The sequence below is a fragment of the Paraburkholderia phenoliruptrix genome (assembly GCF_902859825.1).
Taxonomy (GTDB): domain Bacteria; phylum Pseudomonadota; class Gammaproteobacteria; order Burkholderiales; family Burkholderiaceae; genus Paraburkholderia; species Paraburkholderia phenoliruptrix.
The window spans coordinates 57,328-225,932 of sequence record NZ_CADIKB010000007.1 but is presented as its reverse complement, the minus strand read 5'-3'; the positions used below and the strand labels follow the sequence as shown (position 1 = coordinate 225,932).

153 protein-coding genes, 6 tRNA genes, 1 other RNA gene and 1 pseudogene (1 of these 161 running past the window's edge) are annotated in these 168,605 nt (G+C 64.2%); 68 read left to right on the top strand and 93 right to left on the bottom strand.

Translation table 11 applies throughout. From position 1 onward, the window contains the following. Positions 1-155 precede the first annotated feature (155 nt). Entirely contained in the window at positions 156-656 is a 501-nt protein-coding gene (locus HV711_RS11020) for an Lrp/AsnC ligand binding domain-containing protein (protein ID WP_013589220.1), read from the bottom strand. Positions 657-823: 167 nt separating this feature from the next. Between HV711_RS11020 and HV711_RS11015 the strand changes: the two genes are divergently transcribed. Further along, entirely contained in the window at positions 824-2,110 is a 1,287-nt protein-coding gene (locus HV711_RS11015) for a D-amino acid dehydrogenase (protein WP_035481239.1), read from the top strand. Positions 2,111-2,255: 145 nt separating this feature from the next. Here HV711_RS11015 and HV711_RS11010 read toward each other — a convergent pair whose 3' ends face one another. The 6 genes from HV711_RS11010 to HV711_RS10985 all read right to left on the bottom strand — a co-directional run bounded on the left by HV711_RS11010 (position 2,256) and on the right by HV711_RS10985 (position 8,596). Next, positions 2,256-4,046 (bottom strand): acyl-CoA dehydrogenase, encoded by a 1,791-nt coding sequence (locus HV711_RS11010; RefSeq protein WP_035481241.1) that lies wholly within the window; start codon positions 4,044-4,046, stop codon positions 2,256-2,258. A gap of 120 nt (positions 4,047-4,166) precedes the next feature. Further along, entirely contained in the window at positions 4,167-5,102 is a 936-nt protein-coding gene (locus tag HV711_RS11005) for an electron transfer flavoprotein subunit alpha/FixB family protein (protein WP_028360815.1), read from the bottom strand. Positions 5,103-5,118: 16 nt separating this feature from the next. After that, positions 5,119-5,868 carry an electron transfer flavoprotein subunit beta/FixA family protein gene (locus tag HV711_RS11000; RefSeq protein ID WP_028360816.1) on the bottom strand — a complete coding sequence of 250 codons (750 nt, stop codon included), beginning with the start codon at positions 5,866-5,868 and terminating at the stop codon, positions 5,119-5,121. A 237-nt stretch (positions 5,869-6,105) separates the two neighbouring features. Further along, a complete protein-coding gene (locus HV711_RS10995; RefSeq protein ID WP_035481244.1) occupies positions 6,106-6,903 on the bottom strand; it encodes a MetQ/NlpA family ABC transporter substrate-binding protein in 798 nt (265 codons plus the stop codon). A gap of 15 nt (positions 6,904-6,918) precedes the next feature. Further along, the gene (locus tag HV711_RS10990; protein WP_035481246.1) at positions 6,919-7,572 is read right to left on the bottom strand and encodes a methionine ABC transporter permease; all 654 of its coding nucleotides are present in this window, start codon (positions 7,570-7,572) and stop codon (positions 6,919-6,921) included. Next, complete coding sequence (locus HV711_RS10985) at positions 7,562-8,596, bottom strand: methionine ABC transporter ATP-binding protein (protein WP_028360819.1); 1,035 nt, start codon at positions 8,594-8,596, stop codon at positions 7,562-7,564. Before HV711_RS10985 ends, HV711_RS10990 begins: the two co-directional genes overlap by 11 nt. Before the next feature lie 248 nt (positions 8,597-8,844). On the opposite strand from HV711_RS10985, the gene HV711_RS10980 reads away from it, so the two are divergent. Beyond that, the gene (locus HV711_RS10980) at positions 8,845-9,777 is read left to right on the top strand and encodes an alpha/beta hydrolase (protein WP_035484804.1); all 933 of its coding nucleotides are present in this window, start codon (positions 8,845-8,847) and stop codon (positions 9,775-9,777) included. 29 nt (positions 9,778-9,806) lie between these two features. Here HV711_RS10980 and HV711_RS10975 read toward each other — a convergent pair whose 3' ends face one another. Further along, positions 9,807-10,607 (bottom strand): enoyl-CoA hydratase, encoded by an 801-nt coding sequence (locus HV711_RS10975; RefSeq protein ID WP_035484807.1) that lies wholly within the window; start codon positions 10,605-10,607, stop codon positions 9,807-9,809. Between the two features lie 94 nt (positions 10,608-10,701). Continuing rightward, positions 10,702-11,625, bottom strand: coding sequence for a histone deacetylase family protein (locus HV711_RS10970; RefSeq protein ID WP_013589230.1), 924 nt, complete (start codon positions 11,623-11,625; stop codon positions 10,702-10,704). Between the two features lie 288 nt (positions 11,626-11,913). Here HV711_RS10970 and mltB point away from each other — a divergent pair, with 288 nt between their 5' ends. Beyond that, on the top strand, positions 11,914-13,071 hold the full coding sequence (mltB, locus tag HV711_RS10965; protein WP_015003464.1) for a lytic murein transglycosylase B: 1,158 nt from the start codon (positions 11,914-11,916) through the stop codon (positions 13,069-13,071). A 135-nt stretch (positions 13,072-13,206) separates the two neighbouring features. On the opposite strand, the gene cysM is transcribed toward mltB, so the two are convergent. The 17 genes from cysM to gyrA all read right to left on the bottom strand — a co-directional run bounded on the left by cysM (position 13,207) and on the right by gyrA (position 32,864). Continuing rightward, positions 13,207-14,109: a cysteine synthase CysM gene (gene cysM / locus HV711_RS10960; protein ID WP_013589232.1), complete on the bottom strand. Its 903-nt coding sequence runs from the start codon at positions 14,107-14,109 to the stop codon at positions 13,207-13,209. 254 nt (positions 14,110-14,363) lie between these two features. After that, positions 14,364-14,729 carry a ComEA family DNA-binding protein gene (locus HV711_RS10955; RefSeq protein ID WP_013589233.1) on the bottom strand — a complete coding sequence of 122 codons (366 nt, stop codon included), beginning with the start codon at positions 14,727-14,729 and terminating at the stop codon, positions 14,364-14,366. Positions 14,730-14,805: 76 nt separating this feature from the next. After that, positions 14,806-15,798, bottom strand: a complete 993-nt coding sequence (gene rfaD, locus HV711_RS10950) for an ADP-glyceromanno-heptose 6-epimerase (protein ID WP_035484809.1) — start codon at positions 15,796-15,798, stop codon at positions 14,806-14,808. Positions 15,799-15,943: 145 nt separating this feature from the next. Further along, positions 15,944-16,951 (bottom strand): D-glycero-beta-D-manno-heptose-7-phosphate kinase, encoded by a 1,008-nt coding sequence (gene rfaE1, locus HV711_RS10945; RefSeq protein ID WP_051224729.1) that lies wholly within the window; start codon positions 16,949-16,951, stop codon positions 15,944-15,946. Beyond that, positions 16,917-18,320 carry a UDP-glucose dehydrogenase family protein gene (locus HV711_RS10940; RefSeq protein WP_013589236.1) on the bottom strand — a complete coding sequence of 468 codons (1,404 nt, stop codon included), beginning with the start codon at positions 18,318-18,320 and terminating at the stop codon, positions 16,917-16,919. The genes rfaE1 and HV711_RS10940 overlap by 35 nt, the downstream gene beginning before the upstream one ends. Before the next feature lie 81 nt (positions 18,321-18,401). After that, positions 18,402-19,577, bottom strand: a complete 1,176-nt coding sequence (lapB, locus tag HV711_RS10935) for a lipopolysaccharide assembly protein LapB (protein WP_013589237.1) — start codon at positions 19,575-19,577, stop codon at positions 18,402-18,404. Between the two features lie 70 nt (positions 19,578-19,647). Next, the gene (locus HV711_RS10930) at positions 19,648-19,941 is read right to left on the bottom strand and encodes a LapA family protein (RefSeq protein ID WP_013589238.1); all 294 of its coding nucleotides are present in this window, start codon (positions 19,939-19,941) and stop codon (positions 19,648-19,650) included. A 333-nt stretch (positions 19,942-20,274) separates the two neighbouring features. After that, a complete protein-coding gene (locus HV711_RS10925; protein ID WP_006050255.1) occupies positions 20,275-20,598 on the bottom strand; it encodes an integration host factor subunit beta in 324 nt (107 codons plus the stop codon). 106 nt (positions 20,599-20,704) lie between these two features. Next, entirely contained in the window at positions 20,705-22,438 is a 1,734-nt protein-coding gene (rpsA, locus tag HV711_RS10920; RefSeq protein ID WP_013589239.1) for a 30S ribosomal protein S1, read from the bottom strand. Positions 22,439-22,612: 174 nt separating this feature from the next. Continuing rightward, positions 22,613-23,299 (bottom strand): (d)CMP kinase, encoded by a 687-nt coding sequence (gene cmk / locus HV711_RS10915; protein WP_013589240.1) that lies wholly within the window; start codon positions 23,297-23,299, stop codon positions 22,613-22,615. Between the two features lie 35 nt (positions 23,300-23,334). Further along, positions 23,335-24,639 (bottom strand): 3-phosphoshikimate 1-carboxyvinyltransferase, encoded by a 1,305-nt coding sequence (gene aroA / locus HV711_RS10910; protein WP_035484813.1) that lies wholly within the window; start codon positions 24,637-24,639, stop codon positions 23,335-23,337. Positions 24,640-24,700: 61 nt separating this feature from the next. Next, positions 24,701-25,642 (bottom strand): prephenate dehydrogenase, encoded by a 942-nt coding sequence (locus HV711_RS10905; protein WP_035484814.1) that lies wholly within the window; start codon positions 25,640-25,642, stop codon positions 24,701-24,703. Between the two features lie 50 nt (positions 25,643-25,692). Then, a complete protein-coding gene (hisC, locus tag HV711_RS10900) occupies positions 25,693-26,805 on the bottom strand; it encodes a histidinol-phosphate transaminase (protein WP_035484815.1) in 1,113 nt (370 codons plus the stop codon). An 86-nt stretch (positions 26,806-26,891) separates the two neighbouring features. Beyond that, a complete protein-coding gene (pheA, locus tag HV711_RS10895) occupies positions 26,892-27,974 on the bottom strand; it encodes a prephenate dehydratase (RefSeq protein ID WP_013589244.1) in 1,083 nt (360 codons plus the stop codon). Positions 27,975-28,073: 99 nt separating this feature from the next. After that, positions 28,074-29,156, bottom strand: a complete 1,083-nt coding sequence (gene serC, locus HV711_RS10890; protein ID WP_013589245.1) for a 3-phosphoserine/phosphohydroxythreonine transaminase — start codon at positions 29,154-29,156, stop codon at positions 28,074-28,076. A 347-nt stretch (positions 29,157-29,503) separates the two neighbouring features. Then, positions 29,504-30,106 carry a DUF2059 domain-containing protein gene (locus HV711_RS10885; RefSeq protein ID WP_013589246.1) on the bottom strand — a complete coding sequence of 201 codons (603 nt, stop codon included), beginning with the start codon at positions 30,104-30,106 and terminating at the stop codon, positions 29,504-29,506. A gap of 121 nt (positions 30,107-30,227) precedes the next feature. Further along, positions 30,228-32,864, bottom strand: coding sequence for a DNA gyrase subunit A (gene gyrA / locus HV711_RS10880; RefSeq protein WP_082201588.1), 2,637 nt, complete (start codon positions 32,862-32,864; stop codon positions 30,228-30,230). Between the two features lie 476 nt (positions 32,865-33,340). On the opposite strand from gyrA, the gene ompA reads away from it, so the two are divergent. The 4 genes from ompA to ssrA all read left to right on the top strand — a co-directional run bounded on the left by ompA (position 33,341) and on the right by ssrA (position 36,168). Then, positions 33,341-33,988: an outer membrane protein OmpA gene (ompA, locus tag HV711_RS10875; RefSeq protein ID WP_013340148.1), complete on the top strand. Its 648-nt coding sequence runs from the start codon at positions 33,341-33,343 to the stop codon at positions 33,986-33,988. Between the two features lie 195 nt (positions 33,989-34,183). Further along, positions 34,184-34,882, top strand: a complete 699-nt coding sequence (gene ubiG / locus HV711_RS10870; RefSeq protein ID WP_013589248.1) for a bifunctional 2-polyprenyl-6-hydroxyphenol methylase/3-demethylubiquinol 3-O-methyltransferase UbiG — start codon at positions 34,184-34,186, stop codon at positions 34,880-34,882. Between the two features lie 28 nt (positions 34,883-34,910). Then, on the top strand, positions 34,911-35,624 hold the full coding sequence (locus tag HV711_RS10865) for an HAD family hydrolase (RefSeq protein ID WP_035484820.1): 714 nt from the start codon (positions 34,911-34,913) through the stop codon (positions 35,622-35,624). A gap of 174 nt (positions 35,625-35,798) precedes the next feature. Next, positions 35,799-36,168, top strand: a transfer-messenger RNA (tmRNA) gene (ssrA, locus tag HV711_RS10860). A 210-nt stretch (positions 36,169-36,378) separates the two neighbouring features. On the opposite strand, the gene HV711_RS10855 is transcribed toward ssrA, so the two are convergent. The 4 genes from HV711_RS10855 to HV711_RS10840 form a co-directional block, all read right to left on the bottom strand. Continuing rightward, positions 36,379-37,887, bottom strand: coding sequence for a TolC family outer membrane protein (locus HV711_RS10855; RefSeq protein WP_175145090.1), 1,509 nt, complete (start codon positions 37,885-37,887; stop codon positions 36,379-36,381). Further along, positions 37,880-39,982, bottom strand: a complete 2,103-nt coding sequence (locus HV711_RS10850) for a peptidase domain-containing ABC transporter (protein WP_035479488.1) — start codon at positions 39,980-39,982, stop codon at positions 37,880-37,882. The genes HV711_RS10855 and HV711_RS10850 overlap by 8 nt, the downstream gene beginning before the upstream one ends. 2 nt (positions 39,983-39,984) lie before the next feature. After that, complete coding sequence (locus HV711_RS10845; protein WP_035479473.1) at positions 39,985-41,178, bottom strand: HlyD family secretion protein; 1,194 nt, start codon at positions 41,176-41,178, stop codon at positions 39,985-39,987. 122 nt (positions 41,179-41,300) lie between these two features. Continuing rightward, positions 41,301-42,260, bottom strand: coding sequence for a lysophospholipid acyltransferase family protein (locus HV711_RS10840; RefSeq protein ID WP_035479471.1), 960 nt, complete (start codon positions 42,258-42,260; stop codon positions 41,301-41,303). 821 nt (positions 42,261-43,081) lie between these two features. Between HV711_RS10840 and HV711_RS10835 the strand changes: the two genes are divergently transcribed. Further along, the gene (locus HV711_RS10835) at positions 43,082-43,441 is read left to right on the top strand and encodes a COG4315 family predicted lipoprotein (RefSeq protein WP_028360831.1); all 360 of its coding nucleotides are present in this window, start codon (positions 43,082-43,084) and stop codon (positions 43,439-43,441) included. A gap of 134 nt (positions 43,442-43,575) precedes the next feature. Here the strand turns inward: HV711_RS10835 and HV711_RS10830 are convergent, their stop codons facing one another. Further along, the gene (locus tag HV711_RS10830; RefSeq protein ID WP_013589255.1) at positions 43,576-43,839 is read right to left on the bottom strand and encodes a hypothetical protein; all 264 of its coding nucleotides are present in this window, start codon (positions 43,837-43,839) and stop codon (positions 43,576-43,578) included. Between the two features lie 124 nt (positions 43,840-43,963). Beyond that, on the bottom strand, positions 43,964-45,043 hold the full coding sequence (locus tag HV711_RS10825) for a substrate-binding domain-containing protein (RefSeq protein ID WP_013589256.1): 1,080 nt from the start codon (positions 45,041-45,043) through the stop codon (positions 43,964-43,966). A 134-nt stretch (positions 45,044-45,177) separates the two neighbouring features. Here HV711_RS10825 and HV711_RS10820 point away from each other — a divergent pair, with 134 nt between their 5' ends. Genes HV711_RS10820 through HV711_RS10805 form a run of 4 tightly spaced genes read left to right on the top strand, consistent with a single transcriptional unit; the run spans position 45,178 to position 50,449 of the window. Further along, entirely contained in the window at positions 45,178-45,663 is a 486-nt protein-coding gene (locus HV711_RS10820) for an NAD(P)H-dependent oxidoreductase subunit E (RefSeq protein ID WP_013589257.1), read from the top strand. Continuing rightward, positions 45,660-47,225, top strand: coding sequence for a formate dehydrogenase beta subunit (locus HV711_RS10815; RefSeq protein ID WP_035479468.1), 1,566 nt, complete (start codon positions 45,660-45,662; stop codon positions 47,223-47,225). Before HV711_RS10820 ends, HV711_RS10815 begins: the two co-directional genes overlap by 4 nt. A gap of 15 nt (positions 47,226-47,240) precedes the next feature. Further along, on the top strand, positions 47,241-50,186 hold the full coding sequence (gene fdhF / locus HV711_RS10810) for a formate dehydrogenase subunit alpha (RefSeq protein ID WP_028360835.1): 2,946 nt from the start codon (positions 47,241-47,243) through the stop codon (positions 50,184-50,186). A gap of 8 nt (positions 50,187-50,194) precedes the next feature. After that, a complete protein-coding gene (locus HV711_RS10805; protein ID WP_013589260.1) occupies positions 50,195-50,449 on the top strand; it encodes a formate dehydrogenase subunit delta in 255 nt (84 codons plus the stop codon). 16 nt (positions 50,450-50,465) lie between these two features. Here the strand turns inward: HV711_RS10805 and HV711_RS10800 are convergent, their stop codons facing one another. The 3 genes from HV711_RS10800 to HV711_RS10790 all read right to left on the bottom strand — a co-directional run bounded on the left by HV711_RS10800 (position 50,466) and on the right by HV711_RS10790 (position 53,929). Next, the gene (locus tag HV711_RS10800) at positions 50,466-52,193 is read right to left on the bottom strand and encodes an FAD-dependent monooxygenase (RefSeq protein ID WP_035479466.1); all 1,728 of its coding nucleotides are present in this window, start codon (positions 52,191-52,193) and stop codon (positions 50,466-50,468) included. 126 nt (positions 52,194-52,319) lie between these two features. After that, positions 52,320-53,573 carry a cation diffusion facilitator family transporter gene (locus HV711_RS10795; protein WP_035479465.1) on the bottom strand — a complete coding sequence of 418 codons (1,254 nt, stop codon included), beginning with the start codon at positions 53,571-53,573 and terminating at the stop codon, positions 52,320-52,322. Next, entirely contained in the window at positions 53,570-53,929 is a 360-nt protein-coding gene (locus tag HV711_RS10790; protein WP_051156792.1) for an ArsR/SmtB family transcription factor, read from the bottom strand. The genes HV711_RS10795 and HV711_RS10790 overlap by 4 nt, the downstream gene beginning before the upstream one ends. A gap of 123 nt (positions 53,930-54,052) precedes the next feature. Here HV711_RS10790 and HV711_RS10785 point away from each other — a divergent pair, with 123 nt between their 5' ends. Then, on the top strand, positions 54,053-55,900 hold the full coding sequence (locus tag HV711_RS10785) for a tetratricopeptide repeat protein (RefSeq protein WP_035479464.1): 1,848 nt from the start codon (positions 54,053-54,055) through the stop codon (positions 55,898-55,900). A gap of 162 nt (positions 55,901-56,062) precedes the next feature. On the opposite strand, the gene HV711_RS10780 is transcribed toward HV711_RS10785, so the two are convergent. Continuing rightward, a complete protein-coding gene (locus tag HV711_RS10780) occupies positions 56,063-57,364 on the bottom strand; it encodes an MFS transporter (protein ID WP_013589265.1) in 1,302 nt (433 codons plus the stop codon). Between HV711_RS10780 and HV711_RS10775 the strand changes: the two genes are divergently transcribed. The 3 genes from HV711_RS10775 to HV711_RS10765 all read left to right on the top strand — a co-directional run bounded on the left by HV711_RS10775 (position 57,363) and on the right by HV711_RS10765 (position 59,810). Next, positions 57,363-57,662 carry a hypothetical protein gene (locus tag HV711_RS10775; protein ID WP_156946573.1) on the top strand — a complete coding sequence of 100 codons (300 nt, stop codon included), beginning with the start codon at positions 57,363-57,365 and terminating at the stop codon, positions 57,660-57,662. The genes HV711_RS10780 and HV711_RS10775 overlap by 2 nt on opposite strands. A gap of 10 nt (positions 57,663-57,672) precedes the next feature. Beyond that, the gene (locus HV711_RS10770) at positions 57,673-58,206 is read left to right on the top strand and encodes a GNAT family N-acetyltransferase (protein ID WP_028360841.1); all 534 of its coding nucleotides are present in this window, start codon (positions 57,673-57,675) and stop codon (positions 58,204-58,206) included. A gap of 299 nt (positions 58,207-58,505) precedes the next feature. Beyond that, a complete protein-coding gene (locus tag HV711_RS10765; RefSeq protein WP_035479462.1) occupies positions 58,506-59,810 on the top strand; it encodes a hypothetical protein in 1,305 nt (434 codons plus the stop codon). A 67-nt stretch (positions 59,811-59,877) separates the two neighbouring features. On the opposite strand, the gene HV711_RS10760 is transcribed toward HV711_RS10765, so the two are convergent. From HV711_RS10760 to HV711_RS10750, 3 genes are all read right to left on the bottom strand, one after another. Beyond that, complete coding sequence (locus HV711_RS10760) at positions 59,878-60,603, bottom strand: DUF2968 domain-containing protein (protein WP_035479461.1); 726 nt, start codon at positions 60,601-60,603, stop codon at positions 59,878-59,880. A gap of 342 nt (positions 60,604-60,945) precedes the next feature. Then, a complete protein-coding gene (locus HV711_RS10755) occupies positions 60,946-62,496 on the bottom strand; it encodes a gamma-glutamyl-gamma-aminobutyrate hydrolase family protein (RefSeq protein ID WP_035479459.1) in 1,551 nt (516 codons plus the stop codon). A 128-nt stretch (positions 62,497-62,624) separates the two neighbouring features. Further along, positions 62,625-64,382 (bottom strand): cation:proton antiporter, encoded by a 1,758-nt coding sequence (locus tag HV711_RS10750; protein WP_028360845.1) that lies wholly within the window; start codon positions 64,380-64,382, stop codon positions 62,625-62,627. A 169-nt stretch (positions 64,383-64,551) separates the two neighbouring features. Here HV711_RS10750 and HV711_RS10745 point away from each other — a divergent pair, with 169 nt between their 5' ends. From HV711_RS10745 to guaD, 10 genes are all read left to right on the top strand, one after another. Next, entirely contained in the window at positions 64,552-65,235 is a 684-nt protein-coding gene (locus HV711_RS10745; protein WP_035479458.1) for a DUF2848 domain-containing protein, read from the top strand. 22 nt (positions 65,236-65,257) lie between these two features. Next, positions 65,258-66,607, top strand: a complete 1,350-nt coding sequence (locus HV711_RS10740) for an MFS transporter (protein WP_013589272.1) — start codon at positions 65,258-65,260, stop codon at positions 66,605-66,607. 176 nt (positions 66,608-66,783) lie between these two features. After that, positions 66,784-67,464 (top strand): GntR family transcriptional regulator, encoded by a 681-nt coding sequence (locus tag HV711_RS10735; protein WP_035479456.1) that lies wholly within the window; start codon positions 66,784-66,786, stop codon positions 67,462-67,464. A 77-nt stretch (positions 67,465-67,541) separates the two neighbouring features. After that, a complete protein-coding gene (locus HV711_RS10730; protein ID WP_035479454.1) occupies positions 67,542-68,921 on the top strand; it encodes an amidase in 1,380 nt (459 codons plus the stop codon). A 124-nt stretch (positions 68,922-69,045) separates the two neighbouring features. After that, positions 69,046-69,555 carry a disulfide bond formation protein B gene (locus HV711_RS10725; protein ID WP_013589275.1) on the top strand — a complete coding sequence of 170 codons (510 nt, stop codon included), beginning with the start codon at positions 69,046-69,048 and terminating at the stop codon, positions 69,553-69,555. Positions 69,556-69,909: 354 nt separating this feature from the next. Beyond that, the gene (gene xdhA, locus HV711_RS10720; RefSeq protein WP_082201426.1) at positions 69,910-71,454 is read left to right on the top strand and encodes a xanthine dehydrogenase small subunit; all 1,545 of its coding nucleotides are present in this window, start codon (positions 69,910-69,912) and stop codon (positions 71,452-71,454) included. Beyond that, positions 71,454-73,919, top strand: coding sequence for a xanthine dehydrogenase molybdopterin binding subunit (gene xdhB, locus HV711_RS10715; RefSeq protein ID WP_035479450.1), 2,466 nt, complete (start codon positions 71,454-71,456; stop codon positions 73,917-73,919). The genes xdhA and xdhB overlap by 1 nt, the downstream gene beginning before the upstream one ends. A 117-nt stretch (positions 73,920-74,036) precedes the next feature. After that, the gene (gene xdhC / locus HV711_RS10710) at positions 74,037-75,053 is read left to right on the top strand and encodes a xanthine dehydrogenase accessory protein XdhC (RefSeq protein WP_013589278.1); all 1,017 of its coding nucleotides are present in this window, start codon (positions 74,037-74,039) and stop codon (positions 75,051-75,053) included. A gap of 61 nt (positions 75,054-75,114) precedes the next feature. Further along, entirely contained in the window at positions 75,115-76,197 is a 1,083-nt protein-coding gene (locus tag HV711_RS10705; RefSeq protein WP_035479449.1) for an adenosine deaminase, read from the top strand. A 94-nt stretch (positions 76,198-76,291) separates the two neighbouring features. Then, a complete protein-coding gene (gene guaD / locus HV711_RS10700) occupies positions 76,292-77,659 on the top strand; it encodes a guanine deaminase (protein WP_028360851.1) in 1,368 nt (455 codons plus the stop codon). 18 nt (positions 77,660-77,677) lie between these two features. Here the strand turns inward: guaD and HV711_RS10695 are convergent, their stop codons facing one another. Beyond that, positions 77,678-78,910 (bottom strand): NAD(P)/FAD-dependent oxidoreductase, encoded by a 1,233-nt coding sequence (locus tag HV711_RS10695; protein ID WP_035479485.1) that lies wholly within the window; start codon positions 78,908-78,910, stop codon positions 77,678-77,680. A 120-nt stretch (positions 78,911-79,030) separates the two neighbouring features. On the opposite strand from HV711_RS10695, the gene HV711_RS10690 reads away from it, so the two are divergent. Next, positions 79,031-79,759 carry a class I SAM-dependent methyltransferase gene (locus tag HV711_RS10690; RefSeq protein WP_035479447.1) on the top strand — a complete coding sequence of 243 codons (729 nt, stop codon included), beginning with the start codon at positions 79,031-79,033 and terminating at the stop codon, positions 79,757-79,759. A gap of 84 nt (positions 79,760-79,843) precedes the next feature. Here the strand turns inward: HV711_RS10690 and HV711_RS10685 are convergent, their stop codons facing one another. The 18 genes from HV711_RS10685 to HV711_RS10600 all read right to left on the bottom strand — a co-directional run bounded on the left by HV711_RS10685 (position 79,844) and on the right by HV711_RS10600 (position 97,029). Next, entirely contained in the window at positions 79,844-80,296 is a 453-nt protein-coding gene (locus tag HV711_RS10685; RefSeq protein WP_028360853.1) for an excinuclease ABC subunit A, read from the bottom strand. 69 nt (positions 80,297-80,365) lie between these two features. Further along, the gene (locus tag HV711_RS10680) at positions 80,366-80,788 is read right to left on the bottom strand and encodes a signal peptidase (protein WP_425195022.1); all 423 of its coding nucleotides are present in this window, start codon (positions 80,786-80,788) and stop codon (positions 80,366-80,368) included. A 50-nt stretch (positions 80,789-80,838) separates the two neighbouring features. Next, entirely contained in the window at positions 80,839-82,080 is a 1,242-nt protein-coding gene (locus HV711_RS10675) for a beta-ketoacyl-[acyl-carrier-protein] synthase family protein (protein WP_035479443.1), read from the bottom strand. Further along, positions 82,077-83,303 (bottom strand): beta-ketoacyl-ACP synthase, encoded by a 1,227-nt coding sequence (locus HV711_RS10670; protein ID WP_035479441.1) that lies wholly within the window; start codon positions 83,301-83,303, stop codon positions 82,077-82,079. The genes HV711_RS10675 and HV711_RS10670 overlap by 4 nt, the downstream gene beginning before the upstream one ends. Further along, complete coding sequence (locus HV711_RS10665; RefSeq protein ID WP_028360857.1) at positions 83,303-84,028, bottom strand: 3-ketoacyl-ACP reductase FabG2; 726 nt, start codon at positions 84,026-84,028, stop codon at positions 83,303-83,305. Before HV711_RS10665 ends, HV711_RS10670 begins: the two co-directional genes overlap by 1 nt. After that, complete coding sequence (locus tag HV711_RS10660) at positions 84,025-84,510, bottom strand: hotdog family protein (protein ID WP_035479438.1); 486 nt, start codon at positions 84,508-84,510, stop codon at positions 84,025-84,027. The genes HV711_RS10665 and HV711_RS10660 overlap by 4 nt, the downstream gene beginning before the upstream one ends. A gap of 5 nt (positions 84,511-84,515) precedes the next feature. Next, complete coding sequence (locus tag HV711_RS10655) at positions 84,516-85,700, bottom strand: beta-ketoacyl-[acyl-carrier-protein] synthase family protein (protein WP_028360859.1); 1,185 nt, start codon at positions 85,698-85,700, stop codon at positions 84,516-84,518. Then, positions 85,697-88,156 (bottom strand): MMPL family transporter, encoded by a 2,460-nt coding sequence (locus HV711_RS10650; RefSeq protein ID WP_035479436.1) that lies wholly within the window; start codon positions 88,154-88,156, stop codon positions 85,697-85,699. The genes HV711_RS10655 and HV711_RS10650 overlap by 4 nt, the downstream gene beginning before the upstream one ends. Beyond that, on the bottom strand, positions 88,156-88,824 hold the full coding sequence (locus HV711_RS10645; RefSeq protein ID WP_035479434.1) for a LolA family protein: 669 nt from the start codon (positions 88,822-88,824) through the stop codon (positions 88,156-88,158). Before HV711_RS10645 ends, HV711_RS10650 begins: the two co-directional genes overlap by 1 nt. Continuing rightward, positions 88,812-89,243, bottom strand: coding sequence for an acyl-CoA thioesterase (locus HV711_RS10640; protein ID WP_015003518.1), 432 nt, complete (start codon positions 89,241-89,243; stop codon positions 88,812-88,814). The genes HV711_RS10645 and HV711_RS10640 overlap by 13 nt, the downstream gene beginning before the upstream one ends. Beyond that, positions 89,240-90,853, bottom strand: a complete 1,614-nt coding sequence (locus HV711_RS10635; protein WP_028360862.1) for an HAL/PAL/TAL family ammonia-lyase — start codon at positions 90,851-90,853, stop codon at positions 89,240-89,242. The genes HV711_RS10640 and HV711_RS10635 overlap by 4 nt, the downstream gene beginning before the upstream one ends. Beyond that, positions 90,840-92,564: a glycosyltransferase family 2 protein gene (locus HV711_RS10630; RefSeq protein WP_035479432.1), complete on the bottom strand. Its 1,725-nt coding sequence runs from the start codon at positions 92,562-92,564 to the stop codon at positions 90,840-90,842. The genes HV711_RS10635 and HV711_RS10630 overlap by 14 nt, the downstream gene beginning before the upstream one ends. Further along, positions 92,564-94,258, bottom strand: coding sequence for an ApeI family dehydratase (locus HV711_RS10625; RefSeq protein WP_035479429.1), 1,695 nt, complete (start codon positions 94,256-94,258; stop codon positions 92,564-92,566). Before HV711_RS10625 ends, HV711_RS10630 begins: the two co-directional genes overlap by 1 nt. Continuing rightward, on the bottom strand, positions 94,255-94,920 hold the full coding sequence (locus HV711_RS10620; protein ID WP_035479427.1) for a COG4648 family protein: 666 nt from the start codon (positions 94,918-94,920) through the stop codon (positions 94,255-94,257). Before HV711_RS10620 ends, HV711_RS10625 begins: the two co-directional genes overlap by 4 nt. Continuing rightward, complete coding sequence (locus HV711_RS10615) at positions 94,920-95,171, bottom strand: acyl carrier protein (protein WP_027212374.1); 252 nt, start codon at positions 95,169-95,171, stop codon at positions 94,920-94,922. Before HV711_RS10615 ends, HV711_RS10620 begins: the two co-directional genes overlap by 1 nt. Before the next feature lie 2 nt (positions 95,172-95,173). After that, the gene (locus HV711_RS10610; RefSeq protein ID WP_013589298.1) at positions 95,174-95,473 is read right to left on the bottom strand and encodes a phosphopantetheine-binding protein; all 300 of its coding nucleotides are present in this window, start codon (positions 95,471-95,473) and stop codon (positions 95,174-95,176) included. Next, positions 95,448-96,242, bottom strand: coding sequence for a lysophospholipid acyltransferase family protein (locus HV711_RS10605; protein ID WP_035479424.1), 795 nt, complete (start codon positions 96,240-96,242; stop codon positions 95,448-95,450). Before HV711_RS10605 ends, HV711_RS10610 begins: the two co-directional genes overlap by 26 nt. After that, positions 96,226-97,029, bottom strand: coding sequence for a beta-ketoacyl synthase chain length factor (locus tag HV711_RS10600; RefSeq protein WP_035479483.1), 804 nt, complete (start codon positions 97,027-97,029; stop codon positions 96,226-96,228). The genes HV711_RS10605 and HV711_RS10600 overlap by 17 nt, the downstream gene beginning before the upstream one ends. A gap of 735 nt (positions 97,030-97,764) precedes the next feature. On the opposite strand from HV711_RS10600, the gene HV711_RS10595 reads away from it, so the two are divergent. Further along, entirely contained in the window at positions 97,765-98,337 is a 573-nt protein-coding gene (locus HV711_RS10595; protein WP_013589301.1) for a TMEM165/GDT1 family protein, read from the top strand. 46 nt (positions 98,338-98,383) lie between these two features. Here the strand turns inward: HV711_RS10595 and HV711_RS10590 are convergent, their stop codons facing one another. Beyond that, on the bottom strand, positions 98,384-99,088 hold the full coding sequence (locus HV711_RS10590) for a DUF4136 domain-containing protein (RefSeq protein WP_035479421.1): 705 nt from the start codon (positions 99,086-99,088) through the stop codon (positions 98,384-98,386). 253 nt (positions 99,089-99,341) lie between these two features. Between HV711_RS10590 and pepN the strand changes: the two genes are divergently transcribed. The 5 genes and pseudogenes from pepN (at position 99,342) to HV711_RS10565 (ending at position 104,377) form a co-directional block, all read left to right on the top strand. Next, positions 99,342-102,047 (top strand): aminopeptidase N, encoded by a 2,706-nt coding sequence (gene pepN / locus HV711_RS10585; protein ID WP_035479418.1) that lies wholly within the window; start codon positions 99,342-99,344, stop codon positions 102,045-102,047. 195 nt (positions 102,048-102,242) lie between these two features. Next, positions 102,243-102,523: pseudogene (locus HV711_RS10580) on the top strand (type II toxin-antitoxin system RelE/ParE family toxin). A 16-nt stretch (positions 102,524-102,539) separates the two neighbouring features. Then, positions 102,540-102,995, top strand: coding sequence for a HigA family addiction module antitoxin (locus HV711_RS10575; protein WP_035479417.1), 456 nt, complete (start codon positions 102,540-102,542; stop codon positions 102,993-102,995). A gap of 235 nt (positions 102,996-103,230) precedes the next feature. Further along, a complete protein-coding gene (locus HV711_RS10570; RefSeq protein WP_013589306.1) occupies positions 103,231-104,247 on the top strand; it encodes a class 1 fructose-bisphosphatase in 1,017 nt (338 codons plus the stop codon). 54 nt (positions 104,248-104,301) lie between these two features. Next, positions 104,302-104,377: transfer RNA gene (locus HV711_RS10565), tRNA-Thr, on the top strand. 134 nt (positions 104,378-104,511) lie between these two features. Here HV711_RS10565 and HV711_RS10560 read toward each other — a convergent pair. Then, positions 104,512-104,697 (bottom strand): hypothetical protein, encoded by a 186-nt coding sequence (locus HV711_RS10560; RefSeq protein WP_028360870.1) that lies wholly within the window; start codon positions 104,695-104,697, stop codon positions 104,512-104,514. Positions 104,698-105,371: 674 nt separating this feature from the next. On the opposite strand from HV711_RS10560, the gene HV711_RS10555 reads away from it, so the two are divergent. Both HV711_RS10555 and HV711_RS10550 read left to right on the top strand, forming a co-directional pair. Beyond that, positions 105,372-105,521, top strand: a complete 150-nt coding sequence (locus HV711_RS10555; RefSeq protein WP_006050185.1) for a hypothetical protein — start codon at positions 105,372-105,374, stop codon at positions 105,519-105,521. 276 nt (positions 105,522-105,797) lie between these two features. Beyond that, on the top strand, positions 105,798-106,394 hold the full coding sequence (locus tag HV711_RS10550) for a chorismate mutase (RefSeq protein ID WP_035479411.1): 597 nt from the start codon (positions 105,798-105,800) through the stop codon (positions 106,392-106,394). A 67-nt stretch (positions 106,395-106,461) separates the two neighbouring features. Here HV711_RS10550 and HV711_RS10545 read toward each other — a convergent pair whose 3' ends face one another. Then, complete coding sequence (locus HV711_RS10545) at positions 106,462-107,622, bottom strand: exonuclease domain-containing protein (protein WP_035479409.1); 1,161 nt, start codon at positions 107,620-107,622, stop codon at positions 106,462-106,464. Between the two features lie 186 nt (positions 107,623-107,808). After that, complete coding sequence (locus tag HV711_RS10540) at positions 107,809-108,012, bottom strand: cold-shock protein (RefSeq protein ID WP_013340210.1); 204 nt, start codon at positions 108,010-108,012, stop codon at positions 107,809-107,811. 429 nt (positions 108,013-108,441) lie between these two features. On the opposite strand from HV711_RS10540, the gene HV711_RS10535 reads away from it, so the two are divergent. Next, positions 108,442-108,717, top strand: coding sequence for a hypothetical protein (locus tag HV711_RS10535; protein WP_035479481.1), 276 nt, complete (start codon positions 108,442-108,444; stop codon positions 108,715-108,717). Between the two features lie 529 nt (positions 108,718-109,246). Beyond that, positions 109,247-110,392, top strand: a complete 1,146-nt coding sequence (locus HV711_RS10530; RefSeq protein ID WP_013589311.1) for a porin — start codon at positions 109,247-109,249, stop codon at positions 110,390-110,392. 111 nt (positions 110,393-110,503) lie between these two features. On the opposite strand, the gene greB is transcribed toward HV711_RS10530, so the two are convergent. Further along, positions 110,504-111,073, bottom strand: a complete 570-nt coding sequence (greB, locus tag HV711_RS10525; protein WP_015003533.1) for a transcription elongation factor GreB — start codon at positions 111,071-111,073, stop codon at positions 110,504-110,506. 120 nt (positions 111,074-111,193) lie between these two features. On the opposite strand from greB, the gene HV711_RS10520 reads away from it, so the two are divergent. Both HV711_RS10520 and HV711_RS10515 read left to right on the top strand, forming a co-directional pair. After that, a tRNA-Arg gene (locus tag HV711_RS10520) sits at positions 111,194-111,270 on the top strand. 80 nt (positions 111,271-111,350) lie between these two features. Further along, positions 111,351-111,427: transfer RNA gene (locus HV711_RS10515), tRNA-Arg, on the top strand. Positions 111,428-111,551: 124 nt separating this feature from the next. Here HV711_RS10515 and HV711_RS10510 read toward each other — a convergent pair. The 5 genes from HV711_RS10510 to HV711_RS10490 form a co-directional block, all read right to left on the bottom strand. Continuing rightward, on the bottom strand, positions 111,552-112,043 hold the full coding sequence (locus tag HV711_RS10510) for a phage protein NinX family protein (RefSeq protein WP_035479405.1): 492 nt from the start codon (positions 112,041-112,043) through the stop codon (positions 111,552-111,554). 94 nt (positions 112,044-112,137) lie between these two features. Next, positions 112,138-114,504, bottom strand: coding sequence for a RelA/SpoT family protein (locus tag HV711_RS10505; protein ID WP_175145088.1), 2,367 nt, complete (start codon positions 114,502-114,504; stop codon positions 112,138-112,140). 141 nt (positions 114,505-114,645) lie between these two features. Further along, positions 114,646-114,849, bottom strand: a complete 204-nt coding sequence (rpoZ, locus tag HV711_RS10500; RefSeq protein WP_006025620.1) for a DNA-directed RNA polymerase subunit omega — start codon at positions 114,847-114,849, stop codon at positions 114,646-114,648. Between the two features lie 60 nt (positions 114,850-114,909). Continuing rightward, a complete protein-coding gene (gene gmk / locus HV711_RS10495) occupies positions 114,910-115,593 on the bottom strand; it encodes a guanylate kinase (protein WP_013589315.1) in 684 nt (227 codons plus the stop codon). A 17-nt stretch (positions 115,594-115,610) separates the two neighbouring features. Further along, positions 115,611-116,534: a YicC/YloC family endoribonuclease gene (locus HV711_RS10490; protein ID WP_035479403.1), complete on the bottom strand. Its 924-nt coding sequence runs from the start codon at positions 116,532-116,534 to the stop codon at positions 115,611-115,613. A gap of 221 nt (positions 116,535-116,755) precedes the next feature. Here HV711_RS10490 and rph point away from each other — a divergent pair, with 221 nt between their 5' ends. The 4 genes from rph to HV711_RS10470 all read left to right on the top strand — a co-directional run bounded on the left by rph (position 116,756) and on the right by HV711_RS10470 (position 119,492). Beyond that, positions 116,756-117,496, top strand: a complete 741-nt coding sequence (gene rph, locus HV711_RS10485; protein ID WP_028360875.1) for a ribonuclease PH — start codon at positions 116,756-116,758, stop codon at positions 117,494-117,496. Then, positions 117,489-118,121 (top strand): RdgB/HAM1 family non-canonical purine NTP pyrophosphatase, encoded by a 633-nt coding sequence (gene rdgB / locus HV711_RS10480; protein WP_035479401.1) that lies wholly within the window; start codon positions 117,489-117,491, stop codon positions 118,119-118,121. Before rph ends, rdgB begins: the two co-directional genes overlap by 8 nt. Beyond that, complete coding sequence (gene hemW, locus HV711_RS10475; RefSeq protein WP_028360877.1) at positions 118,118-119,347, top strand: radical SAM family heme chaperone HemW; 1,230 nt, start codon at positions 118,118-118,120, stop codon at positions 119,345-119,347. The genes rdgB and hemW overlap by 4 nt, the downstream gene beginning before the upstream one ends. Positions 119,348-119,402: 55 nt before the next feature. After that, positions 119,403-119,492, top strand: a tRNA-Ser gene (locus tag HV711_RS10470). Positions 119,493-119,625: 133 nt separating this feature from the next. Here HV711_RS10470 and HV711_RS10465 read toward each other — a convergent pair. Together HV711_RS10465 and HV711_RS10460 are read right to left on the bottom strand one after the other, a co-directional pair. Beyond that, positions 119,626-119,856 (bottom strand): hypothetical protein, encoded by a 231-nt coding sequence (locus HV711_RS10465; protein ID WP_028360878.1) that lies wholly within the window; start codon positions 119,854-119,856, stop codon positions 119,626-119,628. 163 nt (positions 119,857-120,019) lie between these two features. Then, entirely contained in the window at positions 120,020-121,240 is a 1,221-nt protein-coding gene (locus tag HV711_RS10460; RefSeq protein ID WP_035479479.1) for a Bcr/CflA family multidrug efflux MFS transporter, read from the bottom strand. 259 nt (positions 121,241-121,499) lie between these two features. Between HV711_RS10460 and HV711_RS10455 the strand changes: the two genes are divergently transcribed. The 8 genes from HV711_RS10455 (at position 121,500) to HV711_RS10420 (ending at position 129,089) form a co-directional block, all read left to right on the top strand. Continuing rightward, entirely contained in the window at positions 121,500-122,066 is a 567-nt protein-coding gene (locus tag HV711_RS10455) for a hypothetical protein (RefSeq protein ID WP_035479399.1), read from the top strand. A gap of 121 nt (positions 122,067-122,187) precedes the next feature. Further along, positions 122,188-123,471, top strand: coding sequence for a glutamate-1-semialdehyde 2,1-aminomutase (gene hemL / locus HV711_RS10450; protein WP_035479397.1), 1,284 nt, complete (start codon positions 122,188-122,190; stop codon positions 123,469-123,471). A gap of 62 nt (positions 123,472-123,533) precedes the next feature. Further along, a complete protein-coding gene (ribD, locus tag HV711_RS10445) occupies positions 123,534-124,691 on the top strand; it encodes a bifunctional diaminohydroxyphosphoribosylaminopyrimidine deaminase/5-amino-6-(5-phosphoribosylamino)uracil reductase RibD (protein ID WP_035479394.1) in 1,158 nt (385 codons plus the stop codon). Positions 124,692-124,706: 15 nt separating this feature from the next. Further along, on the top strand, positions 124,707-125,321 hold the full coding sequence (locus HV711_RS10440) for a riboflavin synthase (protein WP_013589325.1): 615 nt from the start codon (positions 124,707-124,709) through the stop codon (positions 125,319-125,321). A gap of 233 nt (positions 125,322-125,554) precedes the next feature. Beyond that, a complete protein-coding gene (gene ribBA, locus HV711_RS10435; protein WP_015003544.1) occupies positions 125,555-126,685 on the top strand; it encodes a bifunctional 3,4-dihydroxy-2-butanone-4-phosphate synthase/GTP cyclohydrolase II in 1,131 nt (376 codons plus the stop codon). A gap of 54 nt (positions 126,686-126,739) precedes the next feature. Then, positions 126,740-127,246, top strand: coding sequence for a 6,7-dimethyl-8-ribityllumazine synthase (ribH, locus tag HV711_RS10430; protein ID WP_006050161.1), 507 nt, complete (start codon positions 126,740-126,742; stop codon positions 127,244-127,246). After that, positions 127,243-127,677, top strand: a complete 435-nt coding sequence (nusB, locus tag HV711_RS10425; protein ID WP_013589327.1) for a transcription antitermination factor NusB — start codon at positions 127,243-127,245, stop codon at positions 127,675-127,677. Before ribH ends, nusB begins: the two co-directional genes overlap by 4 nt. A 215-nt stretch (positions 127,678-127,892) precedes the next feature. After that, on the top strand, positions 127,893-129,089 hold the full coding sequence (locus tag HV711_RS10420) for a pyridoxal phosphate-dependent aminotransferase (RefSeq protein WP_035479390.1): 1,197 nt from the start codon (positions 127,893-127,895) through the stop codon (positions 129,087-129,089). A gap of 223 nt (positions 129,090-129,312) precedes the next feature. On the opposite strand, the gene HV711_RS10415 is transcribed toward HV711_RS10420, so the two are convergent. Further along, a complete protein-coding gene (locus tag HV711_RS10415) occupies positions 129,313-130,518 on the bottom strand; it encodes a lytic transglycosylase domain-containing protein (protein WP_035479387.1) in 1,206 nt (401 codons plus the stop codon). Between the two features lie 602 nt (positions 130,519-131,120). On the opposite strand from HV711_RS10415, the gene HV711_RS10410 reads away from it, so the two are divergent. Further along, positions 131,121-132,689, top strand: a complete 1,569-nt coding sequence (locus HV711_RS10410; RefSeq protein ID WP_028360887.1) for a UbiD family decarboxylase — start codon at positions 131,121-131,123, stop codon at positions 132,687-132,689. 46 nt (positions 132,690-132,735) lie between these two features. Next, positions 132,736-133,443 (top strand): LysE family translocator, encoded by a 708-nt coding sequence (locus tag HV711_RS10405; RefSeq protein WP_035479478.1) that lies wholly within the window; start codon positions 132,736-132,738, stop codon positions 133,441-133,443. 93 nt (positions 133,444-133,536) lie between these two features. Here HV711_RS10405 and HV711_RS10400 read toward each other — a convergent pair whose 3' ends face one another. Together HV711_RS10400 and HV711_RS10395 are read right to left on the bottom strand one after the other, a co-directional pair. After that, the gene (locus tag HV711_RS10400; protein ID WP_035479386.1) at positions 133,537-134,511 is read right to left on the bottom strand and encodes a threo-3-hydroxy-L-aspartate ammonia-lyase; all 975 of its coding nucleotides are present in this window, start codon (positions 134,509-134,511) and stop codon (positions 133,537-133,539) included. 170 nt (positions 134,512-134,681) lie between these two features. Beyond that, complete coding sequence (locus tag HV711_RS10395) at positions 134,682-134,984, bottom strand: hypothetical protein (protein ID WP_013589333.1); 303 nt, start codon at positions 134,982-134,984, stop codon at positions 134,682-134,684. Between the two features lie 781 nt (positions 134,985-135,765). On the opposite strand from HV711_RS10395, the gene HV711_RS10390 reads away from it, so the two are divergent. From HV711_RS10390 to trmB, 5 genes are all read left to right on the top strand, one after another. Beyond that, a complete protein-coding gene (locus HV711_RS10390) occupies positions 135,766-136,698 on the top strand; it encodes a Rossmann-like and DUF2520 domain-containing protein (RefSeq protein WP_013589335.1) in 933 nt (310 codons plus the stop codon). A 77-nt stretch (positions 136,699-136,775) separates the two neighbouring features. Continuing rightward, positions 136,776-137,096, top strand: a complete 321-nt coding sequence (locus HV711_RS10385; protein ID WP_035479291.1) for an EthD family reductase — start codon at positions 136,776-136,778, stop codon at positions 137,094-137,096. 214 nt (positions 137,097-137,310) lie between these two features. Then, positions 137,311-137,874 (top strand): YggT family protein, encoded by a 564-nt coding sequence (locus HV711_RS10380; RefSeq protein WP_013589336.1) that lies wholly within the window; start codon positions 137,311-137,313, stop codon positions 137,872-137,874. An 86-nt stretch (positions 137,875-137,960) separates the two neighbouring features. Beyond that, positions 137,961-138,034: transfer RNA gene (locus HV711_RS10375), tRNA-Gly, on the top strand. Positions 138,035-138,356: 322 nt separating this feature from the next. Continuing rightward, positions 138,357-139,133: a tRNA (guanosine(46)-N7)-methyltransferase TrmB gene (gene trmB, locus HV711_RS10370; protein WP_028360890.1), complete on the top strand. Its 777-nt coding sequence runs from the start codon at positions 138,357-138,359 to the stop codon at positions 139,131-139,133. 63 nt (positions 139,134-139,196) lie between these two features. Here the strand turns inward: trmB and HV711_RS10365 are convergent, their stop codons facing one another. From HV711_RS10365 to HV711_RS10355, 3 genes are all read right to left on the bottom strand, one after another. Next, entirely contained in the window at positions 139,197-140,039 is an 843-nt protein-coding gene (locus tag HV711_RS10365; protein ID WP_028360891.1) for an undecaprenyl-diphosphate phosphatase, read from the bottom strand. Positions 140,040-140,127: 88 nt separating this feature from the next. Further along, entirely contained in the window at positions 140,128-140,718 is a 591-nt protein-coding gene (locus tag HV711_RS10360; protein WP_013589339.1) for a DUF1439 domain-containing protein, read from the bottom strand. Positions 140,719-140,786: 68 nt separating this feature from the next. After that, positions 140,787-141,107: a YkgJ family cysteine cluster protein gene (locus tag HV711_RS10355; RefSeq protein WP_082201422.1), complete on the bottom strand. Its 321-nt coding sequence runs from the start codon at positions 141,105-141,107 to the stop codon at positions 140,787-140,789. Between the two features lie 195 nt (positions 141,108-141,302). On the opposite strand from HV711_RS10355, the gene hemN reads away from it, so the two are divergent. Beyond that, positions 141,303-142,688, top strand: coding sequence for an oxygen-independent coproporphyrinogen III oxidase (hemN, locus tag HV711_RS10350; RefSeq protein WP_035479293.1), 1,386 nt, complete (start codon positions 141,303-141,305; stop codon positions 142,686-142,688). Positions 142,689-142,793: 105 nt separating this feature from the next. After that, positions 142,794-142,878 (top strand) — tRNA-Leu (locus HV711_RS10345). Positions 142,879-143,103: 225 nt separating this feature from the next. On the opposite strand, the gene HV711_RS10340 is transcribed toward HV711_RS10345, so the two are convergent. Beyond that, positions 143,104-144,495, bottom strand: a complete 1,392-nt coding sequence (locus HV711_RS10340) for an amino acid permease (protein WP_013589371.1) — start codon at positions 144,493-144,495, stop codon at positions 143,104-143,106. A 214-nt stretch (positions 144,496-144,709) separates the two neighbouring features. Between HV711_RS10340 and HV711_RS10335 the strand changes: the two genes are divergently transcribed. Continuing rightward, positions 144,710-145,759, top strand: coding sequence for an alpha/beta fold hydrolase (locus tag HV711_RS10335; RefSeq protein WP_035479295.1), 1,050 nt, complete (start codon positions 144,710-144,712; stop codon positions 145,757-145,759). A 97-nt stretch (positions 145,760-145,856) separates the two neighbouring features. On the opposite strand, the gene HV711_RS10330 is transcribed toward HV711_RS10335, so the two are convergent. The 8 genes from HV711_RS10330 to HV711_RS10295 all read right to left on the bottom strand — a co-directional run bounded on the left by HV711_RS10330 (position 145,857) and on the right by HV711_RS10295 (position 155,405). Beyond that, positions 145,857-146,690, bottom strand: a complete 834-nt coding sequence (locus HV711_RS10330; protein WP_035479296.1) for a M55 family metallopeptidase — start codon at positions 146,688-146,690, stop codon at positions 145,857-145,859. Further along, positions 146,690-147,811, bottom strand: a complete 1,122-nt coding sequence (locus HV711_RS10325; RefSeq protein ID WP_035479298.1) for a DmpA family aminopeptidase — start codon at positions 147,809-147,811, stop codon at positions 146,690-146,692. The genes HV711_RS10330 and HV711_RS10325 overlap by 1 nt, the downstream gene beginning before the upstream one ends. Beyond that, the gene (gene gsiD / locus HV711_RS10320; RefSeq protein ID WP_028360896.1) at positions 147,808-148,713 is read right to left on the bottom strand and encodes a glutathione ABC transporter permease GsiD; all 906 of its coding nucleotides are present in this window, start codon (positions 148,711-148,713) and stop codon (positions 147,808-147,810) included. The genes HV711_RS10325 and gsiD overlap by 4 nt, the downstream gene beginning before the upstream one ends. A gap of 7 nt (positions 148,714-148,720) precedes the next feature. Further along, entirely contained in the window at positions 148,721-149,641 is a 921-nt protein-coding gene (gene gsiC / locus HV711_RS10315) for a glutathione ABC transporter permease GsiC (RefSeq protein WP_028360897.1), read from the bottom strand. Positions 149,642-149,751: 110 nt separating this feature from the next. Continuing rightward, on the bottom strand, positions 149,752-151,314 hold the full coding sequence (gsiB, locus tag HV711_RS10310) for a glutathione ABC transporter substrate-binding protein GsiB (protein ID WP_035479299.1): 1,563 nt from the start codon (positions 151,312-151,314) through the stop codon (positions 149,752-149,754). 65 nt (positions 151,315-151,379) lie between these two features. Then, complete coding sequence (locus HV711_RS10305) at positions 151,380-153,302, bottom strand: dipeptide ABC transporter ATP-binding protein (RefSeq protein WP_035479361.1); 1,923 nt, start codon at positions 153,300-153,302, stop codon at positions 151,380-151,382. Between the two features lie 58 nt (positions 153,303-153,360). Continuing rightward, the gene (locus HV711_RS10300; RefSeq protein ID WP_035479301.1) at positions 153,361-154,356 is read right to left on the bottom strand and encodes an isoaspartyl peptidase/L-asparaginase family protein; all 996 of its coding nucleotides are present in this window, start codon (positions 154,354-154,356) and stop codon (positions 153,361-153,363) included. Beyond that, the gene (locus HV711_RS10295; protein ID WP_035479303.1) at positions 154,353-155,405 is read right to left on the bottom strand and encodes a MurR/RpiR family transcriptional regulator; all 1,053 of its coding nucleotides are present in this window, start codon (positions 155,403-155,405) and stop codon (positions 154,353-154,355) included. Before HV711_RS10295 ends, HV711_RS10300 begins: the two co-directional genes overlap by 4 nt. Positions 155,406-155,472: 67 nt before the next feature. Between HV711_RS10295 and HV711_RS10290 the strand changes: the two genes are divergently transcribed. The 3 genes from HV711_RS10290 to HV711_RS10280 all read left to right on the top strand — a co-directional run bounded on the left by HV711_RS10290 (position 155,473) and on the right by HV711_RS10280 (position 156,684). Next, a complete protein-coding gene (locus tag HV711_RS10290; protein WP_175145085.1) occupies positions 155,473-155,634 on the top strand; it encodes a hypothetical protein in 162 nt (53 codons plus the stop codon). Then, complete coding sequence (locus HV711_RS10285) at positions 155,609-156,328, top strand: pseudouridine synthase (protein ID WP_035479305.1); 720 nt, start codon at positions 155,609-155,611, stop codon at positions 156,326-156,328. The genes HV711_RS10290 and HV711_RS10285 overlap by 26 nt, the downstream gene beginning before the upstream one ends. A 167-nt stretch (positions 156,329-156,495) precedes the next feature. After that, positions 156,496-156,684: a hypothetical protein gene (locus HV711_RS10280; RefSeq protein ID WP_013589382.1), complete on the top strand. Its 189-nt coding sequence runs from the start codon at positions 156,496-156,498 to the stop codon at positions 156,682-156,684. 56 nt (positions 156,685-156,740) lie between these two features. On the opposite strand, the gene HV711_RS10275 is transcribed toward HV711_RS10280, so the two are convergent. Further along, positions 156,741-157,781, bottom strand: coding sequence for a Rossmann-fold NAD(P)-binding domain-containing protein (locus tag HV711_RS10275; RefSeq protein ID WP_028360903.1), 1,041 nt, complete (start codon positions 157,779-157,781; stop codon positions 156,741-156,743). A 127-nt stretch (positions 157,782-157,908) separates the two neighbouring features. Between HV711_RS10275 and HV711_RS10270 the strand changes: the two genes are divergently transcribed. From HV711_RS10270 to HV711_RS10260, 3 genes are all read left to right on the top strand, one after another. Next, on the top strand, positions 157,909-158,940 hold the full coding sequence (locus HV711_RS10270; RefSeq protein ID WP_013589384.1) for a CDP-6-deoxy-delta-3,4-glucoseen reductase: 1,032 nt from the start codon (positions 157,909-157,911) through the stop codon (positions 158,938-158,940). Positions 158,941-159,202: 262 nt separating this feature from the next. Further along, positions 159,203-160,387, top strand: a complete 1,185-nt coding sequence (locus tag HV711_RS10265) for an acetylornithine transaminase (RefSeq protein WP_035479306.1) — start codon at positions 159,203-159,205, stop codon at positions 160,385-160,387. A 17-nt stretch (positions 160,388-160,404) separates the two neighbouring features. Then, positions 160,405-160,878 (top strand): GNAT family acetyltransferase, encoded by a 474-nt coding sequence (locus HV711_RS10260; protein WP_035479309.1) that lies wholly within the window; start codon positions 160,405-160,407, stop codon positions 160,876-160,878. 130 nt (positions 160,879-161,008) lie between these two features. Here the strand turns inward: HV711_RS10260 and HV711_RS10255 are convergent, their stop codons facing one another. From HV711_RS10255 to HV711_RS10225, 7 genes are all read right to left on the bottom strand, one after another. Continuing rightward, positions 161,009-161,713 carry an ABC transporter ATP-binding protein gene (locus tag HV711_RS10255; protein WP_028360906.1) on the bottom strand — a complete coding sequence of 235 codons (705 nt, stop codon included), beginning with the start codon at positions 161,711-161,713 and terminating at the stop codon, positions 161,009-161,011. Positions 161,714-161,730: 17 nt separating this feature from the next. Beyond that, entirely contained in the window at positions 161,731-162,507 is a 777-nt protein-coding gene (locus HV711_RS10250; protein WP_013589388.1) for an ABC transporter ATP-binding protein, read from the bottom strand. A gap of 23 nt (positions 162,508-162,530) precedes the next feature. Next, on the bottom strand, positions 162,531-163,700 hold the full coding sequence (locus HV711_RS10245; protein ID WP_013589389.1) for an ABC transporter permease subunit: 1,170 nt from the start codon (positions 163,698-163,700) through the stop codon (positions 162,531-162,533). A gap of 22 nt (positions 163,701-163,722) precedes the next feature. Then, positions 163,723-164,673, bottom strand: a complete 951-nt coding sequence (locus HV711_RS10240) for a branched-chain amino acid ABC transporter permease (RefSeq protein WP_013340266.1) — start codon at positions 164,671-164,673, stop codon at positions 163,723-163,725. Between the two features lie 229 nt (positions 164,674-164,902). After that, entirely contained in the window at positions 164,903-166,105 is a 1,203-nt protein-coding gene (locus tag HV711_RS10235; protein WP_015003571.1) for a branched-chain amino acid ABC transporter substrate-binding protein, read from the bottom strand. Positions 166,106-166,643: 538 nt separating this feature from the next. Further along, positions 166,644-167,603 carry a 4-hydroxy-3-methylbut-2-enyl diphosphate reductase gene (gene ispH, locus HV711_RS10230; RefSeq protein WP_035479312.1) on the bottom strand — a complete coding sequence of 320 codons (960 nt, stop codon included), beginning with the start codon at positions 167,601-167,603 and terminating at the stop codon, positions 166,644-166,646. A 2-nt stretch (positions 167,604-167,605) separates the two neighbouring features. Then, positions 167,606-168,061: an FKBP-type peptidyl-prolyl cis-trans isomerase gene (locus tag HV711_RS10225; protein ID WP_013589392.1), complete on the bottom strand. Its 456-nt coding sequence runs from the start codon at positions 168,059-168,061 to the stop codon at positions 167,606-167,608. A gap of 177 nt (positions 168,062-168,238) precedes the next feature. On the opposite strand from HV711_RS10225, the gene radC reads away from it, so the two are divergent. Then, positions 168,239-168,605: the beginning of a RadC family protein gene (gene radC / locus HV711_RS10220; RefSeq protein ID WP_028360909.1), read on the top strand. It continues 398 nt past the right edge of the window; 367 of the gene's 765 nt are visible here — the first part of the coding sequence; the start codon lies at positions 168,239-168,241; its stop codon lies beyond the right edge, outside the window.

Sequence of the window (168,605 nt, the reverse complement as noted above, 5' to 3'; positions counted from 1 at the left end):
GAGCAGGCCGTAGTGGCCGAACCCGTCACGTATCGCCAGATCGCGCAACGTCCGCCAAAGGTCAAAGCTTCACCATAATGTGAAATTGTGGAGCTAAATGGATAGCCCTTACAAATATACAGTGTTTACGCCTTTTGTCGAGCCCTTCCGAAGGCCTAACGCATCGCCTCGTCGCCCACCGGAATGGTCAGGGTTTCCTTGATCTCCTCCATCACCACATAGCTTTTCGACTGCACGGCGCCGGGAAGCTGCAACAGGATGTCGCCCAGCAACTTGCGGTAATCGGCCATTTCGCCGATGCGCGCCTTGATCAGATAGTCGAAGTCGCCCGACACCAGGTGGCATTCGAGCACCTCGGGAATCTTCTGCACCTCGCGGCGAAACTGGTCGAACATGTTGCCGCTCTTGTGATCCAGCGTGATTTCCACGAACACCAGCAGCGCCGCGCCCAGCTCAGCCGGGTTCACGCGGGCGTAATAGCCGGTGATCACGCCGTCGCGTTCCATGCGCTTGACGCGCTCGATACACGGCGTGACCGAGAGGCCGACCTGCTCGGCGAGGTCTTTCATGGCCATGCGGCCGTCCTGCTGAAGCAACCGGAGGATCTTGTGATCGAGCTTGTCGAGGGCCCGAACCGGCTGGCGTTGCGTGCGCATAGTGTTTTTGCTGAAATTCTCAAAAATACGATAACAAAACCTGCAAGCTCGCCAATAGTATAGCGGTTAACACTGGGCGCACCGCATTACACGTCGTTAATCGAATGATTCTGGCCAACCGACGCACGCACCGCCCTTCGAATCCTTGCGAATTTTCTGGAGCAGCTATGCGAGTCGTCGTTTTGGGCAGTGGCGTCGTCGGGGTGACGAGTGCGTATTATCTGGCGCGAGCGGGTCACGAAGTGACGGTTATCGATCGTGAAGCGGGCCCCGCGCTCGAAACCAGTTTCGCCAACGCCGGCCAGATCTCGCCGGGCTATGCGTCGCCGTGGGCCGCGCCCGGCGTGCCGCTGAAGGCCGTCAAGTGGATGTTCCAGAAACACGCGCCGCTCGCCATCCACCTCGACGGCACGCAGTTCCAGTTGCAGTGGATGTGGCAGATGCTGCAGAACTGCACGGCTTCGCGCTACGCAGTCAACAAAGGCCGGATGGTCCGCCTCGCGGAATATAGCCGCGATTGCCTGCAGGCGCTGCGCGCGGAAACCGGCATTCAGTACGAAGGCCGTACGGGCGGCACGCTGCAGGTCTTCCGCACGCAACAGCAGTTCGACGGCGCGGCGAAAGACATCGCCGTGCTGCGCGAAGCCAACGTGCCGTACGAACTGCTCTCGGCGGCTGAACTCGCGCAGGCCGAGCCGGCGCTCGCCGCGGTCTCGCACAAACTCACGGGCGGCCTGCGTCTGCCGGGCGACGAAACCGGCGACTGTCAGATCTTCACTACGCGCCTCGCCGCGCTCGCCGAGCAGATGGGCGTCAAATTCCGCTACAACACGCCGATCGACGCGCTCGCCATGGCCGGCGACCGGATTGCCGGCGTGCAATGCGGCGGAGAACTCGTGCGCGCTGATTCGTTCGTCGTCGCCCTCGGTTCTTACTCGACGAAATTCCTCTCCGGCCTTCTGAAAATTCCGGTGTATCCGCTGAAGGGCTATTCGATCACCGCGCCGATTGTCAATGAAGCCGCGGCGCCGGTCTCCACGGTGCTCGACGAAACCTACAAGATCGCGATCACGCGCTTCGACAACCGGATCCGCGTCGGCGGCATGGCTGAGATCGTCGGCTTCGACAAGTCGTTGCGGCAAGCCCGCCGTGAAACGCTCGAACTGTGCGTGAACGATCTGTTCCCGGGCGGCGGCGATACGTCAAAGGCCAGCTTCTGGACCGGCCTGCGCCCCATGACGCCGGACGGCACGCCTATCGTCGGCCGTACGCCGGTGCCCAATCTGTTCCTGAACACGGGTCACGGCACACTCGGCTGGACGATGTCCTGCGGTTCCGGCCAGTTGCTCGCCGACGTGATGTCAGGCAAACAGCCGGCGATCAAGGCAGACGACCTGTCGGTGCATCGCTATCTCGGCGAGACCGGCGGCACGCCTCGCCCGGCTTATGCGTGACGTTGCGCGCGCCGAGCGCCATGCTCGGCGGCGTATCTGACAGCAGTTTCTGATCGCATAAACCGGCTCGGAAAAAAGAAACGGCGCCTTCCTACAAGGCGCCGTTTCTATTCCGGCAGCAGTTTGCGTCAGATCAGAAGCCGCATCAGAATTGATCCGCCGACAAACCCAACACGCCGTCGCCGCCCTTCGCACTCACAATCGACGCCTCCAGCGCGCTCGCGAGCGGCAACACGTGCTCGGCATAGAACTGCGCGGTCGCGATCTTGGCGCCGTAGAACTGAGGATCTTCGTCGCGCTTCTGATTGGCGACGAGCAGCGCGCGCGCCATTTGCCAGCCGCCGAGCACAATGCCGGCGAGCTTCAGATACGGCACGCTGCCCGCGAACACGGCGTTCGGATCCCGCTTCGTGTTTGCCACGACGAAGTCGACCACCGCGCTCAACGAACGCTCGCCCTGCGCGAGATACGTCTTCATCGACTCGAAGGCCGCGCCCGGTTGCGAGCCCAGCGCCTCGACCGTTTGGGCCACCTCGGCAAGCAGCGCCTTCGCGACCTTGCCGCCGTCGCGCATGGTCTTGCGTCCAATCAGGTCGTTCGCCTGGATCGCGGTCGTGCCTTCGTAAATGGGCAGAATGCGGGCATCGCGGTAATACTGCGCGGCGCCTGTTTCTTCGATGAAGCCCATGCCGCCGTGAACCTGAACGCCGAGGCTTGTCACGTCGATTGACAACTCGGTGCTCCAGCCCTTCACGATCGGCACGAGGAATTCGTAAATCGCCTGATGTGCGGCGCGCTTCGCTTCGTCGGGATGGCGATGCGCAATGTCGCTGTGCGCGGCCGCCACATAGGCGAGTGCGCGCGACGCCTCGGTGAGCGCGCGCATGGTCGAGAGCATGCGGCGCACGTCGGGATGCTCGATGATCGCGACAGACTGTTTCGCGGAGCCGTCGACGGGACGGCTTTGCACACGTTCCTTCGCATAGGCGGCTGCCTTCTGATAGGCGCGTTCCGACACGCCGACGCCCTGCATGCCCACCGCAAAGCGCGCCGCGTTCATCATGATGAACATGTACTCGAGGCCGCGATTTTCTTCGCCGATCAGATGCCCGATCGCGCCGCCGTGATCGCCGAATTGCAGCACGGCGGTCGGACTCGCCTTGATGCCGAGCTTGTGCTCGATCGACACGCAGTGCACGTCGTTGCGCTCGCCGAGCGACCCGTCTTCATTCACGAGAAACTTCGGCACGATGAAAAGCGAGATGCCCTTGACGCCCTCGGGCGCGTTCGGCGTGCGGGCCAGCACGAGATGCGCGATGTTCTTCGCCATGTCATGCTCGCCCCACGTAATGAAAATCTTCGTGCCGAATATCCGGAACGAACCGTCGCCTTGCGGCTCGGCGCGCGTGCGCACGAGCGCGAGATCGGAGCCCGCCTGCGGCTCCGTGAGGTTCATCGTGCCGGTCCATTCGCCGGAAATCAGCTTGGGCACATAGGTCTGTTTTTGCGCGTCGCTGCCGGCGGTCAGCAGCGCTTCGATCGCGCCGTCCGTGAGCAAAGGACACAGCGCGAACGACAGATTCGACGCGTTCAGCATTTCCACGCAAGGCGTGGCGATCAGCTTGGGCAGGCCCTGGCCGTCGTAGTCGACCGGATGCTGCACGCCTTGCCAGCCGCCTTCGGCAAACTGGCGAAACGCGTCGCCGAAGCCGGGCGTCGCGGTGACCACGCCGTCCTTCCAGCTGCTCGGGTTGCGGTCGCCCTCGACGTTTAGCGGAGCCAGCACTTCCCCGCACAGTTTCGCCGACTCTTCCAGCACAGCCTGTGCCGTGTCGAGATTCGCGTCTTCGAAACCCGGCAGCGTCGCAATCTGTTCGAGGTTCGCCAGTTCCTTCATCACGAACAGCATGTCCTTGATGGGCGCCGTATAGCTCATTTTCTGTTCTCCTCCTGCATGATGGAAAAAGGGCGCGGGACTTGTTCGGTCCTGCGCCCTTCGCGTGTCGCCAAACGCCTCGTATGACTTGTCAGATGGCTTGATGTGGCGCCGGGACGCTTAGCCGAGTTCGTTCACGAGTTCCGGCACGAGCGTGAACAGGTCGCCGACGAGCCCATAGTCCGCGACGCTGAAAATCGGCGCTTCGGGGTCCTTGTTAATCGCGACGATGACCTTGCTGTCCTTCATGCCGGCCAGATGCTGGATCGCGCCCGAGATGCCCACGGCCACATACAGTTGCGGCGCGACGATCTTGCCCGTCTGACCGACCTGATAGTCATTCGGCACGAAACCCGCGTCGACCGCCGCGCGCGACGCGCCCAGCGCCGCGTTGAGCTTGTCGGCGAGGGGCTCCAGAACCTGCGTGTAGTTTTCGCCGTTACCGAGCCCGCGGCCACCCGAGACGATGATCTTCGCCGACGTCAATTCCGGACGGTCCAGCTTCGTGACTTCGCGGCTCACGAACTGCGAGATGCCTGCGTCGGCTGCCGCATCGATCTTCTCGACCGATGCGCTGCCGCCTTCGGCCGCGACCGCGTCGAAACCGGTGGTGCGGACCGTGATGACCTTGATCGGGTCCTGGGATTGCACCGTTGCAATCGCATTACCGGCGTAGATCGGGCGCTCGAACGTATCGGCCGAATCGACCGCCGTGATGTCGCTGATCTGCGCGACGTCGAGCTTCGCTGCGATACGCGGCGCGATGTTCTTGCCGTATGCGGTCGCGGCGGTGAGGATGTGCGAGTAATCCTTCGCGACGTTCAGCACCGCGGCTTCGACGTTTTCCGCGAGACCTTCGGCGAGTTGCGGCGCGTCGGCGAGCAGCACTTTGCTGACGCCCGCAATTTTCGCCGCTGCGTCGGCTGCTGCCTGCGCGTTGTGGCCGGCCACCAGCACGTGGATGTCACCGCCGATCTTCTGCGCGGCTGCAATGGTGTGCAGCGTCGCGGCCTTGATCGACGCATTGTCGTGTTCTGCAATTACCAGATTCGTCATTTGCCCTGTCTCCCTGTCACAGCACCTTGGCTTCGGTCTTGAGCTTCTCGACCAGCGTCTTCACATCCGGCACCTTCACACCGGCGGAGCGCTTGGGCGGCTCGGCGACCTTCAGCGTCTTCAGACGCGGCGTCACGTCGACGCCCAAGTCTTCGGGCTTGATCGTTTCCAGGGGCTTTTTCTTGGCTTTCATGATGTTCGGCAGCGTCACGTAGCGCGGCTCGTTCAGGCGCAGATCGGTCGTGACGACAGCGGGGAGTGTCAAAGACAGCGTTTCCGCGCCGCCGTCGACTTCGCGCGAAACGGTGGCCTTGCCGTCCGCGACCACGACCTTCGACGCAAATGTCGCCTGCGGCAGGCCAGCCAGCGCGGCCAGCATCTGGCCGGTCTGGTTGGAATCGTCGTCGATGGCCTGCTTGCCGAGAATCACCAGTTGCGGCTGTTCCTTGTCGACCAGCGCCTTCAGCAGCTTCGCGACCGCGAGCGGCTGCAGCTCTTCATTGGACTCGATCAGAATCGCGCGATCTGCGCCGATGGCGAGCGCCGTGCGCAGCGTTTCCTGCGACTGCGTCACGCCCGCCGACACGGCGATCACTTCCGTCGCGACGCCTGCTTCCTTCAGACGCACCGCTTCTTCCACCGCGATTTCGTCGAACGGATTCATCGACATCTTCACGTTCGCGATATCGACGCCCGTGCCGTCCGACTTCACCCGGACCTTCACGTTGTAGTCGACCACTCTCTTCACTGGCACCAGGATTTTCATGCACACGCTCCAAAGTTACGAATACGTCAACCCAGCGAACATTATAACGACTGCCCTCGGCGCAGCCGTCTCGCGGGCGCTCTAGCAGGAGGATATCGCTCCCCAGCGGCGTGACGGCAATATCGAACGGTCGTTCTATTTTAACCGCGAAAAAACCCGGGCGACAACCCCGGGTTCCGACTTACGACTCTAATTTTCATATCGCCGACTTGTCATGCAAGGTGTGAAGCCTTCCAATCACCACGCGGTGATCACTGCGCCGCCGAATTTGCTCTCCACAAACTGCTTCACTTCCGGCGAATGGTAGGCGGCGACCAGCTTCGCGACCCACGGCTTGTTTTTGTCGGCCTCGCGGATCGCGATGATGTTCACGTACGGGCCCTTCGGGTCTTCGATGGCGATTGCGTCCTGGTTCGGCTTCAGGCCCGCTTCCATCGCGAAGTTGGTGTTGATCGCCGCGGCGTCCACATCGTTCAGCGAGCGCGGAATCTGCGCGGCGTCCAGCTCGACGATCTTGACCTTCTTCGGATTCTCGACGATGTCGAGCGGCGTCGCCTTCAGCCCCGCGTCGCTACGCAGCTTCAGGAGCCCCTGCTTTTGCAGCAGCAACAGCGCGCGGCCGCCGTTGGTCGGATCGTTCGGCACGGCGATCTTCGCGCCCGGCTGCAGATCGGTCAGCTTTTTCAGCTTCTTCGAGTAGATGCCCATCGGGTACGTGACCGTATCGGCGACGCGGATCAGCTTGTAGCCGCGGTCCTTGACCTGCGCCTGCAAGTACGGATCGTGCTGGTAGCTGTTCGCGTCCAGATCGCCGCCCGCGAGCGCCGCGTTCGGCTGAACGTAGTCGGAGAATTCGACGATCTTGATGTGCAGACCGTTCTTCGCCGCGACCGTCTTGACCACTTCCATGATCTGCGCGTGCGGACCGCCGGTCACGCCGACCTTGATGGTGTCTTCCGCGTGCGCCGCGTTGGCGGCGATGAGCGAGGCGGCGCCCAATGCCGCGGCCAGCTTGAGAATGAAACGACGTTGCATGATGGACCTTTTGATTTATTTATGGCTCAGGCGACGCACGAGCCAATCCCCGAACGACTGCGCCAACTGCACGAAGACGATCAGAATCACCACGACCGTCAACATCACTTCCGGCAGGAAACGCTGATAGCCGTAGCGAATGCCCAGGTCGCCGAGACCGCCGCCGCCGATCGCGCCCGCCATCGCGGAATAGCCGACCAGCGAGACAAACGTGATGGTGAGCCCGGCGATGACGCCCGGCAGCGATTCCGGTAACAACACCTTGAAGACGATCTGACTGGTGGTCGCGCCCATCGCCTGCGCGGCCTCGATCAGGCCGCGGTCGACTTCGCGCAGCGCCGTTTCGACGAGACGTGCGATGAACGGCGCGGCGGCGATGGTCAGCGGCACCACGGCCGCCGCCGTCCCGATCGACGAACCGACCACGAGGCGCGTGAACGGAATCACCGCCACGAGCAGAATGATGAAAGGCGTCGAACGCACCGCATTGACGATCACACCCACCGCACGATTGACCGCGAGGTTCTGCAGCACGCCCTGGCGGTCCGTCAGGTACAGCAGCACGCCGAGCGGCAAACCGACCAGCGCGCCGACCAGTCCGGAAATGCCCACCATCACGAGCGTTTCCCAGAACGACTGGACGAACATATCGAACATTTCACTCAACATACGAGAGCTCCTCCACCACCACGCCCTGTTGCCGCAGATACGCGAGCGCCTCTGCCACCTTCGCCGGCTCGCCGCCCGCCAGCACCGCGAGCGAGCCGAACGCCTGTCCCTGAATCTCGTCGATCTGCCCGTGCAGGATGTTGAAGTCCAATTCGTAGCGGCGAATCGTCTCCGAGAGAATCGGCTGGTCGACGCCAGAACCCGTGAACGCGAGCCGCAGCAGATGACCGCTGCCGGTCTTCAGGCGCTCGGCGACCCGCGCCTTCATCGCGGGCGGCAGGTCCTGCGCGATCACGTCGCCGATCAGCGCGCGCGTGACTTCGTGATGCGGCTGCAGGAAGACATCGATCACCTTGCCCTGTTCGACGACGCGGCCCGCGTCGAGCACCGCGACGCGATCGCACACCTGCTTGATCACATCCATCTGATGGGTGATCAGCACGATGGTCAGATTCAGTTCGCGATTGATGCGCTTGAGCAGTTCGAGAATCGCGCGCGTGGTTTCCGGATCGAGCGCGGATGTCGCCTCGTCGGAGAGCAGCACTTTCGGCTTGCTGGCGAGCGCCCGCGCGATACCCACGCGCTGCTTCTGGCCGCCGCTGATCTGCGCCGGGTAGCGATCCTTCTGTGCGGAGAGGCCCACCAGTTCGAGAAGCGGCAGGACGTTCGCTTCGATTTCGTCACGCTTCATGCCGGCGAGCTCGAGCGGCAGCGCGACGTTGCCGAACACCGTGCGCGACGACAGCAGATTGAAGTGCTGGAAGATCATGCCGATTTCGCGGCGCGCCTCGCGCAACTGCGCGGCGGACAGCGTGGTCAGATCGCGGCCGTCGACGACGATGTTGCCTTCGGTCGGCCGCGTCAGCAGATTGATGGTGCGCACGAGCGTGCTCTTGCCCGCGCCGCTGCGGCCGATGATGCCGAACACCTCGCCCGCCGGGATCGACAAATTGACGTTGTGCAGTGCCTCGACCCAGCCCCGTGGTCCCGCGAAGCGCTGGGAAATATTGCGTATTTCGATCATGGAAAAACGAAACGGCGGGTTTGCCGACGAGCGTCGTGCGCTCGCCGGCGAGCGGCCGCCGTCACTTTTATTGGGATTTGAGCCCGGGATTCTACCGCAGGCCCGTCATTTCCTTTAATAATCAATTCCGATCCTTTCATAACTGAACGGAATTAGAGAACCCAGCCGAAAGCGCGAACGACGCGGCATCGCCGCGTCAATCTATGATCTCGCGAACCACAACAAGGACAACAAGGGACGCCTCTGCCATGGAGACTCCGCAAGACCTCTTCGCCTGCGCCGATGAAAGCGTCGCGCAGCCGCTGTGTTCGACCGTCACCACGACGGACGCACTAGCGCTGCCGCTGTACCGCTGGCCAACGAGGCAACCGACCCGTGCGCGCGTGGCGCTGATTCACGGGCTCGCCGAGCACGCCGGCCGCTACGCGGCGCTGGCCGCGCGGCTGAACGCGGCGGGGATCGAACTGCTGGCCATCGACTTGCGCGGCCACGGCCGGGCGCCCGGCAAGCGGGCCTGCGTCGACCGCTTCGACGATTACCTGCTGGACGCCCAGGCCCTGCTCGACGCGGCCGTGCAAAGCGCCGCGCCGGCATCCGCGCCGCTCTTTCTGATGGGCCATAGCATGGGTGGCGCAATCGCCGCGCTTTACGCGGTCGAGCATTCCGGCATCCGAGGCGAAGGGCCGGGCAGCGGTGCGAATCTGCGCGGTCTGATTCTGTCGAGTCCCGCGCTCGCGCCGGGGCGGGACGTGCCCGCCTGGATGCTCAGGCTCAGCCAGTTGATCAGCCGCCTGTGGCCCGGCTTTCCGGCAATGAAGATCGACGCCGCCCTGCTCTCTCGCGTTCAGTCCGTCGTCGACGCGAATCGCAATGACCCGCTCGTGCATCACGGGCCCATTCCGGCGCGCACCGGCGCGGAGCTGTTGCTGGCGATGGCGCGCATCGAACACGGACGTGCGGGGCTGCGCCTGCCGCTCCTCGTCTATCACGGCACCGCCGACAAGCTCACCGAGCCGCAAGGCAGCCGCATCTTCGGCGAGCAAGCCGGCTCGCCGGACAAGACGCTCACACTATATGAAGGCAGCTATCACGAGACGATGAACGACCTCGACCGTGATCGCGTAATCAGCGACCTGATCGCGTGGATTCTTCAACGAGTGGACGCCGCGCCGGCGCAATAGCGCATTCGCGCATTAGCGCTTGGGGTCGATCAGCGCTGCCAGCCGGGCGGGCGTTTGTCGATGAACGCCTGCACGCCTTCGAGCGCGGAGTCGTCCATCATGTTGCAGGCCATGGTCTGGACGGCGAGCTGATACGCGGCCTCGATGCCCATTTCGAGCTGCCGGTAAAAGAGGCCTTTGCCGGCGCTCACCGCTTCGACGGGCTTTGCGCAGATGGAGGTAGCGAGCCGCGCCACTTCGGCGTCGAGCGCGTCCATCGGCACGACGCGATTGACGAGACCTTGCTGCTTCGCCTCGGCGGCGTCGATAAAGTCTCCGGTCAGCAGCATTTCAAGCGCCGCCTTGCGCGACAGATTACGCGACAGCGGCACCGACGGCGTCGCGCAGAAAAGCCCGAGGTTCACGCCCGACACGGCAAAGCGCGCGGTGTCCGCGGCGACCGCCAGGTCGCACATCGCAACGAGCTGGCAACCGGCCGCCGTCGCAATGCCGTGCACGCGCGCGATCACCGGCTGCGGCAAGCGCTGGATCGTCATCATCAGTTTCGTGCAGCGGGCGAACAGTGCCTGGTAATACGCGAGCGAGGGCGCCGCGCGCATTTCCTTCAAATCGTGTCCCGCGCAGAACGCGCGACCCGCGCCGGCAATCACGACCACGCGCGCCGGCGAGCTCGCAACGTCGTTCAAGGCGGCTTGCAACGCGTCGAGCAAGCCCTCCGAGAGCGCGTTGAAAGCGTCGGGCCGGTTCATTGTCAGACGGACGACGCCGGGTATGCCGTACGCGTCGGTTTCCGTTGTCACCAGGGAGGCGTTCTCAGCATTCGCATTCATGGCTCGCTCCGTTTGCTGACTTGGTTCGCTGCGTCCGTTTGCTCGCTTGGTGTGCCCGATCAGTGCGTCGCGGCACCGGCTGCGCGGTTGCCCTTCAGATTCCGGCCAGCGCGCGCACGTGGGCGACGACGCTGCGGCCAAGCGCCGACAGGTTATAGCCGCCTTCCAGACAGCTCACGATGCGCCCGCCCGCATGGCGTTTCGCGATCTCGCGAATCTGGTCGGTAATCCACACGTAGTCGTCCTCGACCAGACCCATGTTGCCGAGATCGTCTTCGCGATGGGCGTCGAAGCCCGCGGAAATGAACAGCATCTCCGGCTTGAACTCATTGAGGCGCGGCAGCCACAGCAGGTCCACCGCCTCACGCACGGCCATGCCCTTCGAGCGGGCGGGCATCGGCACATTGCACATGTTGGGCGCCTGATTGTCGGCGCCGGTGAACGGATAGAACGGATGCTGGAAAAAGCTGCACATCAGCACCCGCGAGTCGCCGGAAAAAGCCGCCTCCGTACCGTTGCCGTGATGCACGTCGAAGTCGATGATGGCGACGCGCTGCAGGCCGTGCACTTCGAGCGCATGACGCGCGGCAATGGCCACATTGTTGAAGAAGCAGAAGCCCATGGCGCGAGCGGGCTCGGCATGGTGGCCCGGCGGGCGCACGCTGCAGAATGCGTTGTCGAAGCGGCCTTCGATGACCGCGTCGGTCGCCGCCACCGCCGCGCCCGCCGCACGCAGCGCGGCCTGCAAGGTATGCGGATTCATCGACGTGTCCGGGTCGATCTCCGCCAGACCTTCGACGGGCGAACGGCTGCGAATGTAATCGACGTGCGCCTGCGTATGCACGCGCAGCAGCGCGGCCTCGTCGGCGAGCGGCGGCGACTCGCGCTCGATCAACGCGTCGATGCGGCTCGCGATCAGTTGATCTTCAATGGCCTGCAGCCGTGCGGGGCATTCGGGATGCCATTGCCCCATATCGTGCAGCAGACAGTCAGCGTGGGAATAGAAGCCTGTTGCCATGATTCTCTTCTGCGGCGCAGCGCCTTCACAGCGCGCGCGGCGGGTCTCCTTCCATGGGCGCGCGCCTCTCGCGCGCCAACATTTACCAAGTTACCACACCATGTGCCTGTGACGCGCGCTGCACAGTTTTGCAAGAGGGCTCGGGTATACTGCCCCTTCCGTTTTCCTCCCGTCTTCGTCCCTTTCGCACCGCGCCTCCAGCTCACTATGACCGTCAAGCTTGCCCTGTCTGCACGAAACCGGCTCAGCACCCGAACCATCGCCGCCGCACTCTCCGTCGCATCGTGCATGTTCATGGCAACCGCGCCGGCCCTCGCGCAGAGCGTCGGCAAAAAACCGCCGGCGCTGCTCGCTCAGGCCCAGCCGCAAAGCCCGGTGCCGCAAGGGCAAACGTTTGAGGAAGAAATCATTCCGCAGCGCTACGCAAACAATGCGAATGTCGATGCGTTCATCAACGACATGGTGGCGCGCTACGATTTCGACGAGTCCGCGCTGCATGCGCTCTTTGCCGGCGTCAGCTATTCGGCGACCGCGGTGAAGCTCGTCACGCCCTCGCCGTCGCCCACGGTCAAGAACTGGCGCGCCTATCAGGCGCGCTTTCTCGATCAGATCCGCATCAACGCGGGCATCCGCTTCTGGCGCGCGAATCAGGCCACGCTGCAGCGCGCCTATGAGGAGTTCGGCGTGCCGCCCGAGGTCATTGTCGGCATTCTCGGCGTGGAGACGATTTACGGGCGTTTCATGGGCAATTTCCGCGTGCTCGACGCGCTGACCACGCTCAGTTTCGACTATCCGAATACGCCTAATCGCGCGGACCGCCAGGCGACCTTCCGCAAGAATCTTCAGGACTACCTCGTCTGGACGCGCGATTCGCAGATCGATCCGACCACCGTGCTGGGTTCGTATACGGGCGCGATCGGCATTCCGCAGTTCCTGCCGAGCAGCATCGTGCAATATGCGGTGAGCTACGACGGCAAGAAAGACATCGACCTGCGCACGAGCCAGGCGGACGCCATCGGCAGTGTCGCGAACTATCTGCGTCAGAACGGCTGGGAGAATGGGCGGCCGGTCGTATGGAAAATCGGCACGGACGCGGGCAGCCTCGGCGTCGCGCAAGCTGCCGCCGACGGCGCGCCCGAACCGCATTGGCCGCTCGACCAGTTGCTGCGCGCGGGGCTTGTGCTCAACGAGCCGGACGTGAATGTCGCTTCCGAAGCGGGAACGCCGGTGACGGTGGTCGATCTGCCCACGCCCGGGCGCGGCACCGAATACATGCTCGGCCTGAAGAACTTCTACGTGCTCACGCGCTATAACCGCAGCTTCTTTTATGCGCTGGCGGTTTACCAGCTGGGGCAACGCATCAAGTCGCAGATGGAAGCCAGCGACGCGGCCAACGCCACAAACAATGGGAACAACGCGGCGGCGCCGGGCGCGGCTTCGCAATAAGCGGGGACGCGGGGGCCGTCTGCTCTCTTCGTTGCGACGTAATGTGATGAACAAAAAAGCGCCCGCGGGCGCTTTTTTACTGGCTGTGACGTTCAAGCTCAGCGCTTCAGGCGCCAAGCTTGCCCGATTGCACACTCAGGCGGGAAACACGCCCGTCGACAAATAACGGTCGCCGCGATCGCAGACGATAAAAACAATGGTCGCGTTCTCGACCTGCCGCGCCACGCGCAACGCCACTTCGCACGCGCCGCCTGACGAGATGCCGGCGAAAATCCCTTCGACCGACGCCAGACGCCGGGCCATGGCCTCCGCCGCGGCCTGGCTCACGTTTTCGACGCGGTCCACGCGGCTGCGGTCGAAAATTTTCGGCAGATAGGCTTCCGGCCATTTGCGGATGCCGGGAATGCGCGAGCCTTCCTCCGGCTGCGCGCCGATGATCTCGATTGCCTCGTTCTGCTGCTTCAGATAAGTGGACACACCCATGATCGTGCCCGTCGTGCCCATGGACGACACGAAATGCGTAATGCGCCCTTCGGTATCGCGCCAGATTTCGGGGCCCGTGCCCTCCACATGCGCCGCCGGGTTGTCGGGGTTCGCGAACTGGTCGAGGATGATGCCCTTGCCGTCGCGCTGCATCTGCTCGGCGAGATCGCGGGCGTATTCCATGCCGCCCGTGACGGGCGTGAGAATGATTTGCGCGCCGTACGCGGCCATGCTCTGGCGGCGCTCGACCGACAGGTCTTCCGGCATGATCAGCACCATCTTGTAGCCGCGGATCGCGGCCGCCATGGCGAGCGCGATGCCGGTGTTGCCGCTCGTCGATTCGATCAGCGTGTCGCCCGGTTTGATACGGCCGCGCGCTTCCGCCTTTGCGATCATCGACAAAGCCGGGCGATCCTTCACCGAGCCGGCCGGATTGTTGCCCTCGAGCTTTGCCAGGACCACATTGTTGCGGCTGCGGATCTCGTCGTCGGTGAGCCGGACGAGTTGCACGAGCGGCGTATTGCCGATGGTGTCTTCAATCGTTTTGTAGGCCATATCGGTTCAGGTGCTGTCGATGCGCGGAGTCTTCAATCCGTCGATTTTAAACCACGGTGCCGCCGGCTGCCGCGCGGCCCTTCTGCTCGCATGGATGCAGTCCGCGCGCACGCAAAAAACCCGCGGCTGAGTACCGCGGGAAGCCAGTCATACAAATGACAGCTTAAGGAGCGTTGTTGCCGGCTCCGACCATGAAGGACAACGATGGCGAAACGCGCGCAGCGCAACGTGCGCCGCGCGCGGCTCGCGTCAGACTATTTCTTCACCGCCACTGAAGCGCCGCCCTTGGGCGTATTGGCCGCAACGGCCGCGCCTTTGGTCTGTGAAGACGCCGCAACCTGCGGGCCAGCAGCCGCGCCAGCCGGACCGACAGCGAGACCCTCCGCCTGCAGGCGCTCGACGGTATGCCCGCCCATGCCCTTGACGCGCTTGCTGAGATCGGCCGGGTCCTTGAACGGACCATGCGCTGCACGCTCTTCGAGAATGGCTTTCGCTTTGGCAGGACCGATGCCCTTGATGCCGCGCAGCGCGTCCTCGTTAGCCGTGTTGACGTCAACCGACGCATACGCGTGGCCGAAAGCGGCGAGCATGGCCGCGGTAACCAGAATTTTTCGAAACATATGGAATCTCCCTCATACAACCGGTCGGCGTCATCACCAACCGGGAGATTCCAGTTTAAACAGGTGTGCGTACTAATTACACCTGGCCGAATAGCCAACGTACGTAGCGGTCGACACCTTCCTGCACGCTCAGAAACGGCGCGTCGTAGCCGGCCGCGCGCAGCTTCGACAGATCCGCCTGCGTGAAGCACTGATATTTGCCGCGCAACGCGTCGGGGAACGGCATGTATTCGATCAGCCCGCGTTGCACCTGGTCGGCGAGCGAAAGCGGCGGCTCGTTATTCAGCGCGCGCAGCGTGTTGACGACCGTGCTCGCAATGTCGTTGAACGGCTGTGCGCGGCCGCTGCCGAGGTTGAAGATGCCCGACTTGTCCGGATGGTCGAAGAAGAACAGGTTCACCTTCACCACATCTTCGACGGAAACGAAATCGCGCGTCTGTTCGCCTGCGGCATAGCCGTTGTATTCGCCGAACAGCTTGACCTTGCCCTCGGCGCGGAACTGGTTGAAGTTGTGAAACGCGACCGACGCCATGCGCGCCTTATGTGTTTCGCGCGGACCGTACACGTTGAAATAGCGGAAACCGGCGATCTGGCTTTTCGCGCCCGGCAGCACGCGGCGAATCACCTGGTCGAACAGGAACTTCGAGTAGCCGTACACGTTGAGCGGCTGCTCGACTTCGCGTTCCTCGACGAAACGGCTCGAGCCGCCGTAAGTCGCCGCCGACGACGCGTACAGGAACTGGATGTTCTGCGCGAGGCAGACCTCGAGCACGTCGCGGCTGTAGCGGAAGTTGTTGTCCATCATGTAGCGGCCGTCGGTTTCCATCGTGTCCGAGCAGGCGCCTTCATGGAAAATCGCGCGGACGCGGCCGAAGTCGCCGCGCCTGAAGCGCTCGAGAAATTCGGTCTTGTCCAGATAGTCGTCGATTTCGCAGTCGACCAGATTCTTGAACTTGTCGGCGCGCGTCAGATTGTCGACGGCAATGATGCGTTGTTCGCCGCGCTCGTTAAGCGCTTTCGCGAGATTGCTGCCGATAAAGCCGGCCGCGCCGGTGACGATGAGGGTCATGATGGTCCCGCCGTAGTGTGGCTTGCATGAGACTGGAGCGAGCGCCAGCGCGCGTGCTCCGGTCGACAGGTTCAGTCGACGCGCCGCCGGTCCTCTCGCGCCGCGCTCAGCGGCGCGCGCTCACGAGAGGACCGGGCGGGCCGCATCAATGAAAGAGTTCGTCGTAGTCGACAGTGGCCGTGCCCAGTTTGCCGACCACGATGCCGGCCGCGCGATTGGCGAGCCCAACCGCTTCGACAAGCGTGAGACCCGCGCCCAGCATGGTGGCGAGCGTGGCGATCACGGTGTCGCCCGCGCCCGAAACATCATACACTTCGCGCGCGACGGCCGACGCGTGCAGGATGCCGTCGTCGGAAAAGAGCGTCATGCCCTCTTCCGAGCGCGTGAGCAGCAAGGCCTTAAACTGCAGATCCGCGCGCAGTTTGCTCACGCGCTCAGTCAGGTCTTCTTCCGATTTCCACTGGCCGATCACCTCGCGCAACTCGGCGCGATTCGGCGTGATCAACGTGGCGCCGCGGTAGCGCTCCCAATCGTCGCCTTTCGGGTCGACCAGCACCGGCTTGCCGGCCGCGTGCGCTCTCGCGATCATCTGCGTGACGTGGGTCAGGCCGCCTTTGGCGTAATCGGACATCAGGATCACGTCGTGCGACGGCAGCAATTCGTCAAAGCGCGCGAGGCCCGCGAGCAACACCTCGTGCGCCGGCGAGTTTTCGAAATCGACGCGCAGCAACTGTTGTTGACGCGACAGCACGCGCAGCTTGATGGTGGTGAGCAGCGCGGGGTCGCGTTCCAGATGCGGATTCACGCCGCTCTCGCCGAGCAATTGCACGATGCGCTCGCCGGGTTCGTCGTGTCCGACGACACACAGGAGACCCGCCTGCGCGCCCAGCGCCGCCGCGTTGCGCGCGACGTTCGCCGCGCCCCCGAGACGGTCTTCCTGGCGCTGCACGTGCACGACCGGCACCGGCGCTTCCGGCGAGATGCGGTTCACGTCGCCGAACCAATAGCGGTCGAGCATCACATCACCGACGACCAGCACGCGCGCGGCCGCGATCTGTGCGCGCGGCACCACCGTCAGTGCCGGCGACGGCGACGGCGCGACGGAGGCGGGCTTCGCCTCAGGCATCGGCCGCAAGTTCAGAGGGTTGGGCATAAGGGCGTCCAATCGAGTGATAGTCGATGCCGAGTTCGTTCATCGCATCCGGTTCGTACAGATTGCGGCCGTCGAAAATGACCGGCGATTTCAGCACGGATTTCAGATGCACGAAGTCCGGGCTCTTGAACTCCTTCCATTCCGTGACGATGACGAGTGCGTCGGCGCCCGTGAGCGTTTCGTCCTGCGTGCTCGTGAAGGTGAGGCGCGCGAGCTGCTCCGGCGCGTCGTGCAGATCCATGGCGAAGACACGGCGCGCTTCGGTCACGGCGACCGGATCGTACGCGCGCACCTGCGCGCCGCGCGCGAGCAGTTCGGCGATCACGCGGCGGCTCGGCGCTTCGCGCATGTCGTCGGTATTCGGCTTGAACGCGAGGCCCCAGACTGCAAAAGTGCGGCCTGCCAGATCGTTGCCCCACTTGTGCGTGATCTTCTGCACCAGCACGTCTTTCTGCTGGTAGTTCACTTCCTCGACGGCTTCGAGAATGCGCAGATTGTGGCCGCTTTCGCTCGCCGTACGGATAAGCGCCTGCACGTCCTTCGGGAAGCACGAGCCGCCATAGCCGCAGCCCGCATACAGGAAGTGATAGCCGATGCGCGGGTCCGAGCCGATGCCGCGGCGCACCGCCTCGATGTCGGCGCCCACCCGGTCCGCGAGATTCGACATTTCGTTCATGAACGAGATGCGCGTGGCCAGCATCGCATTGGCCGCGTATTTGGTGAACTCGGCCGAGCGCACGTCCATGTACAGCGTGCGCTCGTGGTTGCGGTTGAACGGCGCGTAGAGGCGCTTCATCAGTTCGCGCGCGCGCAGGCCGGCTTCGTCTTCGTCGCTGCCGAGCACGATGCGGTCGGGCCGCATGAAGTCGTCCACGGCCGCGCCTTCTTTCAGGAATTCGGGATTCGACACGACCGAGAAGCGGTGCTTGTCGCTGCCCGCGAGCCCGCGTTTCGCGAGCTCTTCCTCGACAACTGCGCGCACGCGCTGCGCCGTGCCGACCGGCACCGTCGACTTGTCGACGATCACCTTGAAGCCGTTCATCGTGCGGCCGATATTGCGCGCCGCCTCCAGCACGTATTGCAGATCCGCGGAGCCGTCTTCGTCGGGCGGCGTGCCCACCGCGATGAACTGCACATCGCCGTGAGCGACACTCGCCTCGATGTCCGTCGAAAACGTGATGCGCCCGGCCGCGCGCGTGCGCGCGATGATTTCCTGCAGGCCCGGCTCGTGAATGGGCACGCCGCCATTGTTGAGGATTTCGATCTTGCGCGGGTCGACGTCGAGACAGAAGACGTCGTTGCCGATTTCTGCGAGACACGCGCCTGTGACGAGACCCACATAGCCCGTGCCGATAATGGTGATTTTCATACGCTTTCCGGTTGAAGGTTCCGGTGATGATTTCCGGCAATAAAGCCGGTCACGAACACGCTGCCAAAGCCGTCCGCGACCTCAGTTCGACGCGGTGATCGGCTCGACCCGGCGCGGCGCGTAGGTTTCCCAACCGCTGCAGCCGGGGCACTGCCAGTAGAAAAGCCGCGCCCTGAAGCCGCAATTCTGGCACGTGTAGCGCGGCAGATTTTTGGTGCGCTGGCGGATCAGCGTGCGCATCAGTTCCAGCTCGCTGCGCCGCGGCTCTTCCGCGACGGCGTGCTGCGCTTCGAGCAGGCGCGTCATGCCGGCGAGGTTCGGCGACTTCTGCATCTGCGAACGCGCAAGCGCGTGCGCTGCGTCCGGCCCGCGCAGCGACGCCACGTGTTGATACGCGACGTCGAGCAGATCGTTGCTCGGATAGCGATCGACCCAGCTGGTGAGCAGATCGGCGCCGTCCTGCGCTCGGCCGAGCGCTTCGTAGGCCTTCATCAGCTTGTCGGCGACGAGCGGCAAATAGGCGGGATTCTGCTCCTCGACGCGCCGCCACTGGGCGATCGCCGCTTCCTGCGCGCCCGCAGCGGCGTCGACGTCGCCGAACAGAATGGTGGCACGCACGTTGGTCGCATTCGCCTTCAGCGCGAAGCCGAGCTGGCGGCGCGCCTCGTCGGGTTTTTTCTGCTGCAGCGCTTCCTGCGCGAGCTCGCAATGGAATTGCGCGATTTCCTTGTCGAGCGATTCCGCGCCCATAGTTTCCAGATGCCGCGCGGTGTCGATCGACTTGACCCAGTCCTTCTCGATTTCGTAGATGGTGAGCAACGCGCGCTGGGCGCCCAACGCGTAGTCGCCGGTTTCGAGCGAACGGAAAGTTTCTTCCGCGCGATCCAGCAAACCGGCCTTCAGGAAGTCCTGCCCCAGTTCGAACAGGGCGTGATCGCGCTCGCTGACCGGCAGATCCGCGCGGCTCAGCAGATTCTGATGTACGCGAATTGCGCGGTCCGTCTCGCCGCGGCGCCGGAACAGATTGCCGAGCGCGAAATGCAGCTCGACGGTTTCCGGGTCGAGCTTGACGACTTCGATAAAGGCGTCGATCGCCTGGTCCGGCTGCTCGTTGAGCAGGAAGTTCAGGCCGCGGAAATAGGAACGCGGCAGATTGGCGCTTTCTGACAGCAGCGTCTTGAGGTCGTAGCGCGCAGCCATCCAGCCGAACGCGAAAGCGACGGGGATGACGAGCAGCCACCAGAAGTCTAGATCCATGCGATGAATGCAAATGAGCCGGAAGGCAGGAACAGGATGCCGCGCGAAACGCGCGCGGCGAGCGAAACAATCAGATCAGCGGCGGCATGGGCGGCTGTTCGACGGCCACCGGCGCCTCGCGCGCCACCCGCAGCTCACGCTTTAAACGGCCATTTTCCATGCGCAGGCGGACGACAGCCGGCATCGACGAAACAAGGCCCGCGAGCAGTCCGACTACGAAAAACGCGAGGCCGATCAGGATAAGCGGCGCCGACCAGGCGTAGCCAGCGAGGAAATTCAGCGTAGCGGGTTGTGTATTGGAGAGTGCCAGTACGAGCAACAGCACGAACACCAGTACACGGATCAGCCAGACGATAAATTTCATGAATAGATCTCTTGACGGCAGTTGCGGGGTGACGCCGGCCTGATGACGCGTCGCGCCACGGTGTTTGCCCGCGCCGAAGTGACCCGTATTGTAATTGAAGCCCTCGCGGCTGGGCAGGAAGTGGCCGAACGCCGGCGTACAGAAAAGCGCAGGCGCACATGCGGTTGGAAATGCGGCCTGGTGCGCGAGTACCAGCGGAGACAAAGCAGGCAGAAAACGCGGGCGAAAAAAAAGCGCCCAAAGGCGCTTTTTCTGGTCTTTTGCCGACTGGCATTGGCCGCTGACGCTGCCAACGCCACGCTGCGAAACTGCACAGCGCGCACAGCGGAGCATTTACAGATCGTCATCCGGCTCTTCGGCCTTCAACGGCTCACCCGCGCGACGATCGACCCGCTCGCGCAACTCCTTGCCCGGCTTGAAGTGCGGCACATACTTCTCAGGTACCAGCACTTTTTCGCCCGACTTCGGGTTGCGCCCGACGCGGGAAGGACGGCGGTTCAGGCCGAAGCTGCCAAAACCTCGAATTTCGATGCGATGACCTTTGGCAAGCGCCTCCGACATCGCATCAAGCATCGTCTTGACCGCGAAATCCGCATCTTTCAATACAAGCTGCGGAAAACGCGTAGCCAGTTGGGCGACCAATTCCGATTTGGTCATACTGCAGCAGACCTCTCAAGAAAACGCCGAGCCGCCCCCGGTGACCCCGCGAGGGGTACCTGCCGCCAGTTCAAAGTCTGTGCGGCAGGTTGGGGGCATTCCTCAATTACTGGTTCTGGCCGTCGAGCTTGGCCTTCAGCAGCGCGCCGAGGTTCGTCGTGCCGGTGGCAGCTGCGCTGGAATCCGACGAAGCCAGGCCGCGGATCGCTTCCTGTTGCTCAGCCGAGTCCTTCGCCTTGATCGACAGGTTGATGCCACGCGACTTGCGATCGATGTTGATGATCATCGCGTTGACCTTGTCGCCTTCCTTCAGCACGTTGCGTGCGTCTTCCACGCGGTCTTGTGCGATTTCCGAAGCGCGCAGGTAGCCTTCGACTTCACCCGACAGCTGAACCACTGCGCCCTTTGCGTCCACCGACTTGACCGTGCCGTCGACGATCGAACCCTTGTCGTTCATTGCAACGTAGTTGCTGAACGGGTCGCCTTCGAGCTGCTTGATGCCGAGCGAAATGCGCTCTTTCTCGACGTCGATGCCGAGAACGATCGCTTCCACTTCGTCGCCCTTCTTGTACTTGCGAACCGCTTCTTCGCCCGTTTCCGACCACGACAGGTCCGACAGGTGAACCAGACCGTCGATGCCGCCCGGCAGACCGATGAAGACGCCGAAGTCGGTGATCGACTTGATTGCGCCTTGCAGCTTGTCGCCCTTCTTGAAGTTGCGGCTGAAGTCGTCCCACGGGTTCGGCTTGCACTGCTTCATGCCGAGGCTGATACGGCGGCGGTCTTCGTCGATTTCGAGAACCATGACTTCGACTTCGTCGCCCAGCTGGACAACCTTCGACGGTGCAACGTTCTTGTTCGTCCAGTCCATTTCCGACACGTGGACGAGGCCTTCGATGCCCGATTCCACTTCGACGAATGCGCCGTAGTCGGTGATGTTGGTGACCTTACCGAACAGGCGCGTGCCCGACGGGTAACGGCGCGAGATGCCTTCCCACGGATCGTCGCCCAGTTGCTTGATACCGAGCGAAACGCGGTTCTTTTCCTGGTCGAACTTGAGGATCTTCGCGGTGACTTCCTGGCCGACGGACAGCACTTCCGACGGGTGACGCACACGGCGCCATGCGATGTCGGTGATGTGCAGCAGGCCGTCGATACCGCCCAGGTCCACGAACGCGCCGTAGTCGGTGATGTTCTTGACCACGCCTTCGACGATCGCGCCTTCCTTCAGCGTTTCGAGCAGCTTTGCGCGCTCTTCGCCTTGCGTTGCCTCGATGACAGCGCGGCGCGACAGCACGACGTTATTACGCTTGCGGTCGAGCTTGATGACGCGGAATTCCAGCGTCTTGCCTTCGTACGGCGTCGTGTCCTTGACCGGACGCGTGTCGACGAGCGAACCCGGCAGGAACGCGCGGATGCCGTTGACCATGACGGTCATGCCGCCCTTGACCTTGCCCGTGATCGTGCCGGTCACGAGTTCGTTGTTGTCGAGTGCCTTTTCCAGCGACAGCCACGAAGCCAGACGCTTCGCCTTGTCGCGCGACAGGATGGTGTCGCCATAGCCGTTTTCCAGCGCGTCGATCGCGACGGAAACGAAGTCGCCCGCCTGCACTTCTACCTCGCCCGCGTCATTCAGGAACTCTTCGAGCGGGATGTAGGCTTCGGACTTGAGACCAGCGTTGACGACCACGAAGTTGTGGTCCACACGCACGACTTCGGCGGAGATCACTTCGCCGGCGCGCATGTCTTGCTTGGTCAGCGACTCTTCGAACAGAGCCGCAAAAGATTCGGTATTCGGGGTAGAGGTTTGCAGGTCGGACATAAAAATCAAAATTTGCATGGTTCTCGCGGCGCCCGGCTGGCCGAACGGTCAGCAACTACGGCAAAACTGCGAATGCCACGCGGGGTTAAGGGGTTAATACAACACTTCGCGACAACCGCGAAGCACCTACCAGCAACGGACAACTGCCGCGCCCGCCGCCGGTTCGAAATGGCGATGAAACAGCAACTTCGATCAGCTTTGCGGCACGAGCGCTTCGTACCATTGCACTACCTGCTCGACCGCCTGATCGACCGACAGGGCGGACGTATCGAGCAGCTTTGCATCCGCTGCGGGCTTAAGCGGCGCGGCTGCGCGCTGACTGTCACGCTCGTCGCGCTCACGCAAATCCCGGAGCAAGTCATCAATATTAGCAGAAAATCCTTTTTGTATCAATTGCTTATGCCGCCGCGCCGCGCGGGCCTCCACGCTGGCGGTCATAAAGACCTTCAGAACGGCGTCTTGGAAGATCACCGTGCCCATGTCGCGACCGTCGGCGACGAGCCCCGGCTCCTTGCGAAAAGCCCGCTGACGCGCCACCAGCGCGGCGCGCACCGGCGCGTGCACGGCAATTGCGGAAGCGCGGCTGCCGACTTCCTCCGCGCGAATTTCCGCGGAAACGTCGACGCCGTCGAGCTGGGCAAGACCTTCACGAAACGTGATATGCAGATCGTCGATCAGCTTTACAAGGGCGTCGACGTCCTCCGCCCCTACCTTGTAGCGCATGCTGGCAAGCGCAGCGAGCCGGTACAGCGCACCGCTGTCCAGCAGGTGAAAGCCGAGGCTGGCGGCGACCAGTGCGGCCACGGTGCCTTTGCCCGAGGCACTGGGGCCGTCGATCGTAATGACGGGCGTCTGGTGAAAGGGACGGATCGGTTTCATCGAAAAAGTCGCACGTCAGGCGATTCGTACGCGAATCAGGGGTGAGCAAGCGCTGCGAAGCGCTCGAAATAATCGGGAAAAGTCTTGCCGACGCACTTCGGGTCGTTGATCCGGACCGGGACGCCGCCGAGACTCACGAGCGAGAAACACATGGCCATGCGGTGATCGTCGTAAGTGTCGATGGACGCGTTCGGAATCAGCTTTTCCGGCGGCGTGACCATCAGGAAGTCTTCGCCTTCCTCGACTTTCGCGCCGACCTTGCGAAGCTCCGTCGCCATGGCCGCGATCCGGTCGGTCTCTTTGACGCGCCAGCTCGCGATGTTGCGCAACGTGGTCGTGCCGTCGGCGAACAGCGCGGCGACCGCGATGGTCATGGCGGCGTCCGGGATCAGGTTGAAGTCCATGTCGATCGGATCCAGCTTGCCGTGGTCGTTGCCGACGCCGCGCACTTCGATCCAGTCCTCGCCCATTTGCAGGTTCGCGCCCATCTTGATGAGCGCATCCGCGAAGCCGACGTCGCCCTGAATGCTCGACCGGCCCACGCCCTCCACTTTCACGGGCCCGCCGCCGAGCACGCCCGCCGCGAGGAAATACGACGCCGACGACGCGTCGCCTTCCACCATGATCGTGCCCGGCGACTGGTAGCGCTGCCCCGCCGGCACGACGAACTGGTGCCAGCCGTGGCGCTCGACGTTGATGCCGAAGCGCGCCATCAGCTTGATGGTGATCTCGATGTAGGGCTTCGAGATCAGTTCGCCGTCCACCTGAACCATGCTGACGCCGCTTGCCGTGCGCACGAGCGGCAGCGTCATCAGGAGCGACGTGAGGAACTGGCTCGAGACGTCGCCGCGCACGCGAATCGGCGCTTCGGCGGAGATCTGCGCCGGGCGGACGCGCAACGGCGGATAGCCCTCGTTTTCCTCGTAGTCGATTCTTGCGCCGATCTGCCGCAGCCCGTCGACGAGATCGCCGATTGGCCGCTCATGCATGCGCGGCACGCCGTGAATGCGGTAGTCGCCGCCGTTCACCGACAGCGCCGCGGTCAGCGGACGCACCGCCGTGCCCGCGTTGCCGAGAAAGAGGTCAGCCGTGCGCGCCGTGAATGCGCCGCGCGTGCCGGTCACGACACAGGTATCGCCGTCGCGCTTGACCCGCACGCCGAGCTTTTCGAGCGCGTCGAGCATGACGCGCGTGTCGTCGGAGTCGAGCAGGTTCGTGATCGTCGTTTCGCCTTCGGCGAGTGCGGCGAGCAGCAACACCCGGTTCGAAATGCTTTTCGAGCCAGGCAGACGAACCGTGCCGGACGCACGAGAAAAGGGTCCGAGATCGAGGAATTCCATGATTGAGTCCAGTTTCCGGTTAGTGCGGCGCGCTGATTGCAATGCGCTTATCTCAATGCGTTCATTTTGAGCCGTCGGCCGACGCCACGCCGCCCGCGCGCTGTTCCTGCCACTCGGTGCGTGCTACCCGCGAGCGGGCGAAGACGGCTTCGAGCGCGGCGCCGTCCGCCGCTTCGATCGCCGCCCGCAGCCGGGCGAGCACGGCCGTGTAGGCGTCGAGTTCGTCGAGCAGCGCGACGCGATTGGCGACACACACGTCGCGCCACATTTCCGGGCTCGACGCGGCAATCCGCGTGAAGTCGCGAAAGCCGCCCGCGGCAAAGGAAAATTTCAGCGCGGCGTCGGGCGAATTGAGAATCTGCTCGACAAGCGCAAACGACAACACGTGCGGCAAATGGCTGACGGACGCAAACACGCGGTCGTGCTGCGCAGGCGCCATGTCGCGCACGAGCGCGCCGGTCGCGCGCCACATGGCCGCGACGCGCTCCACGGCATGCGGCGCGTTTTCCGGCAACGGACACAGCACGACATTGCGGCCCACGTAGAGGTCCGGCAATGCGGCCTCGACGCCGCTCGCCTCGCGGCCTGCAATGGGATGCCCCGGCACGAACTGGCCGATGCGCGCGCCGAGCGCGGCGCGGGCCGCGGCCACAACGTCGGACTTGGTGCTGCCGGCGTCGGTCACGACTGTGTTGGGGTCGAGAAACGGCACAATGCGCTCGAGCAGCGGCTGCGTCTGCGCGACAGGCGCCGCGAGCAGCACGACGTCGGCGCCGGCAAGCGCTTCGCGCAACGACGCGTCGTCGTCGAGAGCCGCCGCACGGTCGATCACACCGAGTTCCAGCGCGCGTGCACTCGACGCCGCCGAGCGGCCTACGCCGATTACCGTGCGTGCGCCATCCGCCTCGCCGCGCTCGTGCAGCGCGCGCGCGAGCGATCCGCCGATCAGGCCGACACCGAAAATCACCAGCTTGTTAAAAAAGAACGCGGCCACGTCGGTCACAGAAAAGCGCGCCTTTCGGGAAACGAGGCGCGCGGGTCAAAATTCGCCGCCTACGCGGTGGCGAGCGTTTTTTCGAGCGCGGCGATGAACGCCTCGTTTTCTTCGGGCAGCCCGATCGTCACGCGCAGCCATTGCGGCAAACCGTAATTGCCGACCGGACGCACAATGACGCCCTGCTTCAGCAATTCGAGATTCACGCGGTTGCCGGCTGCGTCGTCGTCGCCGACGCGCACCAGCACGAAGTTACCGTCGGACGGCACATATTCGAGACCGAGCTTGTCGAATGCTTCTGTAAGACGGCGATAGCCTTGCGCGTTGAGCGCTGCCGACTTCTCCAGAAACGCCTTGTCGTTGAGCGCGGCGATGGCTGCGGCCTGCGCGAGCGTGTTGACGTTGAACGGCTGGCGCAGACGGTTCAGGAGATCGGTCAACTCCGGCTGCGCAATCGCGAAGCCGACGCGCAGTCCGGCCAGGCCGAACGCCTTTGAGAACGTGCGCGACACGAGCAGGTTCGGATAACGGCGCACCCATTCGATCGAGTCGTAGCGCTTTTCCGCCGGCAGATACTCCGTGTACGCCTCGTCCAGCACGACGGCGACGTGGCGCGGCACCTTGTCGAGAAACGCCTCGAGCTTCGGACCTTCGATGAACGTGCCCGTCGGGTTGTTCGGATTGGCGACGAAGATGAGCCGCGTGTCGTCGGTGATCGCGGCGAGCATCGCGTCGAGATCGTGGCCGAACTTCACCGCCGGCACGACGATCGCGCGCGCGCCCAGGCCTTGCGTGGCCAGCGCGTAAACCGCGAACGAATACTGCGCGTAAATGATGGACTGCCCTTTTTCGACAAACGCGTGCGCGGCGATTTCAAGAATGTCGTTACTGCCGTTGCCGAGCGTGATCCAGTCGGACGGCACGCCGTAGCGTTCGCCGAGCGCCGTCTTCAGCTCGAATGCATTCGCGTCGGGATAGCGGCCCAACTCGCTCGCGGCTTGCGCCATTGCCCGTTGCGCCGACTCAGGCATGCCGAGCGGATTCTCGTTCGACGCCAGTTTCACGATTTTCGCCTCGTCCAGCCCGAACTCGCGCGCGACTTCCGAAATCGGCTTGCCCGCGATGTAAGGCGCAATGGCGCGCACGTAAGAAGGACCGAAGGACGTTGTCATGAAATCTCCGAACGATTATTAGAAAAAGTCGCGGCGAGTGCACCGCCGCACTGGCTGGCCGGCGCTTGCTCGGGGGTTGCCAGTCATCAGCGGGCGCGCGGATACGAGCCCAGAATCTTCAGGAAGGCTGCTTTCTCGCCGAGTTCGGTCAAGGCGGCGGCCACGGCCGGATCGTCGCGATGGCCTTCGACGTCGATATAGAAGTAGTACTCCCACGTGCCGACGCGCGCCGGACGCGATTCGAAGCGGGTCATGGAAACGCTGTGGCGCGCAAGCGGCTCGAGCAGCTTGAACACCGCGCCCGGCTCGTTCGGAACCGACACGATCAGCGACGTCTGGTCGTGGCCGCTCGCGCCCGTGCGCTCCTTGCCGATCATCACGAAGCGGGTGCGGTTGTGCGGATCGTCCTGAATCAGCGCGTACGCAACCTGCAAACCGTAGTGCGTCGCGGCGCGATCGCCGGCGATGGCCGCGACGGTCGGATCTTCCGCCGCCATGCGCGCCGCTTCGGCATTGCTCGACACGGCCTGGCGCTCGAGATGCGGCGCGTTGCTCGCGAGCCAGCGCTGGCATTGCGCGAGCGCCTGCGCGTGCGCGCAGACGCGGGTGACGCCGGTCAGGCCGCCGTTCAGCGTCAACAGATTGTGATGGATCGGCAACGCAAGCTCGCCGCCGATGGTCAGTTGCGTTTGCAGCAGCAAATCCAGCGTGCGCGACACCGCGCCTTCGGTGGAATTCTCGACCGGCACCACACCGAATTCCGCCGCGCCGGCTTCGACCGAGCGGAACACTTCGTCGATGGACGGGCACGGCAGGCCTTCGATCGATTGACCGAAGTACTCATGCATGGCCTGTTCGCTATAGGTGCCGACCGGCCCCAGATACGCCGCCTTGATGGTCTTTTCCAGCGCGCGGCTCGCGGCCATGATCTCGCGCCAGATGGCGCTGATGTGCTCGCTCGCGAGCGGCCCTTCGCTCATGTCCTGCAGACGCGCGATGACCTGCTGCTCGCGTTCCGGGCGAAACACCGGCGCGTTGAAATGCTTCTTGACCTCGCCCACTTCGAGCGCCACCGCGGCGCGCTGATTGAGAAGCGCGATCAGCTGCGCGTCGAGCGCGTCGATGCGCTCGCGAAGAGGTTTGAGTCGATTGTTAAGTTCGTCGTCCATGCGTGAAAACGGTCCTGCCCGTAGTTGCTGCAAAGAATTGCCGCAAAAAACTGCTGCAAAAATGCGTGCTGGAAAGGATGCGCGCCGAATGCCCGGCACTCAGGCGCTGTGCTGTTCGAATTCCTTCATGTATTCGACAAGCGCTTTCACGCCTTCGAGCGGGACGGCGTTGTAAATCGACGCCCGCATGCCGCCGACGGACTTGTGGCCCTTGAGCTGCACCATTCCCCGCGCTTTCGCGCCGGCGAGGAAATCTTCGTTGCGCGACTCGTCGGCGAGGAAAAACGGTACGTTCATCCGCGAGCGCGAGCCACGCTCGACCTTGTTCAGATAGAAGCTGCTCGAGTCGATTGCGTCGTACAGCAGCTTCGCTTTTTCGAGATTGCGTGCTTCCATTGCGGCGAGGCCGCCCTGCTTTTTCAACCACTTGAACACGAGGCCGGCGATGTAGATCGCATAAGTGGGCGGCGTGTTGTACATGGAATTGTTTTCGGCAACCGTCTTCCATTCGAACGCCGACGGGCAGATAGGCAGCGCCCGGTCCAGCATGTCCTCGCGCACGATCACGACCGTCACGCCCGCCATGCCGATGTTCTTTTGCGCGCCGCCGAACAGCACGCCGTATTTGGCGATGTCCATGGGACGCGACAGGATGTGCGAAGACGCGTCCGCCACCAGCGGAATATTGCCGAGGTCGGGAATCTCGAAAGTCTCGACACCGTGGATCGTCTCGTTCGTGCACAGGTGCACGTAAGCGGGATCGTCCGACAATTGCCATTCGGAAAAGGCCGGCGCGCGAGTGAAACCGTCCGCTGTCTGGCCGCTCGCGGCGAGATGCACGGAGCCGTACTTCTGCGCTTCCTTGAACGACTTTTGCGACCAGGAACCGGTGATGACAAAGTCCGCGCGCGGTTTAGTGCCGAGCAGGTTCATCGGCACGATCGCGTTTTCGCCGAGACCGCCGCCCTGCAGGAACAGGATCCGGTGGCTCGCCGGCACGGCCAGCAGCTCGCGCAGATCGGTCAGGGCTTCCTCGTGGATCGACATGAATTCTTTCCCGCGATGGCTCATTTCCATCACGCTCATGCCGCTGCCTTGCCAGTCGAGCATTTCGGCGGCTGCCTGACGCAGCACTTCTTCGGGCATGGCCGCTGGGCCGGCGGAGAAATTAAAGACGCGCATCGTGAGATCCTGAAAGCGGCGCGAATACGAAAAGTCGCGCACGAGTCGCTGAATCGGTTGAGTCCGTTGAATCGGTAAAGCGGCCGCCGCGCAAAGACGCTGCGGGAAAACGGCCATGTTTCAGCCGACGCGAATAACCACCCGGGTGGCTGCGACTGTCGGCAATCGCAGCCGTGTTTTGAGCCGCCGGCGTCGACAATTGAGCGCCGAAAAAACAATGGCCGCTTGCGCACATGCGCAAACGGCCATTATCGCATTGTCCCCGCTAACCCGCCAAACTCGGCGGCCCTGAAATCGGACCACCGGTGGCGCGCCAGCGCGGTATCCGCGCGGCTTTCGCCTGAGGCTTACTTAGCCGGCTTGACCGAAGCGACTTCCTTGTCGGCCTGGTCACGCGTTGCCTTGATCGATTGCGGCATGTACTTCTGCATCAAGCCGTTGACGACGTCGCGGCCAACCTGGTCCTGAACCTGGATGAACTTGCGGCCGGTCGGGCTCTTGTAGAAAGCCGTCAGATCCTTGATTTCCGACGTGCTGTAGTACTTTGCGTACGCGTCGTACTGAGCCTGCATGGCGTCCTGGCGGAAGCCGTCCGTCGCGAAGACCTGACCCGCGCCGTCAACCAGCTTCGGCACTGCGTTCTTTTGCAGCGTCGGGACGGAAGCCTGCTTCTGCTTGTCCGTCATCGTCTTGTTTTCGCTCAGCGCGTCCGACAGGATAGCCGGGACGAGCTGCTTTGCCTGCATTTGCGCGCTGTTGCCGATTGCGCCCACGAGCTTCTGTGCGTCGATTGCGTCCAGCAGGTCCTTGATGGCAGCCTGCTTGGCCGGATCAACCGGTGCCGCGGCAGCAGCCGGCGCCGACGGAGCCTGGCTCTGAAGTGCTTGAGCCATGGCAAAGGTCGGCACGACGGCAGCCAGCAACGCCAGTTGTTTGAATCGTTTCTGCATCATTACTCCCTAATAGAAATTAACTTGAACCGCCAGCCGCGCGGAAAGCGTGTCGGCCCGACACGCCGTTCTGTCCCGCAGAGCTTTCAATCAGTACCGAGCGCGAAGCCAAAACCGCGGATCAGGCTGCGCCACCGTCTTCCCCGCCGTTACCGCCTTCGGCGGGACCCTCGGCGTCGCCTTCGACATCGCCTTCCGCTTCCGCCTCGGCAACCTGCTGCAGACCTGAAAGCTTGGTCCCTTCGTCAAGGCTGATGAGTGTAACACCTTGAGTTGCACGGCCCATTTCTCGAATTTCCGACACGCGCGTACGAATCAGGACGCCCGTGGTCGTGATCAGCATGATCTGCGCTTCCGGGTCGACCAGCGTGGCGGCGACGACCTTGCCGTTGCGCTCGGAAGTCTGGATCGCGATCATGCCCTTCGTGCCGCGGCCGTGACGCGTGTATTCGGTGATCGGCGTGCGCTTGCCGAAGCCGTTTTCCGTGGCGGTGAGCACCGACTGCTGCTCGTCGCCTGCTACCAGCAGCGCGATCACGTTCTGACCGTCTTCGAGCTGCATGCCGCGCACGCCGCGCGCCTCGCGGCCCATGGGCCGCACGTCGTTTTCGTCGAAGCGGACCGCCTTGCCCGAGTCGGAGAACAGCATCACGTCGTGCTGACCGTCTGTGATGGCGGCGCCGATCAGGTAATCGCCGTCATCCAGACCGACCGCAATAATACCCTTGCGCAACGGCCGGCTGAAGGCTTCGAGCGGCGTCTTCTTTACCGTTCCTAACGCAGTGGCCATGAACACGAACTTGTCGGCAGAAAATTCCTTGACCGGCAGCACAACCGTGATCTTTTCGCCTTCCTGCAGCGGGAACATGTTGACGATCGGACGGCCGCGCGAATTACGCGAACCTTGCGGCACTTCGTAGACTTTGACCCAGTACACGCGGCCGCGGTTGGAGAAGCACAGAATGTGGTCGTGCGTATTCGCGATAAAGAGTGTGTCGATCCAGTCGTCTTCCTTCATGGAAGTCGCCTGTTTGCCGCGACCACCACGCTTTTGCGCGCGATATTCCGACAACGGCTGCGATTTCACGTAACCCGCGTGCGACATGGTCACGACCATTTCCTGCGGCGTGATCAGGTCTTCGGTGTTCAGTTCGGTCGCATTCAACTCGATCTTCGAGCGGCGCGCGTCGCCGAATTCGGCCTTGATCGACGTCAGTTCGTCGACGATGATCGCCGTAATGCGTTCCGGCCGGGCCAGAATGTCCAGCAGGTCGGCGATCTGCGCCATGACGTCGCGGTACTCGCCGATGATCTTGTCCTGCTCGAGTCCGGTCAGGCGTTGCAAACGCATCTGCAGGATTTCTTGAGCCTGCGTGTCGGACAAGCGGTACAGGCCGTCAGCCTGCATGCCGAACGACGGATTCAATCCGTCAGGACGGTACGCATCGCGACCGCCCGCCGACGCATTTTCCGTCTCGGCGCGCGACAACATTTCGCGCACCAGCGACGAATCCCACGGACGCGCCATCAATTCCTGCTTGGCGATAGGCGGAGTCGGCGCAGCTTTAATGATGGCGATGAATTCGTCGATGTTCGCGAGCGCCACCGCGAGGCCTTCGAGCACGTGCCCGCGTTCCCGCGCCTTGCGCAGTTCGTAGACAGTGCGCCGCGTCAGCACTTCCCGGCGATGCGACAGGAAGCACGACAGCATCTCCTTCAGGTTCAGGAGCTTCGGCTGGCCGTCGACGAGCGCGACCATGTTCATGCCGAAGGTGTCCTGGAGCTGCGTCGCTTTATACAGATTGTTGAGAACGACTTCCGGCACCTCGCCGCGCTTCAGCTCGATCACGACGCGCATGCCGCTTTTGTCGGACTCGTCGCGAATGTCGGAAATGCCTTCCAGCTTTTTCTCGTTGACCAGCTCGGCAATACGCTCCAGCAGCGAGCGCTTGTTCACCTGATACGGCAATTCGTCGACGATGATCGCCATGCGCTGGCCGCGGTCGATCTCCTCGAAATGCGTGAGCGCGCGCATGACCACGCGGCCGCGGCCCGTGCGATAACCGTCGCGCACGCCCGCCACGCCGTAGATGATGCCGGCGGTCGGAAAATCAGGCGCAGGGATGATCTCGATCAGCTCGTCGATCGTGGCTTCGGGGTTTTTCAGCAGGTGCTGGCACGCGTCGACAACCTCGTTCAGGTTGTGCGGCGGGATGTTGGTCGCCATGCCGACCGCAATGCCGGACGAGCCATTGATCAGCAGATTAGGAATGCGCGCCGGCAGAATGGCCGGCTCGTTCTCGCTGCCGTCGTAGTTCGGCGTGAAGTCGACCGTTTCCTTGTCGATGTCGGCGAGCAGCTCGTGGCCGATCTTCGCCATGCGGATTTCGGTATAACGCATGGCCGCGGCGTTGTCTCCGTCGACCGACCCGAAATTGCCTTGGCCGTCCACCAGCATGTAGCGCAACGAAAAGTCCTGCGCCATCCGGACGATCGTGTCGTAGACAGCCTTGTCGCCGTGCGGATGGTACTTACCGATGACGTCGCCGACGATACGCGCCGACTTCTTGTACGCGCGGTTCCAGTCGTTGTTCAGCTCGTGCATCGCGTACAGCACGCGCCGGTGCACCGGCTTCAGGCCATCGCGGACATCGGGAAGCGCACGCCCTACGATCACGCTCATCGCGTAATCGAGATACGAACGGCGCATTTCCTCCTCGAGGGAGATTGGCAGAGTCTCTTTGGCGAATTGATCCATTATCCGTATCTTTTACGTGCGAAGGCAGCGAGAACCCGACACCTTCGCGTAAGCATTGCAGACGCAACGCATCACGCGATTCTAACATGCCGCCAATCCCGACCCTGCGGGCAGACGTATACCTATTAGCAGACCGCCTCGAAAAAGTTCCGCAAGGGGCGTTTTTTGTGTCGGTCAGGCTCGATTCGTGCGTAGGGCAATTCGCCGCTCAGCCATGACTGGCGGGACGCTCCGGGCGATTGCGGTGTTGCGCATGCACCACAATTGGAGGGGGATTTGATCGGGGGCGGATTTTTTTATCGTCGGAAGGGAACGATATGGCAAAATGCCAACGCACAAAGAGTCAGACACTGCTCGAAGTCTAGACACAGCGTTTTTTGTTCCGCACCAATGTTATACTTCGAGCAATGTATGACTTGTCTTCGTCAACAGGCTCGCAGTAAACCTGCGGTAATCTCAATTTCGAGAGGAGAAATATGAATAAACTTTCAAAGCTCGCGTTCATTGCAGCTACCGCGGTTATGGCTGCATCCGCCATGGCACAGTCGGTGCCGGCGTCGCGACAAGCTACCAATGACAACTGGGTAAATGGTACTGGCGAATACGTGTGGATGAACGGCACGAACGAGCTTTGCTGGCGCGATGCATTCTGGACGCCGGCAACGGCTAACGCCAAGTGCGACGGCGCACTGGTCGCCCAGGCTCCGACGCCGCCGGCTCCGGTCGCACCGGCACCGGCTATCACCAGCCAGAAGATCACGTATCAGGCTGACGCACTGTTCGACTTCGACAAGGCTATCCTGAAGCCGGCCGGCAAGGAAAAGCTGGACGACCTGGCATCGAAGATCCAAGGCCTGAACCTCGAAGTCGTCGTGGCAACGGGTTACACGGACCGCATCGGTTCGGACAAGTACAACGACCGTCTGTCGCTGCGTCGCGCTCAAGCTGTGAAGGCATACCTGGTCAGCAAGGGCATCGAATCCAACCGTATCTACACGGAAGGCAAGGGCAAGCGCAACCCGGTCACGACCGGCTGCAACCAGAAGAACCGCAAGCAACTCATCGCCTGCCTCGCACCGGATCGTCGCGTGGAAGTCGAAGTTGTCGGTACTTCGAAGCAGTAAGCTACCTCTGCGCAGTATCGAAAGCCCCGCTTCGGCGGGGCTTTTTTATTGCCTGGTGACCGGGAGCCGTTCAGCGCCAGGCGAGCCGCCCGCCGCCAGTGCCCCGGCGGCATTTTGCCGCCCCGGCCCCTCCCCTATATACTCCGGGTTTATCCTCGAGCGCCCGCTCACCGCTCTCATCGAGGCCGCTTCGCCATGACCAACGCCGATCCCCACGAACTGCAGAAATTCAGCGACCTCGCGCATCGTTGGTGGGACCCGAACGCCGAATTCAAACCGCTGCACGAACTCAACCCCGTGCGCCTGAACTGGATCGACGCCCACGCCCATCTCGCCGGCAAACGCGTGCTGGACATTGGCTGTGGCGGGGGGATTCTCTCGGAATCCATGGCGGGATTAGGCGCGGATGTGAAAGGCATCGACCTGTCGAGCGAGGCGCTCGGCGTCGCGGATCTTCACAGCCTTGAAAGTGGTGTAACCGTTAGTTACGAGGAAATCGCCGCCGAAGCGCTCGCTGCTCGTGAACCGGGCACCTACGACGTCGTGACCTGCATGGAAATGCTGGAGCACGTGCCGCAACCGTCGGCGATCGTCGAGGCATGCAAGACGCTCGTGAAACCGGGCGGCTGGGTGTTCTTCTCCACGCTCAACCGCAACGTGAAGTCTTATCTCTTTGCGGTGATCGGCGCCGAGTACATTGCGCGGATGCTGCCCAAGGGCACGCACGACTACGCACGTTTCATCCGCCCGTCGGAACTCGCGGGCTTCGTACGCGCGGCGGGCCTGCGCACGACGGACATCAAGGGTATTGTGTATAACCCGCTCTCCAAGCACTTCGCGCTTTCCGCGGACACGAGCGTGAATTACATGCTCGCGTGCCGTCGCGACGCATAATCCGCCTAACGCCGATAAGACCGAATCAATGAGCGACCCCACGCCCCTGCCCCAGCGCGAAGACAATGAAGATGGGCTTGGTCTTTGCCATGCCGTGCTGTTCGATCTGGACGGTACGCTTGCCGACACTGCGCCCGACCTGGCTGCGGCCGTCAACAAGATGCGTCACGATCGCGGGCTGGAAATGGTGCCGCTCGAAAAGCTGCGGCCGCTGGCGTCGGCGGGCGCGCGCGGACTGATCTGCGGCGGGTTCGGCATCAGGCCGGACCACCACGAGTTTGCGTCGATGCGCGAGGAATTTCTCGCCAACTACGAAGCCGATCTTTGCATCGAAACGACGCTCTTTCCGGGCATCCCTGAGCTGCTGGACGAACTCGACGCACGCGGCGTGCGCTGGGGCATCGTCACGAACAAGGTCGCACGGCTCACGGAGCCGCTGATCGCGCAACTCGGTCTTGAAGAGCGCGCGGGCTGCGTGGTCAGCGGCGACACGACGCCGCACTCCAAGCCCCATCCCGCGCCCTTGCTGTATGGGGCGCGCGCGCTCGACACCGCGGCCGAGCGCATCGTCTATGTCGGCGACGATTTGCGCGACGTCCAGGCAGGTTTTGCAGCCGGCATGAAGACGGTGGCGGCGGCCTACGGCTATTGCGGCGACGACATTCCGCCCACACAATGGCACGCGCAGCATGTCGTGCAGTCGCCCGCCGAGCTGCAGCGGCTGTTGCGCGATATCGGCTGAGTTTGTCGACACATGGCGCCCGACCGGCCGCCCGTCGTAGGTGGCTCGCCTGTGGCAGCAGCGCTGCCGGCACAGACGCAAGCTCGACCGAGACAGGGACGAGACAAGGGCGAGACAGGGCCGTCAAATTATTGTAAAATATACGTTGGCTCGAAGTTCCGAGCAACGAACCGCGGGGGCGACCTGGTTTCGACAGGGGTTGCGAAGCGGCTAGGGCATGTCGAGGACCCGTCACCTCGTTAATCAATGGGAAAAACGTAACTGCAAACGACGATACGTTCGCACTGGCAGCCTAAGGGCCGCCGTCCTCTGCCTAGTTCACTGACGGGCTAGTGTCGCAAGACCGGTAGCCATACCGACAGAGGTCATATACGTCAGTTAAGCCTTGACGGAGTCACGACGTCCGGGTCGAAAATCTAGTGAATCGCCGTAGTGCAGCGTGTTCGTCCGCGTCACTGCGGTTAAATTAAAAGACAGAACTAAACATGTAGAACTGGTCGTAGAGTGCTTCTGGACGCGGGTTCGATTCCCGCCGCCTCCACCAGACACCTTGCAGTAAAACGGCACTCCGCGGCACTGCGCGGCACTGCCGTGGGAAGCGCATTGACGAAGACCCCGACGGCGCCAGCCGGGCGGGGTTTTTTCGTGGTGACGCCGGATTCCCGTTGAGAACGCGTCGACTTGCAGATCGAGCGCGCCGTGCGGATACAGGGCGTGCCCAAGACACGCCTTACTTTGAGCGGCTTGCCGACGCTCACTGACGAATAGCCGTTAGTGCCCGCAACACGTCCGCGTCGAACTTTGGCCGTCGCGCGTCCGTTTCCGCCAACGCCGGTTGCGTATTCGTGACGGGCGCCGAATGACGCGCGTCTGCGGGCACCACCACCTGCTTCACTTCCGCGCTGGCCGGCTTTCGGCCCGCCTCGGCATCCGCCACTCTCCCACCGCCCACCGTCCCATTCAGCAACAGCTCATTGACGCGCGCGATCTCGTCGACGTCGAGACTTGCGGCGGCTGCCTTCAACTGAAGCAGCGCCATCACGGTTGCATAGCGCGCACGAATCAAATCGCGCCGATTCGCGAAATAAGCCTCCGAGGCCCGCAACACATCCGTACTTGCACGGCTGCCCACGCGATAGCCGACCTTGGTTGCATCCAACGCTGCCTGCGAACTCTGCACCACACGCGACAGCACGTCGACCCGCGCGACGCCGGCATGAAAGCGCGACCAGTATTCGCGGGCGGTCGCGCCCGCTGTACGGGTCGCCGCGACCAGCTCGTCTTGAGCCTTATCCTGCAGTGCCAGTTTTTCGTCGATTGTCGCGGTGTTCGCGCCGCCCTCGAAAATGGGGATGGTCACCGACAGCATCGCCGTCGTGGTCGTCGTGGGACGCATATAGCCCGACGCAGCGCCAGCCGGCGTGTGGCTCGCCGTCAGACTGACGACCGGCAGCCGCGCCGCGCGCGCCTTCTCCACCTCAAGCTCGGCAATACGCTGATCGACCTGCTTCTGTTGCACGGTGTAGTCGTGGGCCGCCGCCTGGGAGGCCCAGCTTTCGACATCCGGCGGACTGAGTCCCGGCAGGCCGGCGGCCTCCGAAACACGCGAGAGCGCCTCGAACGGCTCTCCGGTGAGGTGCTCGAGCACCAGCCGCTTTAATTGCACGTCGTCGTGCGCATCCTGTTGTTGCGATTGTGCCTGCGCGCGTGCCGCTTCGGCGTCCCGCACGTCGATGACCGTCGCCTCTCCCGCCCGCCGCTTGCGGGCCAGCTCGCTCAGGTGCAGATCGAGCGTGGCCGCGTAATCGTTCGCGCGCGTCACTTCGTCTTCGGCAGCAAGTTCGTCGAAGTATGCCTCTACTGCCCGCAAAATGACTGCTTGCCTCGCACGCGCGAAGTCCACCGCGCCGCGCGCCGCGACGAAGTCCGCCTGCCTGTACGTCGTCCATTTGCTCCAGTCGAACACAGGCTGGGTGAGCACGACGGTCCATCCGCTTTGCCAGTAGTGGGTGTTGGGGAGGCCTTCCGTCACCACACTGTTGTAGGCCCGCCCCCACCCACCCACCACCTGCGGCAGGAGCGCAGCGCGCGCTTTCGGCACGGCTTGCCCCGCCGCTCTCGAACCCGCCCGAAACGCCGCGAGATCGGCGTCATGATCGGTGCTCCGCTCGACGACGCCAAGCAGGTCCACTGCAGCGGCGGCTCCGCCATAGGCCACCGTGGCGAGCATGACGAATGCACCTGTCAACGCGCGCTTATTCATCCACCAGCACTCCCTCGCGAGCCTCGCAGAGCAGTTGGCCGTCGACCAGCCGATAACGCGTGCCGAACGCCGCTGCCAGCGCCATGTCATGCGTGATGACCACGACCGTGCGATCCAGACGCAGCAGCAAGTCGACGACACGCCGCGCCGACGCGGGATCGAGATTGGAAGTCGGCTCGTCGAGCAGCAGCAATTCGCGCTGCTGGTACAACGCGCGCGCAAGCAGCAGACGCTGGCGCTGACCCGCGGAAATATTGGCGATCGTGTCGCTGATCACCGTGCGCGTGCGCATCGGCAAACGCATGACATCGGCGAGCAGGCCGACGTCGTCCAACAACGCGTGAATCCGCGCTTCGTCGGCATTGCCGCTGAAAAGCGACACATTGTCCGCAATCGAGCCATGCAGGATCAGATCGCCTTGTCGCATGTGAACCGCATGCCGGCGGATTTCGTCGACACTGAGATTCGCAGCGGCGATCCCATTCAACGCGATCTCGCCCTCCTGCAGCGGCTCGGCCGCCGCCAGCAGTTTGAAGAGCGTCGACTTGCCGCTTCCCGACGCGCCGGTGATCACGATCTTGTCGCCCCTGCGAATCACGATGCTCGCGTCTTTCAGCACAGGCTGATCGGACACGCCGTAACGAAACGTGATGCCGCGCACGTCGATGCGCTCGAATCTGCGCACCTCGACGGCCTTATGCAGGTCGGCCGGCGGCGTATAGCGCTCCGCCTCGCAATCGACGATATCGCTCACGCGCGCGACCGGCACACTCAGCATGAAATAGTCGAACGCCGCGTTGACGGCCCGGGCAAAGCGCTCCGACAGCAACGACTTGTAAATCAAAAACGAATAGAACACACCGACGGAGATGGCACCGCCCAGCATCAGGCGCGCGGCGAACCAGCTCACCGCGATCATGTCCGCATAGTCGATCAGCTTCAGAATCGCGTCGCGTGCGCTTGCGAGCCGGCTGTTCTGCACGAGCGCCGCGATGTATGCGCGGTATTTCGTCATGAACATTGCGGTACGCCGCGTCTCGCCCTGCGACAGTTTAATGAGCGACGCCGCGCGAATCGTTTCAATGAGCGTGTCGTCACAGCGCGCCGATTCTTCGAGGACGAGCGCATGGGTGTCGCGCATGCGCGCAAAAAGCGCAAAAGCCACCGCCACGTAGATCATGAAGATCAACAACGCAATCAGCGTCAGTTGCGGGCTTTGCACCAGCATCAACGCCAGAGCGAGCATGCCGACGGCGATGTCGATGGCCGCCGAGATCGCCGTGCGCGTCGAGAAAACGCTGATTTCGTCCTGCGCCTTGACTCGCGCGAACAGATCGCCGACGTGGCGCTTCTCGAAATACGGGATCGGGTTGCGCAACAATTTTGCGACGATGCCCTCGGTCATGTTCATCTGCACGAAACCGTGCAGAAGCTCGACGAGATAAGTCTGCACGTATTGGCTCAACGCACCTGTCGCGAAGATGCCGCCGAACGTCAGCATGAGCACGTTCAGCAGATTGAGGTTGTCGGCGGCCACTACGTCGTCGAGCAGCAGGTTGCCGAGATACGGCATGGCGAGGATCGCGAACTGGCTGCCGAGCGCGACGAACATGACCTTCGCGATCTGGGCGGCGAGTTGCGGATTGAGCGAGCGCACCCGAGCGAGCGCCTGCGGCACGCGCGACCTGCTGCGCACGCGCGGCATGTCCGGCGTGGCCGCGCATTCGAGCAGATAGCCGGACACATTCGCGACGAAGGTGTCCATGGCGATGCGCCGCCGGCCGCTCGCCGGGTCGATAACCTGCACGTAGCCGCGAGCGCACTTCTCGAACACCACGAAATGCGCGCCGCCGAAGTGCAGGATCGAACTGCGTTTGATGGCCGGCAAGTCGCCGGCGTCAAAACGGTACGCCTGCACTGCGAGACCGAATTCGACCGCGACGTCGTACAGGTCCATGAGCGTCAAACCGTTCGCCGAGATGGGCCTGAACGCCTGCAACTCGCGCACCTCCACAGCGCGGCCGAAGTGCGACAGAACCATGGCCAGGCACGCGTAGCCGCATTCGGCGACTTCATTTTGATAGATGGCGCGCATGGTCATCCCCGCAGGATGCGGAAAAGCGGCGCGAGCACCCATTCGGCGATGGTGCGGCGCTCGATCACGATGCTCGCCGTCGCCGTCATGCCCGGCAGGATGTCAAAGCGCTGCCGCTCGAATCTGAACTGGTCGTCGCTCAGCGTGGCCCAGGCCATGTAATCGCCTTCTCCGCCGTGCGCGCCCGAAGGGCCGGTCGGCGAGATGGCCGAACGCACCGTGGTTCGCGAAATAGAATCGATGCGGGCCGCGTAGCTGCCGAACTTCGCGTACGGGAAAGCGTCGAGCTTGAGCCGCACCACCTGCCCTTCGCGCACGAAGCCGCGCCGGCGCGAAGGAATGCGCAACGCGGCGCGCAGCGGTTCCTTTCCTCCTGTTGAAATGACAAGCGCGACGTCGTCCGGCGCAAGCGTGCGGCCGCGGACGAGGCCGGAGAATGTGACGACGCCGGCTTTCGGCGCAGAAATGGTCGCGTCCTGGCGAATCTGCTCGAAGCGCATGCGAATGTCCTGCAGTTCGCGTGCGTAACGCGCGGAGAGTTCGGCAAGTTGCGCTTCGAGGCTCGCGTGCGTGGCGAGCGTCGCCGCCAGTTCGGCGTTGAGTTGCTGGCGCCGCGCCGCGCTTTGCGCGACCGACACCTTGGTCTCGTGGGTCAGCGCCCTCGCCTGCTCGATGCGGTCCGCGGTGACGTAATCCGACACCGAATCGAGCCGCGCGAGCGCGCGTTGCGCTTCGGCGGCGAGTTGCCGGTTCTGGCCCGATTGCTCGTCGAGCGCCGCAATTTCCGCGCGACGGCTTTCAGCGGCGAGCCGCGCAGCGTCGCGTTGCGCCGACAGATCGGCCTTGCGCTGCAGATATTGCGCTTCGCTCGTGCGGATCTGCTCGTCGCGCGCGTGTTCGTCGAAAGCCGGCCGCTGCCGGCCATCGCTTGCCAGAGACAGATCGCGTTCCAGCCGGAACAGCGGCGCGCCCTGCTCGACCCGTGCCGGGCTCGTGACGTAAATCTCGGAGACAAGCCCGCTCAGCCCCTGAACCTTGATTTCCGACGGCGACACGATCTCCGCGCGCACGTCCTGTTTCAACTCGACTTCATGAACAAACGCAAAAACGACCGCGCCGACGACGAGCGTGGACGCCACGTAGGCGAGCCAACGCCAGGAAACGTCCCTGAACTGCGGGAGATGAGTAGGTTGCATAAACTATTGCGGTCGGATGCGAGCCGGGTTGTTGTTGCGAGTGCTCGCGAAAAGCGCAGCGAAAATACGGCCCAAGCGCCCTTCGTGCCGGATGTGTGGAAGCCGCCGGACGTCGAAATGGTTCAGCGAGCGGGCGCGAACGAATACATCGACGGATGCCCGGCGACCAGCCAGTCCCCGTAGTTGTCGGCCACCGCGGCTTCGATATATCGCGCCACCTGTTGCGGTGCGCCGGTCATGGCAAGCGGCAACGGGTCGAACACTTCCGCACTGAAGCGGCCGCGCGCAAAACGCAGATAGAACGGCAACAAGATCGCGTCGAATTGGGCGCCAAGGCGAAACACGCCGTGATGAATGCGCGCGTCCCGCCCGAACATCGAGACACTCACCGTCTCCATCGGATACCGGTGCAGCGTAAAGGGCGGCACGTCGGCAAACAGCACTGCGACGCCGCTGCGCTTCAACGCCCGCGCGACGCGAAGGCCCAGGCCGTTGCGGTCGTCCTCGCCGTACGTATACAGCACGGTGACACCCGGGATAAGCGCCTGATCGTCGCCATATAGATTGCGCGGCACGCCGGACACGACGGCGATCGACTCCAGCTCGAGCAGCGCCCGCAATTCGTCGATCACGTAGATGTTCGCGTACTGCGATACATAGTGAAACGGCGATACGATGACAGGCCGCTCGGGCTCCGTGACGCGCAATTGAGCGATTTTGCGGGCGAGCGCACGTGCAATTGCCTGCAAGTCCGGCCATGCTTCTTTTCCGCGCGCCAGCCGGCCGAAATATATCCGCTGGTCGATCAGGCGCTCACGAACGCGGCCGGCAGCAACGCTGTTGGAGCGGGGCAACGTCAGGTTGAGGACGTTCCGGCCTATATCCAGCCGGCACATGCCTTCCCAACGGGTGCGCGCACGTGCAAGCGCAGCGATACTCCAAAAGGTGGAGGCAAGCGGTTCGATCGCTGCAAGCGGCAAGCGGGCCATCGCTGCGCGCTTAACCCATGACCTGGCGCGCGCTGAGCCGTCACGGAGCAGCACGAAGAAGCGTAAGGAGACGGCCGGCAGCTTCATGTTCATGTTGGCACGCCCGTCGGGACAGCGCCCCCGGCACTGTCCCGACGGCGAGCATCAACTGCGCGCCAGAGGAGCCGCGCTCTTCAGCGGTTGAGGCTGGGTCGTTTTGCTGGTCCTGCAGCTGCTCTTGCAGCAACCACCGGCAACCGTGGATTTGGCCAACTCATTGCGATTGATCTTTTGCATTTTTGTTTTACCTGGTGAATTGAATTAATAGGATCACTCACGAGCCCTTGAACAGCCGGTTAATCAACCAGCAAATCAATGGCCCAATCGAGCGCCGCAGATTTTAGCATCGGCATTTTTATCAAAAATCACCTTGACACAATTTTGCACTTTTCTTATCCAGCGAAATAAAACCGTATAACCAAGCACATTGGCGCATCGTGTATGCGCTAGAATGTAGCTCAGTCGGGCGCTCTCGCCTGCCTCCGCGCTCGCGGCGCGTCGAATGCAGCGGGGCGATAACCGACATCAAGACACATGCAAGCCGCTATAAATGACAGACATTTTAAAATGCACCGAACGTATTATGGAAATTTCCATACACCGAATCAGAAATTTCACATTAAACAAAACGCATTTATCGGATGCACTAGCCCAGAAAGCAGTAGATTTCCAACAGAAAAATGGTTGCTGCCAAAAGCAAGCGTATCCCCCAGCCCGCGCCCGTCCTCGGAAAGTCCGGCCAACGCAAAAAAGATGCAACGCTAAGGGAATAAACACCCCGGCTCATCCGTTGATGGGTGACGCGTGCACGCATGCCCCATCGCATGCCCACTCACGCGAAACACACGAAACACACGAAAAACAGGAGCCCCATCATGCGTAAGACCCTCCTCTGCGTCGCCCTCCTCGCGCTCCAACACAGCGCTTTTGCCGAGCCTCCTAAAGTGGTCGACGGTCGCCTCGTCACCGCCGACGGCATGACGCTTTACACCTTCGACAAAGACACGACGCCGGGCACGAGCGCCTGCACCGGCGGCTGCACGAGCTATTGGCCCGCTGCGCTGGCAAGCCCGTCGGACAAGCCGTCCGGCGACTGGACGCTGATTCCGTCGGCGGACGGTAAGCAGCAGTGGGCGTACAAAGGGCATCCGCTGTATCGCTACGCGGCGGACAAGCAGGCGGGCGACATGAAAGGAGACGGCTTCAAGGACGTCTGGCACACGGCGAAACCCTAGCCCGAACGGCGAGGCGGGCCGAGGCCAATGAAAAACGCCGGCAAAGCGCCGGCGTCCCGAGTCATGCAGCGATTCGTCCAACAATCTATGCAACGATTAATGCAACCCAACCGAGCTGCGGCCAGCCGCGCAACTTAGTCCTTCGGACACTGCAGGTTGCAGCCGTTCGGATCGCCCAGGTCGCCGCGCTTGCGCATCGCCGATTTCTTGCCGGACTGATACTTGTCCGACGGTGCCGACGCGGCAAACGGCATTTGCGGATGTTCAGCGAGCCGGAACTGGTCTTGCAGAATGCCGCCCGGCACGCCCGGCGAGTTCTGCGCGAAAGCGACGGAAGCGGTCGCGAGAAGCAAGCCGGCCGACGCGGCCGCGGCACATGCGTGTAGAAGAGCTTTCATATCGGTTCTAAGCGCGGCGATGCGCGCAGTTGGGCAAAAGGCGGAAAGCTTAGAGAGTATCCCAAACGAAAGCCAGCCGCAGCGGCCCGCGCACGCGGATGTGCGCCGCGATGTTTACCAGCGCTTACGCGCCCGCGCCGCTCAGCCCGGCGTCGAGATCCACGAGCTTGCCGCACTCGCTCGGATCATAGCCTTGCAACTGGTCGACGCTCGCGTGAAACGCGCTGCCACGCAGCAGTTCGATCACCGCCGACAGCGGCGCGCGCTCGAGCCGCGCCCGGTCGCAGGCGAAGTAATAGTCTTCGTCGACGGCGGGCAGGAAATCGAGCCCGAAATGATGCGCTGCGGGTTCCACGCCGAAGCCCACGTCCGCCATGCCGCTCGCGACAAACGCCGCAATCGCCGAATGCGTGAGTTCCGCCGACGCATAGCCGTTCACGCGATCAGGGTCGACGCCCAGCTTGCGCAACGCGAGGTCGAGCAGCATGCGCGTGCCGGAACCATGCTGACGATTCACGAAGCGGATGTCGTCGCGCGACAGATCCGACAGGCCGGCGATCCGCTTCGGATTGCCCTTGCCGAGAAAAAGGCCCTGCTTGCGCCGCGTCAGATGCACGAGCACGTGGCGCTGCGGATCGAGCCAGCGCCGGTACGTGTCGGCGCACGCCGCGCGAAATTCGCCGAGCGGCAAGTGAAAGCCGGCCAGATCGCATTCGCCGCGCGCGAGCGCGCTGACCGCATCTACGCCATCGCGATACTTGATGTCCACCGGCAGCTCGCGTGCAACGAGCGCCGTGACGAGCGCCGCCACCGCATAGCCATGCGACGCGTGAATGCGCACATGATCGACGGGCGGCGCGAGCCAGCGGTTCAGATCGCTCGCCACTTCGCTGGCGAGCGCCTGCATGTTGCCGTCGAGCCGCTCGCCGCACAGACGCTGCGCGCGCAGCACCGCCTGCCCGAGGTCGGACAGCACGGAACCGCGGCCGCGCTCCTTCGCAATCAGCGGACCGCCGAGACGCTCCTCGATCCCGCGCAACAAGCCCCACGCGTGACGGTAGGACAAACCCTTAAGCGCCGCCGCCTGCGCAATGCTGCCGGACTCGTTGACGAGCGCAAGCAGCGGCACGACGTCCGACAGGCTTGCCTCCCGGCCGTCCGGGCCCTTCAATATCAGTTGCGCGTGGCACTCGATTCTGATCATATATGTACAGGCATTTCCTATTGCGTCGGCCGTTTCGCCCGCCTATCGTTCGGCTATCCCATATCGAATAGACGAAGCATAAGTGCACGCATTATGAATAACAAGTGCATATATGACTTTGGAGGAGCCCCCACTTGGACGATCTCATCGCCATCGCGCCGGAAGAGCTCGTAGCGCGCCACGCGCAACCCGGCAGGTCGCTGGTCGCCGTGCTGCACGCGATTCAGGACGAACTTGGTTACGTGCCGCCCGCCGCCGTCGCGCCGCTCGCGCGCGTGATGAACCTGTCGCGCGCAGAAGTGCACGGCGTCATCACCTATTACCACCACTTCCGCACGCAACCGGCCGCGGCCGTCACGGTGCAGCTGTGCCGGGCGGAGGCTTGCCGCAGCATGGGCACCGAAGCGCTCGCGCAGCACATCGAGTCGCATACCGGCTGCCGCTTCGACGCGGCGCACGAGGCCGGCGCCGCGGTGGAACTGGAGTCGGTGTACTGCCTCGGTCAATGCGCGCTCTCGCCGGCGATGATGGTCAACGGCACGCTGCACGCCAGGGTCACGCCGCAAAAATTCGACGCGATTTTCGCGGCCGCCAGCAAATGCGTGGAGGTGACGGCATGACGCGTATTTACGTTCCCCGCGATTCATCGGCGCTCGCGCTCGGCGCGGACGCGCTCGCCGACGCAATCCAGGCCGAGGCTGCGCGCCGCGGCATCGCCATTGAGCTCGTGCGCAACGGCTCGCGCGGCTTGCTGTGGCTCGAACCGCTCGTCGAGGTGCAGACGCCCGAAGGCCGCATCGGCTATGCGAACGTCGAGGCGAGCGACGTCACTGAGCTGTTCGATGTGGGTTTTGTCGACGGCGGCGAGCACGCGCGCCGCGTCGGCGTGGTCGACGAGATTCCGTACCTGAAGAAGCAGCAGCGCCTGACGTTCGCGCGCATCGGCATCACCGACCCGCTTTCCATCGACGACTACGTCGCGCACGGCGGCCTCGAAGGTCTGCGCAACGCGTTGCAGACGGACGGCGACGCCGCCTGCGAAGCGCTGATCGAATCGGGCCTGCGCGGACGCGGCGGCGCCGCGTTCCCGGCCGGCATCAAATGGCGCACGGTGCGCGCCGCCAAGGCCGCGCAGAAATACATCGTCTGCAATGCCGACGAAGGCGATTCCGGCACGTTTTCCGATCGTCTCGTGATGGAAAGCGACCCGTACGTGCTGATCGAAGGGATGATCATTGCGGGCGTCGTGACCGGCGCGAGCGCTGGCTACATCTACGTACGCAGCGAATATCCGCACTCCATCGCGACGCTCGAAGCCGCTATCGCGAAGGCGCGCGCGGCCGGCTGGCTCGGCGACAGCGTGCTCGGCTCCGCTCATCGCTTCGAACTGTTCGTCGCGAAGGGCGCGGGCTCGTACGTGTGCGGCGAGGAAACGGCGCTGCTCGAGTCGCTGGAAGGCAAGCGCGGCATTGTCCGCGCGAAGCCGCCGGTGCCGGCGCTCGTCGGCCTGTACGGTCAGCCGACGGTAATCAATAACGTCATCACGCTCGCCACGGTGCCGATCATCTTCGCGCGCGGGGCGGCGTACTACAAGGACTTCGGCATGGGCCGCTCGCGCGGCACGCTGCCGTTCCAGCTCGCGGGCAATGTGAAGCAAGGCGGCCTCGTCGAGCTGGCGTTCGGCGTGACGCTGCGCGAACTGCTGTACGACTTCGGCGGCGGCACGGCGAGCGGCCGGCCGGCGCGCGCGGTGCAGGTGGGCGGTCCGCTCGGCACCTATCTGCCGGAAAGCCAGTGGGACATTCCGATGGACTACGAAGCGTACGCGGCGGTCGGCGCAGTGGTCGGCCACGGCGGACTCGTCGTGCACGACGACACGTCGAATCTCGCGGAGCTCGCGCAATACGCAATGCATTTCTGCGCGATCGAATCGTGCGGCAAGTGCACGCCCTGCCGCATCGGCTCGACGCGCGGCGTGGAAGTCATCGGCCGGATTCGCAACGGCGACACGTCCACGCGGCAAGTGCAGTTGCTGCGCGATCTGTGCGACACGATGGTGTCCGGGTCGCTCTGCGCGATGGGCGGCATGACGCCGTATCCGGTGCTCTCGGCGCTCGACCATTTCCCTGAAGACTTCGGCCTCGCCGTTGCTGGCGCCGATGCCCCGAAAGCTGCGGCCTGAACGAGGAGCCCAACCATGTCAGATATGCTCAACTCTCCCGCGGGCGGCTGCGGCTCCGGCAATTGCGCGTGCAAGTCGCAGGCGCAGGCGCGCGCCGGCAACGCCTATTTCGACGACACCGATTACGGCACGCCCGCGCGTCATGCGGATGTGGACGTCACGCTGGAAATCGACGGCCAGTCCGTCACCGTGCCGGCCGGCACGTCCGTGATGCGTGCCGCGATCGAAGCCGGCGTCAACGTGCCGAAGCTCTGTGCGACCGATTCGCTGGAACCATTCGGCTCTTGCCGCCTGTGTCTCGTCGAAATCGAAGGCAAGCGCGGCTATCCGGCTTCGTGCACGACGCCGGTCGAAGCCGGCATGAAGGTGCGCACCCAAACCGACCGTCTGCAATCGCTGCGCCGCAACGTGATGGAGCTCTACATCTCCGATCACCCGCTCGACTGCCTCACCTGCCCCGCGAACGGCGACTGCGAACTGCAGGACATGGCGGGCGTGACGGGCCTGCGCGAAGTGCGCTACGGCTTCGACGGCGCGAATCACCTGAAGGACCAGAAGGACGAGTCGAACCCCTACTTCACCTACGATCCGGCGAAGTGCATTGTCTGCAACCGCTGCGTGCGCGCGTGCGAGGAAACGCAAGGGACCTTCGCGCTGACCATTGCCGGACGCGGTTTCGAATCGCGCGTGGCCGCGAGTGAAGACCAGCCGTTCATGGAGTCGGAGTGCGTCTCGTGCGGCGCGTGCGTGGCCGCGTGCCCGACCGCGACGCTGCAGGAAAAGACGGTGATCATGCTGGGCCAGGCCGAGCACTCGGCCGTCACCACCTGTGCGTATTGCGGCGTCGGCTGCTCGTTCAAAGCGGAGATGAAGGGCAACCAGGTCGTGCGCATGGTGCCGTACAAGAACGGCCAGGCGAACGAAGGCCACGCGTGCGTGAAGGGCCGCTTCGCGTGGGGCTACGCGACGCACAAGGACCGCATCACGAAGCCGATGATCCGCGCGAAGATCACCGACCCGTGGCGCGAAGTGAGCTGGGAAGAAGCGATCAACTACGCGGCCTCCGAGTTCCGGCGCATCCAGGCGAAGCACGGGCGCGATTCGATCGGCGGCATTACGTCGTCGCGTTGCACGAATGAAGAGACCTATCTCGTGCAGAAGCTCGTGCGCGCCGCGTTCGGCAACAACAACGTCGACACCTGCGCGCGCGTCTGCCATTCGCCCACCGGCTACGGCCTGAAGACGACGCTCGGCGAATCGGCGGGCACCCAGACCTTTGCCTCGGTCGACAAGGCCGACGTCATCATGGTGATCGGCGCGAATCCGACCGACGGCCACCCGGTGTTCGGCTCGCGTCTGAAGCGCCGCGTGCGCGAAGGCGCGAAGCTGATCGTCGTGGATCCACGCCGCATCGACATTGTCGATACGCCGCACGTGAAGGCGTCGCATCACCTGCAACTGCGCCCGGGCACTAATGTGGCGATCGTCAATGCGCTTGCTCATGTGATCGTGACCGAAGGCCTGCTCAATGAGGCATTCATTGCCGAGCGCTGCGAAGGCCGCGCGTTCGAGCAATGGCGCGATTTCGTCGCGCTGCCGGAAAACGCGCCCGAAGCAACCGAAGCGATTACCGGCGTGCCGGCCAAGGAGGTGCGCGAAGCCGCGCGCCTTTATGCGACGGGCGGCAACGCGGCAATCTACTACGGCCTCGGCGTCACGGAACACGCGCAAGGCTCGACCATGGTGATGGGCATTGCGAATCTCGCGATGGCCACCGGCAACATCGGCCGCGAAGGTGTCGGCGTGAATCCGCTGCGCGGTCAGAACAATGTGCAGGGCTCGTGCGACATGGGCTCGTTCCCGCACGAGTTGCCGGGCTATCGCCATATCAGCGACACGATTGTGCGCTCGCAGTTCGAGGACGCGTGGAACGTCACGCTGCAACCCGAACCGGGTCTGCGCATTCCGAACATGTTCGACGCGGCGCTCGACGGCAGCTTCATGGGCCTTTACTGCCAGGGCGAGGACATCGTGCAGTCGGACCCGAACACGCACCACGTGGCCGCGGCTTTGTCGTCGATGGAATGCATCGTCGTGCAGGACATTTTCCTCAACGAAACCGCGAAGTACGCGCACGTGCTGCTGCCCGGCTCAACTTTCCTGGAAAAGGACGGCACCTTTACGAACGCCGAGCGCCGCATCTCGCGCGTGCGCAAGGTCATGCCGCCGGTGCCGGGTTACGCCGACTGGGAAGTCACGCTGATGCTTTCGCACGCGCTCGGCTACGAGATGAACTACACGCATCCGTCCGAGATCATGGACGAAATCGCGCGCCTCACGCCGACCTTCCACGGCGTGTCGTACCGGAAGATCGACGAACTCGGCAGCATCCAGTGGCCGTGCAACGAAGAAGCACCGGACGGCACGCCGACCATGCACGTTGAGACGTTCGTGCGCGGCAAGGGCAAGTTCGTCATCACGAAGTTCATTGCGTCGCCGGAAAAGGTCACCCGCAAGTTCCCGCTGCTGCTCACCACGGGGCGCATTCTGTCGCAGTACAACGTGGGCGCGCAGACCCGCCGCACGGAGAATTCGCGCTGGCACGACGAGGACCGGCTCGAGCTGCATCCGCACGACGCGGAGGAGCGCGGCATCAGGACGGGCGACTGGGTCGGCATCGAGTCGCGCGCGGGACAAACCGTGTTGCGCGCGAAGGTGACGGAGCGGATGCAGCCGGGTGTCGTCTATACGACGTTCCACTTCCCCGAATCGGGCGCGAACGTGATCACGACCGACAGCTCCGACTGGGCCACCAACTGTCCGGAATACAAGGTGACCGCCGTGCAGGTGATGCCGGTCGAGCAGCCGTCGGAGTGGCAGAAAGAGTATTCGCGCTTCAACGCAGAGCAGCTGGAGCTGCTCAAGCAGCGCGAGCTGGCCAATGCGACGTCAGGTAAGTGAGGCGAGCCATGGACACTCAGAATCTGATCGACATGGCAAACCGCATCGGCGACTTCTTCGCTTCGATGCCGGATCACGAAGAAGCCGTCAACGGTGTGGCCGATCACATCCGCCGTTTCTGGGAGCCGCGCATGCGGCGCGCGCTGCTCGCGTCGCTCGATGCGCCGCAAGCGGGCGGCATCGAGATGTCGGCAATCGTCAAAGAGGCGCTCGTGAAAAACCGCGAGCGCCTCACGCCGGCCACGGAGCCGTCCATCGCCTGATCGCGCGGGCGGCCGCTTACAAGGCCGCCTGCTCAGGTATCTGTCCGCCCACCGTGAACCATGTTTCGCAGTGCTGCAGCAGGCCGTTCAGGTCCGAGCCGGTGCGCCCGCGTGCGCTGATGTAGCCGTCCGGCCTCAGCAGATAGAACGACGGCCGCGTGCGTCCGTACGATTCGGCCAGCGACGGCCCGCCGTCGCCTGTGGTATCCGTCACGCGCCAGATGCGCACGGCGCCCGGCAGCAAACGCTCCATTTCCACGCTGAGACGCTCGAGTTCGGCGTCGGGCGGCGGCTCGTGCTTTGCATCGGGGTCGAGCGGCTTGCCGTCGACGGGCAGCGGCGGCACCAGCAGAAAGAGCGAAAAGAACGCGGGATCGTGCAGATCGTAAATACAGCCGATGCCCGGCGCGCGTCCGAGCGGACCGTCGACCACATGCACCACCGCATCCGGCGCGCGTTCGCCCGCGCGCGGTCCGCCGTCGAGCACACGTTCGAGCGTGAGCGGACTGCGCCGGTACTGGATCGACAACTCGCTGATGGTGAGCCGCGCGGCATCGCGCAGCGGGCCGAGCGCGGCGAGAACCGGCATCACGCGCTCGCGCAGCAGCTTGAGCGGCCCGTGGTCCGCCTCAGCCATCTGCGTGATGAAGCCGGTTTGCCGCAGCACATCGCGCTCTATCGGATGCCGCTCCAGATGATAGGTGTCGAGCAGCCGATCGGGCGCCGCGCCCTTCAGTACGCGCGCGAGCTTCCAGCCGAGATTGAACGCCTCCTGAATGCCGGTGTTCATGCCTTGCGCGCCGGCCGGACTGTGCACGTGCGCGGCGTCGCCGGCCAGAAACACGCGGCCGACGCGCAGGCGCTCCACCATCCGGCTGTTCACATGGAAGTAGGAGGACCACGCGAGGTCCGACACGTCGACGCGTTCATGCACGCGCCTCGCGAGCAGCGCCTTGCATTCCTCGAGCGACGGCGTGCGCATGCGGGAAAGCGGCGGCTCGCCGAGCACCACCGGCGACGGCGGCGCGGCGGGCTGCGGTGCGGGCTCGACGGCGTGATCCGCGATCAGCCGATGCCGCCCGTGCCCCATCGGGAAGAGCGCGACGAGGCCTTCGCCGGAAGCGAAGATGTGGAACTCGTCTTCGGGCCAATCGGTTTCGGCATGCACGTCGGCGAGCAGGAAGGTCTGCTCGAGCGTCTTGCCCTCGAAGTCGAGGCCGAGCCCGTGGCGAATCAGACTGTGCGCGCCGTCGGCGGCGATCATATAGGACGGACGCAGCGTTTCCGTGTGACCGTCGGCGCGCCGCAGCGTCGCCTGCACGCCGGCCGAGCCTTGCGAGAACATCGTGAGTTCGACGCCTCGCTCGATCGTCACGCCGAGCGTCGCGAGATGTTCGGTCAGAAGACGCTCGGTCACCGACTGATCGAGAAACAGCAGATACGGATAACGCGTGTGCAGCGGATCGAAGTCGAGCTGCGCGAGGCGCATGCCGTTTGAAAACAGATTGGCCACGCGCGCGCGATGGCCGAGTTCGAGAAAGCGCTCGGCCAGCCGATGCTGCTCCAGCAGTTCGAGCGTGCGCGCCTGAATGCCGATAGCGCGCGAGTAGCGGTTCGGCTGCATTGCACGGTCGACGAGGCGCACGGGAATGCGAGCGCGCGCGAGGGTCATGGCGGCGGCCAGGCCGGTCGGCCCCGCCCCGACGATCAGCACCGGCGCCTCATGGTTAGCGGCAGCGTCCATGCGAAAACTCCGCAGAGCACAGTGCGCTCTAGTGTACGCCCGCGCCCGTGCGCCGGACGGCGCACTGCATCAATTGCGAGGCGTATCGCGCATAGCGCGGGTCGCGCGGCTGCGCGCGTGCCCGGTTCAGTGCGCGGCAGACGGGCGATCCATCGCGCAACGATGATCGGTGGTGCCGAGGTCCACTTGCAGCGTCGCGTGCTGCATCGAAAAGCGTTCGCGCAAGACGACGACGATGCCGTCGAGCTGCTCGTCGCCGGGATGGCCCGCCGGCATCACCAGATGCGCGCTGAGCGCATTGCCCGTGGTCGACAGCGCCCAGATGTGCAGATCGTGCACGTCCTCGACGCCCGGCTGGTCGGCGAGATAGTCGCGAATGCGCTCGACGTCGACGCCCGACGGCACCGCATTGAGCGCGAGGCGCACCGAGTCGCGCAGCAGGCCCCACGTCCCGTAGACGACGACCGCGACCACGAGCAGGCTCATCAGCGGGTCGAGCCAGCTCCAGTTGGTGTAGAGAATCACGAGCCCGCTGATCGCCACCGCCGCGGACACGCCTGCATCGGCAGCCATATGGAGGAAGGCGCCGCGAATGTTCAGGTCTTCCTTCTGGCCGCGCATGAAGAGACAGGCGGACAGCCCGTTGACGACCATGCCCACGGCCGCGACGACGAACACCGCGAGCCCGCCGACGGGCGCCGGCTTCATGAGGCGGCCGATCGCCTCGGCGACGATCACGCCGCACGCAAACAGCAGCAGCGCCGCATTGGCCAGCGACGCGAGAATCGACGAGCTGCCGTAGCCGAACGTGTAGCGCGCGGAAGGACGGCGTGTGGCGAGCCAGGCGGCGCCCCAGGCGAGTAGCAGGCCGAGCACGTCGGAGAGATTGTGGCCGGCGTCGGCGAGCAGCGCGGTGGAATGCGCGAGCACGCCGTACACGGCCTGAATGACGACGATCGCGACGTTCAGCGCGACCGCCAGCGCGAAGGCGAAGCCATGGCCGGCGACGGGCGCGTGGTGGTGATGGTGGTGGCCGTGGCCACCGGCGTGGTTATGGCTGTGGTCGTGGTTGTGGCCCTCGTTGTAGCCGTGGCTGTGCCCGTGCCCGTGCCCGTGGTCGTGGTCGTGGTCGTGGGTATGCTCGCGGCCTTCATTGCGCTCGTGGCCCTGCCCGTGGTCATGGCTATGGCCGTGGCCGCAGTTGTGACCATGGTCGCGGCCTTGATCGTGGTTATGGTCGAGCGCGTGGCCGCCGCGACTGCCGTCCTGCCCGCCCTCACGCCCGCCCTCGCCTGCGGGACTGCGGCCCGGCCCCCCGCTTTCCAGCGCGCCCACCGACACCGGTGCGTGCTCGTCTTCTCGTTGTTCGATTTTCTTCATGGCAGATCCAATGCGTCGTCACGGGTAGGCTCGGCGACGTGCTCGAGCATGCCGGCCAGCATCGCACTGATATGGCGATCGGCGGCAATGTAAAACACCTGCTTGCCTTGCCGCTGCGCCCGTACGATTCGTGCCGCGCGCAGCAGCCGCAAATGATGGCTCACGAGCGACGGCGACAAACCGAGCTCGTCGGCAATCGCGCCCACCGCTCGGCGCTCGTCGACACAGGCGAGTACGATGCGCAGGCGCGTCGGGTCACCTAGCAACCGGAACAGATCGGCAAGCGGCACGAGGGTATCCGCGGAAGGCGGTTCAAAGCCCGCCGGCGACGTCGCCGAAGCGTCAGTAGGTAACATGGCGGCACACATATGAACAGGTGTTCATATGTTAAGCGAAACGGCCGACCAGGTCAAAACCGGGCGAGCCGCGGCGAGTGTGGGAAAATGCGGCCTCCGCCTTACCCGAATTCCATCCCCGTCATGCAACCTGTATTTGACCGCGCTTTCGCGGCGCATCGTGACGGCCGCCTCGACGACGCCGAACGCGGCTACCGCGCGACGCTCGACGGCAATCCCGCGCACGTCGACGCGCTGCATCTGCTGGGCGTATTGCGCCACCAGCAGGGCCAGCACGCCGAAGCCGCCGAGCTGGTGCGGCGCGCGGTCAATCTGCGCCCGCAGGACGCCGCGCTGCAGTTGAACCTCGGCAATGCGCTGAAGGCGCTCGGCCAGATCGACGAAGCCATCGCGCAGTTTCGCAACGCGCTGACACTGGCGCCGTCGTTCCCCATGGCGCATTACAACCTCGGCAATGCCTACGCGGCGGCGGGCCGTCACGAGGACGCCGCGGACGCGTTTCGCCGTTCGTTGCGCCTGCAACCGGACGACGCCTCGTCGCACAACAACCTCGGCAACGCGCTGCACGCGCTCGGGCGTCACGAGGAAGCCATTGCCTCGTTCCGGCGCACGCTGGAGTTGCGCCCCGGCCACGCCGGCGCGCTCAACAACATGGGCATGTCGCTCAATGCGCTCGGCCGCGCGGACGAAGCCATCCCCTGTTTCGAGGCTGCGCTGGCCGCGGAGCCGCGTTTCGTCGCCGCGCACTTCAACCTTGCCAATACGTTCGACGCGACGGGTCGTCACGCGCAAGCGGTCGCGTCGTTCGAAGCCGCGCTCGCCTTGCAGCCGAATCTGCCGCCCGCCATCTTCGGCATGGGCAACGCGCTGGCCGCGCTCGGGCGCCACACAGAGGCCATTCCTTACCTGGAACGCTCGGTCGGGCTCGATCCGCAATTCGCGCTCGCGTGGCTCTGCCTCGGCAGCGCGCATCAGGGGCTGGGCGCGCACGCCACCGCCCTGCGCGCATTCGATCAGGCGTTGCGCCTGCAGCCCGATCTCGCCTCCGCGCATATGAACCGCGCGCTGGCCTGGCTTGCATTGGGCGATTTCGCGCGCGGCCTGCCCGAATACGAATGGCGTCTGCAAACCGTCGCCGAACCGGCTATCGAGACACTGCCGCGCTGGCACGGCGAGCCGCTTGCCCAGCGCACGCTGCTGATCCACGCGGAACAGGGCTTCGGCGATACCTTGCAGTTCGTGCGCTTCGTCCCGTTCGCGGCGCAGCGTGCGGCGCGCGTGGTGCTCGAAGTGCAGCCGGCGCTCGTGCCGCTCCTCGAGCCCGTCGCCGAGGCGTGGCGCGTGACACTGATTTCGCGCGGCGCGCCGCGCCCCGCAGCCGACGTTCAATGCCCGCTGCTGAGCTTGCCGCTTGCGCTCGGCACGACGGCCGGGACGATTCCCGAGCGCACGCCCTACCTGAGCGCGCCGCCCGCCTATCGGCGCAAATGGCGCGGCTCGCTGGGCGGTCAGGCAAAGCGCAAGATCGGGCTCGCATGGTCGGGGCGCATCCAGCAGAACGAAACGCGCTCGATGCCGCTTGCGGCACTCGATCCGCTTTTCGCGCTGGAAGGCATCGACTGGATCGTGCTGCAGCCGGATCTGAGCGCGCAGGAACGCGCGGCGTTGGACGCGCATCCGCACGCGTGTCGAATTCATCGCTTCGACGGGCGGATCGGCGACTTTGCCGATACCGCCGCGATCATCGAGCGGCTGGATGCGGTGGTGTCGATCGATACGTCGATTGCCCATCTGGCGGGCGCGCTCGGCAAGCCGCTATGGCTGATGCTGCCGTTCGCGCCGGACTGGCGCTGGTGTTCCGACAACGCGCGCAGCGCCTGGTACGCGAGCGCGACGCTCGTGCGTCAACCCCGCCCCGGCGCGTGGCGCGAGGTGGTCGAGACGGTGGCCGCCAGCGTGAGGCGAGCTTAGCCGCCGGAAATCCGCCGCCGCGCTTGCGCCGCTCGAAAAAAACCCTGCAGCGCGATATGCGTGCAGGGCTTCAGTGATCGACTCAGTCGACCCCGCGCTGTCGGCAGCGCAGGGTTCTTTGCATGGGCGCGCCAGCGCCGCAAGCGGCAGCCGCGCGCTCCATCACGCGCTTTTGTATTGATCGCGCGATTCAGGCGTGCGGTACAGCACGAGCGTCGCGATCAATCCGCAGATGGCCGCGACGCCGAGGAACAGACCCGGCGCGGCCTTGTTGCCGGTGGAATGGATCAGCAGCGTGGAGATGGCCGGCGTGAAGCCGCCGATCGTCGTCGCAAGGCTGTAGGCCAGCGAGAAACCCGCGGTGCGCACGGCGACCGGCATCACTTCGGTGAGCGCGACCACCATCGCGCCGTTATAGCTGCCGTACAGGAACGACAGCCACAGCTCGACTATGAGGAGACGCGCGAACGACGGCTCGGCGACGAGCCACTGCAGCGCCGGATAAGCGCTGACAATGGTGAGCGCCGTGAAGGCCAGCAACACCGGACGGCGCCCGATGCGATCCGACAGCGCGCCTGCGAGCGGCAGCCAGATCAGGTTCGACAAACCGATACAGACGGTGACGACGAGCGTATCGATGGCCGAGAGCTTCAGCACTTCCTTGCCGAAGGTCGGCGTATAAGCGGTGATCATGTAGAACGACACGGTCGTCATGATGACCATGCCCATGCCGCCCAGCACCGTGACCCAGTTCGCGGCCATGCTCTTCATGATCTCGCCCATGCCCGGGCGATGCTTGCGCGCGGAGAATTCCTCGGTTTCCTTCAGCGAACGGCGAATCAGGAACAGGAAGGGCACGATCAGGCAGCCGATCAGGAACGGCACGCGCCAGCCCCAGGCGCTCATCTGGTCGGCGGGCAGCGCCTTGTTGAGCATCACGCCGAGCAGCGCCGCGAATACCACGGCGACCTGCTGGCTGCCCGACTGCCACGCGCAATAGAAGCCCTTGTTGCCCTTGGTCGCGATTTCTGACAGATACACCGACACGCCGCCCAGCTCGACGCCCGCCGAAAAGCCTTGCAGCAGCCGGCCGAGGAGCACCAGCACGGGCGCCACGAGGCCGATCGTCGCGTAGCCTGGAATGGATGCCACCGTGAGTGTGCCGAGCGCCATCAGGCCGAGCGTGAGGATCAGCCCCTTGCGCCGGCCGTAATGGTCGATGTACGCGCCGAGGACGATTGCGCCGAGCGGACGCATCAGGAAGCCCGCGCCGAACACGGAAAGCGACAGCATGAGCGAGGCGAAGTCGCTGCCGCTCGGAAAATAGGTCCTGGCAATCGCGGAGGCGTAGTAGCCGTAGACCATGAAGTCGTACATTTCAAGAAAGTTGCCGCTGACTACGCGGAACACTGTCTTGACCTTGGATTCTTCCGCGGAAGAAATAGCGTGGGACGCTGTTGACATGACATTCTCTGATAAGCCCACGCCGCCGAGGCCAGCGGCGATCTGGCAGTTGAAACGATCCGCCGGGGAAGAGGCAGATGCCACAGGCAAACGCTCAGGCGCGGTCGAGCCGCGCCGGGGGCGCCGGATGCTGCAGGCGAACGGCTTTGAGCGGTATCAGGATAAACACTGCTATCCGCCAAAAGCCACGCCACGCCATGTTACCGTTGATGGCACCGTTGTGTATTCCCTACATTCTCATTACGGCCGGCGCGACTCTTCTCGCCCGCTGGAATTGCGACTCGGCATTTTCCGTTGATGACGTCCTCATGCAGACCTCCCCCGTCCTCTCGCTGCGCCCCGCTACCGTCGCCGATGCCGCGCTGATCGCCTCGATTCACAGCACGAGCTGGCGCGCCACTTACCGCGGCCTGCTGCCCGACACTTTTCTGGACGGCGAGGTCACAGAGGAGCGCGCCGCCTATTGGGAGGCACGCATGAGCGCGCCGGGGGGCGAGCGCCGCATGGTGCTGATCGCCGTTCTGGGCGACGAGCCGATCGGCTTCGTCTGCGTGGAGCGCCAGCCGGAATCCGCGTGGGGCGTGCTGCTCGATAACCTTCATGCGTTGCCGGGCTATCAGGGCATCGGCGCCGGCAAGCTGTTGATGCGCGCCGCCGAGGACTGGGCTCGCGCGCAGGGCGAGACGCAACTGTATCTATACGTGCTCGAGGGCAACGTGCCGGCCATCGGCTTTTATGAACGGCAAGGCTGGCAGTTCGCCGGCGCAGAGCCGGACCGCATGGGCGGCGTGGATATCACGGCGTTGCGCTATGTTTATCGATTGGACAGGTCGAGCGTTTGATCCAGCCGTTTGGACGGCTCTCGACCGTGCGATCCCGGACACATCGTCATCTATTTTCGGAAACGTCCGAGTCTTGGGCTCTCGGTTCCGTCGCATCATCTTCTTTTCCCGACGATGGCTTTCCTGGTAAGGCGCTGATGCGTCCGCTCGCTCTCACGTGCGCGGTTTCGTGTTCTGCGCCTGCGCGCCGTTGCGCTCACGTCAATGCGCGAGGCGTTTCTTGCGTAGTGCCTTGGAGGCTGTCGTCGCTGACCCATGGATGCCAGGCGGCGTCCCTCCCCGAGGCGCTGAAGAGAGCGATGGCCACCACCCCATTAACCGTAGTCGAAGGCGCGACGGCGTTGCCGCGCTCGCGCCCGTTCAGTGATGTGCCGGCGCCCTTTGGCCGCGGGTGGACGTTGCGCGCGCCGGGCTACTGCCTGGATGGGCGGCTGCACGGGCTGTACGGTGCGATCCTCAAGCGATTCGACCTCGACGAGCAGCCCATTCGTTCATTCTGCCGATGGGTGGCGCCGGAGAATCCGCGCCCGCTCGCTGCGGCGGCATTCGGCGCGGCAGTCGCGAGCGGGGCGGGAATCGGGCGTTCGGCCAGCGCACCGGAGGCAAAGGCGTCGGAGTTTGCATACGACGGGGCTTCAGCAGGCGTGGCAAGTTCTGCCGCTGCGCATCCCCTCACGTTGACGGAGCCGTCACCTTGGCCCGAGGCGCCCGTTTCGCCTAAAGTTCTCGCGCCCGTGAAAGCGCATGCATCTGAAGCTGCGCGGCAAGCGTCCCGCGCGACGTTAGTGCCCTGGTGGATTCTCGCGGGCGGCGCCTGTGCGCTGGGCGGCGCGGCATTGCTTGCGTGGATGCCGCCACGTCATGACGGCATCGCCCATCCCGATAGCGCTAAGGACACGAAGTCCGTGGAGGCAGCCGTCGCCGTGCGCAACACCGTTGCTGCGCAAGCGCCGTTGCGCGGTAGCGTGGGAGGGTCGAAAAAGCGTGACGAAGCCGCGCATGCGAAGCCCACGAGTGCAGCTTCCGTGATGCAGCTTGCCAATGGTGCACCGACGCTCGATCTGGGCAGCGGCAGCGGCAGCGGCAGCGGCAGCGCCATGATGCTCAGTAAAGCCGCGCCGCGCAGAGAGACCGCACAACCGACTGTGCCGCAGGTAGCGGCAGTTGCGCCCGCGGTTGCGCCGCCAGTTGCGCGGGTCATGCATCCAGGCAAGGAAGTGGTAGCGAGGAACGACGATCGTCGTCGGGACTTGCAAAGACATGTTGCCAGAGCCGCTGCGCCAAGCCATCCGCGTTACACGGCCAGCGACGCGTCGGGCCCGGTCGCGCCGTCACCCGTATCGCCGCGCTTCGTCAAGCCGTCGGTGGCGGGCTCGTACTCTCCACTCGCGCCCTCGCCGTTAGGCACCGACGACTACGCGTCCGTGGACATCCGCGCACACGCGCTCGCGAGCGGCGGGGCGCAGCAATCGCAAGAAGCGCAGCGATCGCAGCAATGGCAGCCGCCGTCGTCCCCGAATGCATCGGCCGACAACGGCCAGCAGTGGATCAACCGGCTCTCGCAGCGCCGCGTCACCGAAGTCCCAGATCAGTTCATCAGATAGCCACGCGAATGGGCGTAAAAAAACCCGGCCACTATGAACGGCCGGGCTTGTTTCGCATCCCAGGCTTTTACCTCTGGCCTGGCAGACCCATTTCCGTCTGCCGCTGCAATTGCATGACCTGCCCTTGCACTTGCCGCAGTTGCGCCTGGGCCCGCTCCTTCTCCTCGCGCAATGCAGCCGCTTCGTTTTGCGTCTGGCGCTGGTAGTCGTTCACCTTCGCCTGCTGCGTGCGGGCAACGTCCAGGTCGGCCTGCAAGCGCTTCGCGCGGTCTTCGGACAACGCGATCACGTCCTGAATATAGGCCTTCTGCGCCTGCAACTGCGTGCGCTGGATTTCTATCTCGGACAGCTGTGCGGTTTGCTGGACGAAGCCCGCGTAAATGGCTTCCGCCCGGCCGGCATCTGCCGATTTGATCACCCGCCAGAAATGCTTGTCGTGGAATAACGCGACGTAGTACGTCATTTCGCGTGGATAGAAAAACAGGCTCGCGCCGTAACTCCCGTTGTAAGTGGTACGCAGTTCGCTCAGCCGCGCGTCCTGGATCATTTGCATCAATTCGGCGACATTGCCTTGCGCCTCCGCCGTCGTCGTGCCTGAGGAAGACGAGGCCGAGGCCGCCTCGCGCAGCGCGTCGGCAACGGGCTGCGGCGTCAGCGTGTTCAGGGCCGGCCGCGTGCCGACGATCGGCGCGGCCTCTTCGCCTTGCGCGGCGAGCGCGAGGCCGCCGTTGTGCAACAGCGTGAACGAAGCTGCGAGCAGCATGGCGCGCCGTATAAATAAGGGGTGCTTCATACCTGCATGCTCCATGCGGATCCATAAAACAGCCTTGGATTATCGCGCGGATTAGTGCTTAAGCGAAGCATTGAAGCGTCGCAAAAATAGACTTTAAATCGAGATAAAACTACGGTGTGCGAATTACACGACAGACGGGTTTATCTCGAAATAATGCATGGCCGGATAGGGTCAACGCACAATAGCCGCCGAGCGTCTTGCGGCATCTCATCGCGCATCTCATCGCGCATCTTCCGGTCAAGCGCCAAAAGAAAGCGCCGCTGGATCAGCAGCGCCCCGGCGAATCGAACTTTCGGAATGTGAGCCGCGTCACTTACGCCGACCCGGACGTTACGAGATGCGCTAAAAACGCGTTTCCCGCGCCACTCTCAGAAACGTGTCGAGCAGCGGCGTGCAATCGAGCAGCTCCGGCCCGCCCGCGCGATGAAACTCCGGATGCCATTGCACGCCCATGACGAACGGCGCGCGCCGGTAACGCACGGCTTCGATGATGCCGTCCGATGCCGACACCGCCTCGATATTCAGGTCGCGGCCCAGCGTCTTGACCGCCTGATGGTGGATCGAATTGACGATCGCATCGCGCCGCCCGGGAAACATGTTGGCGAGCGTCGAGCCATCCGGAAAATGAATCGCGTGGCGGTGCTGATCGTAGTCTTCGTTGACGTGCGCGCCGGCGGTCGGCACGTCGGTGGCGATGTCCTGATACAAGGTCCCGCCGAACGCCACGTTGATCAGCTGGCAGCCGCGGCACACGCCGAGCACGGGCTTGCCCGACTCGACGAATTCGTGCAGCAGCTCCAGCTCGTACATGTCGCGCACGCGATCGCCGGGCCATTCGGGACGCGTCGCGGTTTCCGCATACGACTGCGGCGAGACGTCGGCGCCGCCTTGCAGCAGCAGGCCGTCGAGATGCTTCGCGTAGTCGCGCAGACGGATATTGCTCGGATGCAGCATGCCCTGGTGGCCGACCGTCGGAATCATGAACACCAGCACGTCGCGCGACATCACCCAATGCGCGATGGACTCCTCGAGATATTGCAGCGTCTTGCCGCGCAGGCCTTTGGCGCCGGGCTCAGGATGAAAGATGCGCGCCGATACGCCGATGCGCAGCGTGCGCTGCGTAATCCGCTGACCCGCACGATCGAATAGCTGGCGCGCGCGCGCCGCGATGATGCGCCCGAACACCGACCACGCGGAATCCGTCTGCTTTAGATAGCGCGGCGGCGAAGGCGGCAACGCATTCGGCGGCGGCGGGTTGCTCGCGCTGAAATCCGGCGCGGCGCCGAAACCCGGCGGCGGCGAGCCCGCGGGACGCGGGGTGGAGGCGGCGGCGTCCTCGGCGGCGAGCACTTCGTCGGTGGAGGTAATGAGTTCGCCTTCAATCGGTTCACTCGTCAACGGAGCGGCGCTGCGAGCCGGTGCGGCGGGCTGCGCGGGCGGGATGGACGACGCCGCCTCGCGGCCGCGCGCGGAACGCGCATCGCGCTCGTGAACGTCCGCCTCCTGCTTCGCAAGCGAAGCGGCGGCCGAGCTGCGCGCTTGTTCCGCGTCGCGTTGCTGAGCCGTGCGGCTGTCGGCGGGCGTGACCGTGGACGCGCTCACGGGCGCGTCGGTCGACGACCTCGCTGCCGCTTCCGACGAACCGGTCGACGCGGGAACCGAGCCCGACGGAGCAGACGCCCCAGGCGAGCTCAGCGGATCTTTTACGGGCGACTGAATGGCGTCTTCATGGGAGAGCGGCAGCGAAGCCGCCGGTTCGACGGGCGCCTGACCGGGCGTTGTGGACGTTGCGGACGTCGGCGGCGCTGCCGGCGCTGCAGACGTTCCCGGCGATGCCGAAGGCGGCGTTGGATTGCCGGGGAGACCGGCGTTTTCAGGTTTGTTTTCGCTCATGACTGTCGGACAGGCGCCTTCCACGCGAACGAATGAATATGCCCTGATTATCCGCCAGCGTGCCGGGCCGGGCAAACGCGCACACAATTGCTCACATTGTCCGGCCGGGCCGCCCACTGCCCTCCTACTTACGGATCGGGCTGTTCGTCGAAAGTTTCGCGCAGCGCGATCTGCATGGCCGCGTGAATTTTCACGCACCAGCGCCAGACGAGCGCAAGCAGCAGCGCTGCGCAGATCAGCACGGCGGCCAGCAGGCCCGTCGGCGGCAGAATACCGCCCGACAGCGCCGCCACCAGCAGAAACACGCCGACCATGCAGACCACCGGCACGAGATCCGAGATCGCATAACGCAGCGCGCTCGTGAAGCGCCCCGCCGTCGCCGGCTGCACGCTCACCTCGGCGAGCAGCAGTGCGAGCGATTTGGTCTTGCGATAAACCGCGACGAGAAACGGCATGGACACGAGCAAGGCGGCGCTCCACAGCACCACGCGCTGCATCGGCTCAGCGCTGACCCAGTGCGTCAACAGACTGCTGACGTAGGGCGCGCCGTAAGACATCACCAGAAAGATGGCCGCGACGAGGGCGAGATTCACCGCAATCTGCAGGATGATTCGCCGTGTCATGCTGAAAAGCGTCGGCTCGCCGCTCGCCGTGCTCAAACTCCCCAACCACTGGCTGTACAGGCCGAACACGTTGACGAGCGTGCGCGGCATGGCGTCCGCGAGACGGCGCGTGAGCGGATCCGCGGCGCGAATCAGATAGGGCGTGAAGAGCGTCGTCAGCGCCGACACTGCCACCGCGATCGGATACAGAAACGCGCTCGTCACCTTCAGCGTCAAGCCGAGCGACGCGATGATGAACGAGAACTCGCCGATCTGCGAAACGGTCATGCCGACACGCATCGCCGTGCGGCCGTCCTTGCCCGCGAGGAAGCTGCCGAGCCCGCACGACACAATTTTGCCGACGATCACCGCAACCGTGATCACCGCGATCGGCCATGCGTAGTCCACGAGCACCGCCGGGTTCAGCATCAAGCCGATGGTCACGAAGAAGATGGCCGAAAACGCGTCGCGCAGCGGCGCGATCAGATGCTCGATACGATGCAGATGCCGCGACTCGGCCATGATCGCGCCGATCAGAAACGCGCCGAGCGCAATGCTGTAATCCAGCTTGACGACGAGCAGACAGAAGCCGAAGCAGAACCCGAGCACGGCGACGAGCAGCATTTCGTCGCTGCGAGCACGCGCCACATAGTGGAGCGCGCGGGGCACGACGAGAATGCCGACCACGAGCGACACCGTCATGAACAGCAACAGCTTGCCGAGCGTGACGACGGCCACGCCCGCGCTCAACTGACCCGTCTGCGCAATGCCGGACAGCAGCACGAGCATCGCGATGGCGAGAATGTCCTCGACGATCAGAATGCCGAACACGAGCTGCGCGAACGTCTCGCGCTTCAGGCCGAGCTCGGACAGCGCCTTGACGATGATCGTCGTCGACGAAATGGCGAGGATCGCGCCGAGGAACAGCGAGTCCATCGGGCTCCAGCCGAACGCGCTGCCGATCTCATAGCCGAGCCACAACATCAGCACGATCTCGGACAACGCTGCCACGATCGCCGTCGCGCCGACCTTGAAGAGCTTGCGCAGACTGAATTCCAGACCGAGCGAAAACATCAGGAACACGACGCCCAGTTCGCCGAGCGTTTTGATGGTCTGTTCGTCGTGAATCAGTTGAAACGGCGGCGTGTACGGTCCGATGATCACGCCCGCTGCGATATAGCCGAGCACGACCGGCTGCTTCAGACGATGGAACAGCACGGTGACGACGCCGGCGAGCGCCATCACGACCGCCAGATCCTGAATGAAGCCGATGCCTTCGTGCATGCGAGTTTCCTTACAAAAAGTAATGTCGAATAGAAGTGTAACAAACACGTCTCAGCGTACGCAGTGCCGCTTGCCGCCACGGGGCCGCGGTTGCCCGATATTTTTGACACGCTGGACGCCTGTGAAATATCACAATAATATTTGCCGCATATTTTCATGGAGTCCACGGATGCAGCTGTCTTTTCAGGTCCTCGAACGTTCGGGCGCAGCCCGGCCGGTTCCGATTGAAGTTCACCGTCTGACCATTGCCGGCTGGGCGGGCCGCGATCAGGCGGCGATCGAACATCACATTGCGGAGCTGGCGGAACTGGGCGTGAAGCGGCCGTCCACCACGCCCTGCTTTTATCGCCTCGGCTCGGAACTGCTGACGCAGGCCGAACAGATCGACGTGATCGGCATGAAATCGAGCGGCGAAGCGGAATGCGTGCTGGTGCAGTCGGACGCGGGTCTCCTCGTCACCGTGGGCTCGGATCACACGGATCGCGAAGTGGAAGCCTACGGCGTGACCGTCTCCAAGCAGGTGTGTCCGAAACCCGTCGCGCGCAACGCCTGGCGCTTCGAAGACGTCCGCGAACATTGGGATCAGTTGGAGCTGCGCGCCTTTGCCGTCGCGAACGGCGAGCGGCGGGTCTATCAACAGGGCAGTGTCGCGTCGCTGCTGTCCGCCGCCGACCTGCTCGCGCGCGCGCCGCTTCCGGCAGGCGCCGCCATGTTCTGCGGCACGCTCGCCGTGCAAGGCGGCATTGTCGGCATGGCGGACGGCGACGCGCTCGAACTCGAATTGCACGACCCGATCCTGAAGCGCACGCTGCGCCACGCCTATCGCGTGCGCGCCCTGTCTATTGTCGAATGAGCCATTGTCCAACGAGGCATTCATGAGCATTCCTCCGCCCTTAGCCGCCGACGCGTCCGCCGACGCCTCGCTGGAAGCCGCCGCTATCCGCAAGATCACGTGGCGCATCATGCCGTTTCTGTTTCTCGTCTACGTGCTGTCCTATCTGGACCGCGTCAACATCGGCTATGCAAAGCTGCAGTTCACGGGCGACCTCGGCCTCTCCAACGCGGCCTATGGCCTCGGCGCGGGCATATTCTTCTTCGGTTATTTCGTGTTCGAAGTGCCGAGCAATCTGCTGCTGAAGAAATTCGGCGCGCGCGCCACCATCGCCCGCATCACGATGCTGTGGGGGCTGCTGTCGTGTCTCATGATGTTCGTGCGTAGCGAGACCGCCTTCTACGTCCTGCGCTTTCTGCTCGGTGTCGCCGAAGCGGGCCTCGTGCCCGGCGTGGTGCTCTACCTGACCTTCTGGTTTCCGTCCGACCGCCGCGCGCGCATGGTCGCGGTGTTCATGGCGGCGATTCCAGTGGCAGGCATCGTCGGCGCGCCGCTGTCGGGCTTTCTCATGTCGGCGCTGCACGAAGCGCACGGCTTGCGCGGCTGGCAGTGGATGTTCCTGATCGAAGGCATTCCGTCGATCCTGGCCGGCTTCTGGGCGCTCGCCGTGTTGCGCAACACGCCCGCGGAGGCCGCCTGGCTCACCGCCGATGAAAAGCGCGTGATCCTTGCCCGCCTCACTCGTGAGAACGCCGCAGCGGCCGCGCAAGGCGCCGAGCATAGTCTCGCGGCGGCGCTGCGCTCGGGCCGATTCTGGCTGCTCACGCTGATCTACTTTTGTCTCGTCACCGGCAACGCGGGCTTCTCGTTCTGGCTGCCGCAGATCGTCAAGGACCTCGGCGTGACGAACCTGGTCAGCAACGGCTTCGTCACCGCGATCCCGTATCTGGCGGCGGGTATCGGCATGATCCTGATCGGCCGCTCTTCCGACGTCACCGGCGAGCGCCGCTGGCACTATGCCGTGTGCTGCTTTATCGGCGCGGCCGGTCTGCTCGGCAGCGCGTCAGTCACGAACTCGATCCCGCTTGCGGTGACCGGCTTGTCGATTGCGTATGTCGGCATTCTGGCGGGCTTCGGCATTTTCTGGTCGATGTCGACGAGCTTCCTGCAAGGCACGGCCGCCGTCGCGGGCATTGCGGTCATCAACTCCATCGCCAACCTGGCCGGTTACGTTAGTCCGTATGTGCTCGGCATCGTCAAGGACGCGACGCACAGCGTGACGTTCGGGCTCGTGCTGATTGCGGGCGCGCTGATCGTCGGCGGCCTCGTCACGCTGATGATGCCGCGCGTCAAAGTGCAGCATGCGGCGTCCGCCGTGCCGGGGCGCGCGTGAGGCGGCCGTCAGGCCGATCATGCAGCGACTGTGAAGCGCGATGAAAGCGCCGATGAAGCACCCGCTAAGTGCGCACAAAGGGCGCACTTAGCGACCGCAACGGCGCGCGCCCCCGCGCAAAACCTCGTTCCAGCTTGCTCTACAATGCGCGGACGACATCGCCCGCACCTTTTCACATGACGCTTTTGCAGACCGCCCGCCCCTCGAGGCCCACCCGAGCGACCGCCAATGCCAGTCTCGCCGAACAGGCTTATGCGTTCGTCAAGCGCGAGATCATCACCATGCGTTTGCGGCCGAGCGAAGTGCTCAACGAAGCGGAGTTGATGGCGCTGACCGGCATCGGCAGAACGCCCGTGCATCAGGCGCTGCACCGGCTCGTGCACGAGGGCATGCTGACCATCATGCCGCGCAAGGGCATCATGGTTCGCCCGGTTTCGCTCGACGACGTGCTCGCCATCATCGACGTGCGCCTCGTCAACGAAACCTACTGCGTGGAACTCGCCGCGCGCCACGCGCAGCAGCACGACTACGACGCGATGCAGGCGCTGCTCGAACGCTCGGCCGTGTGCGTCGCCGCGCACGACATAGAAGGCATGATGGATATCGACCGCGAATTCCATCTGGCCATTTCGGCCGCCTCGCGCAACGCGGTGCTCGCGGACATTCTGCGCGGACTGCACGAGCGCTCGCTGCGCTTCTGGTTCATTTCGCTTTCCGAACCGCATCATCTGGAAGACGTGCACGAGGAACACCTGGAGCTGTTTCGCCTGCTGCGCGAGCGCGACGCAGAAGGCGCGCGGCGCTCCGTGCAAAAACATATCGAGGCATTCCGCGCGACGCTCTTCAACCGCATCTGACCGAACGCATCGAACCAGCCCGCCCCGGTGACCCACGCGAGGCGGCTTCACACAGTCAATCCGGATCGACCGACATCATGGCCACTGAATTCACGCCTTTCCCGCCGCTTGCCCAGCTTGCCGCTGACCTCGCCGCGGGAAGCACCACGAGCCGCGCGCTCGTCGAAACCGCGCTCGAGCGGATCGCCGATCCAGCCGGCCAGGGCGCGGTCGCCTTCATGCACGTCGACGCCGAGGGCGCGCGCGCGGCCGCCGACGCGCACGACCGCCTGCGCGCGGCGGGCACGGTGCTGTCGCCGCTCGCGGGCATTCCCGTGTCGGTGAAGGACCTCTTCGACATCGAGGGCCAGCGCACGCGGGCCGGCTCGACCGTACTCGCCGACGCGCCCGCCGCCACGGAGGACGCGGTTGCCGTCGCGCGCCTGAAACGCGCGGGCGCCGTGATCGTCGGACGAACCAATATGAGCGAGTTCGCGTTTTCCGGACTGGGCTTGAATCCCCACTACGGCAACCCGCTGTCGCCGTACCGGCGCGACGTGAAGGGCGATGAGCGCATTTCGGGCGGCTCGTCGTCAGGCGCGGCCGCTTCCGTCGCCGACGGCATGGCCGCTGTCGCGCTCGGCACCGACACCGGCGGCTCGATCCGCATTCCGTCCGCGCTGTGCGGCCTGACCGGCTTCAAGCCGACCGCCGCGCGCATTCCGAAGCAGGGTGGCGTGCCGCTTTCGTCGACGCTCGACTCGTTCGGCCCGATCGGCGTCTCCGTCGCCTGCTGCGCGCTGGTGGATCGCATGCTGGCCGGTCTGGAGCCGCGCGTGCCGGCCGCGCGTCCGCTCGAAGGCGTGCGCCTCGGCGTGCTGACCCACTATGTCACCGACGGCGTCGAGCCGGCGGTCGCCGCCGCCATCGACACCGCGCTCAAGCATCTGGAAGCGGCCGGCGCGATTGTCAGCGAAGTGCGCTTTGCGCCGCTCGACCGTCTGCCGGAGATCAACCGCTTCGGCTTTGCGCCGATCGAGGCGTATGCATGGCATCGTCCGTTGCTGGACAAGCATCGCGATCAATACGATCCGCGCGTGCTGGTGCGCATTCTCAAGGGCCAGCCCGCGAGCGCCGCCGACTACCTCGACCTGCTCGCCGAGCGCGAGGCGATGCTCGCCGAAGCCGCGCGCACGCTGTGGCAGCGCTTTGACGCCGTGGTCGCGCCGACCGTGCCGGTGGTGCCGCCGCGCGTCGCCGAGCTGGTGGCCGACGACGACCTGTTCGGCCGCACCAATGCACTCGTGCTGCGCAATCCGGGCGCCTTCAATTTCCTCGACGCCTGCGCGCTGTCGCTGCCCTGCCATTTGCGCGGCGATGCGCCGGTCGGCCTGATGCTGGCGGGTGCGCCGCATGCCGACGACGCGCTGCTGTCCATCGGACGCGGCGCCGAAGCGGTACTGAACGCAATCCGCTGACGGACCTGCGGCATGGCGGCGCGCGTGCGCGCGTGCGCGCGTGGCGTCGTGGGGGCGGGGGGTTGCGCTAGAATCGCGGGCACCCGCCCTTTTCATGTCAATTTTGCCGACCGCCACACGATCCATGAACAACGACAACGCGATGCTGCGCCGCGAGCGCTCCCTGCTCACCCTGCTCGGCCTGATCTGCGTCGGCCTCGTAGCCGGCGCGCTCTATCTGCAGTACTTCAAGCACGAAGATCCGTGCCCGTTGTGCATCATCCAGCGCTATTTCTTCCTGCTGATCGCGATTTTCGCGTTCCTCGGCGCGCGCTTTAACAGTTGGCGCGGCGTGCGTCTGCTCGAAGTCATGGCGGCGCTCGCGGCGCTGGCCGGCATCGTCACGGCCGTGCGGCATGTCTATGTGCAGGCCAATCCGGGCTTCAGCTGCGGCTTCGACGCGCTGCAGCCGATTGTCGACAGCCTGCCGCCCGCCCATTGGCTGCCGGGCGTGTTCAAGGTGGCGGGGCTGTGCGAAACCGCCTATCCGCCGATTCTCGGCCTGACTTTGCCGATGTGGGCGCTCGCCGGCTTCGTGCTGGCGTTCGTGCCGCTCGTCGTGAGCCTCGTGCGCAATCGCGGGCGCGTGTCGTAAGCAGTTTTCTGCCGGGTGGGGGCGGTCTCGCAGCGCCTCCCGGCCTGCGGCGGCGCGGCCAAACGGCCACGGCCGCCCTTCCCAGCCTCCCCGCCCCGCCCTCCTTGCCCTTCCTCCCAGACGCAACTTCCCCGCCTCGCGTCGATCCCACCCAGATGTGCACCCCGAGTGCGCGCGCCATATCAGACTGATCTCATTGCTTGTTGCGCATAAGCTTCATTCGACATCGGAAATATTTTTGAGGCGCGGGAATGCTATCTTCGGATCTGGATGGCGATCTACGTGCGCGAGGCCGGCTTCGGCGCGACCCCATGCGTAACGCGCGCCCGGTCCGCACTGTCTTCTGGATTCGCCATGACAACGCAAACCATCCGCTTTTATCGCCAGGGGTCCGTCCACGAGGTCGCGGGCGTGCCCGCGTCGCGCACGCTGCTCCAGCATCTGCGCGAAGACCTGCATTGCACCGGCACCAAGGAAGGCTGCGCTGAAGGCGACTGCGGCGCCTGCACCGTCGTGGTCGGCGAACTCGACGCGCACGGCGCGCTGGCGCTGAAAGCGGTCAACGCGTGCATCCAGTTCCTGCCCACGCTCGACGGCAAGGCGCTTTTCACCGTCGAGGACCTGCGCGCGGCCAATGGCACGCTGCATCCCGTCCAGCAGGCCATGGTGGACTGCCACGGCTCGCAGTGCGGCTTCTGCACGCCCGGCTTCGTCATGTCGATGTGGGCGCTGTACGAAAACCAGCCGGTTGCCGCGGGCCTCCCCACGCGCGACGAAATCAACACCGCGCTCTCGGGCAATCTGTGCCGCTGCACGGGCTACCGGCCGATTGTCGACGCCGCGCAGAGAATGTTCGACTACGCGCAGTACCCGCGCGTGACGCTCGATCGCGAAGCCGTCCAGGCGGCGCTGCGCGACCTGCAACGCACGGAGACCTTCGAGTACCGCGCGCCCGACGCGCGCGGTGCCGCCTTCGGCACGCCGGCGTTTTACGCGCCGGTCACGCTCGACGCCTTCGCGCGCCTGCGCGCCGAGCATCCGGAGGCGCGGCTCGTCGCGGGCAGCACCGACATCGGCCTGTGGGTCACCAAACAATTCCGCGATCTCGGCGACATGCTGTATATCGGCAATGTGCGCGAATTGAAAACGATCGGGCGCGACGCGCAAACGCTCTCCATCGGCGCTGCCGTCTCGCTCGAAGACGCGTATGCCGCCCTCGCCGCCGACTATCCGGAACTCGCCGAACTGTGGACGCGCTTTGCGTCGCTGCCCATCCGCAACGCCGGCACGCTCGGCGGCAATATCGCGAACGGCTCGCCGATCGGCGATTCCATGCCCGCGCTGCTCGCGCTCGGTGCCGAAGTCGTGCTGCATCACGGCGCCAAAACGCGCACTTTGCCGCTCGACGCGTTCTACCTCGGCTATCAGAAAACCGCGCTCGCCGCGGGCGAATTCGTCGCCGCGCTGCGCGTGCCGCGGCCCGCCGGCAACCTGCGCTTTCGCACGTACAAGGTCTCGAAGCGCTACGATCAGGACATCTCGGCGGTGTGCGCGGCCTTCGCGCTGCATCTCGGCGAGGGCGGCACCATCCGCGAGGCGCGCGTCGCGTTCGGCGGCATGGCGGCCACGCCGAAGCGCGCCCAGGCAACCGAGGCGGCGCTGAACGGCGCCACCTGGAACGAAGCGACCGCGCGGCAGGCCATGAATGCGCTCGCCGCCGACTACCAGCCGCTCACCGACATGCGCGCGTCGAGCGCCTATCGGCTGAAGGTGGCGCGCAATCTGCTGTGGCGCTTTCACCTGGAAACGCGCGACGACGCGCCGCTCGCCCTCTTCGACGTGAACGTGTTCGCGTTCGAAGCCGGTGCGGCCGACGCCATCGCGAAGGAGCCGTCGTGATGAACCGCACCGATGCATTTGTCGAACGCGCCGCGAGCGCCGGCACCGAGCCGGCCGACCGGCAGGCCGCCGCGCGCGGGAGCGACGCCGCGATCGGCGTCGCGCTGCCGCATGAATCGGCCGAGCTGCATGTGAGCGGCGAAGCGACCTATACCGACGACATCGCCGAACTGCACGGCACGCTGCACGCTGCGCTCGGCCTGTCGCGCCATGCGCACGCGCGCATCGTGTCGATGGATCTGGACGCGGTCAGACGCGCGTCCGGCGTAATCGCCGTGCTCACCGCCGAGGACATCCCCGGCGAGAACAATTGCGGTCCGGTGCTGCACGACGACCCGATTCTCGCTGCTGACGAAGTGCTTTACCTTGGCCAGCCGGTGTTCGCCGTGATCGCGGAAAGCCACGAGCTCGCGCGCCGCGCGGCCGCGCTTGCGAAAAGCGACGACGTGCTCCGCTACGAACCGCTCGAAGCGATTCTCACGCCGGCAGAGGCCAAGGCGGCGAAACAGTTTGTGCTGCCACCCTTGCATCTCACGCGCGGCGATCCCGCGGCGAAAATCGCCGCCGCGCCGCATAAAATCCGCGGCACGTTCGAAGTCGGCGGTCAGGAGCAGTTTTATCTGGAAGGCCAGGTCGCGTATGCAGTGCCGAAAGAGATGGACGGCATGCTCGTCTACAGTTCGACGCAGCATCCAAGCGAAATGCAGCAGGTGGTCGCGCACATGCTCGGCTGGCCCGCGCACAACGTGGTGTGCGAATGCCGCCGGATGGGCGGCGGCTTCGGCGGCAAGGAATCGCAGTCGGCGCTGTTCGCGTGCGTGGCCGCGCTCGCGGCCAGGATGCTGCGCCGTCCGGTGAAGCTGCGCGCCGATCGCGACGACGACTTCATGATCACCGGCAAGCGGCACGACGCGATCTACGAGTACGAAGCCGGTTTCGATGACAGCGGCCGCATTCTCGGCGCGCGCGTGGAAATCGCGTTGCGCGCGGGCTATTCCGCGGACCTCTCTGGTGCTGTGGCGACACGCGCCGTGTGCCACTTCGACAACGCGTACTATCTGTCCGACGTCGACATCGTGGCGCTCTGCTGCAAGACCAACACGCAATCGAACACCGCGTTTCGCGGCTTTGGCGGGCCGCAGGGCGCGCTTGTGATGGAAGTGATGCTCGACAGCATCGCGCGTCAGTTGAACCGCGATCCGCTCGACGTGCGCGTGGCCAACTACTACGGCATCGGCGAACGCGATACCACGCCTTACGGCCAGCAGGTCGAAGACAACATCCTCGCGCCGTTGACCGACGATCTGCTCGACTGGAGCGACTATCGCGCGCGCCGCCAGGCGATTGCCGCGTTCAACGCGAAGAGCCCGGTGCTCAAGCGCGGCCTTGCATTCACGCCGGTGAAGTTCGGCATTTCGTTCAACGTGCCGTTCCTCAATCAGGCCGGCGCACTCGTGCACGTCTACAAGGACGGCTCGGTGCTCGTCAATCACGGCGGCACGGAGATGGGCCAGGGCCTCAACACCAAGGTCGCGCAGGTCGTCGCCAATGAATTCGGCCTACCGCTTGCGCGCGTGCGTGTGAGCGCGACGGACACGTCGAAGATCGCGAATACATCGGCGACCGCGGCGTCAACCGGCAGCGATCTGAACGGCAAAGCTGCCGAAGACGCCGCGCGCACCATCCGCGCGAGGCTCGCGGAACTGGCGGCGAGACAGCTCGGCGGCCATGCGGACGACGTGCGCTTCGCGAACGGCGAGGTGACGGTCAACGGCGGCGCGATGCCCTTCGAGCAACTGGTCGGCGCCGCGTATCTCGCGCGCGTGCAGCTGTGGTCGGACGGTTTTTACGCGACGCCGAAAGTGCATTGGGACGCCAAGACGCTGACGGGTCATCCGTTTTATTACTTCGCGTACGGCGCGGCCGTGTCGGAAGTGGTGATCGATACGCTGACCGGCGAATGGAAGCTGCTGCGCGCCGACGTGCTGCACGACGCAGGGCAGTCGATCAATCCGGCCATCGACCTCGGTCAGGTGGAAGGCGGCTTCATTCAGGGCATGGGCTGGCTCACCAGCGAAGAACTGTGGTGGAACCGCGAGGGCCGCCTGATGACGCACGCGCCGTCCACCTACAAGATTCCCGCGGTGAGCGACACGCCCGCCGCGTTCAATGTGCGGCTGTTCCAGAATCAGAACGCGGAGCCGACCGTGTTCCGCTCGAAGGCTGTCGGCGAGCCGCCGCTGTTGCTGCCGTTTTCGGTGTTTCTCGCGATTCGCGATGCGATTGCCGCGGCGGCGCCGGCGGCGCCGACCGCTCCGCCGTTGCGCGCGCCGGCCACGCCCGAAGCAATTCTCGACGCACTGGACGCGCTCAACTCACCGGGCACGTTCCACGCGGACCGCGCGAGCGCGCTTTCACCGGCGCAACCCGCCAGTCAGGGCACGGCGGAACCGGCGCCTGGTTGAAACCTCGCGAAGCCAATAACGAACGTCACATGATGAAGACCCGACGCCATCCCACTCAGCGCGTCACGCTCAACCGGCCGCACGCACACCGCGCGGCATTGTACGGAGAACTGCCGGATGCAAGCCTGGCTGCCTGACCTGCAACAACTGCTCGCGCATGGCGACGCCGCCGTGCTGGTGACGGTCGCGCGCGTCGAAGGTTCGGCGCCGCGCGAGGCCGGCACGAAGATGATCGTCACGCGCGATTCGGCGAGGCATACGATCGGCGGCGGCCATCTGGAATGGAAAGCGATTGAGACCGCGCGCCAGGTGTTGCGCGACGGCATGCGCTCGCCGCATATGCGCCGGTTGGAACGTTTCGCGCTCGGCCCGAGCCTCGGGCAATGCTGCGGCGGCGCAGTCATACTCGCATTCGAGCGGCTCGACGTGGGCGACCTCGGCTGGATTACGTCGCTGGCGAAGCGCGTGGCCGCGGGTCAATCGACGGTGCGTAGCGTATCATTCGGCCCCGCGCCGGATGCGGTGATGCTGTCCGACCCCGAGCCCGGCGTGGACGCCGCCGACTGCCTGCTGTGGGACGGCGCCGGTTTCGACGACAGCGGCGCGCTGCTCACCGAAACGATTGCGCCGGGCGACTTCCCGGTTGTACTGTTCGGCGCGGGCCACGTCGGCGCCGCGCTGGTTCGCGTGCTGGCCACGCTGCCTTGCACGGTGCGCTGGGTCGACGAACGCGATGCGCAGTTTCCGCCCGTCGAATCGCTGCATGCGCATAACGTGAAGATCGACGCGAACGACGCGCCCGACGAAGCCGTCGACGAGGCCGCGCCGAACACCTACTTCATCGTGATGACGCACAACCATACGCGCGACCTCGAACTCGCCGAGCGCATTCTGCGGCGCGGCGACTTCGCGTTCTTCGGCATGATCGGCTCGCACAGCAAGCGCAAGCAGTTCGAGCACCGGCTAGCCGCGCGCGGCATCGATCCCGTGCGGATTGCGCGGATGAAGTGCCCGCTCGGCGTGGACGGCATTGTCGACAAGTCGCCGGAAATCATTGCGATCTCCGCGGCGGCGCAACTGCTGCAAGCTGTCGAAGCAAACGCGAGCGTGCATCGCGCGGCGCAAGCGGTTTGATCCACGGTCGCCCGGCATTGCGCATACGGCATGCAAAAACACCTCCCTTTCCTGACCGACCATGACTAAAACAAACTCTGCACCACTTATCGACAAAGCCATGCGCGCGCCGAAGGCCGAGCTGCATATTCACATTGAAGGCTCGCTCGAGCCCGAACTGATTTTCGCGCTCGCCGCGCGCAATGGCGTGAAGCTCGCTTACGACTCGATCGAAGCCTTGCGCGCCGCGTATGCATTTACCGACCTGCAATCGTTCCTCGACATCTATTACGCCGGCGCGAGCGTGCTGTTGCACGAGCAGGACTTCTACGACATGACGATGGCCTACGTCGAGCGCTGCCTCGCCGACAACGTGATCCACAGCGAGATCTTTTTCGATCCGCAGACGCACACCGAGCGCGGCGTGCGGATTGCGACGGTGGTGGCCGGCATCGAGCGCGCGCTTGCGGAGGCGGAACAACGCGGCATGACGAGCAAGCTGATTCTGTGCTTTCTGCGGCATCTGTCCGAGGACGATGCGCTCGCCACTTTCGAAGAGGCGCGGCCGTTGTTCGAGCAGTACAAGCATCGCCTGATCGGCGTGGGGCTCGATTCGTCCGAGCGCGGCCATCCGCCTTCGAAGTTCGAGCGCGTGTTCGCGCAGGCGCGCGCAATGGGCCTGAAGCTCGTCGCGCATGCGGGCGAGGAAGGACCGCCGTCGTACATCTACGAAGCGCTCGACGTGCTGAAGGTAGACCGCGTGGATCACGGCGTGCGCAGCATCGAAGACCCGGCGCTCGTCACACGTCTTGCCGACACGCGCGTCGCATTGACCGTGTGTCCGCTGTCGAACCTGAAGCTTTGCGTATTCGACGACATGACGAAACATACGCTGAAGGATCTGCTGGATCGCGGCGTCGCGGTCACGGTGAATTCGGACGATCCCGCGTACTTCGGCGGCTATGTGAACGCGAACTACGCCGCCACCATCGACGCGTTGAAACTCGACGATGCCGAGGTCTACACGATCATCCGCAACGGTTTCGAAGCGTCGTTCGTGACGCCGGAGCAACGCGCCGGGCTGATCGCGCAGTTGGACGCCTATTGGGAACAAAGCGGGCACCCAAGCGGAACCCAAGCCACGAATCAAAGCGGCCCGCATTGACGGCGCCGTTGTATTGCAGCGCGGGCGGCACGAGACGCATGCCGAAGGAACGCCGCCCGCGCTGCGCAGTTTTTATTTCGGAGACGGTTTTCCCATGACTCATTCTGCACAAGCGTCGGCGCAATCCGCCTTTCGCGCGCAATTGCTGACCTTCAACGGCGATCCCTCGCGCTCGCCCGAGGCGGCGGTCTTCCACGAAGACGGCCTGCTGATCGTCGAGGACGGCCACGTCGTCGCGACGGGCGCCTATGCCGCGCTCGCGCCGCGGCTCGCGCCAGGCACGCCGGTGCAGGACATGCGCGGCAAGCTGATCGTGCCGGGCTTTATCGACACGCACATTCACTATCCGCAGACCGACATGATCGCGTCGCCCGCGCCGGGTCTGCTGCCATGGCTCGATACCTATACGTTTCCGACCGAGCGCCGCTTCACCGACGAAGCCTATGCGCGCGACACGGCGAGCTTCTTCCTCGAAGAGCTGCTGGCCTGCGGCACCACGACGGCGCTCGTGTATTGCACGGTGCACAAACAATCCGCCGATGCGCTTTTCGCCGAGAGCGAGGCGCGCAACCTGCGCATGGTCGCGGGCAAAGTGCTGATGGACCGCAACTGCCCCGAGTTCCTGCGCGACACCGCGCAATCGGGTTACGACGACAGCGCGGAGTTGATCGGCCGCTGGCACAACCGCGGCCGCCAACTGTATGCGCTCACGCCGCGTTTTGCGCCGACTTCGACGGAAGCGCAACTGGAAGCGTGCGGCGTGCTGGCGCGCAAGCATGCGGATGTGTTCGTCCAGAGCCACGTCGCGGAAAATCTCGATGAGGTGAAGTGGGTCAACAGTCTGTTCCCCGGCCACCGCAGCTATCTGGACATCTACGATCATTACGGGCTCCTGCGCCGCCGCGCGGTGTACGGCCACTGCATTCACTTCGACGCCGAAGACCGCCGGCGCATGGCGCAAACCGGCACGGTCGCGTCGCATTGCCCGACGTCGAATCTGTTTCTCGGCAGCGGCCTGTTCGATTTCGACAAGGCGGATGAAGCCGGCATGCCCGTTGCGCTCGCAACGGATGTGGGAGGCGGCACATCGTTTTCGATGCTGCAGACAATGAATGAAGCACATAAGGTCGCGCGCCTGACGGGGCATCATCTGACGGCCACGCGCATGTTTTATCTGGCGACGGCGGGCGCCGCCGCAGCACTCGACCTCGCGGACAAGGTCGGCACGTTAAGGCCGCAGTCGGAAGCCGACTTCGTCGTGCTCGATCCGCAAGCGACGCCGCTGCTCGCACGCCGCACGGCACGCACCGAATCGCTCGAAGAACTGCTGTTCGCGTTCGCGCTGCTCGGCGACGACCGCGCTGTGTTTGAAACGTATGCGGCCGGCAAGCGCGTGCATCGCCGCGACGAGGTGCGCGCGCATGCGCCGCGCGCTGCGCGGCTCGCGCACGTTGTCGCGTGAGAATGTGCGGCGGCGCCGTTAGCGCTGCATGCATACCTCGTGCAACGCATTGAGCCTGCGTACCGGATCGGCGACATACGGGTTCGATTCGTCCCATGCGTAGCCGGCGAGCACTGCGCTGATCATGCGGCGAATCGACGGCGTCTGGTCCGGATAGAAAATGATGTCTTGCAATTCGCCCGTATACCAGCGCTCGACAAATGCGCGGAACGTGTCGATGCCTTTGCGCAACGGCACGTCGTACTGTGCGGACCAGTCGACCTGCTCGCCGTCCAGTTGACGGTTCAAGGTCTGCACCGCGAGATGCGCCGAGCGCAGCGCGATCGTCACGCCCGATGAGAACACTGGGTCGAGGAACTCGCCGGCATTGCCGAGCAGCGCATAACCGGGCCCGTGCAAACGCTCGACGTTCGCCGAATAGCCGCCAATGTGACGCACCGGCATCATGAACGGCGCATCGCCGATCAGCCGGTTCAGCGTCGGCTCTTTCTGGATCAGCGCGCGCAGCGTCGCCTCGCGCTCGCTCTCCGGTACATCGAGAAAGCTCGACTCCGCAACGCAACCGACCGACGAACGACCGCCCGCCAGCGGAATCATCCAGAACCATACGTCGCGCCGCTCGGGATGCGTGGCCACGCAGATCTTGTTGCGGTCGCTCGCGGCGGGCGGCAGACCGTCGTAGACGTGCGAAAACAGCGCGGCTCGCGTGGGCATGCGCGTGGGCGCTTCCAGATTGAGAAGACGCGGCAGCACACGGCCAAAACCGCTTGCGTCGAATACGAAGCGCGCTTCGATCCGATAAGCATGGCCGCTCTCGTCGATCACGTCGACGCCTGGTTCGGCACCTTCGGTATGGACCGCCTGCACCGTGTGGCCGAAGCGCACGTCCGCGCCCTGTTGCGCCGCGCAACGAATCAGAATGTCGTCGAACACCGCGCGCTCGACCTGATACGTCGTGCCCCACCCCGCCGAATGCTTGTCGCGGAAATCGAACGACGACGACTGATCGCGATACACGAAGTGCGCGCCGTTCTTGTACTGGAACCCGGCTTCGACCACCGCTTGCAGCATGCCCGCTTCCTCGAGATAAGCCATGCTTTGCGGCAACAGACTCTCGCCGATCGAAAAGCGCGGAAAGTGCTGCCGCTCCAGCACGAGCACCGAGCGGCCCGCGCGGCGCAACAGCGCAGCGGCAACCGCGCCGGCCGGCCCCGCGCCGATGATAACGACGTCGACCGCCGTGTGCTTCATGACATGTGTACTCAAGTTTGCCTCAATCGTTTGCTTGCTCGATGCAGCATTACGCTGCATCCTTACGCCTTGTTACCTTGCATCTCTAACAGAACAGACCACTTCCCCGGGGAGCCCTGCGTGTCGCCGTCTCACACATCCACCGTGCCCTTCGTGCCGGAAACCGCATTCGGAATCTGGTTCCTGCGCACTCACACGTGGGAACACCATGTGCTGCGCGTCGCCATCAACGACCTCAGGCGTTTGATCGACACGCCGCTGCCTGCGCAGCCCGTCATCGTCGACGTGGGCTGCGGGCAGGGCATTTCGTTTCGCCTGCTCGCCGACGCGTTCAAGCCGCGCCGCATTGTCGGCATCGACTATCACGAGCCGTCGCTTGCGCTCGCCGCCCATGCCGCGCACGCGTGCCGCGACAGGATCGCCGACATCGAACTGCTGCACGGCGACTGCGCCGATCTGCCGCTGCCCGATGCCAGCGCCGACATCGTGTTCTGCCATCAGACCTTCCATCATCTCGTCGAGCAGGACCGCGCGCTCGCCGAGTTCCGCCGCGTGCTGAAGCCCGGCGGCGTGCTGTTGTTCGCCGAATCCACCGACGCGTACATCAAGTCGTGGGTGATCCGTCTTCTCTTTCGCCATCCGATGCATGTGCAAAAAAGCGCGGACGGCTATCTCGACATGATCCGTCGCGGCGGCTTCAGTTTCACCGAACGCAACGTTTCTTTGCCTTACCTGTGGTGGAGCCGCGCGAAAGACTTCGGCCTGCTCGAACGGTTCGGCCTTTCTCGTCCGCAACCGGGCAAGCGTCGCGAGACGCTCGTCAATGTCGCGGCAAGAAAGGCGGACTGAAGAAGACCGGCTGAGCCAGTCCCGCTGCCAGGTCGGCTCTCAGGCCGGCTCCCGGGCCGAGCAGGCCGGCCCCTTCAGGCGGACTTACTTGCGCAGCGTGACCACATCGCCCTTTAGCGCGACGCCGGCAATCACCGCGCCTGCGCCGCAGGTGAACTCGGTCGCGCTCTCGCGCACTTCGTTCTTGTAGTTGCTCTTGATGTTGATCACCGCGTTGCCGCCTTCCTTGCGCGCACGGTCCTGCAACTCGATCACCGCCGAGAGGAACACATGCTGGCAGGCCGCAGCATCGCTCTTGCCGAACGCATTGGTCTTCTTGTTCGTCGCGAATTCGCCGATCGTCTTCACGACGGCCGGATGATGCTGGCCCGCGAAATACAGTGCGATATCGTCGCCGACCTTGCCGGGCTCGCTGTGCAGCGCTTCTTCGATCGGATAGTTGCCGACCGTGTCGCGCGCGAAGGCCGGCGCGGCACTCAGCATGGTGAACGAAGCGGCAAATGCAATTGATGTGACGAACATCAGATGACGTTTCATTGATACTCCTGCGTGGTTGTTATGCGTTTTACGATCTGCGTATCCCGTGCTTCGCGACCGCGTTCAGGTTCAGTTCGCCTCCAGCGTGACCAGCCTGCCGCTCACCGCGATGGCGGCCGCGCTCGGACTCACGCCGCAGGTGAACTCGCGTGTCGAGTTGCTTTCGCTGCTGTGAAAGCGTGTCTTGACGTCGATCACCGCATTCGCGCTGCGTTCGCGAGCGGCCGCGCGCAGCTTGCCGAGCGCTTCGCCGAGCGCTTCGCGGCAGGCGTCGTCGGGACCGGCAACCTTGCGGGCAATCCGCACGGAGTACGAAACATCCCCCAATTCCTTCTTCACGGCAGGATGACTCTGCTCCCCGAAATACACCGGCACGCCGCCCCGCGATTCGCCGCCCGCCGCCGCGAGCGGCAGCGATTTCACCTGCGTCGCACAGCCGGCGAGGGTCGCGGCTGCTATCGTCAATGCGCCCAGAACTGAGGCTCTTTTCATCATCGTTGTTCTCATTCTTATCACCTTCGTTTCTAAAAATTGCGGCCCGTTCAGCCGCCTTGCCACGCTTCGAACATCAAACCCGCACAGCTTCCGCCGAAGCCGAACGAGACCGACATCGCGGTGCGAATGCGCGCCTCGCGCGTCTCGCGCACGAGAGGCATGCCGTCGATTTCCGGCTCCCCTCTTTCTATCCCCGTGGTCCCCGCGATAAAACCGTCGCGCATCATCAACAGTGTGTAGATCGCCTCGTGTGCGCTGCATGCGCCGAGCGGATGCCCCGTCATGCCCTTCGTCGATGAAAACGCCGGCACGTCATGCCCGGATCCGGCACCGAACACCTGCTTCAACGCGCACAATTCCTCCATGTCGCCAAGCGGCGTGGAAGGCGCGTGCGTGTTGATGTAATCCGGACGCTGGCCGTGCGCCCCGCTCAGTGCAACCCGCATTGCACGCGCGATGCCGGCCGCGCGCGGCGTGACCATGCCGGCATCGGTGCAATCGCCGAATCCCGTCAGCTCCGCGTAAATGCGCGCGCCGCGCGCCAACGCGTGATCCAGCGCTTCGAGCACGAGCACACCCCCGCCCGATGCGATCACAAAGCCGTCGCGCCCGCTGTCATAGGGACGCGATGCGCGTTGCGGCGCGTCGTTGAAGCGCCGCGACAAGGCGCCCATCGCGTCGAACATCAGCGTCATGTTGTCGTGCAGGCACTCGCTGCCGCCCGCGAGCACGATCTGCTGGCGCCCGCTCTGGATAAGCTGCATTGCCTGCCCGATCGCGAGTGCGGAGGTGGTGCACGCGGACGACGGCGAATAGCTGACGCCTTCGAGTCCGAACACCTGCGCGACGTTCGCCGACGCCGTGCTGCTCATTGCGTGCGGCACCGTGTAAGGCGGCACTTTCTCGACGCCGCGCGTATGCGCAATCGTCATGGCGGTGTCGTAGCTCGACATGGTGCCGACGCCCGAACCGATTACCGTGCCCGCCAGCGGCGAGCGCAGCATCGCGGCGTCAAGCCCTGCGTCGTCGATTGCCTTCTTCGCGGCGTGACACGCGAAGCGCGCGGTGTCGCCCATGAAGCGTTCGAGCTTGCGCTCGAACGGCGGCTCGTTCGCAACGGAGGCGACGCCCGCGACCTGCGAGCCGAAACCGCGTTCGCGCCATGCGTCGATCCGCTCGATATGCGAGCTGCCCGCGCGCAATGCCGCCGACACTTCGTCGAGCGTGTTGCCGAGGCACGACACAATGCCCATGCCGGTGACGACCACGCGTTGCAGCTGCACGCTCATCGAACGCGCCTGAAAATCAACGACGTATTGATGCCGCCGAACGCAAAGTTATTGCTCATTACGAGTTCCGCGTCGATTTCCCGCCCCATGCCGGCGATGTAGTCGAGCGGCGCGCAAGCCGGGTCCACGTTCTGCAGATTGAGCGTGGGCGCATACCAGTTACGCTTCATCATTTCGATGGTCCACCAGGCTTCGAGCGCGCCGCACGCGCCGAGCGTGTGGCCCACGTAGCTTTTCAGCGAACTGATCGGCATGCGCTCGCCAAAGGTCTGCGCCGTGGCGTGACTTTCGGCAACATCGCCGCGGTCCGTCGAGGTGCCGTGCGCGTTCACATACTCGATGGCCTCGGGCGGCAACTGTGCGTCTCGCAGCGCAAGCTGCATGGCGAGCGCCATGGTTTCCGCGGTCGGCTGCGTCATGTGTGCGCCGTCCGAATTGCAGCCAAAGCCGACAATCTCCGCGTGAATCCGCGCGCCGCGCGCGAGCGCGTGTTCGTATTCCTCGAGCACCAGCGTTGCAGCGCCTTCGCCGACCACGAGGCCGTCGCGCGCAGCGTCGAACGGACGCGGCGTCAATTGCGGGTCGTCGTTGCGCGTGCTCGTCGCATACAACGCGTCGAATACGGCGACGGCGGGCCCCGACAACTCTTCGGCGCCGCCGGCGAGCATCAGCGTCTGCTTGCCGGTCTGGATGGCTTCATACGCGTAACCGATCGCCTGGCTGCCCGACGCGCACGCGCACGAGGTCGGAATGATGCGGCCTTTCAGATCCCAGAAGAGGCTCACGTTGACGGCCGTGGTGTGCGGCATCATCTGCACATAGCTGTTCGACGTGACGTCGCTCATCGAGCCGGTTTCGAGCATCGTGCCAAATGCGCGAATCGGCTGCACGGAACCCGACGACGAACCGTAGGCGACGCCCATGCGGCCGTCCTTGATGCCGGCGTCGTCGGCAAGGCCCGCATCGGCGAGCGCCAGTTCGCTCGCGCGCACCGAATAGAGCGACACGGGCCCCATGGAACGGGTCTTCTTGCGCGGATAATGCGCGGGCGTAGCGAACTCGGGCAACGGACACGCGAGCCGCGTATGCAAGGATTCGAAGTAATCCCACTCGGGCATGCGCCGCACCGCATTCACGCCGCCTTTCAGGCGCGCTTCGATGGCAGTCCAGTTATCGCCGAGTGCCGTGACGCCGCCCATGCCGGTAATGACGACGCGCTTCATCAGATCATTCCGCCGTTCACGCCGATCACCTGGCGCGTGACATACGAGGCCGCGTCCGACATCAGGAAGCTGACCACCGACGCCACTTCAGCAGGCTGACCGACGCGGTTCATCGGCACTGTTTTGAGCGCCTGCTCGAGCGGCATTTCGTCAAGCATGCCGGTTTCAATCAGACCGGGTGCCACGCAATTGACGGTGATGTTGCGCGTGGCCAGTTCGACGGCGAGCGCCTTGGTCGCGCCGATCAGTCCCGCCTTCGCCGCGCTGTAGTTCACCTGGCCGCGGTTGCCCATCACCCCCGACACCGACGCAATGGTGACAATGCGCCCGCCCTTGCGCGCGCGCACCATCGGCATGGTGAGCGGATGCACGACGTTGTAGAACGAGTCGAGGCCGGTCTCGATCACCACGTCCCAGTCTTCGTCGGTGAGCGCGGGAAAGGCGGCGTCGCGCGTCACGCCTGCGCTGCACACGATGCCGTAGTAGGGACCGTTGGCCGCGACGTCCGCTTCGAGCACCTCGCGGCACACCGCGCGCTCGCGCACATCGAACTGCAGCACGCGCGCGGCGCCGCCCTGCGCGGCGATGCCCGTTGCGACTGCTTCGGCTTCGGCGCGTCCCGTGCGGCAATGCACGGAGACCGCGAAGCCGTCGGCGGCCAACTGGTACGCAATCGCGCGGCCGATGCCGCGGCTTGCGCCGGTAACGAGAACACGCCGGCTCATGAACTGAAACTCCCCTCGATGAATGACTGAAAATTGAACGGCTGGAACACCTTGATCACAGCCTCGGCGCACAGTATGTCGCCGTCGTGAATCGTGCATTCGTATGCACCGTGTCCTTCCTCGCTGCGCAGCAACTCCGTCACGTGAATCAGCAGTTGCGCGCCGCGTGCGAACGACGGCTGCAGCGCCTTGAAGCTGCGCGAGCCGAGCAGCACGCCGGGGCGCGCGCGGCCGCCGCCGCGCATCGCCACCAGGGCGACGTGCGCGGCGATAGCCTGCGCCATCAGTTCGATGCCGATCCATGCGGGCATTGCGCCTTGCGGGTCCGCGTACCACGCGTCGGCATGCACGGTGGCGCGAGCGCTCAGCGTCTCTTCGCCGAAAGCGCTGACGGCGTCGATCAGCAGCATGGTGCCGCGATGCGGGATGATCACTTCAATCGGCTGTTGCAACAGTTCTTCGGTGCTTCGCGTCGGGTTCATCGCGCTCATCCTGCAAGAATCAGACTGACGTTGCTGCCGCCGAACGCAAATGAATTGCTCATTGCGTATTGCGTACCCGCGCCGCGCGGCAAGAACCGTTCGCTTTCGACCAGATCGAGCACCGGCAATGCCGGGTCGGCCTCGCCGTCCCACACATGACGCGGCAGCGCGACATCATGGCGCGCGAGCGTGAGCCACGCGAAGCCGAGTTCGGTCGCGCCCGCCGCGCCGAGTTGATGTCCCGTCAGCGGCTTGGTGCCGCTTGTCGCCACGCCTGCGGGAAACACACGCGACATCAGCTTCGCTTCCATCTCATCGTTCTTGCGCGTTGCCGTGGCGTGCAGGTTCACATAGCCAATTGACGACGGCGCGATGCCCGCATCCTCAATGGCCTCGCGCAATGCGAGTTCGCCGCCCACGCCGTGCGGATCCGGCGACGAAATATGATGGGCATCGCTCGATTCACCGACGCCGGCAAGACGTACCGCCGCTTCGTCGCGGCTCATCAGGAACACGGCCGCGCCCTCGCCGACATTGATGCCGCAGCGATTGCGGCTCATCGGATTGCTGCGCGTGTCGCTCGTCGACTCGAGCGAAGCAAAGCCTTGCACCGTCAGTTCGCACAACGAATCGACACCGCCTACCACCACGGCGTCGCACACCTGCAACTGCAGTAAGCGCCGCGCCGAGGCAAATGCCTTCGCGCTCGACGTGCAGGCGGTCGAAATCGTATACGCCGGCCCCTTCACGCCGAGTGCGGCTGCCGCAAACGGCGCAGCCGTGCCGATCTCCATCTGCCGGTAATTGAAGTTCGACGGCAGCGCGCCCGCTTGCGCCTGATAGACGAACGCGGCTTCGGCCGCCTCGATGCCCGACGTGCTCGTGCCGAGCACCACACCGATCCGCCCGGCGCCGTAGCGCTCGCGCGCCGCGTCGACGGCGGGCGCGATCTGCGCGAGGGCGGCCAGCAGCAAGCGATTGTTGCGGCAGTCGTAGCGGGCGAGATCTGTGGGCGGCGCCATGTCGAGCGGCGTCACGACACTGCCTACGAAGGTGTCGCCGATTCCCGTGTGAACCGTCGCCATGCCGCGTGCGTCGCTCGCCCGGAGCGCCGGCACGATGCTCGTCAGGTCGCCGCCGAGCGCATTGATCATGCCGAGCGCGTGCAAATAAACTGATGGCGCTTTCAAGCGGCCCTCCTGGAATCTGATGGCATGCCGATCGGTGCAAGCAGCACCGATACGGCAATGCCGAGCGCAAGCGTCGCGCCGAAGCTCTTCAACGCGGGCATCGCGCTCATACCGAGCATGCCGAACGACAGCAGCGTGGTCGCCGCGGACAACAGCACGCCGGTCCACACCGCACCGAGATCCGCGTCGGGGCGCAAGCACCCTTCGCGCAGGAATACCGCGTAGTTTGCGCCGACACCGAGCACCAGCATCAGCGCCAGCCAGTTGAACAGATTGAGCGGCACGCGCGCATAGCCAAATGCGGCGAGCGTCACGCCGACCGCCAGCAGCACGGGCAAGGTCACCTCGACGCCGCCGCGCACGCGCCGCGGGAAAGACACCGCGTGCCGTGCATCGTGTGAGGCAGCGGGCTGCGCGGCGTAACGCACGATCAGGAGCATGAGAACGAGCGTGAGCGCGCCGCCGAGCCACCAGCCGCTATCCACGCGATAGGCGCCAAAGAGCTTCGACACGCTCGCCGCCTTGTCGACGAAGACCACGCCCGGAACGGCGCGCGCGACAGCCATCAAGGCGGGCTCGTTGCGCGGCGTCACGCCTTGCGGAATCACCACGGCCGCATAGGCTTTCCTCGCGGCATCGACCTGGCCGAGCCACAAGTGCCGGTAGGGTTGCGACCATGGCGCGGCGAGCCATCGCTCGACGGTCAGCGGCGCCTGAGGTTTGGTTTGCGCGGCGATCCACGCATCGGCAACGTCGTCCTTGAACCCTGCTTGCAGCAGTGTGGCGCGCAAGGCGGCCGGGTCGGCGAATACATGTTGCGCGAGCAACGTGCGGTCTTCGTTTTGCTGCCGTGCCGATGGCACGAATTGCGCGACCGATTGATAACCGCCCACTTTGTTCGGCGTACTGTTCAATGCGTCGAGCTTCACGCCGAGCGCCTCCGCGCGCTGCAACACCGTCTCCGGTGTCTCGCCGCGCACGACGAAAAACTGCGCACTGTTATCCACGCCGACCGCGCCGCGTACCTTGTCCTCCTGCGCAACCAGCGACGCGTCACGCTGAATGAGCAGGTGAATGTCGTCGTCGCTCGTGAGGCGCAGCCAGCCTGGAATCGCGGCGGCCAGCAACAGCGCCGCGACGAACCACGCACGCCTGCCGCCTATCGCGCGATGCCAGACGCCCAGCCACTGCGCCGCGCGCACGAACAGGCGCCGCGGGCTGCGCCTCGGCGGGGACGGCAGCAGCGCGGGCAACAGCCACATCACCGAGGCAAACGCGGTCACGATGCCCGCCATCGCGAAACAGGCAATCTGTTTGAGCGCCGGAAACGGCACCCATGTGAGGATCGCGTAGCCGAGCAGGCTCGTGGTCAGCGCAACGGCGAGCGCGGGACGCACTGCGCGCGCGCCGCGCCGCGCATCCCAGTCGCGCTCCGCGCCGAGATACACCACGAAATACTGGATTGAGTAATCGACCGCTTCGCCGATCAGACTCGCGCCGAACACGAGCGTCAGCAAATGCAGTTTGTCGAACACAAGCAGCGTGACCGCCAGTGCGCAGACAATGCCGAGCGCCGTCGAGACGAAACCAAGCAGAAGCAGACGCGGCGAGCGGAACACCCACATCATGAGCAACGCAATGCCGACGAGCGACGCGATGCCGATCACATGCACTTCGCGCTCCGACGCGCTGCGTGCCGATTCGGCGTAAAACACGGCGCCGGTGCGTGCCACCGACACGTCGGGAAACGCCTGCTTAAGCGCGCTCTCGCCTTGCGACACCGCGGTCAGCACCGCGTGCTGTGTCTTCGTTTCATAGGCTGAGCCGGGCAGCGTCGCGACGACGAGCACGCTGGTCGCGTCGCCTTGATGCGAGACGAGCAGGCCGTCTTCGAATTCGAGGTTGGAGGTCGCAAGCGGCAGATTGCCGAGCCAGTGTTCGAGCCAGCCGAACGGATCATCGGATAGCGATGTGGCGAGGCCGCCGCGCAATGGACTGTAAATGCGTTGAGCGAGTGTGTCCTGCAGCGAAGAAGCCGACGCACTGGAAATTGCATCGCGCTCGGCGGTCGTCAGCAGGCCGAAGCGATACGGCATGTACAGCGCCGCGATCCGCGACAGGTCGAACGGCGGCAGCTCCGCCGTCACCGAAGCAAACGCACCGCTCTTTTGCAGCGACGCGCCGATCTGTCTCGCCGCCGCTTTCGCGTGCGCGTCGTCGCGACTCGTGACGAGAAGCACGGTGCGGTCGCCGACCGCGCTCGCGAGCGCATCCACGGCTTTTTCGGCGACAGGGTCCGCTTCGGTTGCGGGCAACAGCGCGAGCAGGTTGGTCTGCAACGGCGACGGTCCCGCGAAACGCCAGCCGCAATACAGCGCCGCGACGAGCGCGAGCAGCAGCCACGCGGCGCGCACGCCCCACGTGTGTCTCGCGGACCTGTGTTGCAGCACGTCCATTACGGCGCCCCAAGCAGCGTGCGTTCGGCAGGCGCAGGTTCGCTGACCATCTCGCTTCTGCTGAACTCGAGTTGCGTGGTGTCGCCGTTGGCAAGCGCAATGCGCAAACTCTGCAAGTAATCGCCCCCGCTCATCTGCAGGCCCTTGATGGATTGCGCGATCTGCGGCTGATTCGGCGTGAGCTGGAGGCGCCAGTGCGCGGCGCTGCCGTCGGCCTGCACGTCGAATTGCGAATACAGCGCGGAAAGGTCGCCGCCGAGCATGGCGCGCATCATCTTCGAGACTTGCGCGACGCCGCGTGCGCCCTGCGCGCTGTGCGTGGTGACGCGCCGGCCGTTCGCGTCGACTTCGGCGACGCCCGCATCGGTCATCACATACGTGGCCTTGTACGGTGTCGCGATCTGCCAGATCACACCGCGCTCGCGCAGAAACAGCAGCGAGCCCGTGCTGACGAGCGGCTGCTTCATTGCGGCGAGCGTCTGGGTTTGCGTGAATTGCGCGCGCACGCCCTTGGCGGCGGCAAGGTGTGCCGCGATCTGCGAGACGAGCGCGGGATTGCCGTCAGCGGATGCCGCCACAGCCTGTGAGCCCGCCGCGCACAATGCGCTCGACAACGTGAGCGCAGCGAGCACCTTGATCAGCCGCCCGCGAGAAATCACTGCCCCCATACGCGCTCCAGTTTCTCGAAGACGACGGGCGGCGACACGAATTGCAACTCCTCAGTCGCGGCATCGACAGCCACCTGAATCGTGTAACCCTTCGTGAGCCGCGTGCCCGACGCGCAATCGACGATTTCATAGCCTATTTTCAGGCGATTTTCGTGTTCGAGCAGTTGCGTGCGCACGTCGATCTTCTGACCATACGTAGCGGGACGCACGTACTTCAAATGCGCTTCCACGATCGGCCACAGATAGCCCGACGCCTGCATTTCGCGGTAGTCGTAATCGAACGCGCGGAGAAGCGCGGCCCGGCCGATCTCGAAGTACTTGAGGTAATGGCCGTGCCAGCACACGTTCATCGCATCGACGTCGTGGAACGGCACCTCGACTATGGCACTGGCGCTGAGTACCTTGCGCGCGACGTTCATGCTGGCTGGCCTCCGCGATAATCCTGCAGCAGCTCGCATGCTGCAATGCGCGCGGTCAATGCACGCAGATCGTGTTCGAGCGCGCGGTCTTCGTCGACGAAAGGCGACTGGGCGCCGACGCTTTCCATAAACGTGTGCAACGGTGCGGGAACCGGCGTCGCGCTGTCGATCCTGACGCGCAAACGCGCTGCCTGCACGGCAGCAAGCGTGTGCGCCGCGGCCACCTGCTCGGTCAGTTCGAGCACACGCAGGCAGTCGCGCGCGGCAATCGTGCCCATGCTGACCTTGTCCTGGTTGTGCGCCTCGGTCGAACGCGAGAAAACACTCGCGGGCATGGTGTTTTTCAGCGCCTCGGCCGTCCACGCGGACGACGAAATCTGCACAGCCTTGAAGCCGTGATTGATAGCGGCGCGCGCGGGCGCCGCGCCGCTCAGGTTACGCGGCAGGCCATTGTTGAAATTGACGTCGACGAGAAGCGCCAACTGCCGGTCCATCAGATCCGCGAGATTGGCAACCGCGACCTTCAGCGAATCCATCGCGAACGCGATATGTCCGCCATAGAAGTTGCCGCCGTGCAGCACGCGCTCGTTGTCGGGGTCGATCAGCGGATTATCGTTCGCGCTGTTCAGTTCGTTTTCGACGTCGCGGCGCACCCAACTGAGCGCGTCGCGCGCCACGCCGATAATGTGCGGCGCGCAACGGATCGAGTAGCGATCCTGCAAGCGGTGGCCCGGCGTATCGTCGCGGCCCGTCAGATCGTCGCGAATCCATGCCGCAGCCTGCGCCTGACCGGCGTGCGGCTTCACTTCGAAGAGCGTCGCATCGAAATGCGCGGCACGGCCGTCGAGCGCAATCGTGCAGAGCGCCGTGAGGCGCGCGGCGAGCCGCGTCAGATGATCCGCCCGCGCGAAGGCGAGACAGGCGAGACCGGTCATTACCGCGGTGCCGTTCATCAACGCGAGGCCTTCTTTCGGCGCGAGCGTGAGCGGCGTGTAGCCGAGTTCGCGCCACACGTCGCGCGCATCGCGCAGGCGTCCTTCGAACATCACGTCGCGTTCGCCCGCGAGCGCGGCGGCGACATACGAAAGCGGCGTGAGGTCGCCGCTCGCGCCGACCGAGCCCTCAGACGGAATGCGCGGCAGCACACGCCGATTGACGAGGTCCGCGAGACGTTGGAGCAGCACGGGACGCACGCCGGAAAAGCCATACGCGAGCGAGTTCAGACGCGCGGCGATGACGGCGAGCGTCTGTGCGTCGTCGAGATAATGGCCCATGCCGCAGCCGTGATAACGCGTGAGCTGTAAGGGCAAAGCCTCGACGAGTTCCATCGGCACGTCCACCACGCAGGCATCGCCGTAACCGGTATTGACGCCGTACACGGTGGCGCCCGCCGCAAGATGGCGGCGCAGAAAATCCGCGCCGCGTTGAATGCGTGCGCGCCACGCGGGGTCTGCGTTCAATGCGACCGGCACGCGATGCTGCGCGATCGCCACTACTTCCTCGATACTCAGCTTGCGCGCACCGATGACGACGGGCACCGCGTCGGTATCGGGCGTGTCAGCCGCATTCATGCCGGCACCCGGCGCGTCGATCAGATCATGTTCGGCCATTCGCGCCTCGCTTGGGGCTGGCCCAGAAATCGAAGAAATTGAACCATTGGTAAGGTGCCTTGCGGCAATAATGTTCGAGACGCAGCGCATAACGCTGCGCCCACGCCGCGAGGTGCTGCGTGCGTTCGCGGCGCGGCAACTCGATGCGCTCCGCAAACGGCTCGAAGTAGAGACGATAACCGTCGCGCTCTTTCAGGCAGAAGAACAGATACACAGGACAGCCAAGCGCATGCGCCAACACATAGGGGCCTTGCGCGAACGGGGCATCGGCGCCGAGAAAACGCGCCTCGGTCGTGCGGCCGGCCTCGTGCGCGGGCACGCGGTCGCCCACGATCACGAGCAACTCGCCGGCGTCGACGCGCTCCTGCATCAACATCGCGGTTTCGGGCCCGAAGTCGGCGACTTCGAGCAGACGCCGTGCGAACTCGCTGTTCGCGGACGCCAGCACGCTATTGAAGCGCCGCGCGTGCTCGGTGTAGACCACGGCCGTCACTTTCGCATAAGCGCCCTGCGCGGCGAGCGCCCGCGTCATCTCGAGATTGCCGAGATGCGCGCCGATCACGAGCGCGCCCTTGCCGCTCGCGATCAATGCTTCGAACGCCGAAGGATCTTCAAAGGTGACGTCGGCGTCGTTTACGCGGCCGGACCACGCCGCGAGCTTGTCAAAGCCCGATTGCGCGAACGCCAGCATATGACGATACGCGGAAAACCAGCCGGGGCGAGGCGTATCGCCATGCGGCGCGGCTTCGCGCAAACGCGTGAAGTAATGAGCCGAGGCCTCGCGCGCGGCGCGCCCCGTCAGCAGAAAATACGCGACCACAGGATGCAGCCACAGCGCGGTGAAACGCCGTCCGAGCAGCTTGCAACTGAGGGCAAGCAAAGACATGCCGAGGTGACTGCCACGCTCCGCGATACGCCACCAGTCCTGCGGGTTCACGTCGCCTTGCACCTCGGCGGGCGCGCTACGGCGCGGCATGAACTTGTGCGCGACGAGCATCGGCAGACGCAGCAGCATGCCGCACACGAGCCGTGTGTGACTGCGGCTGATGCGAACGTTGTCCCACAGCACATCAAAATGCGACACGCCGTCGCTTGCATACGTGACGCGGGTCGGAATCGCGCGAAACGCCGCGCGCCGCCAATACAGACGCACGAGGATCTCAATGTCGAAGTCCATGCGCGTGGGTAACTGCACGCTGTCTATCAGTTCACACGCAAGGGTAAGCGGATACAGCCGGAAACCGCACATCGAATCGCGGATGGTTAGCGAAAGCGTCTCGATCCACACCCACACGTGGGTCAGATAACGGCCGTAGAGGCGCGCTTTCGGCACGCTCTCGTCATACACGGGCCGACCTAGAATCACGGCGCCCGGCGCGGCATGCGCGGCTTCGATAAAACGGGGCACGTCGCTGGCGTCGTGCTGTCCGTCGGCGTCGATCTGTAACGCGTGCGTGTAGTTCGCGTCGCGCGCCGCGCGCAGACCGGCCATCACCGCCGCACCTTTGCCGCCGTTGACCGGCAGACGCAGCAACGTGAGTTGCGCTGCGTACTGTTGCGCCAGTTCGGCGAGCACGTGTTGAGTCGCCTCGTCGCTGCCGTCATCGACGACGAAAATCGGCAGGCCGTGCACCGCGAGATGAGCGACGGTCGCGCCAATCGCATCCTTGTGGTTGTAGATCGGAATGACGATGCAGGGAGCGAAACTCATCAGGTGTCCTCCCGATACACAATCATGCCCGACGCACATTCGCGATCGTTCAACTGGTACGCGAACTGCACGCGCCGACGCGCGGCATCGTGTGCGAGCGTCAGCTTCAACACCGCACCAGGCGAAACCGGCGCCATGAACTTCAAACGATCGATCGAGTTCACGCCGCGCACACCCAGCAGTTGTTCGGCGGCAAGACGCATCGCCCAGTCGACCTGCACCACGCCCGGCAGAATCGGCAGGCCGGGGAAGTGGCCGGAGAAATGAACGAGCGTGGGCGGCACGCGCAATTCGTAGTGAAGCGTGTCGCCGCTGCGCGCCTCGGCAAGCAGCTCGAAGCCTTCAGGGCGGGGCTCGAACGCGGCTGCGACCGCCGCGACCGGCAGCTTGCCGCGAGCGTCGAACGGCAACGCAAGGCGAAAGCGCCAATGGCGCGGCAACACCACAGCGTCGAAGTAATCGGCGAGATGCCGCCGCAGACTTTGCGCGAGGCTCACGCGCCCTTCGTCGCGCAGCGCTTCATTGCCGGCTTCTGTCAACGCGACGACCGCGCCGACGCGCTTGCGCGCGCCGCCAGCGAGCGGCGCAATGGCCGCCTGCATCACGTACGGATGCAGCGCGAGGCGTGCCTCCAGTTCCGGCAGCGACACACGCTTGCCGTCCAGCTTGAGCACGCGGTCCAGGCGACCCTGCAAGCGGAAGCGGCCTTGCGCGTCGAGCCCGATCTTGTCGTCCGTGCGATGCCAGCCGTTGTGGTTGAGATGCGGCGAGCGCACGTTGAGCGCGCCGTCCTCGTCGCGACGCACTTCGATGCCGGTCACCGGTTGCCAGGCATCGGTCTGATCCTGGCGACGCCATGCGATGCCGCCCGTCTCCGTGCTGCCGTAGATTTCGAGCGGCGCGGCGCCGTAAGCCGCTGCGTATTGCTGCGCGGCTTCGAGCGCGAGCGGACCGCCCGACGAAAAGAACGCGCGCGGTGCAGGCGTCAATGTGGCGAAGCCCGGCAAGGCGGGCCAGCGCGACAGTTGCGCTGGCGTCGATACGATCACCGCAGCCCCGCCTTGCGCGATCTGCGTTTGCAAATGCAGCGGTTCGATGCTGACGTCGCGGTCGAACGCACGACCGGCGGCAAGCGGCCACATCACGCGAAACAGCAGGCCGTAGATATGGTGATGCGGCACGCTCGCGAGCATCGTCGCGTCGCCCACCAGAACGCCCCACTGCTTCTCGAGCGTGTGCACTTCGGCATTGAACTGCGCAAGCGTCTTGCGGATCGGCTTGGGACGGCCGCTGCTGCCCGACGTGTAGAGCGTGAGGGGCGCTTGCGGGTCGATGCGCGTGTTGTGCGTGGATGCGAAGGCGTCCGCTTGCGTGTGTGGCGGCAGCGTGGCGTCCGTCAATATGAAGTCGTACGCTTCGGCGAGATCGGCGAGATAGCCGGGCGTCGCGTTCGCGGGAATCACCGGTTCCTTGCCGCAGGCGAAGAGCGCGAACAAGGCGCAGGCGAAATCGAACGGATCGTCGATACACAACGCATAGCGCTGCGCCGCCTGCGATTGCACCAGCGACACCAGCGCCGCCACCCGCGCGCGAAAGGCTGCGCGATCGAGCACGGCGGCACCATCTCGGCAAACCGGAACGTTGCGGCCGGCTGCGTCGAGCGGCACCGCTAACAGATCGTGCAACGCGATCATGAGGCCGCCTCCGAACGCGCGGCGCGCGGCAGCACGACGAGATAACGCCACACGACTTCCGCGACGAGCAGCACACCGATCAGCAGATAGGCAATCGCGCCGTTATAGAGCGACCAGCTCGCGCGGCTCCAGTAGAGCGCGGTATGCGCGGAAAAAACGCCGTTCAGCACAAAGAACCCACACCACACCTGAGTCACGCGCCGCGTATGGCGCACCGCGCCGGGCGGCAGATCGCGCTTGCCGAGGCGCGCGAATTTTTCGATCATCGACGGACCGCGCACGAGCGTCGCGCCGAAGGCGATCAGCAAACCGAGGTTGACGAGCGACGGATACAGCCGCAGCAGCAACTCGCTGTTGGTCAGCACAATCGCCGCCGACGCGCAACTCAGCAGACCGACCACCGTCCAGTCAATCGCGGAGAGGCGGCGCAGCGAGGTCGCGACCGGACCGCTGCCGGCGCAGCGCTGCAACCAGAGAATGGCAAACAGCATGCAGCCGACATAACGCGGCGTGTCCCAACGCCATGCACACAGGATCAATGCCGGATAGGCGAGTTTCACCAGCACTTGCACGACTGCCTTGAGTCCATGGCGCCCATCAGTGGACGAAGCGCCGTCGGCACGATCTTCCGCTGCCGGCGCTCGCGAGCGCGTGGCTGGCATCAGCCTTGAGCCGCGAGCAGCGATTCGACCGCGCCGATCACGTCGCCGACCGTGCGCACGGACTTGAACTCTTCGGGCTTGATGCGGCGCCCCGTCATTTCCTGCAGCTTGATCGCGAGGTCGACTGCGTCGATGCTGTCCAGATCGAGGTCTTCGAACAGATGCGCTTCAGGCGTCACGCTTTCGGGTTCGATTGCGAAGTTCTCTTTGAAGATGGCGCGGATGCGTTCAAGAATCTCTGCCTCGGACACGGTCATTCCCCTTTGCTGTTGGTTTCGTTCGCGGTATGCGCCGCTTCGCGCTGACTCGCCACCAGCGCGGCCAGCGTGCTGATCGAGCGGAAGTGTTCGCGCGTGCGTTCGTCGTTTGCCGCAATGGTCAATTGATATTGTTTGCGCAGCACGATGCCGATTTCGAGTGCGTCGATCGAATCGAGACCGATGCCGTCGGTATCAAACAACGGTGCGTCGTCGTCGATATCGGCGGGGCTCAGGTCTTCCAGATCGAGCGCTTCGATCAGGAGTTGCTTAATTTCCAGTTTTAAAGAATCCATAATCGAACAGGTGCTGAGTGATATGTGCTTCGACGGCGCTCGTCACGCTGCGCGCGGCGAGTGCCGGTGTAATGTCGTCTGCTGCAAGCCGGTCTACCGGAAGCGGCGCGAGCACGTTCACGCGCATGCGGAACGCTCGCGCGGGCACGTGGTACCAGCGCATTTCTTTCGTGAACGCGGGCGGATCGCAATCCATCAGCACCGGCACGATCGGCGCGTCCGCCTTGAGCGCCATATGCGCGAACCCGCGCGAGAAAGCATGCAGCCGGTTGCGCGCCGGGCTGCGCGTGCCTTCCGGAAAAATGATCATGGTATAGCCTGCCGCGAGCTGCCTTGCACCGGCTTCCACGAGTTCCGCGGGATCGGCGTTGCTCACATATTCCGCCGATCGCACGATGCCCCAGAAACACGGGTTGCTCCAGTGCGCGTTTTTCACGACGCAGCACGCGTGCGGCGTGAGCGAAAGCAGCACCATCACGTCGAGGTAGGTGGGGTGATTGGCCACCACGATAGACGGCTTGCGCGCGCGCAATGCGTCCGCCCCGCAGACTTCCAGCTCCATCACGCCGACCCGCTGCAACACGGCGACGAGCGCGCGGAAAAACCAATGGATCACGCCCGTCACGGCAAACTGTCGCGAGGCCCGATGCGGCCACAGCCACGCGAGCGGGAACACCAGCACCGAAAACAGCACGCCGCAGATGCCGAACACCAGGAAAGCCATGCCGGTGGCCAAGAATCGCCAGGCGTAATCAAGCCGCTCGGTCATGCCATCCCCAATGCCATAGCGTACCGTCGCCTTGCCACGCGGCGGGTCTACCGGTTTCCAGACAATGCACCAGCGCCTGGCTCTGCGTGGCGAAGCGGGTCGCGGTCTCAGCATCGGCGGCGCCGACTGATTGGCTCCTCTCGCTCATTGCGCTCATTGCGCTCGCGGTACCGCTGGTGCTCACGGCGGTCCTCGCGCGTTGCTCCGCTGGCTCCGACTGCTGCCCGGCCGGCGATGCCAGGCGCGCGCACACCAGATGGCCCTGCCCGGCTTCGCTGCTGAGCAGCAGCGCAATCGCCCCGCCCTGCACTTCGTCTTCGATGGTTCCGTATGCCGGGTCGGCCGGTTCGTCGGCATACACGAGCAGCACCGGCGACGCCGGCTGCGCCGCGTGTTGCGCATAGGCTTCGAGAAGCGCATAGCCGAGCGTTTCCGGACCCGCCGAAATCGCGCTCGCGGCCGAGCGGTCGCCGCGGGCGATGCCGAACACACCGGTCATCGCATTGAGGACGGACAGGCTGAAGGCGGTGGGTGACACAGGCTCGCCGGCGCTGATGGTACGAAGGATGTCCGTGGTGCGGCGCAGTTCGCCGTGCCGCGAGGCGAACACCACACGCGCCTCATTGCCGCCGACACAATCGTGCGCGACCTTCAGCGCGACGCGGGAGAGCGTGCTGAGACGCCGCCGCACGATCGGCTCGATAAAGCCGATGTCGGGTGCGGCAGATGCGGCAGCAGGCCAGCTAGACCAGCGAGCGACCGGAATGGTCCAGTGCGGATCGGGCATATCGGTGTTCGCGCGTTGATGCAAGGAGAGGCTGAAGCGCCTGACGGAATACGCAGCCGTCACAGCGTATGCGCGCCGCGCGGACCGGCAAATCTCCAGCCGGAGGACAATCCAGACTTCTTTTGTAGGGTTCAGCGAATTAACGGCACTTTGGCCCGATTATTTAGACCGTTTGACGATTGGCCTTGTGGTTTGGCTCGGGCTCAGCTAGTCGCCGGAATCATACTGAATATTCTGGATTAAATCAGCCACTAAAGACGTATCCGTCTGTATCCGTCTCGTCGTTGCGACGGTGGTTTAAATCGTATTGCGAATTTGCAGAGATCTCGGGCCGCACCTTGGGAATATCCCTGGAGACGCGGTTTTGCCGGCATTCAGGGTCGCAACGAGGAGGCACATGTAAAGAAAATGGCCGAAATACTTTCAATTAACTTTCTAAGACGGCTGTTGCAGTTCCATACATTCGCATTCCCGACAGCGGCACGCCCGGCCCGGCTACCGCGCCGCTGCGCCTGCTATAATCCGTAGCCGCCCTGCGGCACGTTCGCCCGGCAATCGCGCCAGGCTCGCTGAACGTGCGCTCGCGGGGGCGCCTGTCAACAGACTTGGCCGTCACGGCCATGGCAGCCGCAGCCTCTGGCCTGGCGAGACCGATGACCCACACCCCGCCGTAATTGGGCCCGGCGTGTCGTGGGTCGTCGCTCGCACATTTCTTGGCCCGGGGACTCAAAACACGTGATTCACGCTTTTCTCATTTCGACCGGAGCGGTCGCGCTCGCCGAGATCGGCGACAAGACGCAATTGCTGTCGCTGGTTCTGGCCGCCCGCTATCGCAAGCCGGTGCCGATCATCCTCGGCGTGCTGGCCGCGACGCTTGTCAATCACGCGGGCGCGGGCGCGCTCGGCGCATGGCTCGGGTCGCTGCTCACGCCGACCCTCATGCGCTGGGCGCTGGCTGTTTCGTTTATCGGCATGGGGTTGTGGATTCTCGTGCCCGACAAGCTCGACGACGACGAAGCCAACGCGAACCGCACGCACCTTGGCGTGTTCGGCGCCACTGTCGTGGCCTTCTTTCTCGCCGAAATGGGCGACAAGACGCAGATTGCGACGGTGGCGCTCGCCGCCCGCTTTCACGACTTCTTCGGCGTGGTGGCCGGCACGACGCTCGGCATGATGATCGCCAACGTGCCGGCCATCCTGCTCGGCGACCGCTTCGCGCACCGTCTGCCGACGAAGCTCGTGCACGGCATCGCCGCCATTCTCTTCGTGGTGCTGGGGACGATGGCGCTGTTCGGCGGCGGCCTCTGAACATAACGCGCGCTCCGGGCACGCATGGTCGCCCCCTTGCGCTCGCTCATTGCACGGCTTTGGCGCTCGGCGCGGCCGCAGGCGCTGAAGCAGCAGCAGCGGCGCCAGCGGCGGTTTCGTTGGAAGTGCCGCCGTTTCGGTCGAGCGGAATTTTCACCGTACGAACGACGCCGTTGCCAAGCGGGAAGTCGGCGAGCGCACTGCGCGCGAGATACGGCATGGCCCGCACCAGCGACGACTCCGCGCCCGAGTTGCGCGCGCTCACGTTGTAGACCTCCTTGCCGGTCGCCCGCTCGGTGATCCGCACGCCGAGCAGATGGGTGAAGATCGGGTAGCTCTGGTTGACATATCCGGCAGGAAACGGCCCCCATGGGCCCCACGGATCGAACGGCCGGCCCCAGCCCCAATAAGGCGCGGGCCACGGGTTGTAGTACACCGGCTCGGCGACCGTCACCAGGTCCGAACGAATGCCGTAGGAAAGCCCGACGAGATAGCGCGCTTCATTCCGGTCGACCTGGCGGAACGCGTGCGTGGCGAGCTCGTTGGCGACGATGCGCTCATAAGTACTCAGTTCCAGATTGCTCCGCTGTTCCGGTTCACGCGTGAACGCATAAGTGCGGGTGGCGTCGCTGCCGCTCCAGTCGGAAAAAGCGGTGACCTGCGTGGTCACATAAGTCGTACAACCGGACAGCAGCGCGGTCAGCGCCGCAAGCAGCAGCATGGCGCGGCGCGTCCAGGAATTCGTTTTCATGGTCTACCTCGTGAAGCGTTTGTGTTGGCGCGTATTTCTATTGTACGTAGACCAAAGGCCCTGCCCGCCGTTCCGGTCCGCCCAGATTCCGGACGGCGAGTGCGCGCCCGGGCGCCCGAAAGCGCATCGGCCAGACGGCCATTCGGAAAAGCGCCCTCCGCACAATCGCCCGAGGCTTTGTACAATGGCTCGACAAGCCCGGCTCGCGTACTCATGCGCGCCGGCCGCTCGAGTCCCATCACTACAGAACGCCATGGCCGATACCGCAACGCCCAATGTGATCCGCCGCGCCGATTATGCGCCGCCCGCTTTTCTGATCGATACCGTCGCACTCGAGTTCGATCTGCTGCCCGAACGCACCGTTGTCCGGAACACGATGCGGGTGCGCCGCAACCCGGACGCCACTCGCGCGCCGCATCTGGAGTTGATGGGCGAGCAACTGGAGTTCGTCAGCGCCACGCTCGACGGCCAGCCGTTCGCCAACGCGCGGCCGCATGAGCATGGTCTCGTGCTCGACAACGTGCCCGACAGTTTCGAACTGTCGCTCGCGAGCATCTGCAATCCGGCGGCGAATACCACGCTGTCGGGCCTGTATGTGTCGAGCGGAAACTTCTTCACGCAGTGTGAGGCCGAGGGCTTTCGCCGCATCACCTACTTCCTCGACCGGCCGGACGTCATGTCCACCTACACGGTCACGCTGCGCGCCAGCAAGGCCGACTATCCGGTGCTGCTCTCGAACGGCAATCTGCTCGAGGAAGGCGATCTGCCCGACGGCCGTCATTTCGCGCGCTGGGAAGATCCGTTCAGGAAGCCGAGCTATCTGTTCGCGCTGGTCGCCGGCAAACTCGTCGCACTCGAAGAGCGCGTCAAGACCGGCTCGGGCAAGGAAAAGCTGCTGCAGGTCTGGGTCGAGCCGCACGATCTCGACAAGACCCGTCACGCAATGGATTCGCTCATCAACTCGATCCGCTGGGACGAAACGCGTTTCGGGCTCGAGCTGGATCTGGACCGCTTCATGATCGTCGCCGTGAGCGACTTCAACATGGGCGCGATGGAGAACAAGGGGCTCAACATCTTCAACACGAAGTACGTGCTGGCGAACCCGGAAACGGCTACAGACACGGACTTTGCGAACATCGAGGCCGTGGTCGGCCACGAGTATTTCCATAACTGGACGGGCAACCGCGTGACCTGCCGCGACTGGTTCCAGCTGAGCCTCAAGGAAGGCCTCACGGTGTTCCGCGACCAGGAGTTCTCGGCCGACATGGCGGGCGGCCAGACCAACGGCAGCGACGAAGCGGCGCGCGCGACGAAGCGCATCGAAGACGTGCGCGTGCTGCGCCAGATGCAGTTCGCCGAAGACGCCGGCCCGATGGCCCACCCGGTGCGCCCGGAGAGCTACGTCGAAATCAACAACTTCTACACGATGACCGTCTACGAAAAAGGCGCCGAAGTCGTGCGAATGTATCAGACGCTGTTCGGCCGCGAAGGTTTCCGCAAGGGCATGGACCTGTACTTCAAGCGTCATGACGGCCAGGCGGTCACCTGCGACGACTTTCGCCATGCGCTCGCCGACGCGAACGGCCGCGATCTCGCGCAGTTCGAGCGCTGGTACAGCCAGGCGGGCACGCCGCGTGTCTCGGTTCGCGCCGCTTACGACGCCGCGACGCAGCGCTACCGTCTGACGCTCGCGCAGGGTTACGGCGAGGCCGCGCCGGCTGCTCGCGAAACGCAGAAGGGACCGCTGCTGATTCCGTTTGCGATCGGCCTGATCGGCAAGGACGGCAAGGATCTGCCGCTGCAACTGGAAGGCGAGGCGCAAGCGTCCGCAGCGACTACACGCGTGCTCGAACTGACGCAGGCGGAACAGACCTTCACGTTTGTCAACGTGGGGCAGGAGCCGCTGCCGTCGCTGTTGCGCAATTTCTCCGCGCCGGTGATCGTGGAATACGATTACTCCGCCGAACAGTTGGCCTTCCTCCTCGCGCACGACAGCGATCCGTTCAACAGGTGGGAAGCCGGTCAGCGGCTCGCCACGCGCGAATTGCTGACGCTCGCGGCAAGCGCCGCAACGGGTGCTCAACTGGAGCTCGACGACTCGGTGGTCGCAGCGTTCGCTCGCGTGCTCACGGATGAATCGCTGTCGCCGGCGTTCCGTGAACTGGCGCTGATGCTGCCGTCCGAAGCGTACCTGGCCGAGCAGATGGCTGAATCGAATCCGGCGGCCGTGCATGCGGCGCGGCAGTTCGTGCGCAAGCGTCTCGCCAACGCGCTCAAGGCCGAATGGCTAAAGATCTACGACCAGCACCGCACGCCCGGCCCGTATGAGGCCACGCCGGCGGCGGCCGGCCATCGCGCGCTGAAGAACCTCGCGCTGTCTTATCTCACCGAACTCGATGACCCGACGGAAGCGGTGCGGCTCGCGTCCGCGCAATATGATGCGGCGAACAACATGACCGACCGCGCCGCGGCCCTGTCGGCGCTGCTCAACGCAGCCGCGGCCGATGGCGGCAGCGCTGAGGCGCAGCATGCGCTCGACGACTTTTACCAGCGCTTCGAGAAGGAGCCGCTCGTCATCGACAAGTGGTTCGCCTTGCAGGCTACGCAGCGCGGCAGTGCGCAGCGTCCCGTGATCGACATCGTGCGCAAGCTGATGACGCATCCCGCGTTCAATCTGAAAAATCCGAACCGCGCCCGCTCGCTGATCTCCAGCTTCTGCGCGGCGAACCCTGCGCAATTCCACGCCGGAGACGGCTCGGGCTATGCGTTCTGGGCGGACCAGGTGATCGCGCTCGACGCCATCAATCCGCAAGTGGCCGCCCGCCTCGCGCGCTCGCTCGAATTGTGGCGCCGCTTTACGCCGACGCTGCGCGAAGGCATGCGTGCGGCGCTCGAGAAAGTCGCGTCGCAGGTGAAGTCGCGTGACGTGCGCGAGATCGTCGAGAAGGCGCTCGCATGATGCGCGTTTGAGCGGCGCTCGACACGGACAAGCCGGCACGCGTTGCCGGCTTTTTTTCGCCCGCCTTTCGTGCGAAGGTCGCCGGTTCGCATCGACGTTAGCCATCTGGCTGACTGTTCACGCATGCCGCGCTGCGGGAAAGTAAACGCATTCATTTTATGCTTTACATTTAACGCGGTGCATTATAGTACTACCATGATCACAACATTTGGCGACAAGGCTGCGGCAAGAATCTTCCAGGGCAATTCGTGAATACGCTGCCGCGTCATATCCAGGCGCTCGCGTATCACAAGTTGCTGATGATCGACGCCGCGGAGTCCATCTACAGCTTGCACGCGCCGCCGGGCAACCGGCTGGAAGCATTGCAGGGTCAGCGCAGCGGACAATGGAGCATCCGGGTCAATGCGCAATGGCGCATCTGTTTTCACTTTATCGACGGCGAGGCGCTGAATGTTGAGATTGTCGACTATCACTGATTATTGGGAGACCGGCATGGTCATCAAACGCTCCGACCTGGGCAGTACCGATTTCTCCGACATCGACACCGGAGACGACATCGAGGAAATCCATCCTGGCGAGATTCTGCGCAGCGAGTTTCTCGAACCGCTCGGCATGTCCGTCAATGCGCTCGCGCTTGCGTTGCGCGTGCCGGCGCCGCGCATCAACGACGTGGTGCGCGGCAAGCGCGCAATCTCCGCCGACACTGCGCTGCGACTCGAGCGCTACTTCGGCGCAAGCGCGCAGTTCTGGCTCAATCTGCAAATCGCCTACGACCTGCGCGTTGCCACGGCAGCCGCGGGCGAGCAGATCGAACGCGAGATCGAACCCATGCCGAAGGCGGATCGCCCGAAGCTGCCGAAAGTGTCCGCGGAACACGCGCGGGCCGCGGCACTTGCGGAAAGCCTTTGCGGTAGCGCGGCGGCCGGCAAGGCGCGGCGCAAGGGCTGACGGGACAGTTGGCTGCTGCTGGCTGGTCCTGCTGGCTGGTTGCCGGTGGCTGTGCGTGGCTGGTTGCAGCGGCCTGCGGGCCAGCTTCGGCGGCTTTCGATAGTTCCTCGCGCTTGCCGCCGCGGTTCACGCCGCGTCGTACCCGCTTTTCATGTCCGCACCGCGAGCAAAAGCACGGAGCCGACACACCGAGCGGTTAAAATCGGGATATTCCTCAAGCCTCCTGGAGTACAGCATGTCCTTGCAACGTCGTACCACTCTCACGAAGTACCTGATCGAGCAGCAGCGGGAAACCAACAACCTGCCGGCCGATCTGCGCCTTTTGATCGAAGTCGTCGCGCGCGCATGCAAGGCGATCAGCTATCACGTCAGCAAAGGCGCGCTGGGCGATGCGCTCGGCACGGCGGGCAGCGAGAACGTCCAGGGCGAGGTACAAAAGAAGCTCGACATTCTGTCCAACGAGATCCTGCTCGAAGCGAATGAATGGGGCGGCAATCTCGCAGGCATGGCGTCGGAGGAAATGGAGCAGTTCTTCCCCATCCCCGCGAACTATCCGAAGGGCGAATATCTGCTCGTGTTCGATCCGCTCGACGGCTCGTCGAATATCGACGTGAATGTGTCCATCGGCACGATCTTCTCGGTGCTGCGCTGCCCGGACGGCCAGCAACCCACCGAGCAGTCGTTCCTGCAGCCCGGCACGCAGCAGGTCGCCGCGGGTTATGCGGTGTATGGCCCGCAAACGGTGCTGGTGCTGACCACCGGCAACGGCGTGAACTGCTTCACGCTCGACCGTGAACTGGGGTCGTGGGTGCTCACGCAAAGCGATATGCGCATTCCCGTCGAAACGCGCGAGTATGCGATCAACGCGTCGAACGAACGCCACTGGTATCCGCCCGTCGAGCAATACATCAGCGAACTGAAGCAAGGCAAGGAAGGCCCGCGTCAAAGCGACTTCAACATGCGCTGGATCGCCTCCATGGTCGCGGATGTGCACCGCATTCTGAATCGCGGCGGCATCTTCATGTATCCGGCCGACAAGCGCACGCCGGACAAGCCCGGCAAGCTGCGTCTGATGTACGAAGCGAACCCGATGGCGTTTATCGTCGAGCAGGCGGGCGGCGCCGCAACCAATGGCGAGAAGCGCATTCTCGACATTCTGCCGAAGAGCCTGCATGAACGCGTCGCGGTGTTTCTCGGCTCGAAGAACGAAGTCGATCGCGTGACCCGCTACCATCTCGAAACAAAAAAGTGACCCAGGGGCTTGCCAAGCCAATAAAGAAGTCCCTATAATCTCGTTTCTCCTGATGCCGGAATAGCTCAGACGGTAGAGCAGCGCATTCGTAATGCGAAGGTCGGGGGTTCGATTCCTCTTTCCGGCACCATCAAGATTCAAGCAAAAAGCCCAGTCCTCGCGACTGGGCTTTTTGTTTTTCCGTCGATGCTGTGCTAATCAAGCGCTAAGTCCGTCTTCCGCCATTGGCTACTCGAGAAAGCCTGTTGCGCCCAGGAAGCGCGGCTACGCAACCTTGCCAAGATTGCGCGCCACCACCGCATCGCTCGTCGTGACAGCCTGCGCAGCACTGTTGTGCGGCTCGCGGCAATAGGCAGCAACCGCTTCCGGCGGAGCCGACGAGAACCACGAGATGCGGCCGTCGCATTCGATCCCGACCTGACGTCCGTTCCAATACACCGCGTTTTCCATGACGAACTCTCTGAAGGCGAAGATGACCATCTTCCGTGTCGATAGCCGCGCGTCGGTTGTCCAACGCACTTTTGCCTGCCGATTGGCTCTTCAATCATAGAAGCCGTAGTCGCGATTGCGCAGGTTGTCATTGAAAGGTGAGGTTTTGTCGCGAACCGCCCGGCCTTAATGCCAGCGTCAGGAAATTGCCGCACGCATTCGCTGACCTGTCCAAGCATTCAGAGCCCGGTTTAAAAAATCCGCTGCAAACCGTCAACGGGGAGACAGGTCGCTCGTTTACAAAGACACAGGCCTTCGCGCAAATTCATTATCCAGTCGGTAATAAACGAACGTTCGCCTTTTCGCACGGAAAATGGTGCCGATGCGGCAGTGCATCAAATGGCGTTTAATTGGTGAATGCCCGCAGCGGACGAACGGTCAACCCCGAGCTAAGCGCGGACAGAGCGTGAGCTGTCCGCGGGACAAGCCTCTCAGGGAATCCACCGAGGAATTGAGGCGTTCAACGTACGGCAGACCGCAGAACAGGAACGGCAGGGAATCTATAAATTTAATCAGAAGGTTCTACCGAAATGGTGCGCTGTGCCGTTAAAGCAACAAATACGCTGCGATGCCAATCGGACACTGGTGCGACACCGCGCTTGAGGCCGATAATGGTTTTGTAAAGGAGAAAGATCATGGATGCGAAACCACCGAAGATTCCGACCCCGGATAAAGTCTTTAGCCCGGATCCGGAACCTGTCGGCGTCGAATTTTTGGGTGCGGAACTGCCGGAGCATGTGCGCGCCTTTTTCGACGAACAACGTAAGTCGTGCGACGCAAAGTAATTGTGCAGTGGCGCAACGCGGTAGCCGTCCTCGTGCTCGTCGCACGGGTCGCGGGCGCTCGCGCACTCTACAACCTCTTTCGTTGCGACGCTTCACATAGACGGACTGCCGCCGCCCGGTGACGGCGCACGCGCTGCGCTTTGCGCGCCTTGCTTCCGCAAAGTCCCCTTTTCCACTGAATCCTCGGCGGCTCTTTTGCGGGCGGAAGCGTCTACGCGCCCACACATCGTCTATTCTTCTGATTTTTCTTCCGGCCGCCCGGCCCCCCTTCAGCCGATGAACCGTTTGTTTCGCTTTGCTGCGCCGTGCGCGCTCGCGCTCCTCGCCTGCGCCGCGTTGGCGCCGGCCCCCGCCCTCGCCGACGGCGACGACACCGCGCTCACCAACCTGATCGCCCTCGCGTCGCAGCGTCTTGCGCTTGCTGAGCCGGTCGCGCGCTGGAAGTGGGCCAATCATCAGGCGATCACCGACAAGCCGCGCGAAGAAGCGCTGCTCGCCGATGTGCAGAAGCGCGCGGCGGCGGCCAACGTCGATCCGGCATTTGCGCGCGCTTTCTTTCAGGATCAGATCGATGCGAGCAAAGAGGTGCAGAACGCGCTGTTCGCAAGCTGGCGCGCCAGTCAGCCGCCTCAAGAGCCCGCACCGGACCTTGCCACCAGCACGCGGCCGCAACTCGATCGCTTGACGCAATCGCTCATTGCCGGCCTCGCTCGCGTGCAGCCGCTGCGCGCGGCGCCGGATTGTCCGTCGCGGGTGGCGCAATCGCTCGCTAACTGGAAATCGCTGACTCGCTACGACTCGACGCGGTCGAACGCGCTCAATCGCGCTCTGGGACACGTCTGTGAAACGGGCGGCGTCGGCGCGACCGGCTGACAGACGCGGTAGACGCAAAGCCTCGGCTCAGTTCGCGCAGCAGGGCTCGCATGGCGAGCCAAGACATTCAGTCGAGACTCACGACCGGCTCGGCGGGCTCGGCGCCCGCAACATTCAGCGGCGTCATCCTCAAGCCGCGCGCCAGGTGGCTTTGCAAGATCCGGTACGTCGAGAGCTCGAAACCACTCGTCGCGCGCGCGGCATGCAGTTCGACGGCCTGCGCCAACGACGGCGCGTGGCCCAGGTAGCGCCACTCGTCGACGACATGGAAAGCACACGCTTGCGAGGCCTCCTCGCGCTCTTCAAAAACGACGGGGCCCTGGAAGGGCCAGGGCGCGCCGACGGGATCGCTCTTCGTGGCGCGCGGCACGCGATTGTGCCCCGGCCGCAGCGCGGCAATCCACTGCGCCTCGGCGAGCATCGCGCCCAATTCGCCGCCGGTGGCGCGCCACTCGACTCGCCTCACTTGTTGCGCGAGCCGAATATCCTTCGACGAGCGCCGCTCGCCTGTCAGATGTGCGCGAAGGCGCTGACGGACGCGCACGCTTCGCCCGACATATAGCGGCAGGTCGTCGTCTCCATAGAAGGCGTAGACGCCACAGCCGGCCGGCGCTGTTTCCAGCAGCTCTTCAGTGATGTCGCCTGCCAGGCGATAGCGCCGCGTCGTCCGCTCGATCTGCGCGCGCAACACGTCGAGCGGCACGAGACCATGCAGGCGCTCCCAGAACTGCCAGATCAGATCCGCGTCGGCGAGCGCGCGATGGCGGTCCGACGGCACGAGCGCATGGCGCTCGACGAGCGCATCGAGCCCGTGACGCTTTTCCGACGGGAACAGCGCCCGCGACAGGCGCACGGTGCACAGCACGTCCGGGTCGAATGAAATGCCGACGCGCCGGAACTCGCCGCGCAGGAAACCACGGTCGAAGCTGGCGTTATGCGCAACGAACAGTTTGCCGTCGAGGCGCGCGAACAACTCGGGCGCGATGGCCTCGAACGTCGGGGCCCCGCGCACCATGGCGTTGGTGATTCCGGTGAGCTGCTGGATGAACGACGGGATCGGCTGCTGCGGATCGACGAGGCTGCTCCAGCGCGTGACACCCGTCGGCCCCACTTCCACGACACCCACCTCGGTAATGCGATGCTCGTTAGTCGAGCCGCCGGTGGTTTCAAGATCGACGAAGACAATAGGCTCTGAGAGGGCCGGTTCGGCCAAAAACGGTTCAGACATGAAGAGGAAGCTTGGACGCGTGACTTTGCGCCAAGTATGCACTAGTTAGCGGCCGACGCTAAAACCCGGATCGGATTTCAATCGGAAAGGCCATCTCGGCGGAATCAGAAAAAAGCCCTCGCGGTCAACACGAGGGCTTCTAGCAGGTACGGCTTGCCCCGCAGCGCGAGGCAAGCAGGTCGCTGCTTAGAGCGGCTGGATATTCGCCGCCTGCTTGCCCTTCGGGCCGGCCTTCACGTCGAAAGACACGCGCTGGTTTTCTTTCAGCGATTTAAAGCCTTCCGTGCGGATTTCCGAGAAATGCGCAAAAAGATCTTCGCCACCCGAGTCCGACGTAATGAAGCCAAAGCCCTTAGCATCGTTAAACCATTTGACGATACCTGTTTCCATTTTCCAGTTTCCCTCAACGAATTATCAAATCGGGCAATGCCCAACAACGCCTCAATCCATTGCCAACTTATCCATACGGAATATCCCTGAGGCATTGCGCACTCGGAGCGGCTACTGAAATCAGCTTTGCCGTTATACGGGGACCGGCGAATCACCGTCAAGTGAATTTTAAATAAGCCCTAAGCACAATATTGGATAAGCGAAAAGTTAGCCGGATGGCGGAAGCGACAGGCGCTGTGATATTCACAGTTACGTCAGAAATACTGATCGCGCGCTTACGCCCGGTTAAAAGAGGAAATTATTCCCGCCCCGATCGTGTATTTGTAACTATTTGTGACTTTGGTAAGTGTTTCTCCGGGTTGTTCATAGCTGCCGACGAACCGCATCATGAAACTCAGCATTTGCAGTAATGCGCATCAGGAGATTGCCATGCAGTTCCGTGATATCCGCCGCTTTCTTTCCAAACTGATTCCTCGTTCCGCAGAGTCTCCGTCGCCCGCGCCTGATGCTGTGCCTCATGCTTCGCGCGGCGAAGCGGAGGCTGGTGCAGCATCGGCTTTCGATTTCGAGCCCGGCTGGCACGGCGACCACTGGCAAAATCTGCTTTCTTCGCCGATGGACGCCCGCCGCTATGTCATGGAAGACTGGAGCGCTTCAACGGCAAACGAATGGTGGAACGCGGACGCCACCGCATCCGCGCGCTGATCGTCGGCTGCGCGACACCCACGCATAATCGACAGACAAAAAAAAGCGCGACTGGAAAGTCGCGCCGACAAAGGTTTGGAGATCTTTTTCGTCAAGAAAAAGTCTGCTTCGGAAAGCAGAACTTCCAGTATAGCCTTGAATCTCAATTCGATTATTCACACAAATAACAATCGTCTGTTGCGACAATAACAACAATGGTTTCACTCAGTGACGTATGTTGTTTTTTCACATCGACTTAGCGTCGTAAATTCGCAACGCCAATTCACACCGCCTCGCCGCACCTCTCGCTGGTACGGCTAAAACCCTTGACTGGCGGGGGTTTCAGGGCGCCCACATATCGTTTCGGCTGCTGTAATACTTTATTGCAAAAAGCGAAACGCCCATTCATTAGACGCTCTCTCTACACTTTGCGTAACCGGAAAACAGCGCCACTTATAGGCGCACTTTGCACGGATACGCCTCTCGCAGCGCCCGCGTGAAGGTTTTCCGAAGCAGATTTACTGCCAATTCTCGCTTTCGGAGTAACAAGATGAAAAAGACTCTCATGGTCGCGGCCCTGTCGGGCGTTTTTGCAACTGCGGCGCACGCTCAAAGCAGCGTCACGTTGTACGGCTTGATCGACGCCGGCATCACCTATACCAACAACCAGCACGGTCACAGCAACTGGCAGCAGACGAGCGGCTCGGTGAACGGCAGCCGTTGGGGCTTGCGCGGCGCTGAAGACCTCGGCGGCGGCCTGAAGGCAATCTTCACGTTGGAAAACGGCTTCGGTATCAATGACGGCTCGTTGAAGCAAGGCGGTCGCGAATTCGGCCGTCAGGCATTCGTCGGCCTGTCCAGCACGCAGTTCGGCGCGGTGACGCTCGGCCGTCAATACGACAGCGTCGTCGACTTCGTCGGCCCGCTGGCCTTGACCGGCACGCAATACGGCGGCACGCAGTTCGCCCACCCGTTCGACAACGACAACCTGAACAACTCGTTCCGCGTCAACAATTCGGTGAAGTACACGAGCGCGAACTACGGCGGCCTCAAGTTCGGCGGCATGTATGGCTTCTCGAACCAGGCTGACGGCTTCGCGAACAACCGGGCTTACAGCGCGGGCGCATCGTACAATTGGGGCGGCCTGAATGTCGGCGCGGCCTACCTGCAATTGAACAGCAACGGCGCGACGGGCGCGGCGGCGGCGTTCAACTCGGGCGGCGCAGTGTCGAGCGACAACACCTTCTTCGCTCGCCGTCAGCAAACCTGGGGCGCGGGCGCGAACTACGCGTTCGGTCCGGCCACCGTCGGCCTTGTCTACTCGCAGACGAACCTGACCGGTCTCGCCGGCATCGGCGCAGGCGCGTCGGGCCAAACGGGCGGCATCGCATTCGGTGGCGGCAGTGCGCACTTCCAGAACTTCGAAGCCAACGCGCGCTACGCTCTGACGCCGGCCGTCAGCATCGCCGGTTCGTACACGTACACGCGAGCCAGCCTCGCCGGCACTCGTCCGCACTGGAACCAGTTCAACCTGCAAACGGCATACGCGCTGTCCAAGCGCACGGACGTCTACCTGCAAGGCGAATACCAGCAAGTCAACGAAAACGCGATTGTTGGCGCGGACATCAACGGACTGGCTGCTTCGAGCAACAACAAGCAGGTCGCGGTCACGGCAGGTCTGCGCCACCGCTTCTAAAGCAGCCGGCAGGACTCGCAGCACGAAAGGCGCCGCTCGCGGCGCCTTTTTTATTGCCCGCGAGGAATGTGCCGCGCGGGCGAGCCAGGTGCAGCTACCGCAAGCGGGCGACTAGCCGCCGTTGTCGGGCGGCGGATATTTGACGTCGAGTATGTCGATGGGCTGAGGCCCGGCCGGCGTGTACAAGGTCACCGTATCGCCGACCTTGGCTTTCAGCAGCGCGCGCGCGATCGGCGAGATCCAGCTCACGTGGCCGATATCGAGGTCCACCTCGTCGATACCGACAATCGTCACCGTGTGCTCTTCACCGTCTTCCGTCGCATATTCGACAGTGGCGCCGAAAAAAACCTGATCGACATTTTCCTGCTTGCTGCTGTCGACCACCTCGGCGAGGTCGAGGCGCTTGGTCAGAAAACGGATGCGCCGGTCGATTTCGCGCAAGCGGCGTTTGCCGTAGATGTAATCGCCGTTCTCGGAACGGTCGCCGTTCGAAGCCGCCCACGACACGAGCCTGACGACTTCCGGCCGCTCCTCGTCGATGAGATGCAGCAGTTCGTCACGCATTCGACGATAGCCGGCCGGCGTGATGTAGTTCTTGGTACCCGCGGGGATGTCCGGCTGGGCGACGTCGAGATCGTCGTCGTTATCGTCGCTCGACTCTTTGACAAAGGCCTTGTTCATGATGATCCATAAGCTGCAGCAAACGACTGCCCCACTAGGGTACACGATCATGACAATGAGACAAATCGCACGGACGCCCTTCCCTTTTTTGAAACCTTTGCTATAATCTCGTTTCTGCGTGCGGCTGTAGCTCAGTTGGATAGAGTACTTGGCTACGAACCAAGGGGTCGTGGGTTCGAATCCTGCCAGCCGCGCCACTTATTCGAGGGCCTCCCTCCGGGGAGGCCCTTACGTTTTACCCAGTTTCACGGTTTGTACTGCATCACCTGTTTCGCGTGCGGCTGTAGCTCAGTTGGATAGAGTACTTGGCTACGAACCAAGGGGTCGTGGGTTCGAATCCTGCCAGCCGCGCCACCTCTGAAGGGCCTTCCAGTCGGAAGGCCCTTTGTTTTTTAGACGCGCCGTTTCAAGGCGCCCGTGTCCGCGGCATTTGCCGGACGGCTCTGAGCGACCGCTCCCACACCCGCTTCGCCCACTGTTACGGCCGCGGCGGCGACTGAATATCGCCGATATGCCCGTCCGGGCTCGGCACATCTTCGAACGTGTCGCCTGCGCTTGTCTCGCCGATGCGCCGCGCCTTATCGCCCACCAGCATCTGCGGCTCGTGCAGCATCTCGCCGACGCTGTCGCCGAACCGGCTCTCAACAAACGCCCGCAGCAGCGCCACCCGCACCGAGTCTGCGCGCCCCTCCACCGTTCCACGGCCGCCTTCGAATTCCGCGACGCAGTGGGCAGGACCTTCCTCGCTGCGCTCGCGCATCTCGAGCCGGCGCGCGCGTTCGAGCACCACCGCGGCGGCGTCCCATGAAGTAGTAGGCGTGAAGCGGCCGTCCCACGGACGCCCCCGGTCGTTACCGCGAATCGCGACGGTCTCGCCGCTGTCGGTGAACTGGATTTCGCGCACGAAGTCGTGCAGGCTGCGGGCCACCCAATAGTCGAGCGCGAGGCCCTCGAGGTCAGCTACTTTCATCAGCGTTCTCCCTGAGTTTTCAGGTCAGACTCGCCTATGGCCGGTGCGTTCCTGCAGAAGAAAGGAGATTGACGGCGCAGATCAGCGCCGGCATTCAATAGTCGGCCCGTTCGCGCTCGATCCGCATGCCGCCTTCATGCCGGTGATGCCCGTCGTCGCTCGGCCGCTCGCGCGCAATGCGCATGACGTCGAGGTTCGTGCGCACGCGGCGCATGACGTTGGCGAGATGCACGCGGTCGCTGACCTGAATCACAAAGCGCAGAATCGTGGATTCCTGCGACAAGTCCTCGTCCATCGCAATATGCACGATGTTCGCGTCCGCCGAGGTAATGTCCGCGGCGACGCGCGCAAACACGCCCTTGGTGTTCTTGACGAGCACCTTCACGGCGACGTCGAAAAGACGCCCCGGTTGCGGCGCCCACGCAACGTCGATCCAGCGCGCGGGATCGCGCCGGTGAATGCGCTGCGCCACGCGGCAATCGGTCGTATGAATCGCCATGCCGAGGCCGATGCCGATGCCGATGTAGCCCATGATGTTGTCGCCCGGAATGGGGCGGCAGCAGGCGGACAGCTGCACCGACATGCCTTCCGTGCCGGTAATCACGACCGGCGGCGCATGAGGCGCGGAGCTGGAATCGGAGCGCGAACCGTCGTCGTCCGCGTCGCGGCCGCTCATCAGCACTTCGATGCGTTTGGCCATGACCGCCGCGACGCGCCGCCCAAGACCAATGTCCGCGAAAATTTCCTGGCCGTTCTTGTTGCCCGTCCACTGCACGAGCTTTTCCCACGCCTCGGGCGTGACGTCCGACAGCGCGAGGCCGTAGCCTTTCAACGCCTGGTCGACGAGACGCTCGCCAAGCTGAACCGATTCGTTCAGCCGCATGGTCTTCAGATAATGGCGAATCGCGGAACGCGCCTTGCCGGTGCGCACGAAGCCAAGCCACGCCGGGTTCGGCTTCGAATACGGCGCGGTAATGACTTCGACGATATCGCCGCTCTTCAGCTCGGTGCGCAGCGGCAGCAATTCGTTGTTGATCTTGACGGCGACGCACTGGTTGCCCAGGTCGCTGTGGATCGAATACGCGAAGTCGAGCGCCGTGGCGCCGCGCGGCAGCGCCATGATTTTCGACTTTGGCGTGAACACATAGACCGCGTCCGGGAACAGGTCGATCTTCACGTGTTCGAGGAATTCGCTCGAATCGCCCGCTTCGCTCTGAATGTCGAGCAGCGACTTGAGCCACTGGTGCGCGCGCTTTTGCACGTCGTTCAGATCGGCGCTGCCGTTCTTGTACAGCCAGTGCGCGGCGACGCCCGCTTCGGCGATTTCGTGCATCTTGCGCGTGCGCACCTGAAACTCGATCGGCGCGCCGAACGGACCGACGAGCGTGGTGTGCAGCGACTGATACCCGTTGACCTTCGGGATCGCGATGTAGTCCTTGAATTTGCCCGGCACAGGTTTGTACAAGGCGTGCAGTGCGCCGATGCAGGTATAGCACTCGAGCGCACTGTCGACCACGACGCGAAAGCCGTACACGTCGAGCACCTGCGAGAACGACAGCTGCTTGTCGCGCATCTTCTTGTAGATGCTGAAGATGGTTTTCTCGCGGCCGGTGACTTCGGCGTCGATCTTCGCGTCGGCAATGGCGCGCTGCACCGACTCCAGAATCTTGCCGACCACTTCGCGCCGGTTGCCGCGCGCCGCCTTCACCGCTTTTTCGAGCGTGGCGTAACGGTGCGGATTGAAGTTCGCGAAGCTCAGGTCCTGCAACTCGCGATACGTATTGTTCAGACCGAGCCGGTGGGCGATCGGCGCGTAAATGTCCAGCGTTTCGCGCGCCACGCGGCGGCGCTTTTCCGGCGGCACTGCACCGAGCGTGCGCATGTTGTGCAGGCGGTCGGCGAGCTTCACCAGAATCACGCGGACGTCGCGCGCCATGGCGAGGAGCATCTTGCGGAAGTTTTCCGCCTGCGCTTCCTCGCGATTGCGAAACTCCATTTTGTCGAGCTTCGACAAACCGTCGACCAGTTCCGCGACCTTCGCGCCGAAACGCTCGGCGAGTTCCGCCTTGGTCACGCCCTGGTCTTCCATCACGTCGTGCAGCAGCGCGGCCATGATGGCCTGGCCGTCCAGGTTCCAGCCGGCGCAGATTTCCGCGACAGCGACCGGGTGCGTGATGTAGGGCTCGCCGCTCTGGCGATACTGGCCGAGGTGCGCTTCGTCGCTGAAATGGAAGGCCGCCTTGACCTCCTTGATTTCTTCCGGCTGCAGGTAGCCGGACAATGCGGAGGTCAGCTTGGCAATGGAAACGACGTCATGCCGGCGCGGCTGCTCCGGCGTGGCGGTCGGTCCGAACAGATGGCGAAACGACTGTTCGAGAACCGCGTCGATGTACTTGCGTGCAGACGAAGGCGAATCGGCGTCGTGCTCCGCTTCCGTAGCGGTGGGCGGGGTGGTACTCATGTTCGCCTCCGTAGCGGTTGGGAGTGGACGCCGGTCTGCAGCTCGATGCAATCAGGTGTAGCAGAGACGGCTAAAAATTGCGGCAGGAAGACTGGCTGACCGATCTGGCCGATCAGCAAACGACCGTGGAGACAGTGCGCGTTAAACCGGCACCTTCTTCAGCATTTCGACACCGACCTGGCCGGCCGCGATTTCGCGCAGCGCGACGACCGTGGGCTTGTCGCGGCTTTCGATCTTCGGCGTATGGCCTTGAGCGAGCTGACGCGCGCGATAGGTCGCGGCGAGCGCGAGTTCGAAACGGTTCGGGATCTGTTTGAGACAGTCTTCGACGGTAATGCGGGCCATGTTGGGTTCCTTCTCAGTATGTTGCTTATTCTACCTTATGTGCTCGAATCGCCGCCGCGCTCAGGGGTGCGGGAGGTGAATGCCGAGCTGCACGAAAAGCTGCGTATGACGCGCGTATTGCGAGGCGAAGCGCGAGCGCGTTGCCGCCACGAGGCACTGCAGTTCGCCGAGCGCGCGATCGAAGTTCTCGTTGATCACCACGTACTCCGCTTCGGCTGCGTGCGCCATCTCGCTGCCGGCCGCGAGCAGGCGTCGCGTGATGACGTTCGGCTCGTCCTGGCCGCGCTTTTTCAGACGCTCTTCGAGCGCTTCGAGCGACGGCGGCAAGATGAAGATTTCGACCGCGTTGTGGAACTGCTTCTTCACCTGCTGCGCGCCTTGCCAGTCGATTTCGAGCAGCACGTCATGGCCGCTTTTCATCTGCTCCTCGATCCACACGCGCGACGTGCCGTAGTAGTTGCCGTGCACTTCCGCGCTTTCGAGGAACTCGCCCGCGTCGTGCCGCCGCATGAAGTCGTCGACCGTGGTGAAGTGATAGTGCTCGCCGTCCTGCTCCTTCGGACGCGGCGGACGCGTCGTGTACGAGATCGACAGACGGATCGCGTCGTCGCCGGCGAGCAGCGCGTTCACGAGCGTCGACTTGCCGGCGCCCGAAGGCGCGACGACCATGAACAGGTTGCCGGGATAGGCGCCGGCATACGGGTTGCGCGGTGCGCCGCTTTCGCGTGTGTGATGATCGGTCATGTTGTGATGCTCCAGCCTTATTCCAGATTCTGTACCTGCTCGCGCATCTGTTCGATGAGCAGCTTGAGCGTCATCGACGAATCCGCCAGTTCCTTCGCCGCCGCCTTCGAGCCGAGCGTGTTAGCCTCGCGATTGAGCTCCTGCATCATGAAGTCGAGCCGCTTGCCGACCTTGCCGCCCTTCTGGATCACGTGGCGCGTTTCGTTCAGATGCGCGGTGAGGCGCGACAGTTCTTCGGCAATGTCGATGCGGATGCCGTACATCGTCACTTCCTGGCGAATCCGCTCGTTGATCTCTTCGCGCGACACGATGGTCGCAGCCGCATCCGGCGCGGCAATGCCGAGCGCTTCCTGCAAACGTTCGACGATCTTCTGCTGATGCTTTGCGATCAGCTCCGGCACGAGCGGCGTGATCTTCGTGACGATCGCTTCCATCTCCGTGACGTTGGCGATCAGCATGTTGGCGAGCTGCGCGCCTTCGCGGGCCCGCACGTCGATCAGATCCGCAAGCGCCTCTTTGCCGCACGCGAGCACCGCATCGCGCAGCTCGTCGGGCGCCACGCCCGTTTCGGCGAGCACGCCGGGCCAGCGCAGAATCTCGCCGGTGCGCAGACGCCCGGCGTCGGGAAACGTCGCGAGCACCGTGCGCTCGAGCAGCGCCAGTTGCGTCAGCGCGTCATGATTGATCGAACCCGCGTTCGCCGTCTGTTCGCTACGCTGCAGATTGATGCGAATATCCACCTTGCCGCGCGACAGCTTGTTCATCAGCATTTCGCGCAACGTGGGTTCGCACACGCGCACGTCTTCGGGCATGCGGAAGTTCAGGTCGAGAAAGCGCGAATTCACCGTGCGCAGTTCGACCGACACGCTCACGCCGCCCGTGCCCGACGCCGCGACGAGTTCGCGGGTCGCGCTCGCATAGCCAGTCATGCTGTAGATCATCGTATTTCTCGCGATGGTGGCCGCGCGCGAGGCGCCGGCCGAAGAGTCGAATCGCCCGGCGTGTACGAGACGCGAGGCGGTGAACACGCATTATCCCATTTTTGGCGATGAGACCCCTTGTAGAGCCACAGCCGACGCGGCTGGCCGCCAGACGCATGGCTCGCGCGATCGGCTGTAAAATCGTGCTTTCCCCTCCTGCATTCTTCCTCACCGAATCCACTATGACCGACACCACTCAACGCCCGAGCGGGCGCCTTGCCGATCAACTGCGCGACGTGTGCATCACGCGCCACTACACGAAGCACGCGGAGGGCTCGGTGCTGGTCGAATTCGGCGACACCAAGGTGATCTGCACCGCGAGCATCGCGGAGACCGTGCCGTCGTTTCTGCGCGATCGCGGCCAGGGCTGGCTCACCGCCGAATACGGCATGCTGCCGCGCGCCACGCATACGCGCAGCGACCGCGAAGCCGCGCGCGGCAAGCAGACCGGACGCACGCAGGAAATCCAGCGTCTGATCGGGCGCGCGCTGCGTTCCGTGTTCGACCTCGAGAAACTGGGCGCGCGCACGCTGCATATCGACTGCGACGTCATCCAGGCGGACGGTGGCACGCGCACGGCCAGTATCACCGGCGCATTCGTCGCCGCGCACGACGCCGTGAGCAAATTGCTGGCGGCGGGCCGCATCGAAAGCTCGCCTATCAGCGATTTCGTCGCGGCGATCTCGGTCGGCGTGTATGACGGCGTGCCGGTGCTCGACCTCGACTACGACGAAGACTCGCAATGCGACACCGACATGAATGTGGTGATGACCGGTGCGGGCGGCTTCGTCGAAATTCAGGGCACCGCCGAGGGCGTGCCTTTCTCGCGCGACGAAATGAACGCGCTGCTCGATCTGGCCAGCAGCGGCATCGCGACGTTGATCGCCAAGCAGAAAGCGGCATTGGAGTATCGAGGTGAGTGAAGTTCGCGAACGTCATGGCGCGCCGTTGAACAAAGTCGTGCTCGCGTCGAACAACGCGGGCAAGTTGCGCGAGTTCGCGGCGCTGCTCGGCGCGGCCGGCATCGAATTGATTGCGCAAGGCGAACTCGGCGTGCCCGAAGCGGAAGAGCCGCATCCCACCTTCGTTGAAAACGCTTTGGCGAAGGCGCGTCATGCCGCGAAGCTGACCGGCCTGCCCGCCCTCGCCGACGATTCGGGCCTCTGTGTGCGGGCGCTGCGCGGCGCGCCGGGCGTTTATTCGGCGCGCTATGCTCAACTCGCCGGCGGCGAAAAAAGCGACGCCGCCAACAACGCGCGGCTCGTGTCGGCGCTGCAAGGCGAAACCGATCGGCGCGCGTACTACTGCTGCGTGCTCGCGCTCGTGCGTCACGCAGACGACCCTGAGCCGCTGATCGCCGAAGGCCGCTGGCATGGAGAGATGCTGGATGCGCCGCGCGGCTCGCACGGCTTTGGCTACGATCCGTACTTCTTCTTGCCGTCGCTGAACGCGAGCGCCGCGGAGCTCGAACCGGCGGTGAAGAACGCCAGCAGCCACCGCGCGATTGCGCTGCGCCATCTGCTCGCGCGTCTGACGGAGGAAGCGTGATTCCGATCAAACCGACGCCCGCCGATGTCGGCAACGGCGTCATCAAGGCGTTCACGTCGCCGGGCAGCATCCGCCTGACGTCGTTGCCGCCGCTTTCGCTGTACGTGCATTTTCCGTGGTGCGTGCGCAAGTGTCCGTACTGCGATTTCAACTCGCATGAGTGGAAAGGCGAGACTTTCCCCGAGAACGATTATCTGGACGCGCTGCGCGCCGACCTGGAGATGGCGCTGCCGCTCGTGTGGGGCCGGCAAGTGCATACGGTGTTTATCGGCGGGGGTACGCCGAGCCTGCTGTCCGCGGCGGGGCTCGACCGCATGCTGTCGGATATTCGCGCGCTGCTGCCGCTCGACGCCGACGCGGAAATCACGCTCGAGGCCAACCCCGGCACCTTCGAAGCCGCGAAGTTCGCGCAGTTTCGCGCGAGCGGCGTGAACCGCCTGTCGGTGGGCATTCAGAGTTTCAATGAAGCGCATCTGAAAGCGCTCGGCCGGATTCATGATTCGACGCAGGCGCGTCGTGCCGTGGAGGTTGCCGCCAGCACGTTCGACAATTTCAACCTCGACCTGATGTTCGCGCTTCCGCGCCAAACGCTCGCCGAATGCCAGGCGGATGTGGAAACCGCGTTGTCGTTCGCGCCGCCGCATCTTTCGCTGTATCACCTGACGCTCGAACCCAACACGCTGTTTGCGAAATTCCCGCCCGCCTTGCCGGACGACGACGCGTCCGCCGACATGCAGGACTGGATTCACGAGCGCACGTCGGCGGCGGGTTATGGGCGCTATGAAGTGTCGGCGTATGCGAAGCCGCATCGGCAGAGCAAACACAACCTCAACTACTGGCGCTTTGGCGATTATCTCGGCATTGGCGCCGGCGCGCATACGAAGCTGTCGTTTCCGAACCGCGTGCTGCGGCAGGCGCGCTACAAGCATCCGGCCACGTTCATCGAGCAGGCGAAAGCCGGCGCGGCGGTGCAGGAAGAGCATGAGGTGAGCGCGCGCGACCTGCCGTTCGAATTCATGCTGAATGCGCTGCGGCTAGTGGAAGGCTTTCCAGTGCACCGGTTCATCGAACGCACGGGTTTGCCGATGACCTCCGTCGAACCGGCTTTGCAGGAAGCGGAGCGCCGCAAACTCATCACGCGCGACCACGAAAAGATTGCGCCGACGCCGCTTGGCCAGGCGTTTCTGAACGATCTGCAGGCGCTCTTTCTGAAAGATCCGCAGTGAATGCGGACATCCATCGCGCCGCAGCGACGTCTTTTCAGGTTACAATTTGCGGCTTGGAGGTGTGGCCGAGTGGTTTAAGGCACCGGTCTTGAAAACCGGCGAAGGAGTGATCCTTCCGTGAGTTCGAATCTCACCGCCTCCGCCAGATTCCTTCAATGCGAACATGGGCCGCACGGCCCATTTTTCGTTTCTGGCCTCGGCGGCTAGTCGCGGCTCGGCCACTGCGGCGTAACGCTGCTAGCCGCGCCCCGCCTCGAAACAGGCGCCCGACGACTTCGTCAGACACTCACCGCTTCGAGCCTCTCCCGCGCATCGGCGCACCGCCGGTTGAGATCGCGATGCATCAACTGGCTGTCGAGCAGCGACGATACATCGGTCAAGCCATAATCAAAGCGCAAGATGTATTCGATGTCCGTGTAATCGTGATAAGCGCCGCTGTCGGCGAGCTTCTGCGCTTCGGCGAAAGCCGCGTGTTGCCGCTCGCCGTTCATCAAATCTCTGATCGCCATGATTGCCGCTCCGAGGAACAGTGACCTCATCATAGCAATGCAAATTCACACGCAAGGTCGCGTGCGCGCAACACCTGGTGTTTTCCGGTAGATGCGGCGCGCGCCGCCGCGCCGGCCGCGCTGCGCCGCCTTCCGGCAGCCGCCGCCGTTGGCGACGACTTCTTCAAGCGACAGCCACCGGCGCCTTCGTCCCGTGCCATCTGACGACCAGAATGCGCCCGACATAACACAGCGATCCCGCCACGCCCACCACGATCCCCATGCCCTTGGGCGAGCCGTCCGGCCATAGGCCGACGGCGAGGCTCGACAGCGCGCCGAGCGCCAGTTGCACCGCGCCGAACACGGCGGCCGCCGCGCCCGCGTTCACCGGATAGCGATGCATCAGATCCGTAGTGCAATTGGCCGACAGCAAGCCCACCACGCCGACGACGAAAAACAGGCCCGCCACGATCGACCACAAGCCGCCCCACCCCGTCAGCGAGACAAGGCACACGAACAGCGACGCGATGCAACTCACGGTGGCCGCGAAAGAAATGATCGGCAACGACCCGAGCTGACCGACGAGCCGCGTGTTCATGAAGTTGCCGAACATGATGCCGACGATGTTCAGCGCGAACAGGAAGCCATAGTGCTGCGCCGACACGTGAAAATATTCGATGTAGACGAACGGCGTGGCCGTGATGTACGCGAACATCGACGCGAACGCCATGCCGCCGCACAGCATGTGCCCCCAGGCAACCGGGTCGCGCAACAAGCGGCCATAGGCAGCAAACGACTTCAGCAGCGCCGAGTGCGCGCGCTTCTCGCGCGGCCAGGTTTCCGGCACCCTGAGGAACGCGGTCACTGCGCACGCGGTGCCGAACAGCGTCAGCGCGACAAAGACGACGCGCCAGCCGCCGAGCAGCAGCAGTTGTCCGCCGATCAGCGGCGCGAGCAACGGCCCGATCGACGTGACGATGGCGAGCATCGACAGCACCCGGGCCGCGTCGGTCGGACCGTGGGCATCGCGCGCAATGGCGCGAGCCAGCACGGATGCGGCGCCTGCCCCGAGTGCCTGCACGAAGCGGAAGGTCACGAGCGCGCCGATCGAAAACGACAGCGTGCAGGCAATGCTCGCCAGTGCATACATGATGATGCCGCCGAGCAGCACCGGCCGGCGGCCATACGTATCCGACAGCGGGCCATAAAGCAGCATGCCGACCGAAAAGCCGAACATGAAACTGGTGAGCGTGCTTTGTGCCGCGCTCGTGCCGATCGCGAACGCCTGCGCGATGGTGGGCAAGCTCGGCAGATACATGTCGATCGAAATCGGCCCGCAGGCGGCGAGCGCGCCGAGCAACAGAATCAGCCGGCCATCTGGCCGGCGTCCGGTGACATGAGACATGGGAATCCAGGTGAAGCGCGCGTCTTTCGGCAAAGCGGCGCGCGGTGACACGAAAGGCCGGCATTGACCCGGTCGATTGTACGCGACGCTGAGAGCGGCCGCCGCGTCGCACGCAAGAGAAACGGCGCCGGGCATGGGAATGGGACCCAGCCTTGCGGCAAGCACGTCGCTGATCGGTTAAGCTGCCGCGTGAAGCGCTCGGCGTCGCGCGCAGATAAGAAAGCGGCGCCCCGTCCCGACCTCCCTCTGCAACATTGCAATGACTGCATTCCTGCTGATCTGGAGCCCCAAAAAATGGCCGTGGCCCGAATTGCCCGACGTGGCCCGACGCGTTGCAACGGGCGTCGCCGTGGCCGACGTCTGGGGCTGCGGATTCGCCCGCGGCATTCTGCCCGGCGATCGGGTGTTTCTGCATCGCGTCGCCATGGAACCGAAGGGCATCTTCGGCTCAGGCTATGTGACGCGGGCGCCCTACGAAGTTCCGGATCCGGCGACAAAGCGCGGCTACCGCCTGTGCATCGACTTCGTGTATGACTGGCTCGTCGACGCCCATCAGCAGGTGGTGATTCCTCGCGACTCGTTGCGCGCGCATCCATTTTCGGTCCAGACATGGGACGCGCAGAGCTCGGGCACGGTGATCAAACCGATTGCGGAAGGCGCGCTCGAAAAGCGCTGGGCCGAACTGACTGGCAAACGTAAGCCGCCCGCTCCAGAGGCGCCAGCGGGCCCGGTGCGTTCAAGTAAAGCGTCGGCACATGCGGCGGCTGCAGAGGCCCGCGCGCCGTCGGCAAAGACACCCGCAGGCAAGCGCCCACCGGAGCGCTGAAAACGCGTTCGAATGCCACGCCCGCGCGCAAAACCCGTTCGCACCGACTCCGGTACAATTTCCTCACCTACTCCGGCGCCGCGCAAACCGCGCCGCCGCGCAACCCCATTCAGTCATCGCCATGTCCAAAAACCAAACCCTCTTTGACCGAGCGCAACGCACCATTCCCGGCGGCGTCAATTCGCCTGTGCGCGCGTTCCGGTCGGTCGGCGGCACGCCGCGCTTTATCGAGCGCGCACAAGGGCCCTACTTCTGGGACGCCGACGGCCAGCGCTACATCGACTACATCGGCTCATGGGGCCCGATGATTCTCGGCCACGTGCACCCCGAGGTGCTCGAAGCGGTGCAGCGCGTGCTCGCCAACGGCTTCTCGTTCGGCGCGCCCACCGAATCCGAGATCGAAATCGCGGAGGAAATCTGCAAGCTCGTGCCGTCAATCGAACAGGTGCGCATGGTTTCGAGCGGCACGGAAGCGACCATGAGCGCCCTGCGTCTCGCGCGCGGCTTCACGAACCGCAGCCGCATCGTCAAGTTCGAAGGCTGCTATCACGGCCATGCCGACAGCCTGCTCGTGAAAGCCGGCTCGGGCCTGCTGACGTTCGGCAATCCCACCTCGGCAGGCGTGCCGCTCGACATCGCCAAGCACACCACGGTGCTCGAATACAACAACGTCGCGGCGCTCGAAGAGGCGTTCAAGGCCTTCGGCAACGAAATCGCCTCCGTGATCGTCGAGCCGGTGGCCGGCAACATGAACCTCGTGCGCGCAACGCCCGAGTTCCTGCAAGCATTGCGGCGCCTGTGCACCGAATACGGCTCCGTGCTGATTTTCGACGAAGTCATGTGCGGCTTCCGGGTCGCGCTCGGCGGCGCGCAGCAGGTGTACGGCATCACGCCAGACCTCACTTGCCTCGGCAAGGTGATCGGCGGCGGCATGCCGGCCGCGGCCTTCGGCGGGCGGCGCGACATCATGGCCCACCTCGCGCCGCTCGGCGGCGTCTACCAGGCCGGCACGCTGTCGGGCAATCCGATCGCGGTCGCCGCGGGCCTGAAAACGCTGCAACTGATTCAGGCGCCGGGCTTTTACGAGACGCTTGCCGCCCGCACCGCCCGACTCGCGCAAGGGCTTGCGCAGGTCGCGCGCGAAGCCAATGTGCCATTCTCGGCCGATTCGCTCGGCGGCATGTTCGGGCTCTACTTCACCGAGTCGATTCCGGCCAGTTTTGCGGAAGTCACGAAAAGCGACGTGCCGCGCTTCAACGCGTTCTTTCACAAAATGCTCGACGCGGGCGTGTACTTCGCGCCCTCCGCGTATGAGGCGGGCTTTGTTTCGATTGCTCACGACGACGCCACCGTGGACGCCACGATCGAAGCGGCGCGCGGCGCGTTCGCGTCGCTGGGCGCCTGACGCACTCGCCGCAAGCGCTCACCGCAACCGCCCACGCCCAGTCACCGTACCCACTCGACACGATGTTCTCGCAAACCGACTTCGTCCACATGGAACGCGCGCTCGCGCTTGCGAAGCGCGGCATGTACACCACCGACCCCAATCCGCGCGTGGGTTGCGTGATCGTCCAGAACGGCGAAGTGATCGGCGAAGGGTTCACACAGCCGGCCGGCCAGGACCATGCCGAGATCCGCGCAATGAAAGACGCGCGCTCGCGCGGTCACGATCTGCGCGGCGCAACCGTCTACGTCACACTCGAACCGTGCAGCCATTTCGGCCGCACGCCGCCGTGCGCGAACGCGCTGATCGAAGCGCAGGTCGCGCGCGTGGTCGCCGCCATGGAAGACCCGAACCCGCAGGTGTCCGGCCGCGGCCTCGCCATGTTGCGCGACGCCGGCATCGAAGTGCGCTGCGGGCTGCTCGCCAATGAAGCGCAGGAGTTGAACATCGGCTTCGTGTCGCGCATGACGCGCGGCCGGCCATGGGTGCGCATGAAAGTGGCCGCGTCGCTCGATGGCCGCACCGGCTTGCCTTCGGGCGTCAGCCAGTGGATCACCGGCGAAGCGGCGCGTGCGGACGGCCATGCCTGGCGTGCCCGCGCGTCGGCGATTCTGACCGGCATCGGCACCGTCAGGGAAGACGATCCGCGCATGACCGTGCGCGCCGTCGACACGCCGCGCCAGCCGCAACGCGTGCTGATCGACAGCCAGCTGGAAGTTTCTCCGCAGGCGCAGATTCTCGCCGGCGCACCCACGCTGATTTTCTGCGGCAATCTGGACGAGCGGCACAGCGAGCGCGTGCAGGCGTTGCGCCATCGCGGCGCGGAGATCGTCGAAATGGCCAACGCAGCGGGCAAGGTCGACCTGCCCGGCATGTTGAAGGTGCTTGGCGAGCGCCAGGTGAACGAGCTGCACGTAGAGGCCGGCTACAAGTTGAACGGCTCGCTGTTGCGCGAAGGCTGCGTCGACGAATTGCTGGTGTACCTCGCGCCCAGCCTGCTCGGCAACGACTCCATGAGCATGTTCAACCTGAGCGCGCCCGCAACACTGGAAGGCCGCGTCAAGCTTGCGTTTCACAATGTCGAGCGGATCGGCGACGATCTGCGGATTCTCGCGCGCTTCGTGCCAACGGGCGGCGCTGCGACCGGGTCCGACGCCGCGTCCCCACCCGTTTCGTTTTGATCAAGGATAAGTACGATGTTCACAGGAATCGTCGCGGCAGTGGGCCGCATCGAGTCGGTCAAGCCGCTCGGCACGAACGGCGACGCGGGCGTTCGCCTGAACGTGGAGGCCGGCGGCCTCGATCTCGCCGACGTGCAGCTCGGCGACAGCATCACCATTCAGGGCGCGTGCATGACCGTGGTCGCGAAAACGGACCATTCGTTCGAGGTCGACGTGTCCCGCGAAAGCCTGAACCGCACCGCGGGCCTCAGCGAAGTGGGCGAAGTCAATCTGGAAAAAGCGCTGCGCGCGCACGACCGGCTGGGCGGCCACATCGTCTCTGGTCACGTGGACGGTCTGGGCACCGTGACCCATTTTGCGCCCGTCGGCGAGTCGCACGAACTGCGCGTGCTGGCGCCGCGCGAGATTGGGCGCTATCTCGCGTACAAGGGTTCAATCACTGTCAACGGCGTGAGTTTGACCGTCAACTCGGTTAAAGATCGCGACGACGGCTGCGAGTTCTCGATCAATCTGATTCCGCACACGGTGGAAGTGACCGCGCTCAAGCATCTGCGTGCAGGCACGCCGGTGAATCTGGAAATCGATCTGATTGCGCGGTATGTGGAGCGCATGCTCAACGCCCCGAAATAAGCGCTGCGCCCGGTAACGGTGTCGTGAAGGCGGCAACAAAACGCAAAACCGGCGCAGCAGAGATTGTCCGCGGCAGCTTAGCGCTTGCGCCAGTTCATGCATTCATCGTCTGGCCCAGCATAGCTGGGGCTGCCGGCGATCACCAGTCGGCCAAACGGCCTATGCCATCCGGCGGAGGGGACTTGGCACCGCGCGTGGCGTAAAATACGCGCTTTCCCGAAAAACTCGCCACCATGACGCTCGCCTCCACTCCAGAGATCATCGCCGAACTCAAAGCCGGCCGTATGGTGATCCTCGTCGACGAAGAAGATCGCGAAAACGAGGGCGACCTCGTGCTCGCCGCCGAATTCGTCACGCCGGAAGCGATCAACTTCATGGCCCGCTACGGCCGCGGCCTGATCTGTCTGACGCTCACGCAGGAACGCTGCAAGCTGCTCAACCTGCCGCTCATGACGTACCGCAACGGCACGCAGTACGGAACGGCTTTCACGGTCAGCATTGAAGCGGCCGAAGGCGTGACCACCGGCATTTCGGCCGCCGACCGCGCCCGCACGATCGCCACGGCGGTCGCGCCGGAAGCGAAGGCAGAGCACATCGTGCAGCCGGGACACGTGTTTCCGATCATGGCCCAGCCGGGCGGCGTCCTCGTGCGCGCCGGCCACACCGAGGCGGGTTGCGACCTTACGGCGCTCGCCGGCCTGACGCCGGCTGCGGTGATCTGCGAAGTCATCAACGACGACGGCACCATGGCCCGCCTGCCCGACCTGATGGAATTCGCGAAGCAACACGATCTGAAGGTCGGCACGATCGCGGACCTGATCCACTATCGCAGCCGCACCGAATCGATCGTGGAGCGCATTTGCGAGCGCACCATGCAGACCGCGCACGGCGCGTTCCGCGCGGTCATGTACCTCGACCAGCCGAGCGGCCAGCCGCACATCGCGCTCGTGCGCGGCACGCCCACGCCCGACCAGGAGACGCCGGTGCGCGTGCATGAGCCGCTGTCGGTGCTGGATCTGCTCGAAGTCGGCGAGTCCACCCATTCCTGGACGCTCGACGCAGCCATGAAGGAAATCGCCTCGCGCGAACTCGGCGTGATCGTGCTGCTCAACTGCGGCGACTCGAAAGAACATCTGATCGACGTGTTCAAGGCGTTCGATTCAAAGGAAAAAGCAGACGCGCTGAAGCGCCGGCCCGTCGACTTCAAGACCTACGGCATCGGCGCGCAGATTTTGCGCGAGCTCGGCGTGGGCAAGATGCAGGTGCTGTCGAACCCGCGCAAGCTGGGCAGCATGTCGGGCTACGGCCTCGAAGTCACCGGCTTCGTGCCGATGCCCGGCGGCACCACGCAGACTCCGCAATAAGGCTGATCCGATCATTCACGCGCCTCGCGCCCACTCAAACACTACGGAATCAACATGGAAATCGGACAATACCAACCGAACCTCGACGGCGACGGACTGCGCATCGGCATCGTCCAGGCGCGCTTTAACGAACCCGTATGCAACGGTCTTGCGGACTCGTGCATCGAAGAGCTGGAACGCCTCGGCGTGACGGGCGAAGACGTGCTGCTCGTCACCGTGCCGGGCGCGCTGGAAATCCCGCTCGCACTGCAAAAACTCGCCGAAAGCGCCCAGTTCGACGCGCTCATCGCGCTCGGCGCCGTCATTCGCGGCGAAACGTATCACTTCGAACTGGTGTCGAACGAAAGCGGTGCCGGCATCACGCGCATCGGCCTCGACTTCGGCATTCCCGTCGCCAACGCCGTGTTGACCACGGAAAACGACGAACAAGCCGTCGCCCGCATGACCGAAAAAGGCCGTGACGCGGCGCGCGTGGCCGTCGAAATGGCGAATCTCGCAGTGGCGCTCGAACAACTGGGCGGCGACGACGAAGAAGAAGACGAAGAAGAGGAAGAGGCATGAAGAGCGCACGCCGACGCTCCCGCGAACTGGCCACGCAGGGGCTTTATCAGTGGCTGCTGTCGGGTTCGCCCGGCGGTGAAATCGACGCGCAACTGCGCGGCGCGCAGGGCTTCGACAAAGCAGACCATGAGCACCTGGACGCGATTCTGCACGGCGTGATCCGCGATTCGGAGGCGCTGTCCGCCGATATCGCACCGTGTCTGGACCGTCCGATCGACCAGCTTTCGCCGGTCGAACGCGCAGTGCTGCTGGTCGCCGCATTTGAACTGAAGAATCACATCGACATTCCGTACCGCGTGGTGATCAACGAAGCCGTGGAACTCGCCAAGACGTTTGGCGGCGCGGACGGCTACAAGTACGTGAACGGCGTGCTGGACAAGCTCGCGGCCAAGCTGCGCGTAACCGAGACGGAAGCGGCTCGCAAGCGCTAGGCGCAAGCCTGCGGGGCGGTGGGTGGGTGCGTGTTGCGCGCGTGTTTCGTACGGCCCCGTATTTGCGCGGTTCGGCGATTCGCGCCCGCTGCGCACGCGCCGCACGGCAGTCAGCCCGGCTACCGCGCGAATGCATCGCTGTGAGGACTGCGCCGCGCGCATCAACAAATGCGCGAAGCGCAGCCCGTTTCTGCTTCTGGACTGGATTTAACCGTATGAACTCCGTGACCGAACCTCTTGTGCGGCTTGCCGCACGCGTCGACTCCATCCAGCCTTTCTACGTGATGGAGCTGGCCAAGGAGGCCGCGCTTCTCGAGCGCGATGGGCGGGACATCATTCACATGGGGATCGGCGAGCCCGACTTCACCGCGCCGGAACCGGTCATCGAGGCGGCCGCCACCGCGCTGCGCCGCGGCGTGACCCAATACACGAGCGCCGTCGGCCTCCACGCGTTGCGTGAAGCGATTTCGGCGCATTACGCCAGCGTCTACGGCGTCGACGTCGATCCCGCGCGCATCGTCGTGACGGCGGGCGCGTCGGCGGCACTTCTGCTCGCGTGTGCGGCACTGGTGGACCGCGACGACGAAGTGCTGATGCCCGACCCGTGCTACCCGTGCAACCGCCACTTCGTGATCGCGGCCGAAGGCAAGCCCGTCATGGTGCCGAGCGGTCCCGCCGAGCGCTTCCAGCTGACTGCCGCCGACGTCGAACGGCTCTGGAACGAGCGCACGCGCGGCGTGCTGCTCGCGTCGCCGTCCAACCCGACTGGCACATCGATCGAACCGGCCGAACTCGAACGCATTGTGAAGACGGTGCGCTCGCGCGGCGGCTTTACGATCGTCGACGAAATCTACCAGGGCCTGAGCTACGACGCGAAGCCGGTGTCGGCGCTGTCGTATGGCGACGACGTGATCACCGTCAACAGCTTCTCGAAGTACTTCAACATGACAGGCTGGCGCCTCGGCTGGCTCGTCGTGCCGCCAGGCATGGTGAGCGCGTTCGAGAAGCTGGCGCAGAACCTCTTTATCTGCGCGTCCGCGCTGGCGCAGCACGCGGCGCTCGCGTGCTTCGAACCGCAAACCATTGCCACCTACGAAGCGCGCCGCCTGGAATTCAAGCGGCGTCGGGATTTCATTGCGCCGGCGCTGGAGTCGCTGGGCTTTACGGTGCCCGTCATGCCCGACGGCGCGTTTTACGTCTACGCGGACTGCGGAACCGTCAATCACCCTGCCGCCGGCGACAGCTCCGCGCTCACCAAGGCGATGCTGCACCAAGCCGGCGTGGTGCTCGTGCCGGGCATGGATTTCGGCACCCATGCGCCGAAGCAATATATCCGGCTCTCGTACGCCACCGCGTATCCGAAGCTGGAGGAGGCGGTTGAGCGCCTCGGGCGGCTGTTCGGACGGCACTAGGGCCTGGCAGCGGGAGCGCGCGGCGGCCGATTGATCCGCCGCCGCGTCGCCGGCCTGGTTGCCCATCTGTGCTGCGCTGGTGCTTGCGCGCGTTTCACCGGCGCTAAGGCGCCAGCGAAAACCTCAATGGCAATCCAGACCCGCAGACGAAAAAAAAGGACACCCGAGGGTGTCCTTTTTTGTAGCTTCCGCTTCCGGCCATCTATATTGGCCGGTCAAACGCTCACGCGCCCAGCTCGGCGCTCGAAGCCACGTGCTTGGGAGCATTCACGCTGGCATCGTCCTGTTCGGAAACCGGCGTATGGGCCGGCGACGCGGCGGCGCTCAAAGGGTGGCTTCCTTCCAGCGTGACCTGCACGCGCTTGCCGTTGTTGCTGTTTGCAGCAGCCGACGCGGATGAAGACGACGCGTTGTTCGACGCCGTCATGACCGGAGCCTGCGGAGCATTGATGGGCACCTTGCGGCCCCGTGCGACGTCGCGCAGACGCCCGCGCTCGGCCATCACCTTGGCGCCGTAGCCGCCATCGTCCTGCGACGTGGACCCGACATACAGACGCAAACCGCCCGGCAGCGAGCCGCCGCGGGCAATGCAGTCCTTCAGAACCAGCGCGCCGACCTTGATGTTCGCGAGCGGTTCGAGCGCCGCGCTCTCGCCGCCGAAATACTGGAATTTGTCCGAATGGACCTTGGACATGACCTGCATCAAACCTTGGGCGCCCACGCCGCTCTCAGCGTACGGGTTGAAGCCGGATTCGATCGCCATGACTGACAGCAGCAGCAGCGGGTCGAGGCCGACTTCCCGGCCGGTGTCGAACGCCGCCTTCACGAGCTCGCTGACGGGCTCCTGAGCGACGCGATAGCGCCGGGCCAGGTACGAGGCGACGAGCGCCTGCTCACGCGACGACACGAGCACGCGGTCGTCGCGTGCGTCGGCGGAAACGCGTTGCGCCGGAATCAGCCGGGCCAACGCGGAGACGCTTTGCATGGTGCGCGGGTCGAGACCGTTGAGCGCCGCGATGCCCATGCCGGCCGAGCCGCTGCCGTCGAACGCCCCGTCGTAGCTCGTGTTGCTGACGCTCACGCCGGCGTTGTTCGTGCCGTTCGCCACGTCGGCGCCGTTCGCGCCGCTGGTATTGGACGACAGCGTTTCGTCCGACGAGGTATGTCCCGGCGGCGCGAAAGACGGCAGCGGGTTGCCCTGCAGCAGGCGCGCGGGTCCGGCCTGCACGGCCGCGGAAAGCACGGGCATGAGCTTGGCCGCGAGCGTGCCGCGCCACGTCGGCATCAGCCACAGTGCAATGGCCAGCACGACGGCAATGCCGCCGACAATGCTGAACAGATGATGACTCAATTGCGTCCCACGGCGCACTGCACCGCGCACGACCTGCGCGATACGTTCATCGGGACGCCACGATAACCAGGCGTTCATTCAGATCTCCCATGTTGCATGATCCGCGAATTCCGCTGAACAAACAGGCGGTAACACACATTCGCAGAGTCAAGACATCGCGCGCTCTGTCTGGTTAGGGCAGCAGCGACGTCGGGAAAACGGCAAATACCGTTTGTGGGGAGCCAACCTCAAAGCGGTCCGCGGCATGCGAAAAGCATGCGGCGGGGGCTCCCACGCGAAAAACCAGCGTCAGTAGGCGCTGGCGAGGACTTCAATAAGACCGACGAATACCGTGCAGGGCTTCGGTAAGCGGTGACGCGTTGCGTCAGATGGGACCGGGGGCGGTGGTAAAAGGTTCACGCCCTGCAACCAATGTGGACGGATTCTAGGGCACGGTTTTATAGATCGTCAACACTACAAACAGGCAAATGTATAACTAATTGTAATAAAAGAGGCGCTACGGAGCGCCTGGAGCACCGCCGCAAGCGCTTCGGCGGCGATTTGGCAGCGTTTGCTTGTCTTAGCCCATTCGGCCGATCTACGTGTGCTAGCCAACGCAGGTAAAATCGACAATCGGTTTGGCACCTGCAATAGCGTGGCGCCGTTTCTTCCTCGCCGCTTGCGGCACTGAACAGCAACAGATGAAATACAAAGATTTGCGCGACTTCGTCGGCCGCCTCGAGACGATCGGCGAACTGCGCCGTATCTCGCAAAAGGTCTCGCCCGTGCTCGAAATGACCGAGCTGTGCGACCGCGTACTGCGCGCCGGCGGGCCGGCCCTGCTGTTTGAGAACCAGGAGCGGCATGCGTTCCCGGTGCTCGGGAATCTGTTCGGCACGCCGCGCCGCGTGGCGCTCGGCATGGGTATCGACGCGCAGGCCGGCGAAGGCGACGGTGCCGCGCTCGAATCGCTGCGCGACGTCGGCCGGTTGCTGTCGGCGCTGAAGGAGCCGGAACCGCCCAAAGGTCTCAAGGACGCGGGCAAGCTCTTCTCGCTCGCGAAGGCGGTGTGGGACATGGCGCCAAAAACCGTGAATGCGCCGCCCTGTCAGGAAATCGTCTGGGAAGGCAACGACGTTGATCTCGAAAAGCTGCCCATCCAGACCTGCTGGCCGGGCGACGCCGGCCCGCTCATCACGTGGGGCCTGACCGTCACAAAAGGCCCGAACAAGAGCCGACAAAATCTTGGCATCTACCGCCAGCAGCTGATTGCGCGCAACAAGCTGATCATGCGCTGGCTCGCTCACCGCGGCGGCGCGCTCGATTTCCGCGAATTCGCGCTGAAGAATCCGGGCAAACCGTATCCGGTCGCCGTCGTGCTGGGCGCGGATCCGGCCACCATCCTCGGGGCAGTCACGCCGGTGCCCGACACGCTCTCCGAATACCAGTTTGCCGGGCTGCTGCGCGGCGGACGAACCGAACTCGCCCGATGCCTCACGCCCGGCGTCGACAGCTTGCAGGTGCCGGCGCGCGCGGAGATCGTGCTCGAAGGCTTTATCTACCCGCAGCAAGGCATGACCGCGCCTGTCCCCGCGGGCGCGCCGCCGCGGCCGGCCCGTGGCGCGTCTGCAGCTTACGAGCACGCGCTGGAGGGCCCTTACGGCGACCATACCGGCTACTACAACGAACAGGAGTGGTTTCCGGTGTTCACCGTCGAGCGCATCACCATGCGCCGCGACGCGATCTATCACTCCACCTACACCGGCAAACCGCCGGACGAGCCCGCCGTGCTCGGCGTGGCGCTCAACGAGGTGTTCGTGCCGTTGCTGCAAAAGCAGTTCACCGAAATCACCGACTTCTATCTGCCGCCCGAAGGCTGCAGTTACCGTATGGCCATCGTGCAGATGAAGAAGAGCTACGCCGGCCATGCCAAGCGTGTGATGTTCGGCGTGTGGAGCTTCCTGCGGCAGTTCATGTATACGAAGTTCATTGTCGTGGTCGACGAGGACGTCAACATCCGCGACTGGAAAGAAGTGATCTGGGCAATCACGACCCGCGTCGACCCGACGCGCGATACGGTGCTTGTCGACCGCACGCCGATCGACTACCTCGACTTCGCGTCGCCGGTCGCAGGGCTCGGTTCCAAAATGGGACTCGACGCGACCAACAAGTGGCCCGGCGAAACCGACCGCGAATGGGGCCGGCCCATCGAGATGGACGCGGCAGTCAAGCAGCGAATCGACGGTCTGTGGAACGAGCTGGGCCTCTGAGCGCCGCGCCTCACCGAATAACAAAATTGATGGAGCAATGGCGCGGATGCATGCCCTTTCGATGATGTCCGACGGATTTTTCCTGTCGTTGTCGCTGTGTCTGGACATCGGCCTCGTGAACGTCGCGATGATTTCTCTCGCGCTCTCGCACGGCTTCAAACCTGGCTTCTGGCTCGGCCTCGGTTCGTGTGTCGGCGATCTGATTTACGCAGCGCTCGCGCTGGCGGGCATGGCCGCGCTATTGCAGTTCGAGTCGGTGCGCTGGGTCGTGTGGATCGGCGGGGCGGCCATTCTGCTGTTTCTCACGTGGAAGATGGCTCGGGAGGCCATGTTCCCCGCGTCGGCGCCGCCCGTCGCCGGAGAAGCCGACGCCAACGCGCCGCACCTGTCCGCGTGGCGCGGCTTCGTGCGCGGCGTGTTGCTGGCGGTGTCGTCGCCGTCGGCCATTCTGTGGTTCGCCGCGGTGGGCGGCGCGCTGATCGCCAAGGCCGGAGCAACGAGCGCGGAGACGGCCCCTGTGTTTCTGGGCGGCTTCTTTCTTGGTGGCCTGTGCTGGACCGTGTTCATCTGCGGACTCGGTAGCCATGGGCGCAAGCGCGCCGGCAGCGGTTTGCTGCGCGCCTGCCATGTGCTGTCGGCGCTACTGTTCGCCTACTTCTCGTATAGTGTGATCGTCAACGGCTACCGCGATCTGATTCTGCAAACCGCGCAGCATTCGCCGGCCGGGCAAACTGCGGCGCAAACGGCGAGCTGACAAAAAAGCCCGCATCGGCAATACGAACGGGCCATTTCTGCAAACGCCACCAAGGCGGTTCGTGCGCCGCCAGGCCAGATCACTCAACAAAGGTCACGCGAGATACTGCGCGAGCTTGTCCAGATCGACGTTGCCGCCGCTCACCACCACCCCCACGCGCTTGCCCTTCACGGGCAGCACGCCGTTCAGCACGGCTGCCGCCGCGAGGCAGCCGGTCGGCTCGACCACCATCTTCATGCGTTGAGCGAAAAAGCGCATCGTCTCGATCAACTGCGCGTCGGTGACGGTTTCAATTCGCGCGACGAGCTTGCGGATGATCGCAAACGTGTAATCGCCCAAATGCGTGGAGGCCGCGCCATCGGCAATGGTGCGCGGCGTTTCGATGTGGACCACCTCGCCGCGCGCGAGCGATTGCTGACCGTCATTGCCCGCTTGCGGCTCGATGCCGATAACCGTGCAATCCGGACTCAGCGCCGCCGCCGACAACGCGCTGCCGCCAATCAGCCCGCCGCCGCCGAGACACACGAACAGCATGTCGAGCGGACCGGTTTCCTCGATCAACTCCTTCACCGCGGTGCCCTGCCCCGCGATCACGTGCGGATGGTCATAGGGCGGAATCAGCGTCATGCCCCGCTCTTCAGCCAGCCGCCGTCCAATCTCCTCGCGGCTTTCCTTGTAGCGGTCGTACGTGATGACTTCGCCGCCGTAGCCTTTGGTGGCAGCGACTTTGGCCGCGGGCGCATCGTGCGGCATGATGATCGTCGCGTGAATGCCGGCGAGGCGCGCCGACAGCGCAATGGCCTGTGCATGATTGCCGGACGAATAGGTCAGTACGCCGGCGTTGCGCTGCTCCGCGTCGAAATGGGAAATCGCGTTATAGGCGCCGCGAAACTTGAAGGCGCCCATTCGCTGAAAGTTCTCGCACTTGAAGAACACCGACGCGCCGGTCCGCTCGTTGAACGTGCTTGAGGTCAACACCGGCGTGCGATGCGCCACACCTTCAAGGCGCGCGGCGGCGTCGAGTACGTCGTCGAAATTGGGTGCGGGCAGAGGTTGCGTCGACTGCATGGGCGGAGGTCTCCGGAAGCGGTGGGTTAGACGGACATTCTCCCAGCTTCGCCGCCGGTTTGGAACGTGGCAAGACACTCACGCGATGCAACCAAAAACGAAACGGCGTAACCCGGCGATCAAGCCGGCGTTACGCCGTTCATCAGGTCTAGCGTGACGAGCCGCGCCGCTTAGCGCCGGTAGTAACCGTGGCCGTAGCCGTAGCCGCGGTAATAGCCATGGTGATAATACGGGCGGCCATAACCATAGTAGCCACCCACCACGACGGGCGCCGGCGCATAGACCACCGGCGGCGGGGCATACACCACAGGCGGCGGGGGCGGGTAATACACCGGCGGAGGCGCCGCGTAAACCGGGTACGCCGGCGCGACCGGCACCCCGATACCGATGCCGACAGACACATGCGCCTCTGCGACGGAGGCAAGCCCCACGCCCAATGCGGCAGCAACAACAAACGGGACGATCTTTTTCACTTTGTTCTCCTGGCGCGGCCCACTCAAGGTCGCCGTCTTCGCATGCCTTTGCATGCTACGTAGACAAATTTATCTAAAAAGCCCACGTGACGCTGTTCGCATTTGTAGCAAATTGCAATCAGCGGAAAGGAACGCCGGCTGGGGGTCCTTTCCGGGCGTGGCGGGAAACGCCTGAACGTCACCTAGAATCAGGCGATGACGCGGCTACGGGGGACGCTTGACCGCCCATCTCAAGCCATGCCCCTTCGACGGACACAGCCTTGGTAATCTTTAATTACAAATTAGCTTCGATGCTGACGGCGCAACGCAACGGCCGATAAAAAGCCCGGCGCACAGGCCGGGCTTCGTCTCGTCTGACGTGGGTCGGTTCAGCCGACTTTCACATACGCAAATTCGCGCGACACATTCGGCGGAACGTACGCGACGCTAATCCGTACGCGCGGGCTGAGACGTTTTTTCTGGTCCCACCAGCGACGCCGCTGCGCGTGCGTCAGAAATCGCAGGTGCTTCCGGTAAGAAAAAATGTTCATCGTGACCACCTCCCCGAGTTCGATTGCGAAATTTCGAAGCGAACACCCATGAAACAGCCACGGCCACGTCGGCCATGGGGAAATTGTGAGCAGTTTTCAAGCCCGTGGGGCCGGCTCGGCGCCATGAACGACAGCGCGCGCCATATCGTCGGCCCACTCATCTGACGACTGCCGCACGAGTTGCGCCAGGTGCCGGCCAATGGGCGATACTGCTGCTTTTCCGTCCATGCCCCCGTCCGGAGCCCGTCCACATGTCCCAGCCTACTTCTCTGCCCCGCGTCGGCTTTATCGGCGCGGGCCGGCTCGCGCGCTGCCTCGCGCTCGGGTTCTCTCACGCAGGCTATCCCGTGACGGCGGTGGCGAGCCGCACGCCGGCATCTGCCGGCCGGCTCGCCGGCCAGATTCCCGGCTGCGCCGCGCTCGACGACCCGCAGCAGGTGGTCGAGCGTGCCGACGTGGTCTTTTTAGCGGTTCCTGACGACAGCATCGGTACGTCAGCGCACACACTGCGGTTCGGCCCGGACGGCGCTCACGGCAAGTCGCTCGTGCACTGCAGCGGCGCGTCGCCGGTGGAACTGCTCGCGCCCGCGCGCGACCAGGGCGCGTCGATCGGCGGCTTTCACCCGCTTTATCTCTTTGGCGGGGAGGCGACCGACCTCGAACGTATTGCCGGCTGTTCGGTGACGATCGAGGCCGACGGCGCGCTCAAGGACACGCTGACTGCGCTGGCCGTCGCGCTGCGCTGTCATCCGCTGTCGATCCCGCCGGGCGGCCGCATGCTGTATCACGGCGCCGCGCACTATGCGGCGAGCTTCGCGCTGTGCAGCCTGGCCGAATGCGTCGCGCTATGGCGCACGCTGGGTTTCGCCGAAGACGACGCGCTGCGCGCGCTTTTGCCGATGCTCGCCGGCACCATCCAGACCGCTCGCGACAAGGGTCTGCCGAACGCGCTCGCCGGCCCGGTGTCGCGCGGCGACACCGGTGTCGTGCAGAAGCAGCTGGCGCTGTTCGAAAGCCTGGGCGGCGATCATGCCGCGCTGTACGGCTTGCTGTCGCGGCGGGCGGTCGCGCTGGCGCAGCGCCGTGCCACGCCGCCCGCCGCGATCGACAGCATCGCCGAGGCCGTGGAAGAATCGTTGGGCCGCTCGCTCAATCAGGCGGCAGCAGGTGCAAGCGTGAAGTAAGCCGTGATAATGTGACGTCCGGCGCCGCGCGCAATCCGCCGGCGCTTCGCTTCGGGACCAACAGACGAGAACGCACAATGATCAAGGTCAGCATCCTCTATCCGTACCGGGAAAACGGCCACTTCGACGTGGACTATTACTGCGCCACGCACATGCCGCTCGCGGCAGAGCTGTTCGGGCCGTCGCTGAAGGGCTGGTCCGTCGACGTCGGCATCAACGCGGGGCCGCCGGGCACGCCGCCGCCGTACGTGGCTGCGGGCCACTTTCTCTTCGATAGCACGGACGACTTCTACAAGGTCTTCAAGCACGCGTCCGAGCGACTCCTTGCCGACATCCCGAATTACACCGACGGCGGCAACGGCGCCATTCTTATTAGCGAGATCAAGGTTTCCGTGTAACGACACGCGGTCGAGGTGGACCGTGCGGCACGGCTATGTACCTTGCCGCGCGCGAACACGGCCGCAGGGCTGCGCCACGCGCCTGCCTCGACCACTTCGCAATGCATGCGGCCGTATGGGCGGCGTATGCGACATGACAAACCGCCGTGCGCACGGCTGAAAGCGCCGGCGCCAGGCCGTTCACCGGCCGCCATTAGAAGCATAAGGACACGAGATGTTTGGCGATATCGCCCGTTTTCTGCTTAATACCGTCTTCACGCTGTTCGGCGCGGCGCTGCTGCTGCGCGCGTGGCTCCAGGTTGTGCGCATGCCGCCGTACAACCCCGTCACCAACGCGGTGCTGCAAGCCACCAACTGGATTGTTCTACCGCTGCGGCGCATTTTGCCGAGCACGCGGAGCATCGACTGGGCGAGCCTCGTCGCGGCGCTGATCGCAGCGATCATCTACGTCGTCCTGATGGTGGTGCTGACGGGCGCTGATCCGCTCACGTTGCTGCCGACGCTGCTGATCGTCGCGGTGCTGACGGTGATCAAGTGGGCACTGAACCTGATTATCTGGATGACGATCCTGATGGCGCTGCTGTCGTGGCTCAATCCGCGCTCGCCGGCCATGCCGATTCTGTATCAGCTCACCGCGCCGTTTCTGAACCCGCTGCGACGCGTCGTGCCGCAACTTGGCGGCATTGACCTTTCGCCGATTCTTCTTTTTGTGATCGTGCAGGTTCTCTTGATGGTGGTAACGCGTGCCGCGGTTCAGCTGACGTATTTTGTGATCTAAGGCGGCTCGGCGGGAGCTTGCGGATGACGAAGGGCGGCGGCGCGATTTGCGCTTGCCGCCCTTTCGCGAGTAAAATAGCGCGCTCTGCGGGCGTCGTATAATGGTAATACCCTAGCTTCCCAAGCTAGAGCCGTGGGTTCGATTCCCATCGCCCGCTCCAGAATGGCTCGGAGCCCTGTCCTACACGGTTCTTGTAACGCCCGCTCACCTGACTGCTGCACGTTCGGCAGAAATCAAGCACGAGCCGCCTCTACGAAGGCGGCTTTTTTATAGCGGCGATGGCGGCGCTGCCCGCGCGTGGCAACCGGCCGGGCAGACATCGCCTGTCGACGCGACGATCGGCACGCAAAACACAGCCCGTGCCCCGTGCTGACGATGCAGTGACGAATCAGGGCCGACTGAGTGCCGAATAAGCGCCGAACGAGCCCCCAACGCACCGCACGAACCGCAAGGCCTTCACCTAGTAAGTAGCAGCCCCGACCATGATCCACGACCCCAACGACGCCGGCTCCCCCGACGCACTGCCGACAGACCGCAACGAAGCCGAAGCCAACGCCGCCCCCGCCACGCCGCACGACGAAGTCCTGCACCGGCGCCGCATCCGCAGCTTCGTCACGCGCGCGGGGCGCGTGTCGACCGGTCAACGCCGCGCAATGGATGAACTCGGCCCGCGCTTCGTCGTGCCGTTCACGCCTGAGCAGCCCGACTGGAACGGCATCTTCGGCCGTGAGGCGCCGCGCGTGCTGGAAATCGGATTCGGCATGGGCGCAACGACGGCGGAGATCGCATCGCATCGTCCGGGCGACGATTTTCTCGGCGTCGAAGTGCACGAACCGGGCGTCGGCGCATTGCTGAAGCTGATGGGCGAACAGGCGCTCACCAACATCCGCATCATCCAGCATGACGCGGTCGAGGTGCTCGAGCAGATGATCGCGCCGGACAGTCTCGACGGCGTGCACATTTTCTTTCCCGACCCGTGGCACAAGGCGCGCCATCACAAGCGCCGCCTGATTCAGCCGAAGTTCGTCGCGTTGCTCGCGTCGCGACTGAAGCCCGGCGCCTATCTGCATTGCGCGACGGACTGGCAGAACTACGCGGAACAGATGCTCGAGGTGCTGAGCGGCGAGCCGTCGTTGCAGAACACGGTCGACGGCTATGCGCCACGGCCCGACTACCGTCCCGTCACGAAATTCGAACGACGCGGCCTGCGGCTCGGCCACGGCGTGTGGGATCTGGTGTTCCGCAAGCGTTCAAGCTAAGCGCGTAAAGGCGAAAACGCCCGCGGCCGAAGCATCGGCTGCCATCAAAATCCGCGCCGACGCTCAATCCGCCCAGCTCAGCGCGCCGCTATAGCCGACCAGCAAAATCAGCAGTCCGAAGCCGATGCGATACCACGCGAACGCCGTGAAATCGTGCGCGGCAATATAGCGAAGCAGCCAGCGCACGCACAAAAACGCGCTGACAAACGCCGCCACGAAACCCAAAGCAAAAACGCCGAGCGCGTCGACGGACAAGGTATGCCAGTCCTTGTAGATCTCGTAGGCCGTCGCGCCGAACATGATCGGGATCGCGAGGAAAAACGAGAATTCGGTGGCCACACGCCGGTCGAGGCCGAACAGCATCCCGCCGATGATCGTCGAGCCCGAGCGCGACGTGCCGGGAATCAAAGCGAAGCATTGGGCGAGGCCGACCTTGAGCGCGTCCATCGCGGTCATGTCGTCCACATGATGCACGCGCGCCGCCTGGCCCTGTGCACCTTGTCCGCGCTGCCGGGCCTCGGCCCACAGAATGACGACCCCGCCCACCACCAGCGCGAACGCAACCGGCACCGGCGAAAAGAGCGCCGCCTTGATGGATTTTTCGAACAGCAGGCCGAGTACGATCGCCGGAACGGTGGCGATGATCACGTTGAGCACGAAGCGCCGCGCTTCGGGACGGCTCGGCAAGCCGGTCACGACGTCGCCGATGCGGCGGCGAAACTCCCAGCACACCGCGAGAATCGCGCCGAGCTGAATCACGACGTCGAAGGTTTTCGCGTGTTGGTCGGTGAAATTGAGCAGGCTGCCCGCCACGATCAGATGCCCGGTGCTCGACACCGGCAAAAACTCCGTCAAGCCTTCGACGACGCCCAGAATCAGCGCCTTGCAAGCCAATAACCAGTCCATCCGTGCCCCTCATCGCTGTGGATTGTCGATTCTCGGAACCGGCCCTGCCAGCACGACGGACGCGCGGCCCTGCCGGCCGCGCGCAGCGTCATTTCTCGACGATTTGCACGCGTATACCGTTTGTAAGGATGGTGATTGTACCGGGTTCGTAGCTCACGCCGGCAAATTGCAGTTGTTCCGGCTTGAAGGTGTAGATCGGGTAGTTGCTCAGCAATTGCGTCGCCAGCACGGCGGCCGCCGCGTTGATCTGTTGCGTGTAGGCCTGCGCGTCGCCGCTCACACTGACGTTGTCCACGTTCGGCGATTTGAGCACGACGGATTTGCTCGCGGGGTCATAGGCGAGCTCGCTCGACAGCGTGAAAACGCCGTCAACCGGTTGCGGCATGAACGGGCTCGCCAGATGCGCGTCGAGCTTCACTGAAACGCGGTTGGCGTCCGGCAGAAAACCGACCACCGGATGACTCAGCGCGACGTCGAACACCTGCGAAACCGTACGCTGATACGGAAATTTCCGCTGCACCGCGTCCTGCACCTGTTGCTGCGAGAACGTGTAATGCGACGGAATGAAGGGAAAAATCGGTGTCGCGCACGCGCTGAGCGAAACGATGCCAAGCGCGCTCGCGCCTGTCAGCGCGGCGAGCAGAAAACGGCGCCGAGCCGGCGCAACCAATCGAGCCATACGGTTTCTCCAATCGACCACAGTTGAGGCTTGATCCTTTTGTCCAGGCCTCGCTCAAAGCCCCTGCTTCATTCAATGCCCGGCTGCGTCCGCACCTCGAGCTGCGTGAGCCACGCGAGCGCCTCGCCGCGATTCGCCCCGCACATCTCCGCCTGCGGCTGCAACCCCGAACAGCACGCGGGCCGCTCCGGCTGGCCGAAGATCGCGCAGCGCAAATCGTCGCCGAGTTGCACGCAGCGCACGCCCGCCGGCTTGCCGTTGGGCATCCCCGGAATGGGACTCGAAATCGACGGCGCGATACAGCACGCGCCGCAGTCGGGCCGGCACGCATGGCCGGCCACATTGAACGGCGACTCGCGCTTCGCCACGCGGTCAGTTACATCGCTCACCACACCCTTCCCGAATCGGACAAAAGAGACAAAACGCGCCGCGGCGCCAGACCCGCATTGTGCCACTGCGCCGCATGCGACCTTTTTACACAATCGGGCGCAGCGTAGCCGGGCGTACACTGATTCCGAACCTCAAGGCCACGCCCAAGAGGCGCCCACGCCTCGTTCACGGTGGCCGTCCCCTATGAGCCTCTCATGATGACCGCCAACTCGCTGTTTCGTCCGGATCTGCTCGCCAAATACAGCGCCAACGGCCCACGCTATACGTCCTATCCGACCGCCCTTCAGTTCCGCGACGATTTCGACTACGCCGCGTATCTTCGCGCCGCGGCCGACCCGGGCGCGTCAGCCACGGATCTTTCGCTCTACTTCCATATTCCGTTTTGCGACACCGTGTGCTTCTACTGCGGCTGCAACAAGATCGCGACGAAAAACCGCGCACATGCCCGCCCTTACCTCGAGCGGCTCAAGCGCGAAATGGCCCTGCAGGCCTCGTGTTTCGACACACGCCGACCCGTGTCGCAATTGCACCTGGGCGGCGGCACACCGACGTTCATGTCGAACGACGAACTCGCCGAGCTCATGGACGCGGCACGCGAGCACTTCAGCTTGCTGCCCGACGACGAAGCCGAATATTCGATAGAAGTCGATCCGCGCGAAGCATCGCCCGATACGATCGCGCATCTGCGCAAGCTCGGCTTCAATCGCCTGAGCCTCGGCGTGCAGGACTTGGATCCGCTCGTGCAGCGGGCCATCAACCGGATTCAGCCGCTCGATATGACCGCCTCGGTCATGCAGGCCGCGCGGCATGCGGGCTTTCATTCGATCGGCGTCGACCTGATCTACGGACTGCCGCATCAAACGGTGGAGAGCTTTACGCGCACGCTGGACACCATGATCGAGCTGGCGCCGGATCGCCTGTCGGTGTTCGCTTATGCGCACATGCCGCAGCTCTTCAAGATGCAGCGTCAGATGGACGCGGCGGCGCTGCCCTCGCCCGCCGTGCGTCTCGCTATCCTGCAACGCGTGGTGGAGCGCCTGACGGCGGCCGGCTACGTCTACATCGGCATGGATCACTTCGCGCTGCCCACCGACGAGCTCGCCCGCGCGCAGGCACAGCGCACGTTGCATCGCAATTTCCAGGGCTACAGCACGCGGGCCGAATGCGATCTGATCGGCTTCGGTGCGTCGTCGATCGGCAAGGTCGGCGACGTCTACGCGCAAAACGCCAAAGCGCTGCCCGCCTATGCCGCCGCGATCGACGCCGGCCGACTCGCGATCACGCGCGGCGCGCGCCTGTCCGCCGACGACCGTCTGCGGCGCGACATCATCACCCAGTTGATGTGCAATCTGGAATTGCGCTTCGACGAATTCGAGGCAATGTACGGCATCCGCTTCGCCGATACGTTTGAGCCCGAACTCGAGCGCCTGCGCGGCTTCGAGCAGGACGGCCTCGTGTCGCTCAGCAACCGCAAGCTCGAAGTGCAGACCGCGGGACGCATGCTCGTGCGCAATATCGCGATGGTGTTCGACCGCTATCTGGGCCAGCAGACGCTCGAACGGTTTTCGCGCACGGTCTGAACGCCTTGCGATGGCGTCTGCGAGCGGCTTGCCCGTCGGCGGATTTTCGGCCATAATCTGCGTCTTCGCCGCGCGAGAGCTTCTGACGCGTGCGCCGCAAGACCTGCCCAGGTGGTGAAATTGGTAGACGCAGGGGACTCAAAATCCCCCGCCGCAAGGCGTGCCGGTTCGATTCCGGCCCTGGGCACCACACCTTCATGTAGTCAGCCGCAATATCATCGCCCAACCCGCGCCAGCAGACGCTTCGCGGGTTTTTGCTTTTTGGCCGCGGCTTGCGGCCCAAGGCGCTTTATTAACGCGGACGGACCGGCGGCACGAATGAAAGGCGCCGCCGAACGCGCCCCCCGAACACGAGCCTCTGCGGGGGCACCGGAGGCGCCCCCAGCAATAACCGCCGCGCCGCCCGACTCTACCGTCAGCTCTGCCGCCCGACCACTCCGGCCGCACCCTGCATCGCCGCGCGCCGCCGCTTGAACGCATAGCCCGCCCACATCACGACGAGCCACGCCGGCACGAGCCACACGGACACCGACAGGCCCGGCGTCATCGCGAGAATCACGAGGATGAGCGCCATGAAGGCGAGGCAGATCCAGTTGCTCACAGGGAACCAGAACGACTTGAAGACGAGCGTCTCGCCAGCCGCCATCATCGCCCGGCGCGATTTCAAATGCGTCAGGCTGATCAGCGCCCAGTTCAGTACGAGCGCGGCGACCACGAGCGCCATCAGCAAACCGAGCGCCTCGGCGGGAATCAGATAGTTGATGATCACGCACGTGAACGTGGCAAGCGCAGACAAACCAATCGCCATATACGGCACGCCGCGCCGGTCGACCTTCATCAGCGCGCGCGGTGCATTGCCCTGCTCCGCCAGACCATAGAGCATGCGGCTATTCGCGTACACGCCGCTGTTGTACACCGACAGCGCCGCGGTCAGCACCACAACGTTGAGCACGTTGGCCGTCAGCGTCGAACCGATCTGCGAGAAGATCATCACGAACGGGCTGCCGCCAGCGGCGACTTCGTTCCACGGATACAGCGACAGCAGCACCGCGAGCGAGCAGATATAGAAAATCAGAATCCGGTAGATAACCTGATTCACGGCCTTCGGAATGCTCTTTTGCGGCTGGTCCGCCTCCGCCGCGGTGATGCCGATCAGCTCCAGCCCGCCAAACGAAAACATGATGACGGCAAGCATCGTGAAGAGGCCATGAAAGCCGTGCGGGAAAAATCCGCCGTGGCTCCACAGGTTGCTGATCGACGCCTGCGGTCCGCCACGCCCGCTGAAAAGCAGATAGCCGCCGAACACGATCATGCCGATCACCGCGACCACCTTGACGATGGCGAACCAGAATTCCGTCTCGCCGTATGCCTTGACGTTCGCGAGATTGATCGCGTTGATGGCGGCAAAACAGACGAGCGCCGAGACCCATGTCGGCACGCCCGGCCACCAGTAATGAACGTAGGTGCCGACCGCCGTCAATTCGGCCATGCTGACGAGCACGTACAGCACCCAGTAGTTCCAGCCGGACAGAAAGCCCGGGAAGTCGCCCCAATACTTGTACGCGAAGTGGCTAAACGAGCCGGCCACCGGTTCCTGCGCGACCATTTCGCCGAGCTGGCGCATGATCATGAACGCGATGATGCCGCCGATGGCGTAGCCGAGAATCATCGACGGGCCGGCGGCCTGCAACACGCTCGCCGAGCCGAGAAAGAGGCCGGTGCCGATGGCGCCGCCCAGTGCAATCAGTTGGATATGGCGATTCTTGAGCCCGCGCTTCAGGCCGTCCTGCTGTCGTGCATTGTTCAAAGTGCGCCCCAGTGTATGGATTTCCGATCGCCCGATCAGACTTGTGGTCCGCCCCGGCAGAACCGAAAATTCTACCCCGGCCGATATTGTCCAAATACTGGTACCAACCCGCGCTTCGCGCTGCGCCGCACCGGCTCGCGCGGATACAGGTTGTCACTGTCGCGCCGCTTCTGTATGTTGCCGTAGTCGGGTTTTCCGCCTCCGGAGATTCAGCATGTCGCCACAACGCCTGCTTTGCGCCGCCGCCTTGTGTCTCTGTTTCGCGGGCCCGGGCGCGTTTGCGCAGAATCCCGCGCCGGGTGTGGCGCAGTCGCCGCCGGCTGCGCCATCTGTCGCGCCGGGCGTCGCGCCCGCGCCCGAAGCCGCGCCCGACGCCGCCGGTCCCGCGGACACTGCGAGGCCCGGGGCCCCTGCCGACGCCCCCGCCGCCGAGGCAAGCGCAGCCGCCATGCCCACGGCGGCTTCGGCGACCCGCGCTGCATCTGCTGCCGCGCCTGCCGCCGCATCTACCGCCGCGCCGTCCGCCAAAACTGCCGCCGCCCAATCCGCCGCCACGACCATGACCGGACCCGTGCGCGACGTCGTGCTGGTCCACGGCGCGTTTGTCGACGGCTCGAGTTGGAACGGCGTCGTCGCCAAATTGCAGCAGAAGGGTTATCGCGTGAGTTCGGTGCAAAACCCGCTCACCTCGCTTGCCGACGATGTCGCGGCGACGCGACGCGTGCTCGCCCGTCAGCAGGGTCCGACGATACTCGTCGGCCACTCGTGGGGCGGCGTGGTGATCACCGAAGCGGGCGCGAATGCGCCGAACGTCGCCGGCCTCGTGTACGTCGCGGCCATCGCGCCGGACCTGCACGAGTCGACAATGGATCTATTGAAGCGCGCCGCGCCGATGCCGGCCGGCGAAGGCATCGTCAAGGATGCGAGCGGTTTTCTGTGGCTCGACCGCGGCAAGTATCACGCCGATTTCGCCGCCGACGTCCCCGAGAACCTGACCCGCGTGCTGTCCGCCGCACAGGTGCCGATCGCCGCCAGCGCGTTCGGCGAAACGGTCAGCCAGGTCGCGTGGAAAGAAAAGCCGTCCTGGTACGTGCTGACGACGAAAGACCGCGCGGTGTCGCCGGAGGTCGAAAGATTCATGGCCGAGCGGATGGGCGCCAGAATCGTGCCGGTGGCGTCGAGCCATCTGGCGCCGGTTTCGCACGCAGGCGCGATTGCCGATGTGATCGACCGCGCGGCGCGCGAGTTGAGCCGCCAGCAGTAGCGCCGAGACGTGCCGCCGCGCTGCCCGGCGGCACAACGCGATGCCTTCGGGCGTAGTCAGGCGTCGGCGCGGCGCGCCACCCGCTAGCGGCCGCCCCTTACCGCAGCATGAACGACATCGCCGACAAACAGTTCAGCATGCGCACCGCATGTTCCGCCGACGGCGCGTCGAAACGCAGCGTGACCGCATCCACGCGAGCGAGCGTGGGCCATTGGCAGAACAGATCGGCGAGCGCGCTCGTCTGCACGCGCAATTCGCACGCCACCGGCCGGGCAGCAACGCGCGTGGCCTGCGGCGCACGACCGTCGGCGAGATGCTGCTGCACCACCTCGCGCGCCGCGCTCTGAATGGCCGCACGGGCGCTCGCCAGCGATTGCGTGACGCCGCTCGCGTGGCCCGTCGCGTGTTTCGTGACGACAAAGCGGGCGCCCGGAAAACGCGGCGCGGTTTCCTCGGCGAACACGTCGTCGCCGGAGAAAAGCGCCACCTGTGCACCATATTCTTCCGCCAGTGCGCCATACAGACCCGCCTCGCCGACCTCGACGCCGTTCAGCGAAACCCGCGCGAACGCGAAACTGTTGATGGTATGCGCGAGAATGCCGCGCGTTTGCGACATCGCGTGATAGCCGATCATGAAGACGAGCGCCGCGCCGTATTCGAGGCCGGCCATCATGCCGAGTGTGCGCGGTTTGCCGAGCACCACCTGGGCGCGCGCGTCGAGCAGATCGGGCAGCAGATTGCGAAAGCCGCCGTGCGAGTCGTTCACCCACACGTGCGTCGCGCCGCCCGCAAATGCCCCTTCGATTGCCGCGTTCGCTTCGAGCGTCATCCAGCGGCGCGCGGCTTCGTATTCGCCGTTGCCGGCACGCGTTTGCTCGGGGTGAAACACGCCGGCTATGCCTTCGATGTCGGCAGAAATAAGGACTTTCATCAGGAAGTGTGCTTGAGTAGTTGCGCGAGGTCGGGGACGCTCTCGCGCAGTGATAAACGCCGGTGGCCGTCGCGGCCGGTCACGGATTGCGCGCTCCACAACGCGTCGAGAATCGCCTGTTCGACGCTGTCCGCGCACGCACGGAAGAGCGGGTCCATGTGCTGATCGGCGAGAAGCGGCGGCAGCTCGATGTATTCCGCGAGATGTGGCACGGTGTAGGGCGTGGAAAACGCGAGCGCGATGTCGCCGCTGCCGTGGCCATAGACGGAACCGGTCCGCGCGAGGCCCGCCGCCGCGCGTAATGAAAGGCGCTTGAGCTGACGTGCGTCGAGCGGGGCGTCGGTCGCGACGATCATGATCATCGAGCCTTGCTCGGGGTTTGCGGTTTGCGCCGCGCTGTGCGAATTCGCAGCCGCTGCATCCTTCGCATTCGCCGCACGTTCGGCAAGCATGCGCCCAGCAGCATGGCCGTCGATAACCAGCATCGGCAACCGTCCGAAGTTGGCGAGCACCAGCGCGCCGACCGTGTAATCGTGCCCTGCAGCACGCACCACGCGCGACGCATTGCCGATGCCGCCTTTCAGATCGAAGCACGACATGCCGCGCCCTGCTCCGACCGAGCCGCCTGCCACCATCGTGCTGGCCGCGGCGTAGGCGTCGTTGAAGTGCTGTTCGCCGATTGCCAGCGCCTGAATGTCGTTGAGGTAGCCGTCGTTGCACTCGAACACCAGCGGATTGACCGTTGGCCACGCTCGCCCGATGCGCGAGTCGGCGCGTATGGCCGCGCGAATCTGCGCCTGCGCGACCGCGGCCACGCCGAACGTATTGGTCAACGCGATCGGCGTTTCGAGTGTGCCGAGCTCCTCGACCTGCACGAGCCCGACGCTCTTGCCAAAGCCGTTGATCACCGACGCCGCCGCCGGCACCTTATCGATAAACGGATCGCCCGGATGCGGACGGATCACGCTCACGCCGGTTTGTATCGCGCCTTCGGCGAGGGTGCAGTGGCCGACGCTCACACCCTCCACGTCGGCAATCGAATTCAGCGGACCGCTCGGCAATACGCCGATATGCGGCGCGCTCGCCGAACCACGCGAATCGTACGCCTCTATCGAACTCATGGACGGTCGAGCTTCGGATCGAGCGCGTCGCGCAAACCGTCGCCGAGCAGATTGAATGCGAGCACCGTGAGGAAAATCGCGAGACTCGGAAACAGCGCGATATGCGGCGCGGTCACCATGTCCGCGCGCGCTTCGTTGAGCATCGCGCCCCACTCGGGCGTGGGCGGCTGCGCGCCGAGGCCGAGAAACGACAGGCTCGCCGCAGTGATGATCGACGTGCCGATCCGCATCGTGAAGTACACGACGACCGACGAGATCGTGCCCGGCAGAATATGACGCACGATGATCGTCCAATCCGACGCGCCGATACTGCGTGCCGCCTCGATATACGTGAGTTGCTTGAGCATCAGCGTATTGCCGCGCACGAGCCGTGCAAACGCAGGAATGCTGAAGATCGCTACCGCGCAGATCACATTGATCATGCCGTTGCCGAGAATCGCGACCACGCCGATGGCGAGCAGAATGCCCGGAAAAGCGAACAGCACGTCGGCCACGCGCATCGTGATGCGATCCCACCAGCCTTCGTAATAGCCGGCGAGCAAGCCGAAGAACGTGCCGATCACCGCGCCTATCGCGACGGAAAGAAAGCCCGCCTCGAGCGAAATGCGCGAGCCGGCGAGTATGCGGCTGAAAATATCGCGGCCCAGCGAATCGACGCCGAACCAGTGTGCGGCGGAAGGCCCCGCGTTCAATGCGTCGTAGTCGAAGAAATTTTCCGGATCGTAGGGCACGATATGCGGCGCGGCAATCGCCACCACGATCAGCAGCAACACAAAGATGCCGGCGGCGAGCGCTACATGCTGCTTGCGAAACTTGCGCCAGAACTCGCTCCACGGCGTGCGGATCGCGCGCTCGGCGCGGGCGGTCTGGGCTGCATCCGGCCCGGTAGCTGTCGTGCTCATGCGGACCTCACTTGAAACGGATAGTCGGATTGATCACGGCGTACAGCACGTCCACGATCAGGTTGATGATGATGAATTCGAGCGAGAACAGCAGCACCTCGGCCTGGATCACCGGATAGTCGCGCATCGACACGGCATCCACCAGCAGGCGCCCGAGCCCCGGCCAGTTGAACACGACCTCGACCACGATCGAGCCGCCGAGCAGGAAGCCGAACTGCAAACCCATCATCGTGACGACGGGAATCATCGCGTTGCGCAGGCAGTGTTTGACGATCACGAGCGGCTCGGGCACGCCCTTCGCGCGCGCGGTGCGCACGAAGTCTTCGTTCATCACTTCGACGAACGAGGCGCGCGTGAAGCGCGCCATCACGGCCGCGACAGCCGCGCCGAGCGTGAGCGAAGGAAGAATGTAGCTCTGCCATGAACCATCGCCGACGATCGGCAGCCAGCCGAGCTTCACTGAGAAGATCTCCATCAGCAGCATGCCGAGCGCAAAGGCGGGAAACGAAATGCCGGACACGGCGAGCGTCATGCCGAGCCGGTCCGGCCAGCGGTTACGCCATACCGCCGAAATAATGCCGATACCCATGCCGAGCACGACCGCCCACACCATGCTCGCGAGCGTGAGCAGCAGCGTCGGCATGAAGCGTTCGCCGATCTCCTGACTCACCGGCCGCTTGCTGCGCGTCGAGGTGCCGAAATCGCCGTGCGCGATCTTCACGAAGAAGTGGGCAAACTGCTGCGGCATCGGCTTGTCGAGGCCGAGATCGGCGCGCACGAGAGCCACGGTCGCTTCGTCGGCATCCGGACCGGCGGCGAGCCGTGCCGGGTCGCCGGGCAACAGATGCACGAACAGAAAGACCAGCACCGCGACGATGAAGAGCGTCGGCAGCAGGCCAAAGAGACGTTTGACGAGGAAGTTCAGCATTGAAGCTCAATCCGGCAAGGATGCGGGCAACGAAATGTCATGTACCGCCATGAGGCAGGCGCACGGCGCGGCGCGCCCGCTTGTGGCAGGCGCGCCGCACGCGAGGCCGGTTACTTGATCGCGATTTCGTCGAAGTTGAACGAACCATCCGGCGCGACATAAGCACCCGACAGACGCTTGCTGCGCGCATACACGACCTTTTCCTTGACGAGGAAAATCCACGGCGCGTCGGCCCAGATGCGCTTTTGCGCATCCGTGTACAGCTCGTTCTTCTTCGCGCGGTCAGTGGTTTCGAGCGCCTGCTTCAGATCGCCGTCGACGGTATCGTTCTTGTAGTAAGCCGTATTGACCATCTTCGGCGGGAAGGACACCGAAGCAAGGAGCGGCGTGATCGCCCAATCGGCCTCGCCCGTCGACGACGACCAACCCGCGTAGTACATGCGCACCGGCGCGCTGGCCGCGTCCTGCGCGCTTTCCACCTTCGCGACGCGCTGGCCTGCCTCGAGCGCTTCGACCTGGGCCTTGACGCCGACTTGCGCCAGTTGCTGCTGCACGAACTGAATGACTTTCTGCGCGGTCGAGTAGTTGTACGCGGACCAGAGCGTCGTTTCGAAGCCGTTCGGATAACCGGCTTCCTTCAGCAATGCGCGCGCCTTGGCCGGATCGTACGGCCAAGGGCCGAGCTTCACCGCGTAATCGACGCCTTGCGGCACCACGCCGTCAGCGGGCGTGGCATAGCCGCCAAACACGACCTTCGTCAGCGCCTCCTTGTTAACCGCGTAGTTGAGCGCCTCACGCACCTTCGGATTGTCGAACGGCTTCTGATTCATGTTCAGGCTGATATAGCGCTGAATGATGGACGGCGACGCGATCAGATCGACCTTCGGGCTCGACTGCAATTGCGCGGCCTGTTCGAACGGCACCTGGAAGGCGAAATCCGCTTCGCCCGTGCGCATCAGCGCGGCGCGCGTGTTGTTGTCGACCACCGGCTTCCAGTCGATTGCGTCGATCTTCGGATAGCCCTTCTTCCAGTAGCCGGCGAACTTCTTCACCGTCAGATCGCCTGCCGGATCCCACTTCACGAATTCGAACGGGCCTGTGCCGACCGGATGAAACGCGATGTCCTTGCCGTATTTCTTCAGCGCGTCAGGCGAGATCATGACCGCCGACGGATGCGCGAGCACGTTGACGAACGCCGAGAACGGCGCCTTCAGCGTGATCTTCACCGTGTACGGGTCGACCACCTCGATCTTCTCGATACGGTTGAACATGTTGTAGCGCTTCAGCTTGTTCGCCGGGTCCGTCACACGGTCGAAGTTTGCCTTCACTGCCGCCGCGTTGAAGTCCGTGCCGTCCTGGAACTTCACGCCGTGACGCAGCTTGAACGTATAGACGCGCGCGTCAGGGCTCGCCTCATAGCTGTCGGCGAGCACGTTGACGAGCTTCATGTCCTTGTCGAAGCCGAAGAGCCCTTGATAGAACGACTTCGCGACCGCTTGCGAGAGCGTGTCGTTGGCGTCGTACGGATCGAGCGTCGTGAAGGTCGAGGCGACGGCCATCACCGCGGTGCTTTCGGCGTGCGCCACGTTGCCCGCGAGCATCGCGAACACCACTGCGCCGCCGCCGAGCAGCGCGCGCAAACGAAACGGGGAAGACGGGACGAGCAGGTTCATGAGTTGACTCCAGGCTGCAAGGTGAAACGGGTTAGATTGCTCTTGTGAGGATCGGCCATGCGACATCAATAAGCACCGCCCACGCTGTGCTGGGCGACGAAGTGATCCGATCCCACAGCGACGAGCGGCGCCACGGCGGGTTCATCGTCCAATGCGCGGATGGGGCTTGGGATTTCATCGGCGGCGAGCATGCGTTTCGCGTGACGCCGCGCCGGGTCGGCCACGGGCACCGCGCCCATCAGCTTTCTCGTGTACGGATGCTGCGGCGCTTCGAACACCGCGCGGCGCGGACCGATTTCGACGATCTGGCCGAGGTACATCACCGCGACGCGGTGACTCACGCGCTCGACCACCGCCATGTCGTGCGAGATGAACAGGTACGCAACGCCCAGCTCGCGCTGCAAATCGAGCATCAGATTGACGATTTGCGCCTGCACGGAGACATCGAGCGCGGAAACGGATTCGTCGGCGATCACGACTTTCGGATTCAATGCGAGCGCGCGCGCAATCGCAATGCGCTGCCGCTGACCGCCGGAAAATTCATGCGGATAGCGGCGCGCCGCGTCCGGCGGCAAGCCGACTTTGTCCAGCAGCCACGCGACGCGTGCCTGCGCCTCGGCGCCTTGTGCGACGCGGTGCACGAGGAGCGGCTCCATGATGGAAAAGCCGACCGTCAGCCGCGGATTGAGCGATGCAAAGGGGTCCTGAAAAATGAACTGGATATCGCGGCGCAGCGACTGCAAGGCGGCGCCCGTCAGCGAACTGATTTCCTTGCCGTTGAATTCGATCGATCCGCTCTGGCTCTCCACGAGCCGCAACAGCGAGCGGCCCGTGGTCGACTTGCCGCAGCCCGATTCGCCGACAAGCGCGAGCGTCTCGCCCGGCCGCAAGTCGAAACTGACTTTTTCGACCGCATGCACGCGGCCCGTCAGCCGGCCGAAGAGCCCGCTTCTCACTGGAAAGCGCGTAACGAGATCGCGCACGCGCAGAATAGGCGGGGTGCTTTCGTCGACGCGCGGCTGCGCTTCTTTCGCGACGGACGCCGCGGGGCGCACCGGCTCGTCGGCGCCGCTCGCGCTCGCCTGCTCGAGCGTCAGGATCGGAAACTTCGCGGGTTGGTCGGTGCCCTCCATGGCGCCCAGACGCGGCACGGCGGCGAGCAGCGCCTTCGTATAGGCATGCGACGGCGCGGCGAAAAGCGCGTCGGACGCGCCCTCCTCGACCTTTTCGCCTCGATACATGACGAGCACGCGGTCCGCGACTTCGGCGACCACGCCCATGTCGTGCGTGATGAAAATCACGCCCATGTTCATCTCGTCCTGCAAGCCGCGAATCAGTTGCAGGATCTGCGCCTGAATGGTCACGTCGAGCGCGGTGGTGGGTTCGTCGGCGATCAGGAGCGCGGGTTTGCATGAGAGCGCCATCGCGATCATCACACGCTGGCGCATGCCGCCCGACAGTTGATGCGGAAAACGCGCCGCCACGCGCCGCGCCTCGGGAATACGCACGAGTTCCAGCAGCCGCAGCGTTTCCGCGAAAGCCGCGGAGCGGCTCTTGCCCTGATGCAGCGAAATGGCCTCGCTGATCTGATCGCCCACCGTGAAGACCGGGTTGAGCGAGGTCATCGGCTCCTGGAAAATCATCGCGATGTCGGCGCCGCGAATCGAGCGCATCGTGCCGGACGACGCCTTCGCGAGGTCGAGCACGCCGCCGTCGCGGCGCCGGAACACGATGCTGCCGCCGGCAAGGCGCCCACCGCCCTGCTCGATCAGCCGCATCAACGCGAGCGATGTCACCGATTTGCCCGAGCCCGATTCGCCGACAATCGCGAGCGTTTCCCCGCGCTCAACCGTGAACGACAAATTGCGCACCGCGTTGAAAGTCGTCTCGCCGCTGCGAAATGCAACCGACAGGTTGTCGACCGCCAGCACGCGCTGCGGCGGCAAGGTGTCGATAAGCGGGCTGGCGATGTGCGATGAAGTCGGCACGGTGGTTCCTTTGGATTCGAACGCGCTGGCGCGCTTCGGCAATATTCAGGGTAACGAACTAACGGTAGATGGCCGTGACCGGTGTTTCGCCGACCCGCGCGAAACCGCGATACATGCCCTCGGTATTGAACGGCAGCGCGATGTTGCCGCGCGCGTCGACGGCGATCAGGCCGCCGCGTCCGTCGATCTTCGGCAGGCGGTTCATGACCACGTCGTGCGCGGCGTCCTGCAAGCACACGTTGCGGTAGGCCATTTGCGCCGCGACGTCGTAGGCAGCGACCATGCGCATGAACATTTCGCCGGAGCCGGTCGTGGACACGGCGCACGTCGCGTCGTCCGCATAGCAGCCCGCGCCGATCAGCGGCGTGTCGCCCACGCGCCCCGCCTGCTTGTTCGTGATGCCGCCAGTGGATGTCGCCGCGGCCACGTGGCCGTGCGCGTCGAGCGCGACCGCGCCCACCGTGCCGAACTTGCGGTTCGGATCGAGCGGCTCGTGCGACGTGGGATCGTCGCCACCGGTGGCAGACGACGAAAAAGCAAAGCTCGCGCCGTCGTGATCGAGCATCGCGCGTTGCTGATCGCGCGCGAGCAGCCATTGGCGATGACGGGCCTCGGTGTCGAAATAGTCGGGCTCGACGAATTCGAGCCCCTGCGCCGCGGCGAAACTTTCGGCGCCTTCGCCGGTGAACAGCACATGCTCGCTGTGCTCAAGCACGCTGCGCGCCGCGAGGATCGGGTTGCGCACGCGCTTCACGCAGCAGATCGCACCGGCTTCGAGCGTGCTGCCGTCCATGATCGCCGCGTCGAGCTCGTGCGTGCCCGCCGCCGTGTACACCGCGCCTCGCCCCGCGTTGAAGAGCGGACAGTCTTCGAGCAGGCGCACCGCTTCGCTGACGGCGTCGAGGGCGCTGCCGCCGTCGGCGAGCACGCGTTGGCCGGCGGCGAGCACCGCGTGCAGCGCGGCGTGATATTCGGCTTCGGCATTGGCGGTGAGGGACGCGCGCACAATCGTGCCCGCCCCGCCATGAATGGCAATGACTGCGTTGGTGTTCATCGTCTGAGTTTGGGTTTGGCTTGCGTTGCACCGGGTTTTGCAACTGCGGTACGCGCCGGTTCGCGCGCGGCTTGGCCTGGCGCCTGCGTTGGCGTAGCGGTCGGCGCTTTCGTTGTTGACGTTCTTGTTGACGTTTTCGCTGCCGCGTTCGGGACCGCGGAAAGTGGATCGGTGAGCCACGGCAAGACGAATTCGGTGACTTCCGCGGCGGCCTTCACCGAACGTTTCGCGCGATATGCGACGGCGTCGCACAGCGCTTCGATCACGGCAAGGACAGCCGCGTCCGCGTTGGCCGCAAGCCGGCGTTCCGAGCGCACGTACAACGACAGATCGGCGAATTGCGCGAGCGGCGAGCGCGGACCGTCGGTCAGCGCCAGCACGCGTGCGCCGCGCGTGGCCGCACGGCGCGCCAGTTCGATGGTGTCGTCGACATAACGCGGAAACGCAATGCCGATCACGAGGTCGCCCTCGCCGCAATTGAACAGACGCCGCGCGGCATGCGACGGCCCTCCGATGAATGCCAGCGACTGCACATTGTCGTGATACGCCATCAGCCCGTGCTCCATCAGCCCGGCGAGAAAGGCGCTCGTGCCGGCGCCGAGCACGAACACGCGGCGCGCGGCGAGGATCGCCTCGACCGCGGCTTCGGCGGCGGCACTGTCGATCGCGGTGCGCGTCAGGTGCAGATTGTTGGCCGCCTGTTCGAGCGACGCGTCGACCACGTCGTCGCCGTCGGCGAGCGATTCCTGCGCGCTGCGCAGCCGTTCCACCGGCGCGAGCGTCGCCTCGAAGCCGCGCACGAGCGCCTCACGGAACTGCGGATAGCCGTCGAAACCGAGCGCGCGCGCAAAGCGATTCGCCGTCGCCACGGAAGCGCCGACCACGCTCGCCAGCTCGTCGATCCGCATGGTGGCCGCGCGAAACAGATTGGCCAGCACGTACTCGCCCATGCGCCGATGAATGGGCGTGAGCGTAGGCATGGCTGTCTCGATGCGGGCGGCGATGGCCTGCTCGGCGGGATTGGATGCGACGGACGGTTGATGAATCATGCGGGCGAATGAGCAGGCGAGATGGATAGCCTCATGGCGTAAGCGAAATGCATGAAAGTATATTTACATGGAAATCGCCTGGAAAAAAATTCATTTTCATTTTTACGGGTTTGTCCTGGCGCTCGGTTCGCGTGGCTTGACCGTGGTCAACGTGATGCGCGGGCGGCACGCGAGGCTCCTGGCGGTGTTATTCTTCGCTCGCCATGAATCTCGAAAGCATTCTCTTTAGCCAGGGCTTCGGCTCGCGCCGCCAGTGCCGCGCGCTGGTTGCCGACGCGCGCGTGAGCATCGACGGCACCGTCTGCGCCGACGCCGATGCCGATTTCCCCGCTGGCGACGCAGCGTTTTGCTTTAGCGTCGACGGCGTGGTCTGGCCGTATCGCGAACGCGCCTATCTGCTGCTCAACAAGCCGGCGGGCTATGAGTGTTCGCGCGACCCGCAGCATCATCTGAGCGTGTTCAGTCTGTTGCCGCCGCAATTCGCCGAGCGTGGCGTACAGTGCGTGGGCCGGCTCGATCAGGACACGACCGGCTTGCTGCTGCTGTCCGACGACGGGAAGTTCGTGCACACGTTCACATCGCCGAAACGCAAGGTGCCGAAGGTCTACGTGGCGACCACGCGCCATCCGCTCGACGACGCACAGTTGGGCCTGCTGCGCGACGGCGTGTTGCTGCACGGCGAGTCGAAGCCCGTCGCGGCCGTCGATGCAGAGGCGCGCGGCGAGCACTCTCTCGCGCTCACCGTGATGGAAGGCAAGTACCACCAGGTCAAGCGGATGATCGCCGCAGCCGGCAATCGTTGCGAAGCGCTGCATCGCGAGCGCATTGGCGGATTGGCGCTGCCCGCGACGCTTGCGCCGGGCGCGTGGCAATGGCTCGATGAAACGGAGATCGCGTCCCTCGGATCTTCACCGAGCGGGTAAACCGGTACGACGCGCGCAACTCACTGACGCCGCTGCGAAGTCACTGTGAGCAAGCGCACATTCGCGCGAAGACTGCCTGCACGTCGCGCTGCGCCGCAGCATGCGGTTCGTCACGGCTCGCCCTATACTCGTTTAAACAAAGACTACAAAGAGTTCAAGGAGGGGCCATGATTGTCCATGGCGGAATCATGATCTCGTATGGGATGGTGGCGTTTGTGTGCCTCGGGGTGCTGCTGATCGGCGGATTGCTGATCGCAATGCGGGTGCGGCACAAATACCATCCGAATCTGATAGGCGCGCTGATCGGCGGATTGCTATGTTTCCTGCTGCTCGAGGCGCTGCCCGCGCTGACCTGAGCGACGCGCAGCTATCTGTTTGACTTTGGCTGCGCCCGCGCTATGCGTTACGCACGTTACGCCGGGTGCGGCTTGCCGCTCGCGGCTTCGCGCAAAAAATCGTCGACGCTCGGGTAGCGCAGGCGCACGCCCAGTTCCTCTTTCAGGCGGCGGTTCACGAGCCGCCTCGACTCGCGCATGAACGACAGCAAGGTCGGCTCGATCTGCTCCTCGGCCTGCGCCCGCGTGATGCGCGGCGGGCGTGCCAAACCGAATGCATCGGCAACCCGATCGAAGTACTCGCCCATTTTCAGCGACGAGTCGTCAGACGCGTGAATCGCGCGCGCCGGCCGCCCGCGCAAGGCAAGGCGCACGAGGATCGCGGCGAGATCGTCGGCGTGAATGTGGTTCGTGTAGACGTCGTCTGCAGCGACGAGCGCGGGCGTGCCTTTTTCGAGCCGCGCAAGCGGCAGGCGATTGCCCGCATAAATCCCCGGAATCCGCGCGATGCTCGCAGCAATCGCGCCGCGCGCCGTCGCGCGCCGCAATTGCTGCTCGGCGGATACGCGGCGCTTTGCACGCGCATTGGCCGGCCCGACGACGCGCGTCTCGTCGATCCATGCGCCGCCGCAATCGCCATATACGCCCGTCGTGCTTGCGTAGACGAGGCGCGGCGGCACGCGCGAAGCGGCGGTACGGCGAAGGCCGTCGGGTACAATATTGGCTGGTTCCGCGGCTGCCCACGAGGCGCGCGCGCGGCGCAGACGTCCAACCGGCGCAAAGGCGGCGCGAGCCCGCGGCAAAGCGAGATCACGGCGCATACCGAGGGTGGCAAGCAACGCGCGGGTGCGGCGGTCGTCGTCGCCGGTTTTCTGCGGCGGTGCGAGATGCAGCACGGTCGGCGCGAGGCCCGCGAGCCGCTTCAGGCTGCGGCGCGCGTCGAGGTCGCCGACGAGCGGAGACACGCCCGCCGCGCGTAATTCGGCGCTGCGCGCCGCGTGGCTGGTGAGCGCGAAGACGTGAGCGTGCGGGCGCAGCAGCGGCACGCAGCGCATGCCGACATCGCCGCACCCTACGATCAACACGCGTGGACGGCGGAAGTTTCGTGTCGCTTTCATGGTGCACGCATTGTAGCCGTCAAGCGCCGCGGGCACCGGGCGGCGTGGCGTGCCGTCGCGGCGTCTGCCGAAGCGGCTTGCTGGGCGGGCCAATTAACGATTACCGACTTTTCCAATTCGAACACTTATGGCATTTAACGTCACGCTCCGGCAAAGCGGCCGGCAGTTTCAGGTAGAACAGGACGAACCGGTGCTGAACGCGGCCTTGCGTCAAGGCATCGGTCTGCCGTACGGCTGCAAGAACGGCGCGTGCGGTTCGTGCAAGGGTGCCGTGGTGAACGGCCAGGTCGAGCAGCGCGCGCATTCGTCGTCGGCTTTGTCGAACGATGAAAAAACTCGCGGCATGGCGCTCTTCTGTTGCGCGACGGCGTGCTCGGATCTGGAAATCGACATCCGCGAAGTCGCGGGCGTGGGCGACGTGCAGGTGAAGAAGCTGCCGTGCCGCGTCAATGCAATCGAGCGCAAGGCCGACGACGTCGTCGTGCTCAAGCTGCAACTGCCCGCGAACGAACGCCTGCAGTATCTGGCCGGCCAGTACCTCGAATTCATTCTGAAGGACGGCAAGCGCCGCAGTTATTCGATGGCGAACGCGCCGCACACCGAAGGCCCGATCGAGCTGCATATCCGTCATATGCCCGGCGGCGCCTTCACCGACCACGTGTTCAACACGATGAAAGAGCGTGACATCCTGCGCTTCGAAGCGCCGCTCGGTACTTTCTTCCTGCGCGAAGAGTCGGACAAGCCCATCGTGCTGCTCGGCTCGGGCACGGGCTTCGCGCCGCTGAAGGCGATTGTCGAACATGCGGTGTTCAAGAACCTGAACCGCCCGATGACGCTGTACTGGGGCGCGCGTCGCAAGAAAGACCTGTATCTGCTCGAACTAGCCGAGCAATGGGCGCGTGAGATTCCGAACTTCAAGTTCGTGCCCGTGCTGTCGGAGCCCGACGCGAGCGATGCGTGGACGGGCCGCGTGGGCTTCGTGCATCGCGCGGTGATCGAAGATCTGCCCGATCTGTCCGCGTATCAGGTGTATGCGTGCGGCGCACCGGTCATGGTCGAATCGGCGCAGCGCGACTTCACGCAGCACCACGGCCTGCCCGAAGACGAGTTCTACGCGGACTCGTTCACGAGCGCCGCGGATCTCGCGAATGCGGTCTGAGCGAAACGCCGACACCACGCGCCGATGCAAATTCATGGTTTACACCGGCGCTTTCCTTGTCGTATTCTTTCGCGCATGAACCGCATCCAGTCCGAACTTCGACGTCGCCGCTCGCCGCTTCCCTAGGGACGCCGCCGGCTTCGTCACGGATTCGCGCTATAACAGAGCGCACGCTGTTCGAATCATGAAAGCCACGGCATGCCGTGGCTTTTTTGTTTTTCCGCCTCATTCACCTCTTACCCGCTGCCTGGAGCCTGCCGTCATGAATTTCAATGAGTACCCGATCGAGTCGCTGATGTACATCACGAACCGGCCCGAAATCGTTTTCACGCACGGCAAGGGCTCGTGGCTCTACGACAACAACGGCAAGCGCTATCTGGACTTCATTCAGGGCTGGGCGGTCAATTGCCTCGGTCATTGCAACGAAGGCATGATCGCAGCGCTGAATACGCAGGCCAAACTGCTCTTCAATCCGTCGCCGGCTTTCTACAATGAGCCGATGGCGAAGCTCGCCGGGCTCCTCACACAACATAGCTGCTTCGACAAGGTCTTCTTCGCGAACAGCGGCGCGGAAGCGAACGAAGGCGCGATCAAGCTCGCGCGCAAGTGGGGCAAGAAGTTCAAGGACGGCGCGTTCGAAATCATCACCTTCGACCACAGCTTCCACGGCCGCACGCTCGCCACCATGTCGGCAAGCGGCAAGCCGGGCTGGGACACCATCTACGCGCCGCAAGTGCCGGGCTTTCCGAAGGCGGATCTGAACGACATCGCCTCGGTCGAAAAGCTGATCAACGCAAAAACGGTTGCGGTGATGCTCGAACCGATTCAGGGCGAAGGCGGCGTAATCCCCGCGACGCGCGAGTTCATGCAGCAACTGCGCGAGTTGACCCGCAAGCACAACCTGCTTCTCATCGTCGACGAAGTGCAAAGCGGCTGCGGCCGCGCGGGTACCTTGTTCGCGTATGAGCTGTCGGGCATCGAGCCGGACATCATGACGCTCGGTAAGGGCATCGGCGGCGGCGTGCCGCTCGCGGCGCTGCTGTCGAAGGCGGAAGTGGCGGTGTTCGAAGCCGGCGATCAGGGCGGCACCTACAACGGCAATCCGTTGATGACCGCGGTCGGCTATTCGGTGATCTCGCAACTCACGGCGCCGGGCTTCCTCGAAGGCGTGCGCGCGCGCGGCGAATACCTGCGGGCGAAGCTGCTGGAGCTGTCGGAAGAACGCGGCTTTAACGGCGAGCGCGGCGAAGGTCTGCTGCGCGCGCTGCTGCTCGGCAGGGACATCGGCAACCAGATCGTCGAAAAGGCGCGCGACATGCAGCCCGACGGCCTGCTGCTGAACGCGGCGCGCCCGAACCTGCTGCGCTTCATGCCGGCGCTCAATGTCACGAACGAAGAGATCGACCAGATGATGGCGATGCTGCGCTCGATTCTCGACACACTCTAACGAAAGCGGAGCGCCTGATGAGCACGAGCGCCGCGGTCCCCGTCTCGATTCGCCGCTTCGACGCGCGCGACACCGACGCGGTGATCGCGCTGTGGCAGGAAGCGTTTCCCGAGTATCGGGATGCCACGAAGCCGCAGCGCAACCCGCGTCTGTCGATTGCAAACAAGCTCGCCACGCAGCCCGAGTTGTTTTTCGTCGCGGTGCTGGATGAGCGCGTGGTCGGCAGCGTGATCGGCGGCTACGACGGCCACCGCGGCTGGCTTTACTCGCTCGCGGTGGACGCGTCGTTGCGGCGGCACGGCATCGGCTCGCGTCTTGTCGCGCACGTCGAGGCCGCGTTGACCGCGCTCGGCTGCCCGAAGCTGAATCTGCAGGTGTTGTCCGCGAAGAACGAGGTCCGCGCGTTTTACGAGGCGCTCGGTTATCGCGCCGATGCGGTGGTCAGTTTGGGCAAGCGTCTTGGCGAACTCGCCGATAGCTCGGCGGGTTGAATCCGGAGCGGCGCGTTCGCGCTGGAAAGAGAAAGGCCGCATGCGTTTTTTATCGCATGCGGCCTTTTTTCATGGCGGTTGAACTGCGAGCGCTTATTTGCCCGCTTGTTCGTCCGCTTGTTCGCCCGACTTATTCACCCAGATAAGCCGCGCGCACCTTCGGATCGTCCAGCATCTGCTTTGCGTCGCCCGACATCGTGACGAGACCCGAGTCCATCACATAGCCGCGGTTCGCGGCCTGCAACGCGAGTCGCGCGTTCTGCTCGACGAGCAGCACGGTCATGCCTTCCGCCGAAATCGCACGCACCACCTCGAAGATCTTCTCGACCATGATCGGCGACAGACCCATCGACGGTTCGTCGAGCAGCAACAGCTTGGGGCGCGAGATGATCGCGCGCGCCATCGCCAGCATCTGCTGTTCGCCGCCCGAGAGCGTGCCCGCGTACTGCGTGGCGCGTTCCTTCAGGCGCGGGAAAAAGCCGAACATGCGGTCGACGTCGGCCTTGATGCCGTCGCTGTCGCTGCGCAGGTAAGCACCCATCTGCATGTTCTCGACGATCGACATGCGCGCGAAGATGCCGCGGCCTTCCGGCACCATCGCGAGGCCGCGCTTCAGAAGCTCGTGCGGCGGCACGCCCTTGATCGACTGGCCCATGTACTCGATGTCGCCCGCCGAGTAGGGCTTGAGACCCGTGATCGCCTTCATCGTCGTGGTCTTGCCCGCGCCGTTCGCACCGATCAGCGTGACCAGCTCGCCCTGCGCGACTTCGAGGTCGATGCCCTTGACTGCCTGGATGCCGCCGTAATTGACCTGCAGGCCCTTGATTTTCAACATTGTTTGCGTCGTGGACATCAGTGGACTCCTGCACCCAGATAAGCTTCGATCACCTTCGGATCCTTCTGCACGTCTTGCGGCAGACCTTGCGCAATCACCTTGCCGTAGTCGAGCACCGTCATCTGGTTGCACAGACCCATCACGAGCTTCACGTCGTGCTCGATCAGCAGAATCGTCTTGCCGTCGGCGCGGATCTTGTCGAGCAGACGCGTGAGTTCGACCTTTTCCGTCGCGTTCATGCCGGCGGCGGGTTCGTCGAGTGCGAGCAGCTTCGGATCCGTCGCGAGCGCGCGCGCAATCTCGAGACGCCGCTGGTGGCCGTACGACAGATTGCGCGACGTGTAGTCCGCGTACTGCGCAATGCCGACGTACTCCAGCAGCTCGATGGCGCGCTCCTTGATTTCGCGCTCTTCCTGGCGCTCGGCCGGCGTCTGGAACACTGCGCCGAGCAGGCCGTGCTTCGTGCGCACGTGGCGGCCCACCATCACGTTTTCCAGCGCGGTCATGCCGCCGAACAGACGAATGTTCTGGAACGTGCGCGCAATGCCTGCTTTCGCGACCTGATACACGGCCGTCGGCGTGTAGTTCTGGCCGTCGAGCTTGAAGTCGCCGGAATCCGGCGTGTAAAGGCCCGTGATCACGTTGAAGAATGTGGTCTTGCCGGCGCCGTTCGGGCCGATCAGACCATAAATGGTGCCTTCCTCAATCTGAAGGCCGACGTCCGACAGCGCCTGCAAACCGCCGAAGCGCTTGTTCACGCCCTTCACGGACAGACGGATTTTTTTATCGCTCATGTTCATTTGCTCCTATCCGTCCGTTACGCGCGCACCGGCTTTTTGCCAGCCCGCTTCGACAGTTTCGCAATCTTGTCTTCGTGCTTCGGCGACGGCCACAGGCCTTCCGAGCGATACAGCATGATCAGCACCATCGCGAGTGCGTAGACGAGCTGACGGATCACTTCGGTATCGACGATTTCATGGCCGAAAATCATGTGTTGCAGCGGACCCATCGTCGAGCGCAGGAATTCCGGCAGCACCGCGAGCAGCACCGCGCCGAGAATCACGCCCGGAATGTGACCCATGCCGCCGAGCACCACGCAGGCGAGCACGACGATCGACTCAGGCAGCGTGAACGATTCCGGCGACACGAAGCCCTGGAACGCACCGAACATCGCGCCCGACAGGCCGCCGAACGACGCGCCCATCGCAAACGCGAGCAGCTTCACGTTGCGCGTGTTGATGCCCATGGCCTTGGCGGCGATTTCGTCCTCGCGGATCGCGGCCCATGCACGGCCGATACGCGAATGCTGCAAACGCGTACACACCCAGATCACGAGCAGCGCAGCCAGCACGAACAGGTAGTAGTACGAGTACACGGACGGGAACTGCAGGCCGAACAGCGAGTGCGTCTGCGAGAGGCTGAAGTCGCCCACGTGCACCGGTGCAATCGCCGTGATGCCCTTCGGCCCGTTGGTGATGTTCACCGGTCGGTCGAGGTTGTTCAGGAAAATCCGCACGATTTCCCCGAAGCCCAACGTCACGATGGCGAGGTAGTCGCCGCGCAGACGCAGCGTCGGCGCACCGAGCAGCACGCCGAACAGCGCGGCGATCGCCATCGCGCACGGCACGATGATGAGGAACGGCACATGCAGGCCGTTCGGCGCGAGCTGGGCGATCCACTCGAATTGCGACGACAGGTGCGGCGAGCTGAGCAGCGCCGCCGTGTACGCGCCGACCGCGTAGAACGCGATGTAGCCGAGGTCCAGCAGGCCGGCAAAGCCGACCACCACGTTCAGGCCGAGCGCGAGCATCACATACAGCATCGCGAAGTCGAGCACGCGGACCCAGTAGTTGCCGCCGGCGGTGCCGATGATCATCGGCGCGGCGATCACGAACACGGCGGTGATAATGCCCACCGTCAGCGTCTTCGCGAGGTTGCGTTCGGGAATGAGCGTCGTGGACGGCTCGATCGGTTGAATTGAGGTCATTTGATTTACTCCTTGGCCTGGATCAAGCGCGATCCGCAACGCGTTCGCCGAGCAGACCCGACGGACGGAACACCAGCACGATGATCAGCACGATGAATGCAAACACGTCCTGATAGTTACTGCCGAACACACCACCTGTCAGGTTGCCGATATAACCGGCGCCCAACTGTTCGATGAGCCCCAGAATCACGCCGCCGACCATTGCGCCGCCCAGGTTGCCGATACCGCCCAGCACCGCCGCGGTAAACGCCTTGAGACCAGGGATAAAGCCCATGTAGAAGTGCGCGTTGCCGTATTCGGACGCGATCATCACGCCGGCGAGCGCAGCGAGCGCCGAGCCGATCATGAAGGTGGCCGAGATCACGAAGTTCGGGTTCACGCCCATCAGCGAGGCGACGCCCGGGTTCTCGGCAATCGCGCGCATTGCGCGGCCGAGCTTGGTCTTGTGCACGAGGAGCAGCAGGCCCGCCATCACGAGGAACGCGACGACGATGATGACGATTTCAGTCATCGAGATCACCGCGCCGGGCGTCGTGTCGGTGGCCTTGATCACGTTCAGCGGATCGGTGGGCAGCAGTTGCGGGAACGGCAGCGGGTTGCGCGACCAGATCATCATGGCGAGCGTCTGCAGCAGGATCGACACGCCGATTGCGGTGATCAGCGGGGCAAGACGCGGCGCCTTGCGCAACGGCCGGTAGGCCACGCGCTCGATGGTGTAGCCGACCACCGCACAGACCACGGCGGCGATCGCAAGCGCGATGCATAGCGTCGGCACGTTGCCTAAGCCGGGGAAGTGGTTCTGCAGCACGCCTATGGCGGAAAGCGCAACCATCGCGCCCACCATCAACACATCGCCGTGAGCGAAGTTGATGATGCCGAGAATGCCGTAAACCATCGTATAGCCCAGTGCGATGATGGCATAAACGCTGCCAAGCACCAGTCCGTTTAGGATCTGCTGGATGAAGATATCCATTTAATGCTCCTTAGCCCGTGCGACTGGATTCGCGTTCTTCATCAGCCGGTGGGCGGTGATGCGTCACGCAATCTCAATGGCACTGCGGGTACTGATGTAAAAGACCGGTAAGGGTTTATCCGCCGCCGGTTTGCGAAGACGACTGGGTCACAGTCGCTGGCTCGCCTTCGGCGGATGCAAAAACGGCACCGTTGGATGGTTCGGTGCCGTCAGGCTGAACGTCCCGTCATCACATCTTCACGACGTCGAGAACCGCTTTTTTGCCGTCCTTGAAGTCGTAAAGCGTAATGGCGCCCTCTTTCAAATCACCCTTGTCGTCGAACGCGATCCGGCCGATTACCCCGTTGTAATCGGTTGACGGCATCGCAGCCAGCACCTTGGGCGCCTCGATCGAATTAGCGCGCTTCATTGCATCGACAATCACGTACACAGCGTCATACGTGAACGGTGCGTAAATCTGCACCGGCGTGTGGAAGCGGTCGACGTACTTCTTTTCGAAGTCCGCTCCCCTGTCCATTTTCGAAAGCGCGAGTCCCGCCTCCGAACAGACCAGGTTTTGCACGGCGGGTCCCGCCAGCTCACCTACCTTGTCGGTACACACGCCGTCGCCGCCAAGGATTTTTGCCCTGATACCGAGCGCCGCCGCCTGTTTGGCAAACGGCCCGCCCGTCGCGTCCATTCCGCCGAACATAATGGCGTCCGGATGAACACTCTTGATCTTCGTGAGGATGGCCCGGAAGTCCGTGGCCCGGTCGTTCGTCGCTTCACGCGCGACGATCTTCGCTCCGTTCGCCTCGACGGTCTTCGCGAATTCCTCCGCGAGCCCCTTGCCGTAGGCGGTTGCATCGTCCACTACCGCGATGCGTTTGGCGCCCAACGCCTTCGTGGCGTAATTGGCGAGCGCCGGACCCTGCTGCGCGTCGGTGGCGACCACGCGGTAGGTCGTCTTGAAGCCCTGCTGCGTGTAAGCCGGGTTCGTCGACGACGGCGAGATCTGCACGATGCTCGCATCGCTATAGATCTTCGAAGCCGGAATCGACACGCCCGAATTCAGGTGGCCGACAACGGCCACCACATGATCGTCCACCAGTTTCTGCGCGACCGCGGTGCCCGCTTTCGGATCGGCGGCGTCGTCCTGCGCGTCCAGTTGCAAGTCGATCTTGTGGCCGTCGATAGTCAGGCCATGCGCATTGATTTCCTCGACCGCGAGACGCGCGCCGTTTTCGTTGTCCTTGCCCAGATGCGCGATGCCGCCCGTCAGCGGGGCCGCATGGCCGATCTTCACGACAATTGCCGCGCTTGCCGGCGCGGCGGACGCCGCCACTGCCGCCGATGCGCCTGCTCCCGCCTCGCCATCCTGTTTTTTGCCGCACGCGGTCAACATCGCAACCGCGGCCGCGATGGACACGGCGTAAGCAAACTTGACTCGCATTAATTAGGTCTCCCGCCCTTGCTGAAACTCGTGTTCGGAAGGCCCTGAGGCCTTGAGAACGCGCGCATTGTAACTCCAATTTTGCGACGGGCAATATTGTTGAACCGGCAGGGTTTTCCTGCATTGCAACCGTATTTTGAGACCGCTTTCGAGTAAAAGGCGCAACCGGGTTGCGACTGATTTTCGTGCATCAGTTGCACCAGCACAGAACACCGTCGCATCAAGTGTTGCGGCCGCGCCGCGGCGCGCCCGGTCACAGCACGGTTTGCGTCACATGGCGGTCTTAGACTGCACCTCTTGTGCTCGGCACCATCTTAGTGCGTCAAAAAAGTTTGCGGGCGCCTTCGACGCTAAAAACGGGGACGCATCGAGCGAAAGGCAATTAAATGCCAGATCATTTTTCAAAAAAGATCCAGCGCGAGGCAGAGAAAAAGCGCGGGCGGCAGGAATCTGCCCCTATTTTTATGAGATCACTGGTGGCGGCGGGCAAAAAAAACGCGCCCGAAGGCGCGTGTTTGACGACCCGTTGGCAGGCGTGTCAGGCAGGCAAGCCCAGCCCGCGCGGCAGCGGAAACGCGATATTTTCCTCGATGCCCTCCAGCGCACGCACGTTACGCACGCCCAGTTCGCGCAAGCGCGCAATCACCGCCTGCGCCAGCACTTCCGGCGCCGAAGCGCCCGCCGTGACGCCGATGCGGCGCTTGCCCTCGACCCACGTCGGGTCGATCTGGTCCGGCGAGTCCACCATATAAGAAGGCACACCGAGTTTTTCCGCCAGCTCGCGCAACCGGTTGGAGTTCGAGCTGTTCGGGCTGCCCACCACGATCACCATGTCGCACTGCGGCGCCATGAACTTGACCGCGTCCTGACGATTCTGCGTGGCGTAACAGATGTCCTGCTTTTTCGGCTCGCGAATAGACGGATATTTCGCCTTGAGCGCGCGAATGATTTCCGCGGCGTCGTCCACCGAGAGCGTGGTTTGCGTGACGAACGCGATCCGCTCGGGGTCCGCGAGCTGCAGCGCCTCTACGTCTTCGATGTCCTCGACGAGATGCATGCCCTCGCCCGCCTGGCCCATCGTGCCCTCCACTTCTGGATGACCCTTATGACCGATCATCACGATGTCGAAGCCGTCCTGGCGCATCTTGGCAACCTCGATATGCACCTTGGTGACGAGCGGGCAGGTCGCGTCGTAGACACGCAGCCCGCGCGACTCGGCCTCGCTGCGCACTGCCTTCGACACCCCGTGCGCGCTGAAGATCACCGTGTTGCCGGGCGGCACTTCCTCCAGCCGCTCAATGAAGATCGCGCCCTTCTTGCGCAGATCTTCGACGACGTAGGCGTTATGGACGATTTCGTGACGCACGTAGATCGGCGAGCCGTGCAGCTTGATGGCGCGCTCGACGATCTCGATAGCCCGGTCGACGCCGGCACAGAACCCGCGCGGCTGCGCCAGCAGGATCTCCGTTTCGGCTAGGGTCGTATCCGCGATGCTCATGTTTACAGAATCCCGATGATTTTCACTTCGAACGCCAGCGCCTGGCCGGCAAGCGGGTGGTTGAAATCGAACAGGGCCGACGTCTCGTTCACTTCTTTCAGAACGCCAGCGTAGCGGCCGCCGCCCGGCGCGTTGAATTCGACCAGGTCGCCCGGCGAAAAATCCTCGCCGATCATGCTGTTTTCGCGCAGCGTGGCCAGCGACACGCGTTGGATCAACTCCGGGTTGCGCGGACCGAATGCGGCGCCGGGAGCTAGCTGAAAGGTCGAGTGGTGGCCCACCTTCAAACCCAGCAAAATGTCCTCCAGCGGCGGCGCGAGCTGACCGGCGCCGAGCAGCAGGGTGGCGGGCTTGTCGTTGAAGGTATTGATGACTTCGGCGCCATCGGCAAGGGAAAGCCGGTAGTGAAGCGTCACGTGTGAACCGGGCTTCACTTCGGAAATGTCGATGATGCTCATGCAGTGCTCGCTCAGTCGAAGCGCGCTCTCACGCGTGCGCCGCGGGCGCAGCCGACGCGTGCGGCAAACCGTCGGCGTGCCGTGCGCAAAGCGTCTATTGTAAGCCACATGGCCGGGCTCGGCTTGCGTCCATCGCGCGCACGGGCCCGAAACCTCAAGCGGAGGAATTGTCTGTATATGTCTGATTATGCGTCCCCAATCGTCGCACCAACGTTCGATTTCGCTCGTTCGCCGCCGGTTGCCCCGGCTGCGGGCAAACCCAAGGCGCGTCGCAGGCGCAAGTGGCCGAAGCGCGACATGCCGCGCGAGCGGCTGATCGATCAGGGCCCCGGCGTGCTGTCCGATACCGAGATGATCGTGCTCGTCCTCGGCTCGGGCCTGCCGGGTCACGACGTGTTCAGCGTCGCGCGCGAGCTGCTCGAGCGTTTCGGTTCACTGCGGGCGATGCTCGACGCGACTTACGCCGAGTTTGACGGCCTGCGGGGCATCGGCCCGGCGAAGAAGGCGCAACTGCTCGCCATCATGGAAATGGCGCGCCGCTCGC

What these genes read in the sequence shown, in the direction of transcription:
- gmk (WP_013589315.1), bottom strand. Translation starts at nt 115,593, where the DNA reads ATGACCGATCATCACACACGCGAAAGCGGCGCACCGCGCAACCCGTAT.
- greB (WP_015003533.1), bottom strand. Translation starts at nt 111,073, where the DNA reads ATGAACAAGGCCTTTGTCAAAGAGTCGAGCGACGATAACGACGACGAT.
- rph (WP_028360875.1), top strand. Translation starts at nt 116,756, where the DNA reads ATGACCGACACCACTCAACGCCCGAGCGGGCGCCTTGCCGATCAACTG.
- HV711_RS10740 (WP_013589272.1), top strand. Translation starts at nt 65,258, where the DNA reads ATGAGCATTCCTCCGCCCTTAGCCGCCGACGCGTCCGCCGACGCCTCG.
- HV711_RS10280 (WP_013589382.1), top strand. Translation starts at nt 156,496, where the DNA reads ATGATTGTCCATGGCGGAATCATGATCTCGTATGGGATGGTGGCGTTT.
- HV711_RS11000 (WP_028360816.1), bottom strand. Translation starts at nt 5,868, where the DNA reads ATGAAAATCCTGGTGCCAGTGAAGAGAGTGGTCGACTACAACGTGAAG.
- rfaD (WP_035484809.1), bottom strand. Translation starts at nt 15,798, where the DNA reads ATGACCCTCATCGTCACCGGCGCGGCCGGCTTTATCGGCAGCAATCTC.
- HV711_RS10795 (WP_035479465.1), bottom strand. Translation starts at nt 53,573, where the DNA reads ATGAAGAAAATCGAACAACGAGAAGACGAGCACGCACCGGTGTCGGTG.
- HV711_RS10630 (WP_035479432.1), bottom strand. Translation starts at nt 92,564, where the DNA reads ATGAGTTTCGCTCCCTGCATCGTCATTCCGATCTACAACCACAAGGAT.
- HV711_RS10415 (WP_035479387.1), bottom strand. Translation starts at nt 130,518, where the DNA reads ATGAACGCCTGGTTATCGTGGCGTCCCGATGAACGTATCGCGCAGGTC.
- HV711_RS10680 (WP_425195022.1), bottom strand. Translation starts at nt 80,788, where the DNA reads ATGAAAAGAGCCTCAGTTCTGGGCGCATTGACGATAGCAGCCGCGACC.
- HV711_RS10620 (WP_035479427.1), bottom strand. Translation starts at nt 94,920, where the DNA reads ATGCCAGCCACGCGCTCGCGAGCGCCGGCAGCGGAAGATCGTGCCGAC.
- HV711_RS10765 (WP_035479462.1), top strand. Translation starts at nt 58,506, where the DNA reads ATGGCCACCACCCCATTAACCGTAGTCGAAGGCGCGACGGCGTTGCCG.
- HV711_RS10325 (WP_035479298.1), bottom strand. Translation starts at nt 147,811, where the DNA reads ATGAGTTCGATAGAGGCGTACGATTCGCGTGGTTCGGCGAGCGCGCCG.
- HV711_RS10390 (WP_013589335.1), top strand. Translation starts at nt 135,766, where the DNA reads ATGTCCCAGCCTACTTCTCTGCCCCGCGTCGGCTTTATCGGCGCGGGC.
- gyrA (WP_082201588.1), bottom strand. Translation starts at nt 32,864, where the DNA reads ATGGATCAATTCGCCAAAGAGACTCTGCCAATCTCCCTCGAGGAGGAA.
- HV711_RS10300 (WP_035479301.1), bottom strand. Translation starts at nt 154,356, where the DNA reads ATGAACACCAACGCAGTCATTGCCATTCATGGCGGGGCGGGCACGATT.
- HV711_RS10725 (WP_013589275.1), top strand. Translation starts at nt 69,046, where the DNA reads ATGAACAACGACAACGCGATGCTGCGCCGCGAGCGCTCCCTGCTCACC.
- HV711_RS10695 (WP_035479485.1), bottom strand. Translation starts at nt 78,910, where the DNA reads ATGAAGCACACGGCGGTCGACGTCGTTATCATCGGCGCGGGGCCGGCC.
- HV711_RS10925 (WP_006050255.1), bottom strand. Translation starts at nt 20,598, where the DNA reads ATGACCAAATCGGAATTGGTCGCCCAACTGGCTACGCGTTTTCCGCAG.
- HV711_RS10665 (WP_028360857.1), bottom strand. Translation starts at nt 84,028, where the DNA reads ATGAGCCGGCGTGTTCTCGTTACCGGCGCAAGCCGCGGCATCGGCCGC.
- HV711_RS10265 (WP_035479306.1), top strand. Translation starts at nt 159,203, where the DNA reads ATGAATTTCAATGAGTACCCGATCGAGTCGCTGATGTACATCACGAAC.
- HV711_RS10750 (WP_028360845.1), bottom strand. Translation starts at nt 64,382, where the DNA reads ATGCACGAAGGCATCGGCTTCATTCAGGATCTGGCGGTCGTGATGGCG.
- HV711_RS10970 (WP_013589230.1), bottom strand. Translation starts at nt 11,625, where the DNA reads ATGGCAACAGGCTTCTATTCCCACGCTGACTGTCTGCTGCACGATATG.
- HV711_RS10560 (WP_028360870.1), bottom strand. Translation starts at nt 104,697, where the DNA reads ATGGAAAACGCGGTGTATTGGAACGGACGTCAGGTCGGGATCGAATGC.
- ubiG (WP_013589248.1), top strand. Translation starts at nt 34,184, where the DNA reads ATGACCAACGCCGATCCCCACGAACTGCAGAAATTCAGCGACCTCGCG.
- xdhC (WP_013589278.1), top strand. Translation starts at nt 74,037, where the DNA reads ATGCAAGCCTGGCTGCCTGACCTGCAACAACTGCTCGCGCATGGCGAC.
- HV711_RS10235 (WP_015003571.1), bottom strand. Translation starts at nt 166,105, where the DNA reads ATGCGAGTCAAGTTTGCTTACGCCGTGTCCATCGCGGCCGCGGTTGCG.
- fdhF (WP_028360835.1), top strand. Translation starts at nt 47,241, where the DNA reads ATGTCAGATATGCTCAACTCTCCCGCGGGCGGCTGCGGCTCCGGCAAT.
- HV711_RS10985 (WP_028360819.1), bottom strand. Translation starts at nt 8,596, where the DNA reads ATGATCGAAATACGCAATATTTCCCAGCGCTTCGCGGGACCACGGGGC.
- HV711_RS10400 (WP_035479386.1), bottom strand. Translation starts at nt 134,511, where the DNA reads ATGCAGTCGACGCAACCTCTGCCCGCACCCAATTTCGACGACGTACTC.
- HV711_RS10510 (WP_035479405.1), bottom strand. Translation starts at nt 112,043, where the DNA reads ATGAAAGTAGCTGACCTCGAGGGCCTCGCGCTCGACTATTGGGTGGCC.
- HV711_RS10590 (WP_035479421.1), bottom strand. Translation starts at nt 99,088, where the DNA reads ATGAAAACGAATTCCTGGACGCGCCGCGCCATGCTGCTGCTTGCGGCG.
- HV711_RS10250 (WP_013589388.1), bottom strand. Translation starts at nt 162,507, where the DNA reads ATGAGCGATAAAAAAATCCGTCTGTCCGTGAAGGGCGTGAACAAGCGC.
- HV711_RS10570 (WP_013589306.1), top strand. Translation starts at nt 103,231, where the DNA reads ATGTCCTTGCAACGTCGTACCACTCTCACGAAGTACCTGATCGAGCAG.
- HV711_RS10735 (WP_035479456.1), top strand. Translation starts at nt 66,784, where the DNA reads ATGACGCTTTTGCAGACCGCCCGCCCCTCGAGGCCCACCCGAGCGACC.
- HV711_RS10275 (WP_028360903.1), bottom strand. Translation starts at nt 157,781, where the DNA reads ATGAAAGCGACACGAAACTTCCGCCGTCCACGCGTGTTGATCGTAGGG.
- HV711_RS10770 (WP_028360841.1), top strand. Translation starts at nt 57,673, where the DNA reads ATGCAGACCTCCCCCGTCCTCTCGCTGCGCCCCGCTACCGTCGCCGAT.
- HV711_RS10775 (WP_156946573.1), top strand. Translation starts at nt 57,363, where the DNA reads ATGACATTCTCTGATAAGCCCACGCCGCCGAGGCCAGCGGCGATCTGG.
- HV711_RS10675 (WP_035479443.1), bottom strand. Translation starts at nt 82,080, where the DNA reads ATGAGCGTGCAGCTGCAACGCGTGGTCGTCACCGGCATGGGCATTGTG.
- HV711_RS10850 (WP_035479488.1), bottom strand. Translation starts at nt 39,982, where the DNA reads ATGCGCGCCATCTATCAAAATGAAGTCGCCGAATGCGGCTACGCGTGC.
- HV711_RS10780 (WP_013589265.1), bottom strand. Translation starts at nt 57,364, where the DNA reads ATGTCAACAGCGTCCCACGCTATTTCTTCCGCGGAAGAATCCAAGGTC.
- HV711_RS10835 (WP_028360831.1), top strand. Translation starts at nt 43,082, where the DNA reads ATGCGTAAGACCCTCCTCTGCGTCGCCCTCCTCGCGCTCCAACACAGC.
- HV711_RS10545 (WP_035479409.1), bottom strand. Translation starts at nt 107,622, where the DNA reads ATGTCTGAACCGTTTTTGGCCGAACCGGCCCTCTCAGAGCCTATTGTC.
- HV711_RS10670 (WP_035479441.1), bottom strand. Translation starts at nt 83,303, where the DNA reads ATGAAGCGCGTCGTCATTACCGGCATGGGCGGCGTCACGGCACTCGGC.
- pepN (WP_035479418.1), top strand. Translation starts at nt 99,342, where the DNA reads ATGGCCGATACCGCAACGCCCAATGTGATCCGCCGCGCCGATTATGCG.
- HV711_RS10490 (WP_035479403.1), bottom strand. Translation starts at nt 116,534, where the DNA reads ATGATCTACAGCATGACTGGCTATGCGAGCGCGACCCGCGAACTCGTC.
- HV711_RS11020 (WP_013589220.1), bottom strand. Translation starts at nt 656, where the DNA reads ATGCGCACGCAACGCCAGCCGGTTCGGGCCCTCGACAAGCTCGATCAC.
- HV711_RS10760 (WP_035479461.1), bottom strand. Translation starts at nt 60,603, where the DNA reads ATGAAGCACCCCTTATTTATACGGCGCGCCATGCTGCTCGCAGCTTCG.
- HV711_RS10505 (WP_175145088.1), bottom strand. Translation starts at nt 114,504, where the DNA reads ATGAGTACCACCCCGCCCACCGCTACGGAAGCGGAGCACGACGCCGAT.
- HV711_RS10645 (WP_035479434.1), bottom strand. Translation starts at nt 88,824, where the DNA reads ATGGGGGCAGTGATTTCTCGCGGGCGGCTGATCAAGGTGCTCGCTGCG.
- HV711_RS10855 (WP_175145090.1), bottom strand. Translation starts at nt 37,887, where the DNA reads ATGAATAAGCGCGCGTTGACAGGTGCATTCGTCATGCTCGCCACGGTG.
- HV711_RS10885 (WP_013589246.1), bottom strand. Translation starts at nt 30,106, where the DNA reads ATGCAGAAACGATTCAAACAACTGGCGTTGCTGGCTGCCGTCGTGCCG.
- HV711_RS10285 (WP_035479305.1), top strand. Translation starts at nt 155,609, where the DNA reads ATGAATCTCGAAAGCATTCTCTTTAGCCAGGGCTTCGGCTCGCGCCGC.
- cmk (WP_013589240.1), bottom strand. Translation starts at nt 23,299, where the DNA reads ATGAAACCGATCCGTCCCTTTCACCAGACGCCCGTCATTACGATCGAC.
- HV711_RS10805 (WP_013589260.1), top strand. Translation starts at nt 50,195, where the DNA reads ATGGACACTCAGAATCTGATCGACATGGCAAACCGCATCGGCGACTTC.
- HV711_RS10530 (WP_013589311.1), top strand. Translation starts at nt 109,247, where the DNA reads ATGAAAAAGACTCTCATGGTCGCGGCCCTGTCGGGCGTTTTTGCAACT.
- HV711_RS10995 (WP_035481244.1), bottom strand. Translation starts at nt 6,903, where the DNA reads ATGCAACGTCGTTTCATTCTCAAGCTGGCCGCGGCATTGGGCGCCGCC.
- HV711_RS10365 (WP_028360891.1), bottom strand. Translation starts at nt 140,039, where the DNA reads ATGGACTGGTTATTGGCTTGCAAGGCGCTGATTCTGGGCGTCGTCGAA.
- HV711_RS10255 (WP_028360906.1), bottom strand. Translation starts at nt 161,713, where the DNA reads ATGTTGAAAATCAAGGGCCTGCAGGTCAATTACGGCGGCATCCAGGCA.
- HV711_RS10955 (WP_013589233.1), bottom strand. Translation starts at nt 14,729, where the DNA reads ATGTTTCGAAAAATTCTGGTTACCGCGGCCATGCTCGCCGCTTTCGGC.
- HV711_RS10830 (WP_013589255.1), bottom strand. Translation starts at nt 43,839, where the DNA reads ATGAAAGCTCTTCTACACGCATGTGCCGCGGCCGCGTCGGCCGGCTTG.
- HV711_RS10790 (WP_051156792.1), bottom strand. Translation starts at nt 53,929, where the DNA reads ATGTTACCTACTGACGCTTCGGCGACGTCGCCGGCGGGCTTTGAACCG.
- HV711_RS10420 (WP_035479390.1), top strand. Translation starts at nt 127,893, where the DNA reads ATGAACTCCGTGACCGAACCTCTTGTGCGGCTTGCCGCACGCGTCGAC.
- gsiC (WP_028360897.1), bottom strand. Translation starts at nt 149,641, where the DNA reads ATGCTGAACTTCCTCGTCAAACGTCTCTTTGGCCTGCTGCCGACGCTC.
- HV711_RS10605 (WP_035479424.1), bottom strand. Translation starts at nt 96,242, where the DNA reads ATGACCGAGCGGCTTGATTACGCCTGGCGATTCTTGGCCACCGGCATG.
- HV711_RS11010 (WP_035481241.1), bottom strand. Translation starts at nt 4,046, where the DNA reads ATGAGCTATACGGCGCCCATCAAGGACATGCTGTTCGTGATGAAGGAA.
- HV711_RS10245 (WP_013589389.1), bottom strand. Translation starts at nt 163,700, where the DNA reads ATGACCTCAATTCAACCGATCGAGCCGTCCACGACGCTCATTCCCGAA.
- rfaE1 (WP_051224729.1), bottom strand. Translation starts at nt 16,951, where the DNA reads ATGCCCAACCCTCTGAACTTGCGGCCGATGCCTGAGGCGAAGCCCGCC.
- HV711_RS10535 (WP_035479481.1), top strand. Translation starts at nt 108,442, where the DNA reads ATGCAGTTCCGTGATATCCGCCGCTTTCTTTCCAAACTGATTCCTCGT.
- HV711_RS10240 (WP_013340266.1), bottom strand. Translation starts at nt 164,673, where the DNA reads ATGGATATCTTCATCCAGCAGATCCTAAACGGACTGGTGCTTGGCAGC.
- mltB (WP_015003464.1), top strand. Translation starts at nt 11,914, where the DNA reads ATGTTCATGGCAACCGCGCCGGCCCTCGCGCAGAGCGTCGGCAAAAAA.
- guaD (WP_028360851.1), top strand. Translation starts at nt 76,292, where the DNA reads ATGACTCATTCTGCACAAGCGTCGGCGCAATCCGCCTTTCGCGCGCAA.
- ribH (WP_006050161.1), top strand. Translation starts at nt 126,740, where the DNA reads ATGGAAATCGGACAATACCAACCGAACCTCGACGGCGACGGACTGCGC.
- HV711_RS10635 (WP_028360862.1), bottom strand. Translation starts at nt 90,853, where the DNA reads ATGGCCGAACATGATCTGATCGACGCGCCGGGTGCCGGCATGAATGCG.
- HV711_RS10295 (WP_035479303.1), bottom strand. Translation starts at nt 155,405, where the DNA reads ATGATTCATCAACCGTCCGTCGCATCCAATCCCGCCGAGCAGGCCATC.
- ispH (WP_035479312.1), bottom strand. Translation starts at nt 167,603, where the DNA reads ATGAGCATCGCGGATACGACCCTAGCCGAAACGGAGATCCTGCTGGCG.
- xdhB (WP_035479450.1), top strand. Translation starts at nt 71,454, where the DNA reads ATGAACCGCACCGATGCATTTGTCGAACGCGCCGCGAGCGCCGGCACC.
- cysM (WP_013589232.1), bottom strand. Translation starts at nt 14,109, where the DNA reads ATGGCCTACAAAACGATTGAAGACACCATCGGCAATACGCCGCTCGTG.
- HV711_RS10980 (WP_035484804.1), top strand. Translation starts at nt 8,845, where the DNA reads ATGGAGACTCCGCAAGACCTCTTCGCCTGCGCCGATGAAAGCGTCGCG.
- HV711_RS10455 (WP_035479399.1), top strand. Translation starts at nt 121,500, where the DNA reads ATGACTGCATTCCTGCTGATCTGGAGCCCCAAAAAATGGCCGTGGCCC.
- HV711_RS10260 (WP_035479309.1), top strand. Translation starts at nt 160,405, where the DNA reads ATGAGCACGAGCGCCGCGGTCCCCGTCTCGATTCGCCGCTTCGACGCG.
- nusB (WP_013589327.1), top strand. Translation starts at nt 127,243, where the DNA reads ATGAAGAGCGCACGCCGACGCTCCCGCGAACTGGCCACGCAGGGGCTT.
- HV711_RS10270 (WP_013589384.1), top strand. Translation starts at nt 157,909, where the DNA reads ATGGCATTTAACGTCACGCTCCGGCAAAGCGGCCGGCAGTTTCAGGTA.
- HV711_RS10330 (WP_035479296.1), bottom strand. Translation starts at nt 146,690, where the DNA reads ATGAAAGTCCTTATTTCTGCCGACATCGAAGGCATAGCCGGCGTGTTT.
- HV711_RS10755 (WP_035479459.1), bottom strand. Translation starts at nt 62,496, where the DNA reads ATGAGCGAAAACAAACCTGAAAACGCCGGTCTCCCCGGCAATCCAACG.
- rpoZ (WP_006025620.1), bottom strand. Translation starts at nt 114,849, where the DNA reads ATGGCCCGCATTACCGTCGAAGACTGTCTCAAACAGATCCCGAACCGT.
- HV711_RS10815 (WP_035479468.1), top strand. Translation starts at nt 45,660, where the DNA reads ATGACGCGTATTTACGTTCCCCGCGATTCATCGGCGCTCGCGCTCGGC.
- HV711_RS10845 (WP_035479473.1), bottom strand. Translation starts at nt 41,178, where the DNA reads ATGCAACCTACTCATCTCCCGCAGTTCAGGGACGTTTCCTGGCGTTGG.
- hisC (WP_035484815.1), bottom strand. Translation starts at nt 26,805, where the DNA reads ATGACAACGTCCTTCGGTCCTTCTTACGTGCGCGCCATTGCGCCTTAC.
- HV711_RS11015 (WP_035481239.1), top strand. Translation starts at nt 824, where the DNA reads ATGCGAGTCGTCGTTTTGGGCAGTGGCGTCGTCGGGGTGACGAGTGCG.
- HV711_RS10745 (WP_035479458.1), top strand. Translation starts at nt 64,552, where the DNA reads ATGCAGCTGTCTTTTCAGGTCCTCGAACGTTCGGGCGCAGCCCGGCCG.
- HV711_RS10640 (WP_015003518.1), bottom strand. Translation starts at nt 89,243, where the DNA reads ATGAACGTCGCGCGCAAGGTACTCAGCGCCAGTGCCATAGTCGAGGTG.
- HV711_RS10555 (WP_006050185.1), top strand. Translation starts at nt 105,372, where the DNA reads ATGGATGCGAAACCACCGAAGATTCCGACCCCGGATAAAGTCTTTAGC.
- HV711_RS10465 (WP_028360878.1), bottom strand. Translation starts at nt 119,856, where the DNA reads ATGGCGATCAGAGATTTGATGAACGGCGAGCGGCAACACGCGGCTTTC.
- HV711_RS10990 (WP_035481246.1), bottom strand. Translation starts at nt 7,572, where the DNA reads ATGTTGAGTGAAATGTTCGATATGTTCGTCCAGTCGTTCTGGGAAACG.
- HV711_RS11005 (WP_028360815.1), bottom strand. Translation starts at nt 5,102, where the DNA reads ATGACGAATCTGGTAATTGCAGAACACGACAATGCGTCGATCAAGGCC.
- HV711_RS10730 (WP_035479454.1), top strand. Translation starts at nt 67,542, where the DNA reads ATGGCCACTGAATTCACGCCTTTCCCGCCGCTTGCCCAGCTTGCCGCT.
- HV711_RS10975 (WP_035484807.1), bottom strand. Translation starts at nt 10,607, where the DNA reads ATGAATGCGAATGCTGAGAACGCCTCCCTGGTGACAACGGAAACCGAC.
- HV711_RS10600 (WP_035479483.1), bottom strand. Translation starts at nt 97,029, where the DNA reads ATGCCCGATCCGCACTGGACCATTCCGGTCGCTCGCTGGTCTAGCTGG.
- xdhA (WP_082201426.1), top strand. Translation starts at nt 69,910, where the DNA reads ATGACAACGCAAACCATCCGCTTTTATCGCCAGGGGTCCGTCCACGAG.
- ribD (WP_035479394.1), top strand. Translation starts at nt 123,534, where the DNA reads ATGTTCTCGCAAACCGACTTCGTCCACATGGAACGCGCGCTCGCGCTT.
- HV711_RS10825 (WP_013589256.1), bottom strand. Translation starts at nt 45,043, where the DNA reads ATGATCAGAATCGAGTGCCACGCGCAACTGATATTGAAGGGCCCGGAC.
- HV711_RS10660 (WP_035479438.1), bottom strand. Translation starts at nt 84,510, where the DNA reads ATGAACCCGACGCGAAGCACCGAAGAACTGTTGCAACAGCCGATTGAA.
- HV711_RS10410 (WP_028360887.1), top strand. Translation starts at nt 131,121, where the DNA reads ATGAAATACAAAGATTTGCGCGACTTCGTCGGCCGCCTCGAGACGATC.
- HV711_RS10540 (WP_013340210.1), bottom strand. Translation starts at nt 108,012, where the DNA reads ATGGAAACAGGTATCGTCAAATGGTTTAACGATGCTAAGGGCTTTGGC.
- serC (WP_013589245.1), bottom strand. Translation starts at nt 29,156, where the DNA reads ATGCGCGTCTTTAATTTCTCCGCCGGCCCAGCGGCCATGCCCGAAGAA.
- HV711_RS10625 (WP_035479429.1), bottom strand. Translation starts at nt 94,258, where the DNA reads ATGATCGCGTTGCACGATCTGTTAGCGGTGCCGCTCGACGCAGCCGGC.
- HV711_RS10865 (WP_035484820.1), top strand. Translation starts at nt 34,911, where the DNA reads ATGAGCGACCCCACGCCCCTGCCCCAGCGCGAAGACAATGAAGATGGG.
- ompA (WP_013340148.1), top strand. Translation starts at nt 33,341, where the DNA reads ATGAATAAACTTTCAAAGCTCGCGTTCATTGCAGCTACCGCGGTTATG.
- HV711_RS10940 (WP_013589236.1), bottom strand. Translation starts at nt 18,320, where the DNA reads ATGAAAATCACCATTATCGGCACGGGCTATGTGGGTCTCGTCACAGGC.
- ribBA (WP_015003544.1), top strand. Translation starts at nt 125,555, where the DNA reads ATGACGCTCGCCTCCACTCCAGAGATCATCGCCGAACTCAAAGCCGGC.
- hemN (WP_035479293.1), top strand. Translation starts at nt 141,303, where the DNA reads ATGATGACCGCCAACTCGCTGTTTCGTCCGGATCTGCTCGCCAAATAC.
- HV711_RS10405 (WP_035479478.1), top strand. Translation starts at nt 132,736, where the DNA reads ATGCATGCCCTTTCGATGATGTCCGACGGATTTTTCCTGTCGTTGTCG.
- pheA (WP_013589244.1), bottom strand. Translation starts at nt 27,974, where the DNA reads ATGGACGACGAACTTAACAATCGACTCAAACCTCTTCGCGAGCGCATC.
- hemL (WP_035479397.1), top strand. Translation starts at nt 122,188, where the DNA reads ATGTCCAAAAACCAAACCCTCTTTGACCGAGCGCAACGCACCATTCCC.
- HV711_RS10650 (WP_035479436.1), bottom strand. Translation starts at nt 88,156, where the DNA reads ATGGACGTGCTGCAACACAGGTCCGCGAGACACACGTGGGGCGTGCGC.
- lapB (WP_013589237.1), bottom strand. Translation starts at nt 19,577, where the DNA reads ATGGATCTAGACTTCTGGTGGCTGCTCGTCATCCCCGTCGCTTTCGCG.
- HV711_RS10550 (WP_035479411.1), top strand. Translation starts at nt 105,798, where the DNA reads ATGAACCGTTTGTTTCGCTTTGCTGCGCCGTGCGCGCTCGCGCTCCTC.
- HV711_RS10930 (WP_013589238.1), bottom strand. Translation starts at nt 19,941, where the DNA reads ATGAAATTTATCGTCTGGCTGATCCGTGTACTGGTGTTCGTGCTGTTG.
- HV711_RS10685 (WP_028360853.1), bottom strand. Translation starts at nt 80,296, where the DNA reads ATGAAACGTCATCTGATGTTCGTCACATCAATTGCATTTGCCGCTTCG.
- HV711_RS10575 (WP_035479417.1), top strand. Translation starts at nt 102,540, where the DNA reads ATGGTCATCAAACGCTCCGACCTGGGCAGTACCGATTTCTCCGACATC.
- HV711_RS10785 (WP_035479464.1), top strand. Translation starts at nt 54,053, where the DNA reads ATGCAACCTGTATTTGACCGCGCTTTCGCGGCGCATCGTGACGGCCGC.
- HV711_RS10335 (WP_035479295.1), top strand. Translation starts at nt 144,710, where the DNA reads ATGTCGCCACAACGCCTGCTTTGCGCCGCCGCCTTGTGTCTCTGTTTC.
- HV711_RS10385 (WP_035479291.1), top strand. Translation starts at nt 136,776, where the DNA reads ATGATCAAGGTCAGCATCCTCTATCCGTACCGGGAAAACGGCCACTTC.
- HV711_RS10225 (WP_013589392.1), bottom strand. Translation starts at nt 168,061, where the DNA reads ATGAGCATCATCGACATTTCCGAAGTGAAGCCCGGTTCACACGTGACG.
- aroA (WP_035484813.1), bottom strand. Translation starts at nt 24,639, where the DNA reads ATGGAATTCCTCGATCTCGGACCCTTTTCTCGTGCGTCCGGCACGGTT.
- HV711_RS10380 (WP_013589336.1), top strand. Translation starts at nt 137,311, where the DNA reads ATGTTTGGCGATATCGCCCGTTTTCTGCTTAATACCGTCTTCACGCTG.
- HV711_RS10440 (WP_013589325.1), top strand. Translation starts at nt 124,707, where the DNA reads ATGTTCACAGGAATCGTCGCGGCAGTGGGCCGCATCGAGTCGGTCAAG.
- rpsA (WP_013589239.1), bottom strand. Translation starts at nt 22,438, where the DNA reads ATGCAAATTTTGATTTTTATGTCCGACCTGCAAACCTCTACCCCGAAT.
- HV711_RS10800 (WP_035479466.1), bottom strand. Translation starts at nt 52,193, where the DNA reads ATGGACGCTGCCGCTAACCATGAGGCGCCGGTGCTGATCGTCGGGGCG.
- HV711_RS10360 (WP_013589339.1), bottom strand. Translation starts at nt 140,718, where the DNA reads ATGGCTCGATTGGTTGCGCCGGCTCGGCGCCGTTTTCTGCTCGCCGCG.
- HV711_RS10705 (WP_035479449.1), top strand. Translation starts at nt 75,115, where the DNA reads ATGACTAAAACAAACTCTGCACCACTTATCGACAAAGCCATGCGCGCG.
- HV711_RS10460 (WP_035479479.1), bottom strand. Translation starts at nt 121,240, where the DNA reads ATGTCTCATGTCACCGGACGCCGGCCAGATGGCCGGCTGATTCTGTTG.
- HV711_RS10290 (WP_175145085.1), top strand. Translation starts at nt 155,473, where the DNA reads ATGGAAATCGCCTGGAAAAAAATTCATTTTCATTTTTACGGGTTTGTC.
- HV711_RS10610 (WP_013589298.1), bottom strand. Translation starts at nt 95,473, where the DNA reads ATGGATTCTTTAAAACTGGAAATTAAGCAACTCCTGATCGAAGCGCTC.
- gsiD (WP_028360896.1), bottom strand. Translation starts at nt 148,713, where the DNA reads ATGAGCACGACAGCTACCGGGCCGGATGCAGCCCAGACCGCCCGCGCC.
- HV711_RS10840 (WP_035479471.1), bottom strand. Translation starts at nt 42,260, where the DNA reads ATGAACATGAAGCTGCCGGCCGTCTCCTTACGCTTCTTCGTGCTGCTC.
- trmB (WP_028360890.1), top strand. Translation starts at nt 138,357, where the DNA reads ATGATCCACGACCCCAACGACGCCGGCTCCCCCGACGCACTGCCGACA.
- gsiB (WP_035479299.1), bottom strand. Translation starts at nt 151,314, where the DNA reads ATGAACCTGCTCGTCCCGTCTTCCCCGTTTCGTTTGCGCGCGCTGCTC.